Origin of the sequence: Vibrio sp. PID17_43 (assembly GCF_002608565.1) — a bacterium.
GTDB lineage: Bacteria > Pseudomonadota > Gammaproteobacteria > Enterobacterales > Vibrionaceae > Vibrio.
This window is the reverse complement of record NZ_LIXM01000002.1, coordinates 1-230,686: the sequence shown is the minus strand read 5'-3', so window position 1 is coordinate 230,686 and position 230,686 is coordinate 1. Positions and strand designations below refer to the sequence as shown.

At 44.0% G+C, this 230,686-nt stretch carries 215 protein-coding genes, 2 tRNA genes, 8 pseudogenes and 1 riboswitch (1 of these 226 cut by a window edge); of the genes and pseudogenes, 128 read left to right on the top strand and 97 right to left on the bottom strand.

The features are described 5' to 3' along the window. The 3 genes from AK965_RS02550 to AK965_RS02540 all read left to right on the top strand — a co-directional run. Window positions 1–637, top strand: partial view of an aromatic amino acid transport family protein gene (locus AK965_RS02550; RefSeq protein ID WP_099078131.1) — the 3' portion only. The gene continues 569 nt to the left of window position 1, outside the view; the window shows 637 of its 1,206 coding nt (coding positions 570–1,206); its start codon lies off the left edge, out of view; its stop codon occupies window positions 635–637. 240 nt (window positions 638–877) lie between these two features. After that, window positions 878–2,002: an HD-GYP domain-containing protein gene (locus AK965_RS02545; protein WP_099078130.1), complete on the top strand. Its 1,125-nt coding sequence runs from the start codon at window positions 878–880 to the stop codon at window positions 2,000–2,002. Window positions 2,003–2,090: 88 nt separating this feature from the next. Continuing rightward, window positions 2,091–2,300: a hypothetical protein gene (locus AK965_RS02540; RefSeq protein ID WP_099078129.1), complete on the top strand. Its 210-nt coding sequence runs from the start codon at window positions 2,091–2,093 to the stop codon at window positions 2,298–2,300. 97 nt (window positions 2,301–2,397) lie between these two features. Here AK965_RS02540 and AK965_RS02535 read toward each other — a convergent pair whose 3' ends face one another. The 4 genes from AK965_RS02535 to AK965_RS02520 all read right to left on the bottom strand — a co-directional run bounded on the left by AK965_RS02535 (window position 2,398) and on the right by AK965_RS02520 (window position 7,689). Continuing rightward, window positions 2,398–2,946, bottom strand: a complete 549-nt coding sequence (locus AK965_RS02535; protein WP_099078128.1) for a hypothetical protein — start codon at window positions 2,944–2,946, stop codon at window positions 2,398–2,400. A 246-nt stretch (window positions 2,947–3,192) separates the two neighbouring features. Then, entirely contained in the window at window positions 3,193–4,971 is a 1,779-nt protein-coding gene (locus AK965_RS02530; RefSeq protein ID WP_099078127.1) for an ABC transporter transmembrane domain-containing protein, read from the bottom strand. A gap of 3 nt (window positions 4,972–4,974) precedes the next feature. Next, window positions 4,975–6,714, bottom strand: a complete 1,740-nt coding sequence (locus AK965_RS02525; RefSeq protein ID WP_099078126.1) for an ABC transporter transmembrane domain-containing protein — start codon at window positions 6,712–6,714, stop codon at window positions 4,975–4,977. A gap of 288 nt (window positions 6,715–7,002) precedes the next feature. Beyond that, entirely contained in the window at window positions 7,003–7,689 is a 687-nt protein-coding gene (locus AK965_RS02520; protein WP_099078125.1) for a DNA-3-methyladenine glycosylase I, read from the bottom strand. Between the two features lie 79 nt (window positions 7,690–7,768). Between AK965_RS02520 and AK965_RS02515 the strand changes: the two genes are divergently transcribed. After that, window positions 7,769–7,963, top strand: a complete 195-nt coding sequence (locus tag AK965_RS02515; protein WP_172438045.1) for a hypothetical protein — start codon at window positions 7,769–7,771, stop codon at window positions 7,961–7,963. Between the two features lie 73 nt (window positions 7,964–8,036). Here AK965_RS02515 and AK965_RS02510 read toward each other — a convergent pair whose 3' ends face one another. Genes AK965_RS02510 through AK965_RS02500 form a run of 3 tightly spaced genes read right to left on the bottom strand, consistent with a single transcriptional unit; the run spans window position 8,037 to window position 13,502 of the window. Further along, on the bottom strand, window positions 8,037–10,847 hold the full coding sequence (locus tag AK965_RS02510; protein WP_099078123.1) for an Hsp70 family protein: 2,811 nt from the start codon (window positions 10,845–10,847) through the stop codon (window positions 8,037–8,039). A gap of 55 nt (window positions 10,848–10,902) precedes the next feature. After that, window positions 10,903–12,870 carry an Hsp70 family protein gene (locus AK965_RS02505; RefSeq protein WP_172438044.1) on the bottom strand — a complete coding sequence of 656 codons (1,968 nt, stop codon included), beginning with the start codon at window positions 12,868–12,870 and terminating at the stop codon, window positions 10,903–10,905. Further along, complete coding sequence (locus tag AK965_RS02500) at window positions 12,870–13,502, bottom strand: DUF2760 domain-containing protein (protein WP_099078122.1); 633 nt, start codon at window positions 13,500–13,502, stop codon at window positions 12,870–12,872. Before AK965_RS02500 ends, AK965_RS02505 begins: the two co-directional genes overlap by 1 nt. A 520-nt stretch (window positions 13,503–14,022) precedes the next feature. Here AK965_RS02500 and AK965_RS02495 point away from each other — a divergent pair. After that, complete coding sequence (locus AK965_RS02495) at window positions 14,023–14,553, top strand: 3'-5' exonuclease (protein ID WP_099078121.1); 531 nt, start codon at window positions 14,023–14,025, stop codon at window positions 14,551–14,553. A gap of 414 nt (window positions 14,554–14,967) precedes the next feature. Next, a complete protein-coding gene (gene ihfA, locus AK965_RS02490; RefSeq protein ID WP_099078120.1) occupies window positions 14,968–15,264 on the top strand; it encodes an integration host factor subunit alpha in 297 nt (98 codons plus the stop codon). Between the two features lie 91 nt (window positions 15,265–15,355). Here ihfA and AK965_RS02485 read toward each other — a convergent pair whose 3' ends face one another. Beyond that, entirely contained in the window at window positions 15,356–16,129 is a 774-nt protein-coding gene (locus AK965_RS02485; RefSeq protein WP_099078119.1) for a phosphoribosylglycinamide formyltransferase, read from the bottom strand. 341 nt (window positions 16,130–16,470) lie between these two features. Here AK965_RS02485 and AK965_RS02480 point away from each other — a divergent pair, with 341 nt between their 5' ends. Continuing rightward, window positions 16,471–17,121 (top strand): thiopurine S-methyltransferase, encoded by a 651-nt coding sequence (locus AK965_RS02480; RefSeq protein ID WP_099078118.1) that lies wholly within the window; start codon window positions 16,471–16,473, stop codon window positions 17,119–17,121. A gap of 75 nt (window positions 17,122–17,196) precedes the next feature. On the opposite strand, the gene purT is transcribed toward AK965_RS02480, so the two are convergent. The 5 genes from purT to sbcB form a co-directional block, all read right to left on the bottom strand. After that, window positions 17,197–18,372: a formate-dependent phosphoribosylglycinamide formyltransferase gene (purT, locus tag AK965_RS02475; RefSeq protein ID WP_099078117.1), complete on the bottom strand. Its 1,176-nt coding sequence runs from the start codon at window positions 18,370–18,372 to the stop codon at window positions 17,197–17,199. Window positions 18,373–18,517: 145 nt separating this feature from the next. Continuing rightward, window positions 18,518–19,405 carry a cytidine deaminase gene (cdd, locus tag AK965_RS02470; RefSeq protein WP_099078116.1) on the bottom strand — a complete coding sequence of 296 codons (888 nt, stop codon included), beginning with the start codon at window positions 19,403–19,405 and terminating at the stop codon, window positions 18,518–18,520. A gap of 248 nt (window positions 19,406–19,653) precedes the next feature. Then, the gene (locus AK965_RS02465) at window positions 19,654–20,331 is read right to left on the bottom strand and encodes an LrgB family protein (RefSeq protein WP_099078115.1); all 678 of its coding nucleotides are present in this window, start codon (window positions 20,329–20,331) and stop codon (window positions 19,654–19,656) included. A 1-nt stretch (window position 20,332) separates the two neighbouring features. Then, the gene (locus tag AK965_RS02460; protein ID WP_099078114.1) at window positions 20,333–20,707 is read right to left on the bottom strand and encodes a CidA/LrgA family protein; all 375 of its coding nucleotides are present in this window, start codon (window positions 20,705–20,707) and stop codon (window positions 20,333–20,335) included. Between the two features lie 58 nt (window positions 20,708–20,765). Further along, a complete protein-coding gene (gene sbcB, locus AK965_RS02455) occupies window positions 20,766–22,187 on the bottom strand; it encodes an exodeoxyribonuclease I (protein ID WP_099078113.1) in 1,422 nt (473 codons plus the stop codon). Window positions 22,188–22,366: 179 nt separating this feature from the next. On the opposite strand from sbcB, the gene AK965_RS20600 reads away from it, so the two are divergent. The 13 genes from AK965_RS20600 to AK965_RS02395 all read left to right on the top strand — a co-directional run bounded on the left by AK965_RS20600 (window position 22,367) and on the right by AK965_RS02395 (window position 33,215). Beyond that, a complete protein-coding gene (locus AK965_RS20600; protein WP_253252649.1) occupies window positions 22,367–22,579 on the top strand; it encodes a hypothetical protein in 213 nt (70 codons plus the stop codon). 205 nt (window positions 22,580–22,784) lie between these two features. Next, window positions 22,785–22,919 carry a hypothetical protein gene (locus tag AK965_RS20830; protein ID WP_301182216.1) on the top strand — a complete coding sequence of 45 codons (135 nt, stop codon included), beginning with the start codon at window positions 22,785–22,787 and terminating at the stop codon, window positions 22,917–22,919. A 607-nt stretch (window positions 22,920–23,526) separates the two neighbouring features. Beyond that, window positions 23,527–24,528 carry a 3-dehydro-L-gulonate 2-dehydrogenase gene (gene yiaK, locus AK965_RS02445; RefSeq protein WP_099078112.1) on the top strand — a complete coding sequence of 334 codons (1,002 nt, stop codon included), beginning with the start codon at window positions 23,527–23,529 and terminating at the stop codon, window positions 24,526–24,528. A 24-nt stretch (window positions 24,529–24,552) separates the two neighbouring features. Then, window positions 24,553–25,041, top strand: a complete 489-nt coding sequence (locus AK965_RS02440) for a TRAP transporter small permease (RefSeq protein ID WP_099078111.1) — start codon at window positions 24,553–24,555, stop codon at window positions 25,039–25,041. Further along, window positions 25,041–26,321, top strand: coding sequence for a TRAP transporter large permease subunit (locus AK965_RS02435; protein ID WP_099078110.1), 1,281 nt, complete (start codon window positions 25,041–25,043; stop codon window positions 26,319–26,321). The genes AK965_RS02440 and AK965_RS02435 overlap by 1 nt, the downstream gene beginning before the upstream one ends. A gap of 21 nt (window positions 26,322–26,342) precedes the next feature. Continuing rightward, window positions 26,343–27,317 carry a DctP family TRAP transporter solute-binding subunit gene (locus AK965_RS02430; RefSeq protein ID WP_099078109.1) on the top strand — a complete coding sequence of 325 codons (975 nt, stop codon included), beginning with the start codon at window positions 26,343–26,345 and terminating at the stop codon, window positions 27,315–27,317. Between the two features lie 91 nt (window positions 27,318–27,408). Continuing rightward, window positions 27,409–28,101 carry an L-ribulose-5-phosphate 4-epimerase gene (locus tag AK965_RS02425; RefSeq protein ID WP_099078108.1) on the top strand — a complete coding sequence of 231 codons (693 nt, stop codon included), beginning with the start codon at window positions 27,409–27,411 and terminating at the stop codon, window positions 28,099–28,101. 11 nt (window positions 28,102–28,112) lie between these two features. Continuing rightward, entirely contained in the window at window positions 28,113–28,928 is an 816-nt protein-coding gene (locus tag AK965_RS02420) for a Cof-type HAD-IIB family hydrolase (protein WP_099078107.1), read from the top strand. Window positions 28,929–28,951: 23 nt separating this feature from the next. After that, window positions 28,952–29,440 carry a YhcH/YjgK/YiaL family protein gene (locus AK965_RS02415; protein ID WP_099078106.1) on the top strand — a complete coding sequence of 163 codons (489 nt, stop codon included), beginning with the start codon at window positions 28,952–28,954 and terminating at the stop codon, window positions 29,438–29,440. Then, window positions 29,440–30,933, top strand: coding sequence for an FGGY-family carbohydrate kinase (locus AK965_RS02410; protein WP_099078105.1), 1,494 nt, complete (start codon window positions 29,440–29,442; stop codon window positions 30,931–30,933). Before AK965_RS02415 ends, AK965_RS02410 begins: the two co-directional genes overlap by 1 nt. After that, complete coding sequence (locus AK965_RS02405) at window positions 30,926–31,570, top strand: 3-keto-L-gulonate-6-phosphate decarboxylase UlaD (protein WP_099078104.1); 645 nt, start codon at window positions 30,926–30,928, stop codon at window positions 31,568–31,570. The genes AK965_RS02410 and AK965_RS02405 overlap by 8 nt, the downstream gene beginning before the upstream one ends. A gap of 7 nt (window positions 31,571–31,577) precedes the next feature. Further along, on the top strand, window positions 31,578–32,336 hold the full coding sequence (locus AK965_RS02400; protein ID WP_099078103.1) for an IclR family transcriptional regulator: 759 nt from the start codon (window positions 31,578–31,580) through the stop codon (window positions 32,334–32,336). Window positions 32,337–32,345: 9 nt separating this feature from the next. After that, on the top strand, window positions 32,346–33,215 hold the full coding sequence (locus AK965_RS02395; protein WP_099078102.1) for an L-ribulose-5-phosphate 3-epimerase: 870 nt from the start codon (window positions 32,346–32,348) through the stop codon (window positions 33,213–33,215). A gap of 761 nt (window positions 33,216–33,976) precedes the next feature. Here AK965_RS02395 and AK965_RS02390 read toward each other — a convergent pair. Both AK965_RS02390 and AK965_RS02385 read right to left on the bottom strand, forming a co-directional pair. Further along, window positions 33,977–34,597, bottom strand: coding sequence for an HAD family phosphatase (locus AK965_RS02390; RefSeq protein ID WP_099078101.1), 621 nt, complete (start codon window positions 34,595–34,597; stop codon window positions 33,977–33,979). Between the two features lie 216 nt (window positions 34,598–34,813). Next, window positions 34,814–35,509, bottom strand: a complete 696-nt coding sequence (locus AK965_RS02385) for an NAD(P)H-binding protein (RefSeq protein ID WP_099078100.1) — start codon at window positions 35,507–35,509, stop codon at window positions 34,814–34,816. Window positions 35,510–36,090: 581 nt separating this feature from the next. Between AK965_RS02385 and cobT the strand changes: the two genes are divergently transcribed. From cobT to btuD, 8 genes are all read left to right on the top strand, one after another. Further along, entirely contained in the window at window positions 36,091–37,134 is a 1,044-nt protein-coding gene (gene cobT / locus AK965_RS02380) for a nicotinate-nucleotide--dimethylbenzimidazole phosphoribosyltransferase (protein WP_099078099.1), read from the top strand. A 17-nt stretch (window positions 37,135–37,151) separates the two neighbouring features. Then, entirely contained in the window at window positions 37,152–37,940 is a 789-nt protein-coding gene (locus AK965_RS02375) for an adenosylcobinamide-GDP ribazoletransferase (protein ID WP_099078144.1), read from the top strand. Then, entirely contained in the window at window positions 37,937–38,470 is a 534-nt protein-coding gene (cobU, locus tag AK965_RS02370) for a bifunctional adenosylcobinamide kinase/adenosylcobinamide-phosphate guanylyltransferase (protein WP_099078098.1), read from the top strand. The genes AK965_RS02375 and cobU overlap by 4 nt, the downstream gene beginning before the upstream one ends. An 11-nt stretch (window positions 38,471–38,481) precedes the next feature. After that, the gene (gene cobC / locus AK965_RS02365; protein WP_099078097.1) at window positions 38,482–39,108 is read left to right on the top strand and encodes an alpha-ribazole phosphatase; all 627 of its coding nucleotides are present in this window, start codon (window positions 38,482–38,484) and stop codon (window positions 39,106–39,108) included. 70 nt (window positions 39,109–39,178) lie between these two features. Continuing rightward, window positions 39,179–40,978, top strand: a complete 1,800-nt coding sequence (locus AK965_RS02360) for a M3 family oligoendopeptidase (protein WP_099078096.1) — start codon at window positions 39,179–39,181, stop codon at window positions 40,976–40,978. A 238-nt stretch (window positions 40,979–41,216) separates the two neighbouring features. After that, window positions 41,217–42,245 (top strand): succinylglutamate desuccinylase, encoded by a 1,029-nt coding sequence (locus AK965_RS02355; RefSeq protein WP_099078095.1) that lies wholly within the window; start codon window positions 41,217–41,219, stop codon window positions 42,243–42,245. Window positions 42,246–42,347: 102 nt separating this feature from the next. Then, the gene (gene btuC, locus AK965_RS02350; RefSeq protein WP_099078094.1) at window positions 42,348–43,343 is read left to right on the top strand and encodes a vitamin B12 ABC transporter permease BtuC; all 996 of its coding nucleotides are present in this window, start codon (window positions 42,348–42,350) and stop codon (window positions 43,341–43,343) included. Beyond that, on the top strand, window positions 43,330–44,112 hold the full coding sequence (gene btuD / locus AK965_RS02345) for a vitamin B12 ABC transporter ATP-binding protein BtuD (RefSeq protein ID WP_099078093.1): 783 nt from the start codon (window positions 43,330–43,332) through the stop codon (window positions 44,110–44,112). The genes btuC and btuD overlap by 14 nt, the downstream gene beginning before the upstream one ends. A gap of 34 nt (window positions 44,113–44,146) precedes the next feature. Here the strand turns inward: btuD and pilW are convergent, their stop codons facing one another. Then, complete coding sequence (gene pilW / locus AK965_RS02340) at window positions 44,147–44,869, bottom strand: type IV pilus biogenesis/stability protein PilW (RefSeq protein ID WP_099078092.1); 723 nt, start codon at window positions 44,867–44,869, stop codon at window positions 44,147–44,149. Window positions 44,870–45,018: 149 nt separating this feature from the next. Continuing rightward, on the bottom strand, window positions 45,019–45,960 hold the full coding sequence (gene metA / locus AK965_RS02335; RefSeq protein ID WP_099078091.1) for a homoserine O-succinyltransferase: 942 nt from the start codon (window positions 45,958–45,960) through the stop codon (window positions 45,019–45,021). 297 nt (window positions 45,961–46,257) lie between these two features. On the opposite strand from metA, the gene AK965_RS02330 reads away from it, so the two are divergent. Next, window positions 46,258–46,593, top strand: coding sequence for a hypothetical protein (locus AK965_RS02330; protein WP_099078090.1), 336 nt, complete (start codon window positions 46,258–46,260; stop codon window positions 46,591–46,593). Window positions 46,594–46,775: 182 nt separating this feature from the next. Next, a complete protein-coding gene (locus AK965_RS02325) occupies window positions 46,776–47,072 on the top strand; it encodes a multidrug efflux SMR transporter (RefSeq protein ID WP_099078089.1) in 297 nt (98 codons plus the stop codon). A gap of 293 nt (window positions 47,073–47,365) precedes the next feature. Here AK965_RS02325 and AK965_RS02320 read toward each other — a convergent pair whose 3' ends face one another. Further along, window positions 47,366–47,995, bottom strand: coding sequence for a LysE family translocator (locus AK965_RS02320; protein WP_099078088.1), 630 nt, complete (start codon window positions 47,993–47,995; stop codon window positions 47,366–47,368). A 383-nt stretch (window positions 47,996–48,378) separates the two neighbouring features. On the opposite strand from AK965_RS02320, the gene AK965_RS02315 reads away from it, so the two are divergent. Beyond that, complete coding sequence (locus AK965_RS02315) at window positions 48,379–49,326, top strand: LpxL/LpxP family Kdo(2)-lipid IV(A) lauroyl/palmitoleoyl acyltransferase (protein ID WP_099078087.1); 948 nt, start codon at window positions 48,379–48,381, stop codon at window positions 49,324–49,326. A gap of 117 nt (window positions 49,327–49,443) precedes the next feature. Further along, on the top strand, window positions 49,444–49,965 hold the full coding sequence (gene thpR, locus AK965_RS02310; RefSeq protein ID WP_099078086.1) for an RNA 2',3'-cyclic phosphodiesterase: 522 nt from the start codon (window positions 49,444–49,446) through the stop codon (window positions 49,963–49,965). 50 nt (window positions 49,966–50,015) lie between these two features. Here thpR and AK965_RS02305 read toward each other — a convergent pair whose 3' ends face one another. Both AK965_RS02305 and AK965_RS02300 read right to left on the bottom strand, forming a co-directional pair. After that, window positions 50,016–50,405: a MarR family winged helix-turn-helix transcriptional regulator gene (locus AK965_RS02305; RefSeq protein WP_367379299.1), complete on the bottom strand. Its 390-nt coding sequence runs from the start codon at window positions 50,403–50,405 to the stop codon at window positions 50,016–50,018. Window positions 50,406–50,511: 106 nt separating this feature from the next. Further along, the gene (locus AK965_RS02300; protein ID WP_099078084.1) at window positions 50,512–51,987 is read right to left on the bottom strand and encodes a carboxypeptidase M32; all 1,476 of its coding nucleotides are present in this window, start codon (window positions 51,985–51,987) and stop codon (window positions 50,512–50,514) included. 274 nt (window positions 51,988–52,261) lie between these two features. Here AK965_RS02300 and AK965_RS02295 point away from each other — a divergent pair, with 274 nt between their 5' ends. After that, a complete protein-coding gene (locus AK965_RS02295) occupies window positions 52,262–52,897 on the top strand; it encodes a LysE family translocator (protein ID WP_099078083.1) in 636 nt (211 codons plus the stop codon). A gap of 101 nt (window positions 52,898–52,998) precedes the next feature. Here AK965_RS02295 and AK965_RS02290 read toward each other — a convergent pair whose 3' ends face one another. After that, window positions 52,999–54,375, bottom strand: a complete 1,377-nt coding sequence (locus AK965_RS02290; RefSeq protein WP_099078082.1) for a sodium:alanine symporter family protein — start codon at window positions 54,373–54,375, stop codon at window positions 52,999–53,001. Window positions 54,376–54,491: 116 nt separating this feature from the next. Then, window positions 54,492–54,593, bottom strand: a riboswitch (glycine riboswitch). 529 nt (window positions 54,594–55,122) lie between these two features. Here AK965_RS02290 and AK965_RS02285 point away from each other — a divergent pair. After that, complete coding sequence (locus AK965_RS02285; RefSeq protein WP_099078081.1) at window positions 55,123–55,281, top strand: hypothetical protein; 159 nt, start codon at window positions 55,123–55,125, stop codon at window positions 55,279–55,281. Between the two features lie 31 nt (window positions 55,282–55,312). Then, window positions 55,313–56,047 (top strand): chromosome partitioning protein ParA, encoded by a 735-nt coding sequence (locus tag AK965_RS02280; RefSeq protein WP_099078080.1) that lies wholly within the window; start codon window positions 55,313–55,315, stop codon window positions 56,045–56,047. 255 nt (window positions 56,048–56,302) lie between these two features. Here the strand turns inward: AK965_RS02280 and AK965_RS02275 are convergent, their stop codons facing one another. From AK965_RS02275 to AK965_RS02260, 4 genes are all read right to left on the bottom strand, one after another. Next, window positions 56,303–56,686: a hypothetical protein gene (locus tag AK965_RS02275; protein ID WP_099078079.1), complete on the bottom strand. Its 384-nt coding sequence runs from the start codon at window positions 56,684–56,686 to the stop codon at window positions 56,303–56,305. Between the two features lie 178 nt (window positions 56,687–56,864). Then, window positions 56,865–57,440: a nucleoside triphosphate pyrophosphohydrolase family protein gene (locus AK965_RS02270; RefSeq protein WP_099078078.1), complete on the bottom strand. Its 576-nt coding sequence runs from the start codon at window positions 57,438–57,440 to the stop codon at window positions 56,865–56,867. Between the two features lie 112 nt (window positions 57,441–57,552). Next, on the bottom strand, window positions 57,553–58,134 hold the full coding sequence (locus AK965_RS02265; protein ID WP_099078077.1) for a DUF1415 domain-containing protein: 582 nt from the start codon (window positions 58,132–58,134) through the stop codon (window positions 57,553–57,555). Window positions 58,135–58,192: 58 nt separating this feature from the next. Continuing rightward, on the bottom strand, window positions 58,193–59,416 hold the full coding sequence (locus AK965_RS02260; protein WP_099078076.1) for an MFS transporter: 1,224 nt from the start codon (window positions 59,414–59,416) through the stop codon (window positions 58,193–58,195). Between the two features lie 112 nt (window positions 59,417–59,528). On the opposite strand from AK965_RS02260, the gene AK965_RS02255 reads away from it, so the two are divergent. Then, window positions 59,529–60,398, top strand: coding sequence for a LysR family transcriptional regulator (locus tag AK965_RS02255; RefSeq protein ID WP_099078075.1), 870 nt, complete (start codon window positions 59,529–59,531; stop codon window positions 60,396–60,398). 42 nt (window positions 60,399–60,440) lie between these two features. Here AK965_RS02255 and AK965_RS02250 read toward each other — a convergent pair whose 3' ends face one another. Then, window positions 60,441–60,671 (bottom strand): glutaredoxin family protein, encoded by a 231-nt coding sequence (locus AK965_RS02250; protein WP_099078074.1) that lies wholly within the window; start codon window positions 60,669–60,671, stop codon window positions 60,441–60,443. Window positions 60,672–60,809: 138 nt separating this feature from the next. Here AK965_RS02250 and AK965_RS02245 point away from each other — a divergent pair, with 138 nt between their 5' ends. From AK965_RS02245 to AK965_RS02235, 3 genes are all read left to right on the top strand, one after another. After that, window positions 60,810–61,322 carry a M48 family metallopeptidase gene (locus AK965_RS02245; RefSeq protein WP_099078073.1) on the top strand — a complete coding sequence of 171 codons (513 nt, stop codon included), beginning with the start codon at window positions 60,810–60,812 and terminating at the stop codon, window positions 61,320–61,322. Beyond that, window positions 61,312–62,427, top strand: a complete 1,116-nt coding sequence (rlmF, locus tag AK965_RS02240; protein ID WP_099078072.1) for a 23S rRNA (adenine(1618)-N(6))-methyltransferase RlmF — start codon at window positions 61,312–61,314, stop codon at window positions 62,425–62,427. Before AK965_RS02245 ends, rlmF begins: the two co-directional genes overlap by 11 nt. Before the next feature lie 97 nt (window positions 62,428–62,524). Continuing rightward, complete coding sequence (locus tag AK965_RS02235; RefSeq protein WP_099078071.1) at window positions 62,525–63,481, top strand: hypothetical protein; 957 nt, start codon at window positions 62,525–62,527, stop codon at window positions 63,479–63,481. 223 nt (window positions 63,482–63,704) lie between these two features. On the opposite strand, the gene AK965_RS20595 is transcribed toward AK965_RS02235, so the two are convergent. Next, window positions 63,705–63,914 (bottom strand): hypothetical protein, encoded by a 210-nt coding sequence (locus AK965_RS20595; protein WP_253252648.1) that lies wholly within the window; start codon window positions 63,912–63,914, stop codon window positions 63,705–63,707. A 3-nt stretch (window positions 63,915–63,917) separates the two neighbouring features. Between AK965_RS20595 and AK965_RS02225 the strand changes: the two are divergent. The 3 genes and pseudogenes from AK965_RS02225 to tsgA all read left to right on the top strand — a co-directional run. Continuing rightward, a pseudogene (locus AK965_RS02225) lies at window positions 63,918–64,100 on the top strand (ABC transporter permease); the annotation flags it as partial. A 183-nt stretch (window positions 64,101–64,283) separates the two neighbouring features. Next, window positions 64,284–64,991: a purine-nucleoside phosphorylase gene (gene deoD, locus AK965_RS02220; protein ID WP_099078070.1), complete on the top strand. Its 708-nt coding sequence runs from the start codon at window positions 64,284–64,286 to the stop codon at window positions 64,989–64,991. A 90-nt stretch (window positions 64,992–65,081) separates the two neighbouring features. After that, window positions 65,082–66,254, top strand: a complete 1,173-nt coding sequence (gene tsgA / locus AK965_RS02215; RefSeq protein WP_099078069.1) for an MFS transporter TsgA — start codon at window positions 65,082–65,084, stop codon at window positions 66,252–66,254. Between the two features lie 67 nt (window positions 66,255–66,321). On the opposite strand, the gene AK965_RS02210 is transcribed toward tsgA, so the two are convergent. The 3 genes and pseudogenes from AK965_RS02210 to AK965_RS02195 all read right to left on the bottom strand — a co-directional run. After that, entirely contained in the window at window positions 66,322–66,996 is a 675-nt protein-coding gene (locus AK965_RS02210; RefSeq protein ID WP_099078068.1) for a Crp/Fnr family transcriptional regulator, read from the bottom strand. Next, window positions 66,997–67,434: a hypothetical protein gene (locus AK965_RS02205; protein WP_099078067.1), complete on the bottom strand. Its 438-nt coding sequence runs from the start codon at window positions 67,432–67,434 to the stop codon at window positions 66,997–66,999. Window positions 67,435–67,629: 195 nt separating this feature from the next. Then, window positions 67,630–67,938: pseudogene (locus AK965_RS02195) on the bottom strand (IS3 family transposase); the annotation flags it as partial. A 247-nt stretch (window positions 67,939–68,185) separates the two neighbouring features. Here AK965_RS02195 and AK965_RS02190 point away from each other — a divergent pair. Genes AK965_RS02190 through AK965_RS02125 form a run of 14 tightly spaced genes read left to right on the top strand, consistent with a single transcriptional unit; the run spans window position 68,186 to window position 79,372 of the window. Beyond that, on the top strand, window positions 68,186–68,494 hold the full coding sequence (locus AK965_RS02190) for an urease subunit gamma (protein WP_099078066.1): 309 nt from the start codon (window positions 68,186–68,188) through the stop codon (window positions 68,492–68,494). Window positions 68,495–68,502: 8 nt separating this feature from the next. Beyond that, the gene (locus AK965_RS02185; protein WP_099078065.1) at window positions 68,503–68,925 is read left to right on the top strand and encodes an urease subunit beta; all 423 of its coding nucleotides are present in this window, start codon (window positions 68,503–68,505) and stop codon (window positions 68,923–68,925) included. Window positions 68,926–68,977: 52 nt separating this feature from the next. Then, the gene (locus AK965_RS02180) at window positions 68,978–70,696 is read left to right on the top strand and encodes an urease subunit alpha (RefSeq protein ID WP_099078064.1); all 1,719 of its coding nucleotides are present in this window, start codon (window positions 68,978–68,980) and stop codon (window positions 70,694–70,696) included. 21 nt (window positions 70,697–70,717) lie between these two features. Further along, entirely contained in the window at window positions 70,718–71,107 is a 390-nt protein-coding gene (gene crcB, locus AK965_RS02175; protein ID WP_099078063.1) for a fluoride efflux transporter CrcB, read from the top strand. 3 nt (window positions 71,108–71,110) lie between these two features. Then, window positions 71,111–71,491 (top strand): CrcB family protein, encoded by a 381-nt coding sequence (locus tag AK965_RS02170; protein ID WP_099078062.1) that lies wholly within the window; start codon window positions 71,111–71,113, stop codon window positions 71,489–71,491. A 28-nt stretch (window positions 71,492–71,519) separates the two neighbouring features. Further along, on the top strand, window positions 71,520–72,083 hold the full coding sequence (locus AK965_RS02165) for an urease accessory protein UreE (protein WP_099078061.1): 564 nt from the start codon (window positions 71,520–71,522) through the stop codon (window positions 72,081–72,083). A gap of 36 nt (window positions 72,084–72,119) precedes the next feature. Continuing rightward, complete coding sequence (locus tag AK965_RS02160) at window positions 72,120–72,815, top strand: urease accessory protein UreF (protein WP_099078060.1); 696 nt, start codon at window positions 72,120–72,122, stop codon at window positions 72,813–72,815. 35 nt (window positions 72,816–72,850) lie between these two features. Next, complete coding sequence (ureG, locus tag AK965_RS02155) at window positions 72,851–73,510, top strand: urease accessory protein UreG (RefSeq protein WP_099078059.1); 660 nt, start codon at window positions 72,851–72,853, stop codon at window positions 73,508–73,510. After that, complete coding sequence (locus AK965_RS02150; RefSeq protein ID WP_099078058.1) at window positions 73,494–74,426, top strand: urease accessory protein UreD; 933 nt, start codon at window positions 73,494–73,496, stop codon at window positions 74,424–74,426. The genes ureG and AK965_RS02150 overlap by 17 nt, the downstream gene beginning before the upstream one ends. Window positions 74,427–74,440: 14 nt before the next feature. Then, window positions 74,441–75,388, top strand: a complete 948-nt coding sequence (gene yut, locus AK965_RS02145; protein ID WP_099078057.1) for an urea transporter — start codon at window positions 74,441–74,443, stop codon at window positions 75,386–75,388. A gap of 27 nt (window positions 75,389–75,415) precedes the next feature. Next, window positions 75,416–76,393 carry an energy-coupling factor ABC transporter permease gene (locus AK965_RS02140; protein WP_099078056.1) on the top strand — a complete coding sequence of 326 codons (978 nt, stop codon included), beginning with the start codon at window positions 75,416–75,418 and terminating at the stop codon, window positions 76,391–76,393. A gap of 10 nt (window positions 76,394–76,403) precedes the next feature. Beyond that, entirely contained in the window at window positions 76,404–77,210 is an 807-nt protein-coding gene (locus AK965_RS02135) for an energy-coupling factor transporter transmembrane protein EcfT (protein ID WP_099078055.1), read from the top strand. A 3-nt stretch (window positions 77,211–77,213) separates the two neighbouring features. Further along, on the top strand, window positions 77,214–77,987 hold the full coding sequence (locus AK965_RS02130; protein ID WP_099078054.1) for an energy-coupling factor ABC transporter ATP-binding protein: 774 nt from the start codon (window positions 77,214–77,216) through the stop codon (window positions 77,985–77,987). A gap of 53 nt (window positions 77,988–78,040) precedes the next feature. Continuing rightward, window positions 78,041–79,372 carry an ammonium transporter gene (locus AK965_RS02125; RefSeq protein ID WP_099078053.1) on the top strand — a complete coding sequence of 444 codons (1,332 nt, stop codon included), beginning with the start codon at window positions 78,041–78,043 and terminating at the stop codon, window positions 79,370–79,372. Between the two features lie 331 nt (window positions 79,373–79,703). Here the strand turns inward: AK965_RS02125 and AK965_RS02120 are convergent, their stop codons facing one another. Next, window positions 79,704–80,810 carry a M20/M25/M40 family metallo-hydrolase gene (locus tag AK965_RS02120; protein ID WP_099078052.1) on the bottom strand — a complete coding sequence of 369 codons (1,107 nt, stop codon included), beginning with the start codon at window positions 80,808–80,810 and terminating at the stop codon, window positions 79,704–79,706. Window positions 80,811–81,309: 499 nt separating this feature from the next. Here AK965_RS02120 and AK965_RS02110 point away from each other — a divergent pair, with 499 nt between their 5' ends. The 3 genes from AK965_RS02110 to AK965_RS02105 all read left to right on the top strand — a co-directional run bounded on the left by AK965_RS02110 (window position 81,310) and on the right by AK965_RS02105 (window position 84,997). Next, window positions 81,310–82,740: a hypothetical protein gene (locus AK965_RS02110; RefSeq protein WP_172438043.1), complete on the top strand. Its 1,431-nt coding sequence runs from the start codon at window positions 81,310–81,312 to the stop codon at window positions 82,738–82,740. 186 nt (window positions 82,741–82,926) lie between these two features. Continuing rightward, window positions 82,927–83,097, top strand: coding sequence for a hypothetical protein (locus AK965_RS20380; RefSeq protein WP_172438042.1), 171 nt, complete (start codon window positions 82,927–82,929; stop codon window positions 83,095–83,097). 163 nt (window positions 83,098–83,260) lie between these two features. Further along, on the top strand, window positions 83,261–84,997 hold the full coding sequence (locus AK965_RS02105) for an amidohydrolase (RefSeq protein ID WP_099078049.1): 1,737 nt from the start codon (window positions 83,261–83,263) through the stop codon (window positions 84,995–84,997). Window positions 84,998–85,505: 508 nt separating this feature from the next. Here AK965_RS02105 and AK965_RS02100 read toward each other — a convergent pair. The 4 genes from AK965_RS02100 to AK965_RS02085 form a co-directional block, all read right to left on the bottom strand. Then, the gene (locus tag AK965_RS02100; RefSeq protein ID WP_099078048.1) at window positions 85,506–87,146 is read right to left on the bottom strand and encodes an MFS transporter; all 1,641 of its coding nucleotides are present in this window, start codon (window positions 87,144–87,146) and stop codon (window positions 85,506–85,508) included. A gap of 82 nt (window positions 87,147–87,228) precedes the next feature. Next, window positions 87,229–88,848, bottom strand: a complete 1,620-nt coding sequence (locus AK965_RS02095; RefSeq protein WP_099078047.1) for an MFS transporter — start codon at window positions 88,846–88,848, stop codon at window positions 87,229–87,231. A 169-nt stretch (window positions 88,849–89,017) separates the two neighbouring features. Next, window positions 89,018–89,500 carry a hypothetical protein gene (locus AK965_RS02090; protein ID WP_099078046.1) on the bottom strand — a complete coding sequence of 161 codons (483 nt, stop codon included), beginning with the start codon at window positions 89,498–89,500 and terminating at the stop codon, window positions 89,018–89,020. Continuing rightward, window positions 89,479–90,177, bottom strand: coding sequence for a winged helix-turn-helix domain-containing protein (locus AK965_RS02085; RefSeq protein ID WP_099078045.1), 699 nt, complete (start codon window positions 90,175–90,177; stop codon window positions 89,479–89,481). Before AK965_RS02085 ends, AK965_RS02090 begins: the two co-directional genes overlap by 22 nt. Window positions 90,178–90,580: 403 nt before the next feature. Here AK965_RS02085 and AK965_RS02075 point away from each other — a divergent pair, with 403 nt between their 5' ends. Beyond that, complete coding sequence (locus AK965_RS02075) at window positions 90,581–91,399, top strand: hypothetical protein (protein WP_099078043.1); 819 nt, start codon at window positions 90,581–90,583, stop codon at window positions 91,397–91,399. A 108-nt stretch (window positions 91,400–91,507) separates the two neighbouring features. Here the strand turns inward: AK965_RS02075 and AK965_RS02070 are convergent, their stop codons facing one another. Further along, window positions 91,508–91,876 carry a hypothetical protein gene (locus AK965_RS02070; protein WP_253252650.1) on the bottom strand — a complete coding sequence of 123 codons (369 nt, stop codon included), beginning with the start codon at window positions 91,874–91,876 and terminating at the stop codon, window positions 91,508–91,510. Between AK965_RS02070 and AK965_RS02065 the strand changes: the two are divergent. Next, window positions 91,774–92,007: pseudogene (locus AK965_RS02065) on the top strand (L-2-hydroxyglutarate oxidase); the annotation flags it as partial. The gene AK965_RS02070 and the pseudogene AK965_RS02065 overlap by 103 nt on opposite strands. Window positions 92,008–92,047: 40 nt before the next feature. Here the strand turns inward: AK965_RS02065 and AK965_RS02060 are convergent. After that, window positions 92,048–92,980: a LysR family transcriptional regulator gene (locus AK965_RS02060; protein WP_099078042.1), complete on the bottom strand. Its 933-nt coding sequence runs from the start codon at window positions 92,978–92,980 to the stop codon at window positions 92,048–92,050. A gap of 153 nt (window positions 92,981–93,133) precedes the next feature. On the opposite strand from AK965_RS02060, the gene AK965_RS02055 reads away from it, so the two are divergent. Continuing rightward, window positions 93,134–94,585 carry an NAD-dependent succinate-semialdehyde dehydrogenase gene (locus tag AK965_RS02055; protein ID WP_099078143.1) on the top strand — a complete coding sequence of 484 codons (1,452 nt, stop codon included), beginning with the start codon at window positions 93,134–93,136 and terminating at the stop codon, window positions 94,583–94,585. Window positions 94,586–94,848: 263 nt separating this feature from the next. Here the strand turns inward: AK965_RS02055 and AK965_RS02050 are convergent, their stop codons facing one another. After that, window positions 94,849–95,115, bottom strand: a complete 267-nt coding sequence (locus tag AK965_RS02050; RefSeq protein WP_099078142.1) for a hypothetical protein — start codon at window positions 95,113–95,115, stop codon at window positions 94,849–94,851. Between the two features lie 405 nt (window positions 95,116–95,520). Here AK965_RS02050 and hppD point away from each other — a divergent pair, with 405 nt between their 5' ends. From hppD to AK965_RS02010, 8 genes are all read left to right on the top strand, one after another. Continuing rightward, window positions 95,521–96,594 carry a 4-hydroxyphenylpyruvate dioxygenase gene (gene hppD, locus AK965_RS02045; RefSeq protein WP_099078041.1) on the top strand — a complete coding sequence of 358 codons (1,074 nt, stop codon included), beginning with the start codon at window positions 95,521–95,523 and terminating at the stop codon, window positions 96,592–96,594. Then, window positions 96,587–97,717: a homogentisate 1,2-dioxygenase gene (locus AK965_RS02040; RefSeq protein ID WP_099078040.1), complete on the top strand. Its 1,131-nt coding sequence runs from the start codon at window positions 96,587–96,589 to the stop codon at window positions 97,715–97,717. Before hppD ends, AK965_RS02040 begins: the two co-directional genes overlap by 8 nt. 9 nt (window positions 97,718–97,726) lie before the next feature. Next, window positions 97,727–98,764: a fumarylacetoacetate hydrolase family protein gene (locus tag AK965_RS02035; protein ID WP_099078039.1), complete on the top strand. Its 1,038-nt coding sequence runs from the start codon at window positions 97,727–97,729 to the stop codon at window positions 98,762–98,764. Between the two features lie 19 nt (window positions 98,765–98,783). Continuing rightward, complete coding sequence (gene maiA, locus AK965_RS02030) at window positions 98,784–99,452, top strand: maleylacetoacetate isomerase (RefSeq protein ID WP_099078038.1); 669 nt, start codon at window positions 98,784–98,786, stop codon at window positions 99,450–99,452. Window positions 99,453–99,706: 254 nt separating this feature from the next. Further along, a complete protein-coding gene (locus tag AK965_RS02025) occupies window positions 99,707–100,366 on the top strand; it encodes a DUF2726 domain-containing protein (RefSeq protein ID WP_099078037.1) in 660 nt (219 codons plus the stop codon). A gap of 135 nt (window positions 100,367–100,501) precedes the next feature. Next, the gene (locus AK965_RS02020; protein ID WP_099078036.1) at window positions 100,502–100,840 is read left to right on the top strand and encodes a hypothetical protein; all 339 of its coding nucleotides are present in this window, start codon (window positions 100,502–100,504) and stop codon (window positions 100,838–100,840) included. Window positions 100,841–101,020: 180 nt separating this feature from the next. Next, window positions 101,021–101,097, top strand: a tRNA-Val gene (locus tag AK965_RS02015). A gap of 29 nt (window positions 101,098–101,126) precedes the next feature. Beyond that, window positions 101,127–101,203: transfer RNA gene (locus tag AK965_RS02010), tRNA-Val, on the top strand. A gap of 100 nt (window positions 101,204–101,303) precedes the next feature. Here the strand turns inward: AK965_RS02010 and AK965_RS02005 are convergent. Then, window positions 101,304–102,233 carry a universal stress protein gene (locus AK965_RS02005; RefSeq protein ID WP_099078035.1) on the bottom strand — a complete coding sequence of 310 codons (930 nt, stop codon included), beginning with the start codon at window positions 102,231–102,233 and terminating at the stop codon, window positions 101,304–101,306. A 162-nt stretch (window positions 102,234–102,395) separates the two neighbouring features. On the opposite strand from AK965_RS02005, the pseudogene AK965_RS02000 reads away from it, so the two are divergent. Next, window positions 102,396–103,485, top strand: a pseudogene (locus tag AK965_RS02000) (linear amide C-N hydrolase). Between the two features lie 57 nt (window positions 103,486–103,542). Here AK965_RS02000 and AK965_RS01995 read toward each other — a convergent pair. Next, window positions 103,543–104,823: a mechanosensitive ion channel family protein gene (locus tag AK965_RS01995; RefSeq protein WP_099078034.1), complete on the bottom strand. Its 1,281-nt coding sequence runs from the start codon at window positions 104,821–104,823 to the stop codon at window positions 103,543–103,545. 264 nt (window positions 104,824–105,087) lie between these two features. On the opposite strand from AK965_RS01995, the gene AK965_RS01990 reads away from it, so the two are divergent. Continuing rightward, window positions 105,088–105,648, top strand: coding sequence for an HdeD family acid-resistance protein (locus AK965_RS01990; RefSeq protein ID WP_099078033.1), 561 nt, complete (start codon window positions 105,088–105,090; stop codon window positions 105,646–105,648). A gap of 58 nt (window positions 105,649–105,706) precedes the next feature. On the opposite strand, the gene AK965_RS01985 is transcribed toward AK965_RS01990, so the two are convergent. Continuing rightward, the gene (locus AK965_RS01985; protein ID WP_099078032.1) at window positions 105,707–106,582 is read right to left on the bottom strand and encodes a DMT family transporter; all 876 of its coding nucleotides are present in this window, start codon (window positions 106,580–106,582) and stop codon (window positions 105,707–105,709) included. Between the two features lie 119 nt (window positions 106,583–106,701). On the opposite strand from AK965_RS01985, the gene AK965_RS01980 reads away from it, so the two are divergent. The 6 genes from AK965_RS01980 (at window position 106,702) to AK965_RS01955 (ending at window position 114,375) form a co-directional block, all read left to right on the top strand. Further along, complete coding sequence (locus AK965_RS01980; protein ID WP_099078031.1) at window positions 106,702–107,184, top strand: MarR family winged helix-turn-helix transcriptional regulator; 483 nt, start codon at window positions 106,702–106,704, stop codon at window positions 107,182–107,184. A gap of 191 nt (window positions 107,185–107,375) precedes the next feature. After that, window positions 107,376–107,810, top strand: coding sequence for a DUF962 domain-containing protein (locus tag AK965_RS01975; protein WP_099078030.1), 435 nt, complete (start codon window positions 107,376–107,378; stop codon window positions 107,808–107,810). 139 nt (window positions 107,811–107,949) lie between these two features. Next, entirely contained in the window at window positions 107,950–108,279 is a 330-nt protein-coding gene (locus AK965_RS01970; RefSeq protein WP_099078029.1) for a hypothetical protein, read from the top strand. Between the two features lie 242 nt (window positions 108,280–108,521). Next, entirely contained in the window at window positions 108,522–112,898 is a 4,377-nt protein-coding gene (locus tag AK965_RS01965; protein WP_099078028.1) for an SslE/AcfD family lipoprotein zinc metalloprotease, read from the top strand. Window positions 112,899–112,998: 100 nt separating this feature from the next. Then, window positions 112,999–113,388: an ATP-binding protein gene (locus tag AK965_RS01960; protein ID WP_099078027.1), complete on the top strand. Its 390-nt coding sequence runs from the start codon at window positions 112,999–113,001 to the stop codon at window positions 113,386–113,388. 144 nt (window positions 113,389–113,532) lie between these two features. Beyond that, window positions 113,533–114,375 (top strand): DNA ligase, encoded by an 843-nt coding sequence (locus tag AK965_RS01955; protein WP_099078141.1) that lies wholly within the window; start codon window positions 113,533–113,535, stop codon window positions 114,373–114,375. An 8-nt stretch (window positions 114,376–114,383) separates the two neighbouring features. Here AK965_RS01955 and AK965_RS01950 read toward each other — a convergent pair whose 3' ends face one another. Then, window positions 114,384–115,385: a DUF3080 domain-containing protein gene (locus AK965_RS01950; RefSeq protein WP_253252647.1), complete on the bottom strand. Its 1,002-nt coding sequence runs from the start codon at window positions 115,383–115,385 to the stop codon at window positions 114,384–114,386. Between the two features lie 100 nt (window positions 115,386–115,485). Next, window positions 115,486–116,856, bottom strand: coding sequence for an MATE family efflux transporter (locus AK965_RS01945; RefSeq protein WP_099078026.1), 1,371 nt, complete (start codon window positions 116,854–116,856; stop codon window positions 115,486–115,488). Between the two features lie 274 nt (window positions 116,857–117,130). Between AK965_RS01945 and AK965_RS01940 the strand changes: the two genes are divergently transcribed. Continuing rightward, window positions 117,131–117,742, top strand: coding sequence for a riboflavin synthase subunit alpha (locus AK965_RS01940; protein WP_099078025.1), 612 nt, complete (start codon window positions 117,131–117,133; stop codon window positions 117,740–117,742). Window positions 117,743–117,963: 221 nt separating this feature from the next. Here AK965_RS01940 and AK965_RS01935 read toward each other — a convergent pair whose 3' ends face one another. Continuing rightward, window positions 117,964–118,158 (bottom strand): CPXCG motif-containing cysteine-rich protein, encoded by a 195-nt coding sequence (locus tag AK965_RS01935; RefSeq protein ID WP_099078024.1) that lies wholly within the window; start codon window positions 118,156–118,158, stop codon window positions 117,964–117,966. Window positions 118,159–118,406: 248 nt separating this feature from the next. After that, a complete protein-coding gene (locus AK965_RS01930) occupies window positions 118,407–119,273 on the bottom strand; it encodes a fructosamine kinase family protein (RefSeq protein ID WP_099078023.1) in 867 nt (288 codons plus the stop codon). 226 nt (window positions 119,274–119,499) lie between these two features. On the opposite strand from AK965_RS01930, the pseudogene AK965_RS20590 reads away from it, so the two are divergent. Both AK965_RS20590 and AK965_RS01915 read left to right on the top strand, forming a co-directional pair. Then, window positions 119,500–120,673: pseudogene (locus AK965_RS20590) on the top strand (diguanylate cyclase). An 88-nt stretch (window positions 120,674–120,761) separates the two neighbouring features. Further along, window positions 120,762–121,106, top strand: coding sequence for a DUF3802 family protein (locus AK965_RS01915; protein WP_099078021.1), 345 nt, complete (start codon window positions 120,762–120,764; stop codon window positions 121,104–121,106). A gap of 66 nt (window positions 121,107–121,172) precedes the next feature. Here AK965_RS01915 and AK965_RS01910 read toward each other — a convergent pair whose 3' ends face one another. Continuing rightward, window positions 121,173–121,667, bottom strand: a complete 495-nt coding sequence (locus AK965_RS01910) for a C40 family peptidase (RefSeq protein WP_172438047.1) — start codon at window positions 121,665–121,667, stop codon at window positions 121,173–121,175. A 388-nt stretch (window positions 121,668–122,055) separates the two neighbouring features. Between AK965_RS01910 and AK965_RS01900 the strand changes: the two genes are divergently transcribed. The 4 genes from AK965_RS01900 (at window position 122,056) to AK965_RS01885 (ending at window position 123,811) form a co-directional block, all read left to right on the top strand. Next, the gene (locus tag AK965_RS01900) at window positions 122,056–122,472 is read left to right on the top strand and encodes an NUDIX domain-containing protein (RefSeq protein ID WP_099078019.1); all 417 of its coding nucleotides are present in this window, start codon (window positions 122,056–122,058) and stop codon (window positions 122,470–122,472) included. Beyond that, window positions 122,469–122,921, top strand: coding sequence for a hypothetical protein (locus AK965_RS01895; protein WP_099078018.1), 453 nt, complete (start codon window positions 122,469–122,471; stop codon window positions 122,919–122,921). The genes AK965_RS01900 and AK965_RS01895 overlap by 4 nt, the downstream gene beginning before the upstream one ends. 259 nt (window positions 122,922–123,180) lie before the next feature. Continuing rightward, window positions 123,181–123,561 carry a hypothetical protein gene (locus tag AK965_RS01890; protein ID WP_099078017.1) on the top strand — a complete coding sequence of 127 codons (381 nt, stop codon included), beginning with the start codon at window positions 123,181–123,183 and terminating at the stop codon, window positions 123,559–123,561. Between the two features lie 28 nt (window positions 123,562–123,589). Continuing rightward, the gene (locus AK965_RS01885) at window positions 123,590–123,811 is read left to right on the top strand and encodes a hypothetical protein (RefSeq protein WP_099078016.1); all 222 of its coding nucleotides are present in this window, start codon (window positions 123,590–123,592) and stop codon (window positions 123,809–123,811) included. A gap of 81 nt (window positions 123,812–123,892) precedes the next feature. Here the strand turns inward: AK965_RS01885 and AK965_RS01880 are convergent, their stop codons facing one another. Further along, window positions 123,893–124,693, bottom strand: coding sequence for a sterol desaturase family protein (locus AK965_RS01880; protein ID WP_099078015.1), 801 nt, complete (start codon window positions 124,691–124,693; stop codon window positions 123,893–123,895). A 112-nt stretch (window positions 124,694–124,805) separates the two neighbouring features. Here AK965_RS01880 and AK965_RS01875 point away from each other — a divergent pair, with 112 nt between their 5' ends. After that, window positions 124,806–125,561, top strand: a complete 756-nt coding sequence (locus tag AK965_RS01875; protein ID WP_099078014.1) for a tRNA-uridine aminocarboxypropyltransferase — start codon at window positions 124,806–124,808, stop codon at window positions 125,559–125,561. A 162-nt stretch (window positions 125,562–125,723) separates the two neighbouring features. Then, window positions 125,724–126,632, top strand: coding sequence for an N-acetylglucosamine kinase (nagK, locus tag AK965_RS01870; protein ID WP_099078013.1), 909 nt, complete (start codon window positions 125,724–125,726; stop codon window positions 126,630–126,632). A 166-nt stretch (window positions 126,633–126,798) separates the two neighbouring features. On the opposite strand, the gene AK965_RS01865 is transcribed toward nagK, so the two are convergent. The 6 genes from AK965_RS01865 to AK965_RS01840 all read right to left on the bottom strand — a co-directional run bounded on the left by AK965_RS01865 (window position 126,799) and on the right by AK965_RS01840 (window position 131,763). Beyond that, window positions 126,799–127,065 carry a DUF2960 domain-containing protein gene (locus AK965_RS01865; protein WP_099078012.1) on the bottom strand — a complete coding sequence of 89 codons (267 nt, stop codon included), beginning with the start codon at window positions 127,063–127,065 and terminating at the stop codon, window positions 126,799–126,801. 72 nt (window positions 127,066–127,137) lie between these two features. Continuing rightward, entirely contained in the window at window positions 127,138–128,916 is a 1,779-nt protein-coding gene (locus tag AK965_RS01860; protein ID WP_099078011.1) for a bifunctional molybdopterin-guanine dinucleotide biosynthesis adaptor protein MobB/molybdopterin molybdotransferase MoeA, read from the bottom strand. Further along, a complete protein-coding gene (mobA, locus tag AK965_RS01855) occupies window positions 128,913–129,500 on the bottom strand; it encodes a molybdenum cofactor guanylyltransferase MobA (RefSeq protein ID WP_172438041.1) in 588 nt (195 codons plus the stop codon). The genes AK965_RS01860 and mobA overlap by 4 nt, the downstream gene beginning before the upstream one ends. After that, window positions 129,478–130,197 carry an energy-coupling factor ABC transporter ATP-binding protein gene (locus AK965_RS01850; RefSeq protein WP_099078009.1) on the bottom strand — a complete coding sequence of 240 codons (720 nt, stop codon included), beginning with the start codon at window positions 130,195–130,197 and terminating at the stop codon, window positions 129,478–129,480. Before AK965_RS01850 ends, mobA begins: the two co-directional genes overlap by 23 nt. Window positions 130,198–130,239: 42 nt before the next feature. After that, on the bottom strand, window positions 130,240–130,938 hold the full coding sequence (locus tag AK965_RS01845; RefSeq protein ID WP_099078008.1) for an ABC transporter permease: 699 nt from the start codon (window positions 130,936–130,938) through the stop codon (window positions 130,240–130,242). 6 nt (window positions 130,939–130,944) lie between these two features. Next, entirely contained in the window at window positions 130,945–131,763 is an 819-nt protein-coding gene (locus AK965_RS01840; protein WP_099078007.1) for a substrate-binding domain-containing protein, read from the bottom strand. Between the two features lie 347 nt (window positions 131,764–132,110). On the opposite strand from AK965_RS01840, the gene AK965_RS01835 reads away from it, so the two are divergent. Together AK965_RS01835 and AK965_RS01830 are read left to right on the top strand one after the other, a co-directional pair. Continuing rightward, window positions 132,111–133,562, top strand: coding sequence for a sigma-54 dependent transcriptional regulator (locus AK965_RS01835; protein ID WP_099078006.1), 1,452 nt, complete (start codon window positions 132,111–132,113; stop codon window positions 133,560–133,562). Continuing rightward, on the top strand, window positions 133,552–135,588 hold the full coding sequence (locus tag AK965_RS01830) for a HAMP domain-containing sensor histidine kinase (RefSeq protein WP_099078005.1): 2,037 nt from the start codon (window positions 133,552–133,554) through the stop codon (window positions 135,586–135,588). Before AK965_RS01835 ends, AK965_RS01830 begins: the two co-directional genes overlap by 11 nt. Window positions 135,589–135,712: 124 nt before the next feature. Here the strand turns inward: AK965_RS01830 and AK965_RS01825 are convergent. From AK965_RS01825 to AK965_RS01815, 3 genes and pseudogenes are all read right to left on the bottom strand, one after another. After that, window positions 135,713–135,910, bottom strand: a pseudogene (locus AK965_RS01825) (hypothetical protein); the annotation flags it as partial. 291 nt (window positions 135,911–136,201) lie between these two features. Continuing rightward, window positions 136,202–137,596, bottom strand: a complete 1,395-nt coding sequence (locus AK965_RS01820; protein ID WP_099078004.1) for a glutamate decarboxylase — start codon at window positions 137,594–137,596, stop codon at window positions 136,202–136,204. Between the two features lie 167 nt (window positions 137,597–137,763). After that, the gene (locus AK965_RS01815; RefSeq protein ID WP_099078003.1) at window positions 137,764–138,042 is read right to left on the bottom strand and encodes a hypothetical protein; all 279 of its coding nucleotides are present in this window, start codon (window positions 138,040–138,042) and stop codon (window positions 137,764–137,766) included. Window positions 138,043–138,287: 245 nt separating this feature from the next. Between AK965_RS01815 and AK965_RS20525 the strand changes: the two genes are divergently transcribed. From AK965_RS20525 to AK965_RS01790, 5 genes are all read left to right on the top strand, one after another. Then, window positions 138,288–138,692 carry a hypothetical protein gene (locus tag AK965_RS20525; RefSeq protein WP_216360608.1) on the top strand — a complete coding sequence of 135 codons (405 nt, stop codon included), beginning with the start codon at window positions 138,288–138,290 and terminating at the stop codon, window positions 138,690–138,692. 118 nt (window positions 138,693–138,810) lie between these two features. Continuing rightward, window positions 138,811–139,914, top strand: a complete 1,104-nt coding sequence (locus tag AK965_RS01805; protein ID WP_099078002.1) for an efflux RND transporter periplasmic adaptor subunit — start codon at window positions 138,811–138,813, stop codon at window positions 139,912–139,914. Between the two features lie 10 nt (window positions 139,915–139,924). Continuing rightward, entirely contained in the window at window positions 139,925–143,035 is a 3,111-nt protein-coding gene (locus tag AK965_RS01800) for an efflux RND transporter permease subunit (protein WP_099078001.1), read from the top strand. A gap of 18 nt (window positions 143,036–143,053) precedes the next feature. Continuing rightward, window positions 143,054–143,545: an aromatic acid exporter family protein gene (locus AK965_RS01795; protein ID WP_099078000.1), complete on the top strand. Its 492-nt coding sequence runs from the start codon at window positions 143,054–143,056 to the stop codon at window positions 143,543–143,545. Between the two features lie 204 nt (window positions 143,546–143,749). Continuing rightward, window positions 143,750–145,342, top strand: coding sequence for an ABC-F family ATPase (locus AK965_RS01790; RefSeq protein WP_099077999.1), 1,593 nt, complete (start codon window positions 143,750–143,752; stop codon window positions 145,340–145,342). Window positions 145,343–145,582: 240 nt separating this feature from the next. On the opposite strand, the gene AK965_RS01785 is transcribed toward AK965_RS01790, so the two are convergent. Continuing rightward, window positions 145,583–146,407, bottom strand: coding sequence for a formate dehydrogenase accessory sulfurtransferase FdhD (locus tag AK965_RS01785; RefSeq protein WP_099078138.1), 825 nt, complete (start codon window positions 146,405–146,407; stop codon window positions 145,583–145,585). Window positions 146,408–146,734: 327 nt separating this feature from the next. On the opposite strand from AK965_RS01785, the gene AK965_RS01780 reads away from it, so the two are divergent. The 9 genes and pseudogenes from AK965_RS01780 to AK965_RS01740 all read left to right on the top strand — a co-directional run bounded on the left by AK965_RS01780 (window position 146,735) and on the right by AK965_RS01740 (window position 155,636). Continuing rightward, window positions 146,735–147,187 (top strand): DUF3305 domain-containing protein, encoded by a 453-nt coding sequence (locus tag AK965_RS01780; protein ID WP_099077998.1) that lies wholly within the window; start codon window positions 146,735–146,737, stop codon window positions 147,185–147,187. After that, a pseudogene (locus AK965_RS01775) lies at window positions 147,177–147,793 on the top strand (DUF3306 domain-containing protein). The gene AK965_RS01780 and the pseudogene AK965_RS01775 overlap by 11 nt, the downstream one beginning before the upstream one ends. Window positions 147,794–148,102: 309 nt before the next feature. Continuing rightward, the gene (locus AK965_RS01770; protein ID WP_099077997.1) at window positions 148,103–149,764 is read left to right on the top strand and encodes a 4Fe-4S dicluster domain-containing protein; all 1,662 of its coding nucleotides are present in this window, start codon (window positions 148,103–148,105) and stop codon (window positions 149,762–149,764) included. Window positions 149,765–149,773: 9 nt separating this feature from the next. Next, window positions 149,774–150,406 (top strand): molecular chaperone, encoded by a 633-nt coding sequence (locus AK965_RS01765; RefSeq protein WP_099077996.1) that lies wholly within the window; start codon window positions 149,774–149,776, stop codon window positions 150,404–150,406. 73 nt (window positions 150,407–150,479) lie between these two features. Continuing rightward, complete coding sequence (locus AK965_RS01760; protein WP_172438040.1) at window positions 150,480–150,680, top strand: twin-arginine translocation signal domain-containing protein; 201 nt, start codon at window positions 150,480–150,482, stop codon at window positions 150,678–150,680. Between the two features lie 10 nt (window positions 150,681–150,690). After that, a complete protein-coding gene (locus tag AK965_RS01755; RefSeq protein WP_099077994.1) occupies window positions 150,691–153,546 on the top strand; it encodes a formate dehydrogenase subunit alpha in 2,856 nt (951 codons plus the stop codon). An 11-nt stretch (window positions 153,547–153,557) separates the two neighbouring features. Then, window positions 153,558–154,166, top strand: a complete 609-nt coding sequence (gene fdh3B, locus AK965_RS01750; RefSeq protein WP_099077993.1) for a formate dehydrogenase FDH3 subunit beta — start codon at window positions 153,558–153,560, stop codon at window positions 154,164–154,166. Between the two features lie 14 nt (window positions 154,167–154,180). After that, the gene (locus AK965_RS01745; RefSeq protein ID WP_099077992.1) at window positions 154,181–155,236 is read left to right on the top strand and encodes a formate dehydrogenase subunit gamma; all 1,056 of its coding nucleotides are present in this window, start codon (window positions 154,181–154,183) and stop codon (window positions 155,234–155,236) included. Continuing rightward, a complete protein-coding gene (locus AK965_RS01740) occupies window positions 155,220–155,636 on the top strand; it encodes a hypothetical protein (RefSeq protein ID WP_099077991.1) in 417 nt (138 codons plus the stop codon). Before AK965_RS01745 ends, AK965_RS01740 begins: the two co-directional genes overlap by 17 nt. Before the next feature lie 92 nt (window positions 155,637–155,728). Here AK965_RS01740 and AK965_RS20365 read toward each other — a convergent pair whose 3' ends face one another. After that, complete coding sequence (locus AK965_RS20365; protein WP_172438039.1) at window positions 155,729–155,902, bottom strand: hypothetical protein; 174 nt, start codon at window positions 155,900–155,902, stop codon at window positions 155,729–155,731. A gap of 120 nt (window positions 155,903–156,022) precedes the next feature. Here AK965_RS20365 and cobB point away from each other — a divergent pair, with 120 nt between their 5' ends. After that, window positions 156,023–156,754, top strand: coding sequence for a Sir2 family NAD+-dependent deacetylase (gene cobB / locus AK965_RS01735; RefSeq protein WP_099077990.1), 732 nt, complete (start codon window positions 156,023–156,025; stop codon window positions 156,752–156,754). 118 nt (window positions 156,755–156,872) lie between these two features. Here the strand turns inward: cobB and AK965_RS01730 are convergent, their stop codons facing one another. The 5 genes from AK965_RS01730 to potA form a co-directional block, all read right to left on the bottom strand. Then, on the bottom strand, window positions 156,873–157,910 hold the full coding sequence (locus AK965_RS01730; protein ID WP_099077989.1) for an extracellular solute-binding protein: 1,038 nt from the start codon (window positions 157,908–157,910) through the stop codon (window positions 156,873–156,875). 303 nt (window positions 157,911–158,213) lie between these two features. Next, entirely contained in the window at window positions 158,214–159,245 is a 1,032-nt protein-coding gene (locus AK965_RS01725; protein ID WP_099077988.1) for an extracellular solute-binding protein, read from the bottom strand. 103 nt (window positions 159,246–159,348) lie between these two features. Then, window positions 159,349–160,119: a spermidine/putrescine ABC transporter permease PotC gene (gene potC / locus AK965_RS01720; protein WP_099077987.1), complete on the bottom strand. Its 771-nt coding sequence runs from the start codon at window positions 160,117–160,119 to the stop codon at window positions 159,349–159,351. Then, window positions 160,119–160,979 (bottom strand): spermidine/putrescine ABC transporter permease PotB, encoded by an 861-nt coding sequence (gene potB / locus AK965_RS01715; RefSeq protein ID WP_099077986.1) that lies wholly within the window; start codon window positions 160,977–160,979, stop codon window positions 160,119–160,121. Before potB ends, potC begins: the two co-directional genes overlap by 1 nt. Next, window positions 160,960–162,075 carry a spermidine/putrescine ABC transporter ATP-binding protein PotA gene (gene potA / locus AK965_RS01710; RefSeq protein WP_253252645.1) on the bottom strand — a complete coding sequence of 372 codons (1,116 nt, stop codon included), beginning with the start codon at window positions 162,073–162,075 and terminating at the stop codon, window positions 160,960–160,962. The genes potB and potA overlap by 20 nt, the downstream gene beginning before the upstream one ends. Before the next feature lie 401 nt (window positions 162,076–162,476). Here potA and AK965_RS01705 point away from each other — a divergent pair, with 401 nt between their 5' ends. The 4 genes from AK965_RS01705 (at window position 162,477) to ttcA (ending at window position 165,870) form a co-directional block, all read left to right on the top strand. Beyond that, window positions 162,477–163,268, top strand: coding sequence for a hypothetical protein (locus AK965_RS01705; RefSeq protein ID WP_099077984.1), 792 nt, complete (start codon window positions 162,477–162,479; stop codon window positions 163,266–163,268). Continuing rightward, window positions 163,261–164,094 (top strand): glucosaminidase domain-containing protein, encoded by an 834-nt coding sequence (locus tag AK965_RS01700; RefSeq protein WP_099077983.1) that lies wholly within the window; start codon window positions 163,261–163,263, stop codon window positions 164,092–164,094. Before AK965_RS01705 ends, AK965_RS01700 begins: the two co-directional genes overlap by 8 nt. Window positions 164,095–164,113: 19 nt before the next feature. After that, the gene (locus AK965_RS01695) at window positions 164,114–164,776 is read left to right on the top strand and encodes a DUF2987 domain-containing protein (protein ID WP_099077982.1); all 663 of its coding nucleotides are present in this window, start codon (window positions 164,114–164,116) and stop codon (window positions 164,774–164,776) included. A 200-nt stretch (window positions 164,777–164,976) separates the two neighbouring features. After that, window positions 164,977–165,870 carry a tRNA 2-thiocytidine(32) synthetase TtcA gene (gene ttcA, locus AK965_RS01690; protein ID WP_099077981.1) on the top strand — a complete coding sequence of 298 codons (894 nt, stop codon included), beginning with the start codon at window positions 164,977–164,979 and terminating at the stop codon, window positions 165,868–165,870. 54 nt (window positions 165,871–165,924) lie between these two features. Here the strand turns inward: ttcA and uspE are convergent, their stop codons facing one another. The 10 genes from uspE to ccoN form a co-directional block, all read right to left on the bottom strand. Next, on the bottom strand, window positions 165,925–166,872 hold the full coding sequence (gene uspE / locus AK965_RS01685) for a universal stress protein UspE (protein ID WP_099077980.1): 948 nt from the start codon (window positions 166,870–166,872) through the stop codon (window positions 165,925–165,927). Window positions 166,873–167,052: 180 nt separating this feature from the next. Continuing rightward, window positions 167,053–167,799, bottom strand: coding sequence for an FNR family transcription factor (locus AK965_RS01680; protein WP_099077979.1), 747 nt, complete (start codon window positions 167,797–167,799; stop codon window positions 167,053–167,055). Between the two features lie 90 nt (window positions 167,800–167,889). Further along, a complete protein-coding gene (locus AK965_RS01675; protein WP_099077978.1) occupies window positions 167,890–168,567 on the bottom strand; it encodes a sulfite exporter TauE/SafE family protein in 678 nt (225 codons plus the stop codon). Between the two features lie 9 nt (window positions 168,568–168,576). Further along, window positions 168,577–168,741 (bottom strand): cbb3-type cytochrome oxidase assembly protein CcoS, encoded by a 165-nt coding sequence (gene ccoS / locus AK965_RS01670; protein WP_099077977.1) that lies wholly within the window; start codon window positions 168,739–168,741, stop codon window positions 168,577–168,579. Window positions 168,742–168,751: 10 nt separating this feature from the next. Continuing rightward, entirely contained in the window at window positions 168,752–171,115 is a 2,364-nt protein-coding gene (locus AK965_RS01665; protein WP_099077976.1) for a heavy metal translocating P-type ATPase metal-binding domain-containing protein, read from the bottom strand. A 4-nt stretch (window positions 171,116–171,119) separates the two neighbouring features. Continuing rightward, window positions 171,120–171,596 carry a FixH family protein gene (locus AK965_RS01660; RefSeq protein WP_099077975.1) on the bottom strand — a complete coding sequence of 159 codons (477 nt, stop codon included), beginning with the start codon at window positions 171,594–171,596 and terminating at the stop codon, window positions 171,120–171,122. A gap of 89 nt (window positions 171,597–171,685) precedes the next feature. Then, on the bottom strand, window positions 171,686–172,660 hold the full coding sequence (ccoP, locus tag AK965_RS01655) for a cytochrome-c oxidase, cbb3-type subunit III (protein ID WP_099077974.1): 975 nt from the start codon (window positions 172,658–172,660) through the stop codon (window positions 171,686–171,688). Beyond that, window positions 172,660–172,833: a CcoQ/FixQ family Cbb3-type cytochrome c oxidase assembly chaperone gene (locus AK965_RS01650; RefSeq protein ID WP_099077973.1), complete on the bottom strand. Its 174-nt coding sequence runs from the start codon at window positions 172,831–172,833 to the stop codon at window positions 172,660–172,662. The genes ccoP and AK965_RS01650 overlap by 1 nt, the downstream gene beginning before the upstream one ends. Window positions 172,834–172,845: 12 nt before the next feature. Then, window positions 172,846–173,463 carry a cytochrome-c oxidase, cbb3-type subunit II gene (gene ccoO / locus AK965_RS01645; RefSeq protein WP_099077972.1) on the bottom strand — a complete coding sequence of 206 codons (618 nt, stop codon included), beginning with the start codon at window positions 173,461–173,463 and terminating at the stop codon, window positions 172,846–172,848. 12 nt (window positions 173,464–173,475) lie between these two features. Continuing rightward, on the bottom strand, window positions 173,476–174,903 hold the full coding sequence (ccoN, locus tag AK965_RS01640) for a cytochrome-c oxidase, cbb3-type subunit I (RefSeq protein ID WP_172438038.1): 1,428 nt from the start codon (window positions 174,901–174,903) through the stop codon (window positions 173,476–173,478). Between the two features lie 255 nt (window positions 174,904–175,158). Between ccoN and AK965_RS01635 the strand changes: the two genes are divergently transcribed. The 3 genes from AK965_RS01635 to AK965_RS01625 all read left to right on the top strand — a co-directional run bounded on the left by AK965_RS01635 (window position 175,159) and on the right by AK965_RS01625 (window position 178,535). Further along, entirely contained in the window at window positions 175,159–175,515 is a 357-nt protein-coding gene (locus tag AK965_RS01635; RefSeq protein WP_099077970.1) for a hypothetical protein, read from the top strand. A 112-nt stretch (window positions 175,516–175,627) separates the two neighbouring features. Continuing rightward, complete coding sequence (locus AK965_RS01630) at window positions 175,628–176,815, top strand: FIST signal transduction protein (RefSeq protein WP_099077969.1); 1,188 nt, start codon at window positions 175,628–175,630, stop codon at window positions 176,813–176,815. Next, a complete protein-coding gene (locus AK965_RS01625) occupies window positions 176,805–178,535 on the top strand; it encodes a response regulator (protein WP_099077968.1) in 1,731 nt (576 codons plus the stop codon). Before AK965_RS01630 ends, AK965_RS01625 begins: the two co-directional genes overlap by 11 nt. A gap of 515 nt (window positions 178,536–179,050) precedes the next feature. Here AK965_RS01625 and AK965_RS01620 read toward each other — a convergent pair. The 5 genes from AK965_RS01620 to matP form a co-directional block, all read right to left on the bottom strand. Then, the gene (locus AK965_RS01620; RefSeq protein ID WP_099077967.1) at window positions 179,051–179,257 is read right to left on the bottom strand and encodes a hypothetical protein; all 207 of its coding nucleotides are present in this window, start codon (window positions 179,255–179,257) and stop codon (window positions 179,051–179,053) included. A 95-nt stretch (window positions 179,258–179,352) separates the two neighbouring features. Continuing rightward, window positions 179,353–179,568 (bottom strand): hypothetical protein, encoded by a 216-nt coding sequence (locus AK965_RS01615; protein WP_099077966.1) that lies wholly within the window; start codon window positions 179,566–179,568, stop codon window positions 179,353–179,355. Between the two features lie 130 nt (window positions 179,569–179,698). After that, on the bottom strand, window positions 179,699–180,022 hold the full coding sequence (locus tag AK965_RS01610; protein ID WP_099077965.1) for a hypothetical protein: 324 nt from the start codon (window positions 180,020–180,022) through the stop codon (window positions 179,699–179,701). A 122-nt stretch (window positions 180,023–180,144) separates the two neighbouring features. Continuing rightward, a complete protein-coding gene (locus tag AK965_RS01605) occupies window positions 180,145–180,456 on the bottom strand; it encodes a DUF3634 family protein (RefSeq protein WP_099077964.1) in 312 nt (103 codons plus the stop codon). 11 nt (window positions 180,457–180,467) lie between these two features. Further along, complete coding sequence (gene matP / locus AK965_RS01600; RefSeq protein ID WP_099077963.1) at window positions 180,468–180,917, bottom strand: macrodomain Ter protein MatP; 450 nt, start codon at window positions 180,915–180,917, stop codon at window positions 180,468–180,470. 211 nt (window positions 180,918–181,128) lie between these two features. Between matP and AK965_RS01595 the strand changes: the two genes are divergently transcribed. Continuing rightward, window positions 181,129–182,769, top strand: a complete 1,641-nt coding sequence (locus AK965_RS01595; RefSeq protein ID WP_099077962.1) for a Lon protease family protein — start codon at window positions 181,129–181,131, stop codon at window positions 182,767–182,769. A gap of 70 nt (window positions 182,770–182,839) precedes the next feature. Next, on the top strand, window positions 182,840–183,358 hold the full coding sequence (fabA, locus tag AK965_RS01590; RefSeq protein ID WP_010448008.1) for a bifunctional 3-hydroxydecanoyl-ACP dehydratase/trans-2-decenoyl-ACP isomerase: 519 nt from the start codon (window positions 182,840–182,842) through the stop codon (window positions 183,356–183,358). A 236-nt stretch (window positions 183,359–183,594) separates the two neighbouring features. Here fabA and rmf read toward each other — a convergent pair whose 3' ends face one another. From rmf to AK965_RS01520, 14 genes are all read right to left on the bottom strand, one after another. Beyond that, entirely contained in the window at window positions 183,595–183,768 is a 174-nt protein-coding gene (rmf, locus tag AK965_RS01585) for a ribosome modulation factor (RefSeq protein ID WP_099077961.1), read from the bottom strand. Between the two features lie 170 nt (window positions 183,769–183,938). Continuing rightward, entirely contained in the window at window positions 183,939–185,723 is a 1,785-nt protein-coding gene (locus AK965_RS01580) for a DUF3466 family protein (RefSeq protein ID WP_099077960.1), read from the bottom strand. Between the two features lie 7 nt (window positions 185,724–185,730). Then, the gene (locus AK965_RS01575; RefSeq protein WP_099077959.1) at window positions 185,731–187,650 is read right to left on the bottom strand and encodes an ABC transporter ATP-binding protein; all 1,920 of its coding nucleotides are present in this window, start codon (window positions 187,648–187,650) and stop codon (window positions 185,731–185,733) included. Continuing rightward, window positions 187,628–187,870, bottom strand: a complete 243-nt coding sequence (locus tag AK965_RS01570; protein ID WP_099078137.1) for a glutaredoxin family protein — start codon at window positions 187,868–187,870, stop codon at window positions 187,628–187,630. The genes AK965_RS01575 and AK965_RS01570 overlap by 23 nt, the downstream gene beginning before the upstream one ends. Before the next feature lie 28 nt (window positions 187,871–187,898). Further along, entirely contained in the window at window positions 187,899–190,022 is a 2,124-nt protein-coding gene (rlmKL, locus tag AK965_RS01565) for a bifunctional 23S rRNA (guanine(2069)-N(7))-methyltransferase RlmK/23S rRNA (guanine(2445)-N(2))-methyltransferase RlmL (RefSeq protein ID WP_099077958.1), read from the bottom strand. Between the two features lie 508 nt (window positions 190,023–190,530). Continuing rightward, entirely contained in the window at window positions 190,531–191,073 is a 543-nt protein-coding gene (locus tag AK965_RS01560) for a cell division protein ZapC (protein WP_099077957.1), read from the bottom strand. Between the two features lie 164 nt (window positions 191,074–191,237). After that, entirely contained in the window at window positions 191,238–192,248 is a 1,011-nt protein-coding gene (gene pyrD, locus AK965_RS01555; RefSeq protein ID WP_099077956.1) for a quinone-dependent dihydroorotate dehydrogenase, read from the bottom strand. A gap of 297 nt (window positions 192,249–192,545) precedes the next feature. Next, window positions 192,546–197,387 (bottom strand): NAD-glutamate dehydrogenase, encoded by a 4,842-nt coding sequence (locus AK965_RS01550; protein ID WP_099077955.1) that lies wholly within the window; start codon window positions 197,385–197,387, stop codon window positions 192,546–192,548. A gap of 198 nt (window positions 197,388–197,585) precedes the next feature. Next, on the bottom strand, window positions 197,586–197,804 hold the full coding sequence (locus tag AK965_RS01545) for a DUF2835 domain-containing protein (protein WP_099077954.1): 219 nt from the start codon (window positions 197,802–197,804) through the stop codon (window positions 197,586–197,588). A gap of 74 nt (window positions 197,805–197,878) precedes the next feature. Further along, window positions 197,879–200,485 carry an aminopeptidase N gene (gene pepN / locus AK965_RS01540; protein WP_099077953.1) on the bottom strand — a complete coding sequence of 869 codons (2,607 nt, stop codon included), beginning with the start codon at window positions 200,483–200,485 and terminating at the stop codon, window positions 197,879–197,881. Window positions 200,486–200,717: 232 nt separating this feature from the next. Then, window positions 200,718–201,383, bottom strand: coding sequence for a hypothetical protein (locus tag AK965_RS01535; RefSeq protein ID WP_099077952.1), 666 nt, complete (start codon window positions 201,381–201,383; stop codon window positions 200,718–200,720). Window positions 201,384–201,591: 208 nt separating this feature from the next. After that, window positions 201,592–203,586: a carboxy terminal-processing peptidase gene (gene prc / locus AK965_RS01530; protein ID WP_099077951.1), complete on the bottom strand. Its 1,995-nt coding sequence runs from the start codon at window positions 203,584–203,586 to the stop codon at window positions 201,592–201,594. A gap of 17 nt (window positions 203,587–203,603) precedes the next feature. After that, the gene (proQ, locus tag AK965_RS01525) at window positions 203,604–204,230 is read right to left on the bottom strand and encodes an RNA chaperone ProQ (protein ID WP_099077950.1); all 627 of its coding nucleotides are present in this window, start codon (window positions 204,228–204,230) and stop codon (window positions 203,604–203,606) included. Between the two features lie 97 nt (window positions 204,231–204,327). Next, a complete protein-coding gene (locus tag AK965_RS01520) occupies window positions 204,328–204,801 on the bottom strand; it encodes a GAF domain-containing protein (protein ID WP_099077949.1) in 474 nt (157 codons plus the stop codon). Window positions 204,802–204,891: 90 nt separating this feature from the next. Here AK965_RS01520 and AK965_RS01515 point away from each other — a divergent pair, with 90 nt between their 5' ends. From AK965_RS01515 to rsmF, 4 genes are all read left to right on the top strand, one after another. Beyond that, a complete protein-coding gene (locus AK965_RS01515) occupies window positions 204,892–206,688 on the top strand; it encodes an ABC transporter ATP-binding protein (RefSeq protein WP_099077948.1) in 1,797 nt (598 codons plus the stop codon). 24 nt (window positions 206,689–206,712) lie between these two features. Continuing rightward, complete coding sequence (locus AK965_RS01510; protein ID WP_099077947.1) at window positions 206,713–207,960, top strand: paraquat-inducible protein A; 1,248 nt, start codon at window positions 206,713–206,715, stop codon at window positions 207,958–207,960. Beyond that, entirely contained in the window at window positions 207,953–210,607 is a 2,655-nt protein-coding gene (locus tag AK965_RS01505) for an MlaD family protein (protein WP_099077946.1), read from the top strand. Before AK965_RS01510 ends, AK965_RS01505 begins: the two co-directional genes overlap by 8 nt. A 139-nt stretch (window positions 210,608–210,746) precedes the next feature. Further along, window positions 210,747–212,183: a 16S rRNA (cytosine(1407)-C(5))-methyltransferase RsmF gene (gene rsmF / locus AK965_RS01500; RefSeq protein ID WP_099077945.1), complete on the top strand. Its 1,437-nt coding sequence runs from the start codon at window positions 210,747–210,749 to the stop codon at window positions 212,181–212,183. A gap of 281 nt (window positions 212,184–212,464) precedes the next feature. Here the strand turns inward: rsmF and AK965_RS01495 are convergent, their stop codons facing one another. Next, complete coding sequence (locus AK965_RS01495; RefSeq protein ID WP_099077944.1) at window positions 212,465–213,298, bottom strand: S1 RNA-binding domain-containing protein; 834 nt, start codon at window positions 213,296–213,298, stop codon at window positions 212,465–212,467. Between the two features lie 182 nt (window positions 213,299–213,480). Here AK965_RS01495 and AK965_RS01490 point away from each other — a divergent pair, with 182 nt between their 5' ends. After that, window positions 213,481–214,833 carry a hypothetical protein gene (locus AK965_RS01490; protein ID WP_099077943.1) on the top strand — a complete coding sequence of 451 codons (1,353 nt, stop codon included), beginning with the start codon at window positions 213,481–213,483 and terminating at the stop codon, window positions 214,831–214,833. Window positions 214,834–214,861: 28 nt separating this feature from the next. Here AK965_RS01490 and AK965_RS01485 read toward each other — a convergent pair whose 3' ends face one another. Next, the gene (locus AK965_RS01485) at window positions 214,862–215,344 is read right to left on the bottom strand and encodes a PaaI family thioesterase (RefSeq protein ID WP_099077942.1); all 483 of its coding nucleotides are present in this window, start codon (window positions 215,342–215,344) and stop codon (window positions 214,862–214,864) included. A 384-nt stretch (window positions 215,345–215,728) separates the two neighbouring features. Here AK965_RS01485 and AK965_RS01480 point away from each other — a divergent pair, with 384 nt between their 5' ends. Further along, the gene (locus AK965_RS01480; protein WP_099077941.1) at window positions 215,729–216,781 is read left to right on the top strand and encodes a 3-deoxy-7-phosphoheptulonate synthase; all 1,053 of its coding nucleotides are present in this window, start codon (window positions 215,729–215,731) and stop codon (window positions 216,779–216,781) included. A 32-nt stretch (window positions 216,782–216,813) separates the two neighbouring features. Further along, on the top strand, window positions 216,814–217,296 hold the full coding sequence (locus tag AK965_RS01475) for a YajQ family cyclic di-GMP-binding protein (RefSeq protein WP_099077940.1): 483 nt from the start codon (window positions 216,814–216,816) through the stop codon (window positions 217,294–217,296). A gap of 97 nt (window positions 217,297–217,393) precedes the next feature. Here AK965_RS01475 and AK965_RS01470 read toward each other — a convergent pair whose 3' ends face one another. Continuing rightward, entirely contained in the window at window positions 217,394–218,314 is a 921-nt protein-coding gene (locus tag AK965_RS01470) for a bifunctional precorrin-2 dehydrogenase/sirohydrochlorin ferrochelatase (protein WP_099077939.1), read from the bottom strand. Between the two features lie 459 nt (window positions 218,315–218,773). Between AK965_RS01470 and AK965_RS01465 the strand changes: the two genes are divergently transcribed. From AK965_RS01465 to AK965_RS01440, 6 genes are all read left to right on the top strand, one after another. Beyond that, complete coding sequence (locus tag AK965_RS01465) at window positions 218,774–219,802, top strand: amino acid ABC transporter substrate-binding protein (protein ID WP_099077938.1); 1,029 nt, start codon at window positions 218,774–218,776, stop codon at window positions 219,800–219,802. A 223-nt stretch (window positions 219,803–220,025) separates the two neighbouring features. Further along, a complete protein-coding gene (locus tag AK965_RS01460; protein WP_099077937.1) occupies window positions 220,026–221,231 on the top strand; it encodes an amino acid ABC transporter permease in 1,206 nt (401 codons plus the stop codon). A gap of 1 nt (window position 221,232) precedes the next feature. Further along, entirely contained in the window at window positions 221,233–222,330 is a 1,098-nt protein-coding gene (locus AK965_RS01455) for an amino acid ABC transporter permease (RefSeq protein ID WP_099077936.1), read from the top strand. A gap of 23 nt (window positions 222,331–222,353) precedes the next feature. Next, window positions 222,354–223,103: an amino acid ABC transporter ATP-binding protein gene (locus AK965_RS01450; protein WP_099077935.1), complete on the top strand. Its 750-nt coding sequence runs from the start codon at window positions 222,354–222,356 to the stop codon at window positions 223,101–223,103. 350 nt (window positions 223,104–223,453) lie between these two features. Next, entirely contained in the window at window positions 223,454–224,116 is a 663-nt protein-coding gene (locus AK965_RS01445; protein WP_099077934.1) for a Bax inhibitor-1/YccA family protein, read from the top strand. A 300-nt stretch (window positions 224,117–224,416) separates the two neighbouring features. Next, window positions 224,417–224,746 (top strand): TusE/DsrC/DsvC family sulfur relay protein, encoded by a 330-nt coding sequence (locus AK965_RS01440; protein ID WP_099077933.1) that lies wholly within the window; start codon window positions 224,417–224,419, stop codon window positions 224,744–224,746. Between the two features lie 2 nt (window positions 224,747–224,748). Here AK965_RS01440 and yccX read toward each other — a convergent pair whose 3' ends face one another. Continuing rightward, window positions 224,749–225,021: an acylphosphatase gene (gene yccX, locus AK965_RS01435; protein WP_099077932.1), complete on the bottom strand. Its 273-nt coding sequence runs from the start codon at window positions 225,019–225,021 to the stop codon at window positions 224,749–224,751. A 90-nt stretch (window positions 225,022–225,111) separates the two neighbouring features. Between yccX and AK965_RS01430 the strand changes: the two genes are divergently transcribed. Both AK965_RS01430 and AK965_RS01425 read left to right on the top strand, forming a co-directional pair. Next, window positions 225,112–226,515 (top strand): methyl-accepting chemotaxis protein, encoded by a 1,404-nt coding sequence (locus tag AK965_RS01430; RefSeq protein WP_099077931.1) that lies wholly within the window; start codon window positions 225,112–225,114, stop codon window positions 226,513–226,515. Between the two features lie 166 nt (window positions 226,516–226,681). Continuing rightward, window positions 226,682–227,875 carry a class I SAM-dependent methyltransferase gene (locus AK965_RS01425; RefSeq protein ID WP_099077930.1) on the top strand — a complete coding sequence of 398 codons (1,194 nt, stop codon included), beginning with the start codon at window positions 226,682–226,684 and terminating at the stop codon, window positions 227,873–227,875. Window positions 227,876–227,994: 119 nt separating this feature from the next. Here AK965_RS01425 and AK965_RS20360 read toward each other — a convergent pair. Then, a pseudogene (locus AK965_RS20360) lies at window positions 227,995–230,686 on the bottom strand (hypothetical protein); the annotation flags it as partial.

Below are 230,686 nucleotides of genomic sequence, written 5' to 3'. Positions count from 1 at the left end.
TATCTTTACTTCATTTGGTTTTCACGGAAGTATTCCTGCGATTGTAAATTACCTTGATGGGGATACATCATCACTGCGTAAAGCAATCATGGTTGGTTCAACGATTCCGTTAGTGATTTACATTTTCTGGCAGATTGTGACGCTTGGTGTCGTTAGCCAAAACACGTTGATTGACAATGGTGGATTAAGTGCGCTTATCGGCCAACTATCGCAAACCGTACAACAATCAAATCTAGGCAATGTCGTCGGTGTATTCGCAGACCTTGCATTGTTAACGTCTTTCCTCGGTGTAAGCTTAGGACTGTTTGAGTTCTTGGGGGATACCATTAAAGGCGATAACGAAAAACCTAACCGATTGTTAGCGGCCCTAGTAACATTTACCCCACCACTTGGTTTTGCATTGTTTTATCCGCAAGGCTTCATTATGGCGTTGGGTTACGCTGCAATTGCACTCGCTATCTTAGCGATTTTCTTACCACTAGTGATGGTGATAAAAGTGCGTCGCTCAGATGAATTTACGGGTGAATACCGCGTTGCGGGTGGCCAAGGAACCTTGGTTGTGACGGGGATTGCAGGTACGGCGATTGTTCTGGCACAAGTTCTTATTACGGTTGGCGTGCTTCCTGCTCTAGGTTAATCATTGGTTGTGATACAAAGTGACGGTCAGTGGGTGAAGGCGCACTGGCCTTTTTAATCTTGATCAAATTATCGTTGAATATTCGGTGAAATAATTGGCGGTGACCTGTTTCTATTTCGTACACTTAAGTTGTGGTATGTCGATAAATTAGGTGGAGAAAAGTCGCTTTAATTACATTTAATCTTCTGAGTTTCATTAGGCTTTTCTTCTAGTTTCTATGCTTGGGTGTGGAGGTGAAGTATGGCACACCGGAGTTTTTACCCGTTTGCAAAACCGCTTAATGAGCAAATGCAAACGTTGAAGATTAGGATGCAGGCACACTTATCCTCTGTTGATAGAGTGTCGTTTGTCAAATACTATCCGCAACACGGTATACTCAAGTCTTTCGCTGAAAGTGAATTCGGCACTTGGCGTTTAGCGCATCATGAAGCGCCACTACGCAAACTTCATCACCTCAGCATTGCTGCTAGTAGCGCGACTCCACGTATTGTCGATGATCTTCATGACATTAACCATTGTCAACGTATTCAAACGCTTCTAAAACGAGGCTATCAATCGTCAGTGGCGATCCCTTGCTATGACCATCAAACTTTTACGGGTTTTGTCTTTCTTAACTCCGTTAAAACCCATGCATTCAGTTTGAATGCGCTCAATAGCCTTAAACCATATTTTGAAATGATTCAGTTTGCGGTGGGATCGGAAGATCATGTGGTGAACAGTATTGAACTTATGGCCGAGCGAATGCAGTGCTTAATGCCCGGTTATTCGCGTGAAGTGTATTCTCATAGTAAGAGGGTGGGCATTTACAGTCAGTTAATTGCCAAATACTTAGCTGATGCCCATGAGTTCAGCGATGAGTTGGTGGAGCAAATCAGCGTATTTGCCCGCTACCATAATTTGAGTGCGATACCGCTTTCTGCTGAAATTGATCATGACCGTTGCCACTTTTCGGATGAACAAGAAGCTTTGTTGCTTGAGCATATTGATCAGTGTATCAAATCTGCAGACAACATCGTTGCACGTATCGGTAATCCTGTTCACCCCGGTGTGAATGTCTTTCGCCAAATAATCACTTATCAATATGAGAACTTAAATGGGTCTGGCTACCCATTTGGGTTGAAAGGTTCAAGCATTCCAATCGCTGCACAAATAGTGGCGGTCGCCAATGCGTTTGATGTGATGACTACCCACCATCCGTATCGGCAAGCTTGGTCAGTGACTTATGCGCTGCTAGAGTTAGAGAAGCAAGTTTATCAGGGCCTATTCTCGAGAGAGTGCGTAAATGCTTTAAGAGAGCATCAAAACTACATAAAACAAGTCATCAACAAATACCCGGAGCATTGTACGGGGATAGGTTTGATGTAAAAGCAACGATTAGACGTTAAACCTTGACGTGGAGGAAATGATAAATAATACTGTTTTTATATACAGTAATTAGGTTTGGAGGTGAAGTATGCTGTGGGAAACCCTTAAACGAGTAAACCGCCTGCGCCAACAAGCATTGGCAAACTCTGATTTCGTCGAGTCTGCAAAGGAGCACGAAGAAGCTTTGCATGACCAAGAGTATCATTATCAGCCGAAGAAAAAGCGTTCAGTTAAAGGCAAGCAGTCGTTAGCTGATATCTATAAAGAAGTCGATTTTAGTGGAGATGCGCGTCATTAAGCCTTCGTATTCGCTGCGGCTAGTTTATTCTTTAATGCCACAGCTTCACTTATTTATACCCAAGCATCTTGAGGTTACTTGGGTATAAGATGCAATATCAGAAGTTCGCTTTTCGAACATAGTGCGGATTTTTGTATTTCTTTTCTGGACCAAAGGCAGAGATAACGAGTTTGTTCCAGAGTGCCTTATCGAATTTTCCTTTTTCTATCGAAGGGTAAAGCGTTTCTTCTTCTTCCCTTGCTAAACTCATGTACTGTTTTTTCTTGATTTGATTATATTTTTTTGCGATTTGATTGTGTTTGCGTAACCACTCAAGTTTATATTCACGCAGTACTTTTTCGCCAGCTTCTGCATCCATACGAGAAAGGAACAATCGTTTGTATGAGACCTTTCTGTCCAACATGGTACGCATTACCGTCTGAATATATTTACCATGGTGTGTGATGGTGATGTCGCTTTCATCAACAGGCGTAATACACCAGCCCTTTGGTAAAAAGGTGGGTTGCTTAAACTGCTTATTACGTTCCATGAGCACCTGATGAAGAACCAAATCAGATGTGCCGCGGAAAGTTTTTTGCCATTTACCGATTCGAATCTGCAGCGAACCGGGCAAGCGATAGATATTTGTAAATTTATCTTGGTCCATGGACTCTAATCATGAAATTACTTAGTAACATTGGGAATGTGCAGACGCCAACCGAACAACATCGTGCTGTGACAATACTGTTTATAAAGGGTTAGGTTGCTGTATTTGACGATTTTACAACGACCTCGCAAAGAATAGCGAGGGTTTATGTCAATATTAACCAAGAAATATAAGAAATGTGTAAATTATGAAGATAGTTGGTGCACATGAGATGATGTGCACCATAACGCTGCCTAACCGTTGAGATCAAATGGCCTCTTCAAACTGTTTCTCTTCCAGTTCCTCAATTTCTTGGATGTGTCGATTCGCCTGCTGAAGTTGATACATTCTTGCATAACGCCCATTTTGTTTAAGAAGCGCGCTGTGTGTGCCGCTTTCTACTAGATCACCATGATGCAGTACGATGATTTGGTCTGCGTTCAAAATGGTCGAGAGGCGATGCGCAATGACGACCAGAGTCATGTCTTTACGCAGTACTTCTAAGCTTTTTTGGATCAGAGCCTCTGTACCAGAATCTATGTTTGCCGTAGCCTCGTCTAAGATGAGTATTTTTGGCTTTGCCACTAATACGCGTGCGAGGGCGAGCAGCTGTTTTTGACCAGCAGATAAGTTGGTTTCACCTTGGCCAAGTTGAGTATCTAACCCACGCGGGTAGCGGTGAATTTGTTCGGCTAGACCGACCTTCTCTAATGCATCCCAAACTTGTTCGTCCGTAACACTTCGGCCTAAGCAGATATTTTCTTTTACACATGCAGGCAGAATATGTGGGCCTTGTTGAACCATGGCGATATCTTTTCTGAGCACCTCTTTACCTAATGACTTCAACGGACGGCCATCGACTAACAGTGCTCCAATCTCTGTTGGATAAAACCCCATTAACAGAGAAGCGAGGGTACTTTTCCCGCTGCCAGTATGACCCACTAGGGCGACGAAGTCCTGATGTTCCGCCTGCAACGAAATTTTATTGAGCACATTTTGCTGTCCATCGTAGCTAAATGTGAGCTGCTCAAGCTTAATCGACCCCGTTTTTAGCGGAGCATGATCCGCGCCATAAGTTTGCTCTTTGGCGTCCATTAACTCAAATACGCGTTCACTCGAAACGAGCGCTTGCTGCAACAGAGCCAGTTGTTGAGTCATCTCGATAAGGGGTTCAGTTACCCTTGCAAGATAGCTAATAAAGGCATAAAGAACACCAACCCCGATCACTTCAACACCGTTGAAACCGAAGATGGCGACAAGCGACAGTAGGGCGATACCAGCGAGCATATCCATAAGTGGACGCAGTAAGTACCCATTTAAGCGAATGACTCTTTTTGACGCAACCAAGTGTTCAGCGGTTAACTCGTTAAACTGTTTGTTAAAACGGTCTTCTTGCTGCATAAGCTGAATGACACTCATCCCTTGAATCGATTCGCTAAGGTTAGCGTTGATGTCAGACAGCAAGTCACGCATGCAACGATACGTCTCTGTGCTAAGACGTTTAAATAGATACATGAAACCGACAACAATCGGCAGTAATAGGACGACGACCAACGCCAACTTCCAGCTCATGTAAAACATGACGCCCAACATGACCAAGATCATGACCAAGTTCTTGATCACGGTTGCTATGAGTAACTCATAAAATTGCTGTAATGATTCCGTATCGTTAGTAATACGGGAGACCAGCTTCCCTGCTGGTGTGTAGTCAAATTCGGAAAGGGGTTGGTTGATAACACCAAAAAACACTTGCTTACGAATCGTTTTGATGGTGTTAGTCGCAACGATACTAAATTGCAGCGATTGCAGATATTGGAACGTGGCTGAGATAAGCTGTAATGAGATATAGCCCACCGCTAAAGATATCAGCACGTTGGTCGAGTAGTCGCCCTTAGTAATGTGTTCATCAATAAAATATTGAATTAGCCATGGGCCACCAGCATTTGCTATTGCTGCAATAAACAGCAGTGCAAGACCTTGTATCATTGGTTTCGGCTGTGACAGCGGGTAAGACAATAACCGCTTGAAAATCGTACTCTGTTTCAAAAGTTAGTCCTCCATTGCTTGTTCAAGTTTCTGATATCGATACATTTCTGAATACCAGCCATACTGTTGCAGCAATGCATGATGCTGACCCCGTTCGGCGATGTGTCCATGATTGAGGACAATGATTTCTTCGGCAGCTTCGAGCGCAGTAAGGCGATGAGCAATGACTATCAACGCTTGTTCCCGATAGTGCGTTTCTAGATTTTTGAGGATTTGGTGCTCTGTTCGTCCATCAACAGCAGACAAGGCATCATCTAAAACCAGCACTTGAGCATTGAGTAGCATTGCACGTGCAATGGCAATTCGTTGCTTTTGGCCGCCTGAGAGTGTGATGCCTTTTTCACCTACCTCAGTTTGGTAGCCCTGCGGGAATTTTTCGATATCATCATGGATACAGGCCAGTTTGGCAGCGCGATACACGTCGGCCTGCGAAGCCGATGGATTACCCAACGCGATATTGTCGTAGATTGATTTTGAAAATAGAAATGGGCTTTGATTCACGACGGCAAAACGGTTGCGCCATTGTGGCAGAATCGCGTTTTTAATGTCGATGTCGCCAAATAAAATGGTACCATTTTCTAGCTCGTGTTGGCGGAGGAGTAAGGCGAGCAAAGTTGACTTACCGCTTCCTACTGGCCCAGCGACACCCAGCATGTGTCCTGGTTGAAGTGTAACGTGAACATCACTGAGAGCTGGGGGTAAATCCGTTGACCAGTGATAGTCGTTAATTTGGATATTTAAAGGCAGAGGTCGGTCTGATAAGGGGATATCGCCACTGACGATGTCGGGCTTTTCATCGAAAACTTCTTGTAAACGATTCCAGGCTGCTGAGCCTCGTTCAAGGATATTAAATAGGAATGCAAACGCAAGCATTGGCCAGATCATCATACCAAGGTACATGGTAAAAGCGGTCAGGTCGCCTAGGGTGATTTCACCTTGTTCGACCAAGTACGCACCCGATGCAATACTTAGAAGAAAGGAGAGCCCAATGGTCAGTTGGATCGCAGGATCAAAGCGTGCATCTGCTCTTGCCACGGCAATATTTTTATCTCCTGTGTCATCAACAACGTCTTCAAAACGTTGTTGTTCGCGAGCTTCCAAACCAAACGCACGCAGCATTCTCACGCCATTTAATGACTCTTGAGTCATATCTGACATGGAAGAAAATGCCTCCTGAGCAACACGGAATCGTTGGTGAAGAATACGAACGATAAAGAAAATAGTGAGCGCTAGAAATGGCATAGGCAACAGCGCCATTAATGTGAGCTTCCAACTTATTTGTGTCACCATTACGATCAAAACGGCAATACCGGTAATCAACGAATCCGCGGCGGTTAGTACGCCTTCTCCTGCAGTCATCACAATATTACGGACATCGTTGGTGCCACGAGCCATAAGGTCGCCGGTTTTAAAACGCTCAAAAAAGCGAGGGGGTTGTGTGGATATATGACGATATAGGCGGTTACGCAAAATGGTACCTAACTCCGAGCTGGCACCAAATAACCAGATTCGCCAAAGAATACGACAGCCATAAACAGTGAAAAATAACACCACCAGACCAAACAACCACAGCAGCAAGGTTGTGGTGTCTAAGGTGTTATCGACAACGCCATCTACGATGATGCCTACGGCTTTCGGGGGGACGAGCTGAAGGGCTGAGATAACAGCGAGTAGAAGAATTGAACCGACATAATGTTTCCATTTAAGTTGGAAATACCAACGAAGCTGCCAGAATATTCTCATAGCGCCTCCTGCGTTAAAGTATTGAATTATAATGGATCTATTATTTATTCTTATGATGACTTTACAAGCGTATTTTTTGTGCAAATTTGAAAACAACAGATTGTGTTGCATTTGTCGCTGTATTGTCGACATGAGAGTTATCTATTGCTGCAACGTATGCATGCAACAATATTATGTGAACGCATTGTTAATGTGTGGAAGGAGGGGGGATGTGATGACAGAGAACACTAAGAAAACTTCAATATGACTTAAAGATTTTCTTAGTGTCAGCTCATGATCGAGGTGTGCTTATACCCGGTTGTCGCCTGTACTAAACGCTATAATTTGGCTGATCTCTGTGAGACTTCTGCCACTTTCTTGTTGCCACTGAACAAACGCTTTGTTAGTCGCATCGAGTGATTTCTTAGTCTCTTTGCCACCTTCAATGATCTTGCAATTACGCAGATAAGCTTCAACGTCGCTAGACAGGATAAAGGTGTCGACGCCCATTTGGCGCAGCGTGTAAGGACCGGTATTGCCACCCAAGCGATTACCGTGTTTCTTCAAATACGTCCACAAGTCGGTTATCTTCTCTTGCGGCCAATCGGACACCATTTTACTGAATGAACCATGCTCGATTCTTGCTTCGTGGATCATACGTGCATTGGCAGGGATTGACATTACTTTGGTCAGATGGCGGATAATGCGTTTGTCCGTTGCTTTGGTTTCCCACTGATCGTCAGACAGCATCAATAGCGGCTCAATTTTAAAGCCGAAAAAGACGTCCTCGAAGTTCTGCCATTTGTTACGAACCACACTCCACGAGATCCCACTTTGGAATACTTTCATCGAAAATGCGGCTAGCCAACGGTCATCTTGAATGGTTGCTAATTCTTCTTTGCTTAGTGGGTGAGACAAAAGCGCTTCAAGTTGGTCTTCACCGCCTTTGCGCTCGGCTGCGCGTTGATAAATGGCGTCAAATTTTTCGATACTCATAAACAAATTCAGTCCATACGATGTTTGCCAAACATACTACGCTTAAGTAGCTGAATCGTAAATTAATGGAGTGTCACAAATGAAGAAGGTCACATTAACGTTTGTTGGAGAAGGTTCGGAGCGCGTGGCGGAGAAATTCTACTCTTGGTTAGCCGATGGCGGCTTGGAAGATAGCTTGATTGAAAACTTGTCGGACCGTGAAGTGTCTGTTGTTGGGATCAGCGATATGGACAACGAAACGCGAGATGTGGTGATTACCACAGAGATGAACTGAATCCATTTATACCGAACAATAAAAATTAAGCCCTTCAATGGAAGGGCTTGTGATGCTTAAGGTGCTTGTGGGTTTAGTGGCTGACTAGGGTTAAACCGCTTGGTAGTGCGTCACCAAACACACGTTTCGACTCGCTCTCAGACAGCTCTTTGACTTCTTCAACCAGTGATACCCAAGATTCTGGGACTTTGTTCAGTTTCAGCTTAGCCAGAACCTGCCCGCGATAGTCATCTGAAATGTCAAACAGGCGGTCACCTGTCTTACGACAAATCATCACTGCTGCGAATGCAATCATTGGCTCTTTCTGCCAGTTTTGTTCGAGCAATTTAGGTAACCATTGTTCCGCTTGTTCACGAGGAATCACGTTGTGCTGACTGCCGTACAAAGGTGTACGCGATGCCAAGCGACCCATTGCCCACCAGTGTGCTTGCTCAAACTGGTTGTGGTTGATGGCTTTGCTCAGGAACCATGTTGCAAGTAGCACTTTGTCTTCCACTTCGAGGTGCTCAAGCGATGCCGCTAAACGAACCATCGACTCATAACCCATCTCTTGCGCCGCTTTTGCCGATTGCGGGTTTTTCATTGCACCTGGGTGTAGGTATTTCGCGATGTCTGCCAAGATGGTCTCTTGCTGCTCCTGGCTCAAGCCACCTGCGACACGACGCCAGAATACCCACCAGTCAGTCCAACCTTGATGGTTCTTGAACTGAATGTTTTGTTGGTATAGACCCCAAACTTGTTCAATGCGCCATGAGTCGGTTGGATCGCCAAAGCCTGGACGCAATGCAAAGCCAGCTAAACGAAGCCAGTTTTTCTCATGCTGTTCAGAGCGACGGCGACGCTTACGACCTTGTGCAAAGGTATCGAACAGTTGGCGTAGGGTCGTGAAATCCCACTCATCGCGCTTGCCAAGTTTCTTCTCAAGATCTTTGGCTAAGGTTTTGATCTCTTTGCTTTCCGCGCTTTTCTTATTACCGCTGTAAAGGCGAGCAATCAGCTCCTTACATTCGTTCAACTTAGGGTGAAGCTTAACTTGTTCACTGTCGTCGGCTTGCTTGTTACGAACCTCGAACTCCAGCTCCCAGCGTTTGTTGTCGTCTTCCGCGCTGACACATTCCATCTTAAGCGTGCCGACTTCGGTCAACTGACACGCAAGTTGTACTTCTACACGCTCTTTCTGGTTGGCTTGCAGTTCGGCACCTTCACCTTCAAGGGTAGTGATATAAGGTGGTAGAGGAGCAAATAAGTCGGGATCAACGTCAACCATCACACCGTTTTGAATGGCGGTGTTATTGGTTAAGGTGTCGTGGGTAGAAGTCAGCAGGTTAAAGCGAACTGGTTCACCTAGGGTAAGCGAGAAGCGACGACCACTTAAGCGGATCTCGTGACCTTCTTCTGTACCTTTAGCAAGCAAACAGAGCGCTTTGCCCATCTTGTTCTTTTCTTGAAGATGCAAGAAGTAAGAACGCGCTGCGCCACCACCAATTTTTAGTTGTGCACCACGACGTGCTTTACCAAATGCAACAGCACCTAGTGCAACAGACCAATCTGGATGTGGGTTATCTAATACCGTAACCGGCGCACCGCGCCAATCGGAAAGTAGAGTAGTGACACGTTCCGTCACAAGTTCACTGTTGAACACACCACCGTTGAGTAGCAAACCGACTGGAATTGCATTTTGTGTGTCGTCTTCAATGCCGAGAGCGGTACGAGACACTTGCTGATGCGTCGTTAAGAACTCGGCAACATGTTTGCTCACTGCTGGATCGGCAACGTATGGAAGACCAAACTCGACAACGGCGCTGCGGCGTTTGTCTGGTACTTCACTGAAATCAGAAAGTGGGAAGAAGCCATCCAAAGCGATTTGGTGCACTTCTTGTTTGCTCAGCCCAATACTCTTTGTTCCGCCAAGAAGTTTAGAGCCGCTGCCTAGCATGGTGATTTTCACTTCTTCTGGTGAATTCGCTGAAAGCAGGTTTTCTTTCGCCTTGCGAGTTTGCTGAATCAGCTTCGTCAGGCTTGCTGCAGTGAGCTTCTTACTTTGATTGAAGCGGCTTTCTGCAAGGTGTGCTAATGCTAAGTCGAGGTTATCACCACCAAGCATCAAGTGCTCGCCAACGCCAATACGATCAAGGGTTAGCTCATCTTGAGAAGAGAAACTTGCTTCAATCAAGCTCAAGTCGGTGGTGCCACCGCCCACATCGCACACCAGAATCAGTGGCAGTTCTTTAAGTTCATCGGCTGCGGTTTGCTGGTGGCGTGCGTACCAGTCGTAACATACGGCTTGTGGCTCTTCAAGCAGGACGATTTTCTTTAAACCAGCCAGCTGCGCAGCTTCAAGCGTGAGCTTACGAGCGGTTTCATCGAACGATGCTGGAACGGTCACAACCACATCTTGCTCTTCTAGCTTGTTGCTAGGGTGACGGTAGTTCCATGCTTGACGAATGTGGTTGAGGTAGCTTGCGCTGGCAACGACAGGTGAGACTTTATCTACGTCTTGCGCGCCAGCCCAAGGAAGAATATCTGAACGACGATCCACCGCTTGGTGCGATAGCCAGCTTTTTGCACTGGATACCTGACGTCCTTCCACCTTCGCGCCTAATTCACGAGCCCATTCACCAACAACCACATTGCTAATGTCGCCAGATACAGTTTCGTTTTCCCAAGGAAGTGTTAGGTCAGAAGGGGAGATTTGACCAACTGCAGGGTGATAGCGGAAAGAGGGCAGCAGTGGCTTACGAACCACTTCACCCGGACCAATCAATTGGTCGATGTCGAATAGGGATACTTCGGATTGTTCAAGGTTGTCGGTGATTTCACAGTACGCCACCACAGTGTTCGTGGTGCCAAGGTCAATACCAACAAGAAAACGAGGAGATGCCATACAAACCTTCGTGTATTTAAAAACGGCACCCGATTGGATGCCGTTTGATTTCTATTTATTCTTCTTCGTTTGAGTTGCTTTTCGCGTCTTCGCGCACATCGAACTCAACATGCCATTTTTGACCGTTATCAGCCGCAATGGCTTCTAAGTAAAGCGTACCAAGCTCTGTGACGCGAGAGGCGAGGGTTACCGGAACCACTTCACCTTCACGACGACCTTCAGATACTGGCAGCGTTACTTGAATTTCTGGTAGCTCTTCAAGCTCTTCTGGTGCCCAGTAGTCTAGGTGAGTACCCGCTAGGTCATCACGACGAACGGTTGAGCCAAAGAATTGGAAGTTAACTGGCTGACCGATGATCAAACCAAACTCTTGGCTTGGTACGTCAACGCTTGAGCCTTCTTCCATACCAAATGGGGCTACACATAATGCTTCCATTGGAGGCGCCATGCCCGGAATCGCTGGCATCGCACTTTCGATACCCACGTAGTATGCCGAAGCAATACCACCGCGGATACGAACGCCTTGACCACGACGCACAGAGCCGTAGTAAGCCGCACCGCTAGCAACCGCAAGGTCTAGGTCCACACCTGTCAGGCGCTTCGCCATTTCAGCATCTGCTTCAATTAGCCATTCGTTGATCGTGTCTTCTAAACGAGTCGCTAGAAGTTTCGATTTCAGCACACCACCGTTGAATAGGATTGCCGTTGGCTTGATGAAGTCAGCCGATTGCGCTGCATCCGCACCTGGCATACCCGGCATGTTAGCGAATGGATTAAAGTCTTGAGCTGCTGCTTCTGCGTCGCCATTTCCTGAAGCAGAAAGGGCATTGGCTTGCTTAGACAAGAACGCTGCAATGTGACGAGTAATGCCCGCATCTTGTGCGTAAGGCAGACCCATTTGCGTTAGTGCACCACGGTTACGTTGAACAGGGTGGTCCGTAATCGCAACTTGAGGGAAGAAACCGTCAACCAGTGTTTGTTGTACTTCTTCTTGAGTCAGTTCTGTTTTCAGCGTTGCGCCAAGCAGTTTAGAACCGCGGCTTGGTACCACGATTGGCACTGACTGAAGTTCGCTGTCGTTCAATAGCGCTTCTTTCGCATCACGACATGCGTGCGTCATCGCCTGAACTTGCCATGGCTGTAGCTCTTTGCCTTCTTGCGCTAGCTTCATCTTCAAGCGGTACGCAAGTGCAAGGTCCATGTTGTCACCGCCAAGTAGGATATGTTCACCTACCGCGATGCGGTTCAGAGTTAGGTTACCGTCGTCTTCAGTTACTTCAACCAAAGAAAGGTCGGTTGTACCCCCACCGATATCGACCACCAGCACGATGTCGCCAACTTCGACTTCGTCGCGCCATTTGTCGTCGCTGTTATCAATCCAGTTGTAAAGCGCAGCTTGCGGCTCTTCTAGAAGCGTGAGATGCACAAAACCGACGTTGCGCGCAGCTTCGGCTGTTAGATCACGAGCAGCAGGATCAAAAGAAGCCGGAACCGTAATGGTGACGTCTTGATCGGCAAGGTTGTGGTTTGGATTCGCGTGATTCCAAGCGTCTTTTAGGTGCTCTAGGTAAAGCTCCGTTGCGCGAAGAGGGGATACTTTTTCCACTTCTTCTGGGCTACCCGCTGGCAGAAATGCTTCACGACGGTTCACACCTGCGTGGCAAAGCCAAGATTTCGCACTTGCAACAAGACGGATTGGTGTCTTTGAGCCTAAGTTACGTGCAATCGCACCAACGAGAGCTTTTGGCTCGCTCGACCAAGGAAGAACGCGAGATTGTGGGTCCATTTCGTGTTCGTGCGGCTGGTATAGGAAAGAGCCTAATTGGTTTCGCGTTTCCACAGTGCCTGGTGCAGTGAGCTGCGGGATAGGCATCACTTCTACGCGCGCGTCTTCGTCGTGCGTGTCGACAAAAGACATAACACAGTGCGTAGTACCTAAGTCGATACCGACACTAAATTTAGGCGTTTGTTGTGTTTCAACAGACGCTTCTTGAGAATGGTTTTCTTGATTCATGTGTTCCATTACAGCTCAACCTCTGCTGGAGCGATCACTGATGCATCGTAGTTTTCGGCCAGTTTAGGCAGGTTCATAGACGTTGCCTTCCAACCTTTATGAACAAGCGTACCGTGGAATGGCGCGCTACCTGTTACGTTACCTGTCAGACGAATTTCTTGTGGGTTAAAGCCTTCTTCTACCGTAATGCGAGTTTCTTCATCTTCGTTACGAACGTGCGCTAGCGTCACGTAGTCGTTCAGTACTTTCTGACCACCGGTGTGAATTACGCGAGCAGCCGCACCAACATCTTCATCAGAGAATGATCTCAGATCTTCTTTTAAGAAGTCGATCAGACGAGCTTCTTGCTGCATGATCGACAGGAGTTGCATCGCAGAGTCAGTAGAAGCAGTCGCAAGCTTCGATTCTACTTCGACTACTTTTTCGATAATTTTCTCTACTTCAACCACTTTCTCTACTTCGACGATCTTCTCAACCGGCTTTTCAACCTCGACGATTTTCTCGACAGGCTTTTCGACCACTTTCTCAACCACTTTAGATTTGCGTGATACCGCAATCAGAAGAAGTAAAACGCTCGAAGCCAGAAGGCCTGCGTGCAACATATCGAACGTTTGAGGAATTAGGTTCAAATCAATGTTCATGACATTTTTCTCTTTCTATTGATTTATTGGTGCGAGTATTGGCTCATATCTCTTTGCAAAAAAGATCCGCATTGCGGTCTGCACCAAGTTTAGACATTAAAATGATGGTGGATGGTAGCATATTCAAGGCTTAAGGCTGCAATAATTCGTGATTTTAGCCCTCGATTAGCATAAGAATGCAACGATTAGACCTCGCAGTAGACACCGTTACTTTGGTTTATCCGTATTTCGTGTTCTTTTTGGTTGCCCTGATATTCGAAATGTCAGCAATTTTACCATCTAGCGACCATCTCACTTTAATTCTCTGCCTGTTTGGAGCGATATCAGTGCTCAGTTGATGTTAAGTCTAATGCAAACTGAGCTTGCTGGATTTGCGCTTTTCTAAAGACAATCAGTATAAATAAAAAATAGCACTTAACCGCGTGCGAATGGTGATTAATTCAGCGAGCAAATTCGAGTTTTTATCTTGGTTGGGGTAGAATCTCTCGCTCTCAAATTTGTGTAGGAATCAAGACAGACTATGAATCATAACCGTGTCGTTTGCTTCGATTTGGAAATGTGCTGTTGGAACGAAAATGGTGTTGGCCGCACAGGGGAGATCATTGAAGTAGGCCTGGCTGAAATAGATTTGTCTAAAGGCGAAATCGTGAAACGTGCACAGTATTATGTAAAGCCTGAGCACGATGAAGTATCGCTATTTTGTGTAGAGCTAACCGGCATTACTCCGCGTAAAATCGAAAAGCAGGGACGTCCTCTCGCCGAGGTGATCAAATCAATGATTAAGAACTTTGGTGGACGTAATAAAATATATGCGGCTTGGGGTCGGGATGACATTATTTTACTGCAAGAATGCGAGGAAAAAGGCATCGATGCGCCCTTTACGGAGTTCATCAATCTAGCGACGCTATATCGTATTCAAAATCGCCTTAAAGACAAACGTATTGGACATAAAGCGGCTCAAGAAGCGAAAGACATTGAATGGGAAGGGCGTCAGCATTCGGGCTATGTGGATGCTTACAATTTAGCGAAACTCGCATTGTATATGCTCTAACCAGTTATAAATCAAGATGTAAGTACGGCTAAAGCTTTATCTCCGCTAACTCGATAGCTGTTAACACAAGCTACTGAAATTACGATATGTTTATGTCAATTGTTCGTAAATCATACCATCGCTGATGTTTTTATTAAATAGTGCTTAATACTGAGGTTTGATTTTAGACTAGTATTAATGACCAATATATTTCTGATATTCGGTGCATGCTAAACTAAAACTCGAAATTTGAAGTGCCTCGCAAGTATGAGCTTTGAGAGATTTTTTATATTCGCCAAGAAAAAGTTGGCGAAAATCATAAGCTTGTCATACACTTGCTGATATACGCCCGATATGTTGTTGAATTGGTAGGGTAAAACTGCTCTGGCGCTACATATAGGTAGCATTGTTTAACATAGCTTTGAGGAAAGTTTTATGGCGCTCACAAAAGCCGAACTTGCAGAAAACCTGTTTGATAATTTGGGATTTAGTAAGCGGGACGCCAAGGAGACGGTGGAGGTGTTTTTCGAAGAAATTCGTAAGGCACTTGAAAGTGGCGAACAGGTAAAGCTATCAGGCTTCGGTAATTTTGATCTTCGTGACAAAAACGAACGACCTGGTCGTAACCCGAAAACCGGTGAAGATATTCCTATTACTGCTCGACGTGTTGTCACGTTTCGTCCGGGTCAAAAGTTAAAGGCTCGTGTCGAGAATCTGAAAAAAGAACAGTAAACCAAGCGATTAAATCCTGATTGAAGGATTATATTGTGCTTAAACAAAACCACCCTAAGAGGTGGTTTTGTTGTTTCTAATGCTTAATATATTAGGCTGCTTCCAAGTGTGTGGTTAAGTAAGGCTGCCAAGCTTCCAGGTACCAGTTTTTTGATTGGCTCTTCATTTGTGTGATGGATGCGAGTTCCCACTCGCTTAGGTCTCGACCTTCTATCAAGGCTTGACGCTCAACCTTCTGAATCTTCTCATAAAGGTCATGCTCTGGACCATTTTTTACATCGGCAATGGCTTTTAAGTGCAGCTGAATTTCGGCAATCAGGTTGGTTTTTGGTAGGCGAACGAGAAGGTTTAAATCACGGTAACCAGAGGCAACGGGTTTCTTAAAGCGGTTTTTTACTTTGACGATGGTTATTTCACGTTCCAGAGTTTCGTAAATTGAAACGAGGCTAGCCACATCATTTGCAACGATAGTAGCTCGTGCAAGGTCAGTAATTCGTTCTACCTGACCATCTAATTCATGAGCGATCTTTTCTTCGGCTCTATGTTTGGATTTTACACCTACAAAATAAGGTTGGGCATCGGTCAGTAGGGCGGTACTTTTACAGATGGTTTCTAGCTCGAACTGGGCTTGATGAGCTTTGGTGTAAAGAATATCGAAATCTGAATACGGTTGGGTTGGTTTGGCATCGATAGATTGAATACCATAAAGACCGCTAAGGCTGTGTTTGAATAATTTGGAGCAAACCTCGTTTTGACTTTCAGAACGGTTTTGCTCGTTGCTCGGGGCATTTGGAAGTGCGGCGAACGCCGGCGCACGGCTTAGTACTAAAAGCATCAATGCTGTAGTACGTAAAAATAAGCTCATTCACTCTCCTTAACTTGCTTGCACTTAGAAAAAGGGAACTAAAAAGTCACTAAGATTTGCAAATCAGGTACTACATAATAAATGGGGCTCTACAAAAGACTCCAAGGTTCGTTTCTACCCATTTAGGGAAATCGTGTTTTAGATCACCATTTTTCTTTCTTTCATTCTGACAAGCAGAAAATGAAAGCGTGCAATCCAGAACGGACACTATCTTACCATCGCTTGATTGACAAAATATGAACAGCATAGACAAATTTGAAAAAATCATTAGTCTTATCCCACTAAAATAGAGCGTATCGCTCGTGATAATTATCAATCAGCCGACCAAAAGTAGAAGTAAAATGAGAGATCAGGAATTTTGGCATAACAAGTGGGCCAGTAACCAAATTGGTTTCCACCTTGATGATGTGAACCCACTATTGCCTGCATTTTGGCAATATACGAACCCAAAGCGCGAAGACACCGTATTGGCTCCTTTATGTGGTAAGTCAGAAGACCTAATTTGGCTTGCTTCGAAACATAACGACGTTCAAGGTGTGGAGCTAAGCCAAATCGCAGTACGCGCATTTTTTGCGGAACATTTCTATACACCGACGGTAACCCCAGTGAATGGGATGCACGAACTGTATCAGTTTGATGAACTGTCTATTTACACTGGGGACTTCTTTACCGCACCTGTGTCTAAAGCCGACATCATTTACGACCGTGCCGCGCTCATTGCCCTACCTCAGGAAATGCGAGAAGAATACGCAGGCCGAGTGAAGCAACTTTTAAAACCTGGCGGACGAATTTTGCTGGTGACATTGAACTACGTGCAAGAAGAAATGGCAGGCCCTCCTTTCAGTGTGCCAGCCGAAGAGATACAAACGCTGTTTAATGGATACAAGGTAGCTTGTTTAAATGTGGATCAAGCTGATGAGAATCATCCTAAAATCATCAAGAAAGGTTTAAGTCGTTTTTCTGAAGAAGTGTACTTAATCGAGAGCGAGTAGGGCGAAATAACCTTAAACAAAGAAGAAGCGCAGCAAATTTAGCTGCGCTTTTGTTTATCAACTTTATCAATAAGGTTAGTAAACGATATTTACTTTTGAAGCAGACTCTATCGCATCTTGAAGCGAGTCATCGATGGTCTTGCGTCGAGTTAACACCACGCCTAAGCGGCGTCTTCCATCGATTTCTGGCTTACCAAACAAACGCACTTGGGTTTGTGGCTGCGCCAATGCTTTTTCTAAGTTGTTGAAACGGATATTCGTCGATGTGCCTTGGCCAAGAATAACGGCCGATGCAGAGGGACCATATTGAATGATGCTGTTGACTGGCATGCCGGTAAATGCACGAACATGTAACGCAAACTCCGACATCTCTTGCGAAATCATTGTCACCATACCAGTGTCATGTGGACGAGGGGACACTTCGTTGAAGATCACTTTATCGCCTTTAACAAACAGTTCTACACCGAAGATGCCGTAACCACCAAGCGCGTTAACCACTTTTTCAGCGGTGTATTCTGCAGCTTTGATTGCGTTGTCAGACATGGCTTGAGGCTGCCATGATTCACGGTAGTCACCGTCTTCCTGGCGATGGCCAATCGGAGCACAGAAATGCACGCCATCAACCGCGCGTACGGTTAGAAGAGTGATTTCGTAGTCGAAGTCAATAAAGCCTTCAACAATCACACGGCCTGCGCCTGTACGACCACCTTCTTGCGCGTAATCCCAAGCGATTTGGACGTCTTCTTCCGTTTTGATAACGCTTTGACCTTTACCTGATGAGCTCATTACAGGCTTCACAACACAAGGAATGCCAACGTGTTCAACTGCCGCTTTGAAGTCTTCAAAGTTATCGGCAAATTGGTAAGGGGAGGTCGTCAAGCCAAGCTCTTCCGCCGCCAGACGACGAATGCCTTCGCGGTTCATGGTCAGTTTGGTTGCTTTTGCTGTAGGGACAACATTCAAGCCTTTCTCTTCGAGTTCGACCAATTTATCTGTTGCGATGGCTTCAATTTCTGGAACGACGTAAGCCGGTTGCTCCTTATTGATGATCTCTTCTAGTGCGTGACCATCTAGCATATCGATCACGTAACTACGATGAGCGACTTGCATCGCTGGCGCATTTGCGTAACGGTCACAGGCGATGACTTCTAAGCCAAGTCGTTGGCATTCAATCGCCATTTCTTTACCAAGCTCGCCTGAGCCTAAAAGCAATACACGGGTAGCATGTGTGCTAGTTGCAGTACCGAACATAGTGTTCCCTTACAAAATAAAGTGATGAAACAGAAATTGCAGGGGATCATACTGAATTTTTACGACCAAGCAAACGTTTGCGTGTGATTTTTTACAATAAAAAAAGCTCTACGGTTGTAGAGCTTTCCTGATGCACTCAATGTAATTACAGGTTTACGAAACTGACAGGAATATCAGGGTTAATCGCTTCTAGCGTTGATTGTGTACAAGCGAGGTGACTAATCTTACCTTGTGAGTTTTCTACTAATGCGGCGGCTTTAATATTCTCGAATTCTCCACCGGCCAGCAATATTTGGATAAGAGCCACTTGTAACGGTGGGAGGCTTGGGTTGAAGGCGGCATTCTCTGCGTATGAACCTTGGAACACGCGTCCATCGGTCATTTCTAGAGCTAAACCACTGAGATTGTTTGTGTATGGTGCGTGGCTCATGTTCATTGCATTAACGGCTTTTTGAATCAGTGCATCGTCTTCATCACAAGCGAACTGATGTTTCATCTCTGCCATTAAGCCAGACTCGACGCCTAGGTCTGCTGGGCCAAATGCTTCTGGTAAATACTCATGCAGTGACTTTTCTTCACGTTCAGGTAGCTGAACTTTTAGTTCACTAGCGGTCGATAGTTCATTCATGAACTGGCGACAATGACCACAAGGACTGAAGTTAATGGTGATGTCTTTCACGCCACGTTCGCCCTTCATCCAAGCATGGCTGATTGCCGATTGCTCGGCATGAACGGTTTGACCTAGCTGAACACCAAAGAATTCCATGTTTGCGCCGAAGTACAAGCGACCGGAAAGACCACGAACGATTGCACCTACATAGAATTCAGAAATTGGAGCATAAGAGTATGCGGCGGCAAAAGGAAGCAGAGCAACACGAAGCTCTTTATCTGCTAGACCTGTAGCGGTAAGCAGCTGTTCAAATTGCTGTTCAGAAAGAGTGGCATCAAAATCGTCAGCTTGGACGATAGGAGCAAGATGTTTTGAAAGTGCTTCGGGAGCGCTTGCTAGCGCCTGTTCAATGCGACTTTTCATGTTGAATCCTTGTTATTGCATGGACAGTTATTCTATGCGAAATAGGGAAACAATCCGTGCTCCAGATCATGTTCGTGTGTGCAATAACCCATTTCATTTCATTGCTTGGGTGAGCTCACACATGTATTCGATTGCATTAAGTGATAATGTTACCTTTGCCTCATAAATAACTATATCAACGCTTTTTCATATTGCGAGTTTGATACGCGAGTAAAAAGGCTTGCCCTTCGTTGGCAAGCCTCGGAGGGTTATTGATACAACCAAACCGCGAGAGCAAAGAAGCTTGGTGCTAATATTGAAGTAATAATGCCGCACAGCACTAACGCTAAAGAAGAAAATGCTGCATCGCCAGGTTGTTTCTCCGCACATGTTGCCGTACCTAAAGCATGGGAAACGGTACCCATTGTTAACCCACGTGCGATGGGGTGCTTAATGCCGATGATGTTGAAGATAGGGTAAGCCAAAATAGCCCCAAACAAGCCAACAATCAGAACCAGAATTGCCGCGACTGCCGCTTCTCCGCCAAGGGAGCTGGAGATCTCCATTGCAATCGGTGTCGTAACGGACTTGCCTATCAGGCTTGCGATGAGACTGATGTCGGCTTTGAAAGCGACCGCGATAAGCGTTGCTGTAAGCATCGACATGACGCTGCCTAAAGTGCAAGCCAAGGCAATAATGCGCCAATTGGCTTTGATCTGTGGTAGCTGCTCATACAGAGGATAGGCAAGCGCAACGACTGCCGGTTGAAGTAAAAAGCTGAGCCATTGATTATCAGCATAGTAAGTTTCAAATGGCACTTTTAAGTAAGTTAACAGTGGAATCAGTACGGAAATACTGATCAAAAGCGGGTTTGCTATTGGGTTGTTCAGCTTAATCGAAATTTGGCGAGCGGCGAGAAACACAACAATCGTGACAATTAACCACATATCAGTTTTTCTCCTTGAGCAGGTAATTAAGGAACCATGCAAGGCTAACTAATACGATCAGTGATCCCCCGACGGCACTTGCCAAAACAGGTAGAGCGTTTGCAATGAGCATGTCGAAGTGCTGCATAAGACCCACACTGATTGGAACAAATAGTAAGATCATGTAGCGAATAAAGAGTGTCGCCCCTAGCTTAACCCATTCCACTTTTATGATACCCAAGACCATAGACAGAAACAGCACAAGCATGCCAATCACGCTGCCAGGAACTGAGATGGCTGTGTATTTTTGAATCGTGTTACCGATACCGAGTGCACCCATGATCAATGCGAGGGAAATAAAAACATGGACCAGTTGTAATAATCGTTCTTTTTTCATTTTGTTGGCATATAAAACAACAAGCACACCCGAAGGTGCGCTGGAATTAAGGAGAAAGTTATGAGGCTAAACTCTCTATATAGCGATACACAGATTTTAGTATCGCTATCTTTTTTTCATCACTTTCATGTTCGTGAACTAAGTTTTCTAAATTCAGCATGTACTCTTCAATTTGACTTTCAAACACCTCACGGCAATGTTGTGCCCAGCATCTTTGCTCTTGTTCATCTAGCGTGTTTGAGTAATGGCGTGCACGATAGCGGAATAACAGCGGCTTGATGCGTTTATCGTCAAACTCGATATTCAACGCGGCAAGGTTATTTGGATCGGTTTCGCGAATAATGTCCATGGCCGCGCGATCTGCAGGGGAGAAGAATCCATCGTACAACTGCGTATCCACGTCATCGCTCTTATCGAATGCACGTTCAGTCGCAAATAGACTAATGAGTTTTTCACGAATTTCTGGGTGCTGACGAAGCAGTGCAAGATTGTTTAAACACTGCTGACGATCAATACCGATCGATTCTGCATTTTCCGCGGTTAACGTCTTGGCTGGAGCAAGGATCGGGCATTTATTCAGGTGCACAAGTTTGACCGGTACCGGCAGCAAATCACCTAACTCACTGCGTTTGGTGTAAAGACGTTCGTGTAACTCTTCGGCCGAAAGCTCAAGTATTGGCTGTGGATCTTTCGCGAGGTCGATGGTAATCACAGCGTTGTTGTTGGTTGGGTGCCAAGCCACCGGAACAATCCAACTGGTGTACTGACACTCGCGTCCAAGCATGCCTGAAACGTGCATCAATGGCGTCATGTTTACGATGTCGACCAACTCATTCAGTTTACGTTTATTACGCATAGAGAGGAAGTAATCAAACAGCTTAGGTTGTGCCGCTTTGATCTTCTTGGTCATTTCAATCGTCGCAATCACGTCTGCCATTGCATCGTGAGCGTTGCTGTGTTCAATGCCATTGGCTACAGATAGGTGCTCAAGTTTAAAACTAATGAACCCTTCATCGTTTTCCGGCCACTCAATACCTTCAGGGCGTAATGCATGACATGCACGCATCACATCAAGCATATCCCAACGAGAGTTACCGTTTTGCCAACTCCATGCATACGGATCAATAAAATTGCGGTAACAGGTATAGCGAGTCACCTCATCATCGAAGCGGATACTGTTATAGCCCAGACTGGTCGTATTCGGCTTTGCAAGTTCTGCGTGAATTTTGGCAATAAACTCAGGCTCGGGAAGGCCTTCTTGCATGGCTTTTTGTGGTGTAATTCCCGTAATTAGCGCTGCTTCTGGTGAAGGGAGATAATCAGCAGGTGGTCGACAATACATCACGAGCGGTTCGCCGATGATATTAAAGTTTTCGTCGGTACGAACGCCAGCGAACTGACTTGGACGATCTTTGGCAGGGTTGGTTCCCCAAGTCTCATAGTCAAAGAAGAAGAATGTCGGTTGTTCTGAATTGTTCATAGTTTTCACTTTTTGTTCGTTATTCTTCAAAATAGTCCTTTTTTATCAGTAGATTAGCGTTGCCTTATGTACTGTTTTTTTACTGGGCTTTTATTGTTTTGAAGTGTTTTACATTTTCATTTGCGTCCAAATGTGCGTCCGATTTTTGTGAATGCTGCGTCCAAATCTAAGGGGGTACCTTGAGTATCACAGACAACCAGTTAAAAGCTATTGCGAAGTTAAGTGAATATGACGGCCCAGCAGAACTGAATGACGGTGAGGGACTGATTGCGAAAATATCGCCAAAGCAAACATCACATTTCAATATCGTTGCAGATTTAACGGCAAAAAAAACGTATTCGTATTGGCAAGTATCCGATAATCACTCTTTAAAATGCAAGGCAAATCCATAAAAGGATGCTTGAGTTGAGAGAAGAGGGAAGATATCCCGAGATTGCACTTTCGGGGGGGAATCAATTTTAAGAACTCGGTACGTCTAAACGAAGACATTTCGATGTGGCCAATGATATCTAGACAGTTGAACCAGAACTTAGCAAAACAGCCAATCCTATCCGCAGGCCCATTCCTAAACATATAAAACCAATGTTGGAAAGGTTGATGAATATCTATGATGATCACCTATTTCCGGGGGCATCAATTCTCAAACCAATCACAATATCGGCAGTAAATCAGTATAGCAAAAATAAAGGACTGTCGATTAAGCGAGAAACGTTTACGTTCTGGTACGCATGACACTCACCACGTGAAGCGTTCTAAACGCAGGCCCTCACGACCCTGTAGCCCGCGTAAAATGCGCTCAAGAACGTTATGGGCGGCCATCATGGCAGGAAACTAAGCGGTTGCGATTGGGGCAGCGTCGCTTTATCAGGACGATGCCCCAGCACTGTGGTGCTCCACTGACCCGCAGCCATAAGCGCGTAACCAACGGGTCATGGTGTGACGAATGAAAAACAGCGGAAATGACTAATCGGTCTGATCCGAAGTATACGATAGGTTTTTTAAGTCTTTTAAATTAGTAATTACGAAATTTTTGTTCCGTATTGCGAATTAAGATCTCAATTATATTTCGTATTACGGAATCTCTCTGGGCTCAAATACAAAGTTTCCAATATTATATCTGTGAATTTGTTCAAAAATCGTGCTTATTTTGTTTCGCATTATAATAACTTTGCGTTTGTGGTCACAATTTGTACCTTCTCTAAAAATGCTATTAAAAACATACACTTATGATTAAAGTTTGTATGGTGTCAAACTTCTTGGTAAGAAATAATGACAAAAAATGGAATTGAAGCAATTATTAATTCCGTATGGCGGAATTAATAATCTTTGGAGAAAGGCAATGCCTCTAGTATCAATTGAAAAACTACAACAAGAATACGAACGCATCTTACTAGCCCGTGAAATGAAAGCTGAAATGGCAACTAAACTTGCTGCTGGCTTTGTAGAGATGGCGAATGAAGGTACTTATTCACATGGCATTAATCGCTTTCCTGTTTTCATAGATCAAGTCGATAAGGGGCAAATCAAACTTAATGCGGAACCTGAGTGTGTGAACCGCATGGGCGCACTTGAACAGTGGGACTGCAACTTTGGGCCAGGTGTTCTAAATGGTCTTATCTGTGCTGAGCGTGCAATGGAGCTAGCAAGTGACTACGGCATCGGCATGGTGGGTATGCGTAACTCAAACCACTGGATGCGAGGTGGGGCTTATGTCCTAAAAATGGCACGTGAAGGTTTTGCTGGTATTGCATCTACTAACTCAATTGCAGTTATGCCTGCGTGGGGTGGCAAGGATCACCGCATTGGCTCAAACCCGCTAATTATGGCAATTGCAGGCGAGCCACCAGTAGTTGTTGACTGCTCAATGAGCCAGTTCTCATACGGGCAACTACAAAACTTTGTATTAGCAGATAAAGAGCTTCCGGTTGTTGGTGGTTTTGACAACAACGGTGAGCTAACCAAAGACCCACATGTTCTATGGGAAAACAAGCGTCTACTGCCTATGGGGTTCTGGAAAGGTTCTTCGATGGCAATCGTACTCGACATGATGCTTACAGCCATCACTGGTGGTAACTCAGTACCCGCTCTCACTGAAGATATGGGTGGTGAGTTTGGTGTATCTCAATTCCTAATCGCTATCGACCTAAGCAAGACAATGGATGAAGGCCAATACGCAAAAGAGATGAAGCGCATTCGTGATTACGTACTTGCTTCTGAGCCTGCTGAATCAGGTTCAGTAATGATTGCAGGTTCTGAAATCCAAAACTTCATTGATAAACATGAAGCAGCCGGTGGTATCGAAATTAATGACGGTATCTGGGAACAAATTACGTCTCTGTAATTTACCATAGGTGGGGAAAGCTTTATGCAAAGTGTGCTAAAGAGTATTTGGAAAAGCATAGATGTGATGATGGCAATCATTTTGACTTGCATGATCGTGCTGGTGTTCACCAACGTGGTGTTGCGCTATGGCTTTTCTTCTGGCCTTCGTCCCTCAGTAGAACTATCTCGCCTTGGTCTTGTATGGGTAGTAATGCTCGGTGCAGCAGTGGTGCTGCGCCGTGGTGAACACCTTGCTGTGTCGGAGTTTTCTGAACGATTATTCCCGAAAGCAGTACCTGTACTAAGACGTATTTGTTGGGTGGTTGTACTGATTTCTGTTGGCATGCTCTATGTAGGTTCTTACCGTCAAATGATGTCTAACTGGTCAGATATTTCTCAACTTACAGGGCTTCCTTCAGCATTATTTTATCTAGCTGGTGTTGTTTCTGGTGCATTGATGGGGGTGATTGCTTTTGTGCGCATCTTCAAGCCGGATTGGCAGTTAGATAGTCTAGAAGAGGAGAACGAATAATGACGTTGGCCATTTTCTTATCGGTATTGATTGTCTCAATCTTACTTGGTCTTCCTGTTGCGTTTGCGTTGCTATTGTCTTCAATGGCGCTCATGGTTCAGATGGATTTCTTTAGTGCAGACATTCTTGCGCAGTCTTTAATTAATGGTGTAGACAGCTTTACATTGCTTGCGATTCCATTCTTCCTAATCGCGGGTGAAGTAATGGCGTCGGGCGGTTTATCTCAACGTATTGTTCGACTAGCAACAACTTACGTTGGTCACCGTCAGGGTGGATTAGGCTATGTAGCTATCATGACTTCGGTACTGCTTGCCGGTCTATCAGGCTCTGCAGTGGCGGACGCAGCAGCACTGGTTAGTATTCTTTACCCTATGATGAAAGCGGCAAAATACCCGGAAGCTCCTTCAATGGGTCTACTAGCGTCAGGCGGTATCATTGCACCCGTTATTCCACCATCAATCCCACTGATTTTAGTTGGTGTTGCTGGCGGTATTTCAATTAAAAACCTATTCCTTGGCGGTATCGTACCCGGCGTGTTGATGGGGGTAACGTTGATGTTTGTTTGGCGTATGACGGTTCGAAAAGAGAATCTAGATACATCGCCAAAAGCGACCAAAACAGAGAAACGTGCAGCACTGAAAGATGGTGTTTGGGCACTATTGCTACCGATTATCATCATTGTTGGTATTCGATTCGGTATCTTTACACCAACAGAAGCAGCAGTTGTTGCAGCGGTATACGCAATCTTTATTTCGACGTTTGTTTACCGCGAGCTAACCATTAAGAAATTCTATGAAATAGTAATCAACGCTGGCAGATCGACCGCAATGGTTATGTTCTTGGTTGGTTGTGCAATGGTAGCAGCTTGGCTAATTACCGTCGCCCAGCTTCCTCAACAACTTGCAGAAATGTTAGGCCCACTGGTTGATAGCCCACGTCTACTTATGGCAGTGATCATGCTACTGGTATTGTGTGTTGGCATGGTAATGGATTTAAGCCCAACAATCCTAATTCTTGTTCCTTTATTGATGCCTGTTATCAAAATGGCCGGCATCGACCCTACGTATTTTGGCCTGCTGTTTGTAATTAACTGTTCAATTGGCCTAATTACGCCTCCTGTAGGCACGGTACTCAATGTGGTGTGTGGTGTCGCTAAAGTTCCAATGTCAACGGCGGTGAAAGGAGTACTTCCATTCATTGGCGCCTACATAGCTCTGCTCACGTTGTTTATCATCTTTCCGAGCATCATCACTATACCAATGTCATTTGTCATTGGTTAACCCTCGATGGAGAAAATAAAAATGAAAACCCTACTAAAACTCACTGTAATAGCATCAACAATCGCAATGGGCTCAAACGCTTTTGCTGCAACGACTTTGAAACTGGCTCATGCGGCACCAGAATCAGACCTTCAACAGGATCTGTCTCTGTTCTTTAAAAAAGAAGTTGAAGCTCGTACAAACGGCGATATTAAGATCAATATCTATCCTCAAGGCCAGCTTGGCAATGATAAGCAAATGATCGATGGCAGTCGTGCAGGTATCGTTGACTTTGCGATGGTTGGTCTAAATAACTACAACGGTATGATGCCTGAGTCTGCTGCCTTCACATTACCGTTCATGTTCCCTAATCGTGAAACGGCTTATAAGGTCCTTGATGGCGAACCAGGTAAAGAGGTTTTGAAAAACTTTGAGAAGTTTGGCTTAAAAGGGCTTGGTTACCCAGAAAATGGCTACCGTAACATGACGAACAACGAAAAACCAATTCGTGTTCCGGCTGATGTGAAAGGTTTACAAATGCGCGTGAATGGCTCGAAAGCACTAAACGATATGTTTAATGAACTTGGTGCTAACCCTCAACAGCTTCCAGTTGCTGAACTATACACTGCTCTAGAGACAGGGGTTGTTGACTCTCAAGATCACCCAATTTCAGTTACGTTGTCATTTAAGTTTGATGAAGTACAGAAGTATCTGAGCCTTACCCAGCATGCATATTCTCCACTAGTTCTAACGATGAACTTACGTAAGTTCAATAATCTAAGCGCTGAAGAGCAAAAAGTTATTGAAGAAGTAGCAACTGAAGCAGTAGCAATGCAACGTAAGCTAAGCATCGAAAAAGAAGATGAGATGATCGCTAAACTAGAAGCGAACGGTATGAAAGTTAACCGTGACGTAGATGGTGCCGCATTCCAAAAGGCTATCCAACCAGTATGGAGTGCATATATTGAGAAGAATGGTGACACTATGATCAACAAGATCAAAGTTGCAGCTAAATAGTTCCGGACTAGGTCACCCTGTATCTTCTACGGGGTAGCCTAATTTCTACCCGACTTCATGAATTAAATTATCAAAATATCGGCAGGCATTTATGTACCAAGAACTCAAAGAGCGAGTGCTAAAAGCAAACTTGCAACTACCTAAGTATGGCCTAGTTACGTTTACCTGGGGTAATGTTTCTGAAATTGACCGAGAACGCGGTGTAATCGCTATAAAGCCTTCTGGTGTTGAATATGATGTTATGACAACAGACGACATTGTAGTTATTGATCTCGAGGGTAATCATGTTGAAGGCCACTTAAATCCATCAAGCGATACTGCGACACATATCGAACTCTATAAGGCATTCCCAAGTATTGGTGGCATCGTACATACGCACTCTCGCAACGCGACCATTTGGGCCCAAGCAGGTAAAGATATCCCGGCCTTAGGTACTACTCATGCTGATTATTTTTATGGGGACGTACCATGTACCCGGCAGTTAACAATTGAAGAGATTAGTAACGATTACGAAAAAAATACTGGTCTTGTAATTATAGAAGAGTTTAGTAAACGCGATATCGATCCTACTGCCATGCCTGGTGCAATTATTTGTGGTCATGCCCCTTTTACTTGGGGTAAAGACGGAACAGATGCAGTACACAATGCAGTCGTAATGGAAGAAATTGCTGCAATGGCAACCGCGACTCGTGCCATTAACCCTGAAATTGCTATTCAACGAGAGCTACTGGATAAGCACTATAGTCGTAAGCACGGTGCTAATTCTTACTATGGTCAGAAATAAAGGCAGCAACTATGCATAAATTATTGGCGTTAGATCTTGATGGAACAGTATTGAACTCAGCACATTCCATCGGCCCAACTTTGGTGGAAGTCATTGAGGAAATTTCGCGGCAGACACACGTCGTGATTGTCACGGGTCGTCATCATATTGCGGCAAAACCTTACTACGACATGCTAGGGCTGACAACGCCAATAATCTGCTGTAACGGCACTTATGTTTTTGATTACGCAACAGACTCTGTTGTAAATGAAAATTCAATCTCAAAACAGAATGCCGCTGAGTTTATTTCTATCTCTGAAGCGCATGGTATGAAAATGGTGATGTATGCTCGTGATGCAATGCTCTATTCAGTAAAGCGTCCAATTGCCTATATGGATTCGCTGCTAGAATGGTCCCAAACATTCCCTGTAGAGAAGCGCCCAAATATTCAGAAAGTGGAGGACTTCCACCATGAGGTGCAACAAACAGAATTTGTTTGGAAGTTTGTTGTTGAGGGAAGAGACATTGATAGTTTTGCCAATCTTCCATTTGTAAAACAAAACTTTAATGGTGAACGATCTTGGGTTGATCGTGTTGACTTCTCAGCCGCTGGTAATACAAAAGGCAATGCACTTAGTGATTATATTCAACCTCTAGGCATCTCATTAGGGGAGTGTATTGCAGTGGGAGATAACCATAATGATATTTCGATGCTTAGCGCAGCTGGCCTTGGTATTGCGATGCAAAACGCCGATGAAACGGTGAAAGCGAATGCCAATCTTGTAACAGAAAAATCAAATGATGATGAAACGAGCCTAGCTAACTTACTGCGTGAGTTGCTGCTGTAGAAGTTCGTGAAAAGAGAATTTATATGTTAGTTGGAAATACTCAGCCAACACTGATGACTAAGTCATACCCGGTTGTTGTGCAAAATGTCCTTGAATACCTCAATAGTTTAGATACTCAATCTTTGGGGCTGGGTCGTCATGAGTTGCCGAGCTTTGAGTCGAATCGAGCGTGGTTTGTGGTTCTAGAATACGAAAAAGAGCCTTTAGAAAACTTTCAGCCAGAAGTACATAAGTACCACTCAGATCTACAGATTGTTCTGCGTGGCTCAGAAACGATGGCTTGGTCCTTCGACACTGGCGAGCACATTGATGCGGAGCCATACCTAGAACACCGTGACTTACAGTTTTACAAGGCTGAAGGTGTTGAGCTTAACTTTATTAAAGCGACACCGAACCAGTTCTACCTATTCACTCCGAATATCGTCCACGTCACCAACATCGAAGATGGCAACAGTGAGCCAGTGCGAAAGTTAGTGGTGAAGATTCACAACGATTTACTGGAAGCGAAATAATGAATTACTACATTGGTATTGATTCAGGCGGTACGTTTATGAAGGCCGCACTGTTCAACGCAAAGGGTGAGCAACAAGGTTTAGCGCGTGTTTCAGCAAGCGTCATTAATGACAAACAAGGTTGGGTTGAGCGAGACTTAGACGCACTTTGGTCAAATGCGGTGACGGTGATTAAACAGCTCATTGGCACAACACAGGTTGACCCAACAGCAATCAAAGGGCTTAGCATTTCAGCTCAAGGTAAGGGAGTTTATCTACTTGATAAGCAAGGGAAGAACCTAGGCTATGGCATTATGTCTTCGGACTCGCGTGCATTGCCAATAGTTAAACAGTGGCTAGCGGAAGGTAAGGCACAAGAGATCTATCCAACCACTCTGCAAACGCTTTGGACCGGGCATCCAGTCTCTATTATCCGTTGGATTAAAGAGAACGACTTCGAGCGCTATAACCAAATTGGTGCGGTACTGATGTCTCATGACTACCTACGTTATCGCCTAACGGGTGAGGTTGCGGCAGAGTTAACCAATATTTCGGAGAGTAACTTCTTCAATTCAATTACTGGGCAATATGACAAATCTTTGCTTGAGACTTTTGGCATTGAAGAGATCTGGAACGCATTGCCTCCTGTTGTGACACCACAGCAGCAAGCTGGCAAAGTCACAGCACAAGTTGCAGCAGAAACAGGGTTAAGTGAGGGCACACCAGTGTTTGGTGGTCTGTTTGATGTTGTTTCAACTGCAGTCTGCTCTGGAATCAATTCCTCAGAGGAGACACTGAACTATGTAATGGGCACTTGGGCGGTAACCTCTGGTATCTCCAAGCAGGTAACAGAGGCATCACATAACTTTGTCTATGGCCACTACGCGGTTGATGGTGAGTATATCATTCATGAAGCTAGTCCCACTTCAGCAGGAAACTATGAGTGGTTTGCTGACTATCTAGGTGAAGACGGTGAACTAAACCATGCTGAAAACCAAGCCTTAGTCGAAGCCCTAGAGCCAGCAAGCAGTAGTATCTACTTTATACCATTCCTATATGGCTCAAATGCAGGTCTTGGTCTTAAGTCCGGCTTCTATGGTTTGCAGTCTCACCACACCAAGGGCCATACGATTCAAGCGATCTGGGAAGGTATTCTATTCTGCCATAACGTTCATTTGGAGCGTATGCGTCAGCGTTTCCCTAAGGCGGATGTACTTAAAGTTACTGGTGGTCCATCATCAAGCCCAGTATGGATGCAGATGCTTGCGGACCTAACTGGATTGACTGTTGAAGTTTCAAGTCTTGATGAAACCGGCTCTTTGGGAGCGGCAATGGTGGCTATGGTTGGTGCAGGTGAGTTTACTTCACTAAAAGAGTGTAGCGACACACTAGCGACTGGCAGTAAGCGAATTTATCCAAACAGAGACAACTACCAACGCTATCAGAAAAAATTCAAAAATTATCAGCGACTGGTAGAGCTATTCAAACAATTTGAGGAAGAGAGTGATGTCTAGACCATTACTACAAATGGCACTTGATGCAACCGATATTCAAACTGCACTCGTATCAGTTGAAAAGGTAGCAGACAAATTAGATGTGATTGAAGTCGGTACAATTTTGGCGTTTGCCCATGGGGTAGACAGTGTGCGGGTTGTGCGTGAGAAGTACCCGAATCATACCATTGTATGCGATATGAAAATTACCGATGCCAGTGCTACCTTGACTCGCCTTGCAATGGAGGCTGGGGCGAACTGGGTAACAGTGAGTGCAGCAGCACATATTGAGACTATCCGCTCGGCGAAAAAAGTGACCGATGAGTTTGGTGGTGAAGTTCAAATCGAGCTTTATGGTCACTGGACATTAGAAGATGCGAAGGCGTGGATTGATATGGGCATTACTCAAGCAATTTACCACCGTTCACGTGATGCTGAGCTTGCTGGTGTAAGTTGGACCAAGGAAGATTTAGCCAAAATGAAAAATTTATCTGAACTGGGAATTGAACTATCTATAACAGGTGGTATTGTTCCAGAAGATCTGCATTTATTTAAGAACCTTACTGCAAAATCTTTCATAGCTGGCCGAGCATTGGCTGGTGAAAATGGATGTGAGATCGCGGATAACTTCCACAGAGAAATAGGAAAACACTGGTAGTACTTATATGAGTGAACAAATTAAATCGCTGTCTAAAGCCTTAACTGTATTGGAATTCCTCGGGGATTACCCTAATGGTGTTTCGCTGCAAAAAATTTCTGAGGGGACTGGATTTAATAAGTCATCAATTCATCGCATCTTATCAACGTTTGAAGCTTCTGGTTACGTGGCTCAAATGCTATCAGGTAAGGAGTACCGATTGACGATGAAACTCGTTCACCTCGGTCACACAGCATTAAACTCTGATGTGACAGGAGCGGTTAAACCTCACCTTGAAGGTCTGTTACTTGATGTAAAACAGACGGTGAACTTCCTCTCTTTTGATGCTGACAACATTATCTTTAAGGATAAATTTGAGCCAGCAGATGCATCATTTAGAACCCGAACTTATGTTGGTTTGCATTCACCAATGTATTGCTCGGCAGCGGGTAAGTGCTACTTGGCGTTTAGTCCAGAGACAGTACGTGAGGCGTACTGGCAACGTAACGCAAGCACGATGAAGCCATTAACCGAAAATACCATCTTGGATAAAGGAGACTTTTTCAAGGTTCTTGAGCAGATTAAAGAGCAAGGTTATGCCCTTGATGATGAAGAGAATGAAGCGGGTATTTCATGCGTGGCTGTGCCTATTTTCGATAAAAATAAATTTCCGGTATATGCAGTAAGTGTTTCTTCGCTAACACCAAAAATGAAAGCACTAGGCTACGAAGAGTTAGCAAGGAAAATTAAAAAAGTTACTGAAAGTATCGAACAACAACTCTTTTAAGGAATAAAGATGTTTGATTCAAAAAACAAATTCAGATTAGGTATTTACGAGAAGGCAATGCCAACTTCTCTGACGTGGGAAGAACGTTTCATTTATGCGAAAGAACTAGGCTTTGACTTTGTTGAAATTTCAGTCGATGAAACTGAAGAACGTCGAGCGCGATTGGATTGGTCTGACGCAGAGATTTATGAATTGCGCAGACTTTGTGAAAAGTACGAGATGCCTTTTCAATCGATGTGTTTGAGTGCCCACCGTAAGTTCCCTTTTGGTTCAATGGATGAAGCCGTGCGCAAGGAATCTTTTGTCATCATGGATAAGGCCATCGCTCTTGCTTATAAGCTAGGTATTCGCTGTATTCAAATGGCAGGCTACGACGTTTACTATGAATCACAATCAGCTGAGACTCATACTCGCTTTATTGAAGGCATGAAAGAAGCTACGAAGATGGCAGAGCGTGCAGGTATTATGTTAGGTGTTGAGATAATGGATACGCCTTACCTTAACTCATTGAGTAAGTTTGAAGTACTTAAGCGTGAGATTCCATCACCATACTTTATGGCTTACCCAGATGTAGGCAACATCTCAGGGTGGAATTACGATGTATGTACCGAGTTAAAACTGAGTCGTGATCATCTAGTTCAAGTCCACTTGAAGGACACTCTGCGAGTGTCGGAAACGTGTCAAGGGCAGTTCCGTGATCTGGTTATTGGTGAAGGTCAGGTAGATTTCGCAGCCATTTTTAAGACATTAGCAGAGATAGACTACAGTTCTCCGCTGGTGATTGAGATGTGGGCGCAGAATGACAATTGGCTAGAAGATATCAAACAGGCAAAATCAACCCTTAAACGTATTGCTAATAAATCTGGTTTAGATCTTTAACGCTAAGACAAACACCATTACTTGTTGAGAGGAAGAGCAGGAGGTAACTTCTGCTTTTTATTTTCTCATTTATTTTTCGCTAGGTAGAGAAATATCTTTAAAGATGTGTTCTATAAATGACACACCTCTGCTGTTTTCGTTGATATTCTTTATTAGGGGCATAATCATTGTTTGTAGTCACTCTTTGATACCACGATACAAAGAAGTCTTTGAACTTGATTATAAAATGGTGATGTTCTTCCCAATGGCCTACTTGGTATATTACTTATGTCTCTTTACTCTCAACGCAGATAAGAGAACGGGTCGTCAATCTATAATCTATTGCAATGGCATCTTTTTAGGAAGGTAGTATGTATAAGAGGCTCAATTGACACCGCACTACACACTTTCTATCGGGCTTAAATTCTAAAAGATTAGAACCAAGCTGATGAAACTAGTATTACGATTGCAGTCATGGCAAGAGTTAGTTTAGCGAAAAATTGCATCTCGCCTAGAAGAGAAGGTTTTACTAGAGTCTCGTTGTTTTTTTCCGTCATTACTTTAGAGTTCATGTATTTTCTTATCTTAGTGTGTGATATGTAGCTAATTTGCACCTAAGTGTGATGGCTGTCAACAAGATGTGTGGTTTTATTACGAAAATTCAGTGTGGTTTTTCTGTGTGACCAAACGTCAGATTCGGCACCTAGTGATATTGGCGGCATCTCAACCAAGACGAACAAGAGTGGAAGAAAGTATAGAGGGAGCGATAAGGCACTCTTTCATTATTCTTCTCTAGTTTTAATTGCAGGGTAGAAGTCGATAATTTCGCCATGTTTGACGAGATAGCAATCCATCCCTGCTCTGTTAGCTGCCTGTCGACCAATGGTCGTATCTTCGAATACGACACACTTTTCGGTATCAGTATTGAGCTTTTCCGCAACTCTCAAGAAGGTATCTGGATTAGGTTTATGATTCTCTACATCATCAGAAGTAACCAAAGCTTCAATGCGGCTCTGAATATCGGTGGCGTCTAGGATCTCTTTGGCATGTCGGTATTGAGCACCAGTTCCAATGCCTATCTTTTTAGAACGTTGATACTCTTTTAGAAGGTTGTATATTTGAGGAATAATATTTCCCTTGTTCTCAATCGCCTCAAAATTTGCAATTTTGTCTTTTGTAACAGCGATAGGATCGATTGTCAGCGCATAACGTCTGATAATCTCAAGTGCAACTTTGCGAGAGGGCATGCCACCCAGATCATCAAGCCACTCCTTGTCGTAGGGAATATTGAATTTATTGCAGGTTTGTTCCCAAGCAGCAGCGTGAGCGACCATAGAGTTTATCAAGGTTCCGTCTAAATCAAAGATAATTGCTTGGTATTTATCTAAATTTGGCTCTAGCATTCTTAACTATTTATTTGTTCACATTTAACGAAAATTGTACAGCTAACAAGGTGATTCGTACCAGAAGTTTTGGTTGTGTCGCAAATATTGATTGAGACATGACGGAGCGATGTTTTAGATACAATGACTCTGCGAGTGCATAGAATTACTCCCAGGCCGAGTCGCCTAGTAACTTGTCATGCTACACGGGCATGCAGGAAGGCGAAGTACCTAACGTCAGTCGTAATGATGCAATAAATCGAGCATGTCACGTCTATGCAGATAGACCACAGGATCTTTCTGGTAGCTGAATACTTGATAAATCATCGCGTTGGCAACGTCTTTCGCGTTAATTGGAACGAAATCAGCCAACTTTCCTATCATAAGTGGGCGAATGACCTTGAAAACACTTTGAAGCAGCCTTTCATCTTTACGTGGCGTTGTCCGTTCTCCAACGAGAGGTCCAGGTCGAACAAAGACCACCTCTTCAAATCCTATCTTCTCAATGGTTTTTTCCATCTGCCCTTTGCAAGCGAGGTAATGGGATAAGGAGGTGGCATTTGCACCTAAGCTAGAGACAACGGCTAAGCGTTTCACCCCAATCATTTTCATTTGTTGCGCGACCTTACACACTAGCTCGACATCAACTTTACGTAAGTTTTCTTTGCTGCCCGCTTGTTTAAGCGTGGTACCCAAACAAATGAAACCAATTTTTGGCGTCGGTTGTTGTTCATCCCAGTGGTGGATAGAAAGGTCTGCATCGATGATAGGAATGATTTTATTTTCAGGATCAGATACCTCATCCAAAGTTCGACGAGAAAGGCAATACAAGGTTTCAATGCCAGACTGTGACACTAGGTTGGTAACGATTTCTTTACCTACTAACCCTGTCGCTCCGGCGATAATCACGCAGGCGTTTGTATCGTTACTCATGGTATTCTTCCTTATTGAGAACAGCTGCTTACGCTAGTGTAGCGTATTTCATCCCCCTCGGCATTTAAGTCGTGTTTAACTCATCAAAGTGACCCGCAGAGTGTGCGGGTCGTTTGATTAGGAAAATGACAAGGGAATGGCTCGCCGGCGATGGCGTGGGGGATTAGACTTACTTTTTTTCGCGGGACGGCGACTTTGATTGGCAAACATGGTTCCTCACTTTTTAGTATTAGATACGCTGAACCAAGCATCTCGAGGTTACTTGGGTATACATAGCAGACAACGCTTTGGACTTGGTCTAAAGGAGTAAACTAATTTGGTAAATTCATGTGCTTATCAAAATGAAACTTAAAATGACAAAAACGCCTTTTAACACAGAAAATCAGATGAAATTGGGTAGAAGAGGGGTACACTTGTCCTATCTACAAATTAAGAGATTTTAAATCTCAAAAGATTTTCTAAGACCAAGGACGTCGCATGAACGTTAATTTTAGCACATTATCGCCAAGGTAGTTTTATCGCTTGGTTGGAACACGCTTTCTCTGTCGCTCGCCCAAAATAAATAGAAAGGAACCATCATCATGGAACGCTCTTTTGTCCCCGAAATTCAAGCGCGCATTGATAACAAAACCAAACCTTTAGGAGCACTTGGCCAACTTGAGAAGGTCGCATTAGAACTTGCACTCATTCAAAGTCAAGGTAAGTCACAAGCGGTTGACAATATAGAAATCTGTAATCCAATTATGCTGATCTTTGCCGGTGACCATGGTATTGCTGAAGAGGGCATAAGCATTGCTCCAAGCGCGGTCACACAACAAATGGTTGCTAATTTTTTAGCGGGCGGCGCAGCGATTAACTGCTTTTGCGATATTAACCAAATCGATTTTAAAGTGATCGACTGTGGCATGCTATCGCCAATCGATACGTTGGTTCCTGATTTTAAACATCATCCTAATTTGATTGAAAAGCGATTAGGTAACGGTACCGCAAACTTTTCTAAGCAAACCGCAATGTCTCTAGAGCAAGTTGGCTTGGGCTTAGAATTTGGTGCAAAAGTGGCTGAACAAAGCATTCAAAACGGTTCAAACTTACTCATGTTCGGTGAGATGGGAATTGGTAATACAAGCTCCGCTTCTGCACTGTTAACAGCACTCAGTCCTTTGGAAGTCGAGCATTGTGTCGGTTATGGTACCGGCATCGCTCAAGAGCAATTGAACCGTAAAATCAAGTTGGTTGCGCAAGCTGTGAGTCGTTGCCACGAGCTAGATGCCAAAGGCGTATTAGCGCAAGTGGGGGGATTTGAAATCGTGCAGATGGTGGGAGCATTTCTTGAAGCCAAGCGCCTTAAAACGCCAGTACTAGTCGATGGATTTATTGTCTCTGTTGCTGCTTATGTCGCGACCTTATTGGATGCAGAAACGCGTGACTACATGTTGTTTGCTCACCACTCTGAAGAAAATGGTCACAAATTTGTTTTGGAGTGCCTAAAAGCAGAGCCACTGTTAGATCTGGGTTTGCGTTTAGGTGAGGGTACAGGCGCTGCGCTGGCATTACCTCTCGTCAAAGCAGCCGCTCAGTTTTACAACAAAATGGCGAGCTTTGAGAGTGCAGGAGTAACGGTTTAGTGTCTTGTTCTGAAAATATGACGTCATCAGAAACTCGTTCGCTGCGGTATCAAGGCGAGCTTTTTCTGTTAGCGGTTAGCTTTTTTAGCCGTTTGCCGGTTCCTGCCCATTTACCTTACAGTGACGAACGTATGAATCAAGCGGGTCGATACTTCGCACTCGTTGGTGTGGTACTTGGCTTGCTATGCGCGGTGGTATTTTCACTGACTGCGCTTCTCTTTCCTCCTTCTGTCGCGATAGTGTTAACCATGGTTTTTAGCCTGCTGTTAACGGGGGCGTTCCACGAAGACGGACTGACCGATACGGCCGATGGTATTGGCGGTGGAATGACCATAGAGCGTCGTTTATCAATTATGAAAGACAGTCGCATTGGCACTTATGGTGCGGTGACGCTGGTGATGGCGCTGTTAGCAAAATTTGTATTCTGGAGCGAGCTAGTCAGAGTACCTCAGTTTTGGTTGATCATTGTCGTGGCTTATACCGTGAGTCGGGCATTGGCTGCCACGCTGATTTATGACATGCCTTATGTCAGCGATGCTGACACCTCGAAAAGTAAACCGCTAGCGAATAAGCAATCAAGCTTAGAAGTGGCGATCTTGCTATTCACTAGTGGTGTTGTCGCGCTTTTACTTGGCGTGAGTCAGGCGGTGATCATCGCGCTGGTTCTAGCACTGTTTCGCATTGGCTTTAAGCGTTGGTTAACACAACGCATTGGTGGTTTTACGGGGGATTGTCTTGGGGCGGCTCAACAATTGTCCGAGCTACTTGTTTATCTCACTCTTATTGCGTTTTACCACATATCATGAAGCAACTCATCCTAGGCGGAGCTCGCTCCGGAAAATCCAGTTTGGCAGAAAGCAGAGCGCTGCACTGGGCGAAAGAAAACCAATCGATGCTGCATTATGTCGCGACGGCACTACCATTTGATGAAGAGATGCAGCAACGTATCACACACCATCAGAAGCAGCGAGGGGAAGGTTGGCAAGAGCATGAGTGCCCACTACATCTGCCAGAGCTTATTAGTAGCTTCGGCCTAAAAGATGTTGTGCTGGTGGATTGCTTAACGCTTTGGATTAACAACTGGATATTTGAATTGGGTGACGGTTGCTGTAATGAGCAGCTAGAAGCACAGATTGAAAAACTCGTAAAAGCAGTGTCTAGCTCAAATGCGACACTGATTTTTGTGTCTAACGAAGTGGGATTGGGCATCGTCCCACTTGGTGCAGTAAGTCGCTACTTTGTCGATAATGCAGGGAGAATGCATCAGCAGTTGGCTCAGGTGTGCGATCAAGTGACCTTTGTGGCCGCAGGCTTGCCTCTTGAACTGAAATCATAGAATATCAATACATGAAGACGCTTAATCTCTATTTAGTCCGGCATGGAAAGGTTGTCGCACCTCCTGGTTTACATGGCCAGACGGATCTCAAAGTGGATCACGTTGAGCAACTAAAAATAGCTCAAGCTTGGGAAAGGAGAGGGGAATCGGTAGCGGGTATCATCTCGTCGCCGCTGTCACGTTGTCACGACTTGGCGCAGATCATTGCAGAGCAGCAACTGTTACCGATAAATGTAGAAAACGATCTACAAGAGCTCAATTTCGGTGACTTTGATGGCGTGCCATTCGATACGATATCTGATCATTGGGCTAAGCTGAATGCTTTTTGGAACGCACCCGCGCAGCACCCCCTGCCAAATGCTGAAACTCTAGAAGCGTTTTACCAGCGCGTTAGTTGTGTTTGGTCTCAAATAATCAACGATATCAATGACAACTTGCTAATTGTCACGCATGGTGGCGTAATAAGAATGATTCTTGCCCACGTGTTGGGTGTAGATTGGCGCAATCCACGATGGTATTCGACATTAGCGATAGGAAATGCGTCAGTAACACATATAACGATTACCATCGATGATCAAATTTACGCCTCAGTTCGCTCTATAGGCGTACCATTTGTTGAAAATGAGTCACGGAAGTAGCCACGATCTCGAGCTCTACTGAGTTTAAGAGCGCGAAGAAGTGGCTCGATTACATCAAAAGGAACTACAAATGACCACTCCTAGTTGGGACTTATCCATCGTTTATAACGACCTTGCGGATCCACGAATTCAAGATGATATTGCACTGGTAGAGCAGTGTATCGACTTGCTTAACAAACAGTCGACAGATTGTCAGTCTGTAGACGTGATGCAAAATGCCATTTTAACCAGTGAAGCGGCAAGCCGTTTGGCAGGTACAATTGCTAATTTTGCCAACTGTTATTCCTCGGTGGATGCGACGAATGCTGAAGCAAAAGCGTTGCTTGGTCGAATGACGCGTCTGTTCTCGGAGCTATCCCAAGCATTCAGTGCGTTTGACTTAACATTGACGCACGCCGATGAAGAATTTATCGCTCGTGTACTTGATCACGAAAATCCAGACATCAGTGGACAAGCATTCTCAATTCTCAATTCGAGAAAGTTAGCCGATAGCCGTCTAAGTACAGAAGAAGAGAAGCTACTTGCGGCGATGAGCGTGGATGGTAAATCAGCGTGGGGCAAACTGTATGACAACCTAACTGGTTCACTAAAAGTGAAGTTAGAATATGCAGATGGAAACAGTGAAGAGCTTGGTTTTTCACAGGCTGCGAGCATCCTTTATGGCTCTGAGTTTGAACGACAAGAAGCAGCATGGAAAGGCGTGCAAAGTGCAATGGCTACTCACCGAGAGTCTTTTTCTGCGATTCTTAATGCCTTATCTGGTTGGCGTTTGACCGAAAACAAAAAGCGTTCGACGAAGCACGATGTTCACTTCCTTGACCCAAGCCTGCACGGTAGCCGAATCAAAGCTGAAACGCTTGATGCGATGATGAAAGTAGCAAAAGACAGCCGGGGTGTTGGTCAGAAAGCGGGTCTGTTAATGGCGAAAGTGCACGGCTTGGATGAAATGAAACCATGGAATCACCTAGCGGCAATGCCAGCGTTAAGCGGTGAGGCAAAGGTTTATGGCTTCGATGAAGCGATAGACGTTATCTGTGAGGCATTTGAAACGGTTAATCCAGAGATGTCAGAGTTTGTGCGTATGATGGTTAAAAATGGCTGGATTGATGCAGCACCTAATGCTAACAAACGCCTTGGCGCATACTGTACTAAGCTGCCAGCGACTCGTACGCCATTGGTATTCATGACATGGAGTGGTAGCCGCTCTGATTTAATGACGCTTGCGCACGAACTGGGGCACGCATTTCACAACTGGGTTATTCGTGACCTACCGCTGTGTCAAACATACTACCCAATGACCTTGGCCGAGACGGCATCTATCTTTGCGGAAAACATCGTTCGTGATCATCTGATTTCAAAAGCAGAAAGTGTGGATGACAAACTCGAAATGCTTTGGGAGGAGTTGTCTTCCGCGTTGGCATTGATGATAAATATTCCCGTTCGTTACGAGTTCGAGAAAGCCTTCTATGAGCGTCGCCAAAACGGTGAACTCACGGCAGATGACTTCTGTGAACTAATGTCTGAGACGTGGAAAGAGTGGTATGGCGATGTAATGAGTGAAGCGGATCCTTACTTCTGGGCGAGCAAGTTACACTTCTCGATTTCAGGTGTGAGTTTCTACAACTATCCGTACCTATTTGGCTTCTTATTTAGTAAAGGTATTTACGCGCAGCGCGAATCGAAAGGGGAAAGTTTCTACGGTGATTACGTCGCATTATTGCGTGATACAGGCAACATGATGGCGGAAGATGTGGTAACAAAACACTTATCGATGGACCTTACTCAACCTGAGTTCTGGCAGCAAAGTGTTGAGCTTGTGCGTGATAAAGTCGATGAATTTGAACGCTTACTTGCCCAGCGCAGTGAATAAACGCCAAAAGTTGATCAAATCATAATGATCATATTAAGGGCTGTGGTAAAATTCATAGCCCTAACACCTTGTAATTGTTTGGAAAATGAACGCCTCAATGCTTGATTCGAGAGCATGGCGCGAAAAGGTATGGGATTTTTGAGAAAATTGCTGGCTTCTGCTCATAAGTGGGATCGCAACGACAAAAATTCTTTGTACAATTTATTAACATACCCGCCGTGCTATTAAGGAGTAACGTATGACGAAGTCTCTCTTTCGCCAATCGTTTTTAACCGACACGTTAGCTGTAGATACTGATGTTGCGCCAGCGGAGCTGCTGCTGCCTAACGGTGTAACACTGAAACTTTATCAGCGTGGTGTGCTAGAAGTGATTCCTGATGAATATACGCAGGAAACCAAGAACATCATCATCTCATGTGGTGTGCATGGGGATGAAACGGCACCGATGGAGCTGGTGGATACTATGATCAAAGACATCGAATCAGGCTTCCAAAAAGTCGAGGCTCGCTGTCTGTTTATTATTGCTCATCCAGATGCAACATTGGCGCATACGAGATTCCTTGAAGAAAACCTCAACCGTCTGTTTGATGAAAAAGAACACAACCCAAGCAAAGAGTTGACGATCGCAGATACGCTTAAGTTGTTGGTGAGAGACTTCTACCAAGATACTGCGACCGAAACACGTTGGCATCTCGATTTGCACTGTGCAATTCGTGATTCTAAGCATTACACCTTCGCTGTTAGCCCAAAAACGCGTCACCCAGTGCGTAGCAAAGCCTTAATCGACTTTCTAGACAGCGCACACATCGAAGCGGTACTGTTGTCTAACTCCCCAACGAGTACGTTCAGTTGGTTTAGTGCTGAGAACTATGGTGCCCAAGCGTTAACCATGGAGCTGGGACGTGTGGCTCGCATTGGTGAAAATGACCTGGATAGGCTAACCGCATTCGACTTGTCTTTGCGCAATCTACTTGCCGAAGCGCAAGCTGAACACTTATCGAAACCTTGCATCAAGTACCGTGTCAGCCGCTCTATTGTTCGCTTACACGAAGACTTCGATTTCATGTTTGATGACAACGTCGAGAACTTTACGTCGTTTGTGCACGGTGAAGTATTTGGCCATGACGGTGATAAACCGCTGATGGCGAAGAATGATAATGAAGCGATTGTATTTCCGAATCGCCGTGTCGCGATCGGTCAACGCGCTGCATTAATGGTATGTGAAGTGAAGACTCGCTTTGAAGATGGCGAATTAGTCTACGATTGATGCCAAATAACCCTAGGTATTGGCAATTAAGACGACTAAGTTGTTTGCAATTTACCGAGGCTTAACTGTAAGGTTAAGCCTTGTTTGTATTTATCGGCTACTATGGATTTTCAACAACTTATCCTAAACAAGGAGCGACGCTGGCAGCGTAATCTTTTAATCATGTCAGTGATTCTCGTTCTGCTCTCTGCCATTCACCTGATGGTAGGAGAGGTTTTTCTTTCTCCTTTTCAATCTCTCTCAACATTTGAACAAAAACTCTTGTTGGATTTGCGTTTGCCGCGTCTTGTCTCTGCTGCCATTATTGGCGCAGCACTGGCCGTCTCTGGTGCGACGCTGCAAGTACTGCTTGGTAACGTATTAGCCGAACCGGGCGTGCTTGGGATCTCTGGTGGTGCGAGTTTGGCGATGGTGTTCGCCATGTTTGCCTTGCCCGTTTTACCTTCACCAATGATCTTTATGTTGGCAGCCATTGCCGGCTCAATGCTGTTTACGGTCATATTAGTTGGCATTGCGAGGGCGATGCATTTGACGACCGCGCGTCTACTCCTTGTTGGTGTGGCATTAGGTATTTTATCTAGCGCTATCGTAACTTGGGCATTCTACTTCAGCGATGATTTGAGTTTACGCCAGTTAATGTACTGGTTGATGGGCAGTATTGGTGGTGCGAGTTGGTATCAGCACTCCGTGACATTAGTGCTGCTACCAGTATTGATTTGGTTGTGCAGCAAAGGCAAACCGTTAGATAAGCTGATGCTTGGTGAGATTCACGCGACCCAGTTAGGTATCGATGTACACCAAATGCGTTGGAAATTGATCTTTGCTATTTCAATTTTGGTTGGAGGTTCTGTCGCACTGGGCGGCATCATCAGCTTTGTCGGTTTGGTTGTTCCCCATTTACTACGTTTAGCGTTTGGTACTGAAAATCGTTATCTCTTGCCATTGTCGGCGATTTCTGGTGCGGCGCTATTAGTGTTGGCGGATATCGGTGCGAGATTGCTATTAGATTCTGCCGAGCTGCCACTTGGGGTGATGACAACGACGATTGGCGCGCCTATTTTTATTTGGATGTTGGTGAAAAGCCATGATGCACGTTAAGCACATTACCGTCGGTAATCGACTTTTGCCACTTTCATTTGAATGTAAAGCAGGGGAGGTAGTGCATGTTGTCGGGCCAAATGGCTCGGGAAAAAGTACTCTATTGGGCGCGATTTCTGGTACGTTACCCCATCGCGAGCTCGTGAAGGGGGAAGTGATGATTGATGGTAAAGATCTGCTAGCCATGCCACTGCCAGAACAAGCACACCTGCGAGGCTATTTGTGTCAACAATCTAGACCAGCGTTTAATATCGACGTATTCCAATACCTTGCCTTATCTTTACCAAGTGGCACCAATATTGCTGATTCTAATATTACTCAGAGCAAAGTGCGTGATGCCTTAAACATGGTTGTGGCATTAGTTCAGCTACAAGATAAGCTTCATCGCAGTATTCAAACGTTGTCTGGTGGTGAGTGGCAACGCGTGCGTTTGGCAGGCGTATGCTTGCAAGTGTGGCGAACCATTAATCCTTTTTCTCAGCTACTGATTTTGGATGAACCCGCCGCGCCATTAGATATTGCGCAAGAAGGTTTGCTCTATCAACTGATAAACGCAGTGGCAGCACAAGGCATTGCCGTCTTGGTTGCCAATCACGATTTGAATCGAACATTAAGGCATGCAGATAAAGTGCTACTGTTGAGTAACGGCGTCCTTTATTCATCTGGTACGGCTGATGAAGTATTAACCCAAGAGGGGTTGGGTGAGGTGTTTAAAACGCCAGTGAGAAAGGTGCTGTTAGAGAGCAAGCCGTATCTTATCTTTGAATAACGCTTTAGACCGTTTCTCACGAGTTAACCTGAACTCAGGTTAACTTATCCAATTGCTTTTGGTATTTTTGCTCCAATACTCTATTACCAGCTTCCCGCTCAAGCTCGACCATTAGTTGAAGAGAAGGTCGCTTAACGCCATACATTTGATTAAATCGCATTAAGCGAAGGCGTGCATCGGTGTAGTTTCCGCTATCAATCTCGAGCTTAGCTAATTGTAGAATCGATTTCGGGCGATGAGGATCATGATCAATAGCACGAGAGAAGTAGTATTTTGCCTTGTCTGGATTATTTGATTTTAACGCGCAGAACCCTGCGTTTTCATAACTTGCGGGAATGAGGTAGTAATAGGGCTGTTGGATCGCGCGATTGAACATTTGGTCTGCTTGTGGGAAATCGCCTCGTTTGCACAGGAAAGTCCCGTAATTGTTTAGAACATTTCCGTTATTGCTGTGTTGACGCAGGGAACGCTTATATATGTTTTCAGCTTTGCTATCTTCGCCCACCACCTCATAGTAATGGGCCATGGAGAGTTGTGCGCGGTAGTAGTTTGGCGCGTGCGTCAGTGCTTGCTGTAAGTTGTCGTGTGCCCGGATCATGCTACCACTGTTTAAATAACCAAGCCCAAGGGCAATACGGGATTCTGCCATAGTGACAGGATCGGCCTCAACGACTGGACCGTTCTCGTTTACTGTTACACAGCCGACGACGCCTAACTGACTGATCAGCAATAACGTACCAAGTTTTGTGAGCTTCATTTTTCATTCCCCATCCCTGAACCTTTTTGCATGATATGGATTACTAAACGAAAACCCATGCAGGATAAATGACAATGCGATCGGGCTTGCAAACTGGTATGAAAAAGCCGCCAACTGGCGGCTGAGTTCACAATCTCTAAATAACTTCTCTAATCATCTTTGGTAAAGGCGGACTCGCTGAAATGGTCGAGATCGTAAGGTGTTTGTTGGTAAACACAGTAGTTCAACCAGTTAGAGAACAGTAAGTGTCCGTGACTGCGCCAACTCGCAAACGGCGGGTTGTCAGGGTTATTGTTAGGATAGTAATTGACGGGCATGGCAGGTTCCATCCCTTCACTTAAGTCACGAATATATTCATTGTGTAGTGTATGAGAGTCGTATTCTGGATGACCAGTCACAAACACATTTCGTTTGTCTTTCGTGGTAGCCAAGTATACGCCTGCGACATCGGATGTCGCTAAGATATCAAGGTCGGTATGCGTTTCGAGAAACTCAAGTGAAAAGTCCGCATAGCGAGAATGGGGCGCTAAGAATGAATCGTCGAAGCCTCTCAACACAGGGTGGTAAGTGTTGTGAATTTTATGATGATATACCCCGGAGAGTTTTTCTTTGCGTGTTTTCTTCGGCAAATCGTAAAGCAGTTTTAAGCCGGCTTGCGCCGCCCAACAGACATAAAGTGTCGATGTCACATGGTCTTTCGCCCATTCCATGATGGTTTTGAGATGATCCCAATAGATAACGTCTTCAAACTGAACGAGGCCAAGTGGTGCTCCTGTGATGATCATACCATCGAAGTTTTTGTCTTTGACCATTTCAAATTGACGATAGAAAGTGTCTAAATGCTTTGTTGGGGTATTTTTACTCGGGCGGTTATCAATGCGCAGCAGTTCAACATTCACTTGCAGAGGGCTGTTTGAAAGCAGGCGCAGAAACTGAGTTTCTGTTTCAATTTTCTTTGGCATTAAATTGAGAATAAGCACTCGGAGTGGACGGATTTCCTGACTTGCCGCGCGGCTCTCGCTCATCACAAAGATGTTTTCTGTCCTTAAAACATCGGTAGCGGGTAGTTGATCTGGAATTCTAATTGGCACGGCTTTCTCCCTAAGCTTAACTTTAGACGTCTATACATCTAAAGTTAACGCAATTAATGCCGATTGTCGATACGCAAATGGCTATGATGCGTACGAAGGGGCTGTGGTGTGCGCTTCATGTTAAATCATCAAGTGTGATGGCTCCAATGTTTCTGATTACATCATATTGCAACGTTTGATTTGTATTTGGTGCACGTTATGAAAACAGGCTACTATAATTTTATCATCCTGACAGCAGCTAGAAATTAAAGGCTCTTCGGTACTACGCTAGTATTAATATCGTCAGTGGAGGACGTTATGTTCGGTCTTTTTAAAAAGAAAGAGAAAATTCAGAGCATTGCTCAGCAAGTGCCTACGGTTTTATTGCGCTCATTTGGAGATAAAAGTACTTATACACCAGAAGAAATCGATCAGGCGCTTTATGAATTCGGGTATGACAAACACAATGACATTTGTCGATTTCACTATGCTTACGGTATGTTTACCTGTCAGGATAATTATGAGCGTCTAGGATTGACGGAAGAGCTTGGTAATTATGGGCACTTTCAGAGAGAAATAGGTAAGATGCTGCTCAATACGCCGGAGCCAATTGACATGCAAATCTATTTTGCTATCGCGCAACAGCAACAATAAGTCAGGGTTGGTTGAGGTATTTGTTCGAACATGAACGCCGCTTAGCTGGCAGAACATTATTACCTGCTAAAATTTGACTTACATCACCTTTTTATGTTCGGCCATGCGGATTTGCTTATCATGCGCTATTCAGAGACTCCGATATTTCATCGAGTATATATTTGATTGCGCGTTGATTGTTTATGTTCAAAATGCTTGTTGCCATGCCTCCTATGATTTCTTTGCCTCTTGCAATCGTATGTGAAGTGATTGCCACTTCTTATATTCCTAAGACCGAACAGTTCACTCAAATGATGCCAAGTAAGTTGGTACGAATTGGTTATGGCATTGCATTTTTCTTACTATCTGTCACCGTGAAAAGCATGCCTGTCGGGATCGTGTATGTTAACTGGACTGGGGTAGGAATTGTTCTGGTCGGGACAGTCGGTTATCTCCTTTATGGGCAAAAACTCGATTTGGCTGCCATTGTAGGACAGTGATAAACAGCAGGTATATAGACAAAAATGGTCTGTATTTACTCAAAAATGAAGAGAAAGTTTGGGCGATGCTTCTCTATTGATGTAAACGTTAGTGTTGGTGAAAACTGCACAAAGCTAATACAGAAAAATATATCAATGAATGTGTATACCCAAGTAACCTCAAGATGCTTGGCTCAGTGAGAATGACTTGGTTTGAAGGCGAGGCAACAGAGGGAGAATATGGTCTTCCTGAAAGGAAAGGTCTGCCCTTATCATGATTACACCGAGCACTAGATAGCGGTGGAGTTTCAATCTTACAAGCGAGTGTTGGCTAAACCAATACCAAAAAAGATGAACAAACCACCACTGATATAGTTAAGCCATTTGCTGGTTTTTGATGCCGTGAGCATCGCTTTTACTTTGCTCGCGAAAAAAATCACAAATAAAAACCAACTTGCGACAATACAGGCTTGAAGCATACCTAACATCATACTTTGTTCAAGAATATGGGTAGGCTGAACGAATTGAGGAAAGATTGATAAGTAAAATAGCACGATTTTTGGATTGAGAAGATTCGTGAGTAACCCTTTTACAAACGCTTGCTTAAGTGTTTGTTTCTCGATTTTTCGGTCAAGCTTGAGCTTTTGTTCAGCCATCTTGAGCCCGCTTTTAAGATTGTTGAGACCTAGCCAGATTAAATAAGCAACCCCTATCCATTTGAATGCATTGAATGCCACGGCAGATTGAGAAAGAAGCAAACTTAGGCCCTTTGCGGAAATAAAAGCATGGATAAGAAAACCAAGCCAAATCCCTAGGATATTCGCAATGGCAAATCTGCGGCTTTGTGTCAGTGCAGTAAATAAGATGAGCAAAGCGTTTGGGCCGGGAATGACCGCGAGGAAGAAGACAATTCCGCCAAAGGCGAACAAGGTGTCGATGTTCATTCTTATTCCAATTGGTTAAAAGAATTGCGTCAGCAAACAAGAGGGCATAACTGTACACTTGGCAGTCTAGAAAAACAAACTTTTAGCGTGTGATTCTGCTATCCATATTAAGTTGATAAGAGCACTTCTATTTATTCTGACTTCTCCCTAACTAGCGGACTGATCCATGATGTCATTACTCACTTAGTGTGAAATCTGTACTTTTATGTCAATTTTGGAATCGACAGTCGGAGTTTGGGTAAGTTCTTATTGTGTCGTGTGTCGAACAAACATAGAATCCGCGCGCTTTAGTTTTTGTTATAAGCACAATCAATGATAAAAGTTTATTTTATCAAACATTTTATTTTTACCGTCCGACCACGGACTCGTCTGATGACCTATTCATGAATAAATATAACGCGCCCAAATTTAAAGCAGCATTGTTGGCACCACGCTACTGGGGAACTCTTACCATTATCGGAATAATGTATCTTTTTAGTCTTCTCCCATTTCATACGCAACTTGCTTTAGGTCGAGGGATCGGTCGTATTGCCATGCGTTTGATGAAAAAGCGTCAAGTAACCATTAGGCGCAATTTAGAGCTGTGCTTCCCAAAAATGGATGACAAAGAACGTGAGAAGATTTTAAAAGATAACATTGATAATTCGGGCATTGCGCTGTTTGAAACTGCAATGGCTTGGTTTTGGTCTGATAGAAGGATAAATAAACACGTTACTATCGAAGGCATGGAGCATATTGAGGCCCTTGAAAAGCAGGGTAAAGGCGTGTTGATGTTGGCTGTGCATTCCATGAACTTAGAGCTAGGCGCGAGAGCGTTTGGTATTAAAAAATCAGGAACAGGCGTGTACCGACCAAACAATAACCCTTGCTTTGACTATTTCCAGTACCAAGGGCGTTCTCGCTCAAATCGTACTTTGATTGACCGTAAAAACGTGAAAGGTATGTTTGAAGCACTGAATACGGGTCAACGTGTTTGGTACGCTCCTGATCATGATTATGGTGTTCGTCGTTCAACGTTCGCACCATTGTTTGCGGTATCAAAAGCATGTACGACAACGGGAACCAGCTTATTGGTAGACCAGACAGATTGTGCGATTGTTCCATTTACGATGGTGAGAGGTGAGGATGGTCATTACACCTTAACGATCAGTGCGCCTGTTGACGGCTTCCCGAAAAACGATCCTGACCAAGCGGCGGTATTCGTGAACAAGATTGTCGAAAAATCGATTTTAGCTAGCCCAAGTCAGTACATGTGGCTTCATCGCCGTTTTAAAACTCGCCCGGAAGGCGAAATGTGTTTGTATAAGCCTTGCTTAGCACCAGCGATGTAATTCGATAGCCCAGAGTTTAACTCTGGGCTTTCTTTTATCAGCTATAATTTGCCAAACTCGTTACGGTATCAACATAACCTCAACTTACTTGGTTAAGCGATAGTCGCAGGAGGCATGATGAGATTGTTCTTTGCTTTAACGTTCGATGCTTCAGCAAAGGCGAAGATTAGACAGGCTCAAGAGATACTGGCACAGAAACGGTCATCTGGTCGTAAGACGCGTGCGTCAAACTTCCATATTACCCTAGCATTTATCGGTGAAGCGACACATGAAGAAATGAACAAGCTCGTGAGAATACTTCAACAAGTGATCACGCGTTGTGAATACGTGGTCGTTGACCACTATGGCTCATTCCGCCAGAGCAGTGGGCAGCTGGCTTGGCTAGGTATCTCAGAGAACCCTGAACTCGGACGGTTGCAAAATGAGCTAAGACATAAATTGACGAAAAATGGATTTATAACGGAGTCACATAAGTATCTTCCGCATATCACGATAGCACGCCATGTAGATAGGCATGTACGATTGGACCAGCTACCTATTATATCACTTCACCTTCCAATTAATTCTATAGCACTGATGGAAAGTAAGTTCGTTGGAGGGAAATTGGTCTATCACGTAATTGATGAGCTCTTATGTTAGCGGTATTTGTCATTGCCCTCAGCTAGCGCAAGGGCTACCTGAGGGGATTTTTAGTTTTCGTCTTTTTGGGCGAGGTTAGTCGCTAATTTTTCGGCAATTAATTGAAAGGCATTGAGCTCTTCATTGGATACGTCGTCCGTCATTTTACGCAAGATCTCATTATCAATGGTTTTGATTTTTGTTAGGACTGCATTACCTTTTTCAGTGGTTAATAAACATTGACTGCGCTTATCTTCTGGATTTGGTCTTTTTTCAATAAACCCCTCTTCAACTAGTGTTTTAATGAGGCGCGTAACTTGAGCTTTATCTCTATCAAGAACGCTCACTACATCCATCGCGGTACATGGTGATTTTTTGCTGATGATTTTGAACGCTCGAACGTGCATTGGTGCGATGGGCAGGTCGAGTTGCTCAACCTGTTCATGCAACTGACGTTTCAAAACGTGTACAAGATGAAAAGCACAGTAAAAAGCAATCAAGATTAAGTGAATACTAAAAAGGCTAGTATCAAACCAGCCTTTTGCATTTATGAACGGACAGGGGCTATTAGCCTAGGTAGCGGTTCTCTAAATGTGCTTTAAAGTGCTTAGCATTGAGCACTTCACCTGTTGCTTGGCTTACCAACTCGTCAGTCGTTAACAAACTCCCTTTGCTCCAGATGTTGTCTGCTAACCACGTAAAGACGGGTGAAAGATCGCCTGAGCGGATAGCCGCGTCAACATCAACGGTTTGCTTCATGGCAGCCATAAACTGAGACGCATACATGGCACCTAATGTGTAGCTTGGGAAGTAACCAAAACTACCATCTGTCCAATGTATATCCTGGAGGCAGCCATTTTTATAGTTCCCCTCAGTGGAAAGCCCTAAATACGCTTTCATCTTCTCATTCCACAGTTCTGGAACGTCAGTGTGTTTGATCGCCCCGTTCATTAAGTCGCGTTCAATTTCGTAGCGCAAGATAACGTGTGCCGGGTAGGTTAATTCATCAGCATCGACACGGATAAACCCTTTATTGACATGAGTGTAGATCTTAGACAGGTTTTCTTGTTCAAATTCTGCGCCTTGGAAATGATTTGCGGCTAAACGTGCTAAATGGTCAACAAAGGCTTCACTACGACCAAGTTGCATTTCGAAAAATAGCGATTGTGCCTCATGAATACCCATGGAGCGAGCCTCTCCCGCCGGTGTTCCAGCAAGTGATTGGGGCAAGCCCTGCTCATAGCGTGCGTGGCCTGTTTCATGCACAATGCCCATGAGTGATTGTACAAATTCATTTTCGTCGTAGCGAGTCGTGATACGAACATCAGTAGAAACACCACCACAGAATGGATGTACACTTTCATCTAGACGACCATGCTCAAAGTTAAACTGAAGCAACTTCATCACTTCCAAGCCTAATGCTTTTTGCTTGTCAGTAGGGTAGTGACCACTTGGCAATAGAATATTGTTGTGCTTTTGCTTTTCAATCGCCTCATCAATTAGCGAAGGAAGCCAAGTCTTTACATCTGCGAACAGCGTATCCAATGAAGCCGAAGTGGTGCCAGGTTCATAGATATCCAGCATGGCGTCATAAGGTGTACTACCTGCTGCTTCCCCACGGATTTGTGCTTCTTCTTGAGACAGTTTGACCACTTCTGCCCAGTTTTTTTCGAAGCCATCCCAGTCATTGTTGCCGCGTTGGCTGCGCCAGGCATGTTCACACTTGGAGCCAGCGAGAGATTGAGCATGTACGAGAGATTCGGGAAGTAGATTGGCTTGTTGCCATTCACGTTTCATCTCGCGTAAGACGGCTTGTTCGCTCGCGGATAGCGTTTGCGCTTCTGCTTGAGCAAACAGGTCGCCAAGATGGGGCTGAGTCATGAGTGAATGGATATGGACCTCTAATTCTGCCATGGCATTAGAGCGAGCTTCAGCGCCGCCTGATGGCATAACTGCCGCTTGATCCCACCCGACGATGGAAGATAGGTGTCTGAAATTAGAGACTTTGTTTGAATGTTCGACAAGTTTTTGAAATGCGTTCATGTGACTACTCTTTACTATGTTCTTTCCTTAAACACCCCAAATCGTAAATTAGATGTTGGGCTCGAATCTTTCGCTAAGTGACGTAGAACTATTGTGCACAAATCTAGGTGGTTGTATACCCGAGCATTTCTAGATCACTTGGGTATACCTCTTGATGCTGCTTAGGTATCGGCCAGTTATGGTCATTTGAATGACACGGTTATTGAAAAAGAAACTTGCGCATTGAAACGATTGGCGTTAATGATCGAGGAAAGCTGACGACACAAAGAATGATATGGATATTTTAAATTTCGAGGCATTTCTCATTGCCATCACGATATTAACGCTCACACCGGGGCTAGATACTGCTTTGGTGATTCGTAACACCAGTAGAGCAGGGCTAAAGGATGGGTGTACCACCAGTTTAGGAATTTGCTTTGGCTTGTTTGTACATGCCTTCTTCTCCGCGATTGGTATTTCTGCGGTATTAGCTCAATCTGCGGAGCTATTCCAAATGGTAAAGATGGTGGGAGCTGCGTACCTTATTTGGTTAGGTATCAGTAGCTTAAAGTCATGGATGAATGCGAGCAAAGGCATCGCTGTGGCGGAACAAACTTACCAGGTCTACAGCGCTAAACGTTCTTTTCGAGAAGGTTTTTTGTCGAACGTGCTTAACCCGAAAACTGCGGTTTTCTATCTCGCATTTTTGCCGCAATTTGTGAATCCAGAAGGGACCCCTTTGGTTCAATCGATGGCGATGGCGTTAATTCACTTTGTGATTGCGATGGTATGGCAATGTGGGTTAGCTGGCGTATTGAATTCAGCCAAAAACCTTTTAAAAAATGCACACTTTATGAAGTGGATGGAGGGGGCTACAGGGGCTGTGCTGGTGGTACTTGGTGTTAAGCTACTTATCGAAGAGCCATTGTAATAAACCAGATCTGCAACGCCTAGAAAGTATGACGAAATGAAAAAGCCCGCTGATTGTCAGCGGGCTTTCGGTTTCTAGCGAAGGTTAAATAGCAATCGGTATTATGCTTTCACACCATCAACGTCATTAGCTTTAGACGCTGGTTTGAAGAACAGTTTTGTCTCTTCTAACACCACATGGCGTAGAGCAATCAAACCGATTAGGTTAGGGATCGCCATTAACCCGTTTACGATGTCTGCGAGAAGCCAAATCATATCGAGGTGTAGAAATGCACCAGATGCGACCAGACCAACAAAAATCAGTTTGTATGGCAGCACTGCTTTGGTACCGAATAGGAATACTACACAACGCTCACCGTAGTAGTTCCAACCAAGAATGGTGGTAAACGCGAAGAACATAAGGCCAATAGACACCAGTATTGGACCGAATGTCTCTCCGTTCAAGCCTACAGCAAATGCGTGAGTGGTCATCGCTGCACCAGAGAAGTCACTTTGCCAAGCGCCAGTGAGGATCAAAGCTAGACCAGTCATAGTACAAATGATGATGGTATCAAAGAAGGTGCCCGTCATTGAAATCAACCCTTGTTCTACACAAGAATCTGTTTTCGCTGCCGCTGCTGCCATTGGTGCGCTACCCAAACCTGATTCGTTGGAGAATACACCACGAGCGATTCCCGATTGGATAGCGAGCATGATGCTTGCTCCCAAGAAACCACCCGTTGCTGCTGTGGAGGTAAATGCGGATACCAGCACTAATTCAATTGCGTTAAGCAATTGGTCAGCATTCATGATGATAACGCTTAAGCACGCCAACACATAGAGCAACGCCATTGCTGGTACGACTTTACCCGCAACACTTGCAATCGACTTGATACCACCCAGAGTAACGAATGCGACCAATAGCGTCAGGATAAAAGCAGCCACTTCACGGTTTACACCGAGAGAGATTTCGCTCGCATCAAGAATTGCGTTTACTTGTGGGAACGTACCGATACCAAAACAGGCAACACCCAATGCAAATACTGCAAACATAATGGCCAGGGCTTTCGAGCCAACACCATATTGTAAGTAGTACATAGGACCACCAATCATTTGGCCTTTGTCGTCAACACGGCGGTATTTAACCGCAAGAAGACACTCTGCGTATTTGGTTGCCATGCCGAATAGGGCAGCAAGCCACATCCAGAATAGGGCGCCAGGGCCTCCAAGTTTGATTGCTGTTGCAACACCAACGATGTTACCTGTACCAATGGTTGCAGACAGCGCAGTACATAGCGCTGCAAAGCTAGAAACGTCACCCTGTTTATCAGATGACTTATCTTTACGAAATACCATCGCTAACGCAGTTGGCAGGTGTTTAAACTGGATCAAGCCTAGGCTAAAAGTGAAGTAAACACCGGTACCCACAAGCAAAAGCAGCAGTGGTGGACCCCAGACAAAGTTATCAATGGTTTGAAGTAAAGATTGTAGGTCGTTCATGATTTCCCCTTAATAAAACAACTAATAAGGAGAAGAGGGAAAGGACGAGATCAAAGATCTCTAATAGCCACGCTATTCAAAATAAGGCGGGAACGCCAAATAGTTAGGTTGTTACTTTCCACTCCTCTGTCCTTTTGCCTGAGAGTTTCACCCCGCACACATGTGCAGGACTTGCTCCTTCGGCGACCGATTTAACGGTTCTCTCCAGAGGTTCCTCCAACTACAGTCCCCGCTACCAAGGTAGCACCTGAAATAGTTAATTCTTCGGCGAGTTATTTCAACTAAATGTTAAAGTTTAGTTAATAACCACTCTCCTGTAGCCTTCATCGGAACATTTACTCAATCAAATGAGTAAAGGTAAGTTAATGATGCTGGTCACCATTAACGTGTGAACTCTATCATGTTTTGTTACCATTTCAACAACAAATGAAGATTTATTTTCAGCATATTATGGAGGCATTGTTGTCTTAGTTTCATCGGGCTGCTGATTAACTAACCAAATGCTTTCTTGTGCTAGCTATCCTTAGTTTGTATAGAAGGAAAGAGACTGATCTTATTCGTTGATGAGAATGGCGTGGGTTGGCGATAAGCTGTTTACTTTAAAACAGATAATTGATCAAAACGGGAGCAATCGCTTCAAAATCTACGCAAAGTTAACCGTAAGCAACGTAGAAATAGGTTACAATGATTCCTTGCGCAGCTGTCGATGGGATCGGATAAGTTCTTATTATTGGACAAGGAGACGGTATGACCAGATTGTTAGCCATAGCGGTATTGATTGGAGTAGCGTTTGTGCTATTTCGTTATCGTACCAATGAAAAAGTCCAAAAGGTGACCGTGATTACGTTGATCGGCGCATTCTTAATTTATACCGCGTCAATCATGATTGCGGAACTCACTCGCTAGCAAACCAGCAGAGTCCTTGGAGTAAGATACGGTGACTTCTCAAAATAATATTGAAGACCAAGACGAAGTAGTTGTCATTGAGGCGCGCGATAAGCGTACTCTCATTTATATCGCGATTGCGGCCGTGTTAGGTTTGGCATTCGGTGGTTTGGCTGGCTCTGCAATGACGGCAAGCAAGTGGGAATCCACTTACCAAGTGTTGGAAGAAAAGTACCAAGCTCTAGCACAAGACAAAACCAACTTGGTCTCTCAAGTGAAAACACGCGAAGCAGGCATAGATAAAGAGATCGACGCAAAGGTCGCGAAGCTGTTGACAGAGAAAGAAGAAGCGCATAAAGCGGAATTAAAAGCACTTCAAGAGCAGTTGACCGTAGTGGAAAAAGTGAATTTGTCGCTTGAGTCGCAAATAAAAGAGCAGAAAGCAACATTGAACACGACCAAGGTCCAGAACGACAAACTGAACCGTCAAGCGGATATGCAAGCGACCATGTTTGAACGCTCCCGTGAAGTCTTCCGCAAAGAAATGCAGATTACCCAAGAATTGGCATCGTTGGAGAAAGAACGTGAAGCATTACTGCCTAAGATCGACACGTTGAAAAAAGAGTGTGATGTGTTCTTAGAAGGCAAATCGTGGGATGTAAAATCAGATGCTTGTGATAAACACGATGAAGCGAACTCACGTTTAAGCCAGATTGATCAGCTGATCGAGGTCTACAAGATGGACTTGAAACAAATTAAAGAGATCACCGAAGGTATGGGACTATAATACCAATCGTAGTAAAAAACGGGTCATCCTAGTTGTTATAACGATCGATAACTTCGTTTACTTTCGTGTTTTAAAGTAAGTTGGTTGTAGAAGAACTACTTATCTAAAATTTTAGCCTTGTTCTCATGCGTTTTCCCTGCGCTATTTCTGAACATTTACTTACTGTGATTGGTATAATTGATATTTTATTCGGTGTGAATGAAATAGAAAAAAGGAGCTTGATAAGCTCCTTTTTTAATGCGTTTTACGAAGGAATTAGATGCGTGAAGCATCATAACCAGACGCTAACAGCAACTCGCGTTCATGTTTAATTAATTGAGCGCGATCTTCAATCAGTTCAAACAGGGCCAGCGAAGGTACCTCTGCTAACGTTTTAAATGTTTCAAACGAGTCTGCTGCGTCAATCTTTTCGATCATGTTGCTGATCACGTTACGTGCTTCACATGGATTATCGTGAGTCGTGAAGTATTCTACGTGTCTCGCCGCCGTTTTCATCTCCGTTAGGAGCTCAAGTGGGCTACTGTTTTTTGCCACAGCCATGTAATTGTCTAGCACGCGCTTTGCGTACAACAATTCTTTTAGAGGAATATCACGTCCGCTTTCAATGAGGGACTCTGAAAGGATCATACTTGAGCTCATAGCCATTCCTTTATCAATTATTCACAAATCCTTGGGTATTTGAGTCTAATTTATTGAAGGCAGGATGGGAATGCCAGGAAGCGCATTTAAAGCGTAAAAGAGCAATATTTATGAATAAAAAACCGCTCATGGAGGATGAGCGGCTTATGTTTATCTATAACGTGAAATGCGCTTCTAGTTATTGTGTTAGTGGCTTAAGGTCTGCTGGGCGGTAGTAAACCGATTTAAGCACTTTGCCTTTGCGCACAGTTTTACCTTCAGAGACGAAGTCTTCTGCGCATTTCGCGATGATGTATTCGCCTTTTTGAACCGCCATTAGTTTGATGCCTTGCTCTGCGTAGAATGCTTCCGTTTCTGCGTACTCTTGCTCGTTACGACACACTTTGCTCATGTTGCTAGAGTGTACTTCATCCCAGCAAGGAATAAAGTCGATACCGCGGTTAACGGCTACGTTTAGCAGTAGATCGATTAGGTAGCTGATTGCTAGGTTGTCTTCAACTTGGCTGTCACCAAGGTGCACTAGGCGACCCATTAGAACGTACACGCTGTCGATGATTGCGTCAGCTTGCTCTGTTTTGTTGTCTGCTTCTGCTAGTTCAGTTAGCTCTTCGATCGCCAAAGACGTGTGTAGCGTATCGGCTTGTGCATCTAGGCTTGCGACATCTGCGACAGGTAGGTCGAATGTGCTACGGAATTCAGTGATGTCACAGTATAGGTGATCAAAAATCTCTTGGGTTAGCTTTGACAGTTGCATTCTAATGTCCATTGAATCGATTGAAGCCGCAATCATATCAAACCGAACTTTAATCCCCAAGCGATCCGATTTTAAGTGGCGAGAAATCTGCCGCTTGGGGTGGGTGTTCTTATTAGCAGAACAGGTAAGGGAAGAGTTTCTTGCGCTCTTCTTCTGACAGCGCGGATACGCGGGCAATGTTGGTGTCTGGAATCGATTCTGGATCAGGGTAGTGCTTAAGTACCTTTTCCATGCTTTCTTCACGAATAAGATGGAATACAGGGTATGGAGAACGATTGGTCAGATTTTCGTCATCCTCCGGTTCTGTACCACCAAAACAATAATCTGGGTGGAACGTTGCGACTTGGAAAATGCCTTCCCAATTTTGCTGCTTGATTAAGCCTTCAACCCAATCTATGAACAGGTTGTAGTCCCAGAAGTCTTGCAGCATGTTTGGAACCACGACCAAAGTGGTTTCGAGTTTTTCTGGATCTGTGTTACTGAGCTCAATGAACTGCAGCAGAATATCTTCGAGTAGCGCGTTATCTTGAGTGGCTTCACTGATGAAAATTTTAATTTGTTTATTGCGTTGCGGTTTGGCAGCAAAAGGACATAAGTTTAGTCCGATCACAACGTCATTGAGCCATTGATCGACTTGCAGCGTGATCGTGTTGATATCAGTATTTTGAGTATCTTGTGTTGAGCGCGTTGGCATACAAATTTCTTGCTTTTATGAATGTGCCGCAAGCATAGCAGACCCTGAAAAGCGTTGTTTAATTTCTTTTCAAGCGCGTCATATCCGCACCGTTGTTGATATCGAAACTTGCACTGATATGCTTTAAGTATGCGATGGCTGTGAACATGGCGAGGTACAGAGCACTACCGCCAACTAATACACTCGACCAACCACCATGCTGCCAGCAATAAAGCAATAAGAATCCGCCCAAACTACCGCCAATATAGTAGTGAACAAGGTATAAAGCCGTGCCAGTCGCTTTAGCTTGCGTGGCTGTTTGACCAACCCAGCCATACGCTAAAGTGTGAGTAAAGAAAGCGCCAAAACTGATCAGTAACAATCCAATAAGCATTGCGGCCATGCTGTCAATCGCCGCCATCCACATTCCCGCCATACTGATGACTGAACCGATGAACATACCGAGAACCGACGAGTAACGTTTACTCCAATGGCCAGCACATCGAGATGAGAAAGTACCGCCCAAATAGCAAACGAAAATCAGTGACGCTAAACCAACGGGAACATGATGAGGAGCGCTAACTAAGCGAAATCCCATTACCGAGTAGAGGTTAACAAACAGAGCGAAGTTCAAACTGCCAATCAGCATCGCAAGCCATACGCGCTGGTTTTTGAAATGGCCAATAATGGCTCGGTTGTGGTGTCTCCAGCTACTTGATGAGGGGGTAAAGTTACGCTGCTTTGGTAAAAGATAATGAACACTGATAACACCAACGAGTGTCACCACCATCATCACTTCGATCGCGACATTGACGCTAAAGTTGTCTGCCAGCAAGCCGCCACTGATACGACCCGCGATACCACCCAATGAGTTTGCAGCGATATACGTACCAATTGCCATCGAAAAAGCATGCTTATCTAACTCTTCCGCCATATAGGCCACTGCGACGGCAGTAAATGCAGCGATGGCAACGCCCATTAACGCCCGGCAAATAACGAGAAATAAAAAGGAATCGCCAAGAAGCATGAGTGCAGAAATGACGGGTATCGAGAACAACCCCAATATCATTATGGGCTTACGACCTATCGATTCAGATAAGATGGCCAGCGGTAATAAACTAAGGGAGAGCGCAAGCGTGGTTGAGGCAAATAACCAGTTTACTTGAGTTTCAGTAATGGCAAATTTAATTGCAAAAGAGGGCAGCATCGGCTGGAGCAAGTAAAGATTTGAAAAAACCAAGAATGAGCCAAGCGCGAGAGAAAGTGTCATGCGTTTGTATTCAGGAGTGCCGAAAGTGACCATGGATTCTGCCAAATGCCAACAAGCAAATAAATGAAATATGTGATCAATTTATCAGTTAAATTTGGATTGAAAAAATATATTTAAAATATGGCAGGTATATATTTTTGATCTAATGGAATCGAAACAGCTCAAACATTTTCTTGCAGTAGCGCAGCACCGAAACATTACTCACGCAGCGAGGTTTTTGCATATTGCTCAGCCAGCTTTAAGCATTTCAATCAAGAAATTCGAACAATCATTAGGCGTGACGCTGTTTCGGCGTGATGACAAGAGAATGAGTTTAACCAAAGAGGGCGAAACCTTACTGGTTCACGCTAAGCGCGTTATTCAGCAGTTGCAAGACGCTCAACTGGCTATTGACGAATTGAAAGGGTTAGCTAAGGGAGAAGTACGACTCGGGACGCCCTCAATGATGGGCAGTTACTTTTTTCCGCGTATTGTTATGGCGTTTAAGTGCCAATACCCTGATTTAAAGCTGACGCTTGTCGAAGCGGGGACACATTCGATCAGAAAAATGCTACTTAACGGGCAATTGGATATTGGCGTGATCCGTTGTGATGACGTGCCGGAAGGCCTAGAAACCGACCATTTGTTTACGAGCCAAATGGTGGCGGTTGTTTCAGAAGAACATGATTTAGCTGAGCGCCATGCCATCACGTTTGATGAATTTTTTGAGCACGATTTAGTAATATTTCAGCACGGTTACTTTCATCGGGAGTTTTTAGATCAAGTGAGTCAAGAGCATGGCTTTACTATGAAGTCTTCGTTCGAGACCAACTTACTTCCTCTTATCCTCAGTATTGTTAAGAAAGAGTTTGCGATTACGGCGTTGCTCGAACTCGTTACCGAACATGAGCAAGAGGTGGTTGGGATCCCATTTCATCCCCCGGTGGCGCTTGATCTCGCGTTGGCGTGGAGGAAGCAAGGCTACCTGTCGATCGCAGACAGAACCTTCATCGACTTTGTGAAACAGTATGTTTGATACAAAAAGAGCTTCTTGTTAGAGAAGCTCTTTTTGTTCAATTTAGCTACCGTTGTACATCTTTTCGAAGTTCTTCGGGTTCCAGCCGATCATCAGGCGATCACCAATTTTTAATACCGGCAGAGAGCGCGCCCCAAGTGCGTCTAGCTCTTTACGGCCGCGCTGCATTTTTGCATTGCAAAGGCGGTAAACAATGTTTTTTGAATCAAGATAACGTTGAGCATCTTTGCAGTGAGGGCACTTGTCTTTTACGTAAAGAACAACACGTTTCATTGAATTTCTCTCCATTATCGTTGGGAGGCGAAGTTTAACGACCTTTTACAACAAAGGAAAGATGAAACCTTAGATGAAAGTGTCGGTTATCTCAGGTATATTTAGCGCCATTCTTTTGTCATAGCAGACGTTATATCTATGCATCCGTCACTTCGATACATCCAAGGTTATCCTCAGCACATTGTTGAGCAGGTCGGCACACTGATTGAGAGCGGTAAGCTTGTGCATTGGTTCGAAAAGCGCTATCCAGATAACCACCAAATCAAAAGTGAAAAAGCGCTCTATGAATACGCCATGGCAATCAAAAACCGCTATATGAAGAAAGCCGCACCAATCAGTAAAGTGGTCTACGATAAGAAAATTCATGTGGTTAATAATGCGTTAGGCTTGCACAGCGTGATCAGTCGGAACCATGGCGGAAAGCTTAAATCCAAGAATGAGATTCGCATTGCGAACGTGTTTAAAGATGCGCCCGAAGCGCTGTTACGGATGCTGGTGGTACATGAACTGGCACACACTCGTGAAAAGAATCACGACAAAGCGTTTTATCAACTGTGTTGCTACATGGAACCTGAGTATCACCAACTTGAATTAGATGCTCGTCTGTTTATGATTTACCTCGATTTAAAAGCGAACTCGAATGAAGAATAAGACCCAAAACGCTAAGCCAGCAAAGTCAATGCCAAGCAAAGATGCTAAGAAAGTCGCGTCAAAGCGTGTGAAAAATAAGGCGTCAGGTAAAGCGGCATCGCCAGTAAAAAAAAGCGATGTGGACTTCTTTAAGATCGCCAAAAGCGGTTTGCATGAGCGTAATGTCCACAAAGGTCGTTACGATTTTAAAAAGTTGATAGCGAGTGAGCCACAATTAAAGGCATTTGTAATAAAAAACCCGAAAGGGGAAGACTCTATTAACTTTGCGGATCCAAAAGCGGTAAAAATGCTTAACAAAGCCTTGCTTGCAGCGTATTACGACATCGAGTTTTGGGATATTCCTGAGCACTATCTGTGCCCGCCAATTCCTGGCCGTGCAGACTATATTCACCGTTTGGCTGAGTTGCTTGATGGCGAGGTAAAAGGCAAATATCCACACCATCGTGTTCGAGCACTTGATGTAGGTGTTGGTGCAAACTGTATTTACCCGATTGTCGGTGTGACGCAATACGGATGGCAATACACCGGCAGTGACGTCGATCCAACATCCATCCAGTCGGCACAAGCGATTGCCAATCGAAACGCTGCGCTAAAGGATAAAATCGAATTAGTGCTGCAGCCGAGTGAAGCGAACATCTATCGCGGTATTATTCAGCCGAATGAACGTTACGATGTCACAACGTGTAATCCGCCGTTTCACCGCTCCGCTGAAGAGGCTGCGATGGGTAGCCAGCGCAAACAGGATAACCTGAAAGCGAACCAGCGAAAAAAAGGCATGACGCCATCGCAGACCAACCCAGCAAAGCAGAGTAAACCATCGCTTAACTTCGGTGGCCAAAATGCCGAGTTGTGGTGTGAAGGTGGGGAAGCCGCATTCATTCGTAAGATGGCTAACGAGAGCCAAGCGTTTAGCACACAAGTCCTTTGGTTTACCAGCCTGATCTCTAAGAAAGACAACGTTCGTCCGATGTGTAAACAGCTTGAAAAGTTAGGTGCGAAAGCCATTCGTGTTGTAGAAATGAGCCAGGGTCAGAAAATCAGCCGTTTTATTGCGTGGTCATATATGGATAAACAACAGCGCAAAACGTGGATTGAGTTGACGTAGTTTTCTTCTCTAGAGGGATGCAATATCTAAGGGCATCAGATAAAACCATTTGAAAAGTCGGGAGCGCGCCGTCAAGGCTTTATCCTATAATCAATAAATGGATAAAGTCACACTTACTAGCAGCACGCTTCCACCCCTTATTGCGCTTTTGGCAGGGCTTATCTTTAGCGAGCCCGCTAAGTCGGACACTTTGCTTGGCGCAAATCTTAAGAAGCGAGCCGATGCCGTTCTCGGGTTGATGAGCTTTCAGTTATCCCCGGACGTTACAACAGGTTCACTTTCTTTAAATAATGAGCCTACAGGTAATCCAGATGTACTTATGTCTACCTTGGGGGGCGGATTCACCGTCGGTAAAGGATTTCCATTATATTTGGAGGGCACTCTCGGTTATAGCCGGTATGACCCCATATTTCTTGCTAGTGACGGTCAAATCACAAGGCCAGTGCCAACGAAGTGGAACACATTATCTGTAACCGGAGGTGTCGGTTGGGATTTTCCTATCATTGATGACCTCGTCTTTAGACCGATTGTTAACTTCTCTTATGGTCGTGTCGCCAGTGACAGTTCAGTCGCAAGTTCCTACATCCAACGAGAGACAGGTGATGATTTTGAATTTCTCAAAAGTGGCAATCTTGACGTATATGGCTTGGGCGGGGCGCTAATGCTCGACTATGAGCGTTATAAAGATGAATACGAGATTGATACCGAGTTACGTTACACCAATATCACACTCAAAAGCTTTTCTAATGCGCCTGAGTCAGTGCAGGGGAGTACAGTTGCGCAGAGCCTAAGTCTATGGATGCGTTGGCGTGCACCAACTGGCTTTACGGTATTAAAGAAGCCAGTGCGTTATGTCATTGAGGCGGCACGTACGGGTTATATTGGTGATATGCGAGGCGCACTTGGCTTCGACTATCTAAACTCCGTTGGTATCGGTCTGGAGCTCGATTCCAGTCACTATGACATTACTGTAACCCGCACTAGGCTGATATTACGCTATCAGTTCGGAGATAACATTGAAGGCACGTCGCTAGGCTTTGCGATTAGTTTTTAACAAAGAAAGCGTGTGTAAGTCTCTGTTCTGAGTCAGTGCAGATACCTGCTTTAGCAAATTTCTGTCAATATTGGGCGGTCCATCAGAGAAAAAATCTGTGTTCCTGGTGTACTGCGCATGAGAATATTAGCCAGTTCACCTTCATCGTTTGATGTATTAATGGTGTTGAGCTTAATCAGCTTATTTTAGATTCCATCTTCTAACTGCAAACGCTGCGCTTCGGTTATTCGGATACGACCAACGCAAACGCCAGAGTTGATATTGTGCGTGGCTGATTCTGTTTGAATCGTTTGCGGAACAAGCAATCCAGTTCCGACCCTTCCTTTAGCAAAAACCGAAGACCTGAGCGGTAGAAAAAGCCGTCGCCAAAATCTTCCACAAAACCTCGCATTTCCGCAATGCGCAGGTAAAAGCGTAAGCTGGTATTAGACAATCCATACTCTCCGGAGGATTGCTCGCGTTTGGCATCTCCTTTGATGAAGTCGTGGTGGCACTGTTCTTAACCGGTGCAGAACAAAAAGCCGTACCTAGACAAATGTGGTCAGGTATTCGTGAGCAAATTAGCCCAACCATTTTAGCCGTGGCGACCTTGCTGAACTTTATGTCGGTATGCTTGTGAGTGACGTTAGAGATTCTACGCAAAAGGAATGTAAGAATTCGCCTCGCTGTAGGCGCATTTTTTGCTTAATAGATTAGATTAATCAGTTCTGAGAGCTTGCACTTTCAATCCGGACTTTTGTCCTGAAACTTTCCTTTTCATTCTCATTATGATTGCGCCATCAGAACAAAAGAGGAAACTATTATGACTGCTCATATCGCAGGTTCTGCAGAAGATTTTGCTTCAACCGTAATCATGCCGGGCGATCCGCTACGAGCCAAGTATATCGCAGAGACTTACCTTGAAGACACTAAGCTTGTTACCGACATCCGTAACATGTTGGGTTACACCGGTTACTACAAAGGCCAGCGTATTTCAGTTATGGGGCACGGCATGGGTATTCCGTCTATGGTGCTTTACGGTCACGAGTTGATTAATGACTTTGGCGTGAAGCGTATCATCCGTATTGGTAGTGTTGGTGCAACACAAAAAGATGTGCACATGCGCGACGTGATTTTGGCTCAAGCCGCAGGCACGGACTCCCCAACGAATGCCAAGCGCAGTAGTGGTTACCACATGGCGACGTCGGCCACGTTTGAGTTGCTACATAATGCTTATATGTCCGCGAAAGAAAAGGGCATTGATGTCAAAGTAGGCAACGTGTTTACTGGCGATCTTTACTACGATCCAGACGAAGATTTGATCCCGGCACTAGAACGCTTTGGTGTATTGGGTGTAGATATGGAAGTGGCGGGTTTGTATGGCCTTGCACATCAATTTGGTATTGAGTCTTTGGCCATTCTCACCGTATCAGACCACTGTATTACGGGCGAAGAAACCACGGCAGAAGAGCGCCAACTTTCATTTAACAATATGATTGAAATCGCGCTAGAAACAGCAATTAAAGCTTAACCCTACAACGACTAATTAATGATGAGAGCAGACTCGCTCGGCTCTCACTAATTCTAAGAACATCTACCTTAAGAGCCTTTGGAGTGAATTATGAAAAATAAAATAACACTCACCGTAATTAGCTTTCTTGCCAACTTTATTATGGCAGGTTTCGCAACTCAATTCGGCATGTTGGTTGAACCGCTCGCCAATACGTTTGACACGAACGTGAATGAAGTCGCGTCGATTTTCTCACTATTAAATGGTGGTGCACTGGCAGGTACTATTATCTCCTTCTTCCTGATTGAAAAAGTCGGCATCCAACGCATGACGGTGCTGTGTTACGGTGCTATCGCCGCGGCTGCACTTAGCCTATATGCCGCCCCATCACTGTTTATCGTGATGCTATGCATGACGGTCATTGGCTTCTGTGGTGGTGTTGGTCTTTGTATCGCAGGTACGATCGTGGTATCCGTGTGGAAAGACAAAATCCAAAGTACCATGCTGGTGGTACAAGACGCCACATTCAATATTGCTGGTGTTGTATTCCCGTTGATCACGACATACGCATTGACGAACGCAATGAATTGGAGCATCAGTTACCTAAGTGTCGGTATGGTGGCTCTGGCAACCATGTTTGTGGCATTACTGACTAACTTCAACCAATGTGGTGGTGAAAGTGGCTCAGAGCAAGAAGTAAAATCAGAGTGGAACTTTGGCATCATCAGTGGTGGTGTGGGACTGTTCCTTGGCATGCTTGCGTTGTACACCTTTTTGACATGGGCGCCAATGTTCGTTAAAGAGAAATTTGATATTGCATTCGAGCAAGCGGGTAACATCATCACTCAATACTGGTCAGCGGCTCTGGTTGGTGCGTTAGTTTCGACTGTCATTGTGTCACGTATGAAGATTCAAACTTTCTTGCTAACCATCATTTCAGTAGCAATGGTGATCACCAGCGTTATCGTGACCACTGAAAAACTGGAATGGCTATCATACTTAACTTACGGCTACGGCTTTGTATGTGCGGCTCTGTATAACGCTTTCATTGCTTACGGCGTATCGTTTGTACGTGATGCGACGAGTAAAAACGTGTCTTATATTCTGATCAGTGGTAGTGCGGGCGCGATGTTTAGCCCGGCAATTAGCTCGGTATTAGAAAGCGTGGTTGGTCTACAAACCGTGATGTATGCCATCCCAGTGATTTATGGTGTAATTGTGGCAATGCTGATAGCGTCAATGAAGTTTAAAACAGCGTCTCAAAACCAAGCGCAAACAGCGTAATGAAAGGTTCACCAATCGTTCAAAGGTCTGCATTTAGCAGACCTTTTCTTTTTTTTGGGGAGCAGAGTTACTCTTCGACAAAGGCACGTAATCCCTCTAGATCGAGAATGCGTGCACCTTTCTTTTCCTTGGCGATAAACCCTTTGTTCTCTAGCTCCTTGATTGCACGTCGATACACGCGATCAGAGGTAGCAAACCGCTCGGCTTCAAGATAATTTTTATGGAAACCATCAACGGGAAGGTCGTTGAGGTACTGATGATAAATGCCATAGGCAACGTTGTAGGCAATGGGATACAACAGGCGGCGAGACAGGATTTCTACTGTGTCTTGGTAATCAATCGCGATGGCACTGGCGAAGTAGAGCGACAGGCGAGGTTGCTCGAGCAAGCAGCGTTGCAGCTTCTGCGCATCGATGATCGCCACTTCTACAGGCTCAACGGGAATAATGTCCATTTGGCATCGATAACCAGTGAAGAACTCCATTTCACCAAATAGCTGTTGCTCACATTCAAGGGTGCCGAGCAAAAACGTTTTGCCGTTCCGCGCGGTGACGCCCATAGAAATTCTGCCTGAGTCCACAAGGTACAGATTGTCAACGTGTTCTCCTTGGGTGAGGAGCTTTTCGTTTTCATCATAAATTCGGCGTGCGCATATACAATCGCGAATCGCCTGTTCGATGAGCTGTTTATCCTGACTCCATTCGGTTTCAAAACGTCCTTTACCTAGGGTTCGTAGCTGCATTTATTTACCTTGAATAACGATTCCAGCTTGTTCAAAACGCATCATCACGGGCTTATTCTGCTGTTGATACCAGTTGGTTGGCATGCTTTGTCTTAGCTGCGTTTTTTCTTTCTTGCTGATCACAACATAGTGCAAAAAGGCGTTAAGCGTCTCTGTCATTGCATCAAATGTCATGTCACCGTCTTTACTGATGGCTTTGAGTAAGCCAACGATCGTTTCTTCTGGAACCAGTGGCTCGATGATGGTGTTGTTACGCGTTTTAATCGACGTCGAAGCAGGCAGGGTTGCACGCGCTATTTCCCAACACACTTTATTGGTTTTACTGACGATATTGTTTGTGTAGCAATAGTAGCTAAGAAAAAAGCGCGAAAGGCTTTGCCAGCGTTGTGCTTGAACTTCCAACCAAATATGTTGAAGCTCGATATCGGCGTCGGTCATAGATGCAGCTCGGATAAGTTTTTTGGTGTAGTGTAACTGCGTTTGTACGGTTCGAAAAGCAGTTTGCTCAAACTGTCAAGTGTGCTGTTGCCACCTTGAAGTGGTGATTACTTCTGGCACAGGCGTACCAGAAAAGTTTACCCAGCGTGATCAGTATGGTGGCGATACAATGTTGCGACGAGATGATGGTTGGTGCGCAACCTTAAATAGAGGCATCAGGAATCCTTTAGCCACTGGGATGTACGTGATACCAATAGCCCAAGCCTGGTTTGGGGTAAATCGCCCCAATGCCCATATCGCGAAGGAACCTGACAATATATTTACGATTAACGTGATGGCCCTTTTTGACCAGAACAGTCCGAATACGTCTGCTGCCATGAGCCGATACTTAAGGTAAATTTCGTCGATCATACGGCGCAGTTCGATCTCTTCATCAGGGGGCCCGATGGGCTGATAATAAGAGGTAGATCGAGAAATATTGAGAAGAACACACTGGTGTTGTATCAATTTTCATGGCTACTCATCAAAAGAGGAGAATAAGATCACAGTCAACTCGTTAGGCCTATTTCTCTCTGTTTTTGCTCAATAAATGTACATAAAATTGCTTTGGTGATTTGCTTAAATTCAATCTTTTACTACTGTTATTTTTAAGAGGGTATGTGTGCTGACCGGCCACTAATGTTTTTTGCAGGAATTTATTTTTCTGCTTGGTCGCTTGGGAACAAATTCAGACGGTAATAAGGAGTGTTAAATGCAGCTAACGCCTAGAGAGCTAGACAAGCTATTGATTTACATGATGGCTGATGTCGCAGCCAAACGAAAAGCCAAAGGTCTAAAGTTAAATCATCCTGAAGCGGTAGCCTTGATCAGTGCCAGTGCATTGGACGGTGCTCGTGAAGGCAAGACGTTGGAAAAGGTAATGGAAGAGTCTAGAAACGTGCTCACCAGTGCTGATGTGATGGACGGTGTCGTAGACATGATTGCTTACGTTCAGGTTGAGGGTGTTTTCACCGATGGGAGCCGTTTGATCACGGTTCACGATCCTATTCAGAGAAAGTGAGGATAAGCATGCCTAAGAAAAACAACACCTCGGACGTCAAAGGCGTACCAGTCGGTGGTCTCGTTCTTGCGAAAGACGACATTGAGATTAATCAAGGCTACCCAGTCACAAAGCTAAAAATCAGAAACACAGGAGATCGCCCCATCCAAGTCGGTTCGCACTTCCATTTCTTCGAAGTTAACAAGTGTCTTTCGTTTGATCGGGAAGCGGCATTCGGCAAGCGTTTGAATATCCCAGCAACAACCGCACTCCGCTTTGAGCCAGGCGATGAGCGCGAAATAGAACTCGTTCCATTTCAGGGTAAACAACGGGTGGTTGGCTTTAACAACCTCGTTGATGGTTGGGTCGGCAATGAGCATGATCATGGCTACCGCCCCCGCCTTACTGAAGCGATGGAGAACATCTCCCGTTTTGATTACGGGAATAAATAACCCTCGATAGACACTGAAAAGAATGACGAGACTGAACGTCAAGGAGTGAGAAATGGCAAAGATTTCACGACGCGAGAATGCCGATCTATTTGGCCCTACCAAGGGCGATAAAATCCGACTAGGCGACACTTGCCTGCTGATTGAAGTAGAACAAGACCTGCGTGTATACGGCGAAGAAGCTGTCTACGGAGGCGGTAAGACCCTGCGTGACGGTATGGGTTTTGACTGTGAATTGACTAGTGCAGCCGGTGCACCAGATCTGGTGATCACTAGCGTGACCATCGTCGATGCCATTCAAGGGGTGGTCAAAGCCGACGTCGGCATTAAAAACGGCCACATTTGCGGCATCGGTAAAGCGGGTAACCCATCCATCATGGATGGCGTAACGGCAGGACTGGCCTGTGGTCCTGGTACTGAGGCTATCTCCGGTGAGCACCTGCTGCTGACTGCGGGTGGTATTGATGCCCACGTCCATTTTATCTCACCACAACAAGCAGAAGCGGCTCTAAGCAACGGCGTTACGACCTTATTCGGTGGTGGTGTTGGCCCAACAGACGGCACCAACGGTACCACTATCACGCCAGGAGTGTGGAACATTGAGATGATGATGCGCGCCTTTGACGACTGGCCTGTCAATGCGGGTCTTCTGGCGAAGGGTAACAGTTCTGCGCTTGCGCCTATCTACGAGCAGATCGAAGCTGGTGCCGCTGGCCTGAAAATTCACGAGGACTGGGGCAGCACACCGGGTGCTATCCGTGCATCACTGACTGCAGCCGACGAACTGGACGTTCAGGTGTGTATCCACACCGATACCCTGAACGAAGCCGGCTTTGTGGAAAACACCATCGCGGCATTCGAAGGCCGCACCATCCACACCTATCACACAGAGGGTGCAGGTGGTGGCCACGCACCGGACATCATCCGCGTTGCAAGCCTTAACAACGTGATACCAAGTTCGACAAACCCAACTATTCCATACGGTATCAACTCACAGGCAGAACTGTTCGATATGACAATGATATGTCACAACCTTAGTCCGAAAATACCGACTGACGTTGCGTTTGCAGAAAGTCGCATCCGCTCAGAAACCATTGCAGCAGAAAACGTACTTCACGACATGGGCGCGATTTCTATCCTCTCGAGTGACTCTCAAGCCATGGGCCGGGTGGGTGAGAACTGGTTGCGTACCATTCAGGCGGCTGATGTCATGAAAAAGCTGCGCGGAAAATTGTCTGAAGATGAAGAAGGCAACGATAACTTCCGTGTACTTCGCTATGTCGCGAAAGTGACCACTAACCCCGCGATTGCTCAGGGTATCAATCACCTTGTGGGCAGTGTGGAAGTGGGTAAATTTGCGGACCTAGTGCTTTGGGATCCTGCGTTCTTTGGCGCCAAACCTAAGATGGTGATCAAAGGCGGCCTGATTTCATGGTCGTTGATGGGCGATCCAAACGCCTCTCTGCCAACGCCGCAACCGGTTAATTACCGTCCGATGTTCGGCACCATGGGTTCAGCGAAGCACAAAACCCGCATCACCTTTACCTCCACCATTGCGCATGAAAATGGTGTGCAAGATCGCTACCAGCTAAAGTCCATTGTTGAACCTGTCTACTCGACACGTGCCGTGACGAAGAAACATATGGTTCGTAACAGTGAAACACCGCAGATCGAAGTGAACCCGGAAACGTTTGCAGTGACGGTCAACGGGGAACACGCAACGGTAGAGCCCGTCGAATCGATTGCGTTGAATCAGTTGTACTTCTTTAGCTGATATGAGGATAGAAACTAAGTAATGACAGCCTTAGATGTTATTTGGGTGGGGATCGGAGGTGGCGCAGGCTCAGTCCTTCGCTGGCAAGTGGGGAAGTGGATCACAGACAGATACAAAACCACATTTCCGCTCTCGACTTTCTTTCTCAACATATCGGGCGCTTTTGTTATTGCTTACCTATCGGTTCTGTTCAGTGTTGACTGGCAGAACCGATTCGGTGAGCCACTAAATGCTTTGATACTTACAGGCTTTCTCGGTGGTTACACCACGTTCAGTTCAATGCAGCTAGATGCGCTTAAATTGGTCGAAAATGGCAACAAAACCTTGGCCATTTTCTACTTAATTAGCAGCACGTGTGCGGGTTTGGTCGCTGCACTTGTCGGTGTTTGGCTTGCGTTGCATGCGGGGTGACACATGAACGGATTGTTTATTTTGGTGTTCATCGGTGGGTTTGTAGGTGCCGTCACGAGGGAGTTCATCATGTTAGTCACGCCCAAGCTGGCTGATGGTTTCCCCCTCGACATTTTTATCGCCAACATCGTTGCGTCTTTTTTGCTCGGTTTTGCAACGGGTCACCACAGGGGGAAACGTATTTCGGATGAACAGATTCTGTTGTTTGGTACAGGCGGGCTTGGAGGAATGTCTACCTTCTCAAGTTTTGCCTATGGCGCAGTCAGCGAGATCAGTAAGCCTGAGGGGGTACTGATATCAGTAGGGTATTTGATTGCCAGTTTGGTGGTGGGATTTTTCGCAGTCTACATAGGGATGCGAATCGCTTCGGCGACTGAAAGATAAATGCGCAAGCAGAACTAGGAGATAAAAAATGATAATGGTTGAACAAATTATTGGTAACGCGAAGGACGCGCAATGGGCTAATACGCTCAATGGATACGAACTAGACCAACTGCACCTGGAGCAGTGGGAAGCACCTAAAAACCGTATCCGTAAAAAATCCAAAAAAGGGCTCGAAATCGCGATTTCACTTCCCCGCGACCAGCAACTGAAAAACAACGACATTTTATACATTGACGAAGATAACCGCATTGTTGTCGTGACGGATATCAGCCTGAAAGACGTCATGGTTATCCGTTTGGACCAGTTTGACGACAAAGACGATTGGACAAAATTGGTTTTCCAACTAGGTCATGCGTTAGGTAATCAGCATTGGCCAGCCATCTTCAAAGACAATGTGGTTTATGTGCCTTTCTATGTCGATAGAAAAATCATGAGTTCAGTAATCCGTACCCATGCATTTGAAGGGATCAGTTTCGACTTTGCATCTGGGGATGAAATCGCACCGCTGCTTGACCCAAGTGAAATGCGATTGCTTTTTGCTGGCGCAGAGGCTTCAACGCACGATCATAGTCATGGACACCATCACGACTAGACGCTGATTCGCCGCACTGTAAACGGAGTTATTTATATGCAGCAATTGTCCTTAACACAGCTCGTCAGAATGGTTCAGCTCACCGACTCTGCGTTACCTATCGGTAATTTTGCGTTCTCCAATGGCTTGGAGTCAGCGTTGCAACTGGGCGTGGTGTCAGACGCCAAGACGTTGAAGTCATTCACCCAAACAGTTCTCAAGCAAAGTGGCCGTCTTGACGGCGTTGCCTTACTTCATGCGCACAGGGCTGCATTAAAGAACGACTTCGACAAGATTCTGGAGATTGATCAGGAGCTTTGGTCTCGTCGTGTTGGTGAAGAGCAACAACTGATGGTTAGCAGAATTGGTCGCAAGTTCGCTGAGCTGGTGGAGAAAACTGCGCCATCACCGTTGCTCTCCCGCTGGTTGAATGCTATTCGAGAAGAGAATACCCCGGGTTGTTTTGGTACCTCGCACGCTATCATTTTTTCTGAGATGGGTATTGATGAGCGACAGACGTTTGCCGTCCATCAATATGGTGTGGCCTCGATGGTATTGAGCGCAGCAATCCGCCTGATGAAAATCGACCACTACGACACCCAAAAAATACTGTTTGAAATTAATGAAAGTCTCGACGACGAATACGATGCTATCTCGCTAAAAACACTTGATGACATGAACTCGTTTGCGCCAACGTTGGATTGCCTGATGGGGCATCACACGCAGGCACATGTACGTATGTTTATGAACTAAATTTGTCCGTATGTCACATTCAAAAGGAATTAACAATGAAAAAAATTACGCGTATTGGTATCGGTGGCCCAGTTGGTTCAGGAAAAACAGCCATCATTGAAGCCATCACACCACGCCTTATCGCTCTGGGACTGAAACCTCTCATCATCACCAATGACGTTGTTACCACTGAGGATGCTAAACAGGTTCAACGCACACTGAAAGGCGTGTTGGTAGAAGAAAAAATTCTGGGTGTGGAAACGGGGGCTTGCCCACACACTGCGGTGCGAGAAGACCCATCAATGAACATTGCCGCTGTAGAAGAAATGGAACAAAAGTATCCAAACAGCGATGTTATTTTCATTGAGTCAGGCGGAGATAATTTGACCCTTACGTTTAGCCCGGCGCTGGCTGACTTCTACATCTACGTTATCGATGTGGCGGCAGGGGATAAAATTCCGCGTAAAAACGGGGCAGGTGTCTGTCAGTCAGACATTCTGGTGATCAACAAGCAAGATCTTGCCCCCTATGTCGGCGCTGATCTCTCTGTAATGGATCGTGACTCCAAGCTGATGCGTGGCGACAAGCCGTTTATTTTCACTAACTGCAAAACTGGTGAAGGTATCGACAACCTTATCCAACTGATCATGAACATGGCGTTGTTTGACATTGAGTATGATGCAAGCCTACTGGAGTTGGATGGCGACTATGCATGATAAATTAAAGCTAGTTTCAAATGCTTATGAACTAGACAATTATCGTGATGAACCGAAACAAATGCGCTCCGCAGCGCCCGGTAAGGTGGGTGAGCTTAAGCTCACCTTCACCAAAAGCGGTGATCGTTCTGTTCTAAGCCACCTTTACCGTGTGGTGCCTCTATTGGTCCAAAAAGCCCTATACTGGGACAACGAAATGCCAGAACTGCCGATCTGCTCGATGATTTCGGTTGGCGGTGGTGTTTTACAGGGCGACAGGTACCACATCGATATCAATGTGGAAGAAGGCGCTTGTGCCCACGTGACGTCTCAAGGGGCGAATCGTATCCACCAGATGGATGCCAACTATGCAGCGCAATACCAGAGCATTACGGTCGGGCCCGAAGGGTATTTGGAGTTCATGCCAGATTTCACCATTCTTTACAAAGACTCGCGCTACATTTCCCAAACCGACATTGTTATTTCCCCTGGGGCAAGCTTGCTTTACTCGGAAATGGTCATGCTTGGGCGCCTGCATCACCAGGAAGAGCGTATGGAGTTTGATCTGCTGTCACTGCTGACACGTGTTAAGACCCCAGACGGTAAAAACCTGTTCACTGAGAAAATCCTGCTTGAGCCGGAAAGCGATTTTCCTGAGAAGGTCGGTGAAATCATTGGCTTCAATGTGTTTGCTAACGTCATTTGTCTGACATCGAAAGAGCAGGCTGATGAAATTCGCCGCGAATACAAGGCCTTTTTCGCTGAAGACAAGTCTGTGTATGCCTCTATCTCTAACCTGCCAAACTCTGCGGGCATCATGCTGCGAGTCGTCGGGACGGAGAGTTATCTGGTGCGTGATCAGGTGACCCAATTCTGGCGGGTATGCAGAAAAGCAATTAAGAAACGCGATCTGCCGAGAAAGTTTGTCTGGAACTAAACAGGGGTAGAGAAATGAATAATTTTGTCACTTATTGCTTGAGAGGAACCAGCCAGGTGTTCTTTATGAACAATGCGCTGACGGGGGTTCTCTTTGCTTTTGCAATTGCTTACGCCTCTTTTGTTTCAGGACAATGGTCGACGGCGATTGGCGCGTTGCTCGGAGTGGTGATGGCGACAGCGGTTGCCGTTTGGCTAAAGCTTGATAAGGAGATGATTGAGTCAGGTCTGTATGGCTTTAACGGGGTGTTGTTTGGTATTGCACTTCCGACGTTTATTGCCAACTCAGTCGCCCTTTGGGTTCTTATTTTGGTTGGCGCAGCGTTCAGTGTAGTGGTGACTGAGGCGTTTAAAAACACCTTGACGAAAAAGCTTGGTATACCCGGGTCGACTGGGCCTTTTGTTCTGTGTGGCTGGCTGTTTATGGTCGCCGCATATAATTTCGGCCATGTTGATGTCTCAATGTATCCAAAGCCAGTGATTCCGACGGATTATGTGTCCGGCGAGATGTTTTTCCCATCCTTGTCTGAGTTGGTCACCATCTTTTTTAAAAACATCGGTGAGGTATATCTCCTTGGTTCTGCGGTTAGTGGTGCAATCATTCTGGCGGGCATCTTCATTGCGTCAATTCCTGCTGGGGTTGCTGCTGTTGGTGGTTCCATCGTTGCTATCGTGTTTGCCATCATCTTGGGGGCTAACCCAAATGCGGTAAGCGCAGGGCTTTACGGATTCAGCCCCGTACTGACTGCTATGGCAATCGGCGTGATATTTATGCCTGTCTCCACGCGAACGACGATGTTTGCCTTGTTTGCCACCATTATTACCGTTGTGCTGCAAGCCTCGTTCGACATTTTGATGCAGCCAGATGGCCTGCCTTCTTTCACCTTCCCGTATGTCTTTACGCTGTATGTCTTTATGGCAGCGAAAAACGTGATGGAAGTTGGAACAGAAAGCAAGGATTAACCCCTCAGGGGTTTAAGGATAGACATTATGCATATGAATGACGCGCTCATCTCTGCGTCTGTTGCTTTGCCCCTAATTGGTGTGGCTGCGGGTGCGATTGTAATGAGCTGTTATAAAGTGCAGCAAGAGGTGCAGGTTAATTCAAAACTCGTTGTCATGATGGCGGTGCTTGGTGCGTTTGTTTTCGCCGTTCAGATGGTGAATTTTGCTATTCCTGGCACTGGGGCCAGTGGGCACATGGCAGGGTCAATATTGCTGTCTGCGTTGCTTGGACCGTTTGCCGGGTTTGTCGTGATCTCTTCGGTGCTGATTATTCAGGCGCTCTTTTTTGCCGATGGTGGGCTGCTTGCTCTTGGGGCCAATATCGTCAACGTCGGTCTGATCCCTTGCTTCCTGATTTACCCTCTTATTTGGTGGCCGCTGACCTCACTGAAAACGGGAAAATTGTTCCTGTTTATCGCGTCAATCACCGCGGGTGTGCTGATGATGGTGCTTGGCGCGACAGGCATTGCCGTGATGACGCATGTCAGTGGCATCACTCATCTGCCGTTGGTGGAGTTTTTGGCTCTGATCGTGCCTATCCATCTGGTCATTGGTCTGTTTGAGGGAGTTATCACTGCGACAATCCTTCACTTTGCGTTGACCAACGATGATATCAAGCAGTTTCGCCCGATGTTGAGTGCGGAGCGCCAGAGCAGGTTTACCTCTGTGATGCTGCTGTGCTCTTTGATAGTGGGGGGCATGTTGAGCCTCTTTGCATCAGGAAACCCTGACGGCATGGAGTGGACAGTGGAAAAAATGGCCCACAATTCGCTCATCACCTTTGCCCCCGAGCCTGTGAATGACGTTCAGCAATCGCTAAGTTTTTTCTCTGATTATGATTTGAACGGAAAATTTCCGGTCATGGAAACGTCGATGGCAGGGATATTTGGGAGCGTATGCACGCTGGTATTTATCATGTCGTTGTTTTATTTGATTAAATTCATTTCAAAACGCGATAGCTGACGGAAAGCCAATGAAACTGTTGCAGTTATCACTTCGTAATTATCGAAGTATCGATGATTACAGCCGAAAGGATAATTTCATTACCCAACTGGACCCGCGGGCGAAGATCATCAGCGCGCTTGTTGTACTAATAGCGATAGTCAGTCAGGGAAGCTACTCAGTGACATCGCTGCTTCCTTTGCTGCTGTTCCCTGTTGTCATTATGGCGCTGGCGGATATTCCGTTCAAATTCCTGTCCGGAAAACTGCTGGTGATGTTGCCTTTCAGCCTCATGCTCGGGGTATTGAATCCTTTGTTGGACCAAGGGCAGTGGTTGACGCCGTGGGGGAGTGTGGTGTCCTCGGGGTGGCTGTCGCTAATCTCGATTGTCTTGAGGGTGTTGCTGTGCGTGTCTATTTCTCTCTTGCTGTTCAGCTCGACGGGGATCAAACCGATAGTGACGGCACTGCAGCGCATGAAAGTGCCCCGTGTTCTTACCACGCAAATTTATTTGCTCTACCAATTCTTCTTTGTGGTGGCAGAGGAATTTATCGCCATGTTACAGGCATACAGCCTACGCAAGGTGAAGAAAGAAAATGCCGTCCCGTTTGGGTTTTATAGCCAATTGTTGAAAATCCTTTTTGTCAAGTCGATGAACAGGTGCATTCGTATTCATCAAGGCATGTTGGCCAGAGGATTTACCGGACAGTTACACGAACACACGAGTCTTTCATGGCAGATGAAAGACTCTCTCTGGACGGTATTTTGGCTTTTCTTTTCATTTATTTGTTGGAAATACAACGTTGTCACCCAGTTGGGCAGCGTCTTTATGGGATAGAAAATGAGCCATCATCTGATTACATTTGACGACATTAGCTATGAGTACGACGACGGTAGTTTTGCCCTTGAAGGCATCAGCTTCCAGATTCATCACGGTGAGAAAATTGGATTGCTGGGGGCAAATGGTGCCGGTAAATCAACGTTAATTGGTGCTTTATCGGGTTTTATTCCGGTTACTCACGGTGCGATTTTCATTGGAAACCTAAAAGTGTGCGAGTCCAGCCTCAACACGGTTCGGCGGACGCTAGGTGTGGTATTCCAAAATCCGGACGACCAATTATTTATGCCTACGGTTTACGACGATATTGCATTTGGGTTGAAAAACCTTGGGGTGCCTGATGAAGACATTGATGCACGAGTTCGGGCTGCGCTGGTCGTAGTGGATGGGCTAAACATGATCGATAAACCACCATATAGACTATCGCTGGGGCAAAAAAAACGTGTTGCGATTGCAGGGGTTATCGCAATGGAGCCCCATGTTTTGGTACTGGATGAACCAACTAGCAGCTTAGATCCGATCGCACGGGAAAATGTCATCCGGATTATCAAATCCTTTACACACAGCCAACTCATTGCCACGCATGATCTCGACATGGTGCTTGAGGTTTGTGACCGAGTTGTTGTGCTAAAGGAAGGGAAACTGGTTTGTAGTACAAGGCCAGCCGAATTGTTCTCTGATGAAAAAGCACTGAGGGAATTTGGGTTGACGCTGCCTTTGTCGATGAAACCCGTCCAGTGCCCGGGTAAACCCACATTGTATCGCAGTAACTCATAATGTTGGTTTTGTTTTTATTAACATAGATTTAGATGCAATAGAAAGGATACGATATGGATATTTTAAACAGTGGTGATACAGCGTTTCTTTTGCTATGTACCGCGTTGGTTTTATTGATGACGCCTGGCCTTGCTTTGTTCTATGGCGGCTTGGTCCGGGAGCGTGACTCGCTCACCATCATGCTGCAAAACTTCATTTGCATGGGTGTCGTTTCCATCATTTGGGTGTTTGGTGGTTTTAGCCTCGCTTTCGGTCATGATGTAGCCGGTGTGATTGGTTCGTTAACCCAGTTTATGGGGATGAGGCACATTGGAGCAGTGCCAAATGATGCGTATGCACCAAACGTTCCCTTCATTTTGTTTTTCGCCTACCAAATGATGTTTGCCATCATTACACCGGCACTCATAACTGGAGCATTTGCAGGGCGATTCCGGTTTGGGCCTTATCTGAAATTTATCATCCTGTGGACACTGCTGATTTATATTCCGGTTGCGCACTGGGTGTGGGGTGGCGGTTTCCTCTCCAAACTTGGTGTGGTGGATTTCGCCGGGGGTATTGTGGTTCACGCCACGGCGGGCGTGTCAGCGCTGGCTACGGCGTTGTATGTTGGCAAGCGTGTTAGCGTTCGCAAAGGCGAACATGAGTTGCCGGCAAACCTGCCTTTGGTGGCTGTCGGTGCCGGCTTGCTGTGGTTTGGTTGGTTTGGCTTTAACTCCGGCGGTGCCTATGCGGCAAACGAGCTTGCCGCTTACGCCTTTACCAACACCACCCTTTCTGGTTCAACGGCCATGTTGGTCTGGATGTTCTGGGAGTGGCGTGAGCGTGGCCGACCTTCCTTCTCTGGTACCTTGGTTGGGGCTGTGGCAGGTCTCGCTACCATTACACCAGCGGCAGGGTATGTTGAACCAAGCTCAGCCATATTAATCGGCTTGATTGGGGCAACTGCGTGTTACTTTGCCAAGCACATTCAGGAGAGGCTAGGCGTGGATGATGCGTTGGAAGTGTTCCGCGCCCACGGCATTGGCGGTATCGTCGGTTCCATTTTGGTGGGTGTTTTGGCAAGTGAAGCAATTGATAAAGTCGAGGCTAGCGTTTACCAAGTGTTTATCCAGATCGTGGGTGTTGTTGTGGTGTCTGTGTATTCATGGTTTATCACAATGTTTATCCTGAAGTTGGTTGACCGCAATGGTGATTTGAAAGCCCCTGATGAGATGCAAGAGAAGGGGCTTGATTTTGCCGGTTTGGGTGAGCATGCCTATCACTATGATGACGTTGGTGAGGATGACATCGTCGCTGGTGGGTTTAACGATGGGGAAGAAACCTCAGGCGAAGAAACCTCAGACGAAGAAACCCCAAAGGAAAATGGTGAACCACCCAAACAGTGATAGGACTGGGACGGTTTTCAGGCACTACGAGATAGAGTAGTACACTTACAAACACGCGGAAATCCAGAAAGGATTTCCGTTTTTTTCTGATTACTTTATGCGACACACGGCAGAGTTAGCAGTTCGGGTTTGTACAGTTGGAAGCCTTGGAAAAGGTCGAACCCCAGTGTCTTTGCTGTACGGTACGCTTCATCAGTTTTGATTTTGTCTGCCAACAACTATTGCCAAGTTGGCATGGTAGAAAATAGAAGAAAGGATAGAGAGCGGGTAACGCTCCCCTCCATTATCGACAGGGCGATATAAAGGGGAGTCTGTGGTTACTTCTGCAAAATCATTTCACTAGGAAGTGCTTAACGAATTCAGTGATTTTCACCATATCGTCAACCGTGATGAACTCTTCAGTGGTGTGTACTTTTGCCATACCAGTAGAAAGGTTGACCGTTGTTAGGCCTTTCTTGTTGAAGTTATTTGCATCGCTACCGCCGCCAGTGCCTTTGGTGAATGCATCGATGCCCATGTCAGCGAACGCCGCTTTGATTGCGGTTACGTGAGCATTGTCTTCTTCGATTACAAATGCATCGTATGCGCGGCTTGATTCGATTTCGACTTCCGCACCGTGTTTTTCAGCCACAAATTCGAAGGTTGAGATCATGTGCTTCACTTGCGCATCGAGCTTCTCACCGTTTAGTGAGCGAGCTTCCGCAACGATGGTGAGTTCAGGCATCACGATGTTGGTTGCTTGGCCGCCGTTAACCATACCGATGTTCGCGGTGGTTTCTTCATCGATACGCAGCAGATTCATTTGGGTGATAGCATCTGCTGCTACCATGATTGCGCTGATGCCTTCTTCTGGTGCAAGACCTGCGTGTGCCGGGCGACCTTTGATTGTCGCAACGATTTTTTGTTGGCCCGGTGCCGCCGTCACGATAGTACCGATAGGGCCGCCTGTATCGAGTACGATTGCTTCCGTTGACGTTACATGCGACATATCGAAGTATTCAGAACCAAACAGGCCACCTTCTTCATGTACTGTGAACGCCAATTCCAGTGTTTTGTGCTCTAGGTTTTCAGCTTGGATGCAACGAACTGCTTCCATAATGGCTGCAATACCAGATTTGTCATCACCACCAAGAATCGTGTTGCCTTTCGAGCGGATGATGCCGTCTTCGATGATTGGCTCGATGCCAATACCTGGTGTTACGGTATCCATATGGCAGCTGATTAGAATAGAGCCTTCTTTTTTACCTTCCAAACGTGCGTATACGTTGAAACCGTTTGAGATGTGCTCAGGAACTGGAAGTTTATGAACCGCGAAGCCGAGTTCGCCCAGTTGCTCTGCCAGTGTTTCTGCGATTTGTTTTTCGTTCATTGTTTCGCTGTCGATACGAACTAATTGGCAGAAGTGTTCAACTAAACGTTCTTGATTAATTTGTGTCATTAGGTGTCTCATTCTTTCTTGGTCGAGATCGTCGCCATGAAGCTGGGATCACGAAAGGGAACAGAACTTCTCTTATTACACACCTTCTTCTAGCGAAAACTGCGTTGAGTCAAAGAAGAGACCTGCCTGACATTCTTCTGACCATCAAAAATCACGAAGTGATGGTGTGGTCACGCTCTTCGTTAGTGGGAGCAAAAGCGTTGATTTTCAATTTAACCACACCTTTGCGAAACTAGAGAGCGGAAAGGGTGGGATGGTTTTTGTCGGCACTTTGCTTATTTTTCGTACCAAGCAGAAAAAGAGACATACAAAGTATGACGAAAGTGGCGTTTACCCATCATTGAATTAAATGAATTGCATTCATCGTGATACATTTATAAGTGTAATATTATGTTTCTATTCGTTTTAACAGCATGATATTTAACATAAAAATAACACCAAAGCCTACCAAGGTCGTTTGGACAAAAATTAATATAATGTACGGTGAAAGGTTATGAACGTGCGTAAACTCACTTTATTGAGTTCTCTAGTTTCAGTGTTAGTTGGTTGTGGAGGTGGAAGTAGCAGTGATGGTGATTCTGGTCAATCTCTTCTTTTAAAAGGCAAAGCGATAGATGGCTATATTGTTGGTGCAACCGTCTTTTTGGATTTGAACTTGAACAATCAGCTTGATGCGAATGAGCCAAATGTGAAAACACAGGGTGAGGGCGATTTTGAACTTAGTATTCCTAGTAAGTATCAACAGTGTGCCCAATATGTTCCTTTAGTGGTTGACGTGCCGGAGGGTGCTATTGATACTGACACTCCAGAAACGCCAATTGAAGAAGCGTATCAAATGGTGTTCCCTCCACAGTTTGCACTCACAACGGATCAAGATTTACTGAACTTGACGCCATTGACGTCCGTTGTTTGGAAGCAAGTGGAGCAAGAGCTTCGTAGCCAGCAATCAAATGGACTATCTTGTGATTCTATTCTTAAAGAGGAAGCGCTACGAACGGATATTTCACAGCGCTTAAAAGAGCAAGAGTTCCGAGTAGCACGGCGCTACAACGTGACTGTTAATGAGTTGTACGGTGATTATGTTGCTAGTGGTGACACGGCTCTGCATGAGTTAGCAAAAGCGTTGGTTCCGGGATTACAAAAATCTTATACCGAAACAAAGCAACTTATTGATGCGAATCCTGAAGCGGATTTTGCTTGGGTTGAGTACTTTTTGGGTAAATTCCACGATCAAAGCGAACAATACGATGAAAAATGGTATCGATATGAGTTTGTTCAGGTATCAAATGGCAACAATCGTTCAGAAACCTATGTAATGTCAGATGATTTGGAAACTGAGCTATTTCTTTTCGACAAACACCAAATGCAAACAATTCAACGTAATGGTGTAAACATTGAAAACAATGTTGCCATACAGAAGACTGAGTATGACTCAGGATATTCCTGTAATCGAGATGAGTGGCTAGAAACGTTATTGGATGATTCATCAGGTGTTCGTAACAGCGTGTTTGGAAATGCACAAAGTTGGGGCGAGTGTTTAACTATTACAGGGAATTTTGGTCAGTATCTCGTGACGAAGAACTATCGTAATGGTGACTTGGTTAGTTATACATCACATTCATATTTCGATGGAAAAGATAGTGGTTTTGGTCATTTAGTTGGAATGACAGATGTGATCGATCAAACTGATTTAACTCCAATTAGGGGGAAAATTGATACCAATTTTTACAGCGAAGAAGGACACGAAGCTGATTCGTGGATGCGAGTAAAAAATGAATTTGGCAAGAACTTAAATGAGCCATCTCAGATTATGACGATTCATAATAGTGATGGGCGTTGGGAGCGTCTTACCAACTACCGTGATGGTACGTTTAAAGAAGAGTGTGGCGATTCTGAAGAAAGTTTATCAGTAGAGAGCTGTACAAAGTAAATAGAGTCACTAATTTCGCAAGAAATACCCAGCAACGCTGGGTATTTTTATATTTTTTATAAAGAAAAAAGTTAGAACAAAATAAATAACAATAAATGAGAAATTGTTTAAGAGAGGCACTTATCAATATATGAAAGGACTAAGCAGCCTATAACTAGTACTCAATCAACCAATGAGGGGTGCGCTATGGGTTTTTACACAAGAATACTGATTTATGTCCTGCTGATATTTGTATTGGCGAGTGCCATCATCTATAGCGTAGTTGATATTAGAAAGGAGCAATCTGAAGCAGCTGAAAATCCGATAGGAAGCTTTGAAGTGCATCTATTTTTTGACCAGCAACAAAACTATCGTTAGCTAAAAAATTTAATAAATTCAATGGATTGATGTTTTTTTAGTTGCGAATTTTGTTTGATAATTTTATTTCACTTTTAAATTCTCGAAAGCATCGATGGTTTGAGGCAGTTTGAAAGGGTACACAAAAAAACAAACACGTATCCTACATGTTCGGAGTTTCATTATGACAACAAAAACAGTTCTTAACCCTGGTCTTGAGTACAGCAACGAAGCCGTCTTATATACGGGCCATTTTATTACGGTTAACGAAGACCAACCAAAAGCGCATGCTGTGGTCGTGCAAAGTGGGAAAATACTTTTTACGGGCACTAAAGATCAGGCTGAAACATTCCTAAATACGGAAAATATCTCTTACCGTCATGACGCTCAATTTGAAGGGAAAACGATTGTTCCGGGCTTCATTGAAGCACACATGCACCCACTGATGGCGGCGCTGTTTACTGGCATGTTCGAGTATGGCGGCCAGTATGATCGCTTAGGTGTTGGTGGCAAATTACTAAAAGGCTGCTCAACGGAAGAGACGTTAAAAGCTCGCATCAAAGAATTAAAACAAGAGCATGATAATGCAGGGAAAACAGGTGACTGGCTTAACCTTTGGGGTCTTGACCCCTTGTTGATGACAGATGGCTCCATAGTCAACCGTGATTTCCTTGATTCAGTAGTTGATGACTCTCCAGTCTTTTTCATGCATGCGAGTTGCCATTTAGCAACAATGAATTCGCAAGCAATCGAAAAAGTAGGGTACAGCTTAGATGATGATCCAGAGTTTATTCTCCGTGAAAACGGTCGACTAACGGGTGACATTGCAGAGATGAAAGATCTGTATCGCGCACTGAATGTTGGCGCATTTAACTATGGCACTGATCCTGCGGTTATCGGCAAAACACTGATTGATTACGCGAACATTGCCCATTCACTCGGCGTAACGACCGTTGCTGATTGTGGTATGGGTATTCCATCTAACCCTTATCCACTGTACCAAGCACTCAGTGCAAATCCAGCATTTAAACTTCGTGTTACTGCATACCCACTTGTTGGCGTATTCAGCGTAGATGAAGTGAATGCAATGAAAGCAGAGAACAATGATCGCTTAAGCATTGGCAGCGTTAAGTACGTGAATACCGACGGCTCAATTCAAGGGTTTACCGCGAACTTGCTAGACGGTCAGACATTCTATAATGGCAAGCCAAGCACATCACTGACTCGTGACATTGAAGAGATCTATGAGGCTTCTCTTCCTTTCCATAAGGCGGGTTACAACATCTCTTTCCACTGTAACGGCAATGGTACAACAGAAAAACTGTTAGACCTTATCGAGCGTATGCAAAAAGACACGTCAATGCCAAATGCACGTCACTGCCTAGAGCACAATCAAATGGTGACTGACGAACAAATGGACCGCATGAAAGCGCTAGGGGTTTGTCACAACCTATTTGGTACACATGTACCGGTGTGGGGGGATGTGCATGCCACTCAAACCGTGGGGCCTGAGCTTGTTAAGCGTTTGAACCCATTCCAAACGTCTGCGAAAAAAGGCATTCCGTTTTCTATCCACTGTGATGACGGTGTGACACAGGTTAACCCATTATTTATGATGTGGGGCGCGATGAATCGTAAATGCATATTCTCTGGCAATGTGTATGGTGAAGAAGAGTGCTTGACCGCAGAGCAAGCACTGCATGCGGTAACACTAGGTGCTGCATACCTAATGGGGCATGAAGACAACAAAGGTTCGATTGCACCAGGAAAACTGGCTGATTTCGCAGTACTAGATGCAGATCCTTTGAATACGCCTAAAGAGCAGATCAAAGACATTCACGTTCATGCAACGGTATTGGGCGGTGAAGTGACAGTACACCCACGTATAGCAACGTCAGTGAAAGAAACAGAAATGGCTTAACACCAACATAAACGCACTTTCACTTAACTCAAAGAGCACGCACAGTGCTCTTTTTTTATGTCTGTTAAAAGGCTTAGTCAGAAACTAAGGTCAAAGGCCCGGAGATGGAAGCGACATGCTCTAGCGAGGAAGCTAAGGTGAGCCCAATTGGTATTGGTAAGTGGTCGGATTATTGTGCACGAAAACATGCTTAGAGAAGGTGTTAATGGTGATCACTTACGGCGCTAAAGGTAGAGTACTTGCCCGACCAATAGTGAAATACAGCGCGCTATGATTTTACGTCACAGCAAAGCGCAATACCCATATGGCGTGATGTGCGTTGAGACGTAATTTTGTCCCGTTCACGCAATGGCACTTTACTGCGTTGTTCTTCCCTGATTGTTTGCGTCAGCGGCTGTTAGAGATAGAACCGACAGAATGCGCTGAATATAGCACCTTGAAGTTATTTGGGCGTCAGTGTGAAAGAGAGACTTTAGGCCAACCATGGGAGGCTGGCCTATGATGCTAGTTACTTTAAAGGTAGGGCTTGTTTAAGTGGCAGGGGAAGAGGGGTAATGCTTGACTTATGTATTCTGGTGCTCATGTATCCGCCGATCAGCGCTAGTAGCGCGAGAGTCATCATCGCAAGGTTAAAGCCGAGCACTCTTGCATTGGCATTCGCTTTCAATAGGTAACTCGCTTGATGGTTATCGAGTTGGTAACGGTCAATTAAAATATCGACCCTCGCATTGTCAATATACGGAACATGGGAGACTTGCTTTAAGTCGGACACAAACGAAGTTGGGTAGTATGTGGAAATTTCTTGATTGGAGCGAATACTGTTATCCACCGCCCACTGATTTATTCCCCCAAACAGACTTATCCCAAGCACTAGGCCAATGTTTCTCACCGTTGCTTGTAATCCGCCGGATTGCTCAGCATCACGTTCACCTAATGCATTTGTGATAATTACTGGGCATTGTGACGCCAAGATTCCCATTGATGCGCCAAGAAGTGCCATACCGATATAAAAAGACCCTAAGATTTGGTCACTTTGGCTTGATAAAAGCAATGTCGCGCCAGCGGTAAACATCCCCATAAACGCGATCTGACAGAGTTTTTTAGGTGATTGATGCTTGAAAAACAGTGGAGTGGCGACGGACAAGAAAATCATACACGCAGAGAACAGTAGAATGATGCCACCAGAATGCGCCGAAGAGAGAGAAATTGCGACCTGCAAGTAAGTGACAACAACAAAACTACTGCCGCCCAGTGCGATATACATTAAAGAGAGCACGATAAAACCGGTACGTGATGCACTGTTTATAAACCAACTAATAGGCAGCAGTGCGTATCCATAGGCTCGTTCAAAGCGAATTTGCTGAAATATGAAAATGCCGAATAAGAAGCAGCCAAGTCCTAGTAGAAACAGTGCTGGGCTGATAGGAAAAATAAAGCTAAGCCATGATGGCGTATTCGCGCCATTTAAGACCAATATCGCTCCCCAGTAAGGCATTTTTATTAAGCTAAACGAGATCATTACCGTGCTGATTGCTCCAAGACTCGCACCTAAAATATCAAACTTAGCGGGTTGGTTGGTGTGAATCGGGCGGATACAAAATATCGCCGTCAGTAAACTTAAAAAATAACAAATGGCAATGAGCACGAAAGGCCAGTACCAGTGGGTATTATCGTGTAGCCAACCACTCACCAAAGGGATCAATGCTGCAGCCAGTCCAGTTGCAGCCGCCATTAAACCGAAACCGACCGCTCGGTTTTTACCGGGAAAGTGCGCTACGACAAGGGCGAGAACCGCAGGCAATATTAACGCAGAGGCAATACCGGCAAGTGGTCGTACAAATAAGGAAATGGTCGACATATTGTCGATGGTGATAAAACCAATGGTTGAGATGAGGCCGACAGAGGTGCCTAAAATAAGCAGTCGTCTCCAACCAATGATCAGCCCCAGCGCACTGGCAGATAACATGAAAGCTGCGCCTACAAGCGGTTGGACCGTACCCAAAAATTGAATATTTGAGATATCAGTTTGAAAGAGTTGCACTAATGCCGAAGTGGAAATCGAAAGGTTTGCGACATCGGCTGAGAGTGTGAATTGTGCTAGGCACAGAGCGATGAGCAGCCAGCTCTTATTCTCTTTTGTATTTTCCATAGCGCCTCACTTAGTGACTGAGGAAAGGTAGGGGTTAAAACTAAGAAAGCCCCGGCGTACCCGGGGCGAATAAGAACGTAAACTAGCTCTTCATTAACGATCTCTGGGGGAGTTTAGAACATAGTGCCAAACCACCAAGCATCAGACCGATAAGTGCAAATAGAGCGTAGTGAACAGACTGCAAGCGTGATTCTGCCATTACTTCAATCACAATGCGTTGTTCCTCTTTATCGGCAATCAAGTTTTCCATCAGGTCAACAGCCATCGCATTTGACACAAATGGCAATGAAGGTTGCTCAATAATGATTTGTTTTGTTTCAGCAGACAGAGCCTCATGTTCCGCCACGTTAGACTTAATTGCGCCAGTGAGAGAGAACAGCATAACAGAGCCTAAAATTGCAACGCCGAATGCTTGTCCCACATTACGTGATGTCGCTTGGATGCCGCCAGACTGCTGCGCTTCACGCTCATCAAGCGCTGAAGTAACTACGATGGATGCTTGAGATGCCAATAGACCTGCACCAGTACCAAAAATAGTCAGAGAGATGTATTGCCAGAAGGTGATGCCTTCCGTAGTGAAGCCAAGGAACATGAGCGCAGTACCGGCTGCCGCAATAATAAAGCCTAACTGGCATACGCGTTGACAAGTCCAGTTGGAAAGTTTTGCAGGTGCACCTAAGGAACCGATCATCATACCCAAAGCGAACGCACACAGAGCCATGCCGGAAGAGAACGCGCTCATGCCAGCGACAAGCTGCATGTATGACACGTTAATGAAGCCTGTCGCACCGAATAGCAGGAAGATGGTTGCGCATAGCACTAAACCAACCACGACTTGCGGGTTCTTAACATAAGAAGATGGAAGAAGTGGCGTACCACCTTGTGCTTCAAAGCGACGCTCCCACACCATCAGTGCTTTTAGAATACTAGCGCCAAGCAGAACGGTTGGAATTGCTGGAGATAAGCCAAAGATGCTGAAGTCAGTAAGCGGCGCAACCAGACCCCACTCAGAAATCTTCAGAAGACCGGTTACAAAACAAAGCAAGCCAATACCCGCGAGTGCAATGCCGACCGTATCCAGTTTGCCTTTAAATGGGCTAGCGTCAAGCGTAGGTAGTTTCATGCTGCCAAACATAACCAGTAAGCAGTAAACGCCCAAGCCCATAAACGCCACACGGAAACTGGCAACATCAAGGATGAACCCGAAGAGCAGTGGAGTGATAGCACTGGCAAGACCGACTAATGCGGCAATGGCGGAGAATGCGATCGCTTGGTCTTTACCTTTATAGATACCAGCAACATTTGCCAGCACAGCAGGGATTAGCAAACAAGCACCTAAACCAGCGCCAACGCGTGCGCCGTAGTTCAAGATTTCCATATTCGGTGCGAAAGCTGCCCCAAAGGAAGCGGCAGCTAGCATGCCAGCGCCGATGACCATTTGGCGTTTCCAGCCAATAATAAGACCGATCAGACCACCTGCTATCATGCCAGCACCAGCGATAAGCGGGTACATAGCATTGGCCATTTGAATTTGTGGCATAGTCGCCCCGTGAAGCGCGATGAGCGCATCTGTAGAAATCGCTAAGCCTGAGTTATCTGCCATTGTTGAAAACTGGGCAGCAAGAAGAACAATCAGAGGGAACCATTTGGCTAGCCCTGATTTTTCTTCCTGTTTAGGAAGGGTAGAAGCGGATACCGTCATAGTAGATACCTTTTGGTTGAAGAGCAAAAGCTCACGTCGTTATAATTATGAATTAATCATCACCGTTATTTAACCGCGTGTGGTTGCTTTCGCTCCAACCAAAAAAAGTATCTTTAGAAGAAAAAAAATTGTATTTGTAAATTAATAGGTAAAAAAAGCTAAAATCACTCTAACCATCTGACTTTCTTGTTAAAATATAAGATACGTCTATTCCATTACTTTGCTGGACATCGAGGAAAATTCGCCCTTCATCCAGTCGCCATGTATTCAATCGAAGTAACGTACCCCCTATAGGGACGTCTAACTTGGTATTTTCGATGAACGCTTCAAGTCCTTCCACATGCCGGTTCTCAATATCGAAATGAGCGCTGATATGTTCACGTTGACGCATCACTAAGGTTCCGTCGTAGGTGTAGCTGAATTCTTTGTATTGGTTGTGAATGGAAAGGCGAATTTCCCCGCCTTTGATCAGTAGGAAAGCACTACTGTCGATCTTTTTGTCATTGATATAGATCGCACCTTCACCTTGCCATCCACCTTCATATACCCGAAATGGGTCATTCAAAACGTAATAGGTTTTAGTGCCAAGCAAACACGAAAGGACAATCACCAAGGCGAGTATTAATAATTTCAAAAGTCGACTTTTTGGCACTTCAATACTCCTTCTATTTGAGAACACACGCGATAAAAGGCGTCTTGTTTGACTACATATTTGACGGGCCCAACGGAGTCGAGCTGCAGCGTCTCTAGCTCGTCAGGCGTAGCATCAAACAAAACCCAGTGTTTTCCTTGCTGGTGGCTGACTCGAGAAGGTTCAGTAACGAAGAGACCAGAGGCGGAGAGGGCAAACGATGCAATTCCGACGGCGATTGTTAGCGTAAAAAAACGCAGCGATGGTAAGTGATGAATACTTAAAGTAGCGTCGGTATTTGTTACGTTTTCCGCGTTATCTGCCGAGATTTGCGTTTGTGCTTCAACACGCACTGTCGCCTCTTTGCACTCATCGAGTTGAGGAGCGACAGAAAGCACATAACCTTGCTTGGGGATGGTTCTAATAAGATTACGCTCAACGTCTTGCAGCGAAAACCTAAGCGCTTTGACGGTTTGGTTTATGGTTGCGTTGGTTGCGTAAGAATCTTTCCATAGTGTCTCTTCAATGGATGCGCGAGACAGAACGTCAGGAAACGTCTTAATCAACTCATGAAGCAAGTTGGCTTCTCTAGCGCGTAGTCGAGATAAGTCTCCTTGTTTTTCAATCACTCCGGAAGTGGGTGAAAAGGATATATCACCGATTTTATATACCGGTGGCTCCAAGGATAGATTCGTCATTTTATGTTCTCTTCATCATTGTTACGCAAAATATGCTAACCGAGAACCATGATTGGAGCATTTGATCCACGGCAATAAATTCTTTGCATCAAAATGCAAAAAGCCAAAAATGAGGATTGGGTCATTTGGCTATTCAATAATAAGTGACAATAAATATAGTGAAATTTTTATGGTCAATATTTCCGTACTATCGATTAGTTGGTGGCATGGCTCTTGTGGCGAGAAGTCTTTCAAAAAAATAAGGTTAATTAACCAGTTAGTTACTACATGCGGTGTGAATATTTTTTTTCATTTATTGTTCTTTTATTTTGTTATCGAAGTCAGGTGGTTTTCCCTAGAGTGGTTTGGAATTTGGCTCGTTGAAGCCAAGAACCAATAACGCACACACAATAGGTTTTTGACCATGATTAATTATAAAAATATAACATTAAGTAGTGCACTTATACTCTTTACTTCCAATGTATTTGCAGATGAACACATTAGCCCTGAAGATGCGCCGGATCCAGGTGACCATACCAAAGTCTCTTCTGTGTTGAACATCACTTACGGTAAACAAAGTTTTACTGAAGAAGATAACGATTTTGTTCAAATTCAAGGCCAGATGTCTGGCGGGAAAAGTAATGGCAATCTGTTTTTGGGGCAGTTAACCGTTCAGGGCCAGGAGAATGGCAAAGTTGGTAGCGACGATTTTAATTTGTCACAAGTACGCGCAAGGTACTTTGAAGTTACCCATACAGAGTGGCAGCATGCCCCAATGGCTGGTATATCACTTGATTATATTGAAACCAGTTTTACGGACGCGATATCGGATCGACTGTTTGCGGTAGGCGGTTTGATTCGTGTCGACACCCCATTTAAAAACTGGTTATCTTTTCCAATTTTGGCGGGGGCGGTCGGGCAAAATAACAGTACTTACAGCCGACTGGGCTTAGTGGATGATTACACTTGGGGCGTGCAGTTCAATTTCTTAAACTCCATTTATCTGCATAAAAATGGTACGCACGTGCAAATCAACCCGCAATTTAGTTCATTAGACTTTGGTGGGGAGGTTGGCACAATCAATCAGTTGCAATTGGATCTTGCGTTTCAGACCCCATTTACAGGCGACCGCAAGCATTGGGGTAAAGTCACGTATACCGAGTATTTTGATGACGCCGAGCAAAGCTTTGGGCACAACAGGCAGGGAACGGAGCTGAAGTTTACTTATAGTTATTACTTCTAAGTTCTGTGCGAATGGCATGAATTAATGAAAGAGGCGGTCAATTTGACCGCCTCTTTGCATATCACGGTAGGACATACGATTAAGCAGGAATGTCTTTCGCGACTTGCTCTAGTGTTTCCACAATGACATCAATGTGCTCTTTTTTAATAACAAGCGGGGGGATAGGGCAATGGTGTTGCCCATACTACGAACCATTACGCCTTTGTCATAGCACTGTTTTTGGATATCGAAACCTATTGGTTTTCCATGAGAAGCATCGGAAAATTGAACGGCACCAATTAACCCGTCATTTCGAATGTCCACAATCGAGTCGATACCTTTTAGAGAATGCAAGCCTTCCTGGAAGTACTGGCCAATCTCACCTTTTATCCATAATTCAGTTAGAAGACTTAGAGCCTTACCCGGCGGGGATCCGAGCTCAAGCAGTACTAAAAGATGGTACGTTAGTGCACGACTTTTTGTTTGCCGAAAGTGCACGCAGTCTTCACGTTTGTAATGCGCCGTCCCCAGCCGCAACCTCTGCGATTCCAATTGGTGGCTACATTTGTGACAAAATAGCTGAAAAGCAACAGCTACCAACTTCTATGAAGATTGCAGATGTCGCTTAGCTAGCATCCCCTCCTTCTAGCAAAGGAGGGACGATGAACATTACTGATTTTGTTGTTGATAAAAATTTCGCATCGTTTTAATAAATAGGGAGCGAATTTTATTCACAGCGATGGTCTTCTTTGTTATCGCCATGACTTCCAAGCGATAGTAACGATGCTCGGGTGTGATGGCGATCAACTCTCCAGTTTCTACGTATGGCTTTGCATAACGCTCTGGTAAATAGCCGATATAACGAGAGGATAGTAGCAACGCCAGTCGTGATTCATAATTGTAGGCCGTCGCTTTTAAGTTCATGTTCGCTAAATGACCATTGATCTTCTCTTGTGTTTTCATTCCAGCGTATACCACCGGAAATTCGTTAATGACTTCATCCGTCAGTTTTTCATCAGACAAAGTGGCTAACGGATTGTCTTTGCTGCAATAGAGATAGCATATATCAGTATAGATATGATCGTATTCTAACCCTTCTAACTCCCTGTGATAGGGAATAAACCCAATATCTGCCTCTTCTTGCATAACCATTCTTTCAATTTCTGTCATCCTCGCGACTTCGGCAGTCAGATATACTTCCTGGGCTAGCTTAGCGAACTTTCGAATCACCAACGGCATGCCAGCACGAGGGTCAAGGCTGATAGTATCACTAAATAAAACAGTCAAATTACCAGAAAGTTGAATGTCTAAATGGTTAATTGTATTTCTGAAATCTTCGAGTTCCCCTAACAGCTTTACGGTCGCTTCATACACCACAATCCCTTCCTCAGTTAAGGCAAAACCTGCGCGGCCGCGCCGGCATAACGTTAGGTTAAGCCGTGATTCTAAGTTTGAAATGTGAATGCTGATGGTTGAGCGACTGATGTTTAATTCTGTTTCGGCGGCAGAGAATCCACCGCAATCAGCAACGACTTTGAATATCTTAAGTTGTTTGATTTCGTAGTCGCCGATTTGCCCCACTGGAGAAGGGTTTTTTGTCATTGTTTTAGCCCCTTAAAACTTCATGTTTAGAGAACAATACTTATCTCGGCTGAATGTTTGTTATTATTTTGTTGTATAAAAGGGTGATTATGCGTAACTTTTAATCACAAATCTTTGAAGTTGCTAATATTTCTAACAGAGGGTGATTGAATGATGGCAGAGTTAAGTTTGGTATTTTCCCAAGGCTATATAGATGGTGAGTGGGTAGACGCAAAAAGTGGGCAGCAAGTTAATGTCGTAAACCCAGCAACAGGCACTGTGATCACACAAGTTCCGGACATGGGAGCGGAAGATGCAGAATCAGCAGTACAGTCTGCTCATCACGCTTTTTTATCTTGGAAGAAAACCAGCGGCAAGGAACGCGCAAACTTACTTAGAAAATGGTTTGAACTCATCGTATCAAATGCAGAGTCTTTAGCCGTGCTATTAACGAGCGAGCAAGGTAAGCCTTACAAAGAGTCTTACGGTGAAGTCATGTATGGCGCGTCATTCATCGAATGGTTTGGGGAAGAGGCAAAACGAACCTATGGCGATAACATCCCAGCAGCCAAACCAAACAATCGTTATATGACCATTAAGCAACCTGTTGGGGTGGTCGCGGCGATAACGCCTTGGAACTTTCCTATTGCGATGATCACTCGTAAAGTTGGCCCGGCGCTAGCGGCGGGTTGTACGGTTGTCGTGAAACCGGGAGAAGACACACCACTGTGTGCGCTTGCCTTGGCTGCACTCGCTGAGCAAGCTGGAATACCCAAAGGCGTAATTAACGTGGTGACCACGGCTAATCCAGCGGAGGTTGGAGAGGTACTTTGTCGTCATCCTTTGGTGAGAAAAGTCTCGTTTACAGGGTCGACACCAGTAGGGAAATTTATTCTCAGTCAGACCGCTGAAACGGTAAAGAAAGTGTCGATGGAGTTGGGTGGGAATGCGCCGTTTATCGTGTTTGAAGATGCGGATATCGACAAGGCCGTGCAAGGCGCACTGATTTCTAAATATCGTAATGCTGGGCAAACTTGTGTCTGTACCAATCGCTTGTATATTCATGATGCCATTTACGATGAGTTTATGAATCGCTATTCAACGGCGGTGTCGAATTTGGTCGTCGGTAATGGTCTAGATTCAGAGACGGATATTGGACCATTGATTAATGATAGAGCGGTGAAGAAGGTGTCAGGGCTGGTGGCAAGAGCAATAGAGCAAGGTGCAACTCTGACGCTTGGTGGCCAGGTATCTGAGTTTGGCGCGCAGTTCTATCAGCCAACTATTTTGACTGACGTAACCGAGGAAATGGAAGTCGCACATCAAGAGTTGTTTGGTCCCGTAACGACGGTATTCCGATTTACTCAAGAATCTGACGTGATCGAAAGGGCCAACAATACGCCTTATGGGCTAGCCGCTTATTTTTATACGCGTGACCATAGTCGAGTTTGGCGAGTGAGTGAAGCGTTGGAATATGGCATCGTGGGTATTAACGAAGGCATCATTTCGACCGAAGTCGCTCCTTTCGGAGGTGTCAAAGAGTCTGGATGTGGCCGTGAAGGATCTAAGTATGGCATCGATGATTATCTAGAAATCAAATATTTATGTCATGGAATAGATGCCTAACCTCCTAGGTTCAGAAATAGAAACGCCCTTAAGTTTTTTATTCCTAATCATTGTCTTCCGTCGTGATTGTTTCAGCAGCACTTTATGTGCTGCTTTTTTTTGTTTTTGTCGTTAGATAATTTCCGATTAGGTTGATTCTTTATTTGGACAAGCCGAGCTCAATAAAGAGTTCGGCGACTGGTCACCGATTCACGTCCCATTCAAATTTACGCCGATTGGTTCGTAAATTAACGCATGCACAGCGCTTTATGATGGCGTTGGGCTTATTGGTATATTTGTAAGCTAAGCAGCATCTTTCCAATTAGCCACTCAATAGTGTGCTGGCACGGTTGCCCTAACTTTGTGCAAGCGACGGATTCTATTTGTACGTGAAGTTCATGCAAATAGGCACAATGGTGATAGATCCCCGTTTGTTCACTCAACGTGGTGTATGACATCCTTTCGTAGCCAAGCGTAATCAATTGCTCAGTCGCGACATCGAGAATAGTGTTAATGGTGATCTGGGTATTTTCTTGAGTTCGGCGGGCCATATCTATAACCAGTGTGCAAAACGGAAAAGGAACACCATTATTTATAGGTATGCATTCCATATAAGTTAAGGGAAATTGTCCTTACCCTGACATTGAATGTGTTATCAAAGCACAAAAGCGATCATACCCCCCTTAAGTAACAACCACTTTACAATTTAATGGTTCGTGTAAATATCGGTAATGCGTGCTAATACACTGATATAAGGAAGCTGTTGTTGATATGTTTTAGGTAGAAAACGTTGCAATTTGCCGTGTAACATATATTTTACATTTGTCGCCTCAAATCGCGCCAATGTCGATTTTCGTTTATGTATTCCAATTTTTCTCTCGCTGCGCCAAGTTAGAAATATGAATTGAGGACGAAAGTTCAGAGACTCATAAAATGAACGACACGAGGAGATAGTCATGGTTGACACGTATAATCCGCTAGGTACGGATGGATTCGAGTTTGTTGAATACACCGCTGCGTGCAGCGAAGGTATTGAGCAACTAAAAGCATTGTTCATGTCGCTAGGTTTTGCCGAGATCGCTAAACACCGTTCTAAAGAGGCGTGGTTATATCGCCAAGGTAGCATCAGTTTTATTGTGAATGCACAACCGCACAGCCAAGCAGAAGCATTCGCTAAAGTTCATGGGCCTTCTGTTTGTGGTATGGCGTTTCGTGTAAAAGACGCATCGGTTGCGTTAAAGCAAGCATTGGAAAATGGGGGGAAGGAATACAAAACCGAAATTGGCCCGATGGAGTTGAGCATTCCAGCGATTTACGGTATTGGTGAAAGCCTACTGTACTTTGTCGATCGCTACGGTAAACAAAGCATCTATGATGTTGATTTCCGCTTCTACGATGATGCTGACGAGCGTTTGGCAAAAGCAGACGTGGGTTTGTATGAAATTGACCATGTGACTCATAACGTGAAACAAGGCCATATGGATCTGTGGTCTGGTTTTTACGAGCGCATTGGTAACTTCCGTGAAATCCGTTACTTCGACATTGAAGGCAAACTGACTGGCCTTGTCAGCCGTGCAATGACGGCACCGTGTGGCAAAATTCGTATCCCTATTAACGAATCTTCGGATGACAAATCACAGATTGAAGAGTTCATTCGTGAATACAATGGTGAAGGCATTCAACATATCGCGCTAACCACAGACGACATCTATCAGACGGTGCAAACACTACGTGAGCGCGGCATGGAGTTTATGCCGACGCCAGACACGTACTATGAGAAAGTCGACGAACGAGTAAAAGGCCACGAAGAAGACGTGAGTAAACTGCGCGATCTGCGAGTTCTCATTGATGGGGCTCCTACCAAAGATGGCATCTTGCTGCAAATCTTCACCAAAACTGTTATTGGCCCTGTGTTTTTTGAAATCATTCAGCGAAAAGGCAACGAAGGCTTTGGAGAAGGGAATTTCAAAGCATTGTTCGAGTCGATTGAAGAAGACCAAATTCGTCGAGGAGTGCTAAGCGATGCATAAATGGATCACATTTCCTCACCGGGAGGGAGTGTGCTCCAAACAAGCACATGCTGATTTCCCGCAAGAGGCAATTTTTGAGCGAGAAGCAGGACGAAGTGGTTTCTTTGGCCCTGCATCGCACTTTCATCATCAACATGCACCGACTGGTTGGTCTGAGTGGGAAGGGGATTTGCGCCCGCGAGCTTTCGATTTCAACCTGGTGGAAACGGCAAACCAGATCACACCATGGGCAGTACCTCATCTTCTGCATAACGCCAACTGCAAAATTAGAGTGTGGCGAATGGACGATAAAATGGAATTTCTGGTACGTAATGCGGACGGGGATGAGCTGCTTTTTATCCACCAAGGCACTGCGGACCTCTATTGTGATTATGGGCATTTACAGGTGAGTGAAGGGGACTATGTGATGATTCCGCGCTCAACCAATTGGCGGTTAGAGCCAAGTGAACCGATGTTTATCTTGATGATCGAAAATACGGATGCGGCCTATTCACTGCCAGAAAAAGGCATGGTAGGTAATCACGCCGTGTTTGACCCGGCAGTACTAGAAGTGCCATCGATCAATGACCCATTTCGCGCCCAGTATTCAGAGAGTCAAACACAAGTTCAAGTAAAACGACACGATCGAGTTAGTGTGATCACTTATCCCTTTAATCCGTTAGATGCAATTGGTTGGCACGGTGACTTATCGGTAGTGAAAATAAATTGGCGTGACATTCGACCGCTCATGTCGCATCGCTATCACTTACCTCCGTCTGCACATACTACATTTGTAGGAGCAGGTTTTGTTGTGTGTACTTTTGTCCCACGTCCTATTGAAAGTGACCCGGGGGCATTAAAAGTGCCGTTTTACCACAACAATGATGATTACGACGAAGTGTTGTTCTACCACGCAGGGGATTTCTTTAGCCGTGACAATATCGAAGCGGGGATGGTGACGTTTCATCCGGCCGGCTTTACGCACGGACCGCATCCGAAAGCGTTTAAAGCGGGTCGGGAGTACAAGAAGAAGTTTACTGACGAAGTGGCTGTGATGATTGATACCCGCCACGCGCTTGAGTTCTCTAAGGAACTCGACAAGGTAGAAAACAAAGAATACGTCTACAGCTGGCAAGAGAAGTAAGGGACAAGGATGAAATTAGCAACCAAGAAAAATGGCACTCGTGATGGCCAGTTAATGGTCGTGAGCAAAGATTTAACACAGTGTGTCTCTGCGACAGATATTTTCCATGAAATGCACTTAGCGCCCACCATGCAAGTCGCACTGGATAATTGGGATAAAGTGTCGCCTCAATTAGAGGAGCTCTACGCTGCGCTAAATGGTGGCTCAGTCGTAGCCAGTGAAGAGTTTGAATCTCATTATTACGAATCACCTTTGCCTCGCGCTTATCAATGGGCGGATGGCAGCGCTTACGTTAACCACGTCGAGCTGGTTCGTAAAGCCCGCGGTGCAGAAATGCCCGAAAGCTTTTGGACGGATCCTTTGATGTACCAAGGTGGTTCAGATGCATTCATAGGCCCATGTGACAACATAGAGTTTGCCAGTGACGAGTGGGGGATTGATTTTGAAGGTGAAGTGGCAGTCATTACTGGTGATGTGCCAATGGGAGCGAGCATTGCAGAGGCACAGGAGTTGGTTCGTCTAATCATGTTGGTTAACGATGTTTCGCTACGTGGAATTATTCCGGCTGAACTGGCTAAAGGTTTCGGCTTCTTCCAATCTAAACCTTCTTCGGCATTCTCGCCAGTCGCAGTCACACCGGACGAGTTGGGTGACGCATGGTATGAGAATAAGGTGCACTTGCCCTTGGTTTCAACCTATAACGGTAAGCCTTTTGGTCGCCCGAACGCAGGTATTGATATGACATTCGACTTTGCTGATTTGATAGTCCATGCGACAAAAACTCGCCCGTTGTCGGCTGGTGCAATCATCGGTTCTGGCACAGTGTCAAACAAGCAAGGCACTGAATACGGCACATCCATTGAAGAAGGTGGCGTAGGGTACTCATGTATCGCGGAAGTACGGATGATTGAAACCATTCGCGACGGCAAACCGTCTACTGGTTTTATGTCTTTTGGCGATTCAATTAAGCTTGAAATGTTCGATGCGGAAGGTAATAACATTTTTGGCTCAATTAATCAGCAAGTCAGTCAGTATCTTAAACATTGATGAATTGGGCGAGAGAAGAATGAGCGATAACATGACGCTTTACGGCTATTGGCGATCTTCGGCTGCTTATCGGGTTCGCCTTTGTTTGAACTTAAAAAACCTTAAGTATCAATCAAAGTCAGTACATCTCGTACGTAATGGAGGCGAGCAACACAGCGTAGAGTATCACGCTCTCAATCCATCGGAATTAGTCCCAATGCTGGTGGATGGTGAGGTTCGCATCAATCAGTCGCTCGCCATTATTCAGTACCTTGATGAGCGCTATTCCGATACTTCCGTGATTCCCCTGCAGATACCATTACGTTATCAGGCGCTCGCGATGGCGCAGGATATTGCGATGGAGATTCATCCATTAAACAACTTGCGGGTATTGCAGTACTTGGAAGGAAGACTATCTTGTGATCAAGAAATGAAAATAGAATGGATTCATCATTGGATGAAACAAGGCTTCTTGGCATTAGAAGAGAAGCTAGACAAGCATCGACAATTATACGGAGACAGTATCTACAGTGTCACGGATTGGCCTTGTATTGTGGATATCTGTTTGGTGCCGCAAGTCTATAATGCGCTTCGTTTTGGCTTGGATATGTCGCCTTATCCGCTCATCAATTCTATTGTAGAGGCGTGCAATCAACTGCCAGCGTTCATTGATGCCATGCCAGAACATCAATCCGATGCCAACCGCTAACCTGATTTGAGTTATGCAAGGCCTAACCGTGTTCGAATTTTGATTAGGCCGATTGGTACTAGCAAGGCGATGTATCGATAACTTTGGTTCCAGATAAAATAAATTTCGGCAAACTTACCGCTTTCGCATATCCACTGGTGCCAAAAGTGCTTGGTACTCTGTTACCATTCTCGCGCAAATTTATGGTTTTGTTGCTCTGGCTGCGTTTTCCCTTTAGGCTCTGAGCAACTCGTTGTTTTAGGCGCTTATTATCTATGACCAACATCTTTATCATTGTTGTTCTTTTGGTTGTTTTCTTTTTTATCATTCAAAAGTACGTGATCAAACATGATGACACTCGTGACTATCCATATCGCTCTAAAGGGCCACTCTTAAATGGGCAAGAAGGCGCATTTTTCAATGCATTGAGAGCTGCTGTGGGTGAGCACGCGGTGGTGTTCTCTAAAGTTAATATGGCAAGTTTGATTGCGCCGAAAGACATAAAAAACAAAAAGCAGCTATTTATCGCTAGCAATCGAATCTCCCGAAGCTACTTTGATTATGTGATTTGCGACCCTCGCACTCTACAGCCACGTGTCATTATTGAACTGGACAATGGGCAACAGTTACACAAAGGCAAAATTGAACGTCAAAAACTGTTAATGCATGTGTGTAAAACCGCAAATTTGCCACTCATTGGCGCGTCGGTGAAGCACAGCTATCAGGTAGGGCGACTGCGTCGTCTATTGGCTGCACATATTGACTTAATCGAGCCTGACAAAGAAATTCGCTTTTGTAAGAAGTGTGGCAGTCCGATGGTCATCAAAACAGCAAACCAAGGTGAGTTTAAAGGCCGCCGCTTTTTTACTTGTAGCCGACAGTCAAACTGTACCTATACCGAAAATTACAATGTCGTGTTTGAATCGGATGAATAAGTAGGCTTCGCGGTGAGGTAACTAGAGTTAAGGCTTTAGCTCCGGTGGGTTAAAGCCTTTTTCGTTTCTGTATATCATCCACGTTGCTTAGTTAGCTCCTATACTTTGTTAAAGAAAGAAGAATAGGGTATAACAATGCGATATGGATGGGGTTTTTTAGTACTGCTGGTTGCGCTAAATGCCAACGCGATACCAAATTTGAAGCCATTAAAGTGCCAGTTGACCGACACACCACAAGATCATTTTTTGTATTACTATGAGCAGATGGTCTATCAAAGTGAGCAGTTTTTGATTTTTCAAAACTTTAAAGGACGAGTCAGCACTCAGGTTGATCTTAAAACCGGTGAGTTGATTCGTACGACCTACATTGGTGAGCCTTTTACGCCGAAATATCAGATCCTTTTTGGTTTTTGCCCTAATGTTTCGCAAACTTTGCAGATGTGGATGTTGAGCCAAGTGCCATACGATAATTAACAGGAATGACTAAAAGCTGCATAGATCACACTTTTAGAGCGTTAAGTGGCTGCAATTGCTGATAAATTCGTCTAAAAACAGGGCTTGAGTTTAGAATTTCGCCAAACGATTCAAAGTTCATAAATTTCTGCTTGCACCGCTGATGGTATATGGATAATATCCCTCTCGTTCCAGAGAAATGCGTCCGTAGCTCAGCTGGTTAGAGTATCGCCTTGACATGGCGGAGGTCGGTGGTTCGAGTCCACTCGGACGCACCATTCAACTTGAATGGTTAGGAATAAAATTTGGGTCCGTAGCTCAGTTGGTTAGAGTACTACCTTGACATGGTAGGGGTCACCAGTTCGAATCTGGTCGGACCCACCAAATTTTTATATGAATACGTCATATAGCAAAAAAGCCCGCACTTGTGCGGGCTTTTTTGTGTCTATTACGAATGTAATGCTGCTACTTCTCTTAGCTTTCGCTACTGAATAGGCGAAACAAAGCCACTAGGCTTAAGTACAACTAAAGAGCAGTTGATGGTTTGGAAGATATTTTCTGCAGTATTGCCGACTAATAACCCTTGGATTCCTGAGCGTGCAACGGTCCCCATGACTAATACATCAATATTCTGCTCATCGACCCAATGAGGGATTTCATCATCAGGGGTGCCGTGGATATGATGTATGACAGTGTCTCCTTTGATGCCTGATTTATCTATTAATGCATCCAGTGCCGCTCGGTGTGTCGTTTTTTCTGCCTCCACTTGCTCATCAAGTACTTTATCTTCCACTTGAATCCAGATGTGGTGTCTTAGATAGTTCTCAAGCTGAAAATCCCAGCAAGAGACGATATGTAGTGTGCCATCACAGCTATCGGCGACAGTGCGGGCAAGCTGAAGCAAACGTATGGCTAGCCCTTGCTCCTCGGGTGCAGTAATCGTCGGGTCAATAGCAACAGCAACATGCATGTTACTTGGCGCTTTGCCGGTCTCTTTATTTAGCCAAACCGGACATGGACATTTACGTAGCAACTTCATATCTAACGCTTTGAAGCCTTTGCTATCATCATCAAGGGGCTCAGCATCTTTGATGAGTAGATCGTATTTATGGCGACATACTGAACGGATAATCCGAACCGCAGGGTAGCTGCCACTCTCAATTTCAATTGGGAAAGGGTGAGGTGACGCTCCGGCTTTGGTTTGCAACTCTTTCATGTTGTCAGCTAACGAGTTGATTAAGGATTGCTCATAATTCGCTTCATAATTAATCATGCTAGTAGGCAAAGATGGGCAGACAACTAATCCCTTTAGGCTTGCTTGGTTGTTCTCGGCTAGTTGGATAGCTTGGACCAGGCCATGGCTTTTACCTTCCAATCCATGGTTGACGAACAGAACATTTTTAAACTCTTTCATTGCGTCCTCCTTTTTTTATAGTGTTGTTCTAATTGAAAGATATTTCCATATAAAAGGTGGGGAATATTGTCATGTTTTACCTTTAGCCTTAAATACGCAGAATGGTAACTTCACAAAAAGGGACTACAATCGGCAAGTGTTACCTTATTAGGTGGAATGAAAATGCTAAAGAAAACACTTCTTGCCATTACGTTATCTGCAGGTGCGGTAGCCGCCGCAAGTGCTTGTACTGGTATATCACTCTCAACCTCAGATAATGATCAGATTCATGCCCGGACAATTGAATGGGGAGAGTATGACCTCAACAGTAAACTCATTGTTGCACCGAGAAAATATACATTCGTTTCTACGATGCCAGACAAAAAACAAGGACTGAGCTGAGAGTAATTATGGCTTTGTCGGTATTTCGGTCAGTGATGATCGCTTCATCGCTGAAGGGGTGAATGAAGAAGGGTTAACCGCAGGTTTGTTTTATTTTAAAGGTTATGGCTCGTTAAAAGCTTATGACCCAAATGAACGGGCGAATAGCATTACCGATATGGATTTCGTACGTTGGATGCTGTCTCAGTATAAGACGGTAGATGAAGTTAAAGCTGGGCTACAAAACATTGACATTGTACCTGTATTCATTGATGACAAAGGGCAGCCTTCTCCTACTGCACACTGGCGTGTTACGGATAGAACCGGTAAAAATATTGTTATCGAGATCATTGACCAAGGTAAAGTACATATTTACGAGAATGAAGTTGGTGTTTTAACGAACTCACCTGGCTTTCCGTGGCATGTAGAAAATTTGAATAACTATATTCATCTTGAGCCGGGGGCGAGTAAGCCAATGAACTTTGGTGGTGTTAAAGCTAAGTCCTTCGGTGTTGGTTCTGGCTTTATAGGATTGCCGGGTGACATTACGCCTCCATCGCGCTTTGTGCGCGCGGCATTCTTTGTCAATACAGCGCCAAAATCGAAGACGTCTGAAGCTGCAGTATCACAAGCGTTCCATATCTTGAATAACTTCGATATTCCAATTGGTACAGAGTTTAGTCCTGAGTATCGTGAACACATCCCTGATCTGCCAAGTGCCACTCAATGGACGTCGGTTATCGATCAGGGTAATGGTGTATTTTACTATAAAACCATGAACGATAGTCGAATTAAAAAGGTGGATTTAAACAATATCGACTTCAACCAAAAACAAGAAGTGAAACGTAAACTAGATAATGGCTCGTTTACTGTTGAAGACGTGACACCATAACAAGTCGCAAATTAGAAAGAAGAGATAGACTCATATATCTATCTCTTTTTTTTGTATTTACTGTGTCGTTTGAGCCACGTTAGACGCTGTCATTTGAACGGTGTCGTTGCTGGTGAGTCTTTGGTATGGACGCAGACCAAACAGGGGCATGATGGCGTATATATGGTCAAATAAATCTGCTTGTACGCCTTCGTAGTATGCCCAGTCGGTGTTGTTGCTGAATGCGTATATTTGAAGTGGAATGCCTTCCGGAGTTGGTTCCAGTTGGCGGACCATAAGCAGCATGTACTGATGGATATCCTTATTGGCCCGTAGATAAGCATTAATATAGGCGCGAAACATACCCAAATTGGTCAATTGCCGAATGTTACCAAACTCAGGCTCATCACCTAACTCGTCATTATATTCATTAATCTCTCGAGTTTTTTCATAAATATACTGACGTAAGATTCTGATACTTTTCAGCTTTTCAATCTCTTCATCTGATACAAATCGGATAGACGTCACGTCAATGTTCACTGAACGTTCGATTCGACGACCGCCAGAATCAGACATACCTTGCCAGTTGATAAACGCATTTTGTACCAGAGCATAGGCGGGAAGCATGCTGACCGTATTGTCGAAGTTTCTTACTTTTACTGTTGTCAGGGAGATTTCTTCTACTGTGCCGTTCGCTCTGTAAGCATCCATTTGGATCCAGTCATTTAAGCTGATCATTCGGTTAGCGGACAGTTGAATGCCTGCGACAAACCCAAGAATAGTATCTTTGAAAACCAGCATCACAAAGCCGGTTGCGACACCTAAACCAGATAAGAAGATAACAGGCGATTCGTTGGCCAGTATTGACAAAGAAACCACACTGCCAACAAAGAAAGTAAACAGTTTTATGAGTTGAACAAAGCTCTTGATGGGCATTCGTCTGGTGATGCCTTTAAAGGTCGCAATGTCATTGAGGGCATCGAGAAGAGCAAAAATCATCCAAATAAAGATGACTATTATAGAGATACTTAAGATGCGATCGAGCAGATCAGCAAGCCAATCATAGTGTCCAACCGCGAGGGGTATAAATAGGTCCAAGACCATAATGGGGGTCAACAATGATAGTTTTTCCAATACATCGTATTTCTCAAGGCTTTTGGCAAGGGGCTTATTTGTTCTTTGAAGGACGTTGTTAACTGAACGAACAATTAAGTGATGTACTAATAAGTAGCTTATCGCTGCGGCGGTGAGGCTACCCAGAATGAAAACCGTGGTGAGTTCAATGCCATAAGGATCGCTGTTGATACCGACGATACTCAGTTTTTTTGCGATATAAGTACGAATGTGATGATCGAGCAAATTGTGATCCTCAAAGTGGAGCCTAAAGATTGGGATATAGGCTGAAAACCATAGAAAAGCTGTTAATCCTAAGCTGAATTTATCGGTATTGCACTGGTTTAATCTTATGTTCTTGAATCATATTATTCAAAAATAGCGTATAGGAGAACCTGTGGTACAGGATTACCATTCAATTATGCGAGAACTCTGTTAAGTCTGTGAACCATAGGTGTTTTCTTGGGCTAGACTAAACAAGCGACTCGCGTTTAATTGAAGAGGCATCCTATGGAAAATTCGAATCAAACACAGCAACCTACGTTTTTATCTAAAGGCTGGAAATATTTTGTCATCGTCGGCGTAATTATTTCGCTAATGGGGGTCGGAGCGATGAGCTTGCCTGTAGTGGCGGGCATGACGATTTCAACCATTGTTGGGGCGGTTCTTTTTCTTAGTGGTCTAGTTCAGGCGTATCACACTTTTTCCATTAATGTATGGAAAGAGAAGCTCTGGTATGTATTGAGTGCGTTGCTTTACATTGTGGGTGGTTTATTCATTTTGTTTAAACCACTCGCAGGCTTAGTCACAATTACCATGTTGATGGTGATTGTGATGATATTGAATGGTCTTACTCGCGTGTTCTTTGGTTTAACTAACCGAGGATTACCAAGTAGCAATGTGATTGTATTCAGTGGGGTAATTTCGGTGCTTATTGGTAGCTACTTCTTTATGCTGTTAGATGATCCTGCATTTTCAACGACGTTGTTAGGTGTTTTTGTTGGCGTATCTCTGTTGATTGAAGGCATTAGCTTTATTTTAATAGGATGGCAAATGAAAAAATTGTCATAGCATCGTATTGATGCCGATAAAAAACGCTCATTAATCAATGAGCGTTTTTTTCAGGTTATTACGCGCAGCGCTGTTTTATTGATATGGCTAATTGAGGTGTCAACGACATCACGATCATTCCAGCCATTAGGCCATATTGCAGTGAGGTGAAGCTTTCCCCAAGGAGTAATAAACCTGATACGATACCCGCGATAGGGTTGGCAATACCACCAAAGGTGAAGTCGACAACGGACATGCGCTGAAGTAACCAAACGTACATTCCGTAGCCTAATGCAGTATTGAGTATGATAACCCACATTAAGCCGAGCATATTCGTTATGGATGTGTTTTGAACAGCATGAAGGTACGGTTCTGGATTGAAGCTCGCCAAAAGGCCTGCCACCATCGAAAGGATGATGCCGCCGAAAATTAATTGCCAGGTCAGAACGGTCCACCAATGTATTCTTGTTCCTAAAGATTTAGTTACGCTGCTACCAATAACAATGCACATGATGGCTGAGAGCATCGCGAATAGACCAACAGGGTTAAGAGTGATGGAGCTAGGATCAAACAAGAACCACGCTAAGGCGATTAATGCCGCGCCGCTGCGGGCTTGGATTGGACTAGGCTGTCGTTTGTAAATTACCCAACCAAATATCATGGCAAATACAGGCACCGAGACCATACCAACGCCAGAGATTGCTGAAGGAAGTGTCAACGCCATGACGAAAATAAGACTAAAGAAGAGGGCGATGTTGATCACACCTAAGACAAGCAAGATGGCCCAATCTTGTTTTTTTGGTAGCGATGGTTTTACCGCTAATAGTAATAGGCCCGCAGGCAAGGCACGTAGGGCGCCCAGCAATACGGGCGGCCAGTCTGGCAAAGTAAATTGTGTTACAGCGTAGGTGGTGCCCCAAAAAAATGCCGGAATCATAGCGAGTAAAACGTTCATAATAAATATCTTTACGTAGAGATAATTATTTATAAAGGTACGCCTCTGATTGGTCCTTGTAAAGAATCTTTATGTTAAGGTAAATTGAATAGTCAGGTTGTCATTGGAGAATGAGGGTAATGGACGCAATTGATAGAGTTGTCATGCAATGGGCAAAAGAGAAACCTGAGTTAGACACTGAGCCCATGGCGATCATGGGGCGGTTGATGAGAATTGCCAAGCATATGGAAACTCAAGTGGCTGAGCTACACAAAGGCCATGGTCTCAAGATGGGGGAGTTTGATGTACTGGCAACATTGCGACGCAGTGGTGAGCCATATCGGCTGACACCCTCGGAGTTGATCGTTTCAATGATGCTGACTTCGGGTGCGATGACCAATCGCTTAGACAAACTTGAAACGAAAGGCTTGATCGCCAGAGAGCACAGCAAAGAAGATCGGCGCAGTGTGACAGTGAAATTGACGCCTATCGGATTTGCGCTTATCGATATGCTTATCGAAGAACACCTTAAAGTACAGCATCATTTGATGGGCAAACTATCAGATGACGAGAAAAGACAGATTAACTTGGCGTTAAAGCTTTTGTTGCCCCAGTTTGAATAATTGCTGCCTGTTTAAGTCACCCATCCATGCTAAAGGGGGCCGCTATTTCTTTACTTATCAAAAAAAATGGAACGCATTTCTTCGGTATATCAATAAGATAGTTTGTCCTCAGTCACAATAAGTGAGTAAAAATTCGCACCTTAGACCTGTACGAGCTATATAAATGTTATCGAAATGTTTAGGTGTGAATTATGCAAGCTCTCTCATATTGGTTGAAAGCCTATGGTGAAAGTCATCAAAACCCGATAAATCAAAAAATTCACAAAGTTGCTGTACCGGGGATATTTCTCTCTGTTGTTGGTTTGATTTGGTCTATCCCTCAACTCTCATTGTTCGGATTTAGCTTAAACTGGGTCTGGGTCGCAGCAATTCCGGCATTAGTCTTCTATTTCCGGTTATCTATTAGCGTTTTCATATTGATGCTTGCTTACACTTTGGCTTGTATCGGCTTCATTTGGTCAATGGAAATTCTAAACTGGCCGGTGTTGCCGATCTCTATGCTGTTATTTGGCGTTTTGTGGATATTTCAGTTTGTTGGTCACAAAATTGAGGGTAAGAAGCCATCATTTTTTGAAGATGTACAATTTCTGTTGATTGGGCCAGTTTGGGTGTTCTTTAAACAGTAAAGAAGAGCCATTCAGTACTAAAAGAAGAGTTTCATTGATATCTCTCATTGGTTAGACAAGCAAGGCTTCTCAGTTGCCCCTAAGATTAATAGAGTTCATGCCATGAACTTATAAATTTAGATTGCTAACGGAGGGAGGAATGTATAACCGCGAGCACAAATATTTATATTGGCGAGAAGAGCGCAAGAAAGGCAAATGGCATTATGTAATGAAGTCCTTCTTGATGATTTGTTGCGCTCTGCTCGTAGGTAAGGTTATCGGTCTGTTTGTCTTTGGAGAATTACATACAGTAAAAGATATTATTGAGCAGCTACCTGCAGATCTTTTGATTATGATGCTAGTGGGGTTTCCTATTAGTGTGATTGGATGGTATCACGAGGAGTCGAAGTTCTTCCGAGCATTGAGACGTCGCGATAAAAGGCTGAGAGCTAAGTTAGACAGTCGAAAGAGCAATAGCCATTCTTTGTAGAGGGGATCTAGTCTAAAGGCGAAGTTTCATTGATGAGTGCTCACCAGTACAAGGTTAATGTTTAGCATGACGTTATGAATACAAGCTTGTTAATTTATCGGTATCAGTGAAAGTGTATAAAGCTTTTCTGTCCTTACCTGTAACATATATGCAGTGATGGTAATAATAGAAATTTTTTATCAATCGATGTCGCGTTTGTTTTTAGAATAGAGGCTAATAAAAACAACAAATAATCGCCTTTAATGAAAAAAAATATAATCGCTCTTGCTATTGTCTCTTCCACTTTGGCGGGTTGTAATAATGATGACCCAATAAATTCGCTACCGGATATTATCCCTCCTACAGAAACTGTACCACCAACGGATATTATTCCCCCAGTCACTTACCTTGGAAAATTGACTGTGGATGGGCAGATTATTAAAGGTGAAGCGGTTTGTGATGGTCAACAATTGGTCGATGGCACTTTTGAAATTGGGCAAGGCCAAAACTTTAGCTGCACACTTGGTTCGGTGCTGCTTGGTGACTTTACTGCGCCATTCCCGAGTTCGACACGTACTGCAAGCTCATCAGATTTGGTTGAGAAATCATTCAACTTGGTAGAACAACATGGTGGCAACGTTACCAGAGTTTTGCAAGCTATTAACTCATGTAATGAGTCAAATACGATCTGTGTGACAGAGTTTGACTCTCTGGATATTCAAGATATCTATTTAACACTAGATAACGAACAAGCCGTAAACGACTTTATTGAACTTAGGAATGAGCAGAAAGAAAGCGAAGCGACGGACCAAGTAGATAAAGCACCTAGCTCACACGTCGATCCAGAGATTAAACCCTCAGAGACTGAGGGGGTAAGCCCTGATCTAGATGCAAGTTTTGTCTCTGCGAGCGCGGAAGAAACGTATGCGTATAAACCAAGTGTGGAAAACCAAGTATTAACAGAAAGTCGATTGACAGATGCGAATGGCAAGTCGTTAGCTGGTGTTAGTTTCTTCTCGGCCAATTCAAGGGGCGTTACCGCTTCAGACGGCTCATTTGAATACCTATGGGGTGATGACCTAACATTTGGTATCGATACATTTGAGTTTGGCTCAGTGAAAGGTAACAAAGTGAGCTACAAGATCACTGATGTTACTGAAAATGCAGTTGAAAAAAATAATATCCAGTCGTTACTTGAGCGCTATGGTCAAACTGATGATGATGCTTTGGTTATTAGCGACAACGTAACCACCGTTTTTGCTGAGTACCCCAACGTTATTAATGAACTGATTAATCTACGTTTGCCTAATGGTGGCATTATTGACGGTTCTGGCGGTATGACGCTGCCAGATGAGTTTGAAAGTCAGTTTGAATCTGGTCTGACAGCCATCATTGATGCAAAACTTAATCTTGGTGTAGGCACATATTCTCGAAAGTCTCGCGCAGTCTACTCAATGGACAGTGGCACATACGTGACTGACTCTCTGAAAGCGATCTTCAATAACGTAAAAACATTCCATGTTTTCCATGACAACCAAGGTGGTTATGGTGCGACAGGTTGGGTTCGCGGCAATCGCACGTTGAACATTTCTAACCGCGCATTCCCTGTCATGATGGATCGTAATGATGTAAATAAACTCATCCCTTTTGGTAAGCGCCAAGTATGGACTCGCGAAGGTAAGCCTTACATCGCTGCGTATGAAGACAATGTCATGCAAGCCATCCCAACGGTTAACTCTGACACTGCTACATACGGACTTCCTTTTGTCGCTGCCGGTGAGATTGGCTTAGGTAAAGTCGTCTTTATGGGTAACTCAATGTACCCATCGATTCTGTCATGCCCGAGTAATTACTGGGCAAACGGATGGAATGAAGTGCGAATCAATAACGTAAGTCAAGAATGTACCTCAGTTGTCACTGAACAAGATGCTCGTTCTGATAAGGGGGACATGCAACGCTACTTTACTAACCTATTCAATTGGTTTAGTCCGGGTGGTGGTCACAACGTCGCAACGAACATCGAACAAGGTGTATTTGCGATGGCAAATAACGCTCCGGGCATGCGTTATGAGTTTTTTATCAATAAGTCTTATGGTTTAGGTAGTGAGATTAAAGTTGGCACTGGTGATTACTCATCTCTTGAACCATCAACGACGCCAATTCTGATTCTGCAAGCTTATGGTGTACAACGTACCAATAATGCTGCTGATTTAAGTGATCCGAACCTAACCCAAGAAGATATTACGGACCTAATTAATTATATTAATAAAGGCGGTAATGTCCTGTTTATGGATGGTATTGATGTAAATAACCCTGAGCCAATCGCAAGACTGGCAGATGCGGCAGGTGTTTCCATCGGTGGTCCAAATGTGGCCAACCTTTCTCAGAGTAATTGTGACCCTGGCATTAAATGGTGTAACAAATCGCCAAGATTAAACCAAAAACAAGAAAAAGAGATCGTCGTTTTACAACGATACGATAATTTGCCTGGAGGTAATCCGCCTTTCACTGTCAATGATGATGGTTCGGTAACATGGGCATCGGATACGGATATGGCTTCTACGCCGTTCCATGTTCCGCAATATGAAGTCATCGATAGCGATGGTAAGGTATCAAATCAATACGCACTCATTCGTGTAAACAACATTGAAGAGCGTGAAGCCGCAATTCGCGAGCTTCAAGAAGCCTTCGTAGGAACGCCTGTCTGTTCGAATGAATACGAGTACGAATTTAACTGTATTGAAGTACGGTCTGGCACAGGTATCGTTGAGCGCGCATACGGGCGACCTGATTTTGAGCGTGTACAGTTTGAAGTAAACAGTATGGTAAAAGCGGCGAACCTAGGCACAAACGTGCAAGCGCTGGCAGATCATGAGCTTTACTACCGAACGGGTGGTAAGCAAGGTATACGTTTGCCAATTACCGAGTTAAATCAAACTTACGATAACTTATCAACTTGGTTATGGAACAACAACAATTACCGATTTGAACCAGATGCTCCAAAAGATGAACTAGGATTTAAACGTCTTGTTCAGTTCATGAATTGCTACACCAATAATACTTTCGGTGGTAATGCAGAGTGCCCCGCTGATCTTAGAACGACATTAGTTGCTAACAACATGATTATTGGAGAGGGTGAATTAGAAGGATTTGTTAATCCAAGCTATCCACTTAACTACCAAGAGAAACCGCTAACACGCATCATGCTTGGTCGTTCGTTCTGGGATTATCGCGTTAAAGTCGATACAACAAGCTACCCAACTCGCCCTAATAGCAACGTGACAACGAGTGAAACAGTAAGCATTGATACAGATGGCGTCGGTGTTTCATTCTCTGCGGGTAATAATCAGTCTACTGGTATGTGGTTACCACAACATGAGATTGGTTCAGTATCGGGTGACACGCCAGCTATGATCACTGTCATGTTTGCCGATGATCTTACGGGTCGTGCGCAGCATGAAACTAACCTAAATCGCCCACCTCGTATGACTAAAACCTTTAATCATACCGGGGGAACAACGCCTATCGACACGCCATATGGCGGGTTAGTTTACATTCAGCCGCTCGAATCAAATGGGGTTGTGCAATACCGCTTAAACGGTGTTATCAAAGCGCCATTATACAAAGAGGGTCTATGGGTTACTGAGCCATCTCAATCAAGCGTGAAAATCGCTGAAATCGATACAGGTTCATTTATTTACACGACTCATGTCAACAACGTCCAAGATGCGGACTTAGTGGCGTTCTCTGAAGAGATGAACCGCTTTGCAGATGCAGCAAGTGACTTCTATGGCCTTGATGAAGTGGTTGAGGGAGGGGCACATCGTCGTTTCACCTACGATGCGTTGAAAGGCTTCCGTTACCGTTTTGTGAATGATGTTCAGATCTCAATTGGTGCCGCGCACTCGGGCTACCCAGTAATGAGTAGTTTATTTAATGCTCAATCAACAACGATTCCAACTCAGGCGAAACATGATTGGCTGTTATGGCACGAAGTGGGTCATAACCTTGCTTCTGCACCATTTAGTGCCCCGGGCAGTACCGAAGTAACAAACAACCTGTTGGCGTTGTATATGCAGGAGCTTGAAGGCCGTAACGAAAACCCACGTATGGACCGTATTATTTTTGATATTCAGAAAGCGCCATTATGGCTAGCAAGTAATCCAGAGCACGCATGGGCTAACGGTGATGCTGGCATGCGTTTGGTGATGTTCGGTCAGCTTAAACTTTGGGCGAAAGCGCACTTTAAGATTGATGATTGGTACACAAACGCAAAAGTGAAACCAAGCATTTACGGCACTGATGAAGGCTGGAATATGTTCAAGCTGATGCATCGTAAAGCTCGTGGTGACGCCCAAGGTGACAATGATGGTATCAACTACTGTAGCTCACAGGAAACGGGCTTATCTAATGGTGATCTGATGATGGTGTGTAGTTCTTATGTATCTGACTACGATCTACGAGATTTCTTTACGACTTGGAACGTAGGCGAAACTTCTGCCACTACGCCAGATGGAACGAAGGTCTACAGCGGTGGCATCAGCGATAAGGCAATAGGCGTATTGGATAGTCTTAAGTTGAGCAAGCCAGAGAATAGCCCCTTAAAGGTTGATTCATTAAACTACGGCTCGATCAATTAACCTAAATCCCTTAACCTCGGTTGAGGGATTTTTCTTTTTCTGGCAGCTTTAACCGCAAAATTACGTTAAGGTTCAGCAATCACAATTCCATGGTCCAATCATGACTCACGCACAACTCATTCTGATAAGGGGCCTTCCGGGGTCCGGAAAAACCACATTAGCCAGACAGTTGTCACTGCGTCTTAATGCGAAACATTTTGAGGCGGACATGTACTTTGAAAATGAGCAAGGAGAGTACCTTTTTGATGGGACTAAGCTTAGAGAGGCGCATGAATGGTGTTTTCAACAAACGAAGAAGTGGCTAAACAAACACAAGACTGTGATTGTAAGCAACACGTTTGTCCGGCACTGGGAAATGAGGCCATATATTGAGTTTTGCGAGCAGAAAGGCGTCGTAGTTGAAATAAGAGTCTGTCGTGGTGAGTTTGCTAGCGTTCATAATGTACCAGAAGAGACTATTGAAAATATGCGCCGTCGGTGGCAGGCATAAATGCTACATCTATCGAATAAATATGATAATGATTTCTAATAATTGCGCTCTATGGTTGCGATAGGTCGTATCGTTGCAATGAACGGTAGTTATGAGGGGGAAATTGCGTTTCAATGGTGTTGTTTTTTTGAACAGAGCAATATTATGCCAATAAGAATGACATTCATAGCGTTAGCAGTACTGACTTCTGTCCAACCACAGGCTGAGTCACAGCTACTTCCTCCCGTATCTTTAGCTGAGAGTTATCATGAAGGAATCGATGTTTCTCAGTATTGGTATAGTGAAAAGCTTGATGGTATAAGGGCCTATTGGACGGGGAAGCAATTGGTCACTCGTAATGGTAATCGTATCTATACGCCAGATTGGTTCACTGAAGTGCTACCAGATTACCCGCTTGATGGCGAGTTGTGGGCAGGGCGCGGCAACTTTCATGTAGTACAGCAAACGGTTCTCGATAAAAAGCCAATAGACGCGGCATGGCGGAAAATTGACTTTATGCTATTCGACATGCCTTATTCTGCAGGGGACTATCGAAAGCGTTACTACAATATTCAGGATCTTGTTTTTACTATTGGGGCTTCACATATAAAGTACATTGAACACAGAGCCATTCGTGATGAGCAGCAGCTGTACTATCAACTAGATCGGATATCTCAGTCAGACGGTGAAGGCGTGATGTTACGCAAGGTCTCGAGCCGTTATCAGGCGGGAAGGGGCAGTGACCTACTTAAGCTTAAGCGTTATCAGGACGCAGAAGCTCAAGTTATTGGGTATAAGCCAGGAACGGGGCGACTACTAGGCATGATGGGCGCAATGTTAGTCAAGCTTTCCGATGGAACAGAGTTCTACATTGGTAGCGGCTTTTCTGATGAAGTGCGTAAACAACCCCCGGAAATTGGTTCAACGATAACGTTCCGGCACAACGGTTTTACCCATACAGGAAAACCGAAGTTTGCTCGTTTTTTGCGAGGTCGAATTAACCACTAGACTCAATACTACCGGTCTCCAATCCTGACTCCGCAGCGTTTGAACAATTGCTGCCAAAACTGCACATGCTCAAGCGTCTGGTTACGAAATTCTTGATGCATCGAAGTCATCCCATAGTCATGGCCGTGCGCTTTCATCCTTACTTCGACTAATCGAATACCACTATCGAGTTGTTGGTAGGTACTGTCCAGATAAGCCATGTAAGGTTGAACTTGCTTCACGTAAACGCTTTGAAATACGTTCCTTAAATAGCGAAGTGTTGTGGTGTCACGATTCTTACCACAAACAATCTTGTCTTGATTTGTTTTGAGCATCTCGGTGGTTTGCTTTAGCCAAAGGGATACATTGGTCAAGGTATAGTAGAGTCGCCCTATCAAACGAGTCTTTTCTATCTCTTCTTGATAATTAACCAAAGCCACGTCCGGCAAGCGTGATACAACCATGGGGGGGGTTAGGTACATTTCCTCGAGCGTTAGAAAGGCGCTGCGTACAGATACTACTTGAGCTTTTGCATTGATAGAAAGCCATTGTGAAGCGGTTAACTGTTTGCGCATAGCATCACTCGTTAGTAAAAGATTGTCGAGGTGGGTTGGAAAGTGCTCCCATTTTTGAGTGTAAACATCATTGAGCTTAGATTGATCTTCTTTGCTTAATGCGTGATGGGTTAAACAACCATGAAGGGTACGTAGCAGCGAGGTTTGATAATCAAAGTCGTAAAAACTATCTTGTACTTTTCCGAGCGGAGAGTTTTTCTGAGCGATTAGGTTGAATAGGCCACACTGGCGCAGCTGATAGCTTTCAAGCAGACCGAGAGAAACTCGTGGTAGATCATGAAATAACACTCGTTTATCGGGAATCGTCACAGCAGCGGATTCTTCAATCGTAGAAGCTGAAACCTCTAAAACAGTAGCCAAGCGTTGGTGATATTTTTGAAATACGGCCTTTTCTGGGGTTAACCATTCACTGCAGCCACTAAGCAAGATGATCGAAAATAGAGGTAATATTCTCACAGCATTTCCTTTTAAATCACTTTATAAGTATACCCAACAACCTCGTCTTGCGATCAAAAAAGCCAGCAGATGCTGGCTTTGGATAAATATTGTCTTGTCTCTATTGCTGCGAGAAGTTCAGTTGTACTTGTGGTTCTTGATGATGCATCCAACGTAAACGGACACCAAGCAAGATTGCGGCAGAAGTTAGGCCAATAATAAATCCTAGCCAAAAACCCTGTGCACCCATCGGCTCAACAATCCAATTAGTACGACCGAGGATATAACCCATAGGTAAACCAAGGATCCAATACGCAATAAAAGTACGATTGAAAATCGCCCGCATGTCTTTGTAACCGCGAAGTGCGCCTGCTGCAACGACTTGTACAGCATCTGTACATTGATAAATAGCAGCTAGGATAAACAACTGCATTGCAAGGGTAATTACTTCTGCATTGTTCGTGTATAGCTTCGCAATTGACTCACTGAAAGCGACCGTGATAAATGCTGTCATAAACGACAAGCAGATGCCGACCATAATACCAACGCGAGAGGCAACACGAGCCCCGTCCACATTATTTTCACCTAGGCGGTGACCAACACGAATACTGACTGCCGCACCAATACTCATCGGTAGCATGAACACAAGTGATGAGAAGTTAATGGCAACTTGGTGTGCAGCCACAACAATTGAACCGAGCGGTGAAACCAATAGTGCAACCACGGCGAACAGTGTTACCTCAAAGAAGAGTGCAGCCGCAACCGGAAAGCCAAGTTTAAAGAGACGAATTTGAGCTTTTAGCTGTGGTTTATGGAACTCACCGAAAAGGTTAATGCTTTTTAGACGTGTAGATGTGCACACATATAGCAGCAATAAACCCAACATCACCCAGTAGACGATAGCGGTCGCGATACCACAACCGACGCCGCCGAGAGCTGGTGCGCCAAACTTACCGTACACGAAAATCCAGTTTAGCGGGATGTTAAGCAGTAGACCAATGAAGCCAATCACCATGGCCGGTTTGGTTAAAGACATGCCATCCGTGAGGCTTCGCAACGTCTGGAAGAGTAAGAACGCTGGAACAGCAAACATAACAGCATGGATATAACCGATAGTTTTCTCTGCCATCACCGCTTCAACGTCCATGATCTGCAGAATAAATTGAGTCTGAAATAACACACCCAAAATAGGCACGCAGATCAAAAGCGCAAGTACCACACCTTGCTGAATTTCAAATGGGATTTGATCTCGGCGACCGGAGCCGTTCAATTGGGCAACAATCGGTACGAGCGCCATTAGTAGTCCAATACCAAATAAAATGGATGGTAACCAAATGCTGGACGCAACAGAAACGGCAGCCATATCAGTTGCGCTCACACCGCCAGCCATGACGGTATCAACAAAACCCATGCCTGTTTGTGCGACAGAAGCGATCAACACAGGGGTTGCTAGCTTAATTAGGCTTGACGCCTCTTCTTTGTAGCGATGCACGAAATACTCCGGAGTGGAACAAAAAATGGATAGGGAATGGTTATAGTGGAGCGTTCGGGGGCAAAAGAAGTAATGATTAAATCGGATGGTTGATTTTAGCCACGATAAGGTGAAAAAATGCCCCGGAGAAACTCCGCGGCGATGATAAACAATTGTATGCTTAGATACCATACCTTCAGTACAAGGATTAATGATTAATTTGTCGTCATTAATCACTTAAGTTAGGGGGGATATATTTAGGTTATCAGTCGCATCAGATGAATAGGTAAGAGCAATGTTTACAGGAATAGTTCAAGGTACAGCGAAAGTCGTTAAAATCGATAAAAAAGAACGTTTTCAAACTCATATTATAGAATTGCAGGGCGCATTAGCAGAGGGACTAGAGATAGGTGCGTCCGTAGCCCACAACGGTTGCTGCTTAACCGTGACCAAAATTGAAGGCTCGCAAGTTAGTTTTGACTTGATGCAAGCGACCTTATCTCTCACTAACCTTGGCGAATTGGAAGAAGGGGGCCGGGTAAACGTTGAGCGTGCCGCCAAGTTTGGTGATGAAATCGGTGGTCATAGTATGTCTGGTCATATAAGTTTAATGGCTGAAATGGTGGATATTATCGACACCCCTAATAACCGTACTATTTGGTTTGAATTACCTTTAACATCGATGAAATACGTGCTCGCTAAAGGCTACATAGGGATTGACGGTTGCTCACTGACTATCGGCGAAGTAGAAGCGAATCGCTTTTCGGTACACTTGATACCAGAAACGTTGCAAAGAACGCTATTTGGGGCTCGTCAAATAGGTGAGAAAGTAAATATTGAATTCGATCCTCAAACGCAAGCGATCGTTGATACAGTAGAGCGTGTCTTGGCAGCCAAGCAGTTATAGCACAAATCTACATCATTGGGATTCGGGTTCTTGGGTAGTTAGACATCTATACCCCCGGTACCCTCGAGATGCTTGATTCAGCGATAATGACTTGCGTTGAAGGCGAGGCAACAATTTGAAGATCTAGTGGCAATTGTTAACGACGCATGCGAACCGGAAATTGAGATCGACAAAGGAGCCTCGACGGCTCCTATTGTCATTTATGGTAAGTTTGTCATTTGCTACTCATAGTTATCATCGATGAACAACTCCACCTTTTCATGTAGCTCATCGACCTTCATATTGAGATGAATGGCGTGGCAGCAAGCTGGGCAGTCATCATAAAACTCTTGATCCCCGTTACTTGCATCTAACGTGATGCCAATTGAGTGCCCACAATGGGGGCATTTGACATGTCTTTCAGTATAATTTTGCATACAAAAACTCCTCGTATAGCAGGGCTTTATTCTCTGTTGGTTATATATTGTCGCCCTTGATCACTCGCTTTCCTCCACAGTAGAAGAGACAACGTAAGCCAAGTTATTTAGAATTTTAGGTGGAGTTGTTGCTAATTGAGTCGAAATAAGTACAAAACTTGACCCTAGACTCACGTTGAGTCTAGGGAGTGTGGTTGGAGATGATGTTCGTCTAAAATTTACATTTGGTCATAATTTTACGTCAAAAATCAATAAGACATAATATTACTAATGGATGACTGAGCTTGTTCCAAGTAATGCCCACCAAAGAGGTTGCAGTGATTGAGTATATGGTAAAGATTATAGATGTCTTTACGTTCTTCATAGCCGAGAGGGAGTGGGGTAACGGATTCATACCCTTGGTAAAATTCAGGAAGAAATCCACCAAATAACTCTGTCATAGCGATATCGCATTCACGATCTCCCCAGTAGCAAGCAGGGTCAAAGCAGATTGGATCAAAAGGCGTTAAAGCGACATTGCCATTCCACAAATCGCCATGCAACAAAGAGGGCTCGGGAGCATGATTGGCGAGATGCAGTTTTACAACGTTAATAAAGTCATCAATATCAACTAAGGTAATGCCTTTTTCTTTGAGAAGTTGAAGTTGCCAACCGATACGTTGCTCTGCAAAAAATACACACCATTTTTTGTGCCATTGATTCGGTTGAATGGTTGAACCAATATAATTATCGGTATCAAAACCAAACTCTTTCTGCTCTCCCCATAAATGAAGTTGCGCAAGTTGTTGACCGAATTTGTAGCTGTTTTTCGGATCTTCGAGAGGCTTGGTTGGGAGGTAATTAAGAATCAGAAAAGAGTGACTTTTGGTTTTGCCGACTAAGACCACTTCTGGAACAAATAGGGTAGAAGTTTTTCGCAGAAGATGAAGGCTTTCAGCCTCAACCTCAAACTTGGCTAAAAAGTCACGATCATTGATTTTAACGAAATAGCGTTGTGCACCATCATTGATCATGTAGCTCTCACTAATATCTCCCCCCGAAAGACGGACTTTCTCTTTAATTTGATATTCGAACAATAAAGTATCAGAAAGCTGCTGCGATATTGCTTGCCACATACAAAACCTCGTTAATCTATTTGACCAACAATAGTTTAGGATAAATGCCAACACATTGACGCGGACCTGAGCAAACTTCAGCAATAAAAAGAGACTTAATAGCAGTAAATGTATATAAATGTGAATTGCATCTCCTATAAGTTACTGATTTATAGAGTCAACCGATGAAACTGTCGGAATTCAGGGAGTATCAATATTTTTTTTTGATTTTGGTTCCATTAACGGCATGAAAATACTGATTTGTGATGACTTTGCGGTAGCAAGAAAGTTGATATCACGCTCGTTCATGAAAGATGCATCTCTGCACTTATTGGCAGCGCAAGATGGAAACGAAGCATTGCAAATTCTAACAGAGCAAAATATTGACGTTTTGTTCCTCGATTTGACGATGCCAGTCATGGGAGGCTTTGAGGTATTGAAGTCTCTCCCAGTCAGTCAGTATAAAACCAATGTCGTGATTGTTTCTGGGGATGTCCAGCAAGAAGCCAAACAGCGCAGTATTGAATTGGGAGCGTTCGATTTTATCGCCACGCCTCTAACGAGGGCGCAAATTGTTTCATTGTAATAGCGCCTAGACTTACATTGCGCCCTCGAAGCGCCAGAACAGCCAAGCCTAAATGCCTCTGACGGCATTTCATCATTGGCAAAGTTTCGTGAAGTGGCCAATATTACTCTCGGTAAAGGAACATCAATTATGGCGGATCATTTACACGAGTTTATTCATTTACCTGTTCCTCATGTTGGCCCCTTAACTTACGGTGAACTCCACATGACGCTGGCTGATGTGATAGGCAGAGACCGTTCTGTTGCGGTCGCTCAACGATTTGTTGGTGGGGGAATACACGGTGAAGCTTTGGTGTATTTACGTGGAAAAGACATCAACCAAATAGGTAAACGCCTTGCATAATTATTTGAATTTGCAGCATATAATGAGATTGATCTTAATGTATCTAACCTATTGGTGTCTTCATTCTTAACATCGCTAGGTGTTCAGCTCGATAAATTATTTTCATTACGCCAGCCACATATTATCGACACATTGGCACCCTATGATGAAGCAAGAAGCACTGATGTATGTGGTCGATTTGGCGGAGAGGAATTTACCGTTCTTCTACCTAACACTAATGAAGAACAGGCGCTTCGCTTTGCCGAGGCGGTTAAGAGAAGCCATTGAAGAAGAAACAGTAAAAGTTGAGAAATTTTTGATCAATTGCACGATAAATATTGGTGTTTGCGAATGTAAATCTCGTTTTGAAAACCACACCCAGTGGTTGAAATGTGCTGACGCTGCGCTATATAGGGCGAAAGAGAACGGGCGTAATGAGACTTGGCATCATAGGTTGAATAAGACCTATTGGATAAAAATTATTCAGTTAAATGCCCGGCGTCTCTTAAAATGACATAAGTTAATGAAATTTTCTCTGCATGTTTTACTATTGAAACGATTTCGCTTTCATCTTCGAAGGCTTGCAAAAATGGAGAAAAGCAGTGGTTGTAGAGACTGATGGATATCTTGCTCTTATTGAGCACCTTTCACTCAATTTAGACATTTTTACTTCAGAGCTTGGTGATACTGGTACAGAAAGCATCGAAGATGTTGCGACAGACATGGTTGCCTCTAACATCATGGCGATTTTTGAGCAAAACCCCGAATTACACTCAAGTGTGCGCTTTAAATTGCTAAAAGAAGCGGATGCAGTGGTTGAAGATCTTGGTGAGGTGTTGGCTGGTGTTTGGGGCAAAAAAGCGACTAACGAACAAATCGCTTTTTTAGATGAGTATATCGCTTTAGTGAAGAACTTATTCGATACCGCCGTTGCGACTTACGACTAATTAGCGACTTCTGATCATAAAAGGGAAGAGTAATCCGATCTTATCCCTATTTCTTTTCGATAAGGGTTACATTGTAACTCTTCTTACTTGCCAAAATTTCGAGGCCCAGTAAGGGCTATCGATTCTCGAAATTATTACGCCTTTTGACGTAGAAGCGTGCATGAATTGCTTGTTCCCCAGATAGATGCCTACATGGTAAGTCGTTCTGTTTGTCTTAAAAAATACTAAATCACCTTGCTTAGCATCAGACCAACTCAGCTTGACGCCTTGTTTTGACTGCTGCTGCGTTGTTCTTGGCAATGACATTTGGTATGCCTCAATAAACGCTTTCTGTACGAATGCTGAGCAATCAATGCCCGATTTTTTTGTGCCGCCTAAGCGATAAGGTGTGCCGTACCATTCGTTGTAGAATTGGTATAAATCAGGGGTTTCAGATCGTAAATGCTGTTTAGATATCGATGTTGTCTGTTGCGCTTCTGAATTAGTCTCGGGTCCGGAAGAGCAAGCGGCCAGTAGCAGGCTAATAATTAAAGGAAAAAAACTGCGACGCATAACATTCACCTGCCTTCCTTTCGGCTTCTTAACGGAAATATTTGAGCAATAAATGTGTACAGCGAACCTCATGATAGTCTCTTTTGTTGGACTGTTAAAATGGCTATGCCGCTGGTATTCATTGCCTCAGGGTCTCAGTTTAAGATTTTTAACTATCGCCGCAATAGTTATTACTTTTCCTGTCTTAAATTTCCAAACAATGATGCAAATCGAGTATGAATTTTCGTTATTTGGAATTCAATCACACTTCGCTATCGGATCTCTGACTTCTCGCGTCCAAATACGTAAATATATTGTTAACAACTTAATGCAAATAAGAGTGGCTCACATGTTTTAATGGTTGTAATTCAATCTCGAAAAGTTAAGTTCATATTACGCCAGTGGAAGGAATCGTTCGGTGATGAATAAAGTCTGTCCTATTGTTTTTCGGAATGAAAATCGCGAAATATTATTGTTTGAACATCCACTGGCTGGCGTGCAACTAGTAAAAGGAACGGTTGAGAAGTTTGATCAGGATTTACTGAGGGCTGCTAGGAGAGAGCTTGAGGAAGAGTCGGGGATCCGACAAGTGCTGGAATCGCGTTATTTATGTCAGTGGCAAAGTGACTTTCAAAACCAAACTTGGCATTTTGTATTGTGTATTTGTGGCGAATTACCCGAACAATGGCTGTTTCACACCCTTGATGATGGAGGGCACGACTTTGCATTCTTTTGGCACGATATAAACAAAGATATTTCATCAAAAGCTCATCCAGTCTTTCAAAGGGCATTGGTGAAAGTGAGACAAATGATTAGCCAAGGAGATCTAAAATGAGGCTCGAAGTTGGCGGAGACACAACTGCATCATCGCTCAAACGTCTGTCAAAAAATGACGTCAAAATGAACCTGTTTGCGCAGCAGTTACTGGAAGATGGTGCCGTTCATGTTTCTAGGCAAGCTGAAATCATCAAGGTAACGATCAAAACACCGTTTGAATTTGGCCTTTATTTTGGTGCGATACTTGACGAACTCATCCAAAAAATGAAGCAATGTGGATTATCGGTATGTCCAATTGAATTCACGCTATATCTGCGATTACAAGATCTTGCGCTCTGTCTAGGGGAGTACCTGGCTGTTGATTCCTCACCAATTTCAGAAGATGAAAGTTATCCGCGGGGTATCTATATCAGAAATCTAGAAGATGGTTTATGGTTAAGAGGGTTCCGAAGTTCGGTCGATTTTACTTTTCCTCCTTCAATGAACTTTGTATTTATCAATTCTTAATTCTAGAGGTTAGGCAACATGGGAGCCATTCAGTAACCACGTTCCAATTCATTTAAGAATCAGACGGTTTGAATGAGACGAATAGCTATAGCAAACACTATACTTATAGAAAAGGATAATGCGAAACGGATCAAAGCGTAAATTTCGAACACTTCACGTGTCGAATAAAAGCTTTCTTGCTCTCAAAAATACACATCAAATTATTAATATTTTGCCCATTTATATATGCTTTGCGCATTCATTAAGATAAGGAAGGGAAATGGATAAGTTCGTGGTGTTTCTCCTATGCCTTTACCTCACTTTCAGTGGTGTTATCCACATCTATGACAACATTATCGACGGTTTTTTACCTTATAACTTTGCTCCGGGCTGGTTGAACGCATATTGGAGTGCTTTAGGGCTATTTAGTTTACTGGCAGTGTACCTGTTGATTACACATCGCCGTTCAGGGATCGTATTAATGATCTTTATTCTGCTTAGCAAAGTTGCTTTCAACTCGTATGCATACTACGTCCTTGATGTATTAGAAAGCAGTCGTCTTTTACAGTGGCAAACACTACTGCTTGGATTTTCAATTGGTGTGTCTATTTGGCTGTGGAATTCTCAAAAGGCCCGCCACTCTCGCCATATATTCCGCTAACACTGATATTTCTCAACAAGGATTCGTTATGAACAACGTTAAGGAGCTCATGAGTTTCGGAATTTTTTTGCAGCGCTTACTGGTTTCAGCTTTAGCGCTGTCTTTTTTTTGCATTGCGTTTCTGTATAAGTCAATAAGTCATCAACAAGACATTCGCATGACCACAATAGCGGCGATTATCTTCGGTATTGTTGGTTTATTTGTTGGCATAACACAGTCGAACAAGAAGCGTCAGTCAATAAGCGTTTAAAATCACATACCCGATAAAATATTCAAAAGTGGCCGATCATGACTTTCATGACGACCTTTTTCTTGTAAATCTGAGTTCAAGTCAATAACGAAACGGTTGAGTGATTAACTTATCCAAACGTTGTTCTTGATAATCACGAATTTCAGGCACGCCTATCACCATATTTTTATGCCCTAGCTCTGGCTGTGCGCGGTAAGTATTAAACCAGCGATCCCAAACGGACAGGAAAAATCCAAAATTCGAGTGAGTTTCTTTGACGATTATGGAGTGGTGTACGCGATGCATATCTGGTGTCACAACAAACTTACGGAGTATTGCGTCAATAGAAAGAGGCAGTTTAGCATTGCTGTGATTGAACATCGCACTTGCATTAAGTACGATCTCAAACACCACGATGGCAAAGGGTGAGACACCCATAGCAAACACAGCGGCGATTTTTACGATCATTGAAAGGATAATTTCAATCGGGTGGAAGCGCGTACTTGTTGTAACATCCACATCTAAATCTGCGTGATGCATGCGATGGAGTTTCCACAATGGCTTGAAGCGATGAAACGAGAGATGTTGAAGGTAAATGATCAGATCGAGCAACATAATTGCAATAAAGCTGGCTAGCCAATCGGGTAAAGCAAGCTGGTGTAATAAACCCCATTGTTTATCGTTGGCAATAATGGCAGCTTGAAACGCCACCATTGGCATGAGTAAAATAATGGTCGCGCTATTTAACGCAGCTAAAGAAAGGTTGTTGATCCAGCGAAACCAGCGCGGCACAGTGAGCACTCTTCTAGGCAGTTTGTTTTCCCAAATCGTACAAAGTAGTAACACCGCAATAAAGATGCTAAGCCTAAACCAAGATGGGGCATTAATCACGAGTTCTGTCATTGGTTACTCCCTGTATCATTGTCCGACTGATATTGGCTAAGTTCATTGCCTTGAGGTTGCTAGGGGATAGAAGTAGAATCGCGCTCTACTTTTTAACTGGCATTTTTCATTCATGAGAATTCACGCTTTCCATCGTTTATACCAGTACCGTCAATCTATCTCAACAAAGCCGTTCAACGCTCGTGGTTGTAAAGTGGTTCGCTGCCCATATTGTCAGGTTTCTGAGTCATTTTGTTTGTGCGATATTCAACCGAACATCGAATCTAATATCGCGTGTATGCTGATTGTATCGGAAAATGAAGTGTTCAAGCCAAGTAATACGGGCCGTCTTATTGCTGATACGATTCAAGAGACCTACGTGTATCAATGGAATCGTACGGAACCTTCTCAAGAAATGCTGGCGCTACTAAAGAACGACGCTTATCAACCTGTCGTTGTTTTCCCAGCAGACTATGTGGATGAACCCGAGCGTTTATTGGACGGTTTGAATCCAGAGCGTCTTAAGGTATCCGATGGCTCGGACAAAAAATGGTTGTTGATCTTCATCGATGGCAGTTGGCGCGAAGCGCGTAAGATCTTCCGCCGCTCAGAGTTTCTTAAATCTTTGCCTGTGCTTTCTATTGAGCCGGAATCACTGTCTGAATACATTATGCGTCGCTCAGACAATGAGCAGCATCTATCTACGGCAGAAGTGGCGACGTTAGTATTCAAACAAGCGGGAGAAGAGCAAGCTTCAGAGTGTTTGCAATTGTGGTTTGAAGCCTTCCGTGAAACCTACATGCTGACGAAAACACGCATTAAAACCGATCACACAAGACCACAGCTGAAACGTTTCAAGGAATGGGCGAAAATCGAGAGCTCACTCTAAGGAATGAACTTTTGTTGGTGGCTTGTTGTGCAACTGGCTTGAACGAGAGGATAAATCTGGATTGGGTCACGGTTTGCAGGCGTACAGATATGGATAATGTTTAAAGTTTGACTCCATTAACTATTTTTTGGGAGTCGGTTGAGCATTTTAGGAGAGAATCGCATGTATTACGGCTTTGATGTCGGTGGCACTAAAATTGAGTTTGGTGCGTTTAACGAAAAACTTGAACGTGTCGCAACCGAGCGCGTACCAACACCAACAGATAACTACGATTTGTTAGTAGAAACCATTGCTGGCCTAGTAAACAAATACGATGCTGAGTTTAGTTGCGAAGGTAGAATTGGCCTAGGTCTTCCGGGTATGGAAGCTGCCGATGATGCAACGGTGCTTACGGTAAACGTACCTGCAGCGAAAGGCAAACCACTTCGCGCCGATCTTGAAGCGAAAATCGGTCGCTCAGTAAAAATTGAGAACGACGCGAACTGTTTCGCACTGTCTGAAGCATGGGACGAAGATCTTCAAAACGAACCATCAGTACTTGGACTGATACTCGGTACAGGTTTTGGTGGCGGCTTTATCTTTGAAGGTAAAGTGTTCTCTGGTCGTAACCACGTGGCAGGTGAGGTGGGCCATACTCGCCTTCCTCTTGACGCTTGGTTCCATCTTGGTGACAACGCTCCTTTGCTTGGGTGTGGTTGTGGCAAGAAAGGCTGTCTAGACAGCTACTTATCTGGTCGTGGTTTCGAGCTGCTTTATGCGCATTACTATGGTGAAGAGAAGAAGGCGATCGATATCATCAAAGCTCATGCAGAAGGCGAAGCAAAAGCTGTTGAGCATGTTGAACGCTTTATGGAGTTTCTTGCGATTTGCTTTGCGAACCTATTTACCGCGAATGACCCCCATGTAGTGGTATTAGGTGGGGGCCTATCTAACTTCGAACTGATTTATGAAGAGATGCCAAAACGCATTCCTAAGTACCTGCTTTCTGTAGCGAAATGTCCGAAGATCATCAAAGCGAAACACGGTGATTCTGGCGGCGTACGTGGCGCTGCGTTCCTAAACATTAAATAGATCGTCTGAGTTTTCGTTACGCGAAAACACATAAGACCAGCATTGAAAGCCTCGTTTCCTGTTAAGGTGAAACGGGGCTTTTTATTTATAGAGAACGAACAAAAAGAACATGTATAAAAAACTCGCGACGAATAGCGAGTTTTTGTTTTGGTCTGTGTAGCTTGGCTTATTTGTTCTTTTTACCGACGCCCAAGTTTTCTTTTTGAGCCAGAGTAATTTTAGTGAAGCCAAGCTTTCTAAAGTGGTTGTCACGGTAGTTACGTACCGCTTTTGTGTCAGAAATCGCTTCGATTTGCTGTTCCATCTTTAGGTATTCAGATATATCGATGCCTTCCGCTTCTGCTACCGCTTCATGAATATTGTGGTGCTGCTGGTAAGAGAACGTCAGTTCTTTGTCTTGATCTTTGTATGTATAAAGAATGGTGCGAGCCATAGCTGTCTCTCTGAAAGGTTTTCTGTGATAGACAAAGGTCAGACTCGCTGACCTTTGAATGCTGATTTTGGCTTAGATTCTGCCTTGAAGTGGAATAATTGTCACGCTTTCTCCCGCTTTTACTGTGTCGACAGCAGGGGAGATCTCGATAAGACAGTTTGCTTCACTCATAGAGCGCAGAATGCCTGAGCCTTGCTTTCCCGTTGTGCGAACCGTTAGGCGACCTGTTTCATCTAGCTCGTAGATACCGCGGCTAAATTCGGTACGACCTTGGCGAGAGCGTAGATTTTCTGTGGCAATGGCGCTGACTTTAAGTGGTTTCCAGCCTTGTTCGCCTTGCATCTTACGCAGCGCTGGCTCAACAAAGTTAATGAATGACACCATCACAGCAACAGGGTTACCTGGAAGACCAAAGAAAGGCTTGTTATTGATCTGGCCAAACGCCAGTGGGCGACCCGGACGCATATTGATGCGCCAGAAATCAATCTGACCAAGCTTGTCCAATGCAAGCTTGATGTAATCGGCATCGCCAACCGATACACCACCAGAGGTCATTACCACGTCTGCTTGTGAAGAGGCGTTTTCTAGCGCGTCAATCATTCGCTGTTCGTTGTCTTCTAGAATACCGAAATCCAAAATTTCACAGCCTAGTTTTTCCAGCATGCCCATAATGGTAAAACGGTTTGAATCGTAGATAGAGTTCGGCTTTTGCTCGGTTCCGGGCGCTTGAACTTCGTCACCGGTAGAGAATACCGCGACTTTCAACTTGCGGAATACATGCGCGTTACCAAAACCAAGAGACGCAATCATGCCCATCTCGGGAGAGGCGAGTCGAGTCCCTGCGGTAAACACGTTGCTACCAAATTCTAAGTCTTCACCCGCTTGGCGAACGTTTTGGCCCGCCTTAATACTCGCACCATTAAACGTGACCACATCACCGTCTTGCGAAGCTTGTTCACGCATTATTACAGTGTCGCCATTGATAGGCATTGGGGCACCTGTCATTATCTTCACCGCTTGACCAACTTCAAGAGCTTGGTCATAAGCGTGACCTGCGAGTACTTCAGCAACCACTTGGTAGTTGTCGCGCTCAACGTCATCGCCACGGATCGCGTAACCGTCCATCGCTGAGTTGGTGTATTGCGGAACGTTCACAGGAGACACAACGTGGTCTGCTAGCACACGACCGTACGCATCTTCAATCTTGCATGCTTCTGTGTCTGTAACGGTATTAACCAAAGACAGGATCTTTTCTTGTCCTTGAACCACAGAAAGAAAAGCTGGTGAGAGTGTGTCGCAACAAGCGGCTTCTTTCTCTTTGATCTTTGGCGCATTCGCCGTTTGAACATATTGAAGAACGAACTGAGCGATGGCATCGAGATCGTTGATGTTCATTTGTGGCAGTTCAGAATCTAACGTGGCACTGTCTGATGCAACCGCGATGATGTTTTCATCATGCGGGTAAAGCCAAGGTTTGCCCACTTCTTCACGATGCAATTCGATTTTAGGAAAAGCAATGTTTTTGCAGCCCTCAACTAAAACCACATCGAGTTTATCTTGATCAAAGCGCGTCAGTAAGTAATCGAATTCTGATTCCGATTCAGGCGTTTCTGTCATTAAAGCATAACGGTTACGAGACGAGATCAGCATTTGTGATGCGCCGGCTTTGCGTAAGCGGTGGCTGTCTTTGCCTGGTTGGTCAACATCAAAGTTGTGGTGCGCGTGTTTCAGCATACCGATGCGAAGACCTGCATCGGTCAACTTTGGAAGTAATGCTTCAAGCAAAGTGGTTTTGCCTGTACCAGAGTAGGCAGCAAAACCGAGAATAGGGATGTTTAGCGTGTGTTTCATGATTCTAGTTGTCCAAATTGCGCCAGTTCTTCAGGAGTATTTAGGTTGACGAAACAGTTTGGCGAGTCGCTAAAGTCAACGTAACTGGTGTTGCACTCTTTGTAGAGTAGGATGATCTTACGATCGCCACGTTCTAAAAACTCAGTCAGTTTTGGCAGCACACGCTTGTTATACAGTGTAAAAACGGGCTGTTGGTAGTTGCCATCGTGTGCAACCAAAATGTCACTGTCTTCCTTCGCCGCTTGGCAGAAACGCTTAACCAAATCATCGTTTATGTATGGGCTATCACATGGCACAAAGCCAACCCATTCGGTTTCTGCGTGAACTAGGCCTGCGTGGATTCCTCCCATCGGACCAGGATAGTCTTTGAACTGATCGCTGAATACGACGCCAAATTTACGGTAAGCGTCGTGATTTCGGTTTGCATTGATTAGAATGCGTGACGTTTGCGGGGATAAACGTTCGATAACGTGTTCAATGAGTGGCTTCTGACTCAATTCAATCAGACCTTTATCTTTTCCACCCATACGGCTGGCTTGACCACCAGCCAAAATGACCCAACTAGTTTGTGTTGGCTGAAGCATATGCGTTCTCTTGGGATCTTTCTTTTGGTATGACATACAACAGTGGAGACTCTACCAAAGTCTTCTCTTTAATCCACCACTGTTTTTTACATAAATCCGTCAATGCGTTTGCTTGGTGACTTGTGATCACGAGGCTTGAACCACGATCAAGCAGATCTTTTGCCATGACCACAAGGCGTTCAATGGATTCTTGATCGAGAGAAGCACTCGGTTCGTCCATTAATAGGATCGATGGTTTTAGTATCCAAGCTCTCGCCATGGCAACGCGTTGCTTTTCCCCGCCAGATAAAACAGAAATATGTTCATCAGCTAAAGTTTCCAAGCCAACCATGCGTAATGCATTGATGACTTGTGCTCGTTTATCATTCGCGGTGTTTTGTTGATATTTCACGCCATAAACAACATTGTCATAGACAGTGCCATCGAATAGGTAAGGAGACTGATGGAGGTAAATAACATCGACACGGCCACTACGACGCGTCCATTTTTTTAACCAAGTATCTTTTGGGGCGACAACGTTACCCGTCGACGCTTTCAAGAGGCCTGCTAAGATTTTAAGTAGAGTCGTTTTACCAACGCCATTATCACCCTTTAGGTAAATCGCATCGTTTGGTCCAATCGCAAGTTCAGGGATGTGAAAAAGCACACGTTCCTTAAATCGCATGGACAATTGCTCGGCGGTTACTTTAATAGTCATAATACACCCTATATTGGGTTGAAGGCGAGTCGATTGCTTGCTTCATGTTCTTAGATAGCCTTTACCTCTCATGCTTGATAAGAGGAAGTTCAGCGCTAACGCTAACGATAGTAATACAATTCCGAGCGCAACGCCTTGTGCAAACGCACCTTTGCTGCTTTCCAATGCAATTGCAGTGGGTATATTTCGTGTCACACCCATAATGTTGCCTCCAATCATCATTGAGCAGCCAACCTCCGTTACGATGCGTGAAAACCCAGCAATGACCGCTGCCATAATAGGAAAGCGAGTCTCCCAGATCATAGTTGTAGCGATACGTGGCATAGATACGCCTAACGTAATGGCGGTTTCAACAACGCGGCGATCACTCGATTGCAACGCACCGTGCATCATCGACACTAGCACGGGGAAACAGATGATCATTTGACCCAATATCATGGCCTTCTGGGTGAACAGCATTTGCCAACCTCCCCAAGGGCCTGCGCGCGATAGCAACATGTAAAGCAATAAACCAATCACAACGGTCGGTACGGCTTGCAAGGTGTTTACGAGCGACAGCAAAAACCATTTACCACGAAAGTCGGTGTAGGCGAGAACGAAAGACACCAAGATTGATGGCAACACCACTAAAGATATTGCCGTAATAGAAACACTAAAGGAGACCGCAACGATCTCCCATAGGTCTGCATCAAAATTCACTAATAAGCGCAGGGCTTCTAGCGTCGTATCAGCAAGATTCATACTGCGTTATTGGCTCTCAGCATTTGCGACAAATAACGGTTTGCCATTTAGGCGGAAGCTATTAATTAGTTCCTGACCACGAGGGTTAACCAGCCAATCACTGAATGCTTTCGCACCTTGATAATTGATGGTTGGGTAACGCTCAGGATTCACCAAAATAACTTGGTATGGGTTGAACAGTGCTTTGTCCCCTTGGAATAAGATTACAAGATCCAACTTATTTTGATAAGCCAACCATGTACCACGGTCTGACATGGTGTAACCTTGCATCTCTGCCGCCATGTTTAGCGTTGGCCCCATACCTTGACCTACGCTGCGGTAGCCTCCAAAGCTAGGTTCCATTTTCGTTTGTGCCCAGATACCCAGTTCTTTTTTATGGGTACCTGAATCATCGCCACGAGAAATGAAGATCGCATCTTTATTAGCAATCTCTTTGAAAACCTCGAAGACCGTTTTGTCGTCGTTAACTTGAGCAGGATCCGATTTAGGGCCTACGATAACAAAATCGTTGTACATGAGTTTGCGCGGAAGTACTCCATAGCCGTTCTCAACAAACACGCTTTCTGCTTTTGGTGCGTGTGTGATTACTAAGTCAACGTCGCCGTTTTCACCCATTTTCAGCGCTTTACCAGTACCTGCTGCGATGATATCGACTTTGTAACCTGTGTCCTTTTCAAATTGTGGAAGTAAGTAATCTAAAAGACCAGAGTGGTAAGTACTGGTTGTCGTTGCCAGGCGAATATGTTCGCCTTCTTGAGCTGAAATAGCCGAGTAGCTTACAAGTGTGATTGACGTTGCGGCCAAAGTTAGCGCAATTTTATTCATTTTTGTTGTTTCCTTTCCAATGATTCTCTGTTTTCTATGGGTATGAGGAACATTCAGCTAACGCTAGAGTGTCAAAGCGCGCTCAAATCACAAGCCACGTTAGAAGACGAGACTCCGCGATGGCAAAAAAGAAATTCGCATTCTCATATGGCTTTAAATCTTTATAGCAAACAAGCTAAGCAAACAAAATGCCAACATTTTATAATCTAAATATGTGCGAATTACGCTCGAATTGATGGACTTGTTTGCACTAAATCTTATGTTGGTACAAAATGTCTCACTCATTATAGAGCGTATCGTTTTAAAATTGGTACACTCTGTCCCATAAGATTCCAACTGGGGTAAATATGTCTACTCACTCCCATATTAGTACAAACCAACAATACAATGCTTTTTCAGTACTGGTTGTTGATGATGAATTGGGCATGCAAGCTATTCTTAAAAAGGCACTGGGCAAACTTTTTTCCCATGTCGATACCGTTGGCAGTATTGAAGAAGCCGAATCATTACGTAACTCACGTCACTATGATTTGATTCTATTGGACATCAACTTACCGGGACGTTCAGGAATTGAATGGGAAGAAGCGTTTGAAGATGATGACAAACGTGCAGACATCATCTTTATGACAGGTTATGCCGATCTGGAAACCGCCATTCGCGCCCTTCAACTTGGTGCTTCGGATTTTATTCTAAAACCGTTTAATCTTGAACAAATGTTGAAAGCGGTTGCTCGCTGTATGGATCGTCGTTTGAACGAACGCATGCAATATGCGATGAAGCGTGATTATCAACGTCATTATACTTCCGAAATCATCGGTGGCTCAGAAAAGACTCGTCAGCTTAAACAATTGATCACACAGTTTGCGCCTTCTCGTGCTTCGGTACTTATTGAAGGCGAGTCCGGGACTGGCAAAGAGTTGGTTGCCAGAGGCATTCACCAAGCCAGTGAACGCTCAGGACCTTTTGTACCACTAAACTGCGGAGCGATCGCTCCAGAGTTGTTAGAGAGTGAACTGTTTGGCCATACGTCTGGTGCATTTACAGGGGCGAAGAAGTCTCGGGAAGGTCTTTTCCGTGTTGCTAACGGTGGCACGCTATTTTTAGATGAAATTGGAGAAATGCCACTGTCGATGCAAGCTTCTTTGCTGCGCGTATTAGAGCAGCGAAGCATCCGTCCGGTTGGCTCTGAAAGAGAGGTCAGTATTGATGTTCGCATCGTTGCGGCTACCAATCGTAATCTTCAAGAAGAGGTTAATAAAGGTAACTTCCGTAGTGACTTGTATTACCGCTTAAACGTACTAAAGATAGAAGTCAGTCCGCTACGAGAGCGTAAAATGGATCTGCTAGAGCTTGTCCCTTATTTCAGCAATATGCTGACTGGTGAACTGGGTATGCAAGCGCCTAAATGGGCCCATGAAGACATGGAGGCTATGACTGAATATGAATGGCCAGGTAATATCCGTGAGCTTAAAAACTTGATCGAACGCTGCATTTTGTTAGGCAAACCTCCGGCGCACCATTGGCGTGAACTGAACGGTGGTCACGTACTTCCCAATGTTTCGGTTACCGTTTCCAACAGTGCGGAGTTACCAACGTTCAAAGAAAAGATAACGTTTACAGGAGAAGGTTATCCAAATAGTTGGACGCTCAAACAGGTAGAAAAAGCCCATATACAGCAACTGGTGAGTTTACACGAAGGCAATAAATCGGCGGCGGCTCGTGATTTGGGCGTAGCACGTAAAACGCTGGAACGTAAATACAAAGAGTGGGATGGCGAGGATGAGGATTATGCCGAATAACTCTTACTACACCGGCGTTTCAAAGTGGTCGCACCGTTTTAAAACGATGGTGCGCTATCGGTTGTTGATGCTGACGTCAGCGCCGATTTTTCTTACTTTGATCGCGTTGATTGGTATTACCGTTTATTGGTCTATTCATTACACTTGGCAAAATGCGTTGCTTGATGTGTCGGAGCGTCTTGGCGTTGCTAACAACAGCATCACTCTTTTACAGCAGAAACAAGCGAATTACGTAAATTCGTTTGCGGATTCATATGGTTTTCGAACACGGGTGAATCAGGGAATGCCAACGGCGCAATTACAAACTTGGGTAACGAAGCAGAAGCAACGCTATGATTTAGACTTTTTGTCATTCCAGCGTGTGAACTCTATTGAGAATAAAATGCGCTTTATGGATCTCACCAAACGTGAGTCGTTCTTTGATGTACTCGATAAATCAGAACTCGAGCGCCTCGACCCAGATTTAGCGAAGTGGGCTGAAGTTCCAATTTTAAGAAACGGTGAAGTTGAAGTTCGGGGTTTGGTTAGCCGTACGGTGATCCCAGTATATAACCAAGTGGGTGATTTAATCGGCTTTTTAGATGGCGGCATCTTACTAAATAACAGCACCGTTTTGGTTGATCAAATTCGCGATCTTATCTATCTGAGTGACAACGACTGGCTACGCCCTGTCGGCACGCTGACGGTTTTTCTTGACGATCTTCGCGTCAGTACCAATGTCCCTTTGGATAGCGATCAACGTTTGGGGCGTGCAATCGGTACGCGGGTCAGTTCGGAGGTTTACAACACCGTTTTAAGTGAAGGAAAGCAGTGGGTAGATCGAGCGTATGTCTATGACGCTTGGTACATCACGGCTTACCAGCCGATCAGAGACCAATACGACAATGTCATAGGCATGTTGTATACCGGCTATCTGATGTGGCCTTTCGTTAAAGCGTACATGACTAATATTGTTGAGATCAGCTTTATTACTATGTTGTTGTTGGTGGTGTCTGGGGTAATGGTTTATCGGGGGTCTAGGGAACTGTTTAATCCGATTGAGCACATTCATCGTGTAGTAAAGATGATTCAACTTGGAAAAGAAACGCGTATTGGTCCACTAGACCTTAATGACGAACATGAGTTGGCTCAATTGGCAAAGCAGTTTGATAATATGCTGGACTTGTTAAGGCAACAGAAAAATGAGCTTCAGTTTGCTGCAAATGAGTTGGAAAGGAAAGTACAGCAACGTACCGCGAGTTTAGAGGAGAAAACTGCGGAGTTAGAGCTGCACATTCAGTTACTTAACCAAACTCGGAATAAGCTAGTCGTACATGAAAAGCTCGCTGCATTAGGGGAGTTAACGGCCGGTATCGCTCATGAGATTAACAACCCAAGTGCCGTTATATTGGGTAACGTTGAGTTGATCCAGTTTGAACTGGGCGTCGAGGCGAAACGGGTTCAAGAAGAACTGGATGCGATACATACTCAGATTGACCGTATCCGAAACATTACTCGAAGTCTACTGCAATACAGTCGCCAAGGCGGCGTGCAAGATGAAATTACCTGGCAGCACATCAATCCAATTATTGATGAGAGTATCACTCTTGTAAAAACGGGCACAAAAAAACGCGATATTGAGTTTGTAACTGATCTACATGCGCATACTTCTGTTGAAGTGAACCGACATCACCTACTGCAAATTTTGGTCAATCTTCAAATGAATGCCATCCACGCAATGGATGGCAAAGGAACGCTGACGGTTGTCAGCGAAGATTGGATTGAAGATGGTGAGATAAAAGGCGCGGCGATTCATATCACTGACGAAGGCTGTGGCATTAAACCTGAGAACCTAAGGCGTATCTTCTCGCCGTTTTATACCACTAAGCGCGATGGAACAGGATTAGGGCTTTCGGTTTCACAAAGTATTCTTAGTCAAACCGGTGGTGAGCTAAAGGCTGAATCGGAATGGGGTAAGGGTAGTACATTCAGTATTTATCTCCCTAAGAAGGCTGAGTTACTGCTTGAAGTAACGAATATTGCCTAACATGGCTGTGGCAATAGACGTTTAGAAATCGTCACCTAACAAATCGCGTCGGTCCCTCAAAGAAAAAGGGTCAGTGTTATCGCTGACCCTTTGTGTATCAACTTACTATGGTGGTTTGTTTAACTTAACCTGTATGCACCGCAATTTTTGGCGGGGTGATGCGGTGTTTCTTGAACTCATTCATGTCAACGTAGAAAGGAATCACCACCTGCATATCCAGTGCACCATAGTTACCACTGACCACCACTTCACTTAAAAAAATGGTGTTCGGCATCTTAATGATGTCATCGGTCAGCGCAAGCATGCGCAACGATCGCGCTCCATACATAACGTCGAATCGTTGAAAGACTCAAGGCACTCACTTCTTGGCTTGTGCTAAGGCTATTACGATAAGCAAACTCGAATATAAAGCTAATGGCGATAGAATCGCCTACAACCCACTAGTGAAGAAATAATGTTCATCATCGACTGAGCATTGTAATGCAGGCCAAAACGATTTCAATAGCGTTCAAAAGCCGCTATATGGGAAATAGAGACTTACCGTGATGTTTCAATTAAGGTGAAGCAGGGAAGTAAAAAACTGCCCTGTTGAATTGGCGTTACGAATTAAAATTTAACCGTGATTGAAGTTTGTCGAAGAATCGGCATCACTACCGTTGACCACTGGGTGCTTCTCAAAGAAATCAATACAATGCTGTAAATCAGCTAGCATTAGATTCGCAAGGTCTCGGCTGAAGCCATGACGAACCAAAATACGCATGATGACAAGATCTTCTCTATCAGGAGGCATTGCGTATGCCGCAATTTGCCATCCTCTTGAGCGAATTCGATCGGATAGATCATAGAGGTTAAAGCCTGGATTGACCCCTTTTTTGAGCGACCAACTCAATGCAGGTATTCCCCCCTTACCATTGTATATAATCTCAAACATACCCATCTTATAGATTTCTCCTGCAATATACTGTGCAGTGTCATAACAGGCTTGATGGATCTTAGTGTAACCCTCTCTACCAAGGCGTAGGAAATTGTAATATTGAGCGACAATTTGGCCACCAGGGCGAGAGAAGTTTAACGCAAAAGTGGGCATATTGCCGCCGAGGTAGTTTACGTTAAAAATCAGATCGTTATGAAGTGACTCTGCATCTCGCCATACAACCCAACCGACGCCAAGTGGGGACAAACCAAACTTATGCCCAGAAGCATTAATCGATTTCACGCGTGGTAAGCGAAAATCCCAAGCCAAGTCTGGGTCACAAAATGGAGCCAGAAATGCGCCGCTTGCGCCATCGACATGGACTGGAATATCTAGGCCGGTTTCATGCTGAAGTTTGTCGAGAGCGTCACATACGTCCTTTACTGGCTCATACTCACAAGTAAACGTGACGCCAAGTGTAGGGACAACACCAATCGTATTTTCGTCACAGCGTTTAATGACCTCTTCAGGGGTCATAATGAGTCGTTCGCCTTCCATTGGAATTTCACGGAGTTCAATATCCCAATAACGAGCAAATTTGTGCCAGCAAACCTGAACAGGGCCACAAACCATATTTGGCTTGTCAGTCGGTTTACCCAGTTTTTTCATTTTCTCACGCCAAGCCCATTTTAATGCCATCCCGCCAAGCATGGCCGCCTCGCTAGATCCCGTTGTCGAGCATCCCATAGGATTGTCGGCGCTTGGCGAGTTCCATAAATCTGCGAGCATGTGTACGCAACGGGATTCAATTTCAGCAGTCTGCGGGTACTCATCTTTATCAATCATGTTTTTGTCGATGGACTCGTCCATTAATTTATGGATTTCCTCGTCAATCCAGGTCTGACAAAATGTGGCCAAGTTTTGTCGTGAATTACCGTCCATCATGAGTTCATCATGGACGATTTGATAAGCATGGGTTGCCGATTGCTCATCATCTGGAATTCGATATTTTGGCACTGAAATCGACAAGTCTTTCGATGAATAAACATCATCTTTCAGTGATCCCTTAAGAGTGGATTTTTTATGAAGAGCCATAGGAATTCCTTTTCATGAACGAAGCAATGGTTCGCGGATAAAAAGTAAAAAAATAGGTGCTAGATAGACAATGAAAGAAATGAACGTTGGTACCGATAAAAGTAGCACCAAAATTCATTTCTTTTTGTATGGCATAAATTTTTTAAAATAGAAATAGCACTAAGGCATTAATCATTAACTTCTTTTTTTGCAATTTCACTGACCTTCGCTTGAGGCTGCTTTTGACAACCTTCAACAATATCGTCGATTTCTACAGGGTCGAGTTGATCAATCTCGGTGATACTGTGAGCCGACACAATGTAACCTACGGCAACGGGAATCACAGAATAGTCTTGCACTAGTAAAACGCTGCAATCCATGTCTGCAGCGTTGGTGTGATTGTCAGCAAGCACGGGTGTACCCATAAGAATGAACGATGCACTAATGGCCGAAGCTAAAACTTTCATATTTCACCTCAATATTAATGGTTTTGAGTTTAAACTCAGAAAAATTGTAGTCGGCATATGTGGGTTTGCAAATTCATGACGAAGATTCTTGGTGAGTTAATAAAGATAACAAAAGTTCGTGATGGTTCTGGATAAACATAGAGATACTAGGTCATTTAAAATGCGACAGAATTATTTGTATACAGAAAAATGAACTACACTTTAGCCAGTTAAATAAGCGTTTAGATTTCATAAGGAATTTGACAGTGAATGAATCGGTAAATAGTCGCAAGCATCTTAGTTTGTTTGGGTTCTTTGCCTTAAGCGCAACGATGGTGATGACGATTTATGAATATCCAACCTTTGCATCTTCAGGTGTTTCATTAGTCTTTTATTTTGTTGTTGCTGGGTTATTTTGCTTTCTTACTGTTGCATTGTGTGCCGCAGAAATGGCAAGGCTAGAGGGGGTAAAGGCGGCGTCTACACTTGGGCAGGTAAGTCACACGGAGAGAAATGGGGGGGCTAATATGATTTCATGTGTCGCGCGTCGCACTTGGTATATCGTTTATTCCACCTGCGCAGTTAGGTGGAGGCAATGCATCTACCGCTTATTTACCGATTCTCGTTATAAGTTTTTCCGTAACCCTGTGGATCCCATTGTTGGTTTATAGAAGAATGAGAGAATTAATAATAGTGAAAACTGAACTGTATTTTAATATATGTCAAATTCTAAATTTGAATTTAACATATATTATTTTTTAAAATCACTTTAATCATTAGGAGGTTATAGTGAAAAAATGGATTTTTGGTGTCATTATTATCGCTGTTCTTGCCTTCGGGAGTGTGATTGGTTTTAATTTGTTTGTGAACAACAAGATTAAAACGAAGATAGCAAACTTACCCGAACCTATATTTCCCGTAACGGTTGAGCAATTAAAACCTACGGTATGGGCTCAAAATATTAAAGCCATTGGATTTATTGAGCCATATCAAGGTGTTGATGTTTCGAATGAAGTCTCTGGAATCGTGACTAAAATTAATTTTGAAAACGGCGAACGCGTAAGTGCAAAGACAGTATTGGTTTCCTTAAATGATCAGGTACAACAAGCACAGTTAAAAGAACAACAGGTGCAATTGCCCTCTGTTAGAAATGACTATTTAAGGCTCAAAAAGCTCTATCGTGAAAAATCTGTCTCAGAACAAAGCCTACAAGCCGCAGAGGCGAAATATCAAGCCTTATTAGCGAACATCGAAAGTTTAAAAGCTAACATTGAGTTACGTAAAATTCGCGCGCCTTTTGATGGAAAGCTAGGTATTCGGAACATCAACCTTGGGCAATACGTATCTGTTGGTACTGATATCGTAAGACTCGAAGATTTATCTGTTATGCGAGTCAGGTTTAGCGTGCCTCAATCGAAAATTGGTCACTTAAAGATAGGGCAGCGAATCTTGCTGAGTGTTGAGTCTTATCCAGGGAAAACCTATGAGGGAAAAATCAACGCGATAGAACCAGTAATTAATGACAAAACTGGCTTAGTTATGATTCAGGCAGAGATACCGAACGACGACAGAACCCTAATTGGCGGTATGTTCGCAGATGTGAATATTTCGTTAAGTGATCTAGAAAAACAATTTGTTGTTCCCCAAACATCCATTGTGTTTGCGCTTTACGGCAATTCCGTTTTTGTTGTAGAGAAAGATGGAAGTGACCATCGCGTCAAACAAATCACGGTTGAAGTGCTGCAGAGAGATGGAAATTTCGCGCTAATAAAGGGCGATTTAAAATTTGATCAACAAGTGGTCACAACAGGGATTTTGAATTTGGGCAACAACACAAAAGTGAATATTGTAGCAAACCCGATAAACACGCCAGATAAAATGCCTAAGCTTTAGGAGTGCGATCATGAATTTTACTGACATTTTCATTCATCGTCCCGTGATGGCTGCCTCACTGAGTGTCTTACTGCTTCTTTTAGGGCTCAATGCATTGAAAGATCTACAAGTTCGCCAGTACCCAGAAATGACAAACACAGTGATTACGGTGACAACTCCATATCCAGGTGCAGACGCTGAGCTTATTGAGGGGTTTATAACACAACCTTTAGAGCAGGCGTTATCGCAAGTTGATAATTTAGATTTTATGACATCAACGAGTCAACTTGGTTCTTCTACTATAACATTGAACATGATGTTGAACACAAGCCCGGAAGAAGCATTATCTAGCGTACTATCGCAAATTAATTCTGTTTCTAATCAACTTCCTAGAGAGGCCTATAATCCATCGGTGACCTCTTCAACCGGCTCAACAACGTCGATCATGTACATATCGTTTTATAGTAGTGAATTGAATTCGAGCCAAATAGTAGACTACCTCGAAAGGGTGGTTAACCCACAGATATCGACTGTCAATGGGGTGTCAAACATTCAGATGATGGGGGGGACGCCATTTGCTCTTAGAATTTGGCCCGATCCAGAGAAATTGGGGCAATTTAACCTTACCACCAGTGATTTGGTTAATGTGCTTCAGCAAAATAATTATCAGTCAGCGGTGGGTCAGTTCAATAGTTATTTGACCATCTTAAATGGCACGATCGATACCCAAGTTGATACCGTTGATGGTTTGAAGAGCCTCGTTATTGAAAGCAGTGATGGGCAAGTGGTTCAACTGCAAGACGTTGCGGACGTTACTCTTGGTAAAAGCAGTGATGGAACCAGGGCGTTGGCGAACGGTAAAGAGGCCGTTATCATTGGTATCAACGCAACGCCAACAGCAAACCCACTAGATGTCGCTCAAGGTGTTCGCACACAATTTAAATCCATTGAAAAGAACTTACCCAATACTATTCAGTCGACATTGATTTATGACTCAACCTTAGCAATTACAGACTCAATCAATGAAGTGATAAAGACCATAGTAGAAGCGGCGTTGATTGTTGTCGTCGTTATTCTTTTGTTTCTAGGCTCTTTTCGTGCTGTGATTATTCCTATTGTCACCATACCGTTATCACTGATTGGTGTTATTGCTGTCATGCAAGCATTTGGGTTTACCTTGAACTTGATGACACTCCTTGCCATGGTACTGGCGATAGGACTTGTGGTTGACGATGCCATAGTGGTGGTTGAAAACGTCGAACGGCACATCAAAATGGGGGCGAACCCTTTTCAAGCGGCTTTAGTAGCGACAAGAGAAATTGCGGTTCCTGTTATTTCAATGACTATCACGCTGGCGGCGGTTTATGCTCCGATTGCACTAATGGGTGGCGTAACCGGCTCATTATTTAAAGAGTTCGCGCTTACGCTGGCTGGTGCGGTCGTTATATCTGGGTTTATAGCGTTAACACTCTCTCCAATGATGTGCTCTAAAATGCTCAAAGCCCACGCACAGCCAAGTAAGTTCGAATCCATGGTTGAAAGGGTACTTGGAAAAATCACCGTCACGTACCAAAGAGTGCTGTTAACGGTATTAGAGCGTAAAGCCGCAGTGGTTTTATTTGCTTTGCTGGTGCTTGTGTCCCTGCCAATCATATTTAGTTTCATCCCATCCCAGTTAGCGCCAGATGAAGATCAGGGCGTTGCCGTCATTATCGGTTCAACACCATCGACATCGAATAACGATTATATTCAAGCAAACATGCAGCTAGTGAATGATGCTGTAACAAAACAACCTCAAGTTGAAGCATCACTGGCACTAATCGGCGTGCCTACCAGCAGTCAAGGTTTGGCGATTGCCCCGTTAATTCCTTGGAGTGAAAGAAACCTTAGCCAAAAAGAGATATCAGCCAACATAAACAAAGAAATAAAAAAAATACCAGGTATGAAAGCAACAACGTACCAAATGCCTTCATTACCAGGTGCTTCCGGAGGCTTACCGATTCAATTCGTTATTACCAGTCCAGCGAGTTTTGAGACGTTATATGCTATTGGTAACAAGCTGTTAGATAAAGCAAAAAAGAGCCCATTATTTGTTTACACTGATGTGAACCTTAAGTACGACTCGGGTTTGGTTCGTTTAAATGTCGATCGTGAGGCTGCAGGCGCTTATGGTGTGACGATGCAAGAAATTGGGGCAACACTCGGAACGATGATGGGAGGCGGTTACATTAATCGTGTCAATATCGATGGCCGTTCTTATGAAGTGATCCCTCAGGTCGAGCGTTCGTTTCGTGACAACCCAAGTCTCATCGAGGAGTTTTATGTAACTGCACAAAATGGAAGAGCAGTCCCACTTTCTAGTTTAGTCAGTTATACCGTTGAAGGGCAGGCAAAATCTCTGCCTCACTTTAACCAAATGAATTCGATTTCAATTGAAGCCGTCCCTGCACCCAACGTCGCGATGGGAGATGCGATTGCATTTTTTGAACAGTTGGCCACAACCGATCTTCCTACGGGATACAATTACAATTTTATGGGTGAATCTAGACAATTTGTTGAAGAGGGAAGCTCGCTCTATTTAACTTTTGCTTTAGCACTCGCGATCATATTTCTTGTATTAGCGAGTCAATTTGAAAGTGTGCGTGATCCTCTAGTGATAATGATCACCGTACCACTCGCCATTAGTGGGGCATTAATTGCGTTAGGTTGGACACATATATCAGGAGAGACCTCTCTCAATATTTACTCGCAGGTTGGTTTAATTACCTTAGTGGGTTTAATTACTAAACACGGCATTCTCATGTGTGAGGTCGCAAGAGAAGAGCAAATGTTCAAGGGGGCCTCAAAACATGATGCAATCTTGGAGGCTGCCACGATTCGATTGCGTCCTATCTTGATGACGACCTCGGCAATGATTGCCGGGTTAATACCACTTCTTTTTGCCACAGGAGCAGGGGCAGCCTCACGTTACAATATTGGGTTAGTTATCGTTGCTGGCCTTGCAGTCGGTACATTGTTTACTCTGTTCGTTCTTCCCGTCATGTACACTTATATCGCAAGTGAACATAAACAAAATATTTTGAAAGAAGAACAAATTGATGCTGATAATATCGGTCTAATATCAAAACCGGAAGACAACTAGAAAGTAGGAACCCTATCGATGAATGTGCATTTACGTCTTTCTATTCGCTATATGTTGATGGGGTTGATTGCCTTTACATTAGGCTATTACATCAATCTCTGGATTTACCCTAGCACGGCTTTGTTAGGGGGAATGTGGTCTGTCATTTCAGGTGTGATTGTAATAGAGGCGGATAGTTGGAAGCAAAATCTAAGCACAGCGAAGAATCGATTAATTGGTTCATTTATTGGCGGCGTGATTGCAACGATTTATCTAGGGTTTATCCCATTTCATATCATAAGTTTTGCTTTGCTTATTGGACTTACCGTGTTTGTCTGCAGCTTATTCCACGTTACACAACATATTAAATTAGCGTGTGTGACATTCTCCGTCATCATTATTGTTTCGACTATGTCTGATGTAAATCCGTTTCAGAATGCGAGTATGCGATTTCTGGAAAGTGGCATTGGTATAGCGAGTGCGTTATTGGTTAGTAAACTTATGTCATTCTTTCCCGCTTCTACTAAATAATGGTTCTATATATACCCAAGTAACCTCGAGATGCCTGGGTATAGTGTAGTTATTATTAGCATTAGAGTAAGGGGTCTTGGTCGTTACTTATAGGCACGCTTAGGTCATCGTACCCTGAGTAGTTTTTTGTCGTTTCTTAACTGTCTTTACGGTTCAATAACGCATATAATGCGCTCCAAATCACATTTCCCACATAGTAGTCATATGCTAATTACAAATAACATTACGCAGCAATTCGGTGCGAAGCCTCTATTTGAAAATATCTCAGTTAAGTTCGGGGACGGGAATCGCTACGGCTTAATCGGTGCTAACGGTTGTGGTAAATCAACCTTCATGAAGATCTTAAGTGGTGAGCTTGAGCAAACCAGTGGAAACGTAAGCTACGATCCAAACGAGCGTGTTGCAAAACTAAACCAGGATCAGTTTGCATACGAAGAGTTCACGGTTATTGATACAGTAATCATGGGCCATAAAGAACTGTGGGAGGTGAAGCAAGAACGTGACCGCATTTACTCTTTGCCAGAAATGAGTGAAGAAGATGGCATGAAAGTGGCTGATCTTGAAGTTCAGTTTGCAGAAATGGATGGCTACATGGCAGAAGCAAAAGCGGGTGAGCTTCTTCTTGCTGTGGGCATTCCAATGGAGCAACACTTCGGCTTAATGAGCGAAGTCGCACCAGGTTGGAAGCTTCGTGTGCTTCTAGCGCAGGTTCTATTTGCTGACCCAGACGTAATGCTACTAGACGAACCAACCAACAACTTGGATATGGATACGATCCGTTGGTTGGAAGACACGCTAAACGCGCGTAACTGCACTATGATCATCATTTCGCATGACCGTCACTTCCTAAACTCAGTATGTACCCACATGGCTGACTTGGATTACGGTGAGCTACGTGTATACCCAGGTAACTACGATGAGTACATGACAGCGGCTTCTCAAGCTCGCGAACGTCTACTGTCTGATAACGCGAAGAAGAAAGCGCAGATTGCTGAACTTCAAACGTTCGTGGCACGTTTCTCTGCAAACGCATCAAAAGCAAAACAAGCGACATCTCGTGCTAAGCAAATCGATAAAATCAAACTTGATGAAGTGAAAGCGTCTAGCCGTCAAAACCCATTCATTCGTTTTGAACAATCAAAAGAGCTATTTCGTAACGCTCTGATTGTTGAAAACCTAAGCCAAGGTTTTGACGACGATCTGTTTGCTAACTTCAATGCAATTTTCGAAGTCGGCGAGCGCGTTGCTATCATCGGTGAGAACGGCGTGGGTAAAACAACCCTATTGAACACACTTGCTGGTGTACTAGAACCACGTACTGGTGAGTTCAAATGGTCTGAGAACGCGAACATCGGTTACTACGCACAAGACCACGCTCATGAATTCGCGGAAGACATGAACTTAACCGATTGGATGGGGCAATGGCGTCAGGAAGGTGACGACGAGCAAGTTGTTCGCGGCTTCCTAGGTCGCATGTTGTTTGGCCAAGATGACATTAAGAAGTCAGTAAAAGTACTGTCTGGTGGTGAGCAAGGTCGTATGCTGCTTGGTAAGCTAATGATGCACAAACCAAACATGCTGTTAATGGACGAACCAACCAACCACATGGACATGGAATCGATCGAATCATTGAACACGGCACTAGAGCAGTACAAAGGTACATTGTTCTTCGTATCGCACGACCGTGTATTCGTAGACTCACTAGCAACACGTATCATCGAAATCCGCGATGGTAAAATCACAGACTTTAAAGGCACTTACTCTGAGTTCCTAAAATCTCGTGGTATCGACCACTAATATTGCTTGTTAGCTTAAAGAAAAAGACCTCCTTAGCGAGGTCTTTTTTTATGTCGTTTATTCTTTGAATTGTCCCTTGAGGTAAGTGCCTATACCAACAAGGGCGAGCGTAATCACCACCGACAGAATGATGCTACTGGGAGTCAGTAGGTAATTCAATAGTCGCTCGCTGTTCATCGTTCACATCCATTTGAATAAGCCTCAATGTACTCGGTAAAATTAATTAGAAGACGAAAAAGGTTATTGTTCACCTTTTACGTCAAAAGCAACCTTCTCTGCGCCAGTGAACACTTGGAAGCGAAGACCTTTTGCACGAGCAATGGTGGTAATACCAAATCTCTTCGCCAGATCCAGACCCATTTGTGTCACACCAGAACGTGACAACAGAACAGGAATGCCCATCTGTGCGACTTTAATCACCATCTCTGATGTAAGGCGGCCAGTTGTGTAGAAAATTTTATCTTCACCCGTCTCTTGGTTAAGCCACATTTCTCCAGCCAACGTATCAACCGCGTTGTGACGACCAACATCTTCCACAAAAGACAGCACTTCATTACCTTTACACACCGCACAGCCATGCACTGCACCAGCTTTTTTGTAGGTATCGTTGTAATGCGTTAACGCTTCAAGCGCTGCGTAGATTTCAGATTGCTTCAATGGCACTTGAGGCACTTGGTAATCTTCGAGCTGCTTCATCACGTTGCCGTACATAGTGCCTTGACCACAACCAGAGGTCACAGTCTTCTTCTTAAGCGCGCCCTCTAGGTGTTCGGTATTTTCTTTAGTAATAACCGCAGCCGAGTGTGTTTCCCAATCAATGATGACGGATTCAATCGCTTTAGAATCAGACAAGAAGCTTTGGTTCTTTAAATAACCCAACACAAGAGCCTCAGGGCGAGAGCCAAGCGTCATTAGCGTAACAACTTCCTTCCAGTTCAACATCACGGTAAGAGGGCGCTCACACGCAATTTGCTTAGTCAGCTTCTCGCCGTATTCGTCAAACACTTCTACTTCGATGGTCTGTAGGGGATTTTCACTGGTTTTAATAATGTTTGGTTTTACCACAGTCATGTCCTAATGAATGAGAGAGCCGATGAACGCTCTCATTAATGGGTCTATTCGTCTTAACGCTACTTACAGAGCAATTCTCATTCCAAAATAGCTGTAATGCGGGAAATTGCGAGGCATTGGTACGATTATGAATTAATTCCGCGATATCGCAGCAATGACACAGGTAATATTTGAATTTCTACTAGTTTTGAATTTATGAGCTTAGTGAAGATTGAGCTCAGTTTGGCGCGTATATTGCTTTTTACCGCTAAAATGGTTGAAAGCAAAGTACAACATGTCCTTTTCTGTCTTAAAGTCAACATAGAACAAATTGGGTGAATTATGTCGGATAAGAAGCAGTTCGTAAAAAATGAAGATTTGTGGTCGATAGGTGTCGATCTCGTACAGCATGAGATAAGCACGGGTATTTGGGTTACGACGCAGTGGCAATTGACGAGGTTTGAAATTTATCCAACCGAAGACACTCAACATGTGTGCTTATTACAGCTGCATAAAGATGAACGCACCGATTATCGCTTTAACCTGAGCTCACAGCAGCCGAAGCTTTTCTTGGTTATGGACAATCTTGATTCTAGTGATACACCAACCATTCAATTAATTACAGCGTCTCAAACTGTCGCTGCGCAATATATGGATGGCGATAACTTAGTATTATCCAATGATATGCCGTTAGCCGTTCAAGCTTGGATGGAAGCCTTTATTGGTCGTCACGGTGAATTGTTAGAAGTAAGACGTAAGAAACGAAAAGGAGCGGGCAGAGCAAATGGCAACTAATTTTTTTAGCCGTTGGTCGAAACGTAAATTAGAAGAATCCATAACCGAACTTAAAGACGCTGAGGTTGTGGAGTCTAATAAACTTATTGAACCAGAAACAGCACAAACACAAGAAGAACCAAATACTGAAACGAAAGCAGTGGCAGCGGAGACACTAGGTGCTTCAGCTCAAGAGGCCTCAAGCGAATCAAACGATCCTGAAGAGGTGTCCGTAGCGCAGCTATTGGTGTCTGAGGCTTCAGAGAGTGTTAAGAAAGCAGCATTGCGTAAGATGTTCTTATCAGAAGAGTTTAACGTTCGTGATGGTTTGGATGATTACGACGATGACTACAGTAACCTAAAGTCGCTTTCTGAAGGCGTTGCAGAAACACTTCGTGATTGGGTGAAAGAGAAAACTGAAGAAGAACCAGCAGAAGAAGATTCACAACTATCCGAATTTAATGAAAAAAGTGACATTGAAGCGACTGATGCAGAACCAACCGAAGGTGGCGAAATCCCTGAGGAACAAAAAGACCTGGATATAAAAACAGTGTTTGGTGAAAGTGATACACCAGAGACAAAATGAAACCTGAAGAGGTGGGACAAAATATACCTCATAAAGAATAGGTACATTTTGACCAAACGCTCAATGAACCGGCTGCGACAAAATGTCCCAGTCGGTTTTTTTATTCCTACAATGTTCAAGGTGAATAGCTTAGTATCTGAAAATAAAGAGATATTTAATTGGCGCGACATTTGCATCCTGTTGCTCATTACTATTCTTTTTGAAGTTAGAAAAGTTGCCTATTAGGCATTGATAACCCATGAAGTGCTACCTAAAGGGGTAGTTACTGCCGAGTTAATCAGCAGAATCACCTGCGCTAACTACAATGAAAGATGGAAGAAACTATCCATACGTATAAATGGAACTGAGCAATGTTGAAACAACTATTAGAACAAGCAACTTCCAATAACGGTAAAGCGCGTCTATATGCGTTTGAGAATACCGTAGAGTTGACCAATCTTATTCCACCAACGGTGAGCTACGAGAGTGGCGGTAATACACTGATTGTTGGACCGACAGCCATCATCGAGAGTGCCGCCGCACAGCTATCTCAAATGAACAGCCTGACACTGCTTTCTACCGATGGAGAGAAAGGTTCTAATCCAGAACTTTACTTTGCAAACTCGGTTCAGATTTCTGGTTTTCTAGGTACGTTTGAAGTGCTTATCGAAAAAAACGGTCTAACAAGCAACCTAGCAAAAGTCGCTATTAATAGTGATTGTTTCGATGTTGTTCTCGATCTTTGTTTAAGCAGCTGTATGTCAGAAGAGGTTCCAGTTCCGGGCTATTACCCAGTAGGACGCGGCTATCCAAAACTGGCAGAAGCGCTAGAAGAAATCCCAATGTTAATGGGTACGTTTGATAAGCCAAAATTCTTCCGTCTGGACACTGACCTGTGTGCGCACAGTTCTCGTGGCGTAAAAGGTTGTGAGCGCTGTGTGGATGCTTGTCCTGCTGGCGCACTATCAAGTGAAGGTAGCGATAAGACCGGTCACCGTATCGAGATTAACCCATACCTATGTCAGGGTGTGGGTACGTGTGCAACAGCTTGTCCGACCGAAGCCATCCATTATGCGCTGCCAAATCCAGAAGAAACACAAAAATTTATCGAGCGTATGCTCGCTAATTATGAGCTTGCTGGTGGACTTGATCCTATCGTGATTATCTGTAGTTCTCGTCATGAAAGCTACAATGTAATGGCACTGAAAATGCTGCCAGATAATGTGATACCAATTGTGGTGGAAGAGCTACCTTCTATCGGTATCGATACTTGGTTCGCTGCTTTGGTGAATGGCGCGACACAAGTGTTGTTCGCGGCTTCTCGCTTTATGCCACAAACGATTATTCGTATTCTGAACAACGAAGTGGGGATCGCGCAACATCTGTTGGATCAACTTGGTATCGCCAAAGAGACCATCGATATCCTTTACTTGGAATCGCTACGTGAAGGTCCGCCGACACTTTGCACAGATTCATTCGATCTTGCTCTAGGCGATCTGCAAGGCAATAAGCGTCAACGCCTATTTACTGCGCTTGATGCCATGTCTTCTTCTCGAATTCCTGTAGAGAACATAGTCGAACTGCCAGCGAACGCTCCATACGGTAATGTTTCTTGCCAGAGCAAAGATTGTACGTTGTGCATGAGTTGTGTGGCGGTTTGTCCAACACGTGCTCTACATACCGACGGTCAATCGCCATCGCTTAAATTCGTCGAACAAGACTGCATTCAATGTGGCTTATGTGCAAAAGCGTGTCCTGAAAATGTTCTGACGCTAATACCTCGCATGAATTGGGTGAAAGAAGAACGCCAGAAAGCAGTTGTAATTCATGAGGAAAAAGCAGCGGAATGTGTGCGTTGCCATAAACCTTTCGCACCACAGACTATGATTGATATGTTACAGAATAAGTTACGTGGTCACTCTCATTTCTCGGACGAAGCCGCGATTAACCGTATTGCCATGTGTGAAGACTGTCGTGTGATCGATATGTTTGAATCGATGGCGGCAGAGCCAATGAAACAATTGAAATACTAGGAGCTTGCAGTGAATACGCAACTAGAACAAGAACAAACACTGAGAGCAGAGATCTACTTAGTTCTTTCAGCCCTTTGTCGCAGTGCACCAACACCAGAAATGATTGAATTTTTGACGGCGTTAGAAATTGAACCATCTGAAAGTGCGATGCAAAAAGCGTGGGTCGCACTGCAGCAAGCGGCGAAAGAATCAAGTCATGAAGATCTAGAAGACGAATACCAAAATCTTTTTATTGGTATTGGCCGCGGCGAAGTGATGCCTTTCAGCTCATGGCATTTAACTGGATCGTTAATGGAAAAACCATTAGCAGAAATCCGTCGGGATTTAGCATTGATTGGTATCGAGCGCGATGAGCAGGTGAAAGAGCCAGAAGATCACATTGCTGCACTTTGCGAAGTGATGTCGATGCTTACAGGGGAAGATGAAGCGCTACAACAAGCGGTGTTCAACAAACACATCGCCCCTTGGTTTGCCTTATTTACTCGTCAACTTGAAAAGGCACAGAGCGCGAACTTCTACAAGCCTGTTGCCCAACTGTGTGAAGCATTCTTAACCCTAGAGCAAGTGCGCTTTAGCGTAAATACCAAAAGCAGTAAGCACAAATTAAAGATTGATGTGAAAAACGTCACTGATTACGAGTAATCGAGTAGTACTTGGACATATCGATAGAGAGGCATAAGTCTCCACAGTTCTACCGTAAGGTAAGGAAGCAATGATGAAAGATAATAAAGAAATAAACACAAGCCGCAGGGAGCTCCTGAAAGGCTTAACAACTGCAGCCGTAGCTAGTGCGGTTGTCGCTGGAACAACAAGAGTGGCAAGCGCTTCAGAAACGGTTGAGACCTCTGAAAAAGACGTGAAGAAGACAGGGTATCGCGAAACGCAACATATTCGTGATTACTACAACACACTTTAGGAGATAACGAATGAAATTAGTCAAACGCTCCGACAGTGTGAGCAAGCAAACGAATCAGCTTGGCATTTCACGCCGTTCGTTTATGAAAAACTCCTCGCTCGCTGCTGGTGGCGCTGTTGTGGGTACAAGCCTATTTGCACCGGGCATGATGAAAAAAGCACAAGCAAAAAGTGTCGATCCAGAAGCAAAGGTTGAGCAGAAACGTACTATATGTTCACACTGCTCTGTGGGTTGTGGTGTTTACGCTGAAGTTCAAAATGGTGTGTGGACTGACCAAGAGCCCGCATTCGATCATCCGTTCAATGCCGGTGGCCACTGTGCAAAAGGCGCTGCATTGCGTGAGCATGGCCATGGCGAACGTCGTCTTAAGTACCCAATGAAACTTGAAAACGGTAAGTGGAAGAAGCTTTCTTGGGAACAAGCATTAGAAGAAATCAGCCAGCAGACACTGAAGATTCGTGAAGAATCAGGTCCTGACTCTATTTTCTGGTTAGGCAGTGCAAAACACAACAACGAACAAGCGTACATGTTCCGTAAAATGGCGTCGTTATGGGGTACCAACAACGTTGACCACCAAGCGCGAATTTGTCACTCAACAACCGTTGCCGGTGTTGCAAACACTTGGGGTTACGGTGCGATGACCAACTCGTTCAATGATATGCACAACTGCAAGTCCATATTGTTTATTGGTTCGAACCCAGCGGAAGCGCACCCTGTTGCGATGCAGCACATTCTTATAGCCAAAGAGACCAATGGTTGTAAGATTGTTGTTGTTGACCCACGTCGCACAAAAACAGCTGCCAAGTCCGATCACTATGTTTCAATTCGTCCTGGCACTGATGTTGCCTTTATCTGGGGTGTGTTGTGGCATGTATTCAAAAACAATTGGGAAGATAAAGAGTTCATTTACCAGCGAGTGTTTGGCTTAGACGAAATTCGTGCTGAAGTAGAAAAATGGAGCCCTGAAGTTGTAGAAAACGTGACGGGAGCGGATGAAGCGACAGTCTACAAGACCGCCAAAATTCTAGCAGAAAATCGCCCTGGCTCTATTGTTTGGTGTATGGGAGGAACCCAGCACACGACAGGTAACAATAATACTCGTGCATACTGCATACTTGAACTCGCATTAGGTAACTTAGGTAAATCGGGTGGTGGTGCGAACATTTTCCGTGGCCATGATAACGTGCAGGGCGCGACAGATCTGGGTGTACTATCTGACACGTTACCCGGTTACTATGGTTTATCGGAAGGCGCATGGCGTCACTGGTCGAAAGTCTGGGATCTTGATTACGAGTGGGTGAAAAACCGCTTTGATAACAATACTTACGCTGGTCAAAAGCCAATGAACAGCGCAGGTATTCCTGTCTCTCGCTGGATTGACGGTGTTCTAGAACAAACAGATAAAATACGTCAACGTGCCAATATTCGTGGCATGTTCTACTGGGGACACGCAGTAAACTCTCAGACCCGTGGTCCAGAGATGAAAAAAGCAATGCAGAAGCTGGATATGATGGTGATTGTTGATCCATATCCAACCGTTGCTGCGGTAATGAACGATCGTACTGATGGCGTTTACTTGCTTCCTGCTACGACTCAGTTTGAAACACACGGTAGTGTGACAGCGTCAAACCGTTCAATTCAATGGCGTGATCAGGTTATTCAACCACTATTTGATTCGAAACCTGACCACGAAATCATGTACCTATTGACGAAAAAACTTGGGTATGAAGATGTTCTGTTCAAAAACATCCGAGTTGAGAACAACCAGCCTGTAATCGAAGACATTACTCGCGAATTCAACAAAGGCATGTGGACGATTGGATATACAGGTCAAAGCCCTGAGCGCTTAAAACTCCATCAGAAGAACTGGCATACATTCAATTTCAATACACTTGAAGCGGTTGGTGGTCCAGTAAATGGCGAAACATACGGGTTACCGTGGCCATGCTGGGGTACACCTGAGATGAAACACCCAGGAACTCACATACTTTATGACACGTCTAAGACCGTTGCTGAAGGTGGTGGTAACTTCCGTGCACGTTTCGGTGTTGAATTTGAAGGTCAAAGCCTACTGGCGGTAGATAGCTACTCGAAAGGCTGTGAACTTAAAGACGGCTATCCAGAATTTACTGACAAAATGCTCAAACAGCTTGGATGGTGGGATGACCTAACGGCAGAAGAGAAAGTTGCGGCAGAAGATAAAAACTGGAAGACTGACTTATCTGGTGGGATCCAACGCGTGGCGATTAAACACGGTTGTATTCCGTTTGGTAACGCTAAAGCTCGCGCAATTGTGTGGACATTCCCGGATCGTGTGCCATTGCATCGTGAACCTCTTTATACACCAAGAAGAGATTTACTTGTAGATTACCCAACATGGGACGATAAGGCTTCTATCTTCCGTTTACCTACATTGTATAAATCAATCCAAGAGCAGGATAAAGCGAAAGAATACCCGATTATTCTAACCTCTGGCCGTTTAGTAGAGTACGAAGGTGGTGGTGAAGAAACGCGTTCTAACCCTTGGTTGGCCGAGCTTCAACAAGAAATGTTTGTAGAAGTGAACTTGAAAGACGCAAACGATCTTGGATTTAAAGATGGAGACGACGTTTGGGTTGAAGGTGCAGAAAACGGGCGTATTAAGGTGAAAGCAATGGTTACATCGCGTGTAAAACCAGGTTTAGCATTCTTACCATTCCATTTTGGTGGGAAATTCGAAGGTGAGAGTCTTCTTGATAAATATCCTGAAGGTTCAGCCCCTTACGTTATCGGTGAGGCGGCTAATACGGCAACCACTTACGGTTACGACCCTGTTACCTTGATGCAGGAAACGAAAGTAACTCTATGTAACATTCGCAAAGCGTAAGGAGCACTAAAATGGCAAGAATGAAATTCCTTTGTGATACCAAGCGCTGTATCGACTGTAATGGTTGTGTGACGGCATGTAAAAACGCAAATACTGAAGCTGTGCCATGGGGTATTCAGCGTCGTCGTGTTGTTACCTTAAATGAAGGCGAGCCAGGTGAGAACTCTATCTCGGTAGCATGCATGCACTGCAGCGATGCACCTTGTATGGCCGTTTGCCCGGCCGATTGTTTTGTTCAAACTAAAGATGGTATCGTCTTACATAACAAAGATTTGTGTATCGGCTGTGGCTATTGTTTATTCGCTTGCCCGTTCGGCGCACCACAGTTTCCAAAACAAAACGCATTTGGGGAAAGAGGGAAAATGGACAAATGTACATTCTGTGCAGGTGGCCCAGATTTACCGCCTAACTCTGAGAAAGAAAAAATGCTTTACGGCTCAAATCGAATCGCAGAAGGCAAACTACCTTTATGTGCGTCAATGTGTTCAACAAAGGCTTTGCTGGCCGGAGACGCTGAAAAAATTTCAGACATCTTTCGTGAACGAGTGGTTGAACGCGGAGCGAAAAACGCAGGTTGGACTGACGGAAACGACCTTTCTTATGATGCGACCAAAAGCTGATCTAGGAGAGACTCATGTTACATTCCATTAAACGTGCGCCTCTGGCAATGCTGTTTGTGTTAACAGCATTGTTGCTGGCTGTGACGTTACCAGTTCATGCAGAAGAGAGCCAAGCTCAACAAATTGTGAAGGCAGAAGTTATCCAACTTGCAGGTGCTGATTTCTGGCGTCAAGTCAGAGATGGAGAGGCAGGTACAACAGGATCCATGTCTCCGGAGCATGAAGTGTTAATCAATACGCCTGGCGAGGCATGGTATTTACTGAAAGAAAAATGGATGTCTCCAGCTGGTGCTGTGGCTATTTTCGGTAGTATCGCAATGGTGATCATGGCTTACTTATTCGTAGGTCCTCTGATGCTAAGTAAGCCTAGAACGGGTAAAAAGATAAAACGCTGGTCTCGATTAGACCGGGCACTTCACTGGAGTATGGCGTTTACATTTTTAACATTGGCATTCAGCGGCTTAATGTTGGTTTACGGTAAACACTTTTTAAAACCATATGTATCGACCGAGTTCTGGGGCTTTGTAGTGATGCTCGCGAAGCAATACCACAACTACATCGGGCCGTTGTTCTTTATCTTGCTCATCTTTGTACTGCTGAAATGGTGGCGCAAATCCATCCCTAATATGACTGACATTCGTTGGTTTATGAAAATGGGTGGTATGGTTGGTAAGCACAAAGGAACGCACCCATCAGCAGGGTTCTCTAACGGTGGTGAGAAAGCAGTCTACTGGTTGCTAATCTTCTTTGGTGCCATCGCCGCGGTCAGTGGCTTAGTTTTGGATTTCCCGATCTTTGGCCAGACTCGTCGTGATATGGAACTGTCTAACCTTATTCACGCAATATCGGCGCTTATTTTGATCTGTGGCTTTATCTTCCACATCTACATTGGTCTGTTCGGTATGGAAGGTGCGCTAGAGGGAATGGTCACTGGTGAAGTCGACGAAACCTGGGCGAAAGAGCACCACGATCTTTGGTATGAAGATGTGAAGTCTCAAGGCGCCATTGGTGACTCAAACGTGGCACAAACGGAAGTAAAAGGAGCGAAAGCGAATGAACAAACATCATAACGGGATTTGGGTTGCATACATCCTGAGCTGTTTGACCCCGTTTACGTTTTTGATCTCAGGCGTTATCGCAATCATTTATGCAGGTTACCGTTTGGATAAAGGTGATGACAGCGATGTGGTGAACTCTCATTACTATGGCTTGATTCGTACTTTTTTCCTTTACCTGACGTTCTTCGTGGTTTTGATCGTAACGGTTGCAACGTCGAATGGTGTATTAATTGGTGTGAGCGACTATTGGGTACACAGTTCACTACTGGATACCATCGCATACTTTATTCCATGGATAGGCATGCTGTTTGCTGCACTAGCGATTCTCGTGTGGTTCCTACGTATGTATCAAGGTATGCAACAGCTACGTAATAATTTGCCTCATCGTCCTTCAACTGGCCCAAATCTGTAAAGAATGATGGTTTCATAAGCGTGAGGCTATAATCGTAAAACCCTCGATATTTATCGAGGGTTTTTTATGCTTATTATCTTTCAAAGCAAGTATTAACAGTTGCCTTTCTTAGCTTGACCAGGAGGACAGAAGTTACCATTACCAGAGTGCTTGCTATCGTTCGTACTCACTTTGACTTTCACGTCGTCAATTTCACCTTCAACGTGTGTGAGTTGACAGCCCGCTAGGGTGGTAAGTAAAAAAAGAGCTAAAACGGCTCGCGTCATTGTTTTTCCTCTCAAAACGAAACATTAGTTAACGTCATTACGACTATGGTCTAATCCATATTACTACTGTTGTTAATCTTCCAGTGTTAAGCTTGTGAAAAAGAACGACAAGGATGAGTTATGAATTTCCCTTATAGAAATATTGTAGTACTAACTGGGGCTGGTATTTCGGCAGAATCCGGTATTCAAACGTTTCGCGCTCAAGATGGCCTATGGGAAAATCATCGCATTGAAGATGTAGCGACACCTGAGGGTTTTGCGCGTGATCCGGATCTGGTCCAAAGTTTTTATAATCAACGCCGAAAAAAACTGCAGGGTGAAGATATACAACCTAATGCCGCACATATCGCGCTAGGACGCCTTGAAGCAGAAATTTCGGGCAAAGTGACTGTCATTACCCAAAATATCGACAACCTTCATGAAAGAGGCGGCAGCAGCAACATTATTCATATGCATGGTGAGTTACTAAAGGCTCGTTGTAGTGAATCAAATCAAGTCATTGAGCATTCGAAAGACATTCAAACCGGTGAGCTGTGCCATTGTTGCCAAATTCCTTCACAAATGCGTCCACACATAGTGTGGTTTGGTGAAATGCCTTTGCGAATGGGAGAAATCTATGCCGCCCTAGAAGAGGCAGATTTGTTCATTTCTATCGGTACCTCTGGCGTTGTGTATCCCGCTGCAGGTTTTGTTCATGACGCGAAGATGCATGGTGCGCATACCATTGAAATCAATTTAGAACCAAGTGCAGTCGAGAGTGAGTTTGAAGAGAAACGTTACGGCAAAGCAAGCGTTGAAGTGCCAAAATTGGTTGCCGAAATTCTTGCGCTAGAAAACGAAGCTAGCGCTTAAACAAACGTGTAGGACACAAATATTCCTATGCATTGTGTTTTGGACCGGGTACTTGTCCATACTCCAGATACAAGAAAAGCGACCGAAGCCGCTTTTCTAAACTAATTCGACAGACTGATTAGTTGTCTACTTTTAGTTTTTGGAAGTACTCATCGTAAAGCACGCTTGCTTCACCAACTTCATCTTGCCATGTGCCGCTGTCCATCACTTCTTGTGGTGGGAAGATACTTGGATCGTTAGCAAATTCTTTCGGTAGTAGCTCGTGTGCGGTTTTCACTGGAGTAGGGTAACCAATCTCTAGTGCAATCTTAGCTGCGTTTTCTGGACGTAATAGGAAGTCAATCATCTTATGCGCAGCATCAACGTTCTTAGCGCCAGCTGGAATTGCTAGGCTGTCCATCCAGAAGATAGAGCCTTTTTCTGGCCAGATGATGTCGATGTTCGCGCCTTCTTGACGAGCCATGTATGCAGAGCCATTCCAAAGCATACCAAGTGAAACTTCGCCTGCTAGGTATGGGTTCGCTGGGAAGTCTGAGTTAAATACCAATACGTTTGGCATTAGCTTCTTCAGCTCTTCGTAAGCGGCTTTTATTTCATCTGGGTTTGTTGTGTTAGGTGAGTAACCAAGCTTACTCAATGCAATGTGGAATACTTCGCGAGAATCATCCATCAGCATCAGTTGGCCTTCCCACTTGCTGTCCCAGAAATCATCCCATTTAGTCACAGAAGACTTATCTAGCATGTCTGCATTGATACCAATACCCGTCGCACCCCAAATGTATGGGATAGAGTAGTTGTTATTCGGGTCGAACGGTTTGTTCAGGAAGTTAGTGTCTAGATCAGCAAAATGAGACAATTTCTCTTTGTTGATCTGTTGCAGCATGCCTTCTTTACGCATTTTTGATACGAAATAGGTAGACGGTACTACCAAGTCGTAACCAGAACCTTGAGTTTTCAACTTTGCGTACATGCTTTCATTAGACTCGTACGTAGAGTAGATGACCTTGATCCCAGTTTCTTTTGTAAAGTCTTCAAGAACTTCATTTGGAATATATTCCGACCAGTTGTAGAAATAAAGTTCTTGATCAGCCGCCATTGCAGGGGTAGCGATTAGAGTCGCTGCACACAGTGCGCTTGCGTAGAATTTACTTTTCATTTGTTTTCCGTTTTGTTCAGCAATAGCACATACCAACACCGGATAGTATTGATAGACCCATTGCGATAAGCACAATCCTGTTTATTCGGATCACCAACCTCAATCATTATTGGATAAATAGGTGACAATGTTTGAAGCCGCGTCAAATAAACCTGGCTACGTTTACCTAAATAACCTCGAATTCGAAATAGTGATGACACTCTGAACCCTCAAGTTAATAGGGTATAAAAGTATATCAGTCAATGACAAAAATAGGCAGCGTATTGCTGCCTATTTTTTTTAGTAGATGCCTTTTTAAGCAGATTATTGACCCGCTTTCAGCTTCAGGAAGTAGTCTTCGTATTTCACTGTCATGTCACCGACAGAATCTTGCCATTCAACTCGGTCAAGATCTTCTTGAGAAGGGAACAGTGGAGCAACGTCTTTGAACTTCGCGTTAGATTCTGCAACCGCTGTTAGATAACCAGTATCACGAGAGATTTGCTCAGCAATTTCTGGACGCAGTAAGAAGTCGATCATTTTGTGAGCAGCATCTACGTTTTTAGCACCAGAAGAGATAGCAAAGTTATCAACCCAACCGATACCACCTTCTTTAGGGAATACAAGCTTCAGGTTCATGCCTTCGTTTTGAGCTGCTGCCGCACTACCATTCCAAAGCATACCAACACCAACTTCACCAGACATGTAAGGTGCGCCTGGGTTGTCAGAGTTAAATACTAGTACGTTTGGCATTAGCTTTTGCAGCTCTGCGTATGCTTCGTCAATCTGTTTTGGATCTGTGGTGTTACCAGAGTAACCCAGTTTGCGCAGTGCAATGTGGAATACTTCACGAGTATCGTCCATCAGCATTACTTGACCTTCAAGCTCAGATTTCCATAAGTCAGCCCAGCTTTGGAAGTCATTTGGATCGTACATGTCAGCATTCACTGCTAGACCTGTAATCGCAACAACGTGTGGAATAGAGTAGTCATTCTTTGGATCGAAAGGCTTATCTAGGTAATTTGTATCTAGGTTGCCGAGGTTTTTCAGCTTAGACTTGTCGATTTTTTGTAGCATACCTTCATCACGCATCTTTGCGACGAAGTAAGTTGAAGGTACGACTAGATCATAACCTTGGTTATGAGTTTTTAGCTTTGCATACAACGTTTCATTCGACTCGTAAGTCGAGTAGATAACCTTGATGCCAGTTTCTTTGGTAAATTGCTCTAGGATATTACTGTTAATGTAAGGACCCCAGTTCATAAATACCAATTCTTTGTCGTCCGCTGCCGCTGAACCAGAGAACAGAGAAAGCGCACATGCACTACCAGCTAATAGAGTAGCCCATTTTTTCATTGACGTTAGCTCCAAACCAAACGTTGTCCAATTAACTGGACGATAGATAGAAAAACAGAATGGGATGTAACCATTCTGTTTGATGATTTGACGGTGGTAGATTTTACTTTACTTTTTCTCTTGCTAGCAACTGAGAAATCACTACCAAAATCAAAGATACAATCAACATAACCGTCGCTAATGCATTCACCTCAGGTGAAATGCCTACCTTCACCATTGAATAGATCTTCAATGGTAGGATTTCATAGGTTGGTCCTGTTACAAACGAGCTGATAATCACATCGTCTAGAGACAGGGTGAAGCTTAGCAACCAACCTGCGGCTACCGCTGGTTTAGCAAGAGGAAGGATAATCTGTTTTAAGATAACCCATTCACTTGCACCAAGGTCTTTTGCCGCTTCTAACATTTTCACATCAAATCCGTTTAGTCGGCTATATACTGTTACCACAACAAATGGTAAGCAGAAAGTGATGTGAGCAATTAATAAAGTAAAGAAGCCAAGTTGTGCGCCTAATACTAGGAACAGAGCCAACAATGAAATGGCCATCACGATATCAGGTGACATCATTACAACAAACAACATGCCGTTGACTGCACCTTTACCTTTAAATGAGTAACGGAATAGGGCAACGGCGGTCAAACTACCAATAAGTGTAGCAGCCGTTGCGGAAAATACCGCAACATTTAGTGAATGCCATGCAGCTTGCATTAAACTGTCGTTATTTACTAACGTTTCATACCATTTGGTCGTGAAACCACCCCATTTCATACCAAACTTATTGGCATTAAATGAGTTAACAATTAAGACGATAATTGGCAGATACAAAAATGCGTATACCAGCGTCATAAAGCTAAATCTAACTGTGCGTCCCATTAGTCTAGCTCCACCTTCTTATTCAATAGTTTACCTGCGCGATAGTAGGCGTACAGCATAATAGCCATTGCGACGGTTAGGGCAATACTGGTTGCTGCACCAAATGGCCAGTCACGAGCGTTCAATACTTGGCTTTTAATTACGTTACCAATCAGTAGGTTCTTCGCACCGCCTAAAAGGTCAGAGATGTAGAACATACCTAGTGCTGGAAGCAGTACCAATAGACAGCCGCCGATAATACCAGGCATTGTCAACGGTAAAATGACTTTAGTAATCGTTTGGATTTTGTTCGCACCAAGATCTTTTGCAGCTTCAATATACGTGTTGTCTAACTTTTCGATTGCCGAGTAAAGCGGCAGAATCATAAACGGAAGCAAGATATAAACGAGACCGATCATAACCGCTGTTTCGGTGTACATTAAGCGCAGTGGCTTATCGATGATTTCCATTGCCATCAGTGATTTGTTCAAAATGCCTTGGGTACCAAGAACAATCTTAAGTCCGTAAGTACGGATCAGAGAGTTGGTCCAAAACGGTACAATCACCAAAAACAACATGAACGGACGCCATCTTTCAGGCATCTTCGCTACGATATAAGCAAATGGGTAACCAATCACTAGACATAACAACGTCGCAATGATCGCCATGTAGAAAGAGTGCATTAGCACTTTCGCATACAGGGGATCCAGTAGACGAAGGTAGTTGTCGAAGGTAAACGTTAATTCAATTAGATTCGCTTCATCACGTGTCAGGAAGCTTGTACCGATTATCATTAGATTCGGGATCAACACAAAAAGTGTTAGCCAACCAACAATTAGGGTAATGATCGCGTTCTGAAGATTAAGCTTCTTGCTGATCATTTAGTACTACCTCCCAGCTCTCAACCCAAGTAATCGCGACTTTCTGGCCGAGAGAGTGGTCCACATCAGGATCATCCTCGTTAAAGAATTCGCTTACCATCACGCGCATACCTGAATCCAGCTCAATTACGGAATCCAATGTCATACCTTTATAGGTACGTTCAGTCACGTGACCTACGATGCCTTTTTCTTCTGACTCTTTAATCTCTTCGATGCGCAAGTCTTCTGGGCGAAGTAGTACTTGTAGTTTGTCACCGGCTTGTGCTTCTCCGTCGAAGTATACCACCGCTTCAACACCTTCGATTTCTGCTCGAATGCGTTTCTCATCGATACGCTCAAGCATGGTCGTGTTGAATACGTTGATCTCACCGATAAAGCGAGCCACAAAGAGGTTTTTAGGCTCTTCGTATATTTCACGTGGAGAGCCATCTTGTTCAATGACACCATCACGCATAACGATAATGCGGTCAGACATTGATAGGGCTTCTTCCTGATCGTGAGTTACAAAGATAAAGGTAATTCCTAGCTGACGTTGAAGTTGTTTTAGCTCGATCTGCATTTGTTTACGTAGTTTGTAATCAAGAGCAGATAGAGATTCATCTAGCAGCAGTACCTTAGGTTTGTTAACAACGGCACGAGCAATCGCGATGCGTTGTTGTTGTCCACCTGAAAGTTGATGAGGCTTACGCTGCGCCATTTTTTCTAGGCGTACCATTCGTAGCGCTTCCATCACGCGTGGTTCGATCTCAGCAGCAGGTGTTTTCTGCATACGAAGACCAAATGCAACGTTTTCGAACACAGTCATATGAGGAAAGAGCGCATAACTCTGAAATACTGTGTTGACGTGCCTTTGCTCTGCAGGAACCTGGGTTACATCGTGATCATCTAAAACGATTTGACCGTTGTCTGCCGTTTCAAAACCCGCGATCATGCGTAAAACTGTTGTTTTACCACAACCAGAAGGGCCAAGAATCGTCAGAAACTCACCATGATTAACATCCAGATTTAAATTACCGATGATTTCCTTACCATCGAAACTTTTGCTAATACCAGATAGACGAACTACTGGCTTTCCTGCTTGCTGTTTAGCGTTCAACGTCTGTATTTCTCCCACGTTCAAATTGGGTTTGGACCAATTGATGTGACATTAGTCATTCACTTTTGAGGCGCGCATGATAATCACCAAAATTGTGAAATCAAAGCATTTTCTTATCTTGAAACAGAAAAAATTTTGCAGGCAAAAGTAAACAATCCTTACCATACTGTTTTTACAGGTATATAAACGACATTGTTACAATCTGTTAAGCCAATTTTTAAATCAGCAATTGTTTTCAATTTCATAAGCTTGCAAGTGATTAATTATTGACCAAATCACAGATATTGCAAGTTTAATAAGTGGATTATGATTTTAGACATCGACAGATTTCTTTATAATGAGCGTAATATTAATACACTGGTTTTCCAGAAAAATTTTTACATGTTAGCCTTGGACGATATATGAACAACGATTTTGAGAAAGACTTCAATCTTGGAGGGAGTGTAGAGCGAGCTCTTTCTGGTCAATACGAACTAAAAGCGGGTGCCGTTTTTAGCGAAGCTTGGCGCACGACTATTCAGCAATTTTTATCATTTTCGCCTGCAATTATCCTGCTACTTTTTGTCCAACTGGGTATTTTCTATATTGCGCTCCAACTGCAGTTGGGTGACCCAAGCGTTATTTTAGATGCGTTGCAAAATCCAGAGTCTTTTACTAGTGACATTGTTACCGCCATTTATGTCGCAAACTTTAGTTACGAAGTGATCAGTGCGCCGATTTACGCCGGTGTTAGCCTAATGGCGATGAGCCATGTTGCAGGCTTGAAGACCAAAGTTCGTCATGTAGGAAAGGGGCTTCAGTTTACCATTCCGGTCATTTTGGCTACGTTATTTAGTTTAGTGCTGCAAGGTGCGGTGGGTGCAATTTTTCCATTGCTATCCCTCTATTTATCTTTAGCATTTAGCCATTCGATTTTGCTAATTTGTGAAAAGCGAGTCCCTCCAATGCAATCGCTGCTACTGTCGCTTCGAGCTATAAACAAAAAGATTTTTGTGGTTGCAGGGCTTTACTTAAGCGTCATGTTGATGTTTATTATTGCGGCAATGTTCTATGGTATAGGCCTCATTTTCGTATTACCGTTCTTCTTCCATTTAAAGGGAATTCTGTACCGCGAAATGTTTGGTATCAAATTGAAGATCGTAGCAACACAGCAAAACGATCACGATGGTAACTCTCAGGTGTTTAATGCCTAAATCCTTAAAATCAATGAGTTTACGAGTGACGGCTATCTTAATAGCCGCCACTTTTGCTTCTGTAGGCCCTTATTTGCACTACGACCGCGAATATCGCAATGCAATCGACCCGCAAGTCGTGCAAGGTCCTGTTTCATATCCGGATTTTTCGCACCTTCCACACATAGGTGAGATCCCGGACTTCAATTCGATTAAAGATACGAAAGACAAAAAGGCAGCGTTCTTTGATTTCCTTCGTCCTAAAATTGCGTTAGAAAATCAACGTATCGAGAAAGAGCGAGCATTTTTAACGTCATTACAGGTTGGAGATGTGACTTCCGAGCAAACGTCTTATGCAGAGCGTTTGGCTGCACTTTATTCTTTCCCACTAGACGACAACACAGTCACGCAAACTTGGTTGGATGAAATGTTCAAGCGTGTAAATGTGTTGCCAGAAGCTTTAGTATTAACTCAAGCTGCGAATGAATCTGCGTGGGGGACCTCTCGTTTTGCTACTCAAGCGAACAACTTGTTTGGTCAATGGTGTTATAAGAAGGGCTGTGGAATTGTTCCTGCAAAACGTGGCGCCGGTAACACACATGAAGTAAAGATGTTTGATACTGTACAGGAGTCTGTACACGGCTACTTTATGAATGTTAATCGTAACCGTGCTTATGCTGACTTGCGTGATATACGCGCTAACTTAGCAGGGAAACAAAAGGATTTGTTATCTGTGGCGACAGCATCAGAGCTGACACATGGTTTGCTCGCATATTCAGAACGCGGTATCGGATACGTTAATGACTTGCGTGCGATGATTCGTCACAATAACGCTTACTGGATATAATAAAAGAAATAACGATTCAATGAAGAAGTTAAGCCTAAGTTTACTAGGCAGTGCGATGTTGGTGTTAGTATCGCCTGCGACTCACGCTCAAGAGTACATGTTTACGTACTCTAAGCTCTACACGCAACTAAAGAACAATAACAAAGAAGGTAATGATGATGTAAAAGTCGGCATTTTCTTTGTGGATTCTAAAACTAAGCAGTTGTGTGAGATAGAAAAAGCATGGATGGAAAAAGAAGAGCATTACGAAGAGTTCGTGATTCCAGCGACTAAAGAGCTGCCGCTCCCTGTCGACAAAAACCTTAAATCAGCAAATCCGTTGGTGTTTGTGCACACATCAAAAGACACGCGCTGTGATTATTCATTAGTAGTAATGACGAAAGAAGTACTACAGGGTAACGTATCTTACGAACAACTTACGCCACTTATTCCACAAATGCAGACCCTGTTAGAAGATCTAGGTGGTATGTTTGCTAATTGGTTCACTCCAGAAGTACAAGGTGTCACGATGGAGTTCGCAAACAAACTCAATGACACAATTACTTTCTCTAACGGCTCAATAAAGGAGATTGTTAATGGCAAAGTACAAGTGGCATTGAGCGAAATTGGAGAGGGCGGGTATATGACTTTGCCACAGCCAACGACTCGCGTATTACCTTATCTACCAAACGCAACAAAGTAATCGCGATTTGATTTTTAAAGAGCTGCAATAGCAGCTCTTTGTTATTTATAACGCTCTTCGACCTCTTTTCGTGCGATTTATTGATGGACTCCATCACACAAAGATTTAATCCTACGTAAAAAGCCCGTATAATCCACGCCCCAAAGAAACCCATGTTAGGAAGTCCTACAGTCGATTTTTCGGCGATGTGAGAGCCCGTGATGAACCAAACAGATACAAGAAAAGAAACCCTTGAATTCAACAAGCTTCAGAAACGTCTAAGAAGACATGTTGGAAATGCCATTGCAGATTACAACATGATTGAAGAAGGTGATGTTGTGATGGCATGTATAAGCGGTGGTAAAGATTCATTTGCGATGCTTGATATCCTGCTGAATCTACAAAAGGCTGCGCCTATTAAATTTGAAGTAGTTGCGGTTAACCTTGATCAGAAGCAACCAGGCTTCCCAGAGCACATTCTGCCGGACTACTTTGAAACACTGAACATTCCTTATTACATCGTCGATAAAGATACATACTCCGTTGTGAAAGAGAAGGTGCCAGAAGGTAAAACGACTTGTGGCCTATGCTCACGTCTACGTCGTGGTACGCTTTACTCTTTTGCTGAGAAGATTGGTGCAACTAAGCTAGCACTTGGTCACCATATGGACGACATTGTTGAGACGATGTTCTTAAACATGTTCCACGGTTCTCGCTTAAAAGCGATGCCACCAAAGCTACGCTCTGATGATGGCCGTAACGTTGTTATTCGCCCTCTAACTTACTGTCGCGAAAAAGACTTAATTAAGTACGCAGAACACAAAGAATTCCCAATTATTCCTTGTAATCTGTGTGGCTCACAAGAGAACCTTCAGCGTCAATCAATCAAAGCGATGCTGATTGAATGGGATAAGAAGACGCCTGGCCGAGTCGAAGCGATCTTCAAATCAATTCAGAATGTAAGCCCAAGTCAACTGGCGGACCGCGAATTGTTTGATTTTGTGAATCTTCCGTTGGATCGTGAAGGCAATCGCGAAGAATATGAATTTAGTGAAGCGGTGGTATCTTCGACAAACATTGATGAGTCCATGTTTATCGATGTCACTAACATCTAAATCAAAATCCCCCAATAATTGGGGGATTTTGATTTCTAGCGGTAAAAAATAACATTACGAGGCAGTGTTAGGATCAAGGGGACTAATGTAACCGTTCGGTTTCAAGGCCAATACATCGCAATTGATTTTATCAATTACATGTTCCGCGGTATTACCGATAAACACAGCTGATAAGCCTGTACGCCCTGTAGTACCAAGGATCACCATCGCTGCATTTAGCTTTTCTGCCGTTGCTGGAATGATATCTTCTGGTAAACCTTGTTCAACGATGGTTTGCTCTTCGTTCAAACCATGTTTTTGACGAAGTGCTTTCATTGCCGTTAAATGATGCCCACGAACGGCATCGGTATAAGTTGTTGGGTCGAATTCTGGCAATTCAATGGTAATGTTAGCTGGAGTGACTGGGTAAGCATTAACGAGGAATGGTTCAGCGTCGAGTCGATTGCTGATTTCTTTAAGACGCTCTACCATCGAGTCATTCAGGTCAATATGAGTTGGGTTTTCAGAACCAACGTGAACAGAAGCAAGAATTCTTGCATGCTCAGGCCAATCCGCATTTTTGATGAGAAGTACCGGGCTAGGGCACTTACGTAACAAATGCCAATCTGTTGGCGTGAAAATGACAGATTCTAGAACGTCGTGTTTACGAGTTCCTTTGATCACTATATCGTGATCACCAGCGAACACTTCAGCAATGATTGCTTCATAAGGGCGATTATGCCAAACAACACAAACATCAAAGTCGAATCCATCTTCTAAATACGGCTGGGCAATCTTACGCATCCACAGTTCGCGTTGATGGATAACCCCCCGACGCATAGCATCTCTTTCATCAACCGATAGCATTGAAGTCATATCATACGAAAAATCGTAGATTGAAAGAAAGAAAGTGATTCGGCTTCGGGATACACTTTTTTGAGCTAATTGAACTGCTCTTGCAAGAGCTGGCTGCTCATCATGATTGATGTCAGCAACAACAAGAATCTTACTGTATATACTCATAACTAAGCCCACTTATGTTGTAGAACCAATTACTGAAAATAAGATAAATCAGTATATTGGAGTACACAAGGTACATTTTTAATGTAGCTCAGTTTAAGTGATATATAGAGGAATTTTTAAGGGATTTTGGAAGAAATATGATGTAGCTCATTTACGAGCTACATCAATTGATAGGAAAATTTAATTTTTACTTACACCAGCAAGTTCCATCAATGCATCATGATCTAATATTGTGATGTACTTACCCTTCACGCTCAGAATTTCAGATTTCTGGAAGCGCCCAAGTAGTCGGCTAATGGTTTCAACGGTTAGACCAAGATAGTTACCAATGTCACCACGTGTCATGGTCAAACGAAACTCTCTAGGACTAAAGCCACGTTGCGAGAAACGCGTTGATAGGTTGTACAAGAAAGCCGCCAAACGTTCTTCCGCATTCTTTTTGGAAAGGAGCAGAATCATTTCTTGATCTCCTTTAATCTCATTGCTCATCAGACGCATGATTTGTTGACGAAGCTTAGGCATCTTTCCTGATAAGTCATCAAGGATCTCGTATGGGATCTCACACACCATAGAAGTTTCTAGTGCTTGAGCAAAACTAGGGTGACAATCACCGGTAATTGCATCAAAACCGACTAGATCTCCCGCTAAGTGAAATGCTGTGATCTGTTCATCGCCTTGCTCAGTAATCGTGTAGCTCTTAATCGTTCCGGAGCGAATCGCGTACAGCGATTTAAGCTCATCACCCGCTTTGAAAAGTTCTTGCCCTTTTTGGATAGGCTTTTTTCGCTCGATGATTTGATCCAACTGATCAAGTTCAGACTCATTCAGTGTGAACGGAATACACAACTGGCTAATGCTACAATCTTGGCAATGAATCGCGCAACCGCCTGATTGGATGCGCTTTGTTGCAGGCTTTTCAGAAATCATAACAACCTTTCACTATTTGATATACATCAATATTTTATCACTGCTTAAGCATAAAGGGTAGCAAAAATATTGATGAGAATGACTTCAAGATTAGCTGAAACCAAGCATTACCATCGCACCGAATGCGGTATATAGACCATAAGTGATTAAGATTAAGGCTGAAATATTTCTAAATATTACAGACTTTTGAAGCTTTTTGAATTGAGTTGCGCCATAACCAACGGTTAGCATTGATGGGAGTGTGCCCAGGCCAAAGGCTAACATGATTAAACCGCCATTCATTGCACCACCGGACACCGCTGACCAAGTCAACGCAGAATACACTAAACCACAAGGTAACCACCCCCAAATAAAGCCAAATGATAGTGCATGAATAGGGCGCTTTAATGGCAATAATTTCTTACCTACGGGAGAGATATACTTCCAAATATATTGACCAACTTTTTCTATTAACAGTAGGCCTTGCCACCATTTAGCAATATACAGAGCGACCAAAATCATAAACATTGCAGCGATAAAACGAAGCCAAGCTAAAGGCTGAGTCAACCCACTAAGCTCAGAAAGACCGGAAACCATGCCACCCACGAGCGTACCAATAACGGCATAACTCAAGAGGCGCCCCACATTATAAAAGAGCGGAATTAATGAGGATGGCGTGTGGTTTGGTGTGCTCATGGAGAGAAGCGATGCGATACCACCGCACATCCCGATACAATGACCGGCCCCAACGAGACCGATCATAAAAGCTCCAATAAAGTCTGGACTCATATAATAAGGCTAGGATTTTTTGTTATGTGTTTTTTCTTCTTCACCCAATAGGATGTTGTGACCTTGCCGCTCAAGGTCTTCGAACTGATCGCTACGAACGGCCCAAAGAAATACGGCGGCAGCTACACAAACCAATACAATGGCGATAGGGATTAATATGTAAAGACTTTCCATGTTAGCTCTCTTACTTTTCTTTAAGCAGTCTCAAAGAGTTCGAAACTACAACTATAGAGCTCGCAGACATGCCAACTACAGCAACATACGGTGCGACGAGACCTGCGACTGCCAGCGGCAAAATTAACAGGTTGTAACCCAAAGACCAAGCTAAGTTTTCTCGAATTATCTTTCTTGTACGTATCGCAAGCAATCTGGCTTCCAATAACTTTTCCAAATTGTCGCCAAGAAGCGTCATATCAGCAGAAGCTTTCGCTACATCGGTTCCACTACCCATTGCAACTGAAAGGTGGGCACCCGCCAATGTAGGCGCATCGTTAATACCGTCCCCGACCATCATCGTGATGTCGTTTTGATCTAGACTCTTAAGGTATGCGAGTTTGTCTTCCGGTTTTGCAGAGGCGATTACATGATCAATACCGACTTCGTTCGCAACCGGTTGTGCATTTTGCCGTGAATCACCAGTCAGCAATGTGGTTTTAATACCCGCATCCGCGAAACGTTGGATAAACGCTCGGCTTTCTTTACGGATTGGGTCACGATAATAGAATGTAGACACATGGCTATCATTTACCGATAAGTAAACGGCATTACTTTCATCTCTGGCTTCACCGAGCACAAATGCGGCACTACCAATCTTTACGGTTTTATTTCCCCATGCGCCTTGAATACCTGAGCCGATGATATTTTGAACGTCAGTTACAGCCACATCCTGTTTTCCAAAGCTAGAAAAGGCGCGAGCAATAGGGTGGTTAGCGTGGGCTTCAAGCGCTGCTGCAATCGCAAGACTATCTCTATCGGTGAGCACGCCAAACGTTTTAGTCTCGCTGATTTCGATGTCCCCTTTGGTCAAAGTGCCAGTTTTATCCACCACAAGGTGATTGATCTTACAAAGCGTTTCGAATACATGTCCTTTACGCAGTAGGATACCAAAATTCCCCATGCGAGAAGTGGCACAGGTTAGAGCCGTTGGTGTTGCCAACGATAGCGCACATGGACAAGTTGCAACCAAAACAGAAAGCATGATCCAGAATGCATCATCTGGCTTGGTTTGATGCCAGTAGAACCACGTTCCTGCAGAGATAAACAGAATCACACCAACAAAGTAACGCGCTACTATATCCGCAATCTCGGCGATCTTAGGCTTGGAGTGTTGTGCTTCGTCTTGCAGGCGTACGATATTAGAAATCATCGAATCCGCTTTTGAGTTGGTGACTTCAAGCTCAAAAGATTCTTCGCCATTTAGTGTGCCGGCATAGACAGCATCGCCAGCTTTTTTTACGACATGAACAGATTCACCTGTAAGCATAGATTCATCAATGTGGATCCGCCCAGAAATGACTTTTCCGTCTGCAGGAATATGCTCACCAGGAAGGACACGAATGCGGTCGCCGACCTTTAGAGTCTTAACTGGAATTTGCTCGCCTTCGAGAGTGGTTGCAATTGCTGGAATGAGTTTCAACAGATTTCCACTTGCCGCAGCGGCTTTTCTTCGAGCGCGCATCTCCAGAAAGCGGCCAACCAACAAAAAGAAGGTAAACATCGAAATGGACTCAAAGAATACCTCTCCTTGTTCTGTTGCGGTCGCAATTAAACTTGCCACGTAGGCGAAGATCAATGCTATAGAGACCGGTACGTCCATGCCCAACGTTCGACCTCGAATGCTTCGCCAAGCATTAAGATAGAATGGCAGTGCGGAATAAAGGAGCACAGGAGTGGCAAAGATCAAACTTACCCAACGGAAATAGTTTTTGAATTCAGGCTCTAGGTCACCAAAGACCTCGAGATACAGAGCGACAGCCAACATCATTACCTGCATCGTCGCCAGGCCTGCGATACCCAAGCGATAAAGGTATTGTTTCATCGTGCGATGATAAGAAGCTTCTTGTTTATCTGCTTCAAACGGAGCCGCTTTATAACCCAACTTATGAATAACTGAAAGCAACTCACTTAAGCGAACTTGTGTTTTGTCCCATGCAAGAAGTGCACGGTTAGTGGTCGTGTTGACACGAATAGATACTAAGCCTTTTGCATTTGAGACTTGTTTCTCAATTAACCAAGCACAAGCGGCACAGGAAACACCGTCTAAAGAAAGGGTGACCTCAGAGATATTTTCATGGTTACGCACGAACTCTGATTGGACCTCTTCGTTGTCATAGTGAACCAAAGCTTGAAGTTGCTCAGGCACTAAATCAGCCTTTTCAGCTGGAGCCGTTCGGTATTGGTAGTAGGAGACAAGGCCACTGTCGATAATGGTTTGTGCCACAGTTTCACAACCTGGGCAGCACATATCGCGAATTTCATCTAATATCTCTACTTTGAAATCCGTGTTGGCTGGTACATCGTCACCACAGTGATAACAGGATTTACACATAGACTTACTTCATTAATGGCGTTGGTGATGCTGGGAACTCGACTCGACCTTGAATCATCCATTCCTTGTTGTGGGGTTGAAGCTCGACGAACCAAGGGCCTTGGATCGACTCATCCGCAGCTAGACGATAATTGCCTTTTGCATCCGCCGTCAATAGCTTGGTGAAATCACGATCTGGCAGAGTGCGGTGTGTAAATGTCGCCATCAATGCGGGGAAGTGAGGCAACTTGCCTTTAACCAAGCTAATAACAATGGTGTCATCACCAGAAGAAACCGTCGCGTTGAGACCAAGATCACGAGCGACGTTCATTTTACTGATGTCGATATTGATGCCTTTACCTTTTTTATAGTAATCCTCAGCGACCAACGATACCGAGTTGCTAGCGAAAACGACAACGGTGACGATTGTCCATACAATGACAGTAAGAGGAAGGATGATCAGGAACCACGGCCAGAATTGTTTATACCAAGGCTTTACCATAAAAATGTTCTCAACAGCTAAATGAAAAATTGTAAGGCTTTAAATTTAAAGGAAAGACAGCCCCTATAAAAGGGGCCGTTATTGAAATGTTACTTATTATCAGAGTTGCTTAGGCTCCAGACGTAAGCCGAAACCAGCTGAACCTTGTCTTCACCTAGAATGTCCTTCCAAGCTGGCATTACACCGGAACGACCGTTCATTACCGTTTCAGTAACGTCTGCGCGAGAGTCGCCGAATAACCAATATTGGTCAGTCAGATCCGGCGCACCAACAGCAGGGTTACCCTTACCGTCAGTACCGTGACACGCCGCACATACGACGAAGCGGGCTTTGCCGGCAGCAGCTTCACGTGCGTTAACTTTACGGCCAGAAAGACTAAGCGTGTAGCTTACGACTTCTTGAACACCTTGTTCGCCAAGTGCATCTTTCCAACCCGGCATTTGACCGATTCGACCTTCCATTACCGTAGTAACAATCGCTGCAGGTTCACCACCATATAGCCATGCATCATCGGTTAAATTAGGGAAACCTTTTTGACCACGAGCATCAGAACCGTGACACTGAGAACAGTTCTGTAAGAACAAACGCTGACCAACTTTGATTGCTTCTGGATCTTGCGCAATTTCAGGAATAGGGCGCAGACCGTCAGTATTATGTGCAAGTTTGCGGAATGCTTCGCCAAAATATGCATCAGCATCATCCAGCTCTTTCGCATACTGGTTTAGTTGTTTGTTTTCTTGCGCGCGCGCGATGGCTTCTTTTGACTCTTCCAACGTACGAACAGTTTGATCTGAACTTTGCCAGTTTAGGACACCTTTAAAGTTGCCTAGTCCTGGGAATAGGGTCAGATAGATAGCTGCAAACACGAAAGTGCTCACAAATAGGTAAGTCCACCACTTAGGCAGTGGATTATTAAGCTCGCGAATACCATCGTACTCGTGGCCCATGTCTTCCCCTTCCTCGACGCCCATTTTATCTTTAGCGCACCAAGTCAAGAGGATCGCACAGCCTACTAGCGTACCGACAGTAATCACGATAATCCAGAGACTCCAGAATGTAGTCATTACTTCTTCACTCCTTGGTTATTTGAGGTCGTTTGTTCTTCGTCAGCAAACACCAAGTTAGCATCTTCTTCGAAGCGCGCTTTGCGTTTCTTACTGAATGCCCACCATACGATGCCCATAAAACTAGCGAAGAGCACAACGGTATAAATACTATGAATTGTACCGAAATCCATATGACCTCCTTACTACATTGCATGACCAAGAGACTGAAGGTAAGCGATGATTGCATCCATCTCTGTTTTACCTTCGACTTCTTTAGCCGCATTCGCAATTTGTTCATCTGTGTATGGAACACCGAACTGGTTGCGGAACACTTCTAGTTTCTTCTGCGTCAGCTTACCGTCTAGTCCATTCTCTTCTAGCCATGGAAAACCTGGCATGTTTGACTCTGGCACGAGTTCGCGTGGGTCAATTAAGTGAACGCGATGCCACTCGTCAGAGTAACGTCCACCAACGCGAGCCAAATCCGGACCAGTACGCTTAGAACCCCATAGGAATGGGTGCTCCCATACGCTTTCACCAGCGACAGAATAGTGGCCATAACGTTCTGTTTCGGAACGGAATGGACGGATCATCTGACTGTGACAAACGCTACACCCTTCACGGATGTAAACATCACGACCTTCCATTTCCAGAGCGGTATAAGCACGTAGGTTTTCAACGGGCTCAGTCGTTTGCTTTTGAAAAATCAGAGGTGTGATTTCAACAAGCGCACCCCAACTGATGGCAAAAACGATGAAAATAGCCAGCAAGCCGACATTGCGTTCAAAGATTTCGTGGCGATTATTCGAATTATTACTCATTCTTTAATCTCCTTATGCCGGTTGAGGGATAGCTTTTAAGCTTTCTTTAGTCGCAGTTACCGTCTTGTACGTGTTGTATGCCATCAGGAACATACCTAACAAGAAGATGAAACCGCCTAGGAAACGTACGAAATAGAACGGGTAAGACGCTTCTACTGACTCGACAAAGCTGTAAGTCAATGTCCCGTCAGAGTTCACAGCTCGCCACATTAGGCCTTGCATCACACCGGAAATCCACATCGCAACAATGTAGAGAACCGTACCGATCGTTGCTAACCAGAAATGCACATTGATCAAACTAACAGAGTACATGCGCTCTTGGCCAAATAGACGAGGAACTAGGTGATACACAGAACCAATAGAAACCATAGCAACCCAACCTAACGCACCAGAGTGAACGTGACCAATGGTCCAATCCGTATAGTGAGAAAGGGCATTTACCGTCTTGATTGACATCATTGGCCCTTCAAACGTAGACATACCGTAGAAAGACAACGAAACAATTAGGAAACGTAGAATAGGGTCGTAGCGAAGCTTATGCCATGCGCCAGACAGCGTCATAATACCGTTGATCATACCACCCCAGGACGGAGCGAATAGAACCAAAGACATCACCATGCCTAGAGACTGAGTCCAGTCAGGTAACGCGGTATAGTGTAGGTGGTGAGGACCAGCCCAAATGTACAGAGAAACCAGTGCCCAGAAGTGAACGATAGATAAACGGTAAGAATAAACAGGGCGTTCAGCTTGTTTAGGGACAAAGTAATACATCATACCTAGGAAACCAGCGGTCAGTAGGAAACCTACCGCATTGTGCCCATACCACCATTGAACCATAGCATCCACTGCACCGGCATAAATCGAGTATGATTTACCGAGAGAGACAGGAATTGCCATACTGTTCACGATATGAAGTATTGCTACTGTAATGATAAAGGCACCGAAGAACCAGTTAGCCACATAAATGTGAGAAGTATTACGCTTAACGAGTGTTCCAAAGAACACCACCGCGTAAGATACCCATACAATCGCAATAGCGATATCAATTGGCCATTCCAACTCAGCATATTCCTTACCAGAGGTAATACCTAAAGGTAAGGTGATTGCTGCAGCAAGGATGATTGCTTGCCAACCCCAAAAGGTGAAGGCAACGAGTGGGCCACCAAAAAGACGCGTTTGACAGGTACGCTGAACAACATAATAAGATGTTGCGAACAGAGCACTTGTACCAAACGCAAAAATTACCGCATTAGTATGCAGCGGACGTAAACGACTGTACGTCAACCACGGCGTATCAAAGTTTAGCTGTGGCCAAACTAATTGAGCGGCAATCAAAACACCAACAGCCATACCAACTATGCCCCATAAAATGGTCACGAGGGTAAATTGGCGAACGACTGTATAGTTGTAGTTTTGTTCAAGCTGCTTTACTTGGCTCATTTGCATGCTTCCAATTTCTAATTAACTACACTTCACTTCCAACACGACTTTCGTCGTAACACCACCCAAGTAAACTCAAGAATTAAAGTGTTATGATAACTTTTTTCTATTGCTGACTTTAATAAAAAGTGGCATTTTCAGCCAGGCACTATACTTGAATTAACAATTCAATGACAGAGTAGTAACCTTACTAAGCCTCTGGAATTCAAGTTTTATTTAAAAAGTTTGAAGTTTGTAACAAGGATATTAGGAATTATGCCTGCACAAAAGTTAACAAAGGCGCGACTTGCACAAATCTTAATCATGCTCAGTCTTTTAGTTGGTGCCTTTTTCTGGCGCACCTTTACTTATGAAGCAAGCAGCATTGTGGATTGTTCACAAAAACAGCGATGTGATGTAACAATTGGACCTGAAAAAATCATAATAAACAAAGCTACTGACGGATTTTCGATCGAAAGCTCAGAAAGTGACAGTGTGAAAGTTGATCTAAATCAATCCGGTGAGTTTATTGTTATTGATGATAACCATCACAATGTTGCCTGGAGTGATATTTCGAAAGAAAGAGTGATTCATTTCAAATCAAGCAAAAATATCATCGAAGTACAATTATAAATCAGATCTGCCCCGTATTAATTGTGGATTTTATGCACAATTAATACGTTCTTAGGTAGCAGTAAATTATAACAGTGGTATAACAGTAAAGTAGAAAAAATAATAAACGCGTATGCACTGCCAAACCACATTTACCTATATAACAGACGAACATTTAGCGATAGCAAAAATTCACTCAGAGCTTAATGCGGCCAATTTATGTCATCTCATCTGCTACTATACTGAGGAGTATGACTTTACAGCTATTCATGAGGCAATTCTAAAGTACTTTCCCGATATCTCTTTTCACGGCGCCAGTTCGTGCCAGGCAATCATGACCAATAGTGGGTATCATAAGGGGCCAGTGATCGCGGCTTTAGCGATTTTTGACTCGGGACAGTACGCCTACGGTACTGGAATCGCGACTTATAACACGAGTATAAAAGCAAGTGTAAATAAGGCATTGGACATGGCGTTACACCATGCGGAATGTCCCGGCGAAGTCCCTAATCTGATTCTGTTGCACTCGACTCCTGGCAAAGAAGAAGAGATCATCGAGTACATAGATAACCGATTTGGCACTTTAGTCCCCATCATAGGGGGCTCTGCTGCCGATAATCATATTGAGGGAAACTGGTCAATTATGACCACTCAAACCTATGAACAAAGCGGGGTCAGCTTAACGTTATTTTACTCATCTCAACCGGCTGCGATTGCTTTTAGCGCTGGTCATTCACCGACAGAGTTGGGCGGTATCGCGACTAAAACACAAGGTCGCTGCATACTAGAAATTGATCACCAACCCGCGCTTGGGGTCTATCGTAAATGGACCAAATATCACGAACAGCATTTAGCAAGAGATAGCTTCCTCTTTACTAACACCAGTGCGTATCCATTAGGACGTGTCGCGGGGAATTTATATGGTCGACCATACTACAAACTCTCCCATCCAGTAAGAGAAACCGATGATGGTGGAATTGAACTATTTTCCGCTGTCAATGAGGGAGAGGCGCTCACCCTGATGCAAGGAAGCCGTGAGCAACTGATTGCCAGAGCGGCGAGGGTGGTTAGCAGCGCATTTAATCAAAAGTTGGAAGATTCGCAAAAAATAGGCGTGATTAATATCTTTTGTGCTGGATCTATGTTGCACTTAAAACAAGACATAAATGCTGTTTGTGATCAAATTAACCAAGAACTCGACAATCTACCATTTATATGTCCATTCACCTTTGGTGAGCAGGGGCGATTCATAGGTGGTGAACATGGACATGGAAACTTGATGATTTCATCAGCTATTTTCCACAAACCTTATGAAAAATAAACACTCAGAAATATTTCAACAAGAAGCGTTGCAAGAGGCATTAGCCGAACTCAAGCACACAAGGCAACGAGAAAAACAGCTCGCAGATGAAAACCGAGCGATCCTATCAGCCATCTCTGCGATGAGTGAAGCTCGAAACCGAAACGAGATATTCACAGGCCTAATTACGATCCTTAAAAAATATATTAACTTCGATGATTTTGTTGTCATAACGCGTGAAGAAAGTAGACAAGATTTTGTCACGCTTATCTCGACGAATAGTGTTTTTGAAGACGTAAGTTGGTTACAGGGTAACGCGTTTAATAGGGTGATCAATGGAGACTGCATTTTGGTGTTTGAACCATTGAAATTAATGGAGTTGAGTCATTTCAATCGCTTTATTCAAAATCATGTAAATTCGGTGATATTGACGGGCATTTGTTCAGAAGTTACTCAAAATATTATCCTGCTTATTGGGGGACAAAAAGGGCATTTCAGCCTCGAACACAAAGAAACCCTGCAACGATTTAGCCCATTGATTGAAAGAGCGGTTATCGACATCGAAACCAAAGAAAAGTTACAACGTATTGTTGATATTAGAACATCGGAGTTAGCGAAAGCACGAGAAGAAGCTGAGAAAGCTAACCATTCTAAATCTGAATTCTTAGCCATGATGAGCCATGAAATACGCACGCCACTAAATTCAGTATTAGGCATGTTAGATGTCTTAAAGCAATCAACGCTACGTAATGACCAATCCAAAGTGTTAGATCAGATGGAGTGCTCTGCAGAACTGTTACTAGCAATCATAAGTGACCTTCTTGATTTATCCAAAATCGAAACGGGCAGTTTCCAACTCAGCGAGCAATGGACAAATCTTAGTGACACTGTCACGCCCGTCATTTCACAACAAGAACAAGTGGCTAAAAGTAAGGGTCTGAATTTTAAGATAAGTTGTAATCTAGATAACAACACTCAGTATTGGATTGATTCAACACGAGTGTCTCAGGTTTTATTTAACTTAATTGGAAATGCAATTAAGTTTACGGACCGTGGACATGTCGGTGTATCAGTAGCGCAAGCCGGTGGTGAACTGTTGATCTCAGTTACTGATACAGGGATAGGTATTTCACAGTCAAAGTTAGAACATGTCTTTTTTGCATTTCACCAAGCTGACAACTCAATCACACGTCGATTTGGTGGTTCTGGGCTTGGGCTCGCCATTACAAAACATTTGGTTGAAATGATGCGTGGCACGATCAGTGTAGAGAGTACGGAAAATGTTGGGTCACATTTTAAAATTCGAATCCCGGTATTAACGCGTAATAACCAAAAGTTCCCAGTCAAATTCGAAACAAATAGACCATCAAAAACAAAGAATATTCTCATTGTTGAAGATACCGAATCAAACCAACTCGTCATCAAATTAATACTTAATAAGCTAGGCCATCATGTTTACATTGCGAATCATGGAGCGAAGGCCATAGAGCTCTTAGATGAGAACAGTCAAAGTATCGATATGATTTTAATGGATATTTCGATGCCGGTGATGGATGGTATAACAGCAACAAGATTAATCCGAAATAAAGGAATTGAAATTCCCATTGTAGCGCTTACAGCTCATGCATCAGAAAGCGACAAGAACACATGTTTGCAAGCAGGAATGGATGGTTTCGTTTCTAAACCAGTTCGTAGACAAGATATCTACAAAGCAATTCAGTCATTATTTGAAACCGCGTAGCGCATTAATATAGATCTTAACAATCGATAGATTATTAAGATCTATATTAAGTATTTTATGGTAAATAGCGATTATGTTTAATGGTATACACAGAAACCCCTTAATTTTTAAATCTGAGAGGGATAGGAGCCTAACCAGGTAATAAATACGCATACGTGTACATCATATTTAACATAACACATATAATGCGCACTAAGAGGTTGGTTGTTAACAAAGGCTAACACTTTGATTGTGACTTTTGTAAGTGCACGATATCCAAGCTATAATTTTTATTTTGTGAATGTCTATAACCCAAGTGACTTGTACTATCTCTGACGATTGTTTTGTGCAATCTATGAAAAATGACCAAATCCCCGATCGCAACAGCTAAGGTTCGGCTTTTCTTTAGGCTTCATTTGATGCTAAGAAAAAATGATGTTTGAAGTCCGTCGAGGTCAATCGATATGCCCAGGTATCGACTCCCTGTCCGCTGTGTAAATCGTTATTCATCTGGGCATGAAACCTTGTTGCAGGTTTTAAACGTTGTCATCGTCATCACGGTTTCGTACATCAGTTTTTATACATTTTTCCTTGTGATACAGCCAAGCAAAAATCGCAGTAGTAAACACTAAAAAGCTGACCAGTATATTCGCAACCCAAGAATCATGTTGTAATGGAAGTCTTAAGACAGTTGCAGTCACCATCGCGGAGGCTACATAGATAGCTAATAATCTTTTATTCACTATTTCTTTCCTTGTAATTCATTTCGCTTCCATACGCATAAGCCTCAAGAACCATACCGAATGCTTTACGCCAACAACGTGACACTGTAATAAAATCAAAATGCCAGTGTCATTTTTCCTGGTGTGGTGGCTCGAATCGCTTTTAGCGCCTCAGCCGATATCTGCACGTTGGCAAACCAGAATGGCTTGTGTCTTTTATAAATGATATCGCTTCTTGCTAGCCCATCATAAATTGCATATGCCCTAGCCTGCGCTAATGTTGCCCCGTAGTCACTGCGCTGTGCCACTGGTATTTGGTCTAGATCCTCCAATACCGCTGTCTTAATGTAAGACGAAATTGCTTGTTTAGTAAAATAAATGTGATGTTAATGCCAAGATTCACGCGTTTGCAGTGACAGCTCTCTGAATCCTAAGTTGTAAAGTCACTTAGGGTCGCTTCCTTTATCCTTTCGACGAAATGTGCAAGCGAATGAATTTTTCTGGAATGGTATAGCGGTAACACTTTCCTATTTTTATTTTGGACTTTACGTATTTGCACACAGAGCTGTCTCCACTTCCTCTAACTTTTGTTATACAGGCTTTCTTGCCTTTGTGTTCCATTTCAATCATGACATCACAATAACCATGGTATTCGTCAAACCTTTTATCGACGCTCTTTTGTAGTTTTGTTTTTATCTTTCCAGCCAATGGATTGGTTTCAGCGTCATCGGCGTAGCTTACCGCACTCAACAAGATAAACACTAAAATTGTGACAACGTAGCGCATTGGTTTTGTTTTCTCTATTACTATCAACCTTGATTTCAAGGTTACCGATTTAACGGATATAAAAAAGAAACGGGACGCAATTATGCGTCCCGTTTAACAGTGCTACGTAATGGATATGTAACCTAAGCGCGTTTTTTATCTTTGTTTGTCTTAAAACCTTGATGAGGAAAGACATTGCGTATTCTTTGCTGAACCTTTTTAGGCACGTCCTTTGAAAATGCCAATCGCATTCCTGTACGTTGACTATAGACCTTCATTTCACCGTTAAATGGATCGTGTTCGGCGATATCTTGCAAATTGTGTTTAAAAGATGGAGGTAGATGGCCTTTCACTTTAGACATGCGTCCGTTTTCAAAAGACACTTTGAGAACGGGCCTATCAACCGCGATAAGCCAAAAGATAACAACTGCAGCAATCAATATTACATATAGCATTTTGTTACTCCCTAGCTAGATAATAACTTACTCAAATCTTCCTTAATCGATGTTACCTTCTGGCTGGCTTTTTCACTTCTTGATGCTTCAGATAACAAATATTCGATAGCATCCGACAAAGTACAACCAAGCTCGTTCGCTCTGTTGGACAGCTTCTCCCACACTCGGTAATCTAAGTCGATGGATTTCTTTTTAGTGTGAACTTGTTCAGCATTGAAATGACGCTTTCGTTTTGCACGAATCGCTTGCTTAAGCTTATTCTCAAGTGCTTCTGACATGTGGTTGTCGATCCAAGTAAGTACGAGCGTTGGTTCATGTTCTAACTTACGTAGTTCATTAACTGCCGCATCTGCTTCACTGGTATCTATATGTCGCGTGATCGCTTCACCATCTTTCCACTTTTTGATCAGATATTTCCATTTCCAACCACATTCCAAATTTTCAAGTTGCTGATATTTCATCCTTTCGACCCTTAAATCTCTTCTGGTGACAGCGTAACCCAACTGGTCAGATTCAGCAATTAAAAGTCATTAAAGTATCGATATGGATCACTGATTTGTCGATATTTCAACCTATGTCATATTCGCCCCATTTTCATTACGTAAATTCGGACTAGGGAGTTATTCGTCATTTCGCTATAATGGCGTCAATATTGAATTACGATGAACTTTAATGAACCAACTTAACTGGCAAGACGTCACCCCCTCTTTTGAACCGTATGAAGCACTCTTAAGCTCCACGTCATCAATCGCAACGAAAACATTCTGTGATCTTCAACCTCGATTGGTTGCGACGATAACGCGTTTTATCAACATTAAAGGCTTAACTCGCATTTTATTAGTGAACTGTACTGACAACTCTGTGTATAGAGGCTTTATTCGAGATACCGTCAAAAGTGGATCTGTTGGGCCAGTTATTATCACCGAGTCTTTAGATGCTAAGGCGCTATTCGACCGCTTTTGCGTGAACAAAGATGGGCAAGTATCGATTGAGTCTGGTCTACTTTCACAAGCGGATGGCGGCTATTTGATTGTGCCTGCCAATTTGATTTTAGCAAATGCCGCACATTGGCCAAGTATAAAGTCTGCAATTCAGGGGGCGCCATTCCATCCACAAAATATTACCCCTAGTCGCCTTCCTAGCTCACAAGTTGAAGCAAAACAGTACGATATTAAACTCATCATTACCGGCGACCGCAATCAACTAGCGGAAATCGAATATGTTGACGACGATTTTTCTGCCGGTTTAACCATGTATACCGAGGTAGAAGAAGATATCCACCTGTCTGAGAACAACCTTGAACAGTATATTGGTTTCGTTCATTGGATTTGTAATCAATATCAACTACCACCGTTGGATGATACTGCGTTCAAAAGGTTGATGTTGGCGGGTATGCGTTTTACTGAAGACCAACATTACCTGCCTCTTGGCGTGTTGTGGCATAACCAACTTCTTGGGCTGGCAAGTCAATATACACAAAATGACGCCATTGATTTTGATGCTATCGATAAAGCGATAGATGACAAATATTATCGCGAATCTTATCTACCGCAGCGCGCTGTGGATGATATCCGTGATGGTCAGGTGATCATCGAAACGACAGGCGAACAAATTGGTCAAATCAATGGCTTAACTGTGATTGATATGGCTGGACACCCTGTCTCTTATGGTGAGCCTGCTCGAATTTCTTGTGTTATTCACTTTGGTGATGGTGACGTGTCTGACGTTGAGCGCAAAGCTGAACTGGGTGGTAATCTACACGCTAAGGGCATGATGATCATGCAAGCGTTTGTTAGCTCGGCACTCGATCTTGATGCGCCGCTACCCTATGCTGCCTCTATTGTTTTTGAGCAGTCGTACAGCGAAGTCGATGGCGACAGTGCCTCTCTTGCCGAACTTTGTTGTTTAGTTAGTGCATTATCGGAAACCCCGGTTAATCAGCAAATAGCCGTAACCGGTGCCGTTGACCAATTTGGCCGTGTTCAAGCCGTTGGTGGATTGAATGAGAAGATTGAAGGTTTTTACCAAGTTTGTAAGCATCAAGGCTTTACGGGTGAGCAAGGCGTCATTATGCCAAAAACAAACCTAAAGCACCTTGCACTGCACAAAGAAGTGATCGATAGCATCAAAAATGGTGAGTTCCATATTTGGTCAGTATCCACGGTTGATGAAGCTATCCCATTGTTGATGAGCAAACCATTCCGAGGTGAAGACGACAGCATCATCAGTAAGATTGCGGAACGTATTGAAAACTTTGAAAGACATGAACATCCGGAAGGAATTGTGGAGCGCATCAAAAACTGGTTTGTCTAGTACTGATCGGAGTTGTTTAGCGTACACGTGTTCACTAACATGCATCTATCAAAAATTGGAGTAATTGATAATGCAAAACAAACGTGATTCTTATAACCGTGATGATCTTCTAGCCTCTAGCCAAGGCGAGCTTTTTGGTCCGGGTTACCCGCAGTTGCCTGCGCCAAATATGCTGATGATGGATCGTATTACCAAAATGTCAGAAACGGAAGGTGATTTTGGTAAAGGCTTGATCCTTGCGGAATTGGATATTACTCCGGATCTTTGGTTCTTTGACTGCCACTTCCCTGGTGACCCTGTAATGCCTGGTTGCCTTGGCCTGGATGCAATGTGGCAACTTGTTGGTTTCTTCCTTGGTTGGGTTGGCGGCAAAGGTAAAGGCCGTGCTCTAGGTGTTGGTGAAGTGAAATTTACGGGTCAAATCCTGCCAACGGCGAAGAAAGTCACTTATGAGATCCACATGAAGCGCGTCGTAAATCGTAAGTTGGTTATGGGTTTGGCAGACGGTCGCGTATGTGTTGACGGTAAAGAAATTTACGTCGCGAAAGATCTGAAAGTGGGTTTGTTCCAAGATACATCTAGCTTCTAATTGCCCTACGTTGGTCAATACTTATAAAAGGCTCCATTGGAGCCTTTTTGCTATTTTGCATTTGTGTATACGTTATGAACGTGTAAATACTTGGTCTAATTACCATGCTTAACTTGCAGAGAAGACTATGATTTTAGATCTAGTCACTGCATACCTTCGTCTTGAAGTGGCTTGGGTATAAACGCAGAAAAGGCTCTTAACGAGCCCTTTCGAATCCTTCTATTGTATGTGGAGAGTTATTTGTAGAGACCAGACTGTATTTCATCTCTGGCATCACGCCAACCACCTAACCAATACGACCGAGCGTCAACTTGCTGATAAGGACAGGCCTCTTGAGACCTACCATTCAAACCAGCCTTGTATCCTTGAGATTGAGCTCGTTCTAGGCGATCACGCTTTTGTCTCTTCATAGTTAATTCCTCATACAGGTCCATTTACTAACGTACATCTGTTTTGTGAAACTTTAATGGAGTTTTTATGACTCCAACTACAAGGATCGATCAGATTTTTGCTTTTCTCAAGGTATAAAAAAAGCAGAGGTCCATTTCTGTGAACCTCTGCTTGATTTGAAAATTACTGACTATTTTCTACGGAACCCAAACAGTCCCATTAGTGTCAAAGCCCAAAGACCAAGGCTAGCACCTTGACGCTCAGCCGCAGTTTGTTCAACAGGTCGCTTAACGATGTCTTCTGCTGTTTTATTTGCTAATGGTATTAGCTTAACTGCCACCACTTTCTCTGCATTAGCCTCTCCGCCTTTGCAAAGTGAATTGTGAGCCGTGGTGTCATAGCCTCCTTCACACATCGTTGCAGTCGCAGAAATAACGCCTGCGTCATTGATATCCGTTGCATCGACAATTCGGAACTGGTTGTTGTTGCCAGTAGCATCACCATCGTTGGTCAGGTTGTCGAGAAGCCATGCTTGGTTATCAAAAATAGCTCGACGATCTGGATCTGTGCCTGTGAAATCATATGGGTTGATGAAGCCACGCTTACGTCGTGCCTTACCGCCATCTTCACGGGTATTTTCCGCGTCTATTTGACCCACGATCTCGTTGTAGTTATTTAGCCCACCGATTTCACCACCTGCTCCAGGGAAGAAAATATCACCAGAAAGATATGTCGCTGATGGTGACTCAATATCTTTAATAACGAATAAACGGTTCGCTTGAGCACCATTTTCTGGCGTATTCAGTTTTGATTCGCCTACAGCAAGTTTGTTTTTGTTGATCGCTTCAATGACTGTGTTGGTAAATATGTAATCAGAACCATCGTCAGATCTTGCGCCCAAAACTTGTTTAGGCGGTTCCCATGTTAAAGTTTCGATAACACCGGGAGTGCTAAACTTGCCTTTATACACAGTAGCATCAAGGTAGTTACGATCCGAATCCCACGTATTGAAACCGACCGCATAGATTGAATCCCCCGCCTCTGAAACGACAAAATCACGAAGGCTACCTTGTGCTAGACGATCATCTTCAATAATTTTACCTGAAGGCCAATTAATCTGAGATACGTTACCATTTTGATCCCAAATCGCAGCTTTTGACGCGTAATTATTCCCGTAATCGTTACTTTGTGCGTAAGAAACGCTGCCTGAGATCAAGCCAGTTTTACTATCACTGCTCCAAGCCCGTACTTGAGCATAAGCGGTTCTGGTATCTTCAGGATTTAACTTTTCAAACTTAGGCTGTTCACCTGGGGCAATCGCTTGATTACCGGTTTTCAACTTCTCAGAGAGAGTATTCGCCTCAGTATTTAGTACGCTCTGATTACCGATGGGAACCACATTCTCGTCTAAAGCGTTAATGACATTATTATACTGGTTATCAAATGTCTGACCTTCAACAAATGCCAGCGCGACGGAATCTGTATTGAGCGTGTAACGAACTTGATTTAATGGCGCCCAAACACTCGAAGCCCAACTTTCACAGGTCTCATAACCCAAATTGAAAAAACAATACGATTCAAGTTCGTCATAATCTTCTAATGAGCGGAAACGTGGATCGGAGGCAAACGGAGCTTCCTCTCTAAAATTCACGCCGTCAATGGATTTACCAGCTAATAGTGAAGGAAGAGTGCGTCCATCAGACAGTTTTGTTGGGCGCGTTTCACCAGCCAAAGCGAACGTATCTTCGTTACAACCTGCACCGTTATCGAAACAGCCTAGTTTATAAGGCATTGTTTGATCGGTATCTTCAAACACGTTACCGGCTTGAATGGCAACGCCAAACACGGCTTTATCCGTTGTATCTATTGCATCAGGCTGAACCTCAACAACTTGATACAATGCTGCATTAGCGTTCATCGCTGTACCCACCATCATAGCGACAGCGGTTAATTTGAATTTGTTACTACAATTCATGGAATTCTTAACTATCCTGTTGCATTGCTTCGAGTTCTTCCCATCTCTCGAACGCGATTTCCAACTCCTGCTCTACGGCAGCAAGTTGTTCCAATACCGGTTGAGTCTGTTCTACAGGTTTGGTGAAGAACTCTGGGTCATTCACCTGTTCTTGTAGAGTCTCAATGTCCGATTCTAATTGTTCTAGTTTAGCTGGAAGAGCTTCTAATTCTCTTTGCAGCTTATACGATAACTTCTTCGAATTGTTCTTAGGCTGCGTTGTTTTGGGAGTTTCCTCAACCACTTTCTCTATCTTCGCTGCTTTTTCCATCACCGAGCGTGATGCTAGAACTTGTTCACGCTGCTGCTTCGCATCGTGGTAGCCACCAACGAACTCTTCGATTACGCCGTTACCTTCAAAAATCCAACTCGTGGTTACTGTATTATCAACAAACTCACGGTCGTGACTCACAAGAAGCAACGTGCCCTGATAATTGGCAAGCATTTCTTCTAAAAGTTCCAACGTTTCGATATCTAAATCGTTGGTTGGTTCATCGAGAATAAGCAAATTATTTGGTTTCAATAAGATACGAGCAAGTAACAAACGGTTTTTTTCACCGCCGGACAGCGCTTTGACTGGAGTACGAGCACGTTTTGGTGCGAATAAGAAATCTTGTAAATAACTCAATGCGTGACGCTGACGACCGCCGACCATCACTTCTTGCTTACCATCGGCAAGGTTATCAATCACTGTTTTTTCTGGATCGAGAATTTCACGGTATTGGTCGAAGTACGCCACTTCGAGTTTAGTGCCACAGTGTAAGCGACCTGACTGGGCTTCGAGTTGGCCTAGCAGGAGCTTTAGTACGGTACTCTTACCGCAGCCGTTCGGGCCAATAAGCGCAATACGGTCACCACGCATGATGTTGAAACTGAAGTTATCAACGATCTTCTTACCTTCAAAAGCAAAAGAGACGTTTTCTGCTTCAAATACAATTTTGCCAGAGCGTGATGCGTCATCAATGTTCAAGTTAACCTTGCCTTGTACATCGCGACGATCGCGACGCTCTTCACGGAGCTTTTTAAGTGCGCGAACACGCCCTTCGTTACGAGTACGACGAGCTTTGATGCCTTGACGAATCCAGACTTCTTCTTGAGCCAGCTTCTTATCGAATTCTGCATTTTGCATCTCTTCAACACGAAGCATCTCTTCTTTGTCATTCAAGTACTGGTCGTAATCACCAGGGAAAGAAGCTAACTGCCCACGGTCTAGGTCAACAATGCGAGTTGCCATTGACTTAATGAAAGCACGGTCGTGGGAAATAAAAATGATAGAACCTTTGAAATCCTTGAGAAAGTTCTCTAGCCACTCGATAGTCGTGACGTCTAGGTGGTTGGTAGGCTCGTCAAGTAGAAGTACGTCAGGATCGCATACCAGCGCACGCGCTAATGCCGCTTTACGCTGCCAACCTCCGGATAAATCCGTTAGTTTAGTCTCTGCACTGAGTTTTAGTGCGGCGAGTACGTTCTTTACTCGGTCATCAAAGCGCCACGCATTGAGATGATCAAGTTGTTCTTGAATCTTCGCTAAACGATTAATGTTCTTCTCACTTGGGTCATGAGCAACAAGATCGAGAAGATCGTGGTAGATCTTTAATTGTTCTCCGACTTCGGCTAAACCACCAGAAACGTAGTCGTAAACCGTGCCTTCTTGATTACGAGGAGGATCTTGCTCCAGACGAGAAACAACGACGTCTTGCGTAATTTGAATCTTGCCGTCATCCAACAGTATATCGCCGGCGAGCACTTTCATTAAAGTCGACTTACCAGCACCATTTCGCCCTACTAAACAAACTCGTTCGTTTTCTTGTAGTGCAAACTCTGCTTTATCAAGCAGTGGATGATCACCAAATGCCAGTTGCGCGTTATGAATGGTAAGTAATGCCATTATTTTCCAACCAATGTGTGAGCTGTTCCAAGTCAAACGGCCAGTTCAACTCAGAATCTTGATATTTTAAAACAGGAATTGTGACGCCGTAACGGGAGAAGAGTGCGTCGTCAAACGCAATGTCGACGACGTCTGTTTGTTCGGCGAGACCAACCTGGCCTACGAGGTCAAACGCCATCTCACAGAGATGGCATCCTTCAGTGCTGTATAATGTAAGCACGTTTAACATCCTTTTACTTGTTCATCCTTTATTCAGCGTGAGTCACGATCCAACAGTTATGAATGTGCTTATTGCGAGAGAAGTCTAGCGGCAGTGTTTGAGACGAGATATTTTGAGCTTTCAAACCTAGCTCTGCCAACCCTGCTTCGTCCATCTTAAAGTGACGTTTGTTGTTTGAGAAAACAATCGTGCCGCCAGAACGCAATAGACGCTTTAAGTTCGTCATTAACTTAATATGGTCACGTTGAACGTCGAACGATGTATCCATACGTTTTGAGTTAGAGAACGTTGGCGGATCGATAAAGATAAGATCGTATTCACCGGCCGCATTCTCTAGCCATTGGAGACAGTCAGCTTGTTCATAATGATGCTGGCGACCAACGCAGCCATTGAGCTTCATGTTGTCTTTTGCCCAGTTAAGGTAGGTGTTTGACATATCGACGGTCGTCGTAGAACAGGCCCCACCCACTGCAGCATGCACTGTCGCACTGCCAGTGTAAGCAAACAAGTTCAAGAAATCTTTTCCTTGCGCCATTTCACCAAGACGACGACGCGTGATTTTATGATCAAGGAAAAGTCCTGTATCAAGATAATCGTGAAGGTTTACGATCAACTTCACGCCATATTCATTCACTTCCAGCGTTTGTGACACTTGACCAAGTTTTTGATATTGGCTGCGACCTTTTTGCTTTTCACGAACTTTAAGTACTACTTTGTTCGCTTCAACGCCGGTCACCTGAATCGTGGCGCGGATAATATCGGTGAGACGGCGTTTCGCTTTCTCTTCCGGAATATTTTTAGGTGCCGCATATTCTTGAATCACGATTTGATCCGCGTATACGTCAATAGCGACATTGTACTCAGGCAAGTCTGCATCATAGATTCGGTAGCAGTCTAACTTCTCTTTACGTGCCCATTTACCAATCTTACCGATATTTTTCTTAAGACGGTTTGAAAAGTCTGGTGCAATTTGAGTACTCGTATCTACGCCCTTCACTTCATCAGCGTTACGTTCTGCAATGCTGTAGTTTTTTTGGTGACACGGTAACGCACCGTTATTCAGTTTAAACTGTTTGTCTGCACGCATACGTAAGCAGCTAAGCAATTCATCTGAGCTAGAGAAAATAGATGCCTTGCACCCACCGAACTCTGCTTTTAACTGACCACCGAAAGCCGTGTATAAGGCGATCAAACCAGGTTCAGTACCAAGGCGCTCACCGTAAGGTGGGTTTGATACGATAACGCCAGCTTCAAAGCCTGCCGGACGAGTAATTGTCGCCGCATCACCTTGCGCAAATTCGATTAGCTCTTCAACACCAGCTCTGCGGGCATTGTCTTGCGCCACTTTCAGAACTCTAGGGTCGTTATCGAAGCCAAAAAACTTAGCGTCAACTTTTTTGACGCCGCGTCGCGCTTGAACATTTGCTTCAGACTTAATCTCTGCCCACGTCTCTGGTTCAAAATCTTCAAGGGATTCAAAACCCCATTGCTTACGCTTAACGCCAGGCGCCATATTTGCTGCCATCATCGCCGCTTCGATAAGGAGCGTACCTGAACCACACATAGGGTCGAGTAAAGGTTGATGACCATCCCAACCACAGCGTAGGATGATAGCTGCCGCTAAAGTTTCACGCAGTGGCGCACGGCCAGACTCTGGGCGGTAGCCACGTTGGTGCAGGCCGCTACCCACCATATCAACACCTAGAATTGCTTTGTCTTTGTGAAGGCGTACGTGAACACGGAGATCTGGAGACTCTTTACTGATGTTCGGACGAGGTAAGCCCTTCTTTTCAAAGCAATCTACGATGCCATCTTTTACCTTCATTGCACCATATTGACTGTTGCGGATTTCTTTGTTTGTACCGTTAAAGTCCACCACAAAGCGCTTAGAACTGTGAAATTGGTTTACCCAGTTAATTGAAGACGTAGACAGATAAAGATCCATATCGTCATTACAGGTAAATTCCGATAAAACACGTACAAATCGAGACGCCAAGCGGCTCCACAAACAGCAGCGATAAATTTGCTCATTCGTTGCTTTAAATTTAACGCCTGCCTGTACTGGTTTTGCGTTTTCAATGCCTAGATTTGTCAGTTCTTCAACAAGCAAGTTTTCCATGCCGTTTGAAGTTACCGCGAGATATTGATTCATAGTGTTCTTTCGCTGATAAAAAATAGCTTTAATTATACCTGACTTTACGATCAATGCCTCGTTTTTAAAGGTATTTTGACTCTGCTAGTACAAATTGCCACCAAATCTCTGATCAGTAACTTCCACCAAACCATCATTTATCCTCCGGTGCTACCGTTTTTCCCCAATTAATATTTATCGTACTCAAATGCGAAGTGAATACTTATTTACATAGATTCTGGTCTATACCAATCATAAATTCACACTGAAAATTACTTACATAATTGCGATATAGAGGAATAAATGACGCAAAATTCAGTTCAGCTCTGGGTTATGTTCACAGATTTTGTAGGAAATATTTTGCGTAATAGTGACTTAGTTCATGATTACATGAGCATTAATTAACCAGTAATCTGTGTGATGACGCTTCAAAAAAGCAGAGGACGGCATGGGAAAAGTAAAAAAAAATCGACCGGACTGGTCGATTAATGCAAACAAAGGAACGAAATGAAGTAAATCAAAAGGGAAATTATCCCACCATCGCCATAGGGGCTAATACAAACAGGTGGTTGGCACTGGCCATTCGATCATGCATCACTTTGATTGGTTGTCCAAAGTGTAGTGTCTTATTGTTGCTAAGAAGGAAATCTTCTTGCCCAACATAAATGCAAAGACTGGATGTCTCGCCGGGATCAAGAACGATGAACACACCTTCAGAATATTGATTAGTAAGGAAGACCATATCCCCTTCTTCCGGCTCATGACCACAGGATTGCGCATCAAAAAACCAGCTCTTAGGTTGGACAGGCTTATGAAAACGGTTTGCTGCAACGCAGTAGAGAGTGAGCTCAGCTTGACGGTATTCACTGATGTCGAGACAACGAATCTTTTCGCTGTAGGTTTGAAACGCGCTTGCGTCATCGACAGTAAACTCATTGTTTGAGAAGGCGCAGTTGACCAGCAGTTTACGGCACAGATTGGTTTGGAAAATCATCTCCTCCCCTAAGTCCAGCATTAGACACGCTTTTTGCTCGTCAAAATACCAATTCCATTTGTCGCTAGGTTTAAGCATTATTCCGTTCTCTCGTGACTCGTTAATCAGTGGTAAGAGGTAAGACGCTTAATTACCTACTCATGATTTCAAATTTTACAAATGAACGGATAAAAAAAAAGAGGAAACGCATTCCCCTTTTTTATGTTATAACTATCTACTTCTCAACAAGTTAACTGCGAGTTTTATAGATTCTTAACGATATCACGTACCAGACCAGGGCCATGATATATAAAGCCGGTGTAAACTTGAACTAGTTGAGCACCTGCCATCATTTTTTCTTTCGCTGCGACATATGAGTCAATGCCACCCACGCCGATGATCGGAAGTTTATCACCTAACTCTTCATGAAGTTTGCGAACCACTTCGGTAGAACGTGATTGTACTGGACGGCCACTTAAGCCACCCGCTTCATTCGCATGCTTCATACCTTCAACGATCGTACGATCCAACGTGGTGTTCGTCGCGATGACACCATCAATCTCATTCTTCAACAAAGATTCACAAATCTGACTAATTTCGTCATCAGTCAGATCTGGCGCAATTTTCAGTGCTAGCGGTACATACTTACCATATTTTTCTGCAAGTTCAGATTGTTTTGCTTTTAATTCTGATAGCAATTCGTCTAACGCTTCACCATATTGAAGAGAGCGTAATCCTGGCGTATTTGGTGATGAGATATTCACTGCAATGTAGCCAGCATACTCATACACTTTCTCCATACAAATCAGGTAGTCCTCTGCTCCTTTCTCAATCGGTGTATCTTTATTCTTGCCGATATTGATACCAAGTACACAGTTGAACTTTGCCTTCTTTACATTCTCAACAAGATGATCTACACCCATATTGTTGAAACCCATTCGGTTGATGATACCTTCCGCTTCAACTAGACGGAACAAGCGAGGCTTATCATTACCTGGCTGTGGGCGAGGCGTTACGGTGCCCACTTCGACAAAGCCAAAGCCCATCGCATCAAATGCCTCGATGCATTCGCCATTTTTGTCTAAACCAGCAGCTAGACCGACTGGGTTACGAAATGTCAGTCCCATACATTCTACTGGACGGTTTGGTAACTGTTGTCGATAGAAAAGATCGAGAGGTGTTCCGTTAAAACGCTGGAAATTTTGAATTGCAAGATCATGTGCCTTTTCGGCATCAAGTTGGAAAAAGCCAGTTCTGGCTAGACGGTAAAGCATTGTGCCTCCGAAAGAAAAAAGCCCCGTGTAAACGGGACAATATTATTTACTCTTTTTGCAAGTAATTCAATGAAAATGAATGAATTAAGAAAAATAGTATCTTTACTTTAACGATTTTACATAAAATCAATAGATTAACTATCAAACTCCCCATCAAAATTGGCAACTTATATTCAAAAAGCAAACGGTTTCATCCAATTTTAAACACAACAAACGTGACACTGTCGCTTATTTTGTTTATTTGGAAAACAAAAAAGCCTCGTGTTGACGAGGCTCTTGTAATTTTAATTTACTCTCCTACTCGCTTGCTGAGCAATTTAAGTTAAGGAGAACAAGCTCACGTAGCGCAACAGAGAATTTGGCAAACTCGTGTACGGAACCCACCTTAAATTCATTAAGAATACTCTCCCAGCGATGTAATGAGGATTCATTACTCATGATCCAATCATCGAGAGCTTGCATCACATCAAGATCTGGCGTCGAACATCCACAATTTAACACTTGCGCAGTTAACTGGCGTTGCTGCCAATCGAGATCTTCTCTAAATGCGGCTCTTGCTAATGCTTGCCAGTTGTTATCCACCGCTTGGCTATTGATTTGTTTCAAGAACCAGTGGAGTGACAAACGATCACCTAAGTTAAAGTAAAGTTTCGACGCCTGCTCAACCGTTTTGCCAGTCTCGTTAGCGACAGCTGATATATCAAGTGCAGACTGAAGGCTAGATAGACGAGCAACATGATTTGCAAGCTTCTCTTCTACTCCACACGCCATCCATTTCTGTGCAAGTTCGTTATGCTCCTCAACTTCTGATGCGACCAGCATATCGTCTAATGTTTTAGTGATGGCATGTACATCACCTTTGTACATGGCAACCAACTCCGTCACTGTACTCTTCGCACTACGATTGCGTAATAGCCAACGGGAGATCCGACGCAATGCACGACGAACATAAAACATGATTTCATACTGCGCCGCAGCCGTCGCAATATTATCTAATGCGCGTGTCTGCTGGAGTACATCCGCCAATTCGAAGATTTCACGGCTTGCACTGTATGCGTTTGCAATGTCGACAACACTTGCCCCCGTTTCTTCTTGCAAACGAGTGACGAAGTTACAGCCCATCTCATTGACCATTTGGTTCGCAAGTGCGGTAGCTATGATTTCAGCACGTAGTGGATGGTTAGTCATTTGCTGTTTATAGTTACGGTGTAACTCGCTTGGGAAGTATTCGACAAGCTGTTTAGCATGGAATTCATCGTCAGCAATTTCAGCTACCGCAAGTTGCTCTTTAAGAACCATCTTACCGTACGCAACCAAGACGGATAGCTCAGGCCTGGTCAAACCAAGTCCTTGCTTTTCACGCTCAAGCAAAGTTTCATCGTCTGGAATGTACTCTAATCCTCGATCCAAGTAGCCTGCTTTTTCCATGGTATGAATGAAACGTATTTGCTCTTTTACGATACTCACGCCTTGCTGTTCAGTTACAGAGATTGACTCCGCTTGGCGATAGGCATCATCCAATACGATGACACCAACTTCGTCTTCCATCGATTCTAAGATCTGGTTTCGCTGCTTGATAGTCAGGTCACCATTAGAAACGAGGCTGTTCAAGAAGATCTTGATGTTTACTTCGTTATCTGAGCAGTCAACCCCACCAACATTATCAACAAAGTCGGTATTTACACGGCCGCCTTTAGTCGCATATTCGATACGACCAAGTTGTGTCATACCTAAGTTTCCGCCTTCGCCCACGACTTTGGCTTTTAGGTCACGGCCGTCAATTCGTAACACATCGTTCGCACGGTCACCAACTTCCGTATGGCTTTCTGTGGATGCTTTCACATAGGTTCCGATCCCGCCATTCCAAAGCAGATCCACTTCCATTTGCAGAATCATCTTAATCAGATCGTTTGGTGCCAAAGACGCTTTCTTTGTACCTAACATCTTCTGAACTTCCGGTGTCAATGAGATCGACTTAGCGCGACGAGAAAAAATACCACCACCTTGCGAGATCAACGCGGAGTTGTAATCTTCCCAACTTGATCGAGGCAGATTAAACAAGCGATTACGCTCTTCCCAGCTGGTGGCTGAATCAGGATTAGGATCAAGGAAGATGTGCATGTGGTTGAAGGCCGCTTGTAGCCGGATATGCTTAGATAACAGCATACCGTTACCAAATACGTCACCAGCCATATCACCAACACCAATCGCAGTGAAGTCAGTCGTCTGACAGTTGATGCCCATTTCGCGGAAGTGGCGTTTCACCGACTCCCAACCACCTTTAGCAGTGATCCCCATTGCTTTGTGGTCGTAACCATTAGAGCCGCCTGATGCAAACGCATCACCTAACCAGAAGTTGTACTCGTCAGAAACCGAGTTTGCTAAATCTGAGAACGTTGCTGTACCTTTGTCTGCTGCGACAACTAAGTATGGATCGTCTTCGTCATGACGCACAACGCTCTTAGGGGGAACCACTTTACCTTCGATGATATTGTCCGATACATCCAGTAGTGCACGAATGAAGCGTTTGTAACAACGTTGGCCTTCAGCAAAGATCTCATCACGGTTGCTTAACGTGTGTTGACGTTTGCAAACGAAGCCACCTTTCGCACCCACAGGAACAATAACGGTGTTCTTAACTTGTTGCGCTTTTACTAGCCCAAGAATCTCGGTACGGAAATCTTCTTGGCGGTCTGACCAACGTAAACCACCACGTGCTACTTTACCACCACGTAGGTGAACACCTTCAATATCCGGTGCATAAACGAAAATCTCAAATGCAGGAACTGGCTGAGGAATCTCTGGAATCTCACTCGGCTTCATCTTCAATGATAGCCAAGGTTTAGGCTGTTTAGTTTCGTCTAACTGATAGTAGTTGGTACGAAGTGTTGCCGTGATCATTTCCATGTAGCGACGAATAATACGATCATCATCCAAGCTTTCTACACGATCTAACTGTTCCGTAATTTTCTTAATCAGATCATTTTGACCTTTTTCACTTCCCTTGTGCTTCGGGTCAAATCGTTTAGTAAATAGATTTACAAGGCCAGTTGCCAAATCTGGATAATGACTTAATGTGTCTTCAATGTATTGTTGACTGAATGGGAAGCCGACTTGGCGCATGTAGCGAGCGTAAGCACGAAGAATGGATATTTCACGGCCAGATAGAGAGGCACCTAGCACCAAACGGTTGAAGCCATCACTTTCTAGGCTACCATTCCAAATTGCGGCAAAAGCTTGCTGGAAACGGTCACGTGCTTCGCGAAGATCCACGGTTTTTTCACTCTTATGAAGCATCGAAAAATCAAGAATCCAGCACGTTTGTCCATTCGTTTTTTCAATTTCGTACGGTGACTCACCGATCACGCGTAGGCCAAGATTTTCCAACATCGGCATGACATCAGAAAGGTGAATTGGTTCATCGCGATGATAAAGTTTCAAGCGAACCGCTTTGGAATCGACGGACTCTTCTTGGGGGCGATAGAATAACATGCCAAGTTTGTTATCGTCGCTAAGCGCTTCTAGACGTTCAATATCGGCAACCGCTGAACCTGGCATCATATCTTCTTTGTAAGAACGTGGGAATGCGCTCATGTATTCTTTAGAAAGAGGTAGGCCTTTACTTTCACCGAAGTTAGCGATGATGGATTCTTTTAGGCGATCATCCCAAGAAGTGGAAACTTCCATTAAGTTCTGTTCAATCTTTTTCACGTCTACATCAATATTATTATTGTCTACACGAACAATGTAATGGGTTCTTGCTAACGGACTTTCCGAGAAAAATGTTGTAAATTCAACCTCTTGCTCGCAGGTAAAGTATTGTTTAAGAATGCGTTGAGTCTGGCGACGAAGTTCTGTGTTGTAACGATCTTTAGTGACATAAACCATACAGCTGAAGAAACGACCAAATGGGTCTTTGCGCACAAAAAGACGTAACAAGTCACGATCTTGCATTTGAACGACGCCCATTCCCACTTCTAATAGCTCTTCTTCACGAGCTTGAAGCAATTCATCCCGTGGGTAGTTTTCGAGGATATTGTGAAGCGCTTTATAAGAATACGAACCATGGCGGTAGCCACTTGCTTCAAGGATCCGCCCCACTTTCTCTCGGATCAATGGAATACTGTGTACTGCTTGGTTGTACACGGCTGACGTATAGAGCCCAGTGAAGCGATGTTCACCGATGACTTTTCCATTTTCATCAAATTTCTTAACGCCAATGTAGTCCGTATATGCTGGACGGTGGATACGGGACGCTTGATTACCCTTAGTAATAATGAGTGCGTAAGGTTTTTTTGCTTCTAGACGAGCAGAATCAGAGAGCTCCGACAATTTTATACTGCGGACGCGTTTTTCATCGGCGAAGAGACCTAAACCGCTTTCGTGTGTTGGCTTAAGTTCACTATCCCCGTTAACACTAACAAGATCATATTCTTTGTAAGCCATGAAGGTGAAGTTATGATCGCCTAACCAGCGTAGATACTCGATCGTTTCATCTAAACGATCCGTATTCATTGACACTCGATCTTTATTTTGATCCAGTTCGTTAGTGACGATCTTGAGTTTTTCAACCATCTGTTTCCAGTCATCGACGACAAGACGAGTATCAGACAAGATTGCAAGCAGCTCTGCTTTCAATGCTTGCATCTTGTCTTTACTGGTCAAACGGTCCACTTCGATATGGAATAGTGATTGAAGAACACCATCCTCGCCGTTTACTTCAATTACTTGGCCTTTCTTATCACGCTCTAACTGAGTTGGGTTATTCAGCATCAAGTGACAAGCAAGATCAAGTCTCGTCAACGCCATCTTAATCGAGTCAACAAGAAATGGACTATCTGGTACAACAATTTCAACGATAGTGTGAGTCGATTGCCAACCTTGACGGCTGACCATTGGATTGAATACTCTGACAGAAATCTCTTCAGGTTTCTTTTCATTAATATGGTGCCAGAGGCTAACAACAGCACCATAAAGGTCGGATTCATTTCGCTGAATCAAATCATCATCAGCAATGTTACTAAATAAGTGTTGAGCAAGTTTAGTTACAAGCGGTTGGTGAGAAAGCTCGAGTTTGTCTTGAATCAGTTGGTATACCTTTTCAAGCAGAACCGGCACTACATTTTCACGCGCGGTCATATTCACACTCCACATTAGAATTGTTGTTTTGTAGGGGGAATCAGTAACTGGCATCTGCCCAGAAACCAATCATAGGTAATGCATGCAGTTATTGTAAAAGCATAATTACAAATGGTTAACAAAAAACACAGTGGTAAGAGGTGAAATGTCCGATTATGTGACTAAGATTCCTATTTAACTCTCTAGTAATATCAGCCATCACAGAGTTTCTAACTTTAGAAACTTATTATTTTGGTCAGTTGTTAGTCTAAAACGACCTTTAATGCCTAATTGACTAAGAAATGGTCGGAATTTTGATGTGGCGAGTTGCAGCCTTAAGCCATTATCGGTAATGACTTGTACCGAACTGGCAGCACCAGAATAGTGTGACAGAAATGTTTGATAAGAGATGTTGAGAGAGAAGTAATACTGGTTCATGGACGCGGATTTTGATCGAAACAAATAGTTAGGGAATGCGGGTGATCATAACGACCACCCTATTCTTTTGTCGATTATTCGTCTAGTGCTTTAGTCACTTTCTCGAATAGATCGTTGGCTAGATTGTCCATCGCTTTCAGTTTCTCTAGCTCGGCACGAATCAGCGCTTGGCGACCTTCATCGTATTTGCGGAACTTAAGCAGTGGATCAATCAAACGAGAAGCCACTTGTGGGTTAGTGTCGTTCAGTTGACGAAGGATCTCACCTGCAAACTGATAGCCAGAACCTGATTTGTCATGGAATCGAACTGGGTTTGCATTTAGGAACGAACCAATCAAACTACGTGTACGGTTCGGGTTCTTTAAGCTAAACGCTTCGTGGTTCATGGTCTCTTTCACTTTCTCAAGTGCATTTTCTACCGGGTTGCTACCCTGAAGAGCAAACCATTTGTCCATCACCAAGCCATCATGTTTCCACTTGTCACTGTAGTCCGCCATTAACGCTTCACGACATTCCAGTTGAGCATTGTTTGCTGCGTTCATTGCTGCAATTGTGTCAGTCATATTATTTGCTGACACGTATTGCGCTTTTGCTAGCTCGTTACCTTTTTCAGTATGAGCCAAGAATTGTAGACATTGGTTACGCAGTGCGCGTTTGCCGATTGCTGCATGCTCGATACTGTAATCAGCTTGGTTCAATGCGTGATATGTCGCACTAAATTCATCTTCTAGCGCGTTAGAAAGTGACACTGTAATTCTATTCAGTACGGTATCTACTGCATCAATATCAATCTGCTTGTACCAGCCAGTGATTTCGTTGATCGAAGGCAGAGACAGAACTTGTGCGATAAACGCAGGTTCTAGCTTCTCATCCAGAAGCACACCACGAAACGCGTCGATTAGCTCTTCAGAAAGTTGCACCTCACCACCCGTTTGAACGTTGGTTACGTTTTGACGAATGTACTTAGCGAGTAGCATTTGGCTTGCATCCCAACGAGCAAAATCGTTCGTTGCATGCTTCATCAAGAAGAACAGCTCTTCATCGCTGTAGTCATACTCCAGTTTCACTGGTGCAGAGAACTCACGAAGTAACGATGGTACTGGTTGTTCAGCTACATTTTCGAATACGAAGGTTTGTTTATCTTGCTTCACATCCAACACATTATGAACCGAGTCACCATTGATCACCAATGGGATCACGTTGCCGTTTTGTGCGTAGAGTTCGATATCAAACGGAATGTGTAACGCTTGTTTTTCTGATTGGTCGTGAGTCGCTTCAGTAAACTGCTCAACCGTTAACGTGTAAGTTTTTGCGTCGGCGTTGTATTCACTATTTACACGGAGTGTTGGCGTACCAGATTGGCTGTACCACAAACGGAACTGCTTAAGGTCAACGCCCGTAGCATCTTCCATTGCTGAAACGAAGTCTTCACACGTTGCGGCTGTACCATCATGACGTTCGAAGTATAGCTTCATGCCTTTTTGGAAACCTTCTTCACCAAGAAGTGTGTGGTACATGCGGATCACTTCGCTGCCCTTTTCGTACACAGTTAGCGTGTAGAAGTTATTCATTTCAATAACTTTATCTGGACGAATTGGGTGTGACATTGGGCTTGAATCTTCCGCAAATTGTGGGCCACGGATAATACGAACGTTGTCTATACGATTGACTGCACGTGAACCAAGATCCGATGAGAACTCTTGATCACGAAATACCGTTAGACCTTCTTTCAAGCTCAATTGGAACCAATCGCGACAAGTCACGCGGTTGCCAGTCCAGTTATGGAAATATTCATGACCGATCACCGCTTCAATACCCAGGTACTCACGGTCTGTTGCTGTTTTTTCATTAGCAAGAACGAATTTCGAGTTGAAGATGTTTAGTCCTTTGTTTTCCATCGCGCCCATGTTGAAGAAATCAACCGCCACGATCATGTAGATATCAAGATCGTACTCTAAACCAAATCTGTCTTCGTCCCACTTCATTGAGTTGATAAGCGAGGTCATTGCGTGACCTGCACGGTCAAGGTTGCCCTTGTCGACAAAGATTTCTAAATCAACTTTACGACCTGAGGTTGTAGTGTATTTATCACGCAGAACGTCAAAGTCACCGGCAACTAGAGCAAATAGGTACGCTGGTTTTGGATGTGGGTCTTGCCACTGCACCCAATGACGACCGTTTTCTGCGTCACCTTCTGCAATACGGTTACCATTACTTAATAAGTATGGGTAAACGCCTTTGTCTGCAATCACTTTTGTTGTGTATTTCGCGAGAACGTCTGGACGATCTAGGGAATATGTAATGCGACGGAAACCTTCCGCTTCACATTGCGTGCAGAATGCACCACCAGATTTGTACAAACCTTCAAGTGCTGTATTAGCTTCTGGGTCAATCTTAGTGATGATCGCTAACTCAAACTCTGCAGGCAGATCGGTAAGAACTAATGACGTTTCTTTTACTTCATGGTGTGACCAGTCTTCACCATTCACTTGGACAGAGCGTAACTCTAACCCTTCGCCGTCTAGCACTAACGTGGTTGACTCACCTTTTTGTACTACTTTGGATACTGCGGATACGATGGTGTCGTTGTCATGGAGATCAAACGTCAAATCGATATCAGTAATCGTATAAGTTGGCGCGGTATAATCTTTGCGATATTTCGCTTGAGGGGCTTGAGACATGTCCATAAATCCTTGTATATAGAATCACAAAAATACCAAGACCAGAGGATCAAACACCTCTTACTGGTATCACGATATAAGCTATTTGTAGAGTTTGTGGTATCAGAATACAAGTCTTTCTATAAAAAAACGGAGCTTTTAGTAGCTTAGCTCCGCTTTCTGTTTAACATTTAAGCAACAATAGAATATTTCACTATTAATTAACTACCGTGAAATAGTGACGTTAGATCATTTAGGGGCTTACTCGGTTAAGCACCGCGTACATCTCACCGCTAGAATCTTCTATCGTCAGCTCATTTTTCTTGAGTTTATAGGTTGTGCCTTGCTCACCATTTTCATACAAGAGAACCAAATGGTCACCTTCAGTGTAATAGACCCCCTGCTTCACTGACTCTTCACCCGCTTCGTTGGAGACACGAAACATGAAGACAAAATCTGGTTGCAGTATCAGATCCATTTGGTTGATGTTATTTGCTAACATCACATCTCCAGCCAAATGCGAACTCGACCAAATACCAGCAAGCGCGTTGGGCAAACCTTTGGTAAAGGTCACACCATTTAGATCGAGCGTGTTGTGATTGTTTCGGTAAGCATAGATTTGAGGTGCGTCTGTATTTAAGCCAAGTATTATGGTGTCTTCATTGGCATTATAAAGCCCTTCCCAGTGATCGATGGAGTAATCCGTTTTTTGAATATCGATAGTGAAGGTATAGTCCGACCCCAAAGTCAGCTTGATCGCACGAAAATTCTCTTCGGAATCCTTTGGATTGGGATTCATTAAATACCAATCTCCAATGAGAAAAGGTGTATCAAATTGGCTCAATTTGTCTTCTTTCGTGTCTTGGGCTCCAAAGGCAGCGAAGCAACAAAAGCTAAGTAAAATAGTGGTCCATTTCATATCGGCCCCCTTATGCTTTTCTTTCAGCTTAGGCTTTAGAACTCAATTATGCGATAAATTTGATCTATATCACGTAATTTATTGGGGCAAATTAAGCGTATGAAGCACTCTTTTACACACGATACTTATCGAGAAAAAAGCATAAAAAAAGAGTGAGTCACGATAACTCACTCTTCTATCTCACTAATATTAGCCGTTATGACTGTTTTTAGCTTTTGATCATGTCAACTGTAATAGCGATGGATTCATCTAAATAAACGTCCGGTGCTTCATAGTCTTTGGGTACATCATCCAATGACTTGAACGTTTCTTTCCCAAGAGCCGTCTGACGTTTGTTGATACGATTCAAACGAAGCGTGTCTGCTTTATCTGATTCTTCTTCACGAACTTTTTCATTGAGCGACAGATAATTATCGTCTTTTTCTTTACGATACTTTTCAATGTCTTCATTGATGAAGCGAAATTCCATCTCATCAGCCACACGCTTAGCGTGACGTTCAGTTAAAGAAGTAATCAATGTGTCATTGCTAGGGAACATTTGATATTGAGCTTTATCAATGCTATCCCAAGGGAGTGCGTTGTCTTCAACACTTTCTCCGGTTTCGCTCGCTTCAATCGCCGTTGGATAGGCGATATCTGGCGCGACACCACGGTTCTGAGTACTGCCACCATCAATACGGTAGAACTTTTGAATCGTGTATTGAACATAACCCAGTTCTTTATCAAACAAATCATAGATATGATTCAATGAACGGTGCTGCTGTACGGTACCCTTACCGAAAGAATTTTCGCCAAGAATGACTGCGCGGTTGTAATCCTGCATTGCTGCGGCAAAGATTTCAGAAGCCGAAGCACTGTAACGATTAATCAATACCGTTAGAGGGCCATCGTAACTGACTTTACCATCAGTATCAGCATTCACTTTGATACGACCGTAACTATCACGAACTTGCACTACTGGACCTTCTTTGATGAAAAGTCCCGTCAATGCGGTCGCTTCTGTTAACGCACCACCACCGTTGTTACGTAAATCAACAATGATACCGTCCACATTTTTCGTTTTGAGCTCTGATATCAGCTTATCAGTATCTTTCGACAATCCAACATAGAAACTTGGTACTTCTAGAACACCAATTTTTTTCCCATCTTTCTCGATGATTTCAGATTTAACTGCGCGATCTTCCAAACGCACTTTGTCACGCATAATGGTGACAACGTAACTCTTCGCTTCTTTGCCCTCAGGTAGAATCTGTAAGTTCACTTTCGTTCCTTTCGGACCTTTTATAAGTTGAACTACATCATCTAAACGCCAGCCAATGACATCGACGACGTCTTCACCATCTTGGCCAACACCGATAATTCGGTCACCTTCTCCAAGCTGCTTACTCTTAGACGCAGGTCCACCAGCAACCAAAGAGCGAATGACAGTATAATCATCCGTCATTTGTAAAACTGCACCAATACCTTCAAGGGACAAGTTCATCTCTGACTGGAATTGCTCAGCATTACGCGGAGAAAGATAACTCGTATGCGGATCCACCTCACGCGCAAACGCATTCATGTATAGTTGGAACGCATCTTCGTTTCGGGTTTGAGTAATACGTTTCATCGCATTGTTATAACGCTTCTCTAAAACCTCTTTAATTTCTGGCCACTCTTTGCCAGTCAGTTTAAGGTTGAGTGCATCGTATTTAACACGCTGGCGCCATAACTCATTTAACTCTGCTTCATCCTTCGGCCATGCGGCTTCAGAACGATCCAATTCGATAAAGTCTTCGGTATTAAACTTAATCTCGTTATCTAATAGAGTCAGAGCGTAGGCGAAACGATCAAAACGCTTCTGCATCGAAAGGTTATACACATCAAACGCAATCTTGTTGTTGCCCGCTTTTAGCTGGTCATCAAGGCTGATTGACCAATCGTTAAAAGCGTTGATGTCATCTTGAGTGAAGATATTCTTGTTATAATCAAGCATTTCCACATAGCGTTCGAAAATCGCTTTGGAGAAATCATCATTAAGATTGAAATGCTTATAATGAGAGCGAGTAAAGCGAGATGTCACACGTTTGCTGGCAGTTTCATGTTGAACTTCAGGAGAAAGAACTGGCAGATCATCTCTGTTTAATTTGGCCTCGAGAGCCTGAGCTGAAGCTGCTAGCAAAAAGCTAGCAGCAATCAGTGTCATTTTTGAACGGCAATTCATGCGTAGGAGTATCTCCTTTATGCGCGCAAGTGCTCCGCTTTTACAACCATTTGTAGGCCGTTAGCAAGTTGAACACGTACATCATCCTTATTGATCTCAACAATGGTCGCAGCCATGTTTCCTTTGCCCATGTTCACGTTAACTTCATTGCCAACGGTAACTTCATCAGCGTTTAGTGCACGTGTTTCTACAGGCTTTTCTTGTTTCTGTGTCTTTGGCTTGCTTGGACGACGAGGCTGTTGTGGCTTTTTAGCCGCAGGTTTTGCTTTTGCCTTGCCTTCTTCGCGAGCTTTCTGTGCTTGGTCTTTACGACGAGCTTGAACCTTCGCTTTGCTCTCTGCAAGCGTTGCTTTCGCGTGTTCTACGTGTTCTTCTTCTAGCTCACCACATGGGTTGCCATCTAAATCAACACGTACCGCACCTGGTTTTACACCGTGCAGGTAACGCCATGATGAAGTGTACTGTCTTAACGCTGCACGAAGTTGAGTTTTGCTAACTTTTTCGTCGTCATTTAGACGTTCCGCTAGATCTTGAAAAATACCAATTTTCAAAGGCTTTGCTTCACCTTCTAAAGTAAAGCACTTAGGGAAACATTCAGCAATATATGCGATAACTTCTTTGCTGTTTTTTAACTTTTCAGTCATGAGGGTTCCTGGTTTGAGCGGATTTCCGCGAAGCATTAAGAAAAATATTCTCGTATTATAGTGAGATGCCAAGGAAAAACCACACTCGCGGACGAATTTATGCGTTGTTCGCGTGTGAATTAAGCAGCTTTTCTACTTCAACCATGAAATATGTGAGACCTTCTTCGTCTATTTCATTGAATCGACCAACGCTTGGACTGTCAATATCTAGCACTCCGGCGACTTCACCATTAATCGAAAACGGAATCACAATTTCTGAGTTACTCGCCGCATCACAAGCAATATGCCCCTCAAACGCATGAACATCGTACACTCTTTGTACACTATTTGCTTGTGCAGCAGTACCACAGACACCTCGTCCCATTGCGATGCGTACGCAAGCTGGCTTACCTTGGAAGGGGCCAAGAACTAACTCATCTCCTTTCAAGAGGTAAAATCCAGCCCAATTGAGGTCTTCTAACTCCATAAAAAGCAGAGCACTTAAGTTTGCGAGATTCGCAATGTAGTCTGTTTCTGACTCGATCAGTGCAACTGCCTGCTTGGTAAGTCTTTGGTATTGTTCTATATTCATATTAACTTCCTACTTTTTATTTAAGCTTCCATTCTCTTAGTATGGCGCTAAAATGCAGCCCATCTTTAATAGGACTTATTCTCAATTATAATGAATTCTCGAAACGACACTATTAGCCGTTCTTGGTTGATAACACAAGTGAAAAAGCACAAGTCCAAGCTGATTGTTGCGAACTTGATAGCCGTTCTTGCGACCTTGGTTAGTGTTCCAATCCCGCTTCTTATGCCTTTGATGGTCGATGAAGTCTTATTGGAAACACCCGCATCTGGTGTTGCTGCGATGAACGCCATATTACCCGATACGTGGCACACGCCTACGGGCTATATCTTTTTTACACTCTTTTTAGTTGTCCTTATGCGAGCTAGCGGGCAAGCGCTTAACATCCTTCAGAGCCGTCAATTTACTCTCGTTTCCAAAACGATCACTTACGAAATGCGCAGCAAAATGATCGATAAACTCGGTCGCATCAGCATTCGCCAGTATGAAACGAAAGGTAGCGGAGGTATTAACGCTCATCTCATTACGGATATTGAAACGATTGATCAGTTTATCGGTTCGACGCTCGCAAAATTCGTTATTGGTTTGCTTACTGTGCTTGGGACTGCGATTGTCTTGCTTTGGCTTGATTGGCGCCTAGGTCTGTTCATTTTGTTGGTTAACCCTATCGTTATCTATTTTTCTCGAAAATTAGGTAGCATGGTCAAACATCTCAAGCGTAAAGAAAACCACTCGTTCGAATTATTTCAAAACCGATTGGTCGAGACTCTCGATGGGATTTACCAATTACGTGCGGCCAATAAAGAGCGTGAGTTTCTCCAACAGTTAAAAACCAGTGCAGACCAAGTACGAGTTGATGCGGATAAATATGCCTGGCAATCCGAAGCAGCTGGTCGCGTTTCATTCCTGCTGTTTCTAATTGGCTTTGAATTATTCCGCGCCGTCGCCATGTTAATGGTTGTATTTAGCGATCTCACCATTGGGCAAATTTTTGCTGTATTTGGCTATTTGTGGTTCATGCTCTCTCCTGTTCAAGAGTTACTTGGTATTCAATTTTCCTGGTACAGCGCTAAGGCAGCTTTAACACGCATTAATGACTTATTACAACTGGAGGAAGAAGATAGACCCGTTTCAAAGGTAAATCCTTTCAGTGATCATCGAGAAGTTGATGTGAAAATTGAAAACGTCAGCTTTTCTTACAACAATGAGAATAAGGTATTAAACCTTCTTTCAATGCACATCCCCGCGGGAAATAAAGTGGCGCTGGTCGGCGCAAGTGGTGGGGGTAAATCAACGCTAATCCAATTGCTGATTGGCGTTTATCGACAGAATACGGGAACGATTCGTTATAATGATGAGCTAACCGAAGACATTAGTTTCGAAGTAATTCGAGATAAAATTGCTGTGGTATTACAACAACCTATACTATTTAATGACACCTTAAGGCATAATCTGACTCTAGGTGGTCATTTTGATGAACTGTCGTTGTGGCACGCACTTGAAGTTGCTCAGTTACAAGATGTGATCGCTCAGTTAAACCACGGCTTAGATACACAAATTGGACGTAACGGTATTCGCTTGTCAGGCGGACAGCGTCAACGACTCGCGATTGCTCGTATGATATTGAGTAATCCACAGTTTGTTATCTTAGATGAAGCAACATCAGCGCTGGACACCGCTACTGAAGCGGCACTCCATAAAGCATTAACCGAATTCTTACACGGTAGAACGACTCTGATTGTCGCGCACCGTTTATCCGCCGTTAAGCAAGCAGATTTGATTTATGTGCTTGAAGATGGAAGAGTGACACAAACAGGTACTCATGGTGAGCTCGTCGAGCAAGAAGGCTTATATCAAACCTTATATGGGGGCATTCAGTCCCACGCATAAAGCGCTATTTGTTGAGAGGTCGGCATGACCTCTCTGCATAAGCATGCGATGCAACCAAAAAAAATCCGTCTCTGCCAAGGTTGCGAGCTGCCTGTCGATATAATTCCATTACCCGATGGTAAGCTTGCACACTGCCCTCGCTGTGGGCACGAGTTATATCGTGGCGGCAATCCAAGTTTATCTGGTAACCTCGCAATCGCGATTACTTGCCTTCTTCTTTTCGTACCCTCTCACTTTTTCGATTTCATCAGCATCCGACTATTTGGTGTCATGATCCCTGCAACATTACCGTCCGGTATTATTGCGCTAATGCAAGAGGGCTTTGTTCTTCTCTCCTTACTGATTTTATTTTGTAGTTCTTTAGCCCCTTTGATCGTCTGCACTTCCGTTGTTGTCGCACATTTATCTCTATACCAGCGTTGGTTCAGAGGACTACAGGTTTCACTTTGGCTCACTCAGCACTTCAAACACTGGGCGATGATTGACGTGTTTCTTGTCAGCATCGCTATCTCATGCTTTAAATTACAAGACTACTCGGATATTTATGTAGGCCCAGGCCTTATCGGGTTGGTTTTACTCCAAATATCAACAGTATTACTCATCTCTCGATTCAGTGCTCGGCGCTACTGGGAAGCATGGAAAGCGGAAACCTCTTATGTTTTTAAACATAAAGATGTCCACTGTCATGAATGTCATTTGTCTCAACCCGAAGGTGATCAGTGCCAACGTTGCCATCATACGCTGCACCATCGTAAACCACATTCTATTCAAAAAACATGGGCGTATTTGATTACGGCAGGCATCGCTATTTTCCCTGCCAACTTGATACCCATTTCCATTTTAATTACCAATGGTCAGCGCTTAGAAGACACGATTTTCTCCGGAGTTGCAGCACTCATAAAAAATGGGATGTACGGTATCGCGTTTATCATCTTTGTTGCCAGTATTGTCGTACCAGTCGTGAAGATACTCGGACTTGCTTACATATTGTTATGCATCAAGTTCAAACGTTCCGTGTTCAAAAGACAACGAATGATGGTCTACTTTGCTATCAAGTGGATTGGCAAATGGTCGGTCATGGATTTGTTTGTTATCTCCATCATGATGACCTTAGTCGATCGTGGTCAAATTCTCGATTTTACACCTGGATATGGCGCCGTCGCTTTTGGTTTAGTTGTCGTATTCACAATGCTTGCCGCTGATAGCATTGACCCTAGGCTTATCTGGGACCAAGTCCCAAAACAATCACAAAAAGAGTCAATTAATGAGTGATCAGAATAATTCTCAAACGTCCTACGTACCCGATGTAAGGAGGAGCAAAGGCATCTCTCCCCTTTGGCTTTTACCAATTCTAACCATAGTGCTCGCCGGATGGTTAGTCGTCAAATCACTTCATGATGCCGGTCAACGTGTACAAATATACTTTTCAGATGCCGCGGGCTTAGTCGCGGGGCGTACGACTATCCGTTATCAAGGTTTAGAAGTCGGCATGGTAAGAGACATCAATTTGTCGAAAGATCTAGGCAGCATTTATGTGGATGCCGATATCTACCCAGAGGCGACAAAACTGCTTAACGAAAAAACACGATTTTGGTTAGTGAAACCAACGGCGAGCTTGACCGGTGTAACTGGGTTAGATGCGCTAGTTTCTGGTAACTATATTTCGATTCAACCTGGCGACAGTAAAGAATTTGAAACTAAGTTCCACGCCCTTGAATCCGCACCAACCGATCTGCATGTTACTCAAGGTTTAAATATTAAACTGAAAAGTCTTGACCTAGGCGGAATCTCAATCGGTTCACAGATTGTGTATAAAAAAATCCCAATTGGTGAGGTGTACAGTTATCAACTCAATGATGATGCAAAGTCGATCACCATTCAGGCAAATATCCAAGACCAATACAGCCACCTTATAAACAGCCGTAGCCGTTTCTGGAATGTGAGCGGTGTGGGCGCAAGCATTGGTTTTGAAGGCGTTGATGTTCGACTAGAGAGTATAAGTGCGCTGCTCAGTGGCGCTATTGCGGTGGACTCCCCGGATGATGGCGAACCCGTTAATGAAAATACTCAATTCCGACTGTACAAAGATCTAAAAACCGCTGGTCGTGGTATTCCTATCAAAATCACCTTACCTGATGACAACAAAATCAGTGCTGAAGGAGCCCCGATCATGTATCGCGGCATTGAAGTTGGTCAAATCACGGATTTAGGCTTGTCTGAGGGACGTGAAGTCATTTTAGCCTCTGCAGCGATTCAACCAGCGTTTAGCGACATGCTCACTTCAGGCACACGTTTCATTTTGGAAGAAGCAAAAGTTTCTCTATACGGTGTGGAAAACATTAGCAATTTAGTTCGCGGTAACTTCTTAACTATCGTGCCTGGTGAGGGAGACCGTTCTCGTCGTTTCACCGCCATTCGTAAAAACGTTTATAACCAGCAGCAAGAAAGAACCGTCGCGATTCGCTTGGTTTCTGATAACTCTTTCGGCCTAAGCAGTGGTGCGAATGTACTTTACAAAGGCATTGTTGTTGGCTCTATCATCAAGGTTGGCCTGCTTGATAAAGTCCAAGCTAAAAAAGCGCAGCATGAGGTCTTTATGGATGTACTTATCGACCACGAATACAAGCATCTCATCAAGTCAGACAACCGTTTCTATGTCACTGGTAGTGCGTCTGCTGAGCTAACCGAATCCGGCTTGAGTGTTACCGTTCCACCAGCAAAACAGCTTTTAAGCGGTTCGATCAGTTTTGTTAGCCAAGGCGACAAAGGTATTCAAAAAGAGTATCAGCTCTTCCAGAGCGCATCACTGGCAGAGTTAGCCCAATACAACCAAAGTGGCTCGAAAACCTTAACCTTGTTCGCCACTGAACTGCCGCCAATTTCAAAAGGCAGCCCTCTACTCTATCGTAACCTGCCTGTTGGTAGCATTTCTAATTTTAACTTGGTGGATGGTGGCGTCATGGTGAAAGCCACCATTGAAAATCGTTACGCTCACCTTTTGACGACACAAACCGTATTTTGGAATCGTTCAGGCGTAGAGATTGATGCCTCACTTGCTGGCGTAAGTGTCAAGGCGCACCCGTTAAAGTCTTTAATTAAAGGAGGCATTGCTTTTGACTCTATACCAGGGATCGAGAATAAAATCGGGTCACGTTGGAAGCTCTATCAAGATCAAAGCCATGCGAGAAAATTTGGCCGCGAGATCGCATTAGAAACGGACGGCACCCAAGAAGTCACTAAAGGTACACCTATTAAATATCAAGGTGTGAAGGTAGGCGAAGTGACGCTTGTTGTACCCAATTTCCGTCGAAAAATCGTAGAGGTCACTGCTCGAATATTACCTGAATATGTAGAAAACATTGCCGTATCAGGGACGCATTTTTGGCTTACAGAGCCCAAGATTGGTCTAGACGGCGTGAAGAATCTTGATGCGATAATCTCTAAATCCATCAGTGTCGAGCCTGGTCAAGGTACTGCGAAATTTAAATTCAAACTTGAACCGATGCGCCATCACGAGCAAGGCACCTCGTTTACCTTACAGAGTGAACAAAGAGGTTCAATTCAAGTCGGCACTCCTGTTCTTTACCGTCAAATGGAAGTCGGTCAAGTAACGAGTGTACGCTTGGGTGACTTCGCAGACCGGATTATTACACAGATTGAAATTCAACCTAAGTATGCTTATCTCGTTCGTCAAAACAGTGTGTTCTGGAATGTTTCCGGTGTCGACGTTTCTATCGGTATTACAGGCGCAAATATTAAAGCAGGCACGATTGATAGCTTAATGAGAGGCGGGATTGCCTTCTCTACACCAGAGCAATCCCAAATTTTACCTGCAGCTAAACCAGATCACTCTTTCTATCTCTACCCTAAGGCTGAAGACGATTGGGCCCACTGGCGGACTGCCATTCCAAAACCATAATGGGTTTACCATCACGTGATTGAGTAAAGAGCAGCAAACAAACGTTGCTCTTTTTTTATTTCCCACACCATGCGAACTATTCGTTTCTGTGTCGCTTTCGTATATCATTTGCGGCAAATTCTGCAATCGAGATTTTACTTTGCATTCTAACGTTTACATCCCAGACGCGTTTCTGGAAAAAATCCAAACTATCCTTCCAGCCCACCTCAATATGGAAGACTTTGTCGCTGCATGCCAAAAACCTCTACGTAAGAGCATTCGTGTTAATACACTGAAAATTGAGGTTGAAGCATTCCTGCAACGTGCAGAAGCAAAAGGTTGGAAACTATCACCCGTACCTTGGTGTGAGACAGGTTTCTGGATTGAAGCGGATGAGTCTGTTGTACCGTTAGGCAATACCGCAGAACACATGTCTGGTTTGTTTTACATTCAAGAAGCAAGCTCAATGATGCCCGTATCGGCTCTATTCATGAACGATGAATCTTATGATGCAGTGCTAGATACAGCGGCAGCACCAGGCTCAAAAACCACTCAAATTGCCGCTTTAATGAACAATCAGGGTATCTTAGTTGCTAATGAATATGCTGCGAGCCGCGTTAAAGTGCTGCACGCCAATATTGAACGTTGTGGCATCCGCAATGCCGCTCTAAGTAACTTTGATGGACGCGTATTTGGTGGTTGGTTACCTGAAAGGTTTGACGCGGTATTGTTAGACGCGCCATGCTCAGGTGAAGGCACCGTTCGCAAAGACGAAGATGCCATGAAAAACTGGACACAAGAGTCAGTGCTTGACATTGCAGGCACCCAGAAAGATTTGATTGAAAGTGCATTTCACGCCCTAAAACCTGGCGGCGTGATGGTTTATTCAACTTGTACATTAAGTACCGAAGAAAACCAACAAGTCTGTTATCACCTCAAAGAGACGTTCGGGGACGCCGTCGAATTCGAAAGCCTTGAAGGTTTGTTTGAAAACGCTAGCGCATCCCTGACCGAAGAAGGCTTTTTACACATTTTTCCTCAGGTTTATGACTGTGAAGGTTTCTTTGTCGCTCGTATTCGCAAACTTGCTAGCGCTGAAGCTCCTAAGGTGAAAAAGCGTATGGGTAAATTCCCATTCACAAAAGCTTCCAACAAAGAATTTGCAGAGATTTCAAAACAGCTTCTCACTGCGCTAGATATCACACTACCTAAAGACAGCGCCGTTTGGCTTCGTGACAACGATGTGTGGCTATTCCCAGATGCTCTAGAGCCAATGATCGGGGAACTGCGCTTCTCTCGTATGGGCATTAAAATCGCAGAAGCTCACAAAAATGGTTACCGTTGGCAGCATCAGGTAGCCACTGCTTTAACGACGGGGTCAGAATCCAACGCGATTGAGCTGACCATCGAAGAAGCGCGTGAATGGTATATGGGCCGTGATGTTCGTCCACAGAATATGTCTGTTGATACAAAAACAAGCAAAGGCGAAGTGTTTGTAAAATACGAAGGTGCAATCATTGGCCTTGGGAAATGGGTCAGCAATCGCATTAAAAATGGTTTACCAAGAGAATTGGTTAGAGATAAAAATCTATTTTGATTGTGCTTAAGACTTTATAAGCAAATGAAAAGCCATCGTATTTACGGTGGCTTTTGGGCTCTATAGCATGATTAGGAATGGGCTCACTAGCGATCCGAGTGCCCTGTACTAAACTGAATGTATCAAAGGTAAGCTTTGATAGGCATTTCTCTCTATGTTCACCAACTTACCACGTTGGTCAACGAGTTTAGCGCGGGCTCTAAAGAGCCGTTTCCCCTAGGCCCAAAATAAGGACGAATTTGGGCCATTTTTTTGGTTGAAAGGCTCTCTATAAAACGAGCTTAAGCAAGACGAATTCCGTCTTTCTCAATCACGATCTTGCCCTGTTTGTACAAACCACCGATAGTCTTCTTAAAAGTACCTTTACTGGTACGGAAGGCGTCAAAAATCGCTTCTGGCGCTGATTTATCATTCAAAGGAAGGAATCCCCCCTTCTTCTCTAATAACTCAAGGATCTTGCTCGACAGGTCATCCATCTTTGCTACACCGACTTTTTGTAGCGCTAAGTCGATTTTACCATCTTCACGAATTTGCTTAATGTAGCCTTTTAGTTGCTTGCCAATAAACAACTTGCCGAATACATCTGATGGGAAGATCATACCCCAGTGTTTACCGTTCACAATCGCCTTATAACCTAACTGGCTACGCTCTGCGATAATCAAATCAACTTGCTCGTTAATTTCGTAATTCGCAGGTGTTTTATCTAGCAACTTGTTGAACTTTGTTGTACCGACGATGCGACCAGACGCTTTGTCCGTATACACGTAAACTAAGATGTTTTGACCTGGAGCAAAGCGAGCACGTTGCTCACTAAATGGGACCAGAAGATCTTTCTCTTTGATTCCCCAGTTAACAAACGCACCCGTTTGGTTGATGCCTTCAACGGTCATTAAGCCCCATTCGCCTACTTGAGCGATTGGCTTTTCAATGGTCGCAGCTAGCTGGCTTTCCGAATCGAAGTAAAGAAAAACGTCGAGGTGAACGCCAATTTCGGTACCTTCAGGTACATGCTTATTAGGCAGCAATACCGAGCCGTACTCATCACCATCCAGAAATACACCAAAATCAGCCTTTTTAGTGACTTCTAAGCTGTTAATTTGACCAATTTTAATCATTGAGTTTGTCTCTTTTTAAATTTAATTGGAATTATACCCAAACTAACAAGAAAATCAGAGAGAAATACACACCTCTCTGTTATGCTGTCATGGTTCAACAATTTATCCTAGCTGACCTTAAGTTGCCACGTCCCAAGGACGCATATCGGTATAGAACGCGTTAGCAAAATCAGGAGCTTTCCTTGGTCACCGTCGACAAACAGGATTCGATCACCCTAAAAATTAGCCATGCTTTGGCAAAGAGTAAAACACTCGACCTAGATATCTACATTTTTGTCCCTGGCGAACTTGGTTTAAATGCCGATATCATCAGTGAGTCTGAATTCTATTACACCTCCATCACGCAAAAACGTGCTTACTACAGTACAGAAGCGCTGCTCCCACTTGTTCACAGCCGATTAGCAAAACGAGGCCGCTTATCCAATCAGCAATACCGAGTCAGTTTAAGCCTTTTTGCTTATCAATACGTCATCGCTTTAGATAAAGCAGTGGCGGCGTTGAATAAACATGAGAGTGACAGCGTAACAGGCGAGGAAGTAGATGACGTGATTGAGCTGACCATCGATATCTTGAAACGACTTCGACGTTCAATTCCTTACGAAGAAAACCTAAAACGTTACTATGTCAATATCGATAACTATTTGTCATGGTATACCGAACAAAAGTTCTTATCCCTTGTCGCACACCTCCCTCGTGAAGGTGACTATAGTACGATTAAAGAACGCCTCATCATACTCTGTGAGAAAGAACAAGCGCACCGAAAGCTGAATAACTACAATTCAGCAAGCGTAGTTGAAGACGTCACTCGATTGTCTAATAAAATGCGGTTGTTACGACGTTTGATTGAACACCCAATCGTACTTAGCGAAAAGACGACATCAATGGGTAATAACATCAAGCGTGCGATCAAAGGAATAGCGACAGGCTTAGTGATGGTCGTGGTGACTTCAACCGTGATTCTTGCTCGCGATTATCTTGGTGAGATTTCCGCGTCGTTCATTATTGCCATGTCGTTTATTTACGCACTACGTGAAATATTCAAAGACGATCTGCGCGATGCCATGTGGCGTTGGATTCGTAAAGGCAAGCCCAAATGGCGTAAGAAATACATGGATCCAACAACCAAAAAAGTCGTTGGCCGTAAATTAGAATGGCTCGATTATCGTTCGTTATCGAGCCTGCCAGATCGTATTCAAAATATCCGCAAGAAGCGAGTTGTACAACGCGAAGAACAGATTCTTCATTATCACGCTAAGACTGAAATGACGACATCGATGTTTTTAAGTGGTTATGAGCAAACACGAGAAATATTGAACTTCAGTTTACGCCCTATCATCCGTTTAATGGATAAAAGCACAAACCGAGTTTACCGCTTACATGATGGGCAAGTCAGTAAAGAATCCGTCGAGAAAAGGCATTTGCTCAATGTGATTGTCAAAGAAGACAACCACACCGATGCCCCCGTATTCTATCGATGGAAAGTCGTTTTGAATCGTTCAAAAATCGTCTCTATCGAGAAAATCGAATTGAGTTAATTGGCCCATTCAACATCAATTAAGCAGCCTAACGTTGGGCTGCTTTTTTAATCGATAATGTCAGAGTGAATTCAGCCATTGGTTCATCACCATGAATACTTGGGCATAACGCGGTGATCTTAACATCCTGATTTACCCGCTCACCCGTTTCTAGCGCGGTACGCAACATCTCATCAATTACTGGACCATCGTGACACACAAAATGCACATCACCTTCAGGGCGTTTTAAGAAATCGGCATTCACTCCTTTAAATGCCAGCGAAATTTTTTCTCCCTGCTCTTGCGCTTTACTCATGGCGAGAAAGCCGCCAGCCACATCAGCTCCCACCGCTAACGCGCCGAAATACATACTATTGAGATGGTTCTTAGTTCTTCTTCTAAGCGGGATCCTCACTTCTACATGCTTGTCATCAATGGCGAGTATCTTTGGTCGACAAAGCCAGATAAGTGGGACTTTAGAAAAACCGAAAAGATTGAGATAAAGATTCGCACGGCGGACTGCTGATAACATTTTGGTCTCCTTACCAAGCTAGTCTGACCAGTTAATCAATGAAGATAAAAAATGTCAAAGTAATGTTGATGATTAGTTGTCATTGATTAAAAAAAAACTTCTTTAGCGACAGTGTCACTGATGATTAACTCGCACTATTCCCTTTAGTTTGGAACAATCAATCTATTCACACTGTTAGTATTTCGAAAAAATTGTTATACATCCAAACAACCATGTATTGATATCGTAAGCGATTCTTACAATTTATATATAAGTGTATTCAATGAATATCAACGCCTTTGTATACAATTCGATATTAACTAGAGAAGAATCCCGTTAAACGGTTTATTCCTAAGTGTAATTCCGTTATCTTTACCGCTTCGCAATAGAGAATAAAGCTATAACATGCCTATTAAAACAGATGAATTGAGAACCCAACCTTTGGGTCCGATGCCTACCCCCGCTGAACTTGGAAGCGTGCACCCTATCACTGACGATGTCGCAGAACGTATAGCTCAATCTCGCCGCCAAATTGAACGCATTTTATCCGGTGAGGATGATCGTATTCTTGCTATTGTGGGCCCATGCTCAGTACATGACACAGATGCAGCGCTAGATTACGCTACGCGCCTAAGTCAAATTCAAGATAATTACAAAGACGAACTGTTTATTGTGATGCGTACTTACTTTGAAAAGCCTCGTACAGTAGTTGGTTGGAAAGGTCTCATTACCGACCCTAACCTAGACGGTTCTTACGCGCTTGAGGCAGGTCTGCACAAAGCTCGTAAACTACTACTGGATATCAACAAGCTTGGTCTTGCAACCGCTACTGAGTTTCTTGATATGGTCACAGGCCAATACATTGCTGATTTGATCTCTTGGGGCGCGATTGGCGCGCGCACGACAGAATCTCAAATCCACCGTGAAATGGCATCAGCGCTATCTTGCCCAGTTGGTTTCAAGAACGGAACGAACGGTAATGTGAAAATTGCTATTGATGCGATTCGTGCAGCCCAAGCGTCACATTATTTCTATTCTCCAGATAAGAATGGCCGTATGACCGTATACCGCACCAGTGGTAACCCTTATGGTCACATCATTTTACGTGGTGGTGAGAAAGGCCCTAATTTCGATGAGGCATCGATAAAGCAAGCGTGTGATGCACTCGCTGAGTTTGGTCTGCCAGAGCGTTTGATTGTAGACTTCAGCCATGCGAACTGTCAGAAGCAGCACAGAAAACAAATCGATGTTGCCGCAGATATCTGTGATCAGATTAAATCAGGCAGCACTCGCATAGCTGGTATCATGGCAGAGAGTTTCATCATTGAAGGCAACCAGCCAATGACGGATATTAACAACCTAACTTATGGTCAATCGATTACTGATCCATGTTTAGGTTGGGATGATACCGTGACTATACTGGATATGCTGTCAGATGCGGTAAAATCCAGTAAATAATTTCCCTATAACAAGATAATCAAGGAATCTCCATGCCATCGTTTGATATTGTTTCAGAAATCGATACCGTTGAACTTCGTAATGCGGTTGATAACGCTAACCGTGAACTGTCTACTCGTTTTGATTTCCGCAATGTGAATGCGAGCTTTGAGCTAGTAGAAGAAAACGTAAAAATGTTAGCGGAAGGTGACTTCCAACTAAAGCAAATGCGTGACATCTTGCGTGGTCATTTAGCAAAACGTAATATTGATGCGAATGCAATGGACGCACAAAAGCCTGATATTACAGGCAAGAACTGGCAACAAAACATCGTTTTCCGTCAAGGTATTGATACACCAACAGCGAAAAAAGTGGTTAAGCTCATCAAAGACGCGAAGTTAAAAGTTCAAGCTTCTATTCAAGGCGATAAAGTTCGCGTTACTGGTAAGAAGCGTGATGATCTACAAGCAACGATGGCGGCTATCCGTGAAGCGGAACTGGGTCAACCATTCCAGTTCAACAATTTCCGTGATTAAGCACTATTCTCCACGTCATTAGTTGTTTGACGTCAAATTGAAAACGCCGACAAGTAACTTGTTGGCGTTTTTGTTTGCATCGGTGTAGGCGGTTCAATCAGATAACTAAGTCTTGCCCTTGAAGTAACGAGAACTCACTCGTGCCCTGACGTATAAATACACATATACGCAAGTTTTGTTCTTTTGCCTTCGCCAGTCTATCGGATAACTCTGCTGCACATGTGAACGCTTCTCGTTCTGCATCTCGCCTAACCAGCTCCATCACATCAGCAGCACACTTCGTCGAATACAGAACAGATTCAGCTTGTTGCATATATCGCACCGCTTTAATCGGCAGCATTTCGACGTCAGCACCTACCTGAATCCAAGTACAACTGCCTTTCTCATCCAACGGTTTTGCCATTGTGTGCTGATAGATGGCTTCCAACTCTCGATTATCACGCGCATTTTCTACCTCTGGATTAGAAAAATAGTTCTCCCAGAACTTTCGACGCAGATCGACACTCGGTAACGCTTCTTTGATCGAGTTTCGTTTGGAGTTAGCAAATTCTGCAATTAATCCCATATTCTGTGGGAGGATTGATTCAAGCTTTTCCCGAATATTACGAATCAGTACAGGGGATGCGCCACCACTTGAGATAGCAATTTGAATGCGCCCGCGATTTATCATCGAAGGTGTAATAAAGTCACAATATGGTTTGTCGTCTACAACATTAACTAGGATTCCTAGTTCCTTTGCATCTTTATAAACTTGGTGATTAATCTCTGGGTTATCAGTCGTCGCCCATACTTGGACAAATGTTTTTGTGACAATGTCACTAGAATAAAAGCGTTGAATCCAACTCACTTGATGCGAATCGACCAATTGGGCGAGGAAGTCAACAAGTGTTGGAGATACAATCGTGACGTCAGCTCCTGCTTTAAGCAACGCTTCAACCTTACGGCTCGCAACCTCACCACCACCGATAATAAGCACTGGCTTGCATACTAAATCTAAGAACAGGGGAAAGTATCGCATTTCAATCCATGATGATTTCAATTAACTGTCTAGACTCATGCTACCAAAAACTGGGCAACCACTTCACCAAGTTTCGATATCAAAAATAATTTTTGTTCGAATTTCATGCTAACTCAGTTTCGCACAACTGCTGACACTTTTAAGAACAAACAATTATTCTACAGTTTACTCAACCAGACTATCGATTGTTCTGACGCACTGAATTAACCACTTGTTGCACTATTTACAACTGTTTTACATTTCGTCATTCTAATTTGTAGGCATTTTGTGATTCTCTTAAAAACCCTTTTTAAATTATATATTTGAGAATTATCAGATCCTTTTCTACGCTTATAACTGGTTGATTTATCGATTGTCGTTTATTCGTAAAACAACCATCTAGGACGATAACACTAATAAATTGGTCACGTTGTATCAGGTCGCTCCTGATTAAACATGGATCATACAGGAAGGATACAAATGGCAAATAAATTAACAGTTCTTGCTTCCGTAGTAGTGGCTTCCACTGCCATGATGTCAATGTCAGCTCAAGCAGCAGGCACTACTTTGGACAAAGTCACAAAGCAAGGTTTTCTTACATGTGGTGTCAGTACTGGTCTACCTGGGTTCTCCAACCCTAACTCAAAAGGTGAGTGGGAAGGTATCGACGTAGAATATTGCCAAGCAATAGCTGCCGCTGTGCTTGGGGATAAAAGCAAAGTGAAATATGTTCCTCTTACCGCGAAAGAACGTTTCACAGCATTACAATCAGGCGAAATCGATGTGCTTCCTCGTAATACCACTTGGACACTTCATCGTGATACTGCTCTTGGTCTCAATTTTGTTGGTGTGAACTACTACGATGGCCAAGGTTTTATGGTTAAAAAGGATCTTGGTATTTCAAGTGCCAAAGAACTTGATGGTGCTTCAGTCTGTGTACAGTCGGGAACAACGACAGAGCTTAACCTAGCAGACTACTTCCGTAATCAAGGCATGTCTTACAAACCGGTCGTATTTGATACTGCAGCACAAACATCCAAAGGTTTCGATGCTGGTCGCTGTGACGTACTCACTACAGACCAATCTGGTCTTTATGCCCTTCGTTTAAACCTACAAGACCCATCTTCAGCAACCGTGCTTCCTGAAATCGTGTCTAAAGAGCCTCTAGGTCCGGTTGTTCGTCAAGGTGATGACCAATGGTTCAATATTGCAAAATGGACACTATTTGCAATGATTAATGCCGAAGAATACGGCGTTACCTCAAAGAATGCCGACAAAATGTTGAAATCAACCGATCCAAACATCAAACGCATTCTTGGTGTAGATGGCCCGAAAGGCAAAGGTCTTGGCATTCGTGACGATTGGGGCTACCAAGTTATTAAGCAAGTCGGTAACTATGGTGAAAGCTTCGAGCGTACGGTGGGTACAAACTCTCCTCTACAAATTTCTCGTGGCGTCAATGCGCTTTGGAATGCGGGCGGTTTCATGTACGCACCACCTATCCGATAAGAGAAGCGATATAGGGCGGTTAGTGCCGCCCTTTTCTTGATCATATCCGTCTCGATCAGTTAGCCATCAGCCAGCACGAGGGCACAATCTCTTAAAACAGCACCTGATTATTATAGTTTGCCACCTCAGCAACTAAAACTGTCATCCTGTTTTCAGCGAATAACTTACGAATGGCTGCTGGTTTCATAGATATCTATAGATATAGGTTTGAGGTTATCGCTGTATGAAACCGACGAATAATGCATTACTAACTACGATGTCCAAGCCAAACGAAAAGAAAAGCTTGATTTATAATCCAGTCTTCCGTTCTGCGCTTTTTCAAATCATTGCGATTGCTGCTCTGGTTTTTTTCTTTTACACCATCATTAATAACGCACTTACCAATCTTAACGCTCGTGGTATTGCAACTGGGTTTGATTTTTTAAACCAAGAGGCGGGCTTTGGGATTGGGCTCACTCTTATCGAATATGATGAAACATTCTCTTACGGGAGAACTTTTTTCATCGGCCTTCTTAACACCGCGTTAGTCTCTGTTTTGGGGATTATCCTCGCAACCATTATTGGTTTTGTTATGGGTATCGCACGACTTTCTTCCAACTGGCTCATCAGTCGACTTGCAGCGGTTTATATCGAGACCTTTCGTAATATCCCTCTTCTTTTGCAAATCTTCTTCTGGTATTTCGCAGTTCTACAAGCTCTACCCTCGCCTAGACAAAGTATCAGCCTAGGTGAAGTCATATTCTTAAATGTTCGTGGTCTCTTCTTACCATCTCCTGTAATGGGACATGGCAGTGGTTTTGTTATTGCCGCATTTATTTTGGGCGTGCTCGCAAGCCTACTGATTGGACGCTGGGCTAAAAACAAACAACGCTTGACTGGACAACAAACACCAATGGTCCGGATTGTGCTAGGCTTAGTCGTTGGTCTTCCACTTTTGGTATATTTCTTAGCTGGCATGCCTATCTCTCTCGATTACCCTGAACTAAAAGGCTTCAACTTTCGTGGCGGTATTAGCATCATTCCGGAATTAGCAGCACTGCTTCTGGCTCTGAGCGTTTACACCGCCTCATTCATCGCAGAGATTGTCCGTTCAGGGATAAATGCAGTAAGTCATGGTCAAACCGAAGCGGCGATGTCTCTCGGTCTACCTCGTGCCAAAACGCTTAAACTTGTTGTCATTCCTCAGGCTATGCGCATTATCATTCCTCCACTCACTAGCCAGTACTTAAATTTGACTAAGAACTCTTCATTGGCGATGGCAATTGGTTACCCAGATCTCGTGTCCGTTTTTGCAGGAACAACACTTAACCAAACGGGCCAAGCGATTGAGATCATCGCCATGACTATGGGGGTATATTTAACGTTAAGTTTGATTACGTCTGCGTTAATGAACGTGTACAACCGTAAAGTAGCATTGGTGGAGAGATAATATGAGCACACATCAGTTTCAGCCTGATCTCCCACCACCTTCAAATACTGTCGGTGTGGTTGGTTGGCTACGCAAAAACTTATTTACTAGCCCACTAAATTCTGTCATTACGCTTATTCTTGCGTACTTCGTAATTGCTGCACTTTGGTCCATTATTGATTGGGCGTTTATCAATGCAGATTGGATTGGTTCAACGCGCGACGATTGTAGTCGTGATGGCGCATGTTGGGTGTTCATCAGTGTGCGATGGGAGCAGTTTATGTACGGCTTCTATCCAGAAGCGGAGCTATGGCGCCCTCGCCTGTTTTACATTACGTTAGCGATCTTCACGGCGTTGCTGGCCTATGAAAAAACACCTAAACGAGTTTGGATCTGGCTATTTTTCGTCAACGTCTATCCATTTCTAGTTGCGGCACTGTTATATGGTGGCGTGTTTGGGCTTGAGGTGGTAGATACACACAAATGGGGTGGCTTGCTCGTTACTCTGATCATTGCGCTCGTGGGTATCGTTGTATCACTGCCAATCGGCGTTGCATTAGCATTGGGCCGACGTTCAGAAATGCCAATTATTCGCAGTATTTGTACCGTATACATTGAAGTTTGGCGTGGCGTCCCACTAATCACTGTATTGTTCATGGCATCGGTCATGCTGCCGCTGTTCTTAGCCGAAGGCTCAGAAACCGATAAACTCATTCGCGCTCTGATCGGCGTGGTGATGTTTAGTGCCGCTTACATGGCCGAAGTGGTTCGTGGCGGTCTGCAAGCGATTCCTAAAGGCCAATATGAAGCCGCCGATGCACTCGGTTTAACGTACTGGAAGAAGATGGGACTGATCATTCTGCCCCAAGCGCTTAAGATCACCATTCCATCCATTGTGAACACCTTTATCGGTCTGTTTAAAGATACCAGTCTTGTACTTATCATTGGTATGTTCGACGTACTTGGTATTGGACAAGCTGCGAATACCGACCCGGAGTGGCTTGGATTCGCAACGGAAAGTTATGTATTTGTCGCGTTAGTGTTTTGGGTATTTTGTTTTGGCATGTCGCGTTACTCAATATGGCTTGAAAACAAACTTCATACCGGTCACAAACGATAACTCATTAAGATCAAGGACGTATTATGACGCAACATCAAGATTACATGATCCAGTTAAAGGACATGAATAAATGGTATGGTGAGTTTCACGTACTGAAGAACATCAACCTTGAAGTCAAGCAAGGCGAAAAAATTGTCATCTGCGGACCATCGGGATCAGGAAAATCAACCATGATTCGCTGTATCAACCGCCTAGAAGAACATCAAGCGGGCAGCATTTATGTCTCAGGTACAGAGCTCACCGAAGATTTGAAAAACATCGAAGCGGTTCGCCGCGAAGTTGGTATGTGTTTCCAACACTTCAATCTATTCCCTCACCTAACGGTCTTAGAGAACTGCACGCTTGCGCCTATCTGGGTAAAGAAAATGCCCAAAGAAGAAGCGGAAGCGGTCGCAATGCAATACCTTGAGCGCGTTAAGATCCCAGATCAAGCTGACAAGTACCCAGGACAATTATCTGGTGGTCAACAGCAGCGTGTAGCGATAGCGCGCTCTCTGTGTATGAACCCGAAAGTGATGTTGTTTGATGAACCGACGTCCGCACTTGATCCAGAAATGGTTCGAGAGGTGCTAGACGTAATGGTAGAATTGGCAGAAGAAGGCATGACGATGCTTTGTGTAACACACGAAATGGGCTTTGCTAAAGAAGTCGCTGACCGTGTTATTTTCATGGATGCCGGAGAAATCATTGAAGAGAACAACCCAATTGATTTCTTTGAAAATCCTCAGTCAGACCGAACTCAAAACTTTTTGGCTCAGATTCTTCATCACTAACAGTAGCTTGAGAATTTAGATAAAATGAAAAGCGCTGACATTAAATCAGTGCTTTTCATTATTCAACCATGCTCTCAAGTTTATTGTTACGAAACTGCAGTTGGTTCAAGACGTTGTAAATTGAGTCATCTCACAATGAACGTCGTGAACTGGCTTACATCGCGTTAGGTACCAAGCGACGCTTCGCTATGCAACGCAGTAATATTGTGTTACAAGTTGCCACATACATAACACATTATTTCTATTATCATTTTGTACCAGATATAGGCAAGTTAAGCTTGATTTTTTGAACTTTCATGCCCATATATGTCTATATATCAAAGACCAGAAATCCCTTATAGAGGAAGATTATGAACAGTCCTATGTTTACTCGCACTACTACTCAAGAAAGTGCTCTACAAACCAATAAAGTATTGCGTAACACATATGCACTACTTTCTATGACTCTACTTTGGTCCGCCGTTGTGGCTGGCGTATCGATGGCGTTTAATCTACCGCATCCAGGTATCATCCTAATGCTGGTTGGTTTCTATGGCTTGCTGTTCTTGACTGAGAAAAACCGCAATAATAGCCTTGGCCTGGTATTTACGTTCCTATTTACAGGTTTCCTTGGCTACACCGTCGGTCCAATCCTAAACATGTACATCGGTGCTGGCATGGGAGACATCGTTCTAACCGCGCTTGGCGGTACTGCTCTGTCATTCATGGCAGCGTCCGCATACGCGCTAACAACGAAACGTGACCTATCAATGATGGGTGGCCTAATGCTGTCATTGTTTGTAGTTCTAGTCGTCGGTATGGTTGCGAGCTTCTTCATCCAATCAACGATCCTACACCTAGCACTGAGCAGCTTGTTTATTGTGTTCTCGACCATGGCGATTCTTATGACAACTCAAGGTATCATCCGTGGTGGTGAATCAAACTACATTTCAGCGACAATCACGCTATATGTATCAATCTACAACATCTTCATCAGCCTACTAAGCATTTTAGGCATCATGAACGACGACTAATTCGTTGGATTGAACTTAAACACAAAAGCCCGAAGGTACTTCCTTCGGGCTTTTTCGTTTAACCAAACCTACGCTAATCGATATGTAGAATACCTATGCATTATTTAAAGTGTTCACCCCGATATTTTTCTAACAACCTGAATAAAATGGCAAATTGTTGAATATCCCTAATCAAAGCACTCCACTTAGCTTGTACGATTTTACTGCGCTCAGCATGAGATTGAGATTCTTTTGTTGAGAATCACCTTTTCTCTAAGCTACCCTATAACTATCAGTCATTAATAAGCGGATACAAAGGCGATGTTCGTTTACAACGGTAAAGAAATTGAAACCGATGCTCAAGGCTATCTACTCGACTACACACAGTGGGAAGAAGGCATGATTGAGCTTTTGGCAAAAGAAGAAGAAATTGAGCTAACAGAAGCCCACTTAGAAGTGATTCATTTCGTACGTGTATTTTATGAAGAGTTCAATACCTCTCCTGCGGTAAGAATGCTTGTAAAAGCGATGGAAAAAGCACACGGCCCAGAAAAAGGCAACAGTAAGTACTTATTCAAGCTGTTCAAGAAGGGGCCAGCTAAACAGGCCACAAAACTGGCAGGTCTACCAAAACCAGCTAAGTGTTTGTAATATCATAGGATTTTGAACCCACGGAAAGGTTTAAAGGAGGCGTTCTCCTTAGTGACGCTTTCGACGCTTGCCGTCCGTGGGCCTTCTTCCAGCCAAATCGAAAACTCAGCAATTTGTGACTCCGTGCCGCAAGCCATCACTTCTACATCACCATTGTTCAAGTTCTTAGCATAACCCGTTAGACCAAGCTTCAATCCTTGGTGTGAAGTGTGGTATCTAAAACCTACTCCTTGAACATGACCTTTTACTGTAAACTTCTCACACTTTAGGTTCATCTTTATACCGCTCCATTATATTGGGTGATATATTATTACATTCTATTTCTCCCACTAAGGATAGTGGGGTTTTATGTGGTTATAATAATTATGAAAGAAATTGCTTTCCGTTGGATTGATAAATATCTCATCCATTTAAAGATACAAGAGAAGTTCTACTTACTCTTCTTCCTCCCCGTTCTCGCATTAATCATTCTAACATTCGTTATGAACAGTGCCGCAGGCACTCTCATTTCTGATATGAATCAAGAAGAGTTGGTGTTAATGAAAGGGCTCATTGAAGCCGGCAACCTTTCGCAAACACAAGTTGCAAACCTAATTGCAAATTCTGATACCATTTCTTTTGGTACAGGCACTGGCTCCGTATCTGTAATGAACGGCGCATTTAGTCTCGAGATCAATCACGACCAAACGTTATGGACAGCGCTAACAAGCACTCAAGTTAGCATCGTCCTTGTTACCCTTTTCTTTATTGCGTTAAGCGTTTATTACATCATGACGTTCATCGGTGGCGCGATGTTTACGATGAACAAAGCATTAAACACACTTGCTGATGGTGATTTAACCGCTCGTATGAATTTTTTCCCTGTTCGTGATGAGTTCAGCGAAATCGCAATTACTATCGACAAAGTCGCCGAACGCGAACAAAAGATGGTTCAGTCGATTCAAGAATCTGTCGCGCTAATGCAACAAATTAGCTCAGACCTTAATCAATCCATTCACAACAGTTCAGAAATATCCAACACGCAGCAAGAGCACTTAAACTCGCTAGCAAGTGCGACAGAACAAATGGCTTCTACGATTCGTGAAGTCGCGACGTTAGCCCATGAATCGAGTGCACAAACAGATGACGCACGAAGTGTTGCTCAATCTGGTCAAATTAAGGTCGAGAATACCCTTCACTCTATCTCTAATCTCTCAACCGAGATCCAATCCGCTTCTCAGGCAGTGGAAGAGCTAGACGCCAATGCTGCACAAATTGATGAGGTAGTCACGACGATCAATGGCATCTCAGAGCAAACCAACCTACTTGCGCTCAATGCTGCGATCGAAGCTGCCCGCGCGGGTGAGCAAGGTCGTGGCTTTGCGGTGGTTGCTGATGAAGTTCGCGCTCTTGCGGGTCGCACTCAGCAAGCAACGGTTGAAATCCAAACCATGATTGAAGCATTACAGCGTAACAGCCAATCACTGACTAAGTTGATGGACGTGACGGTTCAAAATGCAAACAAAGGCCAAACGTTAATGGCGGAAGTCGATCTCGAGATTGGTTCTCTTGCGGATAAAAACCAAAACATCTCCGACAGCAGTATCCAAATTGCAACGGCAGCTGAAGAGCAAGGAGTGGTCGCAGATAACATTGCATCAAGCGTTGAAGAAATCCGTGTACAAGCAAATAACGTGTGCACCATGATCAGCACAACGACACAGAATGTAGAGAAACTTCGTGCACAAAGCGATACGATGGAATCGTTGTTAACGGGTTTAAGAGCCTAATAACGTTGAACAAATAGCAAGGGTCACTTCGGTGGCCCTTTTTAATATCTCTCTTACCATGCAATAATTAACACTTCAGCAAATGATTGGTTTACCAACGGATATTGCTTTTGAAGACAACATCCCGGACAATACGCCCCTTCAAAATTTAATAAGAGCTAAAGAAATGACAGCTGCTATCTATCTAGTAAAAGGTCGTGAGAAATCGGTTAAGCGTAAGCACCCTTGGATTTTCTCTCGAGGCATCAACAAAGTTGAGGGTGAACCTTCTCTTGGCGAAACCGTTGATGTATTCACTCACGATGGAAAGTGGCTAGCTAAAGCTGCATATTCTCCAGCATCTCAGATCCGCGCACGTATCTGGAGTTTTGAAAAGGAAGACATCAACAAGGCATTCTTCGTTAAGCGCTTCAAAGATGCTCAGCTTCTTCGTGAAGATGTGATTGAACGTGATGGTCTCACCGGATACCGCCTAATCGCCGCCGAGTCTGATGGCTTACCAGGCATCACCATTGACCGCTACCAAGACTTCTTTGTATGTCAGCTTTTAAGTGCGGGAGCAGAATACAACAAGCAAGCGATTGTCGATGCACTAGTAGAGTGTTTCCCTAGTTGTAATGTATACGAACGTTCTGATGTCGCGGTACGTAAGAAAGAAGGCTTACAAGAGAAAACTGGCGTACTCCACGGTGAAGAGCCACCAAAATCTGTCGTGATTGAAGAGAACGGCGTGAAAATCAGCGTCGATATCGTTGGTGGACACAAAACCGGTTTCTACCTCGACCAACGTGACAGCCGCCAACAAGCGATGAAATACGTCAAAGATAAAGAAGTCTTAAACTGTTTCTCGTACACGGGTGGATTTGGCCTCTACGCATTAAAGGGCGGCGCTAAGCGCGTTATTAACGCAGACGTATCTCAACCTGCACTTGACACGGCTAAATTTAACGCAGAACTCAACGAGTTCGACATTTCGAAAAAGCGCGCTGTATTCCTGAATGCGGACGTATTTAAATTACTACGTGAATACCGTGATCAAGGCACTCAGTTTGATGTTGTGATTATGGATCCGCCGAAGTTTGTGTCGAGCAAGAATAACCTGACTTCTGGTGCGAACGGCTATAAAGACATCAACATGTTGGCAATGCAAATCCTAAAACCAGGTGGCACTCTACTGACCTACTCTTGTTCAGGCCTAATGAGCTCAGATTTATTTCAAAAGATCATTGCCGACGCAGCGGTCGATTCTGGCCGTCAAGTGAAGTTCGTCGAGCGCTTTGAGCAAGCTGCGGATCACCCTACCGATAGCGCTTATCCAGAGGGCTTCTACCTGAAAGGTTTTGCTTGTAAGGTACTATAAGTCTCCCTTTACTCGTTAAATTAAAACGCCACTAGACATCAATCTAGTGGCGTTTTTGTTTCTATTCAGGATAGGCTTTATTTGAGGGCCAGTCTCAGCCCTCAACACAACACATACCTTTAATCGTGTTTTAACGTGTTTAGGCTATCGATTAGACTTGACGTAACGTCTGACGCACCAGAAAAGTCGATAGTCAAGCTATCACTACCTTTTGTTATCGTCAGCTCGCTATCATCAGATACCGAAACATCAAACCCTCCACGCTCGTCTGTTGTCGAACTATTTCCTTCTAGCGAATCCAAAATAGCATCAAGTTCAACACTTTCTAAATCTTCAAACAATTCAGAAAAATCGAGAATGTCACCTTCAGAACTATCAAAATCGGCAACGGTGTCTGTTGAACCATCAAGGTCAGAAACGCCCCACTTAAAGGTATCAGCGCCATCATCACCACTCAGTAAGTCATTACCTAACCCACCAATCAAGATGTCGTTGCCCGAGTCGCCTCGTAGGTAATCATCGCCACCACGGCCGTAAAGAACATCGTCATCGGCCCCTCCTCGAAGACCATCAGAGCCATCATCAGAGCCACGGAGAATATCGTTGCCCGCACCACCGAAGGCGGCCAAATTTCCTCCTTGACTAACAACCCTATCGTGACCAGAACCTAAGTTCACTGTGTCGGTTAAAGGTTGTACTGGGCTTTCAATAGAGCTTTTAAGCGCGCCATCAGGATCCCGAATATTATCCTCTGAAGCAGTCATGAACTCAAAGCTCTCGAAGGTTTCTCTATCAACTAGTCCATTGAGGTTTGGAATTGAGGTTCCTGTATCAACACGATAGTTCCCCTCTCCAGCGCCGAGTTCAATACGGTCATTACTATGGCCAGAAGAAATGAAAAGGTCGTCTGACATCGAAACGTTCTCCTGCCACACGGAAGCAGGATTATTATCATAGCCAGCACCAGCATATTGCAATTGACCATGTCCGCTTGACAACGTAAACGTATCAACACCACCACTGCCGAGGAACTGCTCCGCATCAATCACATTTTCCATACTGATGTCTACTTTTGCTTCTTCACTGTAGGTTCCATCAGAATCTATCGCTTTATAAGTGAATGAGTCATCAATATCATTGAAGCTCGTGACATCGGCTCCAACCATGGTAAAGCTTGCTTTATCACTATTACTATTGGTTTCTGGGAATACTCTTAGCTCATCAAAGAAGCCATCAAGAGAAACCGTAGCGGTACCAGAATGATTCCCGGTCTTGGTAATATCATCTATTGTGATTTGCTGAGTTGAAATCAAGACACCGTCTTTATAGAAGCCAACTGTAATCCAAGCCTCCCCACTATTAAACTTATTGTTCAAGCTAGCGAAGCTTAAATCAGCCTGATCGGCTTCAACCCCTTCGTTGAGTTTTATCGCAATAAACTCAGAAGTACTAATCTCATCTCCGTTACCCGATTCACCTTGCTCTACAACAGCCAAACCGACTTGGTCATTTGCATGATCAACTTTGATAAAACGATTATATATTGGTTCATTTGCCGATTTATCTAGCGTCCCCGCGTAAAAAGTCAACCCGTTCATCGTTATTGAATCGCTAATCGTACCATCTGCGATGTTTGACACATCCGATGAGTCAAAACCAAACCGTTCCGTCGTCAGGCTGTATTTCACGTCCGTTGTTTCCGGAATCACATCTCCAACAGAGAGTTTGACTTCTGTGTCTCCGTCTAAGTAGTAGAGATAGCCATGTTCAGGCAACGATGTGATTTCGATGTCGGTAACTTTAGTGTCGTCTTGGTCGTCCTCCACATCCTTAGCGTGAGGTGCGAAGTCAATGGATGGATCGTCAGATAAGTAATCACCACTCACAGAGAAGTCATCAGCAGTTGGCGGATTGTTTGACGCTTTCTGAACATCATCATTCGCGCTGGCTGTATTGTTATCTTGATCAGTAAAGGTAGCCGATGCAGTCAGCTGACCATCATCCAATGAACTAACATCCACCCCTTCAATCTGGTATGGGCCGTCACCGGTCACTGAATAAACGTTGCCTGTACCGTCAGATGCGGTCCAAGTGCCGTCAGAGCCAAGTGCTAGAGTCAAAGTAATAATAGAACTTCCATTCACAACTTTTAGATCGCTCACACCCGATAAGCCCGTATTAACCCCTTCACCATGGTTGAAAGTGATTGTTGCTCTCTCCGAGCCGGTGATATTGTCATCGCCGTCATCAACGGTACTGTCTGTAATAGTTAGCGTTGGGCCGTCAATCTCTCCATCTTTGTTGCCATCGGTACCGTACTCACTATCTTTAGCGACAATATCATTAACGTTGACCTCATGACCATTTGGATATTTGAACGTTGAATCAGCGGTTAAAATGCCATCCTTTAAAGCACTTACATCCACGCCTGTAATGGTGAATGTACCATCATCATTAGTGATAACCGTATAACCAGGTACTGTCGCCTTTCCTTCAGATAACGTCACCTCCAATATAATGTCGTTATCTCCTGCGGGGAATTCGCCATTCTGCGCTTCTGTATCGGTTATACGTACAGTCGCGGTACCTGAAGTAACATTTCCCCCAAAATCAACGGTGATGTTCGCCGTTTCTTCACCCGTTACTTTGTCATCATTCTGAGGGTTTTCTGTCGTGCTATCAGTTATGAGGACCGTTGGTTGGTCGTTCGCTGGGGTTACGTTTGGATCGGCACTCGCAGGCGCCCCATCCACTTGGCCGTCGTTTGGCGTCAAGGTAAACGGTGGCAGCTCTTGCCCTGAGTTCACTAGC

Bases quoted from the DNA above. Each gene is read 5' to 3' on its own strand.
- AK965_RS02545 (WP_099078130.1), top strand. From the start codon at position 878: ATGGCACACCGGAGTTTTTACCCGTTTGCAAAACCGCTTAATGAGCAA.
- AK965_RS02540 (WP_099078129.1), top strand. From the start codon at position 2,091: ATGCTGTGGGAAACCCTTAAACGAGTAAACCGCCTGCGCCAACAAGCA.
- AK965_RS02535 (WP_099078128.1), bottom strand. From the start codon at position 2,946: ATGGACCAAGATAAATTTACAAATATCTATCGCTTGCCCGGTTCGCTG.
- AK965_RS02525 (WP_099078126.1), bottom strand. From the start codon at position 6,714: ATGAGAATATTCTGGCAGCTTCGTTGGTATTTCCAACTTAAATGGAAA.
- AK965_RS02520 (WP_099078125.1), bottom strand. From the start codon at position 7,689: ATGAGTATCGAAAAATTTGACGCCATTTATCAACGCGCAGCCGAGCGC.
- AK965_RS02515 (WP_172438045.1), top strand. From the start codon at position 7,769: ATGAAGAAGGTCACATTAACGTTTGTTGGAGAAGGTTCGGAGCGCGTG.
- AK965_RS02510 (WP_099078123.1), bottom strand. From the start codon at position 10,847: ATGGCATCTCCTCGTTTTCTTGTTGGTATTGACCTTGGCACCACGAAC.
- AK965_RS02505 (WP_172438044.1), bottom strand. From the start codon at position 12,870: ATGGAACACATGAATCAAGAAAACCATTCTCAAGAAGCGTCTGTTGAA.
- AK965_RS02500 (WP_099078122.1), bottom strand. From the start codon at position 13,502: ATGAACATTGATTTGAACCTAATTCCTCAAACGTTCGATATGTTGCAC.
- AK965_RS02495 (WP_099078121.1), top strand. From the start codon at position 14,023: ATGAATCATAACCGTGTCGTTTGCTTCGATTTGGAAATGTGCTGTTGG.
- ihfA (WP_099078120.1), top strand. From the start codon at position 14,968: ATGGCGCTCACAAAAGCCGAACTTGCAGAAAACCTGTTTGATAATTTG.
- AK965_RS02485 (WP_099078119.1), bottom strand. From the start codon at position 16,129: ATGAGCTTATTTTTACGTACTACAGCATTGATGCTTTTAGTACTAAGC.
- AK965_RS02480 (WP_099078118.1), top strand. From the start codon at position 16,471: ATGAGAGATCAGGAATTTTGGCATAACAAGTGGGCCAGTAACCAAATT.
- purT (WP_099078117.1), bottom strand. From the start codon at position 18,372: ATGTTCGGTACTGCAACTAGCACACATGCTACCCGTGTATTGCTTTTA.
- cdd (WP_099078116.1), bottom strand. From the start codon at position 19,405: ATGAAAAGTCGCATTGAACAGGCGCTAGCAAGCGCTCCCGAAGCACTT.
- AK965_RS02465 (WP_099078115.1), bottom strand. From the start codon at position 20,331: ATGTGGTTAATTGTCACGATTGTTGTGTTTCTCGCCGCTCGCCAAATT.
- AK965_RS02460 (WP_099078114.1), bottom strand. From the start codon at position 20,707: ATGAAAAAAGAACGATTATTACAACTGGTCCATGTTTTTATTTCCCTC.
- sbcB (WP_099078113.1), bottom strand. From the start codon at position 22,187: ATGAACAATTCAGAACAACCGACATTCTTCTTCTTTGACTATGAGACT.
- AK965_RS20830 (WP_301182216.1), top strand. From the start codon at position 22,785: ATGAATATCTATGATGATCACCTATTTCCGGGGGCATCAATTCTCAAA.
- yiaK (WP_099078112.1), top strand. From the start codon at position 23,527: ATGCCTCTAGTATCAATTGAAAAACTACAACAAGAATACGAACGCATC.
- AK965_RS02440 (WP_099078111.1), top strand. From the start codon at position 24,553: ATGCAAAGTGTGCTAAAGAGTATTTGGAAAAGCATAGATGTGATGATG.
- AK965_RS02435 (WP_099078110.1), top strand. From the start codon at position 25,041: ATGACGTTGGCCATTTTCTTATCGGTATTGATTGTCTCAATCTTACTT.
- AK965_RS02430 (WP_099078109.1), top strand. From the start codon at position 26,343: ATGAAAACCCTACTAAAACTCACTGTAATAGCATCAACAATCGCAATG.
- AK965_RS02425 (WP_099078108.1), top strand. From the start codon at position 27,409: ATGTACCAAGAACTCAAAGAGCGAGTGCTAAAAGCAAACTTGCAACTA.
- AK965_RS02420 (WP_099078107.1), top strand. From the start codon at position 28,113: ATGCATAAATTATTGGCGTTAGATCTTGATGGAACAGTATTGAACTCA.
- AK965_RS02415 (WP_099078106.1), top strand. From the start codon at position 28,952: ATGTTAGTTGGAAATACTCAGCCAACACTGATGACTAAGTCATACCCG.
- AK965_RS02410 (WP_099078105.1), top strand. From the start codon at position 29,440: ATGAATTACTACATTGGTATTGATTCAGGCGGTACGTTTATGAAGGCC.
- AK965_RS02405 (WP_099078104.1), top strand. From the start codon at position 30,926: ATGTCTAGACCATTACTACAAATGGCACTTGATGCAACCGATATTCAA.
- AK965_RS02400 (WP_099078103.1), top strand. From the start codon at position 31,578: ATGAGTGAACAAATTAAATCGCTGTCTAAAGCCTTAACTGTATTGGAA.
- AK965_RS02395 (WP_099078102.1), top strand. From the start codon at position 32,346: ATGTTTGATTCAAAAAACAAATTCAGATTAGGTATTTACGAGAAGGCA.
- AK965_RS02390 (WP_099078101.1), bottom strand. From the start codon at position 34,597: ATGCTAGAGCCAAATTTAGATAAATACCAAGCAATTATCTTTGATTTA.
- AK965_RS02385 (WP_099078100.1), bottom strand. From the start codon at position 35,509: ATGAGTAACGATACAAACGCCTGCGTGATTATCGCCGGAGCGACAGGG.
- cobT (WP_099078099.1), top strand. From the start codon at position 36,091: ATGGAACGCTCTTTTGTCCCCGAAATTCAAGCGCGCATTGATAACAAA.
- AK965_RS02375 (WP_099078144.1), top strand. From the start codon at position 37,152: ATGACGTCATCAGAAACTCGTTCGCTGCGGTATCAAGGCGAGCTTTTT.
- cobU (WP_099078098.1), top strand. From the start codon at position 37,937: ATGAAGCAACTCATCCTAGGCGGAGCTCGCTCCGGAAAATCCAGTTTG.
- cobC (WP_099078097.1), top strand. From the start codon at position 38,482: ATGAAGACGCTTAATCTCTATTTAGTCCGGCATGGAAAGGTTGTCGCA.
- AK965_RS02360 (WP_099078096.1), top strand. From the start codon at position 39,179: ATGACCACTCCTAGTTGGGACTTATCCATCGTTTATAACGACCTTGCG.
- AK965_RS02355 (WP_099078095.1), top strand. From the start codon at position 41,217: ATGACGAAGTCTCTCTTTCGCCAATCGTTTTTAACCGACACGTTAGCT.
- btuC (WP_099078094.1), top strand. From the start codon at position 42,348: ATGGATTTTCAACAACTTATCCTAAACAAGGAGCGACGCTGGCAGCGT.
- btuD (WP_099078093.1), top strand. From the start codon at position 43,330: ATGATGCACGTTAAGCACATTACCGTCGGTAATCGACTTTTGCCACTT.
- pilW (WP_099078092.1), bottom strand. From the start codon at position 44,869: ATGAAGCTCACAAAACTTGGTACGTTATTGCTGATCAGTCAGTTAGGC.
- AK965_RS02330 (WP_099078090.1), top strand. From the start codon at position 46,258: ATGTTCGGTCTTTTTAAAAAGAAAGAGAAAATTCAGAGCATTGCTCAG.
- AK965_RS02325 (WP_099078089.1), top strand. From the start codon at position 46,776: ATGTTCAAAATGCTTGTTGCCATGCCTCCTATGATTTCTTTGCCTCTT.
- AK965_RS02320 (WP_099078088.1), bottom strand. From the start codon at position 47,995: ATGAACATCGACACCTTGTTCGCCTTTGGCGGAATTGTCTTCTTCCTC.
- AK965_RS02315 (WP_099078087.1), top strand. From the start codon at position 48,379: ATGAATAAATATAACGCGCCCAAATTTAAAGCAGCATTGTTGGCACCA.
- thpR (WP_099078086.1), top strand. From the start codon at position 49,444: ATGAGATTGTTCTTTGCTTTAACGTTCGATGCTTCAGCAAAGGCGAAG.
- AK965_RS02300 (WP_099078084.1), bottom strand. From the start codon at position 51,987: ATGAACGCATTTCAAAAACTTGTCGAACATTCAAACAAAGTCTCTAAT.
- AK965_RS02295 (WP_099078083.1), top strand. From the start codon at position 52,262: ATGGATATTTTAAATTTCGAGGCATTTCTCATTGCCATCACGATATTA.
- AK965_RS02290 (WP_099078082.1), bottom strand. From the start codon at position 54,375: ATGAACGACCTACAATCTTTACTTCAAACCATTGATAACTTTGTCTGG.
- AK965_RS02285 (WP_099078081.1), top strand. From the start codon at position 55,123: ATGACCAGATTGTTAGCCATAGCGGTATTGATTGGAGTAGCGTTTGTG.
- AK965_RS02275 (WP_099078079.1), bottom strand. From the start codon at position 56,686: ATGAGCTCAAGTATGATCCTTTCAGAGTCCCTCATTGAAAGCGGACGT.
- AK965_RS02270 (WP_099078078.1), bottom strand. From the start codon at position 57,440: ATGCAACTGTCAAAGCTAACCCAAGAGATTTTTGATCACCTATACTGT.
- AK965_RS02265 (WP_099078077.1), bottom strand. From the start codon at position 58,134: ATGCCAACGCGCTCAACACAAGATACTCAAAATACTGATATCAACACG.
- AK965_RS02260 (WP_099078076.1), bottom strand. From the start codon at position 59,416: ATGGTCACTTTCGGCACTCCTGAATACAAACGCATGACACTTTCTCTC.
- AK965_RS02255 (WP_099078075.1), top strand. From the start codon at position 59,529: ATGGAATCGAAACAGCTCAAACATTTTCTTGCAGTAGCGCAGCACCGA.
- AK965_RS02250 (WP_099078074.1), bottom strand. From the start codon at position 60,671: ATGAAACGTGTTGTTCTTTACGTAAAAGACAAGTGCCCTCACTGCAAA.
- AK965_RS02245 (WP_099078073.1), top strand. From the start codon at position 60,810: ATGCATCCGTCACTTCGATACATCCAAGGTTATCCTCAGCACATTGTT.
- rlmF (WP_099078072.1), top strand. From the start codon at position 61,312: ATGAAGAATAAGACCCAAAACGCTAAGCCAGCAAAGTCAATGCCAAGC.
- AK965_RS02235 (WP_099078071.1), top strand. From the start codon at position 62,525: ATGGATAAAGTCACACTTACTAGCAGCACGCTTCCACCCCTTATTGCG.
- deoD (WP_099078070.1), top strand. From the start codon at position 64,284: ATGACTGCTCATATCGCAGGTTCTGCAGAAGATTTTGCTTCAACCGTA.
- tsgA (WP_099078069.1), top strand. From the start codon at position 65,082: ATGAAAAATAAAATAACACTCACCGTAATTAGCTTTCTTGCCAACTTT.
- AK965_RS02210 (WP_099078068.1), bottom strand. From the start codon at position 66,996: ATGCAGCTACGAACCCTAGGTAAAGGACGTTTTGAAACCGAATGGAGT.
- AK965_RS02205 (WP_099078067.1), bottom strand. From the start codon at position 67,434: ATGACCGACGCCGATATCGAGCTTCAACATATTTGGTTGGAAGTTCAA.
- AK965_RS02190 (WP_099078066.1), top strand. From the start codon at position 68,186: ATGCAGCTAACGCCTAGAGAGCTAGACAAGCTATTGATTTACATGATG.
- AK965_RS02185 (WP_099078065.1), top strand. From the start codon at position 68,503: ATGCCTAAGAAAAACAACACCTCGGACGTCAAAGGCGTACCAGTCGGT.
- AK965_RS02180 (WP_099078064.1), top strand. From the start codon at position 68,978: ATGGCAAAGATTTCACGACGCGAGAATGCCGATCTATTTGGCCCTACC.
- crcB (WP_099078063.1), top strand. From the start codon at position 70,718: ATGACAGCCTTAGATGTTATTTGGGTGGGGATCGGAGGTGGCGCAGGC.
- AK965_RS02170 (WP_099078062.1), top strand. From the start codon at position 71,111: ATGAACGGATTGTTTATTTTGGTGTTCATCGGTGGGTTTGTAGGTGCC.
- AK965_RS02165 (WP_099078061.1), top strand. From the start codon at position 71,520: ATGATAATGGTTGAACAAATTATTGGTAACGCGAAGGACGCGCAATGG.
- AK965_RS02160 (WP_099078060.1), top strand. From the start codon at position 72,120: ATGCAGCAATTGTCCTTAACACAGCTCGTCAGAATGGTTCAGCTCACC.
- ureG (WP_099078059.1), top strand. From the start codon at position 72,851: ATGAAAAAAATTACGCGTATTGGTATCGGTGGCCCAGTTGGTTCAGGA.
- AK965_RS02150 (WP_099078058.1), top strand. From the start codon at position 73,494: ATGGCGACTATGCATGATAAATTAAAGCTAGTTTCAAATGCTTATGAA.
- yut (WP_099078057.1), top strand. From the start codon at position 74,441: ATGAATAATTTTGTCACTTATTGCTTGAGAGGAACCAGCCAGGTGTTC.
- AK965_RS02140 (WP_099078056.1), top strand. From the start codon at position 75,416: ATGCATATGAATGACGCGCTCATCTCTGCGTCTGTTGCTTTGCCCCTA.
- AK965_RS02135 (WP_099078055.1), top strand. From the start codon at position 76,404: ATGAAACTGTTGCAGTTATCACTTCGTAATTATCGAAGTATCGATGAT.
- AK965_RS02130 (WP_099078054.1), top strand. From the start codon at position 77,214: ATGAGCCATCATCTGATTACATTTGACGACATTAGCTATGAGTACGAC.
- AK965_RS02125 (WP_099078053.1), top strand. From the start codon at position 78,041: ATGGATATTTTAAACAGTGGTGATACAGCGTTTCTTTTGCTATGTACC.
- AK965_RS02120 (WP_099078052.1), bottom strand. From the start codon at position 80,810: ATGACACAAATTAATCAAGAACGTTTAGTTGAACACTTCTGCCAATTA.
- AK965_RS20380 (WP_172438042.1), top strand. From the start codon at position 82,927: ATGGGTTTTTACACAAGAATACTGATTTATGTCCTGCTGATATTTGTA.
- AK965_RS02105 (WP_099078049.1), top strand. From the start codon at position 83,261: ATGACAACAAAAACAGTTCTTAACCCTGGTCTTGAGTACAGCAACGAA.
- AK965_RS02100 (WP_099078048.1), bottom strand. From the start codon at position 87,146: ATGGAAAATACAAAAGAGAATAAGAGCTGGCTGCTCATCGCTCTGTGC.
- AK965_RS02095 (WP_099078047.1), bottom strand. From the start codon at position 88,848: ATGACGGTATCCGCTTCTACCCTTCCTAAACAGGAAGAAAAATCAGGG.
- AK965_RS02085 (WP_099078045.1), bottom strand. From the start codon at position 90,177: ATGACGAATCTATCCTTGGAGCCACCGGTATATAAAATCGGTGATATA.
- AK965_RS02075 (WP_099078043.1), top strand. From the start codon at position 90,581: ATGATTAATTATAAAAATATAACATTAAGTAGTGCACTTATACTCTTT.
- AK965_RS02060 (WP_099078042.1), bottom strand. From the start codon at position 92,980: ATGACAAAAAACCCTTCTCCAGTGGGGCAAATCGGCGACTACGAAATC.
- AK965_RS02055 (WP_099078143.1), top strand. From the start codon at position 93,134: ATGGCAGAGTTAAGTTTGGTATTTTCCCAAGGCTATATAGATGGTGAG.
- AK965_RS02050 (WP_099078142.1), bottom strand. From the start codon at position 95,115: ATGGCCCGCCGAACTCAAGAAAATACCCAGATCACCATTAACACTATT.
- hppD (WP_099078041.1), top strand. From the start codon at position 95,521: ATGGTTGACACGTATAATCCGCTAGGTACGGATGGATTCGAGTTTGTT.
- AK965_RS02040 (WP_099078040.1), top strand. From the start codon at position 96,587: ATGCATAAATGGATCACATTTCCTCACCGGGAGGGAGTGTGCTCCAAA.
- AK965_RS02035 (WP_099078039.1), top strand. From the start codon at position 97,727: ATGAAATTAGCAACCAAGAAAAATGGCACTCGTGATGGCCAGTTAATG.
- maiA (WP_099078038.1), top strand. From the start codon at position 98,784: ATGAGCGATAACATGACGCTTTACGGCTATTGGCGATCTTCGGCTGCT.
- AK965_RS02025 (WP_099078037.1), top strand. From the start codon at position 99,707: ATGACCAACATCTTTATCATTGTTGTTCTTTTGGTTGTTTTCTTTTTT.
- AK965_RS02020 (WP_099078036.1), top strand. From the start codon at position 100,502: ATGCGATATGGATGGGGTTTTTTAGTACTGCTGGTTGCGCTAAATGCC.
- AK965_RS02005 (WP_099078035.1), bottom strand. From the start codon at position 102,233: ATGAAAGAGTTTAAAAATGTTCTGTTCGTCAACCATGGATTGGAAGGT.
- AK965_RS01990 (WP_099078033.1), top strand. From the start codon at position 105,088: ATGGAAAATTCGAATCAAACACAGCAACCTACGTTTTTATCTAAAGGC.
- AK965_RS01985 (WP_099078032.1), bottom strand. From the start codon at position 106,582: ATGAACGTTTTACTCGCTATGATTCCGGCATTTTTTTGGGGCACCACC.
- AK965_RS01980 (WP_099078031.1), top strand. From the start codon at position 106,702: ATGGACGCAATTGATAGAGTTGTCATGCAATGGGCAAAAGAGAAACCT.
- AK965_RS01975 (WP_099078030.1), top strand. From the start codon at position 107,376: ATGCAAGCTCTCTCATATTGGTTGAAAGCCTATGGTGAAAGTCATCAA.
- AK965_RS01970 (WP_099078029.1), top strand. From the start codon at position 107,950: ATGTATAACCGCGAGCACAAATATTTATATTGGCGAGAAGAGCGCAAG.
- AK965_RS01965 (WP_099078028.1), top strand. From the start codon at position 108,522: ATGAAAAAAAATATAATCGCTCTTGCTATTGTCTCTTCCACTTTGGCG.
- AK965_RS01960 (WP_099078027.1), top strand. From the start codon at position 112,999: ATGACTCACGCACAACTCATTCTGATAAGGGGCCTTCCGGGGTCCGGA.
- AK965_RS01955 (WP_099078141.1), top strand. From the start codon at position 113,533: ATGCCAATAAGAATGACATTCATAGCGTTAGCAGTACTGACTTCTGTC.
- AK965_RS01940 (WP_099078025.1), top strand. From the start codon at position 117,131: ATGTTTACAGGAATAGTTCAAGGTACAGCGAAAGTCGTTAAAATCGAT.
- AK965_RS01935 (WP_099078024.1), bottom strand. From the start codon at position 118,158: ATGCAAAATTATACTGAAAGACATGTCAAATGCCCCCATTGTGGGCAC.
- AK965_RS01930 (WP_099078023.1), bottom strand. From the start codon at position 119,273: ATGTGGCAAGCAATATCGCAGCAGCTTTCTGATACTTTATTGTTCGAA.
- AK965_RS01895 (WP_099078018.1), top strand. From the start codon at position 122,469: ATGAGGCTCGAAGTTGGCGGAGACACAACTGCATCATCGCTCAAACGT.
- AK965_RS01890 (WP_099078017.1), top strand. From the start codon at position 123,181: ATGGATAAGTTCGTGGTGTTTCTCCTATGCCTTTACCTCACTTTCAGT.
- AK965_RS01885 (WP_099078016.1), top strand. From the start codon at position 123,590: ATGAACAACGTTAAGGAGCTCATGAGTTTCGGAATTTTTTTGCAGCGC.
- AK965_RS01880 (WP_099078015.1), bottom strand. From the start codon at position 124,693: ATGACAGAACTCGTGATTAATGCCCCATCTTGGTTTAGGCTTAGCATC.
- AK965_RS01875 (WP_099078014.1), top strand. From the start codon at position 124,806: ATGAGAATTCACGCTTTCCATCGTTTATACCAGTACCGTCAATCTATC.
- nagK (WP_099078013.1), top strand. From the start codon at position 125,724: ATGTATTACGGCTTTGATGTCGGTGGCACTAAAATTGAGTTTGGTGCG.
- AK965_RS01865 (WP_099078012.1), bottom strand. From the start codon at position 127,065: ATGGCTCGCACCATTCTTTATACATACAAAGATCAAGACAAAGAACTG.
- AK965_RS01860 (WP_099078011.1), bottom strand. From the start codon at position 128,916: ATGAAACACACGCTAAACATCCCTATTCTCGGTTTTGCTGCCTACTCT.
- mobA (WP_172438041.1), bottom strand. From the start codon at position 129,500: ATGCTTCAGCCAACACAAACTAGTTGGGTCATTTTGGCTGGTGGTCAA.
- AK965_RS01850 (WP_099078009.1), bottom strand. From the start codon at position 130,197: ATGACTATTAAAGTAACCGCCGAGCAATTGTCCATGCGATTTAAGGAA.
- AK965_RS01845 (WP_099078008.1), bottom strand. From the start codon at position 130,938: ATGAATCTTGCTGATACGACGCTAGAAGCCCTGCGCTTATTAGTGAAT.
- AK965_RS01840 (WP_099078007.1), bottom strand. From the start codon at position 131,763: ATGAATAAAATTGCGCTAACTTTGGCCGCAACGTCAATCACACTTGTA.
- AK965_RS01835 (WP_099078006.1), top strand. From the start codon at position 132,111: ATGTCTACTCACTCCCATATTAGTACAAACCAACAATACAATGCTTTT.
- AK965_RS01830 (WP_099078005.1), top strand. From the start codon at position 133,552: ATGCCGAATAACTCTTACTACACCGGCGTTTCAAAGTGGTCGCACCGT.
- AK965_RS01820 (WP_099078004.1), bottom strand. From the start codon at position 137,596: ATGGCTCTTCATAAAAAATCCACTCTTAAGGGATCACTGAAAGATGAT.
- AK965_RS01815 (WP_099078003.1), bottom strand. From the start codon at position 138,042: ATGAAAGTTTTAGCTTCGGCCATTAGTGCATCGTTCATTCTTATGGGT.
- AK965_RS01800 (WP_099078001.1), top strand. From the start codon at position 139,925: ATGAATTTTACTGACATTTTCATTCATCGTCCCGTGATGGCTGCCTCA.
- AK965_RS01795 (WP_099078000.1), top strand. From the start codon at position 143,054: ATGAATGTGCATTTACGTCTTTCTATTCGCTATATGTTGATGGGGTTG.
- AK965_RS01790 (WP_099077999.1), top strand. From the start codon at position 143,750: ATGCTAATTACAAATAACATTACGCAGCAATTCGGTGCGAAGCCTCTA.
- AK965_RS01780 (WP_099077998.1), top strand. From the start codon at position 146,735: ATGTCGGATAAGAAGCAGTTCGTAAAAAATGAAGATTTGTGGTCGATA.
- AK965_RS01770 (WP_099077997.1), top strand. From the start codon at position 148,103: ATGTTGAAACAACTATTAGAACAAGCAACTTCCAATAACGGTAAAGCG.
- AK965_RS01760 (WP_172438040.1), top strand. From the start codon at position 150,480: ATGAAAGATAATAAAGAAATAAACACAAGCCGCAGGGAGCTCCTGAAA.
- AK965_RS01755 (WP_099077994.1), top strand. From the start codon at position 150,691: ATGAAATTAGTCAAACGCTCCGACAGTGTGAGCAAGCAAACGAATCAG.
- fdh3B (WP_099077993.1), top strand. From the start codon at position 153,558: ATGGCAAGAATGAAATTCCTTTGTGATACCAAGCGCTGTATCGACTGT.
- AK965_RS01745 (WP_099077992.1), top strand. From the start codon at position 154,181: ATGTTACATTCCATTAAACGTGCGCCTCTGGCAATGCTGTTTGTGTTA.
- AK965_RS01740 (WP_099077991.1), top strand. From the start codon at position 155,220: ATGAACAAACATCATAACGGGATTTGGGTTGCATACATCCTGAGCTGT.
- AK965_RS20365 (WP_172438039.1), bottom strand. From the start codon at position 155,902: ATGACGCGAGCCGTTTTAGCTCTTTTTTTACTTACCACCCTAGCGGGC.
- cobB (WP_099077990.1), top strand. From the start codon at position 156,023: ATGAATTTCCCTTATAGAAATATTGTAGTACTAACTGGGGCTGGTATT.
- AK965_RS01730 (WP_099077989.1), bottom strand. From the start codon at position 157,910: ATGAAAAGTAAATTCTACGCAAGCGCACTGTGTGCAGCGACTCTAATC.
- AK965_RS01725 (WP_099077988.1), bottom strand. From the start codon at position 159,245: ATGAAAAAATGGGCTACTCTATTAGCTGGTAGTGCATGTGCGCTTTCT.
- potC (WP_099077987.1), bottom strand. From the start codon at position 160,119: ATGGGACGCACAGTTAGATTTAGCTTTATGACGCTGGTATACGCATTT.
- potB (WP_099077986.1), bottom strand. From the start codon at position 160,979: ATGATCAGCAAGAAGCTTAATCTTCAGAACGCGATCATTACCCTAATT.
- AK965_RS01705 (WP_099077984.1), top strand. From the start codon at position 162,477: ATGAACAACGATTTTGAGAAAGACTTCAATCTTGGAGGGAGTGTAGAG.
- AK965_RS01700 (WP_099077983.1), top strand. From the start codon at position 163,261: ATGCCTAAATCCTTAAAATCAATGAGTTTACGAGTGACGGCTATCTTA.
- AK965_RS01695 (WP_099077982.1), top strand. From the start codon at position 164,114: ATGAAGAAGTTAAGCCTAAGTTTACTAGGCAGTGCGATGTTGGTGTTA.
- ttcA (WP_099077981.1), top strand. From the start codon at position 164,977: ATGAACCAAACAGATACAAGAAAAGAAACCCTTGAATTCAACAAGCTT.
- uspE (WP_099077980.1), bottom strand. From the start codon at position 166,872: ATGAGTATATACAGTAAGATTCTTGTTGTTGCTGACATCAATCATGAT.
- AK965_RS01680 (WP_099077979.1), bottom strand. From the start codon at position 167,799: ATGATTTCTGAAAAGCCTGCAACAAAGCGCATCCAATCAGGCGGTTGC.
- AK965_RS01675 (WP_099077978.1), bottom strand. From the start codon at position 168,567: ATGAGTCCAGACTTTATTGGAGCTTTTATGATCGGTCTCGTTGGGGCC.
- ccoS (WP_099077977.1), bottom strand. From the start codon at position 168,741: ATGGAAAGTCTTTACATATTAATCCCTATCGCCATTGTATTGGTTTGT.
- AK965_RS01665 (WP_099077976.1), bottom strand. From the start codon at position 171,115: ATGTGTAAATCCTGTTATCACTGTGGTGACGATGTACCAGCCAACACG.
- AK965_RS01660 (WP_099077975.1), bottom strand. From the start codon at position 171,596: ATGGTAAAGCCTTGGTATAAACAATTCTGGCCGTGGTTCCTGATCATC.
- ccoP (WP_099077974.1), bottom strand. From the start codon at position 172,660: ATGACTACATTCTGGAGTCTCTGGATTATCGTGATTACTGTCGGTACG.
- AK965_RS01650 (WP_099077973.1), bottom strand. From the start codon at position 172,833: ATGGATTTCGGTACAATTCATAGTATTTATACCGTTGTGCTCTTCGCT.
- ccoO (WP_099077972.1), bottom strand. From the start codon at position 173,463: ATGAGTAATAATTCGAATAATCGCCACGAAATCTTTGAACGCAATGTC.
- ccoN (WP_172438038.1), bottom strand. From the start codon at position 174,903: ATGAGCCAAGTAAAGCAGCTTGAACAAAACTACAACTATACAGTCGTT.
- AK965_RS01635 (WP_099077970.1), top strand. From the start codon at position 175,159: ATGCCTGCACAAAAGTTAACAAAGGCGCGACTTGCACAAATCTTAATC.
- AK965_RS01630 (WP_099077969.1), top strand. From the start codon at position 175,628: ATGCACTGCCAAACCACATTTACCTATATAACAGACGAACATTTAGCG.
- AK965_RS01625 (WP_099077968.1), top strand. From the start codon at position 176,805: ATGAAAAATAAACACTCAGAAATATTTCAACAAGAAGCGTTGCAAGAG.
- AK965_RS01610 (WP_099077965.1), bottom strand. From the start codon at position 180,022: ATGCGCTACGTTGTCACAATTTTAGTGTTTATCTTGTTGAGTGCGGTA.
- AK965_RS01605 (WP_099077964.1), bottom strand. From the start codon at position 180,456: ATGCTATATGTAATATTGATTGCTGCAGTTGTTATCTTTTGGCTTATC.
- matP (WP_099077963.1), bottom strand. From the start codon at position 180,917: ATGAAATATCAGCAACTTGAAAATTTGGAATGTGGTTGGAAATGGAAA.
- AK965_RS01595 (WP_099077962.1), top strand. From the start codon at position 181,129: ATGAACCAACTTAACTGGCAAGACGTCACCCCCTCTTTTGAACCGTAT.
- fabA (WP_010448008.1), top strand. From the start codon at position 182,840: ATGCAAAACAAACGTGATTCTTATAACCGTGATGATCTTCTAGCCTCT.
- rmf (WP_099077961.1), bottom strand. From the start codon at position 183,768: ATGAAGAGACAAAAGCGTGATCGCCTAGAACGAGCTCAATCTCAAGGA.
- AK965_RS01580 (WP_099077960.1), bottom strand. From the start codon at position 185,723: ATGAATTGTAGTAACAAATTCAAATTAACCGCTGTCGCTATGATGGTG.
- AK965_RS01575 (WP_099077959.1), bottom strand. From the start codon at position 187,650: ATGGCATTACTTACCATTCATAACGCGCAACTGGCATTTGGTGATCAT.
- rlmKL (WP_099077958.1), bottom strand. From the start codon at position 190,022: ATGAATCAATATCTCGCGGTAACTTCAAACGGCATGGAAAACTTGCTT.
- AK965_RS01560 (WP_099077957.1), bottom strand. From the start codon at position 191,073: ATGCTTAAACCTAGCGACAAATGGAATTGGTATTTTGACGAGCAAAAA.
- pyrD (WP_099077956.1), bottom strand. From the start codon at position 192,248: ATGCTTTACCGTCTAGCCAGAACTGGCTTTTTCCAACTTGATGCCGAA.
- AK965_RS01550 (WP_099077955.1), bottom strand. From the start codon at position 197,387: ATGACCGCGCGTGAAAATGTAGTGCCGGTTCTGCTTGAAAAGGTATAC.
- AK965_RS01545 (WP_099077954.1), bottom strand. From the start codon at position 197,804: ATGAACCAGTATTACTTCTCTCTCAACATCTCTTATCAAACATTTCTG.
- pepN (WP_099077953.1), bottom strand. From the start codon at position 200,485: ATGTCTCAAGCCCCTCAAGCGAAATATCGCAAAGATTATACCGCGCCA.
- AK965_RS01535 (WP_099077952.1), bottom strand. From the start codon at position 201,383: ATGAAATGGACCACTATTTTACTTAGCTTTTGTTGCTTCGCTGCCTTT.
- prc (WP_099077951.1), bottom strand. From the start codon at position 203,586: ATGAATTGCCGTTCAAAAATGACACTGATTGCTGCTAGCTTTTTGCTA.
- proQ (WP_099077950.1), bottom strand. From the start codon at position 204,230: ATGACTGAAAAGTTAAAAAACAGCAAAGAAGTTATCGCATATATTGCT.
- AK965_RS01520 (WP_099077949.1), bottom strand. From the start codon at position 204,801: ATGAATATAGAACAATACCAAAGACTTACCAAGCAGGCAGTTGCACTG.
- AK965_RS01515 (WP_099077948.1), top strand. From the start codon at position 204,892: ATGAATTCTCGAAACGACACTATTAGCCGTTCTTGGTTGATAACACAA.
- AK965_RS01510 (WP_099077947.1), top strand. From the start codon at position 206,713: ATGACCTCTCTGCATAAGCATGCGATGCAACCAAAAAAAATCCGTCTC.
- AK965_RS01505 (WP_099077946.1), top strand. From the start codon at position 207,953: ATGAGTGATCAGAATAATTCTCAAACGTCCTACGTACCCGATGTAAGG.
- AK965_RS01495 (WP_099077944.1), bottom strand. From the start codon at position 213,298: ATGATTAAAATTGGTCAAATTAACAGCTTAGAAGTCACTAAAAAGGCT.
- AK965_RS01485 (WP_099077942.1), bottom strand. From the start codon at position 215,344: ATGTTATCAGCAGTCCGCCGTGCGAATCTTTATCTCAATCTTTTCGGT.
- AK965_RS01480 (WP_099077941.1), top strand. From the start codon at position 215,729: ATGCCTATTAAAACAGATGAATTGAGAACCCAACCTTTGGGTCCGATG.
- AK965_RS01475 (WP_099077940.1), top strand. From the start codon at position 216,814: ATGCCATCGTTTGATATTGTTTCAGAAATCGATACCGTTGAACTTCGT.
- AK965_RS01470 (WP_099077939.1), bottom strand. From the start codon at position 218,314: ATGCGATACTTTCCCCTGTTCTTAGATTTAGTATGCAAGCCAGTGCTT.
- AK965_RS01465 (WP_099077938.1), top strand. From the start codon at position 218,774: ATGGCAAATAAATTAACAGTTCTTGCTTCCGTAGTAGTGGCTTCCACT.
- AK965_RS01460 (WP_099077937.1), top strand. From the start codon at position 220,026: ATGAAACCGACGAATAATGCATTACTAACTACGATGTCCAAGCCAAAC.
- AK965_RS01455 (WP_099077936.1), top strand. From the start codon at position 221,233: ATGAGCACACATCAGTTTCAGCCTGATCTCCCACCACCTTCAAATACT.
- AK965_RS01450 (WP_099077935.1), top strand. From the start codon at position 222,354: ATGACGCAACATCAAGATTACATGATCCAGTTAAAGGACATGAATAAA.
- AK965_RS01445 (WP_099077934.1), top strand. From the start codon at position 223,454: ATGAACAGTCCTATGTTTACTCGCACTACTACTCAAGAAAGTGCTCTA.
- AK965_RS01440 (WP_099077933.1), top strand. From the start codon at position 224,417: ATGTTCGTTTACAACGGTAAAGAAATTGAAACCGATGCTCAAGGCTAT.
- yccX (WP_099077932.1), bottom strand. From the start codon at position 225,021: ATGAACCTAAAGTGTGAGAAGTTTACAGTAAAAGGTCATGTTCAAGGA.
- AK965_RS01430 (WP_099077931.1), top strand. From the start codon at position 225,112: ATGAAAGAAATTGCTTTCCGTTGGATTGATAAATATCTCATCCATTTA.
- AK965_RS01425 (WP_099077930.1), top strand. From the start codon at position 226,682: ATGACAGCTGCTATCTATCTAGTAAAAGGTCGTGAGAAATCGGTTAAG.